This window comes from Thalassospira lucentensis, from assembly GCF_032921865.1.
GTDB lineage: Bacteria > Pseudomonadota > Alphaproteobacteria > Rhodospirillales > Thalassospiraceae > Thalassospira > Thalassospira lucentensis_A.
On the sequence record NZ_CP136684.1, the window covers coordinates 3,500,693 to 3,731,378 of the forward strand.

Here is a 230,686-nt window from a genome sequence, read left to right on the forward strand (position 1 = left end):
GTAAAACCGCATTTTAAGGGGCAGGCCATGGACAAAGCTGTGCTGGTGTTTCTTGGTGCGACGGAATGGCCCGCCGCGGCGCCGGGTGCGGAAAATGGCACGCGATGCCTCGATCAGCATCATGCCGCCGATGATCCCCAAAAAGATCACATAGCAAAGCGAAATGACCAGATCAATTTGTCCGAGGGAACGTAACCATGCGAAAACCCAGACGCCAATTGTGGACCCGGCTATACCACCCGCCAGAAGGACAAGGCCCATTTTCAGGTCGACGTTACCGCGTCGCCAATGGGCAAAAACGCCAGAAACCGAAGATGCAACAATCTGGTTCGCAGCAGTTGCAACCGATACAGCAGGGGGGATACCATAGAAAATCAAAAGCGGCGTGATCAAAAATCCGCCGCCAACCCCGAACAACCCGGACAAAAATCCGACGCCGCCGCCTAGCCCCAGTATCAGAAAAATGTTTACCGACATCTCGGCAATAGGCAAATAGATTTGCATCGCAGGCGGGCATCAGCGTTTGATTGATTCTGAGAAATCAGTCTAACATATTGTGCAAATGCAACAATCGCCAATTCACTGATTGGCCGGGATAATCCGATTTTTTGTAAGGTTTTTCATGTCGCTTACTCCAGAAGATCCCTTTGACCTTGTTCTTGATGCCCGTGGATTGATTTGTCCGATGCCGGTGCTGAAGGCAAAAAAGGCATTGCGCGATGTGCCTGCAGGCGGTGTGCTTAAGGTTTTGGCGACCGATCCAGGCTCGGTCGCAGATATGAAATCCTTTTGCGAAATGACCGGCAACCTCCTGTTGTCATCGACACAGGAAAATGATGTGTTTATCTATCATATTGAGCATCTGGCCGCGAAATAACCAGAACAAGCGCGTCCATCACGTCCGGAAATGAAAGTTGCCGCCATGTCTGCCTCATCCTCGACCCTGCAGTGGGTGCATTGCGCCTTTGACGAGATGACACCGCTTCAGGTCCATGACCTGTTGCGATTGCGGCAACAGATTTTCATCATCGAACAGGAATGCATTTTCCCCGAGATCGACGGGCTTGATCCGCTTTGTCAGCATGTTCTGGGATTGCTGGACGGCAAGGTTGTTGCCGCTGCGCGCATTGTGGCACCGGGTATCGATCCCGATCATTCCGCACAGGGGCAGCATCCAGCGATCGGCCGTGTCGTTGCCAGCCCCGATTTGCGTGGCCAGGGTATCGGCCGTAAACTGATGTTGCAGGCCATCGCGTCCTGCCACGATACCTTTGCGGGCAGGGGGATTTTCCTGAATGCCCAGCTTTATCTCAAAAACTTTTACGAGGCGCTGGGCTTCATGCAGTTCGGCGAAGCCTTCTATGAAGATGGTATCGCCCATATTTCAATGCTGCGCTCGCCCGATAGCAGGCAGGATCAACTGCACTGATCAGCGCAGCCCGACCGTTGCCATGCCGGTAAAGAATTCAAGCTGCCATTTCATGTCTTCTTCGCTGAGCGGATAGTCGTTGCCACGCGGATTAAGCGTCTGCCCGGGCGGGACATGCCCAAGCTTGACCTGAATCTTCACGGCTAGTTCGGCCGGAAGTCCGGCCTTCCATGCCAGCGATACGACACCTTTGGCCGAATGGGTGTTAAGGACTTTGGTTACGGCTTCTGGCGGAATACCGGCAAGGACTGCAAGGGCCGCACGCGCAAACTTGACATCGTTGGCTGCCAACGCCTTGGCAACTTCCTTATCGGTCAGTTTGCCTTTGCTATGCAGGGCCAATGCCTTTTCATAAGAAGATTCTTCTTCCTCGCTCGTCGCTGCGGCCTCGGCACCACCGGACTTGGCCGCCGCTTTCTGTTCTGCCTGCTTCTGCTTGGCCTTGCGGGTTTCAACCGGTGCATCTTCGCGTTTGTCGAACTCGCCAGATGAAATGCGTCGATTGACGACTTCGCGCACCGCGTCGAGCTGTTCCTTTTTCAGATCCTTGCGCCGTTCCAGCACGCCGATCAGGTTTTCAGCTACAAAACGTGCCAGTTTACCTGCTGCCGTTGGTGGCAGTTGCGGGCGTTCAACCAATGGCTTGTGCCATTCCGGATAATCCGGCGCACGATCAATAAGCTGATCAAGGGTTTCTTCGCGGATTTGTGCCGACTTGTTGCCCAGAAGATGCGAAATCGCATCCTTGTCGCTACTGGCGGCAATCGCATCGGCAAGTTTTTCACCAACATTGCGACGACGCGAGATAAAGCTAAGCGATCCCCTTCCCGAACTGCCCTCGATGATTTCCAGAAGATCGGTTTCCGTCAGAACCGGCGAATATTGCAGGACCGGTCCGCAGACGACACTTTCGGTATCGCGCGCCAGCTGCTGGATGATCGGCTGTGGCGCGTTGGCGATATCCTTGAGCGTTTCCGAAATAACCTGGCGGACATGGACGGCCTGATCGCGGGCAAGCTTGTCCAGCGCTTCATAGGTCATCCGGCGCAGTTTATCGGTTTCATTCGGTGTCAGCCCAGCCGAAAGATTGGCAATCTTTTCGGCAAGGCTTCCACGAACGCTGTCGTCCTTGTCATCGGTTAGCAGGACGTCGGCTTGCACAGGAGTGGCATGGTTTGCTGCAATATGGCGCCGCACCTGGGAATCTGCATCACTTGCAAGGTAATACAGAATTTCCGGTTTGGTATCATGACGTTGCGCCAGCACGCCGCGAACATTCGCATCCGGGCTGGCGGCCATGTCTTTGGCTTCATCATACGTGATCGGGGTTTCCCGACGTTTGGTGAAGACCCGCTGCAAAAAACCCTTCATAGGGGCGTCTCCTGATCTTCTATTCTTGCCGGACCGTTCGATCCGGGAGGGGCGGCGATGCCGAAACTGCCTTTGCCGTGTTTTTTGACCTGATACATGGTCTGATCGGCACGAAGCACAAGCTGTTCAAGCGGTTCTTTCGAGCCGGCATCACGCACGGCAATGCCCACTGAAATACCAAGCGGACGATCCTTGCTACCGGAAAACGACGACAAGGTGGCGCTCTTGTCAAGCAGGATGCGCGCGCGTTGCGATGCGGTTGCCATATCCGCCCCGTCGAGCCAGACCACGAATTCATCGCCGCCAAGGCGCGCGACAAGATCAATCGGGCGGGTATTGTCCAAAAGGATGCGGGCCAGCGCCAGAATGGCCTGATCCCCGGTCTGATGACCATGGACGTCATTGACCAGCTTGAAATTGTCCATGTCGACATACATCAGGGCCGCAGGCATGTCATCATGCACAAGGCGGGCGTGGCGGCGGCCCAATTCGTCGAAGAAGGCGCGCCGGTTCAAAAGCCCGGTAAGACCATCGGTTCGCGACAGGGTAACGATCCGGTCATGTTGGGCTGCCTGTTCAATCGCGATCCCGATCTGGTCCGATACTTCGGACATGATGGCGCGTTCGCCCTCGTTAGGTGCTGGGTGATCGGCATTGAAGATAAATATAACCGCGCCATTCACCTGTTGATGATAATGGCAACGCTGGGCCAGAACGCGATAATTCTCGATTTCGGCTTCAAATACCTCATCGGTGTTGCCAAGCTGATTCAATGCCTGTTTGGCAATCGGATCAAGGTCTTCGGGGCCGTGACATGCGACCACCTCGATCCTGTCGGTTTCCTCGTTGCGGCGAAAAATGGCGCAGCCAGCGCAGGCCAGGGCCCGGGCGCTGGCATCTGCCGCACCTTTAAGCACAAGGGTCGGGTCGATTTCATCGCGCATGGTGCGCACAATATAGGTCATCAACCGGTCGCGGTTTCGTGCCGTGGCGACTTCGCTTTCGCGCCGGCGCTGTTCGGTGATGTCATGGGCAAGGCCGCGCGTACCGGTCCAGCGACCGTCGCGCGTATATACCGGGGTCGATGAAACGGCGAGGCAGGCAGCATTGCCATTGGCCCGTCTGAGCCAGATCGGTACATCGCGAACGGCCTTCTGGCTGCGAAAAACAATTTCGCTGTCCTGATCCGCAGTATCCAAAAGGAAATCAAGTGGCGAGCGACCAACAAGTTCATCGGCCTTGTAACCGAGAGCACCACGCGGCGAGACAAAAATGAAATTGCCGGTATCGTCGGTTTCCCAGGCAAAGGCGGATGATACCTCGACGATGTCACGATAGCGCTGCCGCGAGTCAATCAGCGCATCGCGCAGATTGCGATCCATACTGACGTCGCGCGGTAAAAGCAGGACCCGGTCATCTGCCATCGGCAATGCCGTCAGTTCAAGCGTTGCCGTACCGCGCTGTACCTCGAAGGTCAGGAGTTCGACAACCCCGCCCGGCGTTGTGATGGCGCGCAAAACCAGCTTGTTTATTTCTGGAAACAGACCGTCACGAATGCCTTCGGCGAAGCTTCGGGCATTTTTATTGGCAAACAGGGGGGTGCCGTTCTTGTCCATGACCATGACTGGTGCCTCGGCATCGGCCATGGTCTGCGGATCAAGAATGAAACCCTGATCTGATGTCATATCGTTATATGCGGACATTTCCTTGTCGGCATCCTTGTGATGCTGTTTCATTGCCCGCCTCCGGTCGCGTTGGCGGTCTTCGCGTTACTTGATGATCCGGTGTTCACACTTGCAAGCGTTACCGGTGCGCCAAGATGATATCCCTGACCGAAATCAATGCCCAGATCACGAACCAGTTCAAAGCTGGCCTGATCATAGATCATTTCTGCAATGGTATGGATGCCAAGATCGCGGCAAAGCAGGGCTGTGGCTTTGATAAAAGCGCGGCCTTTGGGTTTGGCCAAAGCCGTGCGCATTGCACCGCCATCAAATTTGATGATGTCGACGTCAAGGGCGCTCAGATATTCGAAATTGGCGGCCCCGGCACCGAAATCATCAAGACAGACAAGGTGCCCGCGTGCACGTAGCCGTTGCAAACCGTCATTCACGTCCCGAAGGCCACGAATGCGCGATGTTTCGGTTACCTCGAACATGATTTTTGCCGGGTCAATGTCGTAACGATCAAGGATTTGTTCCAATGCCGGCAGGAAATCCTGCTGTTCCAGTGAATGGCCTGACAAATTAACCGCAACAGAATGAGTTACAAGTTCCGGTTCAAGCGTTACGTGATCAAGTACTTTCTGGCACATCGCCAGATCGAACTCGGTAATCAGGCCGGTACCCTCGGCAAAATGGATGATCTGATCAACGGCAAGTGCGCTGCTGCCATCGTGGAAGCGTGCCAGCGCCTCGTAATGGTGCATTTCAAGGCTGCCAAGATGCACGATCGGTTGCAGTGCCACGGCAAATGAGCCGTTCTGAACAATTTCGCGAAATGCGCGGACCGATTTCAGGGTTTCCTGAATCAGGTGGGGCAGGCTGGCCGAGAGCCGTTCGGCCGACACATCCGTATTTGCATCGCTGCGATGTTGCAGGCGGTTAAGCGCATAGGCCACAGCGCGTGTCAGGTTGGTTTCCTTTTCCCCGCCCGCCATTGGCTGGCGGACATTTTGTGTCAGGCGATGAAAACCGCTGGCAAGATCGTAATCACGTCCAAACAGATCGTTGGTGGACAATGTTGAGCCACCCGAAGTGCCCGAACTACCGGTGGCAAGGTTCAGGTTTTTGAAAGGATCAACGGTATTTTCCGCGTCGCTGCAATCGGGATCGTCGAGATCGGCGCGCAGGGCACTTGCATAAGCGACAATCCGCCGTTCCAGTTCGATCATCGGCTCGTCAACCAGATGATTGCTATTGGTGTCAAAGTCTTCAGTGTTCCTGCGGGAACCAATTCCGATCCCGATCAACCGGGCCAGTTCGTTGGTGGCGTCGGTTTCTGCCTGGCTGCGAAGGGCGGCAAGGTTTTCAAGCACAACAAGGGCCTCGCTATGGCTTGATGCCACGCGCGCCATTGTTTCGGAATGCTGTTCGGTTTTGCCGGATGAGGAATTTGCCGAGGACAGCGTGTTTTGCAGGATCAGCCGGTCAATCCCGGATCGCGCACGCGGGCGGATTGCTCGATGACGGGCGGCAATGAAATAGCGTCCGATCGGTTCGGAAATCATATAGCCGCTCAGTGACAGGGGAACCGGGTTGCCAAGGGCGGTGTCGTCATCCTCGATCAACTGAAAATCAAGGTCGAGCTCCTCAAGGCGCTTGATCCCGGAAGTGGCATGAAGATAGGCCCGCAAAAGGGGCCGTTCCGAACGGATAACCAGTTTATCAAGTGCTTCGCCAATCAACCGTTCCGGTGGACAGCCCAGAAGGCTTTCGGTCGCACCGGCCACAAACAGGATATATCCGTTCTCGTCGACTTCAAGCAACATGTCCGCCCAGCAGAAGGCCATGGCAGCCAGAAGATCCCTGTCGTTTGTTTCTGCTGAGTAGCCAATATTGTCTGTCATAAGAGAACCATCACCAGCCTGCCCCCAAAAACGCTTCGGATATGCTCCGAAGTCATTTTCCCCGTTTTTTATAAATAGCGATCTTGAGGGGCAATATGAAGGAAAAGCATTTAATAAACAAAAAATGCCTGCCGATATCCGATATGGGAAGTCGGTGGGATGGTTTTAGGCCCGATAAGCGTGTTCAGGCGGCGTTATGACTGTTTTGGGGAAGGGCGCGTTTTGCATGCTTGTTGGCATACATCGCATCATCGGCCTGTTTTAAAAGGTCGGTGACATCGCTGTTGGCGTGATAAATCGTATAACCGAAGCTGGCCCGGATCGGAAGAGCCGTGCCCTGCCAGATCAAGGGGAAGCGTAAGGTGGCTTTTTCAAGGTCTCTGATCCGGGGTTCGGCGACATCGGGGTTGCTGCCAACCATCAGGATGGCAAACTCGTCCCCGCCAAACCGGGCGACAAAATCGTCGGCACGTGTGTGCGTGCGAAGGTTCTGGCCAAAATGGCGCAGAATGGCATCGCCCGCCGCATGACCATGATGATCATTGATCATCTTGAAGCCGTCCAGATCGGCAATCACCAGAAGCCCGCTTTCTTTGTAGCGGGCGGCGCGTGCCATTGCCTCGCGGGTGCGGCGAAGGAAGCCGCGGCGATTGTAAAGGCCGGTCAGTTCGTCGGTCTCGACCATTTGTTCAAGCTGGCGGATACGGTTCTGCTGCTGATCAAGGCGGTTTTGCATGTCACGTGCAAGATCGACAAGTGTTGCAAACGCATCTGTGCTTTCGGTTTCAACGGTTGCACGGGTATTGGCATCCGTGCGCGGTTGAAATTCTTCAGCCAGTTGTTTCAGAAGTTCCAGATGCGAGTTGTTCATCTTTGATCTTGTTATCAATGACAATGCGAATTGAAACGCGTAAAACGTTTGCAGGATCCTTTTTAAAATCCAGTGCGTTACAACATCCTTAACGAGGGACATAAGGTTTTGTGACGATAAGAAACCGCACGAGCACAGGAGAACGATAATGAAAACCGGAATAGGCGCCGTTTCTGGCAAGTTTGCTGCGATCCTGGCCGCGGGAATGCTGCTGTCGGCATGCTCGGCATTTCAGAAAGAAAATATGACCCTGACCGGCGAAATCACCGATAATGGCCGGGAATGCGTTACATTCCGTGCTGATGACGGAACGCTTTATGCATTGGCAAACAAGGCAACCCGATTCCGTCCCGGTGACAAGGTCCGTGTGACTGGTCATGGCGCATTGATGACCACCTGTACCGAAGCCGAAACACTGATCGTCGACAAGATTGTGTTGTTGGGTGGTGAGTTAAACTAGAGCCAATTCCCGACTCTATTGATCCAGCGTTGCAAAGCAATCCGTGCCGTCAGCCAAAAGCTGGCGGCATTTTGTTTCGGCGCTGGTCATATCGGCAAAGCCGCCAAGGCGAAGCCGGTGAAAGATACCCTTGGCGCCCAGATCCGCCGTCGAAAGACTGCGTTGATGGGATTTTGCCAAATCCGGATAGCGGATCATGAAGCTTGCCCAATAGGTCTGTGCGCTGATGGTGTCGTTAAATGCGCCCAACTGAATCGCAAATGCATTATCCGTTGCAGCCGGAAATGTGCCTGAGTCCGCTATTGCCGCAGTTTGGGATGGACCGCTTTCGGGCATTGTTGCGGGTATCGCGGGCTGGGGTGTGTTTGCAGCCGAAACCGTTTTGGCGGATGCCGGTTGCAGGGCAGCAGTTGGCGCAAGACTGGTTTCAGGGGCGCGTTTCACAACGGTTGCCTGTGACGGCGCACGTTTGAAGCCCTGCCTTTCCATTCGATATTGTTCGGCAAGGCTTGGCCGTTCGGTATCTTCAAGCAAAACCGGTTCGGTTCGGATGGTGCCGGGTAAAAGGCTGAAGGGCTGATTGATGGGGGAAGGGCTGCTGGCATGAACCGGGATATCAGTGGGAATGGCGTCCAGACCTGATTTGATTTCTTCGGTTGCGGGGGCAGTTCTGTCGCTTACATTGCCGATATACTGCGCACGAACATTGTCCATCGTCATGATCAGAAAAAGACCTGCGGCAATGCACCCTGTTGCTGTGCCGGTCATGTCGAACCAGCAAAGGTTGCGAGCAGGGGGCATTGCCGCTTTCGTCATTTACTGCTCCGTCCATGCCGGAAAAGCATGGCGTTCACGCAGGATGCGATCATTCTGGCGCAGTCGTTCCATGGCCTTGCCATACACACTGTCGGCAGTGTATTGGCCTTCGGGATGGTCGCCGCACGGTTTGCCTGCCAGCAGTTCAATGGCATCGTTAATGTGTTCGACCGTCCAGATATTGAACTTGCCCTGGCGGATTGCCTGAACGACTTCTTCGCGCAGCACGACATTTTCCGCATTGGCCAGCGGGATGATCACCCCCTGATCGCCGGTAAAGCCCTGATCGGCGCAAATACGATAGAACCCTTCGATCTTATGCGAAATACCGCCGACCGGCTGGGCCTGTCCGAACTGGTTCATTGATCCGGTGACACCGATATTCTGGCGCATGGGGATGTTCGAGATTGCCGAGATGATCGCGCACAGCTCTGCCATGGAGGCAGAGTCACCTTCGATGCCGCCATAGTTCTGCTCGAAAGTGACATTGCAGGCAAAGGAGAGCGGGAATTCTTGCGCAAAGCGGGATTTAAGGAACCCTTCGATGGTCATGACCGACTTCTGTTGCAGGGGGCCGGACATGTCGACCATGCGTTCGATGTTCAAAACCCCGAGACTGCCGACATAGGAACGTGCCGAAACACGTGCGGGCAGGCCAAAGGCATGATCGCCATAATCCAGAACGGTCAGGGCGTTGACTTGCCCGACAACCGCACCATAGCTGTCGATCAGGATTTCGCGACGCTGAACCCGCTCATGGGACCGGTCTTCAAGGCGGCTGTTGCGGTGGCGGCGTTCTTCGATGGCACGGCGGACGTCGGCAGCCCGGATGCTGCTGCGTTTGTCGGTCTTGGCCAGTGCACCTGCTTCGATTGCGACATCTTCGACCCGTTCGATCTGGGCCGTCAGCTTGTCGCGTTCCCCTGCCCAGCGTGCCGCCTGACCCAGTAATTGACGGATTGCACCGTTATCAAGCGGGATACCGGTGCGCGCCAGGGCAGACTTGCGCAGTAACCCGGTATAAATCGAAATATTGCGACCCGCTGCGGGCATATCGGCGTCGATATCAGCCTTGACCCGGAAATGGTTGCGGAAATCAACATCCAGCGAGAAGAAGGTATAGTAATATTTCGGTGCGCCGACGATCACGACCTTGACGTCAAGCGGGATGGGGCGCGGTTCCGGTGCACCGGCAGTTGGCGGGCCGGATTTATGAGTTTCCTCGATGCGGATTTCGCCGTCGCGAAGGGCTGCCTTAAGAAACGCCCAGCTGTCTTCATGCTCGACCAGCGATTCGGCACGCAAAACAAGAACGCCACCATTGGCGCGATGCAGGGCACCTGGCTTGATCAGGCTGAAATGCGGGTGCATGCCACCGGCTACCGGGCGGTACTGGATTTGACCAAACAGGTTATCATAGCTTGGGCTTGGTTCCAGAACGACATCAGGATGCTTGTCGCGCGAATGGTCGATCAGAAGATTGACCGCATAACGGTCATCGACGGTTTCGGGCATTTTGCCATCGCCGCTGTCGATGGCGGGCTGGTCGCTGGCTTCTTCGAACGCGTCGATATTATCCAGAATGTCTTTTTCAAGTGCCTCGAACCAGGCCTTCATGCCCGGCGATGTGAACTTGTCGCGAATTTTGCGAATACGCGGTTTCAGAACAACTTTGGCTGCCCCGCGGCGAAGCGCATCAAGCGTATCGGCGATCTGTTCTTCAAGATCGCGGGTCGAAAGCAGCGTCTTGCGGGCTTCTTCGGCGACTTCTTCAAATGCGTCTTCGGCTTCGGCACGACGTTCCTTGGGGATTTCGTCAAGTGAAACCGGCTCGCCTTCTTCGTTCAGCGCGACGATCATTACGCCTTTTTCGTTTTCCTGAACGTCAAGGCCACGTTCGCGGGCATATTCACGCAGCGCATCAAACTTTTCGCGCAGCTGGGTGCGGGCTTCTTCCGTCTGGGTCTGGGTTTCGGTCAGATGAGCCGGGGCGTTGAAGGCGGATGCAAATGCCTCGCGCAGGTGAGATACCAGCGTTTCCATCGCATCGGCCAGCTTGCGGCCTTCACCGGCGGGAAGGGCATAGGGACGCGGGCGATTGGTACGCGAAAAGTTGTTCAGATATACCCAGTCCTGTGGAGCCGGGCGTTCTTCCATCGATTTCTTCAGATAATCGAGCGTTGCGGTCATGCGACCAGCACGATCAAGGCCCAGAACAAAGATGTTAAAGCCCGGCTCAGACATCGAAAGACCGAACTTCAATGCTTCTGCGGCGCGGTAATGTGATGAAAAATCGAAAATTTCAGGTGACTGGTCTTTATGTGGGCTGCGAATCCGGAAATGTGGGAAACCACAATCATCAGCGTCGAGGCGGGAAACTGGCATTTGCTGTCTTTCTGCTGCCCAAAAGGATGTGATCAGACAGGTGCGCCGATCACGAAATCTTATCTTGGAAGCAACGCGATAGGCCGGTCAAGTGCAGCTTGCTGATTTTGCATTTACCGATGACTGGCAGGGGTGGATCATCCTTCTGTCGACCTTGACGTTACGAACAGCTATCCCCATTGATTGAGTAATAAACTCAAAAAAAGCTTTGAAGGGGAATCGGGGACGGCATGGGGCATTTGTCTCGCATTCGAAGCGGTACAATCTTTGGCTTGTATCTGCTTGCCTCGATTGGCGGAGGAATTGGCGTTTCCGGCGCGCAGGAAACCATCATTACCTATCGTCCTCCGCCAGAAGCGGCAGAAAATCATGTTTATCCACAACGACTTCTGGCCGAAGCCCTTAACCGGACAGCGGATCGATACGGCGATGTGCGCATTATGCAGGCCTTTGCCACCGTTTCGCGCGACAGAAGCAAGGTTCTTCTTGAAGAAGGTCGGTATTTGCATGTCATGGCTGAAGTCCCGCGACCGAATTGGGAAACCGATCTGATCCCGATTTACATTCCGCTTCGCAAAGGGCTTCAGGGGTACCGGTTGTTCTTCATAAACCGCGAACTCCAGCCTTTGATGGACAAGGTTGAAACGCTAGACGATCTCAGACGGTTTTCGACCGGATCCGGTGCACAATGGTCGACTACCCTGATCCTTGAAAATGCGGGGTTTGATGTTGTAACCGGGCACGATTACGAAACAATGTTTGATATGTTCAGCTTGCGCCGTTTTCAGACATTCAGTCGGGGCATCAACGAAATATTCTTTGAACTCGACACCATGTCAGACAAATATCCTGACATGTATATCGAAACCGGACTGGCTCTTCATGTACCGTTGCCAGTGTATTTTTTCGTGACACCGACAAAACCGAAGCTGGCCGAACGTATCGAACTTGGCCTGCGCGAAATGATCGCCGATGGCAGTTTCGATAAATTGTTCATGGAATATCACGGCGATCTGATCCGGCGGGCAAATCTTGCAAATCGTAAGATATTCCGTCTCGAAAACCCGAACCTGAGCAACCGGGTCCCGCTTGAAAACCCTGATCTGTGGTATTGACTACCTGATCTGGCCTACATTACGACCGTATTGCCAAATTCGCTGGTTTGCAGAAGCCGTTCGACAATCTGAACGCCTTCACGTAGCCGTTCGGTCGATTTTTCCGCCCCAAAACAAAGTCGTAGCCCGCGTGGCGGGTGCCCAACGGAAAACTGTTGTGCCGCGGTCAAAAGAACACCGTTGTTGGCCGCATTCATCACCAGTTCACCGGGGTCAATATGATCAGGCAGGCCAAGCCAGATATGATAATTGGTGGGATGGAACCGCACGTCATATCCCTTGAGTGTGCCAAGAATGATCGAAAGACGTCTTGCGGCTTCTTCGCGATGCCAGGCTTCGTATCGTTTAAGGCTGCCATCCTCGATCAGCCGTGAAACCAGTTCAAGATTGATGGCTGACACCATCCAGCAGGTGGATCGGATGGCGCTTGCAAGTTTGGCGATCATTTCGCCCGGCGCATGGATATAACCGACCCGAAGGCCGCCACCGATGCTTTTGGATACGCCGTCCAGATAGATGCTGCGTTCAGGCGCAAAGCATGACAGCGGGGGTGGGGCGTCGGGATTGAGGAAATGATAAATTCCGTCTTCAATCAAAAGCAGATCGTATTTGCGCAGCAGTTCGGCGATTTCCATGCGGCGCTTCTGGCTCATGGTGCTGCAAAGCGGATTATGCAGTGTCGGCATCAGATAGATCGCGCGCGGGCTTTGCGTGCGGCACAGATTTTCCAGCGCTTCGGGAATAATGCCTTCTTCGTCCATAGAAACACCGCGCAGGCGGAATTGCAGAAGATTGGCCAGGCTGCGCAGGTTCGGATAGGTCAATTCCTCGCACAGGACCAGATCACCTGGCCGTACGGTTGCCAGCAATGAAACCGTCATGCCGTGTTGAACGCCTGCGGTTGGCAGGACGCGTTCGGGATTGTCATCCAGCCCAAGGGCACCTGCCATCGAAGCGAGAGCACGCCGATGGCCCGGCATGCCATATTCCGACTTGTAGGTGATCATGTCATTTAACGGCGTGCATTTGGCAACGTCGATCAGGACATTGCGAATATGGTCTTCACGCGGTGGCAGGGGGCAATTCATCCGGAAATTGACCGGGCCGATATCCTCGGCGTCGTCATTTGCCGTTTCCCGGGTCATCGCGCCGATATTGTTGCTGAAATGGCCCGGTGCAGGGACCGTTACCGCCATATCCAGTTCGCTTTGCAATCCGCCCAGCACATATGTGCCGCGCCCGACTTCGCCCGCGACAAGCCCCAGTCTTTCCGCCTCGCGATAGGACCGGGTGATTGTGCCGACGGTGACGCCAAGGTGATAGGCGAGATCGCGATGGGTGGGAAGGCGGTCGCCGGGTTTGAGTGACCCGTCATTAACCGCGCCGCGGATGGCGTGTGCGATCTGCCGATAAACAGGACCGCTGCCGCCTTCAATGTTTGGAAGCCATATTGTCATGGTGACAATGTTTAAATTGACACAGTGACAATGTCAATGACAAAACGAAATCGGTACAATTAATCGACAGGAGGAAGTGATGGTAAATTGTAACGATACAATCCGGTTTTCCGAAATCAATATCAAAGGAAATGCACAGTTGAACACCAAAGGCGCCGTCAAGGCGACTACCTGGCGTTCTGCTGTTGCCGGCATCGCTGTCTCCGTGTTGGAACGTGTTCGCGTATGGCAAGAAAGTGCACGCAATCGCAGAATGTTAGAGCAACTTGACGATCATCTTTTGAAAGATGTCGGAATGACGCGGTCTGATCTAGATCGTGAATTGTCAAGGCCGTTCTGGATAGGGTTCCCCCCGCGCAGCTAGGTGAAGTTGCGCCGAACGGAGGTTCACGCTCCCTCGTGCCTCCGTTCGAACCTTGTCTGGAATTGTACCAATAATTCACATTCGATTGTACTCATAAACTATCCTAAAGGGTGACAATGTCGTTGTTTACGGTAAACGAACTTCGCGAGGCTGCGGCTTATGTCCATGAATATGTGGCGCCGACGCCGACTATTCGCTGGCCGTTGCTGGATCGGGCGACGGGATTGTCCCTGTATGTGAAACATGAAAACCATACACGCCTTGGGGCGTTCAAAATTCGCGGCGGGCTGACATTTTGCCGTTATCTGAAAACCTCGCTTGGCGTATCGCGCGGTATCATAAGTGCCACACGCGGCAATCATGGGCAAAGTCTTGCGCATGCGGCCAGTCAGTCGGGTATTTCGGCAACCATTATCGTCCCGCATGGCAATTCGGTTGAAAAGAACGCAGCGATGCGGGCCTGGGGGGCCGAGGTCATCGAGCATGGCGATGACTTTCAGGACGCGGCCGAATATGCCGCCCAACATGCGGTGGCCGAGGATCTGGTCATGGTGCCGCCATTCCACCCGGAACTTGTGCGTGGTGTTGCATCATATGGGCTGGAACTGTTTGACGCGGTCAAAAAGCTTGACCGGATTTATGTGCCGATTGGCATGGGATCAGGGATCTGTTCGTTGATTACGGTGCGCGACGCACTGGGCCTTGATACTGAAATTATCGGTGTTGTCGCGGAGGGTGCAGATGCCGTCCTGCAATCCTTCCGGGCGGGCAAGGTAATTACAACGCCAACGGCGAATACGTTTGCAGATGGTGTTGCCTGTCGCAGTCCTGATCCGGCTGCGTTTGAAATCATCAAAGCCGGTGCATCCGATATCGTCGCTGTCAGTGACGATCAAATCCGTGATGCAATGCGCCTTTATTTCAGTTCCTGCCACACCCTTGCCGAAGGGGCCGGAGCCGTTTCGCTTGCGGCAGCCATTGCGGATCGTGAACGCAATATCGGCAAGAAGACGGCTGTCATTCTGAGCGGTGCCAATATTGATAGGGCCGACTATGCCCGCATCCTGAACGGAGATACCCAATGAGCCGCCCCTTAAATCGTGCCGAAAGCAGCCCCACTGCACCGACGGCGCGTCATCTGATGTTTGACGATCTTGAACAGCTTGACCAGATTCTGGCCGCAACCAGCGATATGGCACGCGCGTTTGTTCAGGGTGCCGATGACATGGATGTAACCTGCCGCGACTTTTCTGCCTTTGATCCCTCGCGCCTGATGCCGGGGCAGGGTCGCGGTACGCTTGATGCGTTGCGGGCAGCTAAGGAAGAAATTCTGCCGCTGCTCGCCGCATCAATCGGTCCCCGTTATCTTGGCTTTGTGACCGGTGGAACCACACCCGCCGCCCTTGCCGGTGACTGGCTGACTGCTGCAGTTGACCAGAACGCCACCGGACCGGAAGGCAGTGTTACGGCGGCGGTCGAGGAACAGGTGATCAGTTGGCTGTGCGACTTGGCCGGTTTGCCCAAGGGGCGGTTTGACGGTGTTTTGACCACCGGGGCGACGGTATCCAACCTTTTGGGGCTTGTTGCCGGTCGCCAGTGGTGCGGCCAGCAGATCGGTGTTGATGTTGACGCTGATGGGGCCGGTGTTCTTCCGAGTTTTGAAATCTTTGCGGCGAGCCCGCATGCCAGCATGATCAAGGATTTATCGGTCACCGGTATCGGTCGTAACAGCTTTACCAAGGTTGCGACCCAACCCGGGACCGAAGAAACCGATATTGCCGATCTTAAGACGAAGCTTGCGGCAAGCAAGGCCAAGGCCAAGATGGTCATTGCATCTGCCGGAACGGTGAACGCCACCGATTTCGACAATCTGGTCGCTATTGCCGATTTGTGTGCGGCGTTTGGGGCGTGGCTGCATGTGGATGCGGCGTTTGGCATGTTTGCTGCCCTTGATGATCGTCGTGCCCATTTGCTGGCGGGGCTTGACCGTGCGGATTCCATCACGTCCGACGGTCATAAATGGCTAAATGTTCCCTATGATTGCGGAATTTTCCTGACCCGGCATATCCGTGTACTTGAAACCTGCTGCCGGGCATTTGCGCCTTATCTGCAGACCGAGGCGGTCGGTAATATGTATATCAATCGCGGGGTGGAAAACTCCCGCCGGTTCCGGGCCTTGCCGCTTTGGTTGGCGATGGTGGCCTATGGTCGCGACGGATTTGCCGGGATTGTTCGGGTGAACTGTGATCAGGCTGCTGATCTGGCGCAGTGGGTGCGCGGTCATGAACGGCTTGAATTGCTGAGCGAACCCAAACTTAACGTGACCATGTTTACCGGTCCGGGAAGCGATGATGACAATCGCGCCTTGCTGACGCGAATCAATGCGACCGGCAAACTGTTTATGACGCCAACGATTTATGGTGGCCGGTTCGGGTTCCGTGCTGCGTTCAGCAACTGGCGCATGCAGGATCACGATATGGAGATTGTCAGGAACGCAATTGACAGTGTCCTGTAACAGCGTTGTTTTTCGACATATGTAGAGATCATTCAGGATAGACGATTTATGACCACACTTCCGATTTACCAGATTGACGCGTTCGCAGACCGGATGTTTGCCGGTAATCCGGCGGCGGTGGTGCCGCTTGATAGTTGGCTGTCTGATGCGGTAATGCAGAATATCGCCTTGGAAAACAATCTGTCGGAAACAGCCTTCGTGGTGAAGCTTGATCCGTCAAAGAATGACGGAGCTGATTTTCATATCCGATGGTTCACACCAACGGTCGAAGTGCCGCTTTGCGGCCATGCGACGCTGGCAAGTGCGTTTGTCATTTTCAATATGCTGGGCTTTGGCGGTGATTTGATTCGCCTGCAAAGTGCTAGCGGAATTCTGACTGCGCGCCGTGATGGTGATGCGATTGTGCTTAATTTCCCCAGGCAATCGATTGCTCCTGACGATGTTCCGGCGCACGTTCTTGCCGCCATATCCAACGCAAGGCCGACAAGAACATTCCGGGTTGCCAGCCGGGATACGGATTTTGTCGTGGTCTATGATGATGCATCGGTGGTGCGGAACATGACCCCCGATATGTCAGCATTGGGAAAACTGGCCAAACGCGGTGTGATCGTTACCGCACCGGGCGATCAGCCGGGCATCGATATGGTATCGCGGTATTTTCTGCCCGCCCTTGGCATTGATGAGGACCCAGTCACCGGTTACATGCATTGCGTTGTCTCGCCGTATTGGGCGGAACGCAACGGGAAATCCAATGTTGTCGGCTATCAGGCGTCCAAGCGCGGCGGGATTGTTGATTGTACGATTGATGGTGATCGTGTCCATCTGAAGGGCAATGCGCTTTTGTATCTCAAGGGCGAGATTTATTTGCCTGATTGACGTCGGACAGACTGTCGAAAAGCGATCATTGCAATGGCGGGCAGGGCACAACACTGCCCGCCATTTTTATGGAAAGTCGCTGGTTTTCTATGACCTTATGTGGCTGGCTGATCTACCCACTATCGCGCAGGGCCGCGATCACACGTTTGATTTTTATTGACCTCTTGCAGGGGCTTTCGTCTAAGTAAGGACAAAATACGACTTTCGGGGAATGGACAGACCTTCAAAATTGTCTGCCACAACCTCGTATCAAAGCGCTGTTGCAGGGGAAGATGGATCGTGATCGATAGTGTTGTCGCCAGTTCTGCGACGCCATTACAGATGTGGGTGGTTCTGGCACTGGTCGCCGGATCGCTGGTTCTGTACGGGCTGGAGCGCATATCGCTCGAACTGACCAGCATGGCGCTGATTGCCATATTGCTGTTGTTCTTCAATTTCTTCCCGCTGCCCGATGCCGAGGGCAACAACCTTCTGGATGCTGGCGCGTTGATGTCGGGGTTTGCCAACCCCGCCTTGTTGACCGTGTTATCCTTGCTTGTTGTTGGGCAGGGCATGGTTTTGACCGGTGGGGTCAGCTATATCGCCGGTCTGATTACCGAACATGGTGGCAAGAACGCATCCGTGGCGATTTTTATCGGTCTGTTTGTTGTGATGCTGATGTCGGCATTCCTGAACAACACCCCGGTTGTTGTTATCTTCATACCGATCATTCAGGCACTGGCTGAACGTATCCAGCGTTCACCAAGTGCTTTGATGATTCCGCTTTCTTACGTTGCGATTCTGGGCGGTATGACGACCCTGATCGGGTCTTCGACCAACCTTCTGGTATCAAGCTCCTTGATCGAACTTGGCATGCCTGCGCTTGAATTCTTCGAATTCACCGTGATTGGAAGCGTGCTTGCCCTGTCCGGGTTTATTTACGTCCTGTTTATTGCGCCGCGTCTTTTGCCCGCATTGGCATCGATGCGTAGCAAGCTTGCCAACCCCGACAGCAGCGGAAAACAGTTTATTGCCCAGATTACGGTTGGTCCGGCATCGCAGATGATCGGCAGCCGCCCGGTCGCGGGTTTCTTTAAGAACCTGCCCAACATCACGATCCAGATGATCGTTCGGCGCGAACATGCCGATCTGCCGCCGTTCGAAGAGGACATGGAAATCCAGGCTGGTGACGTTCTTGTCGTTGCCGCCACGCGCAAGGCCCTGACCGAGGCGCTTCAAAAAGACCCCGGGCTTTTGCATGCGGAGGCCGCCGCCGTTCACGAAGGTGGTGAGGAGATTCCGCAAAAGTCGACGCAGCTTCTGGCCGAAGTGATGCTGCCACCGGGGTCGCGCCTGATCGGGTTCAACCTTGAACAGATCGGTTTCAGATATCAGTACAAATGCCTTGTTCTTGGTATCCAGCGCCGTTCACGCATGATCCGCACGCAGATGACCGAAATTCGGCTTGAAGCCGGCGACGTTCTTCTGGTGCAGGGACGATCCGAGGATGTTGAAGCCCTTCGTACCATTCGCGATGTGGTTTTGCTGGAATGGTCGACGCGTACTTTGCCGCGCCCGTTCCATGCGCGCCGTGCCGCGACCATTTTCCTTGGCGTGATTGCGGTTGCCGCGACCGGCCTTGTGCCGATCATGGTTTCAAGTTTTATCGGTGCGGCACTGATGATCGCATCCGGGGCGCTTAATCTGCGTCAGGCATCGCGTGCAATTGATCGAAAGATCGTCTTGCTGGTGGCGGCTGCATTGGCATTGGGCAATGCGTTACAGCTAACCGGCGGGGCGGAATTCGTTGCCGATCAGTTGCTTGCGGCAACGCGCGGGGCACCGGCACCGATTATCCTGTCATTGTTCTTCCTGATCGTGGCGCTCTTTACCAATGTTCTGTCGAACAATGCCTGTGCTGTTCTGTTCACACCTATCGGCATTGGCATGGCCCAAAACCTTGGCGTGGAGCCCCATATCTTTGCTATTGCGGTGGTGATGGCAGCGAACTGTTCGTTTGCATCACCGGTCGGGTATCAGACCAACCTTCTGGTGATGGGGCCGGGGCACTATCGATTTGTCGACTTCCTGCGGGCCGGGACACCATTGATCATCATCTTGTGGCTGGTGTTCAGTCTGTTTGCCCCGTGGTATTACGACATCCCTTTCTGATCCGGATTTCGGATGAGAAATCGGCTGATCTGTCATGCAAATACGGGCAGTTATGATGCGCCAAAGGCGTTTGACTTTTGCGCGTGTCGCAATAGGATCGGGCTCCGATTTTGACGAAGAATTATGCGCCTGCATCGTTCGATTATCTCAGGAATATGCCGATGGCCCAGAACGCCAATGTAACCGCCAATTCCACTGATGCCTTTGCCAAACCAAACCAGCGCCCCGAAAGCCCGAATTTTTCGTCGGGTCCATGTAAAAAACGTCCGGGCTGGTCGGCGGATGCACTTGATACCCGTGTTCTTGGCCGGTCGCATCGTTCCAAGTTCGGCAAGGAGCGCATGGAAGAGGTTATTGACCGTTCGCGCGCGATCCTGAACCTGCCTGATGATTATCTGCTTGGCGTTGTTCCCGCATCCGATACTGGTGCGGTGGAAATGGCGATGTGGTCGCTTTTGGGGCCGCGCGGCGTTGATATGCTGGCATGGGAAAGTTTCGGTTCGCTTTGGGTGACCGATGTCCTGAAACAGCTTAACCTGCCAGATGTTCGTGTTATGGAAGCCGATTATGGCAAACTGCCTGATCTTGGCGCCGTTGATTTTGACCGGGATGTCGTTTTCACATGGAATGGAACGACCGCAGGCGTTCGGGTGCCCAATGGCGACTGGATCGCATCGGACCGCAAAGGTTTGACAATTTGCGATGCGACCTCGGCGATTTTTGCCATGGAGCTGCCTTGGGACAAGCTGGATGTTGTCACCTATAGCTGGCAGAAGGTTCTGGGCGGTGAAGGTGGCCATGGAATTATTATTCTGAGCCCGCGTGCGGTTGAGCGCCTTGAAAGCCACAATCCGGCCTGGCCGATGCCGAAAATCTTCCGCATGACCAAGGGCGGAAAGCTGATTGACGGCATTTTCCGCGGGGAAACCATCAATACCCCGTCGATGCTGGTTGTCGAAGATGCCATTGATGCCCTGAAATGGGCCGAAGACATCGGCGGTCTTGAAGGTTTGCTGAAACGTACCCGCCAGAATCGCGCCTATCTTGATGAATGGCTTGCCAAAAGTGACTGGGCGGCTGATTTGTCGGAAAAGCCGGAAACGGCATCCAATACATCGATGTGCATCAAGATTGTTGATCCGTGGGCATTGTCGTTGCCGACGGAAAAGCAGGCAGCATTGCCAAAACGCATTTCGCAAATCCTTGAAGCCGAAGAAATCGCGATGGATATCAATGGCTATCGTGATGCGCCTCCTGGGCTTCGGATTTGGGGCGGTGCGACTGTGGAACCCAGTGATGTCAAGGCGTTGCTGCCTTGGCTCGACTGGGCCTATGCGACGGTCAAAGCTGAAATTCAGGCTGGCTGAACGGCATTTCGTAAGTATTATTTGCGTCTTCGGGGGTTTTCCCGTTGCCCTGTCCGGCACAAAGCGGTAGTAACCGCTACCGGATATATAGATCAGGCACGACCTGAACCGATTTTGCGCGCCTTGTCCGGAAAGCACACATAATGACCGAACTTGCCAGGAAAGCTCTTTTGCCCGCCGGCCTTCAGGATGTTCTGCCTGGAACCGCCGCACGGGAAGCTGACATACGCGAAAAGCTGATGAGCAGTTTCGCACATGCGGGCTATGACCGGGTCAAGACGCCGCTGGTCGAATTCGAAGAAAGCCTTCTGGAAGGTGCTGCTCCCGAACTTGCCACCCAAACGTTCCGCCTGATGGATCCGGTGTCGCACCGGATGATGGGGGTTCGCTCAGATATGACCCCGCAGGTCGGCCGTATTGCCGCGACCCGTCTGGGGGATGCGCCGCGTCCGCTGCGTCTTTCCTATTCCGGCGATGTATTGCGCATCAAGGGCACACAGTTGCGTCCTGAACGTCAGTTTGCACAGGTCGGGGCGGAACTTATTGGCGTGTCCAGTGCGGCAGCGGATACCGAGATTGTGTTGCTGGCGCTTGAGGCGCTGGAGCATGTCGGTCTACCCGATGTTTCCGTCGATCTGAATTTGCCGACCCTGCCGGTGCGTCTGTTTGATGCGTTTGGCGTCGCGCCCGATGATCGCGAAACGCTGATCGCGGCCCTTGAACATCGCGATGTTGCCGCGGTCAAAGCGGTTAGTGGCAATGTAACCGATGTGCTTGTTGCCCTGCTTGAGGCGGCCGGTCCGGCGCAGGCGGCATTGCCGAAGCTTAGAAAGCTTGAATTGCCACTGGGCGCATCCGAAGAATTGCACCGTTTGATCGAGGTTGCCGAACGCATTCTGGCATCCGATCTTGATGCAGCCCTGACCATCGATCCGGTTGAAATGGCCGGTTTCCGCTATCAGACCGGTGTCAGCTTTACTCTGTTTGCCAAGCATGTACGCGGTGAGCTGGGGCGCGGTGGCCGTTATCGGGCGGGTGGTTCGGGCGGCGAGGCCGCAACCGGCATGTCGCTTTTCATGGATACGATTTTGCGCGGTCTTGCCGATGTGAAACCGGTCGAACGTGTGTATCTGCCGTTGGGCACGCCCCAGCGCGAAGCGCGCAAATTGCGCAAAGACGGCCATTATACCGTGGCAGCACTTGAAGGTGCGGCCGAAGCCAAAACAGAAGATGCGGCGCGCAAGGAAGCACGTCGCATGGGATGCAGTTTTATTTATCTTGGCGGCCAGATTGTGCCGCTGGGTGTGTAACCCAGAACCATTTCTTATCGCGCAAGGAGTTTTGCGATGACCAATGTTGCCGTGATCGGTTCCCAATGGGGGGACGAGGGGAAAGGCAAGATCGTCGACTGGCTGTCCGAACGGGCAGACGTCGTTGTGCGTTTCCAGGGCGGTCATAACGCCGGTCATACTTTGGTGATCGACGGAACCACCTATAAGCTGAGCCTTCTGCCGTCGGGTATCGTTCGCAAGAACAAGCTGTCGGTGATTGGCAACGGCGTTGTCGTTGATCCGTGGGCACTTCTGACCGAGATCGACCGTCTCAAGGGGCAGGGCGTTGAAATTACGCCGGAAAACCTGCGCGTAGCCGAAAATGCCTGCCTGATCCTGCCGTTGCACGGCAATCTGGACAAGGCACGTGAAGCCGCGGCAACCGGCAACAACAAGATCGGTACGACCGGTCGTGGGATCGGCCCGGCATATGAAGACCGTGTTGGCCGCCGTGCAATCCGCGTTGGCGATCTGGCCGATGTCGAACTTCTTGAAGCCAAAGTCGAAAACCTTCTGACCCACCACAATGCGCTTTTGCGCGGTTTGGGCCAGCCGGAAGTTGATGGTGCCGAACTGTTGGCGCAGCTTAAGGAAATCGCACCGAAAATCCTGCCATTCTCGGACACTGTCTGGAAATCGTTGAACCAGTTCAAGGAAGCTGGTCAGCGTATCCTGTTTGAAGGTGCGCAGGGCACGATGCTTGATATCGATCATGGCACGTACCCGTTCGTGACCTCTTCCAACACGGTTTCGGGCCAGGCAGCGGCTGGTTCGGGTATGGGCCCGTCGGGTGTCGGTTATGTTCTGGGGATCACCAAGGCATACACCACACGCGTTGGTGAGGGACCGTTCCCGTCCGAGCTGTTTGATGCTGATGGCGATCGTCTTGGCGAACGTGGGCATGAATTTGGTGTGGTTACCGGGCGTAAACGTCGTTGCGGCTGGTTTGATGCGGCCCTTGTCCGTCAGTCGGTCAAGGTTAACGGCATTACCGGTATTGCATTGACCAAACTTGACGTTCTTGACGGGTTCAAGGAAATCAAGATCTGCACCGGCTATGACATTGATGGCAAAATCTATGACCATCTTCCGGCGAACCAGCGTCTTCAGGCCAAAGCCAAACCGGTTTATGAAACCATTGAAGGCTGGTCGGAAACCACGATGGGTGCGCGTAGCTGGGCCGATCTTCCTGCGGCGGCGATCAAATATGTTCGCCGGATCGAAGAGCTGATCGAGGCACCGGTTGCGTTGCTGTCGACCAGCCCGGAACGTGATGACACCATTCTGGTTCACGACCCGTTCAGCGCCTGATCGCGTGTTTGAATGAAAATGCAAAAGCCACCGGTTCTTCCGGTGGCTTTTTTCGTTTCAGGTGAATGATTTGGCCGATCCGGTCCTTGTTTGCAGCGCGGATAACGGCTTGCTCCGTTTTGTTATCGGCAGTATCGTTTCAGGGGACCAGAGGACACGACAAAACAGCTTTACAGGTAGGGGCTTTGAACGTGTTTCCTCCAACAAAGAAAAACCGGGGCTCATGGCACAAGAAGCGGAAATGCAGAAACAGGATGTTTCCGACGGCGCTGACGAACAGGATGGCGCCGGGGAGAAAAAGGATTCCCGGGCGCAGGCACCAGGCTTGGGCGGAGAGGAACCCGCTGCCAGTGGCGGTGGTGGACGCAGTGTCGAAATTGGCAATTTCCGTGTGTTCTCGGATCTTCGGCTTCCTGAATACGATATGGGTAATTGCAAGGCTTATGCCGCAGATAATCTGCGCCGCGAAGAGGGTGGTGCATTCGCACTTGTCACAGACCCGACTGTTCCAACGCGTCAAGACCTGATCAGGTTTCTGACGGGGGTACACATTGGTGGCCAAATTGATCTTCTGGACCATGAAATTGCCCACTGGCCGCTATTGGACCGCAAGACAATGGTGCTTTTCTATGAAAAGCCAGCAGGCGGTCGTGTTTTGGTGCCGGGCGAAAAACAGAGAAAGATAGACGAACACGATTTTGCCAAAGTTGTTATCGAACCGTTGATGCATGTGTTGCAGGCTGTGGCCGACAAAGGGCTGACGCATCGGAATGTTCGTGCAGACAATCTTTTCTTTGGCGATCCGATGGCTGAGAAGGTTGTCGTTGGGGATTGTTGTGCTGCCCCTGCCGGTTTCAATCAGCCACTGGTTTACGAGACCATATCCCGAATGACTGCCGACCCTGCCGGTCGCGGGTTGGGAACGCTGCTTGACGATCTTTATGCCCTGGGCATGACGATTGCCGCCCTTGGTATTGGGCATACGCCGCTTCAAAAGCTGCGCGAACAGGACATTATCGACGTTAAACTGTCCAAGGGGTCGTTCCAGGCAGTGGTCATGAATGAAAAACTGCCATTGGCATTGATTGAACCAGTGCGCGGACTTTTATGTGATGACACTGAAGAAAGATGGGGATTTGCCGAACTGAATGCCTGGATCGATGGCCGTCGGGCAAAACCGGTCCAGTCAAATACCGAGCGAAGAGCAGCCCGATCCCAGAACCTGGCGGGCAAGGATTATTATACTGCGCGATCACTTGCGCAGGGGATTGCAAAGAACTGGGTCAACTCGCTTGCACCGCTTCGCGATGGTACTGTTGAAATATGGTTGCGCCGCGGGCTTGCGGATAATGACCGCGCCAAACACATGTCTGAAGCAATACGGCAATTGCAGTGGGCTGGTGCGGATAAGCGCGCGGCCGAGGATATTCTGGTTGCCAAATCAATCATCATCCTTGATCCATCCGGAGCAATCCGGTTCAAGGGCTTTTCTGCGATGGTTGATGGTCTGGGCAGCATGCTGTCCTATGATGTCCAGCACGGCCGTGGGCCGCAGCGTTTTGCCGATGTTGTGGTCCGCGATATTCCGTCCTTCTGGTTTGGCCGTCAGGGCGGGTACAGCCCGGAAATTCAGAAGCTGCAGCAGGCGTACAAAAACCTGCGATACTATATCCAACAGCAAAGTGCCGGTTATGGCTATGAGCGGTGCCTTTATGCCATCGTGCGCAATCAGCACTGCCTGAGCCCGATGATCGAGAAAGATTATGTTGTCGATATAACGCAGCTTTTGCCAGCATTGGAAAAAGCTGCCGCAGATTTGCCTGACGATAGCTGGCCAGTGGACCGACATATCGCGGCCTTTATTGCGACCCGCCTTGAGGATGATGTCGAGGCACAGCTTCTTGCGCTGCAGAATCCTTCTGATGAAGTTGAATACAGTCGTGCGATTATCAGTATGCTGGCACTTGTTCAATGGCGACATGGCCCCGATAACCTCCAGAACCTGTCTCATTGGGTCGCACGTTTGATGGAGCCCGCGGTCAAGGTATTTCACAGCAAAGCCAGACGGGAGCGGGTCGAACACGAAATCCCGAAACTGGCCAAACGCGGCAATCTGGTTGAACTTTACAACCTGATCAATGACGAACAGGAACGCAGAAAGGACCAGACCGAATTCATCACCGCGGTCGAGGAATATTCCGAAGCGGAAAGCGAGGTCTTTGATCTTAAATCATCAGGTCCCGCACGGCTTGAACTGGCAGAAAAAGTGGGTCAGCAGGCGGCAGCTTTTGCGTCGACCATGATTGCATTGCTGACGGTGTCGGCACTGTTTCTGATGCATATCTGGTAGGGGACGGGGATGGCAAGACAGTCTGGCAGTAAAAAGAAAAGTGCCTTTTCCGGTTTGTCGGTGGTGGCATCCGCCGTGCTTTTGTTCATGGTAGCTCTGCCGACATTCATTACTTTAGCAGTCGGGCTTTTGCCTTCTATGGTCGCGTTCATGTTTGATCGCAGCCAGGGACGGACCATGTCGCGCTGCATTTTCGGTCTGAATTTTTCAGGGGTTGCGCCCTATATCATGGAAATCTGGCAACAGGGGGCGCAAACCGTTGGTGTTGCAACGCAGGAAATTTTCCAGCCCGTTGCCTTGTCGATCATGTATGGCGCAGCCGGTCTTGGCTGGCTTTTGTATCTGGCGATGCCACCGATTGTTGCCAATGTTCTGAACCTGTCGGCCCAGCGTCGGGTTTCCGAGTTGCGCAAGAAACAGCGCGGATTAATCAAAACTTGGGGTGACAGCCTGATCAAGGAAATTGATCGTTCCGGGAAGTGACCAGTTCATTGAATGATATATCTTAAGCACAAAAAAGCGGCGGACAAGTTGTCCGCCGCAGTCATATTCATTGACGAGGGTAAGGTTGGGACTCACATCGGCAAATCGGTGTGGATCGATTTGCGCACTTTTTCAAAGGCACGTACTTCTATCTGGCGAATGCGTTCACGAGAAATTCCATATGCCACGCTGAGATTTTCGAGCGTCACCGGAGAGTCCAGAAGGCGACGCTGGGTGAGAATGTCGCGTTCGCGTGCGTTAAGATGCGACATCGCACTTTTCAGCAGGTTCATCCTTTGAAGGAATTCCTCGCGCTTGCCATACAGGGTTTCCTGATCTTCGTCTTCGCTTTCGATCCAGTCGACCCATTCGCCGTCGCCGTCAATGCGTACCGGCGCATTCAGAGAATGATCCGGTCCGGCGAGGCGGCGGTTCATCATGATCACGTCATCTTCGGAAACGTTCAGCTTTGTCGCGATCAGTTCCACCTGCTCCGGTAGCAGATCGCCTTCATCGATTGCCTGCATCTGGCTTTTGAGTTTCCGCAGATTAAAGAAAAGCTTTTTCTGGGCGGCGGTCGTGCCCATTTTCACCAGCGACCAGGAATGCAGGATGTATTCCTGTATTGCGGCGCGGATCCACCACATTGCGTAAGTCGCAAGGCGGAACCCTTTGTCCGGGTCAAATCGCTTGACCGATTGAAGCAGGCCTACATTGCCTTCGGAGATCAATTCGTTTATCGGAAGTCCATAACCGCGATAGCTCATGGCTATCTTGGCAACCAGTCGCAAATGGCTGGTAATCAGCTTTTCTGCGGCAGTTGCATCATCATTGTCACGGTATTCACACGCAAACGTCGTTTCCTGTTCAGGTGTAAGCATGGGGTAACGGCGGATGCGCTGCAAATAGACTGTCAGACCATCTTGGGAGATGATTGGAAGTGCATTTCCCTGTTTCATTGAAGCCTCCCGTTACGCTTCGTATAAGGTGCGGTTTATCCCCTAGCACCTTAGACAGGGTATACGTGGGTATTAGAAGGCGTCAATAGATTTTCGACCAAAAAGGTTAGGTCAGACTATCCCAATGGGTAGGTCTAGGCAGGTGATGAGTTCTTGTAGGTCTTCCGGAAGGGGGGCTTTGGTAAGGACGTAATCGCCTGTTTTTGGGTGCAAAAATCCCAGTGTTCTGGCATGTAGCGCCTGTTTCTCAAAGCTGTTCAGAACCTCGTGCACCCGCGAGTTGAACTTCTGGGTAAGTTTGCTTCTACCATAGACAGGATCACAAATAAGTGAGTGACCAAGATGGGTCATATGGACGCGAATTTGATGTGTTCTACCCGTTGCAAGGCGGCACTCGACGAGTGAAGCCAACGAGTCGTCACGTTTTGCCAAAACTTTGTACCGGGTGAGGGCCGGTTTTCCGCCATTTCGCAGCACCGCCATCTTTTTACGGTTGCGTGGGCTTCTGCCAATATTGCCTTCTATTATGCCCTCGCGCTGGCGGGGGACACCCCAGACCACGGCGATATAGGCGCGTTCGATATTTTCCTTGTCCTCGGAAAACAGGGTCGAAAGTGCCCTATGGGTTGCGTCGTTCTTGGCAATCACCATGGCGCCGCTGGTGTCTTTGTCGAGCCGATGTACGATACCCGGGCGCTTTACGCCGCCAATGCCCGAAAGGCTGTCACCGCAATGGGCCAGCAATGCATTGACTAGTGTACCGCTTTCATTGCCCGCTGCGGGGTGCACCACCATCCCGGCCGGTTTGTTGATTACCAGCAGATCGTCGTCCTCATACAGGATATCGAGCGCGATTTTTTCGGCTACGGGATCGGCCGCAACAGCAGGTGGAATTTCGAGCGCAAATTGATCACCGGATTTGACCTTGTACGACATTTTGGCGACCGGATTGCCATTCAGCATCAGATGTCCGTCCTCGATCAGGCTTTTGATGCGTGAACGTGACTGTTCGGGCCATGCGGTTGCCAGAACCTTATCGAGCCTCGCACCTTCATCCGAGGGCAGGGCGATATATTCAAGATGTTCCGCGTTTGAGCCGCTATCCATATTCACATCTGCTGTTGTTCGGGGTCATTTGGGCCAGTGATATCTGTTGCAGGGCGGTTTTAATCGCTTGACGATGAAATGCAATCCCGCTTTGCAAACTTGCAATTGGTGTTTCTTGTCGGTATGGCCTTCAATGTTGTCTTGTTCTGCATGCTGTAATAGCAGCGTGGTGCAAGATCAGGCTGTTGATCAACTTATCAATCGGAAATGTGATGCGCGTTATCAAGATTCTGGTCGCTTTTATGGGAGTGCTGATCGTCGCGGGCGTCGCACTTGTGGTTTATGGGGTATCGCGTCAGGAAGATGGTGGCATTGTAACCGATGACGCAATGCCGTCTGTACCGGTTGCCGGGCAGGTTGACGCATCGTCCGGTCTTGATCCGAAACCGGTTGCGCAATTGGCACCGTTCGGAACAATCAATATCGATCTGGCGCCGGGTGAAACGCTGGTCGATTTTTCCCGGCAGGGAAGCGAGGCAACCGTGCGCCTTGAGGGCCGTCAGGGAAGCCGTCTGGTCGTTGTTTCCTTGCGGGATGGCACGATCCTTGGACAAATCCTGCTAGTGGAGCCGCAATAGACCGTTTTCTGCAAGGTGGTTCGATGACCGGATCCGGGTATGTTGTGACGTTGCCAGAAAGTCTGCGTGACGAGGTTTCGGCCTTGGCAGTCAATGCCTGGCCTGAGGAATGCTGCGGCCTTTTGGTTGCAAACGCAGACGATCCGACCACGATTACCCGATTTGTTGTTTCGAGCAATATTGCCGCCGATCCCCTGAAGACATTTGAAATCGATCCGCAAACCCTGATTGCAACGCATCGTTCGGTTCGTGATCGCGGCGAGGTGATTGCCGGGTGCTATCACTCGCACCCTAATCGCGATTGGCAGCCGTCGAAAACAGATCTGTCACGTGCCGAGGAAGCCGGTTTCCTGTGGCTGATCATCGCCACCGATAAAACGGGCCTTGCCGGATACGGGTTATATCGCCGGATGCCTGAACATTCCGGCGATGCAGGCCCGCGCCATTTCATGCGTTGCGAGATTTCCGAAACCTGATCACCGCTTTGCCATCCGTTCGATCAGACCTGTCTGTCTTTCAAGGCATTGCTGCAAGGCAAAGTTTTGTGTGATCGTACGGCGCGAAAGCTTGCGGATTTCGCGAAGACGTTCAGGGTGCGCCAATGCTTCCGCCATTGTTGCGGCAAGCTGATCCTCGTCCCAAAAAACGCACATCAATCCGTTCTTTCCATGACGAATGATATCCCGGCACGGTCCGGTATCCGATGCGATTACAGGTGTTCCGCATGCCATGGCTTCAAGCACCGACCATGACAAAACAAACGGATATGTCAGATAGACATGGGCCGAACTGATCTGGAACAAGCGGATCAGCTGGTCATGCGGAATTTGCCCAAGAAAGGCAATTCGGGACGGATCCATGCCGGTTTCTGACATCATGGCGTCACGCCATTTCTTTCCGTCACTGCGGGGGGATCCATAACTGATGCCGTCACCACCCGCGACGACAAAAGTAACCTCCGGGTTTTGACGGGACAGTTTTGCCGCAGCACGCATGAACTGCGGGAACCCGCGATAGGGTTCAAGGTCGCGCGCGACATAGGTGATTACCGGATCACCCTGCCGGACAACGCGGCCATCGGGCAGGATCAGTTCTGCTTTGTCATCCGGGCGGCAGCGATGGATATCAATACCATCATGGCAAATCCCGATCTTGTTGTGGAAGCTTTGCGGGAAGGCAGCTTTTTGCCAAGCCGTTGGACTGATCCCGGCATCAATGGTTTCCAGACTTGAAAGCTGCGCATTGTTGCGCAACCGAAGCTGGGTTCGCTTGGCCAATGTAACCGTTTCGGTTGGATCGAAACCGACATCGCGCCCCTCGGCATGATAGTAATGTTCGCAATAACCGATCAGTGGTGTCTTGCGCAGGACATCCCGTGCAAACATCATGCCGCCCCAGCCAATATGCCCGTAAACAATATCGGGTGGCCCCTCCTGTGCGACGAGTGAATCGAGTGTTGTGGCGGCCTGCATGCCGATTTGATGGTGATATTGGGGGAACGGGGTGGCAGGCGGGGGCGGGGTAGCCCGCTGACGCAGGACACGAATGCCGGGAAGTTGAACGTTCATTGCTTCGCAAAGGAAGGAAACCTGCCATCCGGCATTTGCCAGATGACAGGCCAGGTGAACAAATTGTCCCGGTCCATGGCGGTGGACAAAGACAATTTTCATCGGCGACTGCGAAGCTCCTGTGTCATGACAGCGCTTGTTACTGGCACACCGCCATAACGGAGGGTCTGTGTCCAGAATTCCTCCAGGCGCCGCAAGGTGCGAAGTGCTGTTTCCATTTCCTGCTGGTCTTGCAGGTCATTGGTCAGTGCGTTGTGATATTCCTCGTGGAATTCATGCAGGGATTCACACAGTTCATGCCCCTTACGGGTAAGTTTGATTCTGGCAGACCGTCGGTCACGGGCCATCACATGGCGTTCGACATAGCCCGATTCAGCCAATTGCTTCAGATTATAGGATGCATTCGATCCCATGTAATGGCCGCGATCAAGAAGATCCCGGACCGAAAGTTCATCGTCTCCGATGGTAAACAGCAACGCAACTTGTGCGGGGCTGATGTCATCTTTGCCGAGTTGAATAAGATCTACACGAAGCAGATCAGCAAAACGCCGATAAATACGCTCGACGGTATTTGCTAGTTCAAGATGAGTGACGGTCATGTTGTTTGATCCGTTATCTGGTCCCAAGCGAGAGTTGATGCCATGGTCTTTCGACCGTGGCAGGCCTTTCGTGTGGGGAAGATAACAGGACGTTGCTCTTGAACGGTTTTTCCGCACGCCCAATTCTTCCCTCAGTTTGCTCGTAATTTCGAAGTAATTTGAAAGTATTTTTATTTTTAAATTACTTCGTCTTCTTCTGTTTTTACATTGTCAGATCATGAACATGAGATCGACATATTTGATTTTATTGTAGATCATCATGACATCGCAACTATGTGATTAGATTGCGGAAAAACTATGACTTTTGGCTGATTGGATGAAAATCAATGCATTTTGGTCGTAAAAACACGCCAAAAACCGCAGAAAGCAAAGCTGTCAGACCATCGCTGGATGCGAAGTCCGTCATCCGCGAGGCAAGATACACTTTTGTTCGTGGCCTTGGATGGGCCGGGGTCCTGAGCGGCTTTATCAATGTTCTGCAACTGACCGTGCCGCTTTTCATGCTTCAGGTGCATGATCGCGTCATAAACAGTCAAAGCACCGATACGCTGAAATTGCTGCTGGCAATTGCGGTCGGCGCTATCATTCTATACGGCATCCTTGATTTCATTCGGGCCCTGATCTTTCAGGAAATGGCCAAATCATTACTGCGTCGCCTGAACTTGCCTGCGATTTCGGCAGCAATGAGCGTCGCGCTTGAAAAAGGGTCGGTACAGGGGACGCAGGTTCTGCGCGACCTGTCCGATCTGCGTAATTTTATCAATGGCAATACCATTGGTGCACCGCTTGAAGCGATCTGGTCGCCCATTTTCCTCGGTGTGATGTTTGCCCTGCATCCGTATTACGGGATTGCCGGCCTTGTGGCGGTGCTGATCCTGATCGGGCTTAGTCTGTTGGGGGATTTGCTGGTACGCCAGATCACCAAGGAGGGTTCTGACGCCAATCTGCGCAATATCGGCGATATCGGGTCAACCGTATCAAACGCCGAAGCCATCGAGGCGATGGGTATGTTGCCGGCTCTTGCAATGCGTTGGCGTCAATCGCAAATCCATGCCAGCGAGCTACTTGATATCGGTAATGCCCGTAGCAAGGGGATGTATTCTGTCTCGCGTTCCGCCCGTTTCGGCATGCAGATTTGTGTGCTGGCGATGGGCGCATATCTTGTCATTCAGGGTGAAACAACACCTGGCGCGATGATTGGCGGTACGGTCATTATGGGGCGTCTTCTGTTGCCGTTCGATAATGTCACCCGCGATTGGCGGGCTTGGGTTTCAGCCCTGTCGTCATGGAAGCGTATTCGAAATATCCTTGAAGAACGTCAGTCCGAGCGTGAGATCGAACCAACGCCGCGTTCCGAAGGCCCGCTTGTTGTCGACAATCTGGTTTATGCGGTGCCGGGATCTAATGTTCCGGTTTTGCGCGGTGTGAATTTTGACCTTAATCCCGGCGAAATCCTCGGGGTGGTCGGGCCATCCGCAGCGGGTAAGTCAACCCTGTCACGTGTTCTGGTGGGGGCTGCAAAGCCGACGGCAGGCGGTGTGTTCCTTGACGGGCACAGTACCTATCTTTGGGAACGCGGATCGTTTGGCAACATGGTCGGTTATCTTCCTCAATCCGTGTCACTTCTGAACGGAACCATCCGTGAAAACATCGGTCGCATGCGCGAGGCAAATCCGCGCAAGGTGATTGATGCAGCCCGTGCGGCTGGCGTTCATGAAATGATCGGTCGTTTGCCGTTGGGCTATGACACGCCGATCGGGGCCGGGCGGCATACATTGTCCGGCGGGCAGCAGCAGCGCATCGCGCTTGCACGTGCATTGTATGGCTGGCCCCGTCTTCTGGTACTGGATGAACCTAATGCCAATCTTGATGCCGAAGGCGAGGCGTCTCTGATACGGGCGGTACGTCAGGCTGCGGATGCGGGGGCGATGGTGGTGCTGATCGCGCACCGCCAAAGCATCATGCAATACGCCCACAAGCTGCTTGTCATGCAGGATGGTCGGGTCAAGCAATTTGGTGAACGCACCGATGTGATCCGTTCGATGACGCAGGATGACAATGACATCAAAAGCCTGCCGTCGATCAAACGCAATCAGCAAAACGGGGGTGCGGCATGAACCGTGTAATCAATGTCGATGATCGTGGCGAGGTCATGATCCCGGAAGATCCGCAACCTGCATGGTATCAGGTGCTTGATGAAGAGAGGACGGCGTCTCGCCAAAGTCTGCGCAAGCCGATCATGGCAGGTATTATTGTGATCGCTGTTGGGTTTGGCGGTTTCTTTTCCTGGGCTTTTACAGCTGAACTTGATAGCGCTGCGGTTGCGTCAGGTTCGGTAATCGTGGATTCCCGCAAAAAGGTCGTGAACCATTTCGAGGGCGGCATTTTGAAAAAGCTGCTGGTCGAGGAAGGGGAACGCGTAAAGCAGGGCCAGGTTTTGATGCTGCTTGACGGGACGCGAAGCGAGTCCGAACTCGGGCAGTTGCGCGGCGAAAGATATGGACTTCTTGCAAAACTTGCACGCCTTCGTGCGGAGCAGGAAGGTCGCGACCAAATCAACTTTCCGCAGCAATTGATGGATGCGAAACAGGAATATGTTGATGACATCTTGCAGGATGAAAAGCGTCTGTTTGGCAAGCGTAACGAGGTTTATGAGGCCAAACGGAATGCTCAGGCCAAACAGATAGAACAGTTTGACGCCGAGGCCCGTGCGCTTGATTCCCAGATCAATGCCCGCACCCGGCAGGAAAAGCTGGTTGCCGAGCAATTGCAAGGCATTCGTCAGTTGGCCGAGAAGGGATTCGCAACGCGTACCCAGTTGGTCGAAATCGAGAATAACTGGTCAGATCTTGTCGGCGATATGGGCGAGTTCAAGGCGCAAAAAGCCGCAGCAGAACAGCAAAAAGCCGAAGCTGAAATCAATCTTGCGTCGATTGAAATGGAATGGCAAAGCGACATAGCAACTGAAATTCAGGAAGCCCAACTGGCACTGAACGATGTCAGCCAGCGTCTTCGTGCCAGCGAGGATGTCCTGAACCGGTTGGAGGTCAAGGCACCGCAGGCCGGTACTGTCGCCAATATTCAGGTCCGCACACCGGGCGGTGTGATCAGTCCGGCAGAGCCGATCATGGATATTATCCCCGAAGACGAGCCGCTTTTGATCGAGGCGATGATCAATCGCCAGGATATTGATTCGGTTCATGTCGGGTCAAAGGCCCAGATCAAACTGACGGCATATAGTCAGCGTCGCCTGGCACCACTTGATGGGGAGGTTAAATATGTTGCAGCAGACCAGACGGTCGATGAGCAGCGCGATTCTTCCTATTACATCGTTCGGGCCGCAATTGACCCTGGTGCATTGGCAGAGCGCGATGACATTGAAATTCGACCGGGTATGCCAGCAGATATTCTGATCCTGAAATCGCCCAGAAAGGCGATTGACTATCTGGTAGATCCGATCACCGAAAGCATGAGCAAAGCGTTCCGCGAGGACTGATTTTCAGAAATGCTGCAGGCGCGAAAGCCGCAGATTGAAACGTCTGCGGCTTTTTCTTTTCAAGTATTGTTCAAAAATAAAACTAAATATAAATCAAATAAAAAATGAATACTTGTGAAATAATTCAAGAATTATAATGTAATTCATGCCTTAATCCATAATATTGACACAATAAAAACACGAGAATATCTTCCTAAGATAAAAGAAAAGAATATAGGGTTGCTGTGTGGCCGATCTCAGGGGGCCTCTAGCGCCTTGAGGGAACGGCCAACCTCTCGTGAGGGGATAACCCCCGCGATGTCAATAATGTTGGGACACGAAGGAGGATTACATGGCAACTCTCGAAGGCGGCGCCTTTGATGATGCGCTTCTAGGGTCTCGTTTCAGCGACGTGATTTTTGGACGTGGCGGTGACGATACAATCTTCGGACAAGGTAATGATGATGTTCTGTTCGGCGAAGAGGGCGATGACGTCCTGTTCGGTGGCGCAGGCAACGACGTTGCCATTGGTGGCGAAGGTAGCGACATCCTGTTCGGTGGATCGGGTAACGATGTACTGATGGGGGATTCCGGCAGCGACCTGATGATGGGTGGCTCCGGTGAAGATGTTCTGTCAGGTGGTGCCGATGACGACACCATGCTTGGCGGTTCGGACAATGATGTCCTCGATGGCGGCGCAGGCGATGATCTCGTGATCGGTGGATCCGGTGATGACATCATGCTTGGCGGCGCAGGCAATGATCAGATGTTGGGCGGTTCTGGTGACGATGTTCTCCAGGGCGGCGCAGGCAATGATCTTATGCTCGGCGGCGCAGGGGACGATGTCCTTGACGGTGGTGCCGGTGACGATCTGATGATCGGTGGCTCGGGTAGCGATACCTTTGTCTTCACCGGTGGCGGCGGTAACGACGTCGTACTCGACTTCACGGTTGGCGAAGACATGCTTTCCATCAGCAACAACATCAACGACACCGGCATCGAAAGTGCCGACGATGTTGCTGCGCGTGCAACGCAGGATGGCGCCAACACTGTTATCGACCTTGGCAATGGGGATTCCATCACCCTCAACAATGTCGATGCAGAAGACGTCCAGGACAATCCGGACAGCTTCTTCAGCGTCCAGTAATCCGAATGATGGCGTCCGCAACTTATGTTGCGGGCGTCACCCTGAACTTCTTGTGAAGTGAAAATCGCCATGCTCGAATTTGCCTCGTCCGAAGCTGTGCGGACGACCGGTGACGCGCCGGAAGTTTGCCTGCTTAACCCGGAAACATTGCTTCTTATATGGGATATGCCGACCCGTTTGTGGGCGGTGCCCAAGCTTGAAACTACCGAAGGCAAAGCAATTTCGCCGCAAGCCACATTGCGTCTGCCTCTTGGTGGCGGCGGAACCCGCCTGCTGCGCGTTATCCGCAGGCCCAAAGATGCACCTGTTTCATTTCTGGCTGAAGCAGGGACCCTTGGCCGCAAAGATGAAATTACAATTGATCCGGATGGTGATTTTGAATTCGCCAGCGCAGGTATGCTGCTGGAAGATGTCACGCCATCAGGGCGATTGTCGCTGATGTCTGCGTTGCTTGGTGCATGGGCCAGCATGTTCCGCACCCGCCGCAGCAAAAGTTACACCATATTCCTCAATAAGCTGGTTTCCGAAATTGTCGATACGCCCCAACGCGCCAAAGCGGTCGCGAAGCTGTCCGATCAGCAAATCCTGATCTCGGCCGGGCTGCCGGTGGCATTTGGCGAAATCGAAGCCGTTTACATCGTTTCCTCCTTTGGTTTCCGCCGCCTGGCGCTTCCGCCGCATGAAAGCAGCGAAGGTCCGCAGGGCAAGAAACAGACCTACATGATCGCTGATCGCGACGGCACCGAGAACGGTGCCTATCTCGTCGTGACCGGCGGACGCGCGCTGGCCATTCGCCATCTGGCGGCGACGCCAGTTTTGCCCTCGTTGTCGCGATGGTGGCTGGCGCGCGGCAAATCCGATGCCGATCTGCGCGAATATATCATCGGCGCGATGGCTCGTGGCGACACCAAGGCCCGGAAGGCCGCCCTTGAATTCCAGTTGCGGTGTCCGCTTTCAAGCCAGCGGGTAACCGGTGGCGGCGGATTGCCGAGCGGCGAGGTCGACCTTGCCGTAACCACGGCACGCGGCACCCTGATTGGCGGTTGGTATCGTGATCCGGCTGAAATGATTGCCGGGATCGATATTCTTGACAGCAAGGGAACGGCACACCCATTCGGCGAGGGTTTCTACCGTTATGCCGGTAATGTCATGGATGATGATCGTACCGTTTCGGCAACCGGTTTCGTCGGATTTTATCGCGAAATCCAAAGTCAGGTGCCGATCCTGCAGCCGCGCAGTTTGATGCGGCTGACATCTGGCAGCCGTCATCTGATGGTGCCGACAGCACAGCCGATTGATCCGGCCGAGGCACGGGCCCGCATCCTGCGTGCGGTCCCGCCGCAACATTTGACTGACGAGATTATTGAAAACTGTCTGTCACCGGTCATTGGTGATTTGCAGCAGAAGTTGCTGGCAGCAGCCAAGATTGACCGGACCATCGAGTTCGGTGAACCGCGCAAGGAGCCGGCGGTTTCTATTGTCGTACCACTGTATCGGGTCCTGGATTTTCTGCGTGCGCAGGTTGGTGCCTTTGCCTGTGACCCTTGGATTTCGCAATATTGCGACGTGATCTATGTGCTTGATTCCCCGGAACAGGCGGAAGAATGCGAACATCTTCTGCGCGGTTTGCATCTGCTTTACGACATGCCGATGCGTCTGGTGGTTATGAGTCGTAACGGTGGTTATGCGCGTGCCTGCAATTCCGGGGCGGAACATGCCCGTGCGGACCTGATTGCAATGCTCAATTCCGATGTCATTCCCCATCAGATCGGCTGGCTGGAATTGCTGGCATCGAAAATGGGTGGTCCACAGGAAGTCGCTGCCGTGGGGCCGAAGCTTTTGTTTGAAGACGGTTCGTTGCAGCACGCGGGAATGTATTTTGCCAAAAATGAACGCGGGCAGTGGCTTAATCATCATTTCTACAAGGGGCTTCCGGACCAGTTCCCTGATGCCAATATCGAACGTTCCGTTCCGGGAATTACCGGGGCCTGCATGTTGCTGCATCGCGGTGCATTCGATGACGTCGGTGGCTTTACCGAGGATTACGTGATCGGCGATTACGAGGACAGCGATCTGTGCCTCAAGATCCGCAAGGCCGATTTCGACATCAAATATGTCCCCGACGCCAGCCTTTATCATTTCGAGCGCAAGTCGATTTCAACCCACACCGATTACATGCTCGGCGTGGCGACGCAATACAATGCGTGGCTTCATGCCTCGCGCTGGCGCGACATGCTCGAAGATTTTCATGAAAACGATGTTCCGCAGAACCGGCCGCAAAACCGCGTTTCGGATGATGACGACCAGGGAGAAGCGGCATGAGCCAGGTTCTGGCATTTTCCAATCACGATGAACCGGTACTGGAGGCCAAAGGCGAACAGCATCTTGACTGGCTTTGCCAGCAGATCATCGCCAATCGTTTTCTGCCGGTGCCGCCTGAGGAAGCCGTTTTTGTCGGCGATGGCGACTATCGTGCCATCGGTGCCGAATTCCTTGGGCATTTTGTACGCCGTGCCGGGTTGATGCCCGATCACGATGTGCTTGATATCGGGTGCGGTATTGGCCGGATGGCAGTGCCTTTGACCCAGTATCTTGATGCGGACAAGGCGATTTACGAAGGCATTGATCCGGTTGCGAACGGTATCGAGTGGTGCAAACGAACCATCTCGCCAGTTTATTCCAACTTTGGCTTCCAGGTACAGGATGTCAAAAACGCGCTGTACAATCCCGAAGGATCCATCGGCGGGCGTGGCATGCGGTTGCCTTTTCAGGACGGTGCATTCGATTTCACGGCAATGATCTCGGTGGCAACCCATCTGCCGCCCGAAGAAATCGAAACCTATTGCGCCGAGGTGTTTCGCGTGCTGCGCCCGGGCGGGAAGCTGTTTTTAACAGCATTTGTCATCCGTGATCCGGAAGAGCTGTCAAAGCCCGGTTGTGACCCGCGTTTGACCAGTCTGGAAAAACTTGAAAACCAGCCATGCTGGCACCTCAAGGGTGAAAACCCGATGGCGGCTGTGGGGTTTGACGATGGCTTTATCGACGGTGCGATGCGCGCCGCCGGATTTAGCCTGATGACAAAAAGTTTCGGTACCTGGCATGGCGATCAGTCCGACCATTACCAGGACTTCCTGATTGCTGAAAAACCGCGGAGGAACGCATGAACCCCCGTATCATGGTTCTGGCACACAATCATCCCGACCTGCATCCCGGCGGGACCGAGATTTTCGCCCACGATCTTTTCAATGCCTATAAGCGGGCAGGGTGCGAAGCTATTTTTGTCGGTGCGACCAACGATATCCACCGTGAACGCCGTCCGGGAACCAGTTTTCAGGCGATTAATGATGCTGGCGATGAAATGCTGTTCTGGGCCGGGCATTTTGACCGGTTCAACATGTCGCAGACGGACCTGTATGCCGTCGCGCCGAATTTCACCGAGCTTCTGAAAACCTGGGATCCGGATGTGGTGCACATCCATCATCTGGTCTTGTGGGGGATCGAACTGCCGATGCTGATCCGGCGTGTTCTGCCGCATTGCCAGATCGTGATGACGTTGCACGACTATTATCCGATCTGTCCTAATGACGGACTGATGATCCATCGCGGCACGCGGCAGCGTTATCTGGAAGCAGATCGTATCGGCAAACGTTGTGGACTGGATGGCATTGCACCGGATCGTTTTTCGATGCGGTCGGTCAATCTGCGCAATCATCTGCGTGTTGTCGACCGGTTCCTGTCGCCCAGTGCGTTCCTGCGTGACCGTTACATCGATTGGGGTATCAATCCGGAAAAGATCGAGGTCATGCACAATGGCCGTCCGCCGGTTCCTGCTGCGCCGAAACGCGATATGGGCACGGGTATGCCCAATGTATTCGGTTACTTCGGCAACCTGAACCCTTGGAAAGGTGCGGATGTGCTACTTGAAGCCAGCCAGAAACTGGCCGCCGATGATGTCGATTTCGAACTGCGCGTTCATGGCGCTGCACCGTTCCAGACGGTTGCCTTCAATGAAAAGATCGACGGTCTTTTCGAGGTGGCCGGTTCGAAAATACACCGGATGGGGGCCTATGAACGGGCTGATATTCCGGAACTGATGTCACTGGTCGACTGGGTCGTTGTGCCGTCAATCTGGTGGGAAAATGCCCCGCTGGTCATTCAGGAAGCATTCCAGCATGGCCGTCCCGTCATCACAAGCGGCATCGGTGGCATGGCTGAAATGGTCCGTGACGGGCATGACGGCATTCATGTGCGTGCCGATGATCCGGCCGATTTGGCCCGTGTGATGAAGGACTGCGCCACCAATCCGAAACTCTGGAAAAAGCTGTCGGGCCATGTGCGCCCGGCGACCGCCATCGACGACGTCGCGCAAAAGCACCTCGTGCTGTTCCGCAAGATGATTCGTCCCGATTTCGTCGCGGCCTGACACTGATAAAAGGAGGCATTCATGGCGATTGCCCAGAAAGACCTGACAGAGACGACGTCTGCAAAACCGGTTGCCAATGACGCGGTAAAGGCCGATGCCGAGCAGGCTATCCCGACCATCGAGGGCCGTGTTGACGCAATTGACCGCGAACGTCTGTTTGGCTGGGTGTGGTCCCCGGAACGTCCGGATGTGCGCATTGAGGTTATCGTGCGTCTGAACGGGCATACCCTGCTGCGCGTGAAAGCCGAAAACGAGCGTGTTGATCTTCGTCGTAACGGTATTGGCGATGGTGCCCATGCGTTCGAGGCAGAGCTACCCGAAGCAGCGTTAGCCAGCGTTGAAAATGTTACCGTTTTTGCAATTACACCGGAAACCGGTGATCAGATCGAATTGCGCATTCCGTCGCAAAGCGAACAGCAGGCGCAATCAGCGGTTAATGCACCCCTTAGCAAGATTTTGGACCGGCTTGACCGGCTGCTGGCGGCCCAGCACATTTTGCAAAATGGTCAACGCGAAGCAGCCAAGCGTCTTGTTGACGCATCCAGGCGTATGGATGAATTGGCATCTGCCGATGACGGGATCGAAGCCGGTGTGAAACTGGTGCGTACCGGGCAGGAAGAATTGAACAGTCGTGTCGAGGAACTCGAAGTTTTCCTTGTCCGTTTTGACAAGTCACTTGGCGGCTTCGACGAACGGCTTTCCGCACTTACCGAGCAGCATCGCAACGACCTGAAAACACCGCTTTTGGTTTTGGCCTGCCTGATCGGTGTGACCGTCGGGATTTCCATCGGCGCGATGGTGTGGTGAGGCAGGGTATTATGGTGCGTACCACAGATCTTAGCCAATTGTTTGAAAGTGCCACGAATGCAAATTCTACAGTGCCATCATTTGGAATGACGCTGTCGTCGGGTTGGGCCGAGCTGTTTTTCAATTCACAACCACAAGAAATGACAAGGAGGGCAGGGCATGACTGAACCGTCTGGAATGCCGCTGGACGGCAGGACCGTTGTGGCTGCTTTGGTCGATGACGGGCTTGCGCTTATGGCTGGTGTCGGTGCTGCGATGCCGGCGACAATCGATGTATTCCTGAACGGTCAATCCGATGCCAAGGTTCAGGCATCGATCATCAGCTGGCGCCGTGCCGATGGCCCGCCTGAAGCTGCTTATGGTTTTGTTGCACTTCTACCGATGCAGAATGTCTCGCAGCGCCGCTTGAAAACGGCCCTGTTCAAGGCGCCGGGACAACCCGGAGAGTACCGGATTGAAAGCCGGTCGCAGGGACTTGAATCCATTCTGTCTGCCGTGGCCGAACAATCCGGGGCGGCATTTGCCACCGTGATCGATGGCGTTATTGAAGCCCTTCTGGCAGGCAATCCTAACAAGAAACGTCTGCGCACTGTGGCGGCTCTTGTTCGAATTGCTGCACGCAGTAACGGTTTTATCGAAGTTCTTGGCGGTCTGGAAGAAGGCGATATTTACATACAGGGCTGGTCCAGCAACTTCCCTACCGGGCGTACTCGCGTTATTGCAATCGACGAAGGCCCGGTTCTGGCCGAGCTAACGAGTGCCGAGTTCGTGCGTGATGATCTTGGCGAACATGCCACGGGCGTTACAGGGCTTATGGCCGGCGATACCCGAATCAATCCAAACAAGCTGCAACGCGTTTATTTCCGTGGTCGTGATGGCTGGTTTTCGATCGAGGTTTATCAGCAGCGCGTATTGGTCGCATTGCCAGACGTACCTGCGCATATTCGTTCTGTTCTGGATCGGGTAAAGGCACCCGATAATATTCTTGAACAGATCCGTATGGCAGCCCATCGATTTGACGGACGCGATACTGTTTCTGAACTGGATCGGCCTGTACGTATCGGGATTGATTTTTCGCTGGTAATCGAAGGCAGTGGCATTCTGGTTTCCGGCTGGATGCTGGATCCTGACCGCGCGGTTGAAACCGTCATGTTGCGCGTTGGTGGTGAAGCGGTTCGCATTGATGATCGATGGACCCGCCAATCACGTCCTGATGTCACCAATGCCTTTGTCAATGATCCGATGTTCTCGGGGCTTAATCCGGCACGTAACAGCCATGGTTTTCTGGTGTTCTGTCCGCTGGAAGATACCCCGGCATCCGATCAGCCGGTTTATCTGGAACTGGCCATATCTGATGCGTTTCCCGCCTATTGTCCGCTAAATCCGACCCGCGCATCGGCACGACAGGCTTTATCGCGTGTTTTGCCGTCCCTTGACCCGCGTTCGGTTACTGCTTCAAACAGTATCGAACGCCAGTTTGGCCCGATGTTGCAGAACATGACGGCGCAAAGCCCGTTCGCTATTGATACTCATGATATCGGCAATTTCGATGAAGATGCGCCGGTTACCCTGATAGTTGGTGTTGACGATACGATTAGCGATATCGGTGTGACAATTGCCTTGCTGGGGCTCGATGAAGTCACGCGTCATCTGCCGATTGTGATTGCCGGACCTGCTGAAAGCTTCGATCAGGTCGGAAGCGACATGATGCGACTGGCAGCCTTTTACAAGCTTAATGTCCGCATCGTATTTGCCGAGGGTGTCGAAGATTTCTGCGACGCGCTTGAAGTCGGGGTTGCTTCAACCAATTCCGAGACGATTGCCCTTGTTTCCGCCCATATTCTGCCGCACGACACGGGATGGTTCGAACCTTTACTCACGGCTTATCGCAAGCGGGGCAGTAAATGCGTCGTCTGCCCGACGATCCTGTTTGAAGATGACTCTGTCCGTTGGGCAGGTACATGGATCGAAGGCGATGTCGACGGGCAGTATCTATCGGATCGGTATGTCGGCTATCCGCGTGCGGTTCTGTCTGATGCCGAACCGACGGAAGTCAGCGCCGGAACTCCAGAATGCTGCATCATGCCACGCAAGGCTTTTGAAGACATCAACGGCTTTACCCGTGGCTATATAGGTCCGTCGGAGAAGGGGCTCGATCTCGCTCTGAAACTCCGCATGGGCGGAACCGCGTCATGGTGGATTCCTGAAATCGAAGTCCTGGGGAGCGAACAATCGATAACAAGCGCACCCGCCTGGGAGGAACTTTCGCATCGTCTTGACCGCTGGGCGTTTGATCGCCGCTGGTCATTGGTCGTCTCAAATTTGCGGAGCCACAATCATGCCGTCGACTGACCTGCGTGTCCTCATCATTTCGCACGGACATCCCAGCATGTCGCTGGGCGGGGCCGAAGTGGCCTCCTACAACCTGCATAAAGGTTTGAACGAACTGGACGGGGTGGAAAGTTTCTATCTGGCCCGTGTCGGTCATCCGGTGCCGCGCCACGGTGCGTCAGCACTGATGAGTTTGCGCCAGAAGGATAATGAAATCCTGTATCACGCTGAAAATTATGATCATTTTCTGCTGTCGAACGGGAATACCGATGAAATAGACCGCGATTTGCTGCGGTTCGTACGTGATTACGAGCCCGATGTGGTGCATTTCCATCACTATCTTGGCCTTGGTCTTGAAACGATCTATGCGATCCGAGAAGCCATGCCCGATGCTGCGATCTTCTTTACCTTCCATGAATTCCTGACGATCTGCCACAACCATGGGCAGATGGTCAAAAGCGGTGGCACGAAGCTTTGCAACCGGGCCAGCCCGATCGAATGCAATGGCTGTTTCCAGAATATCTCGCCGGCGTCCTTCCTGCGTCGGGAACGGTTCATCAAGGCGATGCTTAATCTGGCCGACCATTATGTTTCGCCCAGCGATTTTCTCGCCGACCGGTTTGTCGACTGGGGGCTGGATCGTGACAAGATGTCGGTGATCGAGAACGGCTTGGACGTGAAGGAAGCGGCAAATACACGCCCGTTATCCAAGGCGCAGCCGCGCCGGTCGCGTTTCGCATTTTTCGGACAACTGACCATGTTCAAGGGGGCGGACATTCTGCTTGATGCAGTGGGGCGCGTACCTGACGACATCTGGGGTGATGATGCCCGCATGATGATCTTTGGTGGTAACCTTGAGCGGCAACCCATTGAATATCAGGAAAAAGTTCACGACCTGATCGAGAAGGCCGGTGAACGTGTCCGGTTCTATGGCGCCTATCAGAACAGCGAAATGCCCAAACTGATGGAGCTTGCCGACTGGACGATCATTCCGTCGATCTGGTGGGAAAATTCCCCGATCGTCATCCAGGAAGCCTTCTTCCACGGGCGGCCGATGATCTGTTCGAATATCGGTGGCATGGCTGAAAAAATCACCGACGGTGTTAATGGTCTGCATTTCCGTGTTGGCAGTGCCGAAGACCTTGCTGACCGTCTTGTCGATGCCCTTACCGACAACAAAATCTGGGATCGGATGCGCGAGGGAATTCCACGCCCGCCGACCTATATCGATTGCGCCGAGCAACATCTCGCGCAGTACCGGGAGGTTCTCGAGACCCGCCCGATGTCTGTGACTCCTGTGTCGCAGCACTCCGTCGCCAGCACGGCATAACGATAATCAGAAGTCACCTAGCCAAGGAGAAACACTATGGCGCGCGTTCTCGTAATGATTCCATCGGGCGAAGTCTACGACCACGACAGCGTCCGTTGGTACAATTATCAGCAGATTCAACGCTATATCGATCACTATCACAATATTGGCGATGCGTTCGTATATGATTCGTCGCTGAAACTGATGAATTTTGAAAAGCTTGGCGTTGTCGAGATTGCCAACCCGGATATGGCCCAGATCGACAAGCTGCGCGAGGAATATGACTATGTCTTCCTGCGCGGGTCGAATTACATCCATTCCCAGATGGACTGGCGCAACACCATTGAGGTACTTGAACGTTTACGCCTGCCGGTTCTCGGTTTTGGCTTGGGCGCTCAGGCCCCGGTCAAAGGCAAGATCAATCTGTCCGAACAGACGAAAACCGTTCTGCACATGATGGCAGATTCAACCACGTCTATCGGGGTGCGTGGTGCCTATACCGCGCAGGTTCTGTGGGATATCGGCATTCGCAATGTGCGTATTGTCGGTTGCCCGACTGCCTTCCGTTCGAACAATCCGAATATGCGTATAAAGCTGCCGGAACTCGATACGGTCAAGAATGTCGGTATCACGCTTCGCCGCGAAGTTTCATCGTCCTATGCACAGAATATCGAACGTTATCTGACCTTCCACCGTGATCTGGTCAAGGACCTCGCGCACCGGTTCGATAATGTCACACTGATGGCACAGGGCGAACCCGAAGAAAAGAAACTGGTCTTTGGCACCGACGAACAGAAAGAACAGGCCATTGCCGAGCTGCGTGGCAATCCGAATGTCGGTAAATGGTACATGGATGACGAGATGGAACGCCTGTATCGCTCCAAGATGTTCTATTCCGACGTGGTTGCCGATTACGAAAACCTTGTACGCCAGAAAGACTGTGTTCTGGGTTATCGCCTGCACGGCAATCTGATGGCGCTGTCGAACGGTGTTCCGTCGATCTATTTCACCTATGACAGCCGCACAGTCGAATTTGCCGAAACCTATCAGATCCCGTCCTATGACGTGTTCTCGAAGAAGGAGTTCGTGCTCGAGGATTACTGGAATCAGGATTTGTTCGACAAATTCAATCGCGCCTGGTTCCAGACCTATCGCGAGATGGCAACGTTCCTGACGGAAAACAATATCGATCACAAAATGGTCGATGTAATGACCCGAGACGCTCAGCCCGAGCGCAAGGTCGCCTGATCAAACCCGGTGCAGTCATCCCGCACCGGTATCGGGCGGGATGACTGTGCCACCACAAGCATGTCCGAAAAAGGACAGCGATAACAAGGAGACACGGCAATGACTGTACTTGTAACGGGTGGCGCAGGTTATATCGGTAGCCACGCAGCGCTTGCACTTCTGGATGCCGGGCGAAAGGTCGTCGTCCTCGATAATCTCAGTCAGGGGCATCGCTGGGCTGTTCCGGCCGGGGCTGCCTTTGTCGAAGGTGACTGCGGTGATTATGAACTGGTTCGCAAGCTTGTTGCGGATCACGATGTCACGGCAATCATGCATTTTGCAGGATCGATCATCGTGCCGGAATCGGTGGTTTATCCGCTTGATTATTACTATAACAACACGGTGAATTCCCGTGCTCTGGCACAGGCTGCTGTCGATGCGGGCATCCGGCATTTCATCTTCTCCTCGACTGCGGGTGTTTACGGTGAACCCGCCAAAACCCCGATCCTTGAAGATTTCCCGTCAAAACCGATTTCGCCTTATGGCACGTCGAAAATGATGACGGAAAAGATGCTGGCCGATGCATCCGTTGCCCATGACATGAACTATGTCGCGTTGCGCTATTTCAATGTTGCCGGTGCCGATCCCAAAGGACGGGCAGGGCAGACATCACGCAAGGCAACCCACCTGATCAAAATCGCCAGCCAGGCGGCAACAGGTGTCCGTTCGCATCTGGAAATCTATGGCGAAGATTACGAGACCCCGGATGGCACCTGCATCCGAGATTACATCCATGTTTCAGATCTTGCCAATGCGCATGTGCTTGCATTGGAATATCTGGAAAATGGCGGTGAAAGCGACGTGATGAATTGCGGCTATGGTCGTGGTTTTTCAGTCAAGGAAGTGATTTCAGCGGTCAAGGAAGTATCGGGTGTCGATTTCCCCGTCAAACTGGCTGAACGTCGCCCGGGTGATCCGGCTGCCTTGATTGCGGGTGCGGATCGTGTTCGCGAGAAGCTCGGCTGGGAGCCGAAACATGATGATCTTGAGATGATTGTGCGCCACGCCCTTGATTGGGAAGAAAGCCTTAAAACCCGTCAGGTGGTTGACGCCGCATAACACCCACGCGCCAGAAAGGGAGGAAACGTCCATTACGAGCAAGCGGTTCAGAAGGACTGAATAAAGGCCCGAACCGCCACAGCAGGAGTACCAGACATGAGCCAGAATATCCCCTCAACTGGCCAGAAACCTCGTATCGGCGTTCTCATGCCGGCAGGCAGAGTTGTCGAGAATGTAGGAGTGGTAACGCATAATTTCGGTTCCCCCGAAAAATCAACGCGGCATTTCAGCAATATCGGTGATTGCTTTGTCTATGATTCGTCCCTGCGAATTCTCGATTATGCTGAACTGCAACCCATTTATGCCCCGGCTAGCGGCGACCTGACACCGGCTCAGGTCGAGAATATCAATCAGCTCGACTACATCTTTTTGCGCGGATCGAACTATATTCATACCAACGGTCAATGGGATCCGATCACACGTGTCCTGGAACAGACCAATGTTCCGGTTATCGCATTCGGGATCGGTGTGCAGACCCCTGATAATTCGGAAGAATATGTCAATGAATCGACCAAGCGCTTTTTGCAGGTCGTTTCGCATCGTTCAACCACTCTTGGCGTGCGCGGCCATCTTTCAAAAAAAGCGTTGAATTCGATCGGGATCAAAAATGTCCGTATTTTTGGATGCCCGACGGCATTTCGACACTGCAAACCGAAACTGACGCTGCCGCGTCTCAAGTCGACCGATATCAAAAAACTTGGCTTTACCCTGCGGCGCAAAACACCCAGATGCGTCATGTTTCAACGATATCTGATTCGGACACTCGCCGAACGATATCAAACCGAACTTCTTTGTGCCGGCGAGCTGGAAGAAAAGGCGATCTTCTATGCGCGCTGCAACCAGATTGCCAATGCGGATGAAGTGATGTCAAAGGCCGTCAATCAGCTCATTACAGAAGGCTGGTTATACGGTGAAACGGATCCGTTATTGCAAATTTATAAATCGTCACTCGCAGTATTCGAGACGGTGGCTGATTTCGAGGAAGCCGAGCGGCATCTTGATGCTGTGACCGGGTTCCGTTTGCACGGCAATCTTCTGGCGCTCGCCAATGAGGTGCCAGCCCTTTACATCACCTATGACACGCGGACCCGTGAGTTTGTCAAAACGCTTGGTATTCCGCATGTCGACGGTCGCTATATCGACAAATTTTCCTTCGAAGAAGCATGGGATCAGGCAGATTTCGGCCATTTCGAGGAAACCTACCAGATGCGGTTTGGCGAACTGAAAACCTTCCTCGAAGAAAACGGCATGGCACATCGCCTCGGCACTACCCCGACCCCATACGTGGTTGAGGCGGCGTAACCATGCTGCTCGGGCATGGCCGGTTTCCTAGTTCCGGTCATGCCCGGTTTTCTTTTCATTTTGAACGGCCATGGATGGATAAGTGTTAAACAGATCGCATATCCGCTACGCGACGATCCTGATTGCAACAGTGCTGTCAGGCGGCGGCATCCTTGCATTCTCATCACCGAATTCTGCGGCGCTGGAACTTAAAGTCACCGGGCCGGAAAAGATCATTTTTGATAGCGATGTTGCGGGATGTGATTCGCATCATTTGCCCGACGCGCCCGCGCGCGCATTTCGTGATGACAGGGGGCGCATGATCCTGTTTGCGCCAAATTTCCAAAACCGTGCTTTTGTTGGTTATGGCTTTGACAGTCTGAAACCCGATTGTGACAGCCGGTTCATGGCCGCCGGGAAAGCGCAGCCCGATCTTTTGGATGATCGCACCTGGATCCATGCAATTTACACCAAAGATGGAAGAAATGTTTACGCACTCGGCAGTGCCAGTTTCATGCCGTATCGTCACGAAATGCCCTGCAAGGGACGGACAAAGCGGATTGATTGCTGGATCAATGGATTGGTGACGCTGAAATCGACCGATGGTGGGAAGACGTTCGATTATCTTGGTCAGCCGCCCCATCATGCACCTTTCCCGCCGCCGGAACCGTATCGGGATGATCGGAAGCGTGCACCAAGCTATGTGACGGTCACCAACATCATCAATTGGCAGAATTATCTGTATGCGATTGTCTGGCGTCGCGAGGAGGAATGGAAAAACTCGCGCAATTGTCTGGTGCGAGCACCTGCCAATGATCCGTCAAGCTGGCAGGTATGGGACGGTAATGACTTTATTGAGGCCGCAAACCTGACCGATCAGGGATGGCAGATACAGCAAACCGATTGCGCGCGCGTCGGCCCCAAGGGAATTACGTCGATCCGCGGGTTTGTAAGGCATGAAGGTACAAATACCTTCATCGCGATCTATCAGCACCGTCAACGCAACAAGGACGGCACGGATCGGCACGGCATGTTTTATTCGACATCGCCGGATATGAAAAACTGGTCGGAGCCGAAGTTTCTGCTTGATGAGGATCTTGATCCCGATGCCGGGCCGGGGGACCCGTTTGCCGCCTATGCCACCATGATTGACGAAGACAGCCAGGACCGGCTTTTCAGCACCGTCGATGACGAGGCCAGCCTCGTTTTCGTCCGTCTGATCCCAAAGCCCCATAACGGAAAGTGGCGGGTGCCACGGCAATTGGTGCGGTTCCCCGTTTCCATTACGAAGTAAAGGACAAGGCCATGGAATTTGATCGCTTTGATATTGACGGGCCGGTGCTGTTTGTACCGAACCGTCATCGTGATCCGCGCGGGACATTTGCCGAGACCTTTCGCGAGGATGAATTTCGTGCGGCAATTGGCGATGTGACATTGGTGCAGGAAAACCAGTCGATCAGCAAACCGGTCAACACCATTCGGGGCTTGCATTATCAATCCGAACCGCGCGCGCAAGGGAAACTGGTGCGCGTGACCACCGGAGCGATCATGGATATCGCTGTTGATCTGCGCCCGCATTCACAGACATTCGGTCAGCATATCAAGATCGAGCTGTCCGAAGAAAACTGGTATCAGCTATGGATCCCGCCGGGATTTGCGCATGGTTTTCGCACGATGCGTCCCGATACGACCGTGATTTACAAGGTATCGGATTATTACAGTCCCGAGCATGATCGCGGGATCGCCTGGAATGACCCTGATCTTCACATTGACTGGGAACTGTACGGGCAACAGCCGGTATTATCGGAAAAGGACAAAGATCAACCAGCACTGGTCGAGCTGTTTTCGATAGATGTTGCCCGGGCTGCGGAGGCGAACCGGGCGATGGTGCATGGTATAGGGCGTTATCGGGCTTCGACGGGCGACTGATAAAGCGGTGCCAGGGCAATCAGGCTTTCATCCGGCGTTTGCTGAATGGAATTGACATTCTTTTCCAGTGTCCTGCCCAAGGCATGGACCAGAACCATTTCCAGTTTGCCGTCATTGGCCATTTGTAAAAGAATTGCCAGTGATTCCGCGACGGTAAAGGGTTCCTTGTAGGTGCGACGTTCCAGCAGAGCGCCCATAATGTCACAGATGGTCAGAATACGCGTCAGATCGCGAATTTGGTCACCTGCCAGACCGTCAGGATACCCGCTGCCATTCAGAAATTCGTGATGATGCAGGATGGCATCCAGAACATCTTCGGCAATGCCGTCCTGCCGGGCCAGAAATTTATATCCTGCCCCCGGATGGGTGCGGATGACATCAAACTCTTCTGCTGTCAGCTTGCCCGGTTTATCAAGGATTGACGCAGGTATATCCACCTTCCCGATATCATGCAGTAGTCCTGCGGTCGTCAGTTTTTCAATATCTGCCTTGCGCATCCCCATATTGGTCGCAAATGCGCAGGCCAATCCGGTTACGATCAGAATGTGCTGAAATGTCGTATGGTGATAGGCCCGTACAGTGGATAGCCATTCATTAACGCCAATATTGCTAATGGTCTTGGCGATTTCTTCGCCGGTTGCCGCAACCTCGCCAAGATCAACCGGTTTGTTGGTGGTAAACCGGGCGAAGGTATTTTCAAGTGTTTTTGCGGCCCCGTTGACGGCCTTGCTGGCTGTCGGGGTGAGTATCCCCGCCGTTTCACGAATGTCTTCGATGATCTTTGCCAGTCCGGCATCGCCTACCGGCCTGTGGATCGTCTTGCGTGCGCCAAGGGTGGTTGCCTGCAATTCTTCCTGTAGGTTGCCTTTTGTAATCGCGAAAATCTGTTTGCACCGGGCAGGGGCAGCCTTGCGGAATGCAGCAAGCTTGGCGATGTTTTCACCGTTGCCAAGGTCGACATCAAGTACGATGGTATCGGCATCCAGCGGAATTTTATCTGCCATCGATGATGTGCGGATGTCGAAGCCAAGCAGGGATGCCGGCATCAAATCAGTGCGATCTCTTTCGCAAACGACATGCAGTATGTTGGGGGTGCCGGTGTTCAATTTGTGGCCATAACAGTGGTTTCCGCCTGATTTTATCTTTGATATTCGTTTGAATATAAGAATTTTATCAAGCAATTATAAGCCACTAATTACAAAATTATGCTGCCAGCGCGGCAATCACCTGTTCCTTGCTTAATATCCCGATTGGTTCCTTTTTGCCATTGATCACCGCCATTGATCCGCCTGTTGCCAGCGCCACAGGCAGAATATCTTCAAGGCGCATATCACCGGTAATCTCGGGCCAGCTTGCATTAACTTCACCGCCATTGACCAACGGTTGCATCAATGTTTTGGCGCGCAACACACGCGATCTGTTCACATCACGGGTAAAGGCGCGGACATAATCATCAGCGGGACGCATGATGATTTCTTCCGGTCGACCGATTTGGATCAGTTTACCATCTTTCAGGATCGCAATCCGGTCGCCCAGTTTAAGTGCCTCGTCGAGATCATGGGTAATAAACACGATGGTTTTGTGAAGCTCTCCCTGAAGCTTCATCAGTTCATCCTGCATGTCATTGCGGATAAGGGGATCAAGAGCGGAAAATGCCTCGTCCATCAAAAGAACTTCGGGGTCCGTGGTCAGTGCGCGGGCAAGGCCGACGCGCTGCTGCATCCCGCCTGATAACTGATTGGGAAACTTGTCCTCGTATCCGGCCAGACCGACCCGTTCGATCCAGTTGCGTGCCGCATTCTCGCGCGTGTTGCGGTCCACATCCTGAATTTCAAGGCCATAGCCGACATTATCCATCACACTGCGATGTGGCAGAAGGCCAAAGCGTTGAAACACCATACCAAGCCGCTTTCGCCGGAACGCATTCAGCTCATTGATGCTCATGGCAAGGATATCGGTGCCGTCAAAAAGTACTTCGCCGGATGTCGGGTCAATCAGCCGGTTAAGATGGCGGATCAGAGTTGACTTTCCAGACCCCGAAAGTCCCATAACCACAAATGTTTCACCGCGTTCGATAGAAAGAGACACATCATGCAGCCCGACCGTATGGCCTGTTTGGGCAAGTATTTCATCCTTGTCTGCACCGTCTCGTGCAAGCTTTAGCGACTTTTCTGGATCGGGGCCGAAGATTTTGAAAATATTGCGGATTTCGATATAGCTCATGATTTTCCCTCCGCCTTGTGGCTGCGATGTGATCGCTTGCCATAGGCCTGACCGATCCGGTCAAACACAACCGCCAAAAGCACTATCGCGATGCCTGCTTCCGTGCCCGCACCGACATCAAGGCGCTGGATGCCCATCAGTACCTGTTCGCCAAGTCCACGCGCGCCGATCATGGATGCAATCACCACCATCGAAATCGCCATCATCGTCGTCTGATTGATCCCGGCCATGATATTGGGCAGCGCAAGGGGAAGCTGTACTTTCCACAGAATTTGCCTGCGATTGGCCCCGAATGACCGGGATGCTTCAAGTACCTCGGGATCAACAAGTCTGATGCCAAGATCGGTTAGTCGAATGACCGGCGGGGCTGCGTAAATCACGGTGGCAAGGATTGCCGGAACCTTTCCCAGCCCAAACAGCATCAGGGCAGGGATGAGATACACAAAACTCGGCATCGTCTGCATGGTATCAAGGATCGGCAGCATCACAGCGCGCAGGCGGTTTGACATTGCCATGGCAATTCCGACCGGAACACCGATGATAACGGAAAGGGCCGTGGCAACGATCATCAGGGCAAGGGTCTGCATCGCCTTGTCCCAAAGCCCCAGTGACCCGATGGCGACCATCGCAATCGCAAGCCCTGCGGCAATTTTCCAATTGCGACTGGCATGAAACCCGATCACGGCGATGGCAATCACAACGATCCACCAAGGAGTGCCGCGCAGGATCTGTTCCAGCCAGACCAGTACTGTCAGCAGGCTGCCGGCAAACGCTTCGAACGCGTCGCCATAATTCACCACCAGCCAGTCGACAAAGCGATTGACCCATTTGCCCAAGGGCACATTCAATTGTTCTGGAAACATCGTGCGCGTCCGGCCGGTTGTGTTCAGAAAACCAATGAACGTAGGAGCCTAGCAATATGATCCCGCCAACGCACGATTAAATGCTTGGGTGCCTGACATCTCCTGACAGTTTTGTGTAAAGGTACATAAAGGAAAACACCCCGCACCGAGGGTGCGGGGTGTTCCATTCGTCATCGAATGCACATTTCGTGATCTTCGAGACGATCACATCGCAGCTTTGCGCGCTTCTTCAAGCCAGCCATCGAATTTTGCCTGATTTGCCTTGATCCAGGCATCGGCATGACGGTTGATGTCTTCGGCCGACTTTTCACCATCGCGCATACGAAGGTTCTGGGCCGAGATATCGTTGGCCGACAGTTCCATGATGGAAAACAGCTTCGCCGCGGCTGGGTTTTCTTCGGCCCATGCCTTGTTGGCGATGATCTGCTGGTTGTTCACCTGGAAGCCATAGTTCGAACCGTCCGGAAGGGCGGTGTCGGCATCCTTGTTTTCACCCGGAAGGGATGAGAACGGAACCTGCAGCCAGGTCACGTCCTTGCCCGGGACCAGAACGCCCGAAACCCAATACGGGGTCCAAGTGTAATACAGGATCGGCTCACCAGCTTTGTAACGGGTAATGGTATCGGCGATGATGGCCGAATAGGAACCCTGATTGTGGGCTACCGTGTCACGCAGGTCATAGGCATCAAGGTGATGTTCGATCACACCTTCACAGCCCCAACCCGGGTTGCAACCGGCAAGATCGGCTTTGCCGTCACCGTTATTGTCGAAAATCTTGGCAATTTCCGGATCGGACAATTGGCTGATATTGGTGATGTTGTGTTCATCAGCGGTTTTCTTGTCGATCAGGTAACCCTGCAACGCACCCGGTGAATAAACACCTTCGCGATAGATTTTTTCGTCACCGCCGGCTGCCTTGTAGAAATCGGCATGCAGGGGGTTCCAGTGATCGGCCAAAAAGGTTGCATCGCCATTGCCAATGGCAACGTGACCAGCCGCATATTCGATTTCCTGGATGTCCTTGACGTCGTAGCCAAGCTCTTCAAGTGCCTTCATCACCAGAACGGTCTGGAATGTTTCTTCGGCAATCGAGCTTTTAAGCGGCTGGACTTCAACGCCTTCACCCGGTTTCATATCGTCGGCGAATGCAGCACCGCTTATCAGAAACGAGCTGGTCACCGCAATCGCGGCACCGGTGGAAAGTTTCTTCAGGATCGTCATTAGCTTCTCCTTGTTGGTTGATTGGGGCAGTTTTCTGCCCTTGTTTTCAAACCGGCTTGCCGGCTATTTCTTGCCCATAAGGGAACGGATAAGTGCGGCCGGGCCGCTTTCGTACCAGTGACGGGTGCCCTTGCTGCGGCTATCCTGACCAAGGGCCTGCGTCATGCGGTCCAGCACGATCGCCAGAAGCACGATCCCGACACCGCCAACCGTGGCGAGGCCCATGTCAAGGCGACCAATGCCGCGCAAAACCATCTGGCCAAGGCCACCAACCGCGATCATCGATGCGATCACCACCATCGAAAGGGCCAGCATCAGGGTCTGGTTCACGCCGGCCATGATTGTCGGCATGGCGAGCGGAAGCTGGACACGGAACAGAAGCTGTTTCGGGCTGGCACCGAAGGAACGTGCTGCTTCCACCAGATCGCCGGGCACCTGACGGATACCAAGGATGGTCAGGCGGATCAGAGGCGGCAGGGCAAAGATGATCGTCACGACCACGCCCGGCACATTGCCGATACCAAACAGCATCACGATCGGGACAAGGTAAACGAATGCCGGTGTCGTCTGCATCGCATCAAGGATCGGGCGTGCGGTATTTGATGCCCGCTCGTTGCGGGCAAGCCAGATACCGGTCGGTAGGCCGATCACCACGCAGAACAGAACCGACGTGATCACAAGCGACAGGGTCACCATGGCTTCCGACCATGCGCCGATCAGGCCGACGGCAATCATCGAAATCAGCGTTCCGATGGCAAGGCGACGGCCCGCAACCTGCCACGCAATCAGCGACAGAATGATAATGACAATAATGGCTGGCGTTGCCTGCAAACCGGCCTCGACGCCCGACAGGACGGCATCAATCGGCCAGCGGATCGCCTGAAAAACGCTGCGGAAATTATCGACAATCCATTCAAGTCCCTGATTGACCCAGATATCAAGCGGGATCACCGCATCCTGAAACGGATGCAGGATGTCGAAATGATGTTCCGGGGCAGGGGCGGCATTGGAAAGCCAGTCACCTGCCGTATCAGAGGCACCGCTGCCCCACGGGTTGGAGGCACCACTCTGGGCCGCATCGGCAGCCCCCGATGTGGTTGCGTCTTTTGCTGCGTCTGCCGCACCGTTATCGGTGGCGGCACCCCATGGATTGCTGTTGTCAGCCATTTGCGCCATCTCCTTCGCGGTCGAGAGTCGCCAAAAGATTGGCCCTGTTGATTACGCCCAGATATTTGCCGTTTTCATTAATGACCGGTACGCCACAAGGTGTATGGGCTACGGTGCCGATCAGATCGGAAAGCTGTGTGTCATGGGCAACAGCGTTGATATCCGGCAGGAACGCTGCGGAAAGTTTGTCAGCACCTGATTTGATTGCCTTGTCGACGCTGTCGACGGAAATAATCCCGTGGAAATCAAGCTTGTCGCCGACAATGTAACCATATTCGCGATCTTCGTTGCGCAGGCGGTTCAGGGCGGTTTTAAGGCCAACGCCTTCGCGTTCGATAACGGTAACCTGCCGTTTGACGACGATATCCTTGGCCGTCAGAATTGTTGATACGTCAACACCGCGGAAGAAGGATTTGACATAGTCATTGGCCGGATTGTTGAGGATTTCCTCTGGCGTTCCGACCTGTACGACAATGCCGCCTTCCATGATTGCGATCCGGTCACCGATGCGCATCGCTTCATCCAGATCGTGCGAGATAAAGATGATGGTGCGCTTGTGTTCGCGTTGCAGGGTCAGAAGCTCGTCCTGCATTTCGGTTCGGATCAGTGGATCAAGGGCGGAAAACGCTTCATCCATCAACATGACGGACGGATCATTGGCAAGGGCGCGGGCAAGGCCAACGCGCTGCTGCATGCCGCCGGAAAGCTCGTCGGGGTATGAATTCGCCTGTGCTTTCAGTCCCACCTGATCAAGCGCGTTCAGGGCGCGCTGATGGCGTTCTTCCTCGGCAACTCCGGCCAGCTCAAGACCAAAGGCCGCGTTGTCGACAACGCTCATATGGGGCATCAGGGCAAAGGACTGGAATACCATGGACATATCCCTGCGGCGCAGTTCACGCAGTTCCTCGTCGCTCATGGCTGCTATATCTGTGCCGTCATAAAGCACCTGGCCAGATGTCGGCTCAATCAGGCGGTTTAACAGTCGAACCAGCGTCGATTTACCGGAGCCCGAAAGCCCCATGACAACAAAAATCTCGCCTTCACGAACGGTGAAGCTAGCGCCACAAACGCCAACGGTTTGTCCGGTTTTGTCAAAAATTTCGGCTTTGTCGATCCCGTCACTGATCATCTGCATGGCTTGATCGGGACGGTCGCCAAAGACTTTATAAAGGTCCTTTACAACGATTTTATCGGTCATTGGCCCTTGTCATTTGTTGTTATCGGACAACAGGCGGCGTGTATCCCGGGTTCCGGAAACCGCGCGATGCCATCCATTGAAAATGTCATGTCGAGACAGGTGTGATCGTTGCGCCGGATCGCGCCTGCTCCCCCAATTTCATCACATTCTGTAATCTGATAGTTACAGATCAAAACATTTGATGTCAAATTATAATGGCGCTAAGTTGGGCGCATAATATGACAGGGAGGATTGCGCACATGATCTCGGATCAGCAGAGAAGGCGCGAGTTTCTTGATGTTTTGGTTGCTCTGCGGCAGATCATTCGTGCAACCGATCTGCACTCAAAACATGTGATGAAGGTTTGTGGTCTTACGGTTCCGCAACTCGTCGTGCTTCTGGCGATCGAGGAACTTGGTGCGGTGACTGTCAAGGAGATCTCCCGTCATGTATCGCTGAGTCAGGCGACCGTAACGACGATCCTGAACCGGCTGGAAGGACGCGGTTTTATCGAGCGTGCCCGAAATGCCGATGATAAACGGGTGGTCAACAGCCGTTTGACTGACAAAGGACTTGCGGTTCTAAGTGATACGCCGCCGCTGATGGATGGTGAATTCATGCAGCGTTATGAAAGACTTCGATCAGAACGAACGCAGCCGTATCCTCGCATCACTGCAGCACGTGGCCCGCCTGATGGATACCGAAGAAGTCGACCCCAGACCGCCGACCGGATTGGATCGGTTTTCCGTGAACTAGGTGACAAGACGGCACCCCCGGAACAGGTAGCAAACAGGCAGTAAAAAGGGCAGATCGAAATCTGCCCCGTGATCGATATCTAAAAGATCGCACAGCGATCAGGTATTGCTACCCGTGTTGTTAAAGCGCAGCTTCAACCCGTTCTGCGACTTTCTCCGGCACCCATGCTTTCCACACGCCCGGCTTTTCTTTCAAGAAATAAAGGGCCGCATCTTCGGGTTTTTCACCGTTTTCCTGCATATAGGCCAGCATTTCCGAAACCATGGCGTTGCTGGTTTCATAATGCGTCAGGAATTCGATCAGTTTGGGGGCTGATTTCATGAATTCCGTATTCACCCCGACTGTGACCGTGCTTTCCGGATAGGCTGTGGCCTTTGTCGGATTTTCATCCGTTTTCAGCTTGTCGAAAATTGCCTGGTCATATGCAGGTTCTTCAAGGCGATAGCTGTCATAAAGACCCATGACCCAGGTCGGTCCCCAGTAATAATAAAGTGCCGGTTCACCGCGCTTGTGCGCAGATGCGATTGCCGCCGAAAGTGCGGCACCGGTGCCCGGTCGGAAATTGGTGAAACTGTCATTCAGGCCATAGGCCGCGAGTTTCCCCGAATTGACCTTTTCGCACACCCAGCCTGCCGGGCAGTTATAAAAACGGCCCTTACCCGGTTCTTCGGCATCTTCGAACAGATCGGCATATTTCGGCAGGTCATCGACGGATTTCAGATCCGGTGCCATCGGCTCGATCCCGCGTTCCTTGTCACCTTCGATAACGTAACGCGGCACGAACCAGCCTTCGACGGCGTCATCGAAATTCACACCTATCTGAGTTACATTTCCGGCGGCTTCGGCCTTTTTCCATGCGTCAGCGACGTTGTCACGCCAGATTTCCATGACGACATCGATGTCACCTTTGCCCGCACCGGTCAAAAGCGGAATGACGTCACCGGGCAGGGCGTCGGTTTTACATCCGTAGCCCTTTTCAATGATGAAGCGTGCAACCGCGTTATGGAAAAGCGCGCTGTCATAATTCAGTCCGGCGAACATCACCGGACGGTCGATCTCGCAACTGGCATCCTGTGCCTGTGCGCTTGTGTAGGTAGAGAATGCAAGGCCAGCGGCCATAAGCATTGCGGCTCCGGTAGGCAGGATGTTCATCACTTTTCCCTTTGACTATCTTCTACGGTCCGGAAGCGCATCAAATGCAATGTCCGGCGGTTGAATGCCGCCATGTCACCAGTGGTTGTGTGCTCGATCCCCTGACTGGACTTTGCCCCTGATACAGGTGGGGTGAAGTTTAACCTTGGGGTCAAAGGTGACGCAACCCTGCTTGCCTACATTTGCCGGACTTGTGATGTGCCATAATGATTTGAAGTCTAAACTGCATCTCCTGACAGCCGTGTCAGGAGATGTCAGTGCGGATGTGATTGCGAGGATGAATTTTGCCCGGAAGTTCGTGAAACTTCTGCCAAGCATGTTTATGCTGCGCGAAACGCATTTCTGCCGGGGGCACCATGACACATGACAGTCTGTTTGTTTTTGATATCGAAACCGTTCCCGATATCGATGTCTTGCCGCAACTGACCGGTGAAACCGCACCTGATCCAGTGACTGGGCGCGAAATGCTCGAAAAATATCACCTTGATATCACCGATGGCCGGAACGGCTTCCCGCGCCAGCCGTTTCACAAGGTCGTTGCCATCAGCTTCCTGCGTGCGACGATACAACGCGATGGCAATCTGGAAACCTACGAGATTGAAGAACTGCGTTCCGGTGGCGATCTGACCAGCGAGGAAAAGGATCTCGTAAACGGCTTTTTTGCCTATTGCGGTAAACTTTATCCCAGGTTGGTCAGCTTCAACGGCCGCGGGTTTGATCTGCCGGTTTTGAAATATCGCGCGATGAAGCACGGTGTGTCTGCGCGCTGGCTACATCAGTCGGCCAATAAATGGGAAAATTATACATCGCGTTATGCGCCGAACTGGCATTGTGATCTTGCCGAGGTTCTTTCCGACTATGGGGCATCTGCAAGAACCAAAATGAACGAGGTTTGTGCCGCCCTTGATCTTCCCGGCAAGACCGGCGTTGACGGCAGCAAGGTCTCGGATATGTATGACAATGGCGAAATCGAAGGCATTCGCCGTTATTGCGAAACCGATGTTCTGAACACCTATCTTCTTTATCTGCGCTATGTGCTTCACACCGGTCTAAGCGACCATGACGGCTATAATCATGCTATCAAACTGACCGTTGCATGGCTTGAAGAACGCGCAGGCGATATTCCGGCTTATCAGGAATTCCTCGATGCCTGGAAAGGCGCAAGTAAGGGGTCGTTCAACCTGCTTTAGGTTGCATTTTCCGGATTTCTGCAATCTTTGGGATTAGGTCGATATTTCTATATGTGAAATACATCACATCGCCGGGTTGAATTTGGGTGATCTCTGTTGAAATCGCGGTGCAGGGCGCTTAATTGCATCTTTGCATTTGCAACTGATTTGCAAATGCATGCGGATTTCATGGATTTCAACGGGGAACGTTCACATGGACATCAGAAAGATTATTTGCGGTACGGTGTTGGGAGCCGCCACCGTTGCAGCTACGGCTGCGTCGGCACAGGAAGTTAACGTTTATTCCTTGCGTCAGCCTTTTCTTGTCGAGCCGCTGTTTGAAAGCTTTACCAAGGAAACCGGCGTTAAGGTCAATGTGATCTTCGCCGAAAAAGGTCTTGTTGAACGCATCAAGCAGGAAGGGGCCAATAGCCCGGCCGATCTTCTGATGACGGTCGATATCAGCCGAATTCAGGAAGCCGTTGATGCGGGTGTTACAGAGGCCGTCGACAGTGACGTCCTCGAAACCAACATTCCGGCCCATCTGCGCGATGAAAACGATCAGTGGTTTGCCCTGACCCAGCGTGGTCGTGCGCTTTATGCCTCCAAGGATCGTGTCGCTGAAGGTGAAATCACCACCTACGAAGATCTTGCTGATCCGAAATGGAAGGGTCGCGTTTGCACTCGTCCAGGCTCGCATGACTATAACGTTGCCCTGATTTCCTCGATGATTGCCCATCATGGTGCCGAAGAAGCCAAAACGTGGCTCGAGGGCCTGAAAGCAAACCTTGCACGTAAGCCACAGGGCAATGATCGCGGTCAGGTCAAGGCGATCAAGGAAGGCGAATGCGATGTTGCCATCGCCAATACCTATTACTATGGCAAGATGCTTGATGATCCGGAACAGCGTGCATGGGCTGAATTGGTAAACATCGTTTTCCCGAACCAGGATGGTCGCGGCATGTCGATGAACATTTCCGGCATGACCCTGATCAAGGGTGCACCGAACAAGGAAAATGCCGTCAAGCTGATGGAATTCCTTTCGGGCGACGAAGCGCAGAAAATCTACGCCGAAGTGAACTATGAATATCCGGTCAAGCCGGGTGTTGAATGGTCCGATTATGTGAAGTCGTGGGGCACCTTTAAGGCTGACGAACTTCCGCTGGCCGAAATCGCCCGTCTGCGTGCCGATGCGGTTCGCATGGTTGATCAGGTCGGCTACGACGAATAACTGAATTTTCGTTTTTCGAATAATTCCGGAAAGGGGCGGTAACCATTACCGTCCCTTTTTTGTCGGCAAAACGGGGCCGGCTCTGTGCACAGGCAGGAGGCGTACAAGGCGGTTATGTTCTATTCGCTCTTGCAAAACAGGGTGGCTGCCCTTTAATTTCCCGGGCAGCGAGTACAAATCATTCTTACTTGCCTTCACGCTTTGCGACCATTTCAGGAGATTCAAGATGACTTCACTGCGCAACAAGGTCTTTGGCATGATGGGCGCGGTGGTCGGATTGACGGCATTTCATGCGAATGCTGCCGAAGAAGTAAATGTCTATTCGCTGCGACAGCCTTTCCTGATCGAACCAATGTTCGAACAATTCACCAAGGAAACCGGCATTCGGGTCAACACACTGTTTTCCCAAAGCGGTCTGGTTGAACGCATCAAACATGAAGGTCGTAACAGTCCTGCCGATCTTTTGCTTACTGTTGATATTGGTCGTATTCAGGACGCCGTTGATGCCGATATCGCGACACCGCTTCAAAGCGATGTGATTGATGCCAATATCCCCGAACAGTTTCGTGATCAGGATCACCTGTGGGTCGGCCTGACGACCCGTGCACGTGTCCTTTATACGTCGCTTGACCGTGTGAAGCCCGACGCCATTGCGACATACGAAGAACTTGCCGATCCGGAATGGAAGGGGCGCATTTGTGTCCGTTCTGGAATGCATGTTTACAATATCGCACTGGTGGCCTCGATGATTGCCCATCATGGCGAGGAATACACAAAAATTTGGCTTCAGGGACTGAAGGACAACCTTGCGCGCAAACCGCAAGGGGCGGATATCGATCAGATTGAGGCCGTATCCCAAGGCGTTTGCGATCTGGCAATCGGCAATTCCTATTATTATGGCAAGATGCTTGATGATCCAAACAAAGCCGATGCTGCCAAGGATGTCCGGATTGTTTTCCCCAATCAGGGCGACCGCGGCACGCACGTGAATATTTCAGGTGTGGCCCTGATCAAGAATGCGCCGAACAAGGAAAATGCGATCAAGCTGGTCGAATTCCTGTCCGGGGACGAGGCGCAGCACATGTATGCAGACGTGAACTTTGAATATCCGGTCAAGCCAGGGGTGGCTTGGTCGGAAATGGTTCGTTCCTGGGGCACCTTCAAATCCGATACCTTGCCGCTTAACGAAGTTGCCAATAACCGTGGTGCGGCCATTCGTCTGATCGACGAAGTCGGCTTTAACGAATAGGGCGCAGCTCGCGTGAACAATTTCTGCCAGACCGAAGACGATCGCGATATCCGGCCTTCTGCTGTAACCGAGACGCTTGATCCGTTGCGCGAACGTTCGCTTGGAACCTCCATGCGCTGGCTGCCGCGCGGCCAATCAGGTCTTTGGCTGGCCGGGGCGTTTATTATCGCACTTCTTGTCGCAACACCGTTGATTGCGGTTGTTTATCTGGCGTTGTTCCCGACGGAAAACATCTGGCCGCATCTGGCATCCACCATGTTGCCGCGATACCTGAAAAATACCGGTATCCTGATGCTGGGTGTTGGTATTGGCGTGACGTTGATCGGTGTTTCGGCGGCATGGGTCGTAACCATGTGTCGCCTGCCGGGCAAACGGTTCTTTGAATGGGCGATGCTGCTTCCGATGGCAGTTCCGGCCTACATTGTTGCCTATGTCTACACCGATCTTCTGGAATATGCCGGTCCGTTGCAGCGCCTTCTGCGCGAGATTTTCGGCTGGCAAACCGCGCGTGATTACTGGTTTCCTGATATCCGGACCAAGGGTGGTGCGATACTGGTGCTTAGCCTGACGCTGTATCCCTATGTTTACATGCTGGCCCGGGCTGCCTTTTTGGCACAGTCGGTCTGTGTTCTCGAAGCTGCACGTGTTCTCGGGCGTTCGGCCTGGAACTCGTTCGTAACGGTTGCCTTGCCTTTGGCGCGTCCGGCTATCGTGGTTGGTGTCGTCATTGCGCTGATGGAAACCTTGAATGATTTCGGGACCATCGATTTCTTTGCTGTCCATACCCTGACGGCCGGTATTTTTAATGTCTGGCTCGGTATGGGAAATGCCGGCGGAGCTGCCCAGATCGCGCTGACCATGCTGGCGGTAGTGATTGTCCTGATCGTCGCTGAACGTTATTCGCGCCGTCGCCAGCGTTTCCACGATACGACCAACCGCTTTCAGGAATTACCGGGTTATGAGCTTGGTCCGGTCGCCAAATTTTTTGCGCTGTCTGTCTGCATCCTACCGATTGTGCTGGGTTTTGTGATCCCATCATTGGTGTTGGTCTATTATTCCGTTGGCTATTTTGATCAAAGCTGGACCGCCGATTTCTTTGAATTTGCTGGCAATAGTTTGCTGGTATCGGGTCTTGCAACCTTTGTTGCGGTTGGTTGTGCCGTGTTCCTTGGCTATGCCTTGCGTCTTTTCCCGCAACCTCTTCTGCGGTTCTGCATTCGCATGGCATCTGTCGGCTATGCCGTGCCCGGGGCGGTTCTGGCAATCGGGGTTCTGATCCCGTTTGCGCGGTTTGATAACGCGGTTGATGCCATGATGCGCGAAACGTTTGGCATATCTACCGGCCTGCTTCTGAGCGGGACCGTCTTTGCCATTGTTTTTGCCTATGCTGTGCGTTTTATGGCGGTTTCCTATGGCTCTATTGAGGCTGCACTTGGCAAGGTCCGACCAAGCATGGATGACGCGGCCCGCACATTGGGCGAAAGCCCTTGGGGAACATTGAAGCGCATTCATTTTCCGATGGTGCGTGGCGGCATTCTGGCAGCGGCGGTTCTCGTCTTTGTGGACGCGATGAAGGAACTTCCGGCGACGCTGATCCTTCGGCCGTTCAATTTCGAAACACTGGCGACGCATGTCTATCAGTTCGCCAAGGATGAAATGATCGAACAGGCAGCCCTTGGTGCATTGACCATCGTCATTGTCGGTGTCGTTCCGGTGATTATGTTAAGTCGGGCGATTTCCCGATCCCGCCCGGGGCATGATGGCGCATCGTCGCGCCATTGACGTTCCCGTTCCGGCGGATCACTATCTCCGCTATATGATCCCGTTAAGTTCGACAGGCTGCTGATGACCACGCCACATAATAATCCTGCCAATTCAGATATTTGCCACCAACCGGGACTGACGCGGCTTGAAGATGCGCTGCGTATTGCATTTGACGAAGTCGCTGTTCGTCTACCTGTAATTGAGGCGCCTCTTACTGATTGTTATGGGACGATCTTGCGCAAGGATATCGTTGCCAGGGTCGACGTCCCGTCGGTGGATAACTCGGCAATGGATGGATATGCATTTTGCCATTCCGACTTGCAGGAATTTGTTGGTAAGGGGGATGTGCAAATCACTGTTGGCGGTGTGTCGCTGGCGGGGCATCCGTTTGCGGGGGAAATCCCGCGCGGGCAGGCAATCCGTATTGCAACTGGGGCTGCCATTCCTGAGGGCGCAGATTGCATCATCATTCAGGAAAATGTCACGGCGAATGCCGAGGAAACGCTTTTGACCGTTTCGCAGGATGTGGTCGCAAAGACCCGCCAGCATCAACATATCCGTCGTCGCGGCGAAGATGTTGCGACTGGTGCGGTTATCCTGCCAGCCGGTAAACGCTTGCGCCCGCAGGATATCGCGGTTGCCGCCGGGCAGGGGTATCAGTCAGTGTCGGTGTCGAAGCCCTTGTCGGTTGCCGTTTTCTCGACCGGGGATGAACTGGCTAAGCCCGGAGATCCGCTGCCGCCCGGTGGCGTTTACGATTCTAATCGGTTTGCCATGATCGGCATGTTGCGCGCTTGCGGGTGCGCGATTACTGATCTCGGCCTTCTGGCTGATGATTTTGATGTGTTGAAAACCGCCTTAAAGGGGGCCGCCCAAACACATGATGTCATCATGACATCGGGTGGGGTATCTGTTGGTAAGGCGGATCTGTTGAAGCCTGTTGTCGATAGTCTTGGTGAAATTCAGGCATGGAAGCTGGCAATCAAACCCGGCAAACCTTTGATGCGCGGTCGTATTGGGGATTGTGTTGTCATCGGCTTACCGGGAAATCCGGTTTCGGTGATGGTTTCCGGGCTGCTTTATGCCATGCCGCTTCTTTCGCATATGATGGGGGCATCGGACGACGTTTGTGCGCCCCTGCGATTGCCGGCCATCGCAGGGTTTGACTTTAAACGTGGTACGGGGCGTCGCGAATGGCTGCGCGCCCGTCTGGTGCAGGATGACGATGGGCAATGGGTTGCGATGCCTTACCATTCGGCGAGTTCCGGCATGTTATCCTCGATGGTGTGGGCCCAAGGCCTGATCGAAATCGCCGAGGATTGCGGGCAGGTCAGAACGGGTGATCAGGTACTCTATCTGCCATTTGGTGGTTTGCAGGCATTTTAAAAACTGATCCAGATCATGGAATTTGCATCCTTTTCCGGTGATGTTTAACAAAACATCGGAACAGGGGTGGAAAGCGGATGACTGTATCAGTGACTTTTTGCGGGGCTGCGGGTGGTGTTACCGGTTCATGTTATCTACTGCGCACCGACAGTGGTGACATCGTTGTCGATTGCGGTATGTTTCAGGGCAGCAAGACAGTTCGCGAACTGAACTATGGGGCTTTCCCGTTCAAGGCTGCTGACATTCGTGGGGTGCTTTTGACCCATGCGCATATCGATCATTCCGGCTTACTTCCCAAACTGGTAAAGGCAGGTTTTAACGGGCCGATTTATGCGACGGAACCGACCTGCGACCTACTGACCTATATGCTGCCTGATTCCGGTTACATTCAGGAAACAGAGGTCGAACGCCTTAACCGCCGCAATGTTCGGCGCGGCCGACCGGAAGTCACCCCGATCTATACCCGCGAAGATGCGGAAAAAACTCTCAAACGGTTGCAACCCGTCGACTATCATGAATGGCGTGAAGTTCTGCCGGGCTTACGGGCGCGCTACTGGGATGCCGGGCATCTTTTGGGATCCGCTTCGATAGAAATCGAAGTGGATGATGAGGCCCCGGACGGTGAGCCACGTACCCTGCGACTGCTGTTTTCTGGCGATATCGGCACGGGCGAGGCGGTGTTTAACGATGCGCCCGAAGGGCCGAAAAACATCGATTATCTGTTTGTTGAATCCACCTATGGTGATCGCAATCGCCCCGAAGTCAGCGATGCAGAGCGCCGCGAAATGCTGGCTGTGGAGGTTCGCCAAGCCATTCAGGCCGGCGGTAATCTTGTAATCCCGAGTTTCGCAGTGGCCCGTACACAGGAACTGCTTGTCGATCTGGCGACCCTGTTTAATCGTGGAAAACTTCCCAAGGCGGATGTTTTTGTCGATAGCCCGCTGGCCCAGCGCGCGACCGAGGTTTTTGCCAAACATCTCTCCCATGATGATGCACGTGCCCTGGCCCATCCCAATTTTCATATGGTGCCCGATGTTGAGGCAAGCATGCAGTTGGCACGGGTCAGAAGCGGCGCGATCATTTTATCGGCAAGTGGCATGTGCGATGCCGGGCGCATTCGCTATCATTTGAAAAACAACCTGTGGCGGCCGGAATGCACGGTGCTGATGGTCGGTTTTCAGGCTGCCGGGTCGTTGGGCCGTGTGCTGCAGGGCGGGGCAAAGCATGTCCGCATTCATGGTGATGAAGTCGATGTGCACGCCCGAATCAGGACGCTTGATATCTATTCCGGACACGCCGATCAGGACATGCTGCTGCGCTGGACAAAGGAAAGGATGCCGATATCGCGGCGCATTTTCCTGACCCACGGCGAAGACGGGGCGCGCGCCGCTTTGCAACAGGCCATGATCAATCACGGGATCGAAGAAAGCAAAATCGCACTCCCGATGCTTGATGACACCGTGACGCTCAAACGCGGGCAGGCAAAACAGGCCGAATTCAAACCGCGCCTGCCTGTTGGCGAGATGTCCCGTGATGACTGGCACAACCGCTATGCCCATAGTGTTACAGAACTTTCTGAAAAACTTCGCGCACTCGACAGCAACGAAAAACGCGAAGCCCTGCTCGAAAAAGTCTTGCAAGATATCGCATCGGCATGAGAGCAATAGCCCGATGGCAGGCTGGAAATACCGTAAAATACGGAAATGCTTGCCAACGGGCGATATCGTGTCACCCTATATCGGGTTGAGAAGGTATCGAGGGACACTACGAGAGCGGGCGGATATATGTCGATCGTGGGGAATACCGGCTATCGTGTTCTGATCTATAGCCACGATACATTCGGCTTGGGCCATTTGCGCCGCTGCCGGACCATTGCGCATGCGCTTGTTTCGCGTCGGGACGATGTGTCTGTGCTGATCCTTTCCGGGTCGCCGATCATCGGCAGTTTCGAATTCCGTTCACGAGTTCGATTTTGTGCGTATTCCGGGCGTGATCAAGCTCTCGAATGGTGAATACACATCGCTTAATCTGAATATCGACGTCGATCAGACTCTGGCGATGCGTGAATCCATTATTCAGCATACCGCCGATGTGTTTAATCCCGATCTGTTCATCGTCGACAAGGAACCGCTTGGCTTGCGCGGTGAAGTTAAATCGACACTTCAGATGTTGCGCCACCGTCGCACGCGCCTTGTCATGGGCTTGCGCGACGTGATGGATGACCCGGTCAATCTGCGTGAAGAATGGGATCGCAAAAAATGCGTTCCGGCTCTGGCCGACCTTTACGACGAAATCTGGGTCTATGGCCTCAAAGACATTTGCAATCCGCTTGAAGGCATTGATCTGCCGCCGGGTGTCGAAGAAAAAATGACCTATACCGGTTATCTGCCACGTACCGCGACGCGCAAACCGACCCCAGAACATGGCGCGCTTGGTCTTGAGGAACCCTATTATCTCGTCACGACCGGTGGTGGAGGGGACGGGGTTAATCTGGTTGATTGGGTGATCAGTGCCTATGAGGCCGATACTGATATTCCTGTTCCTTCGCTTGTCGTGCTGGGGCCGTTCATGGCACCAAATGACCAGCAGGCGTTCATGGAACGCGCGGAAAAGATTGATAAGCTTTCGGTCATTACCTTCGATGCCAATGTCGAAATGCTGATGGATCGATCCGCCGGTGTGATCGCAATGGGTGGATACAACACGTTTTGTGAAATCCTGTCCTTTGACAAACCGGCAATAATCGTGCCGCGCACCGTGCCGCGGCTTGAACAATATGTTCGCGCGTCGGCTGCCGAAAAACTTGGTCTGGTCAAAATGCTGACCGAAGATGGCGGGCGTCCGCCGATGCAGATGGCCCAAGCCCTTCGGGGTCTGATTGATCAGCCAAAGCCGTCACATGTAACCGTGCCAAACCTGATGGGTGGCCTTGATAGTGTTGGCGATCAGGTTGAACGCTGGCTGCCGCCGCAGCTTGCCGCAGAGTAAGATTTTCCGGGATAACAACAGATGACATGCGACAAGCTTGCAATCGTGGTGAAAGGATATCCACGATTGTCGGAAACCTTTATTGCCCAGGAAATCCTCGGTATTCAGCAGGCAGGTATTCCTTATCGTATTGTATCACTGCGTCATCCGACCGATAAAAAACGCCATCCGGTCCACGAAAGGATCACGGCTGAAATCGATTACCTGCCGGAATATGTCTATCAGGAACCGATGCGCGTGTTTCGCGGCTGGTTAAAGGCCCGCAAAATGCCGGGATATCGTCGGGCGAGAAATATCTGGTGGCAGGACTATCGCCGGGATCGCACGCCGAACCGCGCCCGTCGTTTTGCGCAAGCATTGGTAATGGCGGCGGAGCTGCCGGACGATATCACGCGCATCTACGCCCATTTCCTGCATACCCCGGCATCGGTTGCGCGATATACAGCGATGATGCGCGGTCTTCCGTGGTGTTGTTCTGCACATGCCAAGGATATCTATACCAGCGAAGATTGGGACATGCGTGAAAAGCTGGCCGATATGGATTGGCTGGTGACCTGCACGAAGGCCAATGTCGACCATCTGCAAAAGCTGGCCGATGATCCGGCCAAGGTGAATTTGCTTTATCACGGCCTTGATTTTTCACGTTTCCCGGAAGATTTGCCGGACCGGATGCCCCGTGACGGCCGGGATCCCGAACATCCGGTAACGATTCTGTCGGTTGGTCGGCTGGTCGGGAAAAAGGGTTATGACGATCTTCTGCGTGCACTTGCTGATTTACCCAAGAATCTGCATTGGCGGTTTGTTCATATTGGTGGTGGCAATGGCGATAAATACAAATCGCTCGCGACCGATCTTGGAATTTCCGATCATTGTGACTGGCAGGGGCCGCGTGACCAGAAAGAAGTGATTGCGGCCTGTCAGTCCGCCGATCTGTTCGTGCTGGCAAGCCGGGTGGAACAGGATGGTGATCGTGACGGATTACCAAATGTCCTGATGGAAGCACAGCTTTGCGGTCTGGCGGCGGTTTCAACGGCAATTTCAGCCATTCCGGAACTGATTACCGATGGCCTTAACGGCAAACTTGTTCCCGAACGTGATCCCAAATCATTGTCCTTGGCAATGGCTGAATTGATTGCCAATCCGGCGTTGCGCGATCAGATGGGGCGCAAGGGCAACGAAATCGTTCGACGGGATTTCTCATTCTATACCGGCATGAAGGAACTGGCACATCGCTTTGGTGTTGATGCACCGGTAGCCGGAACTGCCGCGCAACAACCGGCAGCGGAGTAGGGGACGGCAAACGTGCAGATCGCCTTTTATGCACCGTTAAAGCCGATTGATCATCCGATACCATCCGGGGATCGCCTGATGGCGTGCCTTCTGTGTGAAGCGCTAGCGCAAGCCGGACATAAAGTTGATATCGCATCGCGCCTGCGCAGCCGGGTTGGCGATGGCAATATCCTGCGTCAGGCGCAAATCGCCGAACTGGCGTCAAAGCTGGTCGTGCGGCTATTGCGGCAATATCAGAACGGCAAACGCAAACGCCCCGATATCTGGTTTACCTACCATCTTTATTACAAGGCCCCGGACTGGATTGGTCCGGTGATCGCTAAAGCTCTGGATATCCCTTATGTCGTAGCCGAGGCATCCTTTGCCCCTAAACGTGCAAACGGCCCCTGGGCGCAAAGCCACGCAGCCGTTGAACATGCCCTGCGATGTGCCAGTGCGGTATTCTCCCTAAATCAGGCGGATATGGAATGTCTGGCGCCGATATGTGCTCAGGACCGGTTGCATTATCTGGCACCCTTTACTCATACCGAAAACTGGCATGCTGCCGATCGCGGTGAAATCGATCCCGATAAACCGGTTCAGTTGGTGACAACCGCAATGATGCGGCCGGGCGATAAACTGAAATCTTACGAGTTGCTGGCAGCCGCACTTGGCAGGCTCAATGCGTGGAATGTGATAAACTGGCATCTGACCGTAATCGGCGACGGTCCGGCCCGCGCCGACGTTGAAGCAGCCTTTGAACGGCACGCAATCAACCCCGATCAGCTTGATTTCGCCGGTCTTTGCGATGCCGATCACACGCGTATCATTCTTGCGCGATCTGATATGTTTGTCTGGCCAGCGATCAACGAGGCCTATGGTATGGCGCTCCTCGAGGCACAGGCGGCAGCATTGCCTGTTCTGGCGGGCGACTGTGGTGGTGTTTCGGGTATTGTCGCGGATGGCAAAACCGGATGGTTGGTGCCGGTTGGCGATATTGATGCGTTCGCAGGCAAACTTGCCGAGTGCCTGGCATCAGACCGATACAGTGCCTTGCGCGATATGGGACAATCCGCGTCGCAGAAAGCAGAGCAGATGCATACAATAACCGCTGCGGCCAAAGAGCTTGGTAATGTCCTGCATGATGTGATGGAAAGTCACGGGAAACGGAAACAGGGATGAGCAGCTTTCATTTTGCCCTGTTACGGCATGGCGTTACCGCGTGGAATGCAGAAAGACGTATTCAGGGCCAAAGCGATATTCCTCTGCTTCCCGAAACTGTTGACGAATATCGCAGCCTTCAGTTGCCCCAAAAATGGTGTGCTGTTCCATGGCGGGTCAGTCCGTTGATCCGGACAATCCAAACAGCAGACGCACTGGCGATTGACGGTGTTTCACCCGATGAGCATTGGATCGAGATGAACTGGGGTGATTGGGAAGGGAAAAAGCTATCTGATCTGCGCCGTGATCTTGGTGCGCAAATGCGGGAAAATGAAGATCGCGGCTGGGACTTTCGTCCGGATGGAGGCGAAAGCCCACGCGATGTCCTTTCCCGAGTTGAGGCCGCATTGGCTAGCAATCGTGACGGTAATTTTGGTGTCGTGACACATAAGGGCGTTATTCGTGCAGTTTATGCTGCGGCATGCGGTTGGAATATGATGGGAAAAAGCCCGGACAAACTCGATTGGAAAGCCATTCATGTCTTTTCCTGGTCTTCCGATGACGGGCTTGGCATCGTTGATCTGAATTGTCCGCTACTTGAACGGGACGGAACAACCACATGAGCGACATTCTGATCTATGTTCAGCATCTGCTTGGCATCGGCCATGTCCGACGCGTTGCCCTGATCAATGCGGAACTTGGCAGGCTTGGCATGACAACAACTGTTGTCACCGGAGGTATCCCGGATGCCTCATTGGATTTTGGCAGCGATAATGTGATCCAGCTTCCCCCTTGCCGAACCGCAGATAGCGGTTTTTCCGGATTGATCGATGAAGTCGGCAACCCGGTTGATGAGGCATGGAAGCAACAGCGAAAGCAGGCTCTGTTTGATGCGTTCAATGTCGTTGCGCCCAAGCTTTTAATGGTCGAAATGTTCCCGTTTGGCCGTCGGGCCTTCCGCTTTGAATTGTTGCCGTTACTCGATAAGGCCGGGCAGGCGGGGATTCCCCGTATCTGTTCCGTTCGTGACCTTCTGGTGCGCAAATCCGATCGTTCGAAAGAAGCATGGATGCGTGATATCGCGCGCAGCCATTTTGACCGTGTGCTGGTTCACGGCGATCCGGCGCTTTTTGATTTCGGTCGCAGCTTCCCGTTTGCCAATGATATCGCCGATTTGATCGAATATACCGGCTATGTCGCACCCAAAGCCGATTTTGCGGCAGGCGAAAGAAAGGGTGTTCTTGTTTCTGCCGGTGGTGGCGCGGTCGGAACTGCGTTGATTGAGGCGGCAATTGCTGCGCGTCCACTATCCAGCCGCTTTACCGATCAGCCTTGGGATATCGTGGCCGGGCCGCATTTCCCGCGTGAAGCATTCCAGCGCCTTGAGGAAAACCTGCCGACAGGGATAAACTTGCATCGCTTTTTGCCGGATTTCCGTGAACGCATGGCACATGCCTGTGTTTCCGTCTCGCAGGCAGGCTATAATACCTTGATGGATGTTCTGGCGACGGAAACCGCATCGGTCATGGTTCCATTCGCCGATGGTGGTGAAAGCGAACAGGCTGAACGTGCTGCTATTTTGGCGGGAAAGAACGTACTGTCGTTGCTTGATCCCGACGATTTGAATCCACAATCATTGGCAAATCAAATAGATCGGGCGAAGAATCCTGTTAAATTAGATATATCTCTGGACGGGGCAGGGATAACTGCGGCTAAACTCGCAGAAAGAATAAGAGGGAAGGCATGAGCACCTGGGATCAACTTCGCGCAGAGCTGGATCTGTGGCAGTCCGAAGAACGGATTGCCACGATGTGGTGGCGCGACGACGACGCGGTTGCAGTTACGTCAGCCCTGGAAACCCTTCTTGCCTTCGAACAGGATCATGGGGTTCCTTTGGCTCTTGCAGTGATCCCGGCTGATCTTGAACACGATCTTGTACTGCGTCTGGCAGAAACACTTGATACCCGGGTGTTGCAACACGGCTGGTCGCATACCAACCATATGCCTGCAGGCCGCAAAAAGCAGGAACTGGACGATGTTCGTGATATTGGTGCGGTTGTCACCGATATTCGCCGTGGGTTTGACGTCCTGTCATCACAGTTTGGCAACCGTTTCCTGCCCGTCATGGTGCCGCCATGGAACCGCATCGCCGATGACGTCATGAGGGCTTTGCCGTCACTTGGCCTGCGCGGTATCAGTACGTTTAACGCGCGATCAGATGCCTGTCCCGTTCCGGGGCTCCTGATGGTCAATACGCATGTCGACGTGATTGACTGGCGCGGAACGCGTGGTTTTGCGGGCGAAGATCAATGCATCAATGCGATGATTTCCCATTTGTCCGCGCGTCGGAACGGTGTGGTGGATGACGCGGAAGCCACGGGGCTTCTAACCCATCATCTGGTTCATGATGATGCAACGACAAGATTTCTTGAAAACCTGTTTTCGTTTGAGCATGCGGCGCTCAAATGGTTGCGAATTCCCGGAGTTTTCCCATGGCAATAAGCCCTATCGAAGAAACCGGCGGTGTTGAAACAGCCGATCCGGTCAAACCGGCTGGTGTGCGTGATCGTGATGTGCAGATCATGGGATATCCACCAAGACTTATGGCTCCGGATATGGCGAAATCGGTGGCTGGCCTGCTGATTTGTGGTGTTATCGCATTGATCCCTGAAATGTTACCGATCATTCAGTGGACTGCCGCGGGGCTTGCATTGCTGTTTGTTGTCTATTTCGTCCGCACCTTACTAAGGTTTCAATCAAAGATTTATGTGTCGGAATATGGTATCCGGGTCAGCAACCTGCGTGGTGGTACGGCGTTCGCCTGGTCGGAACTTTCCAAATTCCGGTTGCGTTATTTCTCTACCCGTCGCGATGGCAAAAAGGGATGGTTCGAACTGACCCTGCAGGCAGGGGATGCAAAAATCGTCACAGAATCAACATTGGACGGTTTTGATGATCTGCTTGAAATTGCCCGGGATTGGGCCAAAGATAACCAGTTACTGGTCGACGACATAACAAGAACCAATCTGATGCGCATGGATGAGGCCGAAACAATGGTCCAGGCAGCCGCATCAAGTCGGGCAGGCGGCATTGGCGAGGGAAGATGACCGATATACTGCGTATCCGTGACTTGAAAGTCGAATTCGTTTTGCCCCATATGCGGGTCAAGGCGGTCGAAAATGTAAGCTTTCGCATTGGTCCGCAGGAAACCGTGGCTCTTGTCGGGGAGTCCGGATCAGGGAAAACCACCATTTCCCAGGCAATTATGGGATTGCTACCCAAATCGGCACAGATTACCAACGGATCAATTGTGTTCGCTGATCCAAAAAAGCCCGGTACACGGGTCGACATCGCAATGCTGGATCGCTCGGGTGCTGAAATGCGCTCCATTCGTGGTGGCCGTATTTCGATGATTTTTCAGGAACCGATGAGTTCCCTTTCGCCGCTTCATACCATTGGTGATCAGATTTGCGAGGCAGTCCGCCTTCATCGCAAGGTCGGGACGGGCGAGGCCAAGGAGCTTGCCCGCGAAATGCTGGAACTTGTCGGGTTTCCCAATCCGAAAAGGTCGTTAAAGACATATCCGTTCGAACTGTCTGGTGGTTTACGCCAGCGTGCGATGATTGCCATGGCGATGGTATGTCGTCCGGCCCTGCTGGTTGCGGATGAACCGACAACTGCACTTGACGTGACGATACAGGCCCAGACACTTCGCCTGATCAAGGATATGCAGTCGGAACTGCAAATGTCTGTTCTGCTGATTACCCATGATCTTGGTGTGGTCGCCAATATGGCAGACCGAATGGTGGTGGTTTATGACGGTCGGGTTGTGGAGAGCGGTTTGACGCATGATGTTTTTGTCAATCCGGGACACCTCTATACCCAGTCGCTACTTTCTGCCGTCCCGCATTTCGATATGGGGCCCGATGAACGCCTGCGCCCGTTGCGTGAAATCAAGCCCAAAGTAGATAGTCTGCTGACTTTCTGTGGCGACAAGGATTCTTCGGGCGAGGGGGATGTTCCACCGTCTCTGGCATTGCATCCGGCAATGGCGAGCGAACCGGTTTTGGCCGTCCGCCACCTTTATAAAAGTTTTGCCGTGCGCAAAGGTAACTGGTTCAAGGCCGAGGAACAGGAAATTGCTGCTGTTGCCGATGTATCGCTGACGATCAATCGTGGCGAATGTGTTGGTCTGGTTGGGGAAAGCGGCTGCGGTAAAACCACTCTTTCCAAATTGATCATGCGGGCGATGGCACCTGATAGCGGTTCAATCCTGTTTCGCGGTGAAAGCGGTCAGATGACCGAATTGACCGGTTTGAACGAAGATCAGCTCAATCCGTATCGAAAGCGTATCCAGTTTGTGTTTCAGGACCCGTTCGGCTCGCTTAATCCGCGCATGACCGTGCAGGATATCATCACGGAACCGATGATCATTCATGGTATCGGTGACACATCCTATCGCAAGAAAATGGTGCTGGAACTGATGGAACTGGTGGGGCTTGATCCACGGTTCCTGAACCGCTATCCGCACAGTTTTTCCGGTGGGCAGCGGCAGCGCATTGGCATCGCGCGCGCCCTTTCACTTAAGCCGGACCTTTTGATTTTTGATGAACCGACATCTGCACTTGATGTGTCTGTTCAGGCGCAAATCCTGAATCTTCTAAAGGATTTGCAGCGTGAACTTAAGCTGACATACATGTTTATTTCGCACAACCTGGCAGTGGTTGATTATATCGCGGACCGGATTGCGGTGATGTGTGCCGGGCGGATTGTTGAGTCGGCACCGCGCGAACAGTTGTTTAGAAACCCCGTTCATCCCTATACCCAGGCATTGCTTAATGCCGTGCCATTTGCCGATCTTGATCATCTTCTGGATTTCACCAAGATCGTCGATGGCAAGGCTTCAGATCCGCGCCGCTGGCCGGCACCCTTTACCATTGATGCGCAGTCGGATCCCCGTATGGTCCAGTTTGCAGAAGATCATTTTGTCCGTGCCGCACGTGCCGATTATCAGGAGATCGCCATATGAACCCGATTAATGTTCCTGCGTTCTCTGCGGGGTGGTTCAACAGGTCACGCAATAAACTTGCACGTACTGGCCTTGGGGCGATGATGCTGGCTGGAATAATATCGCTTGGCAGCCCGGCACAGGCTGAAATCCCGTATTTCAAGGATGCCGTGTCAAAAGGTGAACTGCCACCGATGGCGGAACGCCTGCCCGAACATCCCAAAGTCATCGACTTTACCGCCGAAAACAAGGAAATCGGTAAATATGGTGGTGATCTGGTTACCATCATGGGGCGTTCACGCGATATTCGCATGGCGGTGGTATATGCGTATGCCCGCCTGATCGGCTATGACGAAGACCTCAATCTGAAGCCTGACATTCTTGAAAGTCTGGATGTTAACGATGCGGGCAATGAATTTACCCTGCATATCCGCAAAGGCCACAAATGGTCTGACGGCGAGCCCTTCACGGCCGAGGACTTCCGCTATTTCTGGGAAGATATCGTCAATAATGATGAACTGTTTCCCGTTGGTCCGCCCCGCTTCCTGTTCGTAGGCGATGAACCGGCAACATTCGAGGTTCTGGACGAATATACCGTTCGTTACAGTTGGTCCCAGCCCAATCCGTTCTTCCTGACGGAGCTGGCGGCAACGCGCCCGCCTTTCATTTATCGTCCGGCGCATTACCTCAAACAGTTTCACGAAAATTACCGTGATGCCGCCGAACTTGATGCGATTGTCAAAGAACGTGGTTTGCGCAGCTGGGCGGTGCTCCATACTGACAAGGACCGTCCCTACAGGCTTGAAAATATTGAACGTCCATCGCTGGAGCCATGGCTTATCCGGACCGAAGAACCGTCTGACCGCTTCATCTTTGAACGTAATCCGTATTACCATCGCGTTGATCCCGACGGCAATCAGTTGCCCTATATCGATCGGATGATCTTCAACATCTCCAACGCCAAGCTGGTTCCGGCCAAGGTTGGTGCGGGCGAGGTCGACCTGCAAAGCCGCATTCTGTCGCTGCAGGATTATACCTTCCTCAAGCAGTCCGAGCCTCAGCAAAACTTCAAGGTTAATCTTTGGGATGTTGGTTACGGTGCCTATGCCGCACTTTACCCGAACCTGACCTGCTCCGACCCGGTCTGGCGGAAATTGCTGCGTGATGTGCGTTTTCGTCGGGCATTGTCGCTTGCCATTAACAGAACCGAGATCAACCGGGTGATGTTCTTTGGTCTGGCGACACCAACCAACAATACGGTTCTGCCCAAGAGCCCGCTTTTCAAACCGGAATATCGCGAAAGCTACATTAAGTTTGATGTGAAGAAAGCCAATGCGCTGCTTGATGAAGTTGGCCTGACCAAGCGCAATGATGACGGTATCCGTTTGATGCCCGATGGCCGTCCGCTTGAGGTCATTGTCGAAACCATGGGCGAAAATCCTGAACATGATGACATGCTGGAACTGATCGGTGACAGCTGGAAACAGATTGGTGTGAAACTGTTCGTCAAAGGATTGCAGCGCGAAGTTCTGCGTAATCGTGCGTATAGCGGTGAAACCGTCATGTCGATTTTCAATGGTGTCGATAGCGGCCTTGCTACGCCTGCAACCGTTCCGGCCGAGTTCGTTCCGATCCAGCAGGATAGCCTGCAATGGCCGAAATGGGGGCAGTATTTCCAGACTAATGGCGAGGCAGGCGAGGCACCGGATTTACCTGCTGCAAAGGAACTCATGGAACTTTACGGCAAATGGGTGAAGGGCAATGACGCTGCCCGCAAGGAGGCTTGGCAAGGCATTCTTGATATTAATGCGGAAAACATGTTTTCGATTGGTCTGATTGGTAATGTGCCGCAGCCGGTTGTGGTCCGCAATGATTTGCGGAATGTGCCAGAGAAAGGCATTCACAGTTGGGAACCGGGCGCCTTCTTTGGAATTTACCGTCCCGATACATTCTGGTGGGACCGTTGATCGCAGTGGTCTGAAATCGAACGCATCATTCCGGGCAGGGAAACCGGGCGATGCGTCAGGGGGAGCTTAACCGCCGATGCTGACTTTCTTGGCAAGACGGCTTTTTGTCATGATGCCCACGCTGTTTTTTATCAGCGTGCTGGTGTTCATCATCATTCAATTGCCGCCGGGCGACTTCCTGTCCACCTATCTGAATGAATTGCAGGCGCAGGGCGAAGCGGTCGATCCGGCCAAGATTGCTTTCCTCAAACAGCAATACGGCCTTGATCAGCCGATCTGGCTGCAATATTTCGATTGGGCCTGGGGATTACTGCATGGCGATCTTGGTTTTTCCTTCGAATATAACCTTCCGGTCACCGAGGTGGTCGGGGATCGCCTTTGGCTTTCGGTCGTTCTGAATTTCAGCACGGTCCTGTTCATCTATATCGTCAGCTTCCCGATCGGAATCTATTCGGCCACCCGTCAATATAGCTGGGGCGATTATGGCTTTACCTTGCTCGGCTTTCTCGGTCTTGCCATGCCGAACTTCCTGTTTGCGCTGATTCTGCTTTATTATGCCAACGTGGTTTTCGGAACCTCTATCGGTGGGTTGATGGACCCGGAATTCATCAATCAGGGCTGGTCCTTTGCCAAGGTCATGTCGGTCGCCGAACATCTTTGGGCACCGGTTCTGGTGATTGGTACGTCGGGAACGGCGTCGATGATCCGGCGTCTGCGTGCCAACCTGCTTGATGAACTGGGCAAACAATATGTCGTTACCGCCCACGCCAAGGGCCTGTCGCCAGCGCGGGTTCTGTTCAAGTATCCGCTGCGCATGGCCCTGAACCCGTTCATCGCCGATATCGGCAATATCCTGCCGCAGGTTGTCTCGGGCTCTGTGCTGGTATCTGTTGTGATGTCGCTGCCGACCACCGGGCCGATGTTGCTTGCCGCCCTGCAAAGTCAGGACATGTATTTGGCAGGATCATTCCTGATGTTTCTGGCGCTTCTGACTGTGGTCGGCATGTTTGTATCTGATCTGCTTCTTGCCTGGCTTGATCCCCGAATTCGCCTGCAGGGAGGGGTATCACAATGAGCCGCAGCGACGATAAACGTAACGAGCATTTCATTGATACCGCACCTTTTGATCCCTGGGATCGCGAGGAACTGACACCCGCGCAGGAAAAATACTATCTTGCGTCACAGTGGCAGCTGATCTGGTGGAGGCTTAAACGTCATCGGCTGGCTTATGTTTCGCTGATCATTCTGGCGATCATGTATGCATCCGTTTTCATCGTTGAAATCCTTGCGCCCTATGCGCAGGAAACGCGGAACTCGGAATATATCCATCACCAGCCACAGGCAATTCATCTGTTTCATGACGGGAAATTTGTCGGACCCTTTACCTATGGCACCGATTTCTCGATTGATATGGAAACGCTGAAACCGATCTATACGCCAAGCGACAGCCGCGTCGAAAAAATCCGCTTCTTCTGTTCTGGTGATCCCTATGAATTCTGGGGCCTGTTCGAAGCCGATTTTCATGTGATGTGCCCGGCCGAGGACGGAACCCTGTTCCTGTTGGGCACGGATCGGCTGGGGCGCGATATGCTGTCACGAATGATTTACGGCGCACGCGTGTCGCTGACCATTGGTCTGGTCGGTATCGCGGTCAGTTTCATTCTCGGCATTCTGATTGGCGGGGCGGCGGGGTATTACGGCGGATGGGTCGATGCAACCGCGCAGCGTCTGATCGAAGTCATCCGCTCCATGCCCGAAATCCCGTTATGGATGGCGCTATCGGCGGCCTTGCCGGTAACATGGAGCCCCATCCTGATCTATTTCGGGATCACGATCATTCTGGGCCTGATCGACTGGACAGGACTTGCGCGTGCGGTGCGATCAAAACTTCTGGCGCTGCGCGAAGAAGACTATGCCCTTGCCGCACGCCTGATGGGGGCAAAACCCAAACGCATCATCGCCCGCCATCTGCTGCCGAACTTTGCCAGCCACCTGATCGCATCGGTAACCCTTTCGATACCTAACATGATCCTTGGCGAAACAGCACTCAGTTTCCTTGGCCTTGGCCTTCGCGCACCTGTTACCAGTTGGGGTGTGCTTCTGAACGAGGCCCAGAACATCAACGCCGTTGCGGTTTATCCTTGGCTAATGTTGCCAGTCGTACCGGTCGTGATCGTCGTTCTGGCGTTCAACTTCCTTGGTGATGGCCTGCGGGATGCGGCTGATCCCTACAAGAATTGATCTTTCTGCCAAATGCAAAACAGCCCGTCAGTGTGTGGCGGGCTGTTCTGTTTTAACGCGGAACCGGATTTGATCGCAGTTGGGCCATGGAAGGCACCATCGCAATCAACGAAAGTGCCAGCCCAAAGCCGCAAACAGCGGGCCAGCCACCCAGTCCCCAGGCGTAAGTCGCCCCGGCCGAGCCGAACGAACCGCCAAGAAACATGCCGGTCATATAAACGGTATTGATCCGGCTGCGCGCCTCGGGGACCAGACCGAAAATCACATGCTGGTTGGAAATCATTGCGCTTTGCACGCCGAAATCCAGAATGATCACGCCAAGGATTAGCCCGGCCAGTGCCGTCCAAAGCCCAAATGCCAGCCACGAAATCACACAAATGATGACACCTGCGGCAATGACGCGTGACGGGCCATATCGATCCGCCAGCCGACCCGAAAGGGGCGCTGCCAGAACACCAATCGCCCCAAGAACACCGAACAGCCCGGCGATATCTGCCCCCAGCTGATAATCGGGTTCCTGAAGATGCAGTGCCAATATGGTCCAGAAGGCCGAAAATGATCCGAACAGGGCAGCCTGCGTCAATGTCGCACGGCGAAGGGCCGGCTGTTGCTTGCACAGGAACAGCACGGATAAAAGGGCTTCGCCATAGCCGATGGATGTGCGTGCCTTGTCCTTTGGCAACATCACCGCCATCAGGATCGCAGCAAGAACCGCCACCGGGGCGGCAAGCCAGAACATTTCGCGCCAACCAAGATGGGTTGAAACAAACCCCGCCAGCGTGCGGCTCAAAAGAATACCGCAAAGCAGGCCCGCCATAACCGTTCCGATGGTTTTGCCACGGCTTTCGGGCGGAGTCAGTGCGGTCGCATAGGGGATGATCTGCTGGGCGACAGTCGAACAGGCACCCAGCAGGACTGACGAGGCAAACAGAATGTAATCTGTCGGTGCGGATCCCTCGATCACAAGCACAAGGGCCAGCAGAAGAAACTGCAGGACGATCAGTTTGCGCCGGTCAAACAAATCGCCAAGTGGCACCAGCAAAAACAGGCCAATGGCGTATCCCAACTGCGTTGCCGTCGGGATCAGGGCCGCTGTGCCGCTTTGGCCGAATTCCGCCATGATGATGCCAAGCATCGGCTGATTATAATAGATATTGGCAACGGCAAGACCGGCAGCGATCGCCATGACAAAGGTCAGTCCCCGGCCAAGACCCGGAGCATCTGTTCGCGACATCGACTTAATCCTGATTAATCTCGGGTCGGGTGGAAGGACGTTTTCCCGGCGGGCAGGCGGGGCTTGGCGCCCTGTTGTTTCCGTAAATTACGGCTTGGCTTGATCTTATCTGGTCGGAATTACTTTTTGCGCAACCATAAACTGGTCTCATGCGCACCTTCGGGAAGGTGAATGCCATTGGCAATCGACTTGCTCAGAAGATCCTTCAGGCGTGTCGTGGCATAGGCACTGGACCACAGGATTTCAAACCCGTTCCCGGCAAGCAACGCCGCGACGCCCTGCTGTTCGTTATATCCGCGCCATTGCCAGATTTCCGGGTAATCATCGGGCAGGGTGATGTCATGAATATGAATGATCGTCCCGCTAGGCAATGACGGTATGACCGTTGAAAACAGCAGATCAACATCCGTTCCGGGCATCAGGATATGGCTTGAATCAATCGAAAGAATATCCGCACCCGACAATGACCTGAACACGGTCGGATCGGCTTTTTGCACGATGGTCCGTTCAACCGTGATCGGAAGGGCTGCAATATCGGCACGTGGTGCCGGATCTATCGCGTGAAAGAGGGTTTCAAGTTCACCATCCAGAATGGCGCGATAATAAAATCGTGTCGAATGACCCGATCCGATTTCAATAATCCGTTCCGGGCGAAATTCACGCGTCAGCACATAAGCCATCATCCCGTCCAGCCGCGGGAACCAGCTTTGCTGCCAGCGCGGGTCGGGCGGGGTGGCATTGCCGAAACTGGCAAACGCATCCTGATATTTGGCGGCCTTTGTAAGCCATGCCTTCATGGTCGGTGCGGCCTGATCCATCATTGCCTCGATGGCCGGGTAATGCGGTCGACCAACGGCATTGGCGGTTTCGGCGGCATAGCGATACGGAATGAAATAACCGGCAGGCGACGCTGTCAGAAGCGTCTTAAGCCCCAGTTTCAAACGGCGCCATTTCCGTGGAAGCGGAAGATTGCTCATCAGATTTCCCCCCGGGGCACCCCGGTCAGTCACAAAACGTGTTGTCTTCGCCGCGCCAGCGCCGGATCAGCCAAAGCGCAAAAAAGAACGCAACAATCGAAAGTCCGCTCATGGCGTAATAGGCATGCGACCCGAAATGATCATAAAGCGGACCGGATGCCCAGATCGCACTGCCAAGAAAAACACCCATCGACAATGTCGCCATCAGACTTTGCGCCGACGTCGCCAATTGGGATGGCACCGCACGGGCAATAAAGCTGACAGCCGCCAGATGGGTAATACCAAATGTCATGGCGTGCAATGGCTGCACCAGAACAATCAGCCAGAAATTGTCGGTCATGCCCAGAACTGACCAGCGCAAAACACCGGATGCCGCTCCAATGGCAAACAGGACCCCTGGATGCCGCCCCCGGACATATTTCCCGGCAAAGGCAAAAAGGGCGATTTCGGCAATCACCCCAATGGACCAGAACGCCCCGATCACATCGTGGGTATACCCGACATTTTCCCAATGGACGGAGGCAAAGCTGTAATAGGTGCCGTGCGATCCTTGCGCAAAACCGATGCAGCCCAGATAAATCAGGAATACCGGTTTGCGCAGCAGATAGATAATTGATGATCCGGACCGCAACGGTCGGTCGGTTTGTGGATCGGGCATACGGGTGACGATGGCAAAATTGACAATCCCGGCAATGAACAGCAGCCAGACAATCCAGGCGGTCGATGTCCCGTCCAGCACCCATCCCGCGCCATAAGAGGCCCCGATAAACGCAAGCGACCCCCAAAGCCGCACCCGCCCGTAATCAAGTTCCTTGGCCTTGCATTCATGCACTGTAATCGTCGTACCCAGCGGCAATAACGGCGCAAAGGTGAAGCCGATGATCACTGACAATCCTGCCAGCCACCAGAAATTGCTTGATACCGGGAAGGCAAGAACCGTAACGACATAAATCCCCGCCAGCCAAAGCATCGGCGTTTTACGGTTGCCCGTACGGTCCGCGCGTTGTGCAATCAATGGGTCGGCAAAAACCCGAACCCAGTTGGGCAGGGACAGCAGAATGCCGATTTCGCCCGCCGATAATCCCTGGCTTTTCAACCAGACCGGCCAATAGGGCAGAAACACACCCTGAATAAGGAAAAGCCCCACGAAAAACAGCGCAAGGATCGTTGCGGTTTTCATGCTCGGGTCGTCTAATGACGGAAGGATGGGTTTATTGATCATGCCGTGATCTGCCGCCGTTTAAGACCACGCACGATGAACCGCGCAGGATGGAGCGCATCCATCAGGGACTTTTCAAGGGGCAGGGGCATATTGCATATCTCGCTGGCAATTATTTCGGCGGCGAGCGGGGCAGCAATCAGCCCGCGTGCGCCAAATCCGGTACAGATATACACGTCTTTGTGGTAAGTCGCATCGACATATCGTGCCGCCTTTTTCCCTTTGTCTATATCGGCATAAGCCAGAAGATAGGCACCATAGTCCGGTGCAGGACCAACTACGGGCAAATGATCTGGGGTTGTGGTCCGAAGTGCCGCCCGGCCAGACAGTGCCGCCGGATCAAGCACATCGGCAAGCTTTGGCAATACCTTGCCCAGTTGCCTGACATTGAAGGCATGATCGTCTTCGCGTAAATCCGTCTGGCTATCGTCGCGCCCGAATGTCGCGCCAAACACATGAATGCCATTTCGCGCCGGGGTCAGGTATCCCTTGTGACTTAACACACAACGGATCGGATGATCCCCGTAACAGTCCCGAAGCACGCCTTCGTCAAAATAACTGATCTGCCCACGTACCGGACGCAGGTAATCCGCAAGCCAGTCGGTTTGGTAAAATGCGCCGGTTTCGGTGGCACCTGCGATGATGATGGCATCAAACGGGCCAAATTCACGATCATCGGCGGATTTCACTACTTTGCCGTCGCCATCGTCAAAAATGCCGACGATATTCGCCCTCGTATGGCATTCAATCCCACGCGCAAGGTACGACACCAGTGACGGCGGATTGACCCAGCCCGCATCTGGATAAAACAACCCGCCATGCGGCAGCGGCAGGCCAAAGATGGTACTGGATTCTTCGCGATCAAGCAAACGGACCAGATCGGGACTTTGCCCCAGTCTATTGATCAGTCCTGCCTGACGTTCTTCATCACGCGGGCCCGATATCAGATCAAGCACGCCACAGAAACCGGCTTCGATATGTGCGGCTTCTGCAAGTGTCCTTACCAATCGCTGGCTATAGCGAAAACCCGCTTCGTAAAACCGCCCAGTGATTGCGTCATCGACGGTAAGGTAGGGTTCAAGCATCCCGATCGGGTTGCCGGATGCCGCGTCGGCCAAATGATCCGATTTTTCAAAAAGCGTTACCGCACATCCGCGATTGTGCAGGGCGTGCGCACAGGCGGCACCGGCCATGCCGCCGCCAATGACTGCGATTTGTTTTTTGCCGGTTGTCTTTGGCAAAACAAACCAGGGATTTTGATCAATTCCTTTGCCGCTGGTGTCCTGATCAGGGGTATCCCTCGGCGCAAGTCTGGCCGTAATCATATCGCGCTTATAGGCATATCCCTTGCGCTTGTTGATCTCGAACCCGGCCTGTTCCAGCCCGTCGCGCACGATGCGTGCCGCACTGAATGTCGCAAGGGTCGCTCCATCATGACTTGATGCCGCGGCAAGAGCATTGAACAATTCCGGCCGCCACATATCGGGATTGCGCGACGGCGCAAAACCATCAAGGAACCAGCAATCGATTGTTCCGTGATAATCACGGTAACAGTCAATCGCATCCCCGATCAGAAGTGTCAGCGTGACCGAACCATCATCCGATCCAAAACGATGTACACCGGGCAACATGGTTCCGGTCGGCCATTGCGCGACCAGTTGCCTTGAAATATCGGCCAATTCCGGCCAGTTCTGATGTGCGCGTGCCATCGCATCACGCGTTAGTGGGAATTTCTCGACCGATACGAAATGAAGCCGTCTGGACCGCGCCGGGTCCTTTTGCCAGCAATCCCACGCGGCAAGAAAATTCAGGCCTGTGCCAAAGCCGGTTTCGCCAATCGTGAAATTCTCACGGTTTTGCCAAGCCTCGGGAAGGTTATTGCCCGCCACAAACACATATTGCGTTTCGGCCAAGCCGTTCTTCGGATTGTAATAGATATCACCAAATTGCCGGGAATAGGGGACGTTCCCGTCGCGCCAGATAATGCCGTCGGCTATTTCGGCGTTATCGCCGGATGGTTCATCTGCGCTCATGCAGACAGTGCCTCGGCATCTTCTTCGGACACAAGTGCCAGTGCTTCGCGCACGGTATCAACACCCGCACCCTTGCGATGGGCATTTTCGCTTAGATACCGGCGCCATTGTTTGGCTCCGCGCATATGCTGAAACAGTCCCAGCATATGCCGCGTCACATGGCCAAGCGTCCCGTTGTCCGATTTCAGATGTTCGTCAATATAGGGCAGCATCGCCTCGACCACCTGATGGCGGCTTGGGACCGGGGTCTTATCGCCATAAAAACGACGGTCGACATCCGAAAGAACATAGGGGTTCTGATAGGCTTCACGCCCGATCATCACACCATCAACCTGTTTAAGGTGCTCTTCGGTTTCGTTCAGCGTCCTGATGCCGCCATTGATCAGGATTTCAAGTTCCGGCAATTCCTGTTTCAACTGGTAAACCAGTTCATATTTAAGCGGTGGAACTTCGCGGTTTTCCTTGGGGCTGAGCCCGTTCAGCCACGCCTTGCGGGCGTGCACGATGAATGTCTTGCACCCGGCATCGGCCACGGTTTCTACAAATCGTTTAAGTGACGGGTAATCTTCCTGATCATCGATGCCGATACGGTTTTTGACCGTTACCGGCGCGTCGCTGGCGCCAATCATCGCCTTGACGCAATTTGCCACCACATCGGGTGTCGCCATCAGACAGGCACCAAAGGCACCGTTCTGCACGCGATCTGACGGGCAACCGCAATTCAGGTTGATCTCGTCATAGGCATAATCATTAGCAATCTCGCAGGCGCGCGCCAGATCATCGGGGTTACTGCCACCAAGCTGCAGGGCAACGGGATGTTCGAGCGCGTCATAACGCAAATGCCGGTCCGCGCCGCCATGAATGATCGCCCCTGTGGTGACCATTTCGGTATAAAGCAACGTATGCCGACTGATCTGCCGCAAGAAATAGCGATCATGCCGATCCGTCCAATCCATCATCGGGGCGACGGAAATACGCCGATTGACAGTCATACCGAGTTGTTCCTGATCCTGCATATCTGATTGGGGTTGCCGTTTTCCGGGCGCGGTCTTTATATATGTTCCGGGATTTAGGGTCAAAACTCATTCGGCGATGCATGGCTGCATCGCGCATTGCGAAATACAGGAAGAATTCATGATCACCGTCTATGGCATCAAAAACTGCGACACAGTCAAAAAGTCCCTGAAATGGTTCGACGCCAAGGGATTTGAACACAAGTTCCATGATTTCCGCGTTGACGGAATTGATGCCAGAACCATCGAAGGCTGGCTTGCCGAAGTCGGCGGCAAGACCCTTATCAATAAACGCGGTCCAAGCTATCGCAATCTTTCCGATGACGACAAGGCAGTGCTTGAAAATGACGATGCGGCTGCGGCCGAAATCCTTGCTGCCAATCCGACCGTGATCAAACGTCCGGTTGTCGATTTCGGTACAACCCGAACCGTAGCCTATGACGAAGGACGCTGGTCCGAACTGGCCGGAGCATGAGCAGGGAAATGATGGATGCTATCGTGACGAAACCGGTTGTGCGCGGCGTGATCTTTGATTGCGATGGTGTGCTGGTCGATACCGAAAATCTTGCCAACAGGGTCCTGACCGATCTGCTGTGCGAATATGGCTGTGACATGACCCCGGCGCAAAGTCACGAATTCTTTATCGGTGGTACGCTGGCGGCCGTTGCCCCCAAAATGGCGGAATCTTTTGGTGTTACGCTTCCTGACGGCTGGATTAAGGAATGTTATGCCAGAACCTTCAAATCATTTGAAAAAGACCTGAAGCCATACGCCGATCTTGGTGCGGTTCTTGACCTTCTGGACCGCAATGCCATCCCGATGGCAGTTGGCAGCAACGGTCCGCATGACAAGATGGATGTGTCGCTTGGCAAGGTCGGATTGCTGGATCGTTTTCGCGGGCGGATCTGTTCGGCCCATGACGTTGCACATGCCAAACCCGCACCGGATGTTTATCTGCTGGCAGCCGAAAAAATCGGTGTCGATATTACCCAATGCGTTGTGATCGATGACAGCATCAGTGGCGTTCGCGCCGGTGTGGCTTCGGGGGCGACAACAATTGGTCTGGTTGACCTGACACCGGGTGACGCGCTTCGCGATGCTGGGGCGCATTACACCGCCGAAAACCATCTGGCTCTGCGCGATATGTTGGCAAGCTGGTTACGCTAGTTGGAGGTATCGGGCGGCACTGTGGTCAGGACCGCCCGTCTATTGTCCGGCAAGAAAAATTCTTACAATATGCGGTTGGTAAGGTTTTTCTTACTCTCCGATTACAATCCCTTCGCGCCGCGGGTCAGCGCCGCCGATCAATCCCTGATCGGTGATCTGAATAATATGCAGTCCCGAATTCAGATCCCTGATGCTGGTCTCATAGCCAAGGGCTTCAAGGGCGGGGGCAAGCCTTTCGGCTGTTGTCCCGGCTTCAATGTCATAAGTCCCGAAGCGGTTGACCAGATGAGGCATGCTGACTGCACCCTGCGGGCTTTTTTTCCAGTCGATAAGCGCGATCAACGATTGCGCGACATAACCGATAATCCGTGATCCACCGGGCGATCCGGTAACGATCACCGGTTTGCCGTCCTGCATCACAATCGTCGGTGCCATCGAAGACCTTGGCCGTTTGCCAGGTTCCAGCCGATTGGCAATCGGAACGCCGTCGCTGTGGGTGGCAAACGAGAAATCAGTCAGTTCGTTATTTAACATGAAGCCCCGAACCATCAGGCGTGACCCAAAGCCGTTTTCAATCGTGGTTGTCATCGACACCGCATTCCCCATCGCATCGACAATGGAAAAATGGCTGGTGCTGGGGAATTCGATTGCTTCATCATCGGCAAGCCGCATGGCATGGCTGAATGCGGGCATGCCTGGTTCGACACTTTCCAGCGCCTGGTTGCTTTCCAGAAGTTTCGATCTTTGCGCCAGATATTCTTTATCCAGCAATCCGGTCAACGGCATCGGCACAAAATCGATGTCGGCCATGTAACGCCCACGATCGGCAAATGCCAGTCGCGATGCATCGCCGATCAGGCGCCAGCTTTCCGGCGATTCCGCGCCAAGGGCCCCAATATCAAACGGCTCGATCAGGCCCAGAATCTGCCCGACGGTCAAAGCCCCGGATGACGGTGGTCCCATACCACAGATTTCGTATCCGCGATAATCGCTGCAAACCGGATCGCGTTCCTTGACCGTGTAGTTGGTAAGGTCTTTCAACGATAGAACGCCAGGGTTCCAGCTTGCACCCTGAACCTTGGCCACGATGTCATTGGCGATGGGGCCAAAATAAAACCCGTCCGTACCATTTTGCGCCAAACTCTTAAGAGTATTGGCATACTCCGGGTTTTTCAGAAGGGCACCTTCTTCAAGAGGCTCCCCACTGGCATCAAAGAAATATCCCTTTGCCGTATCATCACGCGAAAGCTTTTCACGATCTTCGGCAATCAGTGCGGCAAGGCGTTGCGAAACGTTAAAGCCGATTTCAGCACGTTCAATGGCTGGGGAAAGCAATGTCGGCCACTCAAGCTGTCCCCATTTCTCATGGGCGGTTTTCAGCAATGCAGGGGTCCCCGGTGTCCCAACGGAACGGCCGCCGACAACGGCATCATAGAATTCCATCGGTTGGCCGTTTGCATCCTGAAACAGAGTCGGGGTTGCTGCCATCGGCGCGGTTTCACGACCGTCAACCGTTGTCAGCTTGCCACTGCGCGCATCGTAATAAACCAGAAACGCACCGCCACCCAGACCCGATGATTGCGGTTCGACCAGTCCCAGCATGGTTTGGACGGCGACCATGGCGTCGATTGCATTGCCGCCGCGTCGTAAAACATTGGCACCGGCCTCGACCGCCAGCGGGTTGGCTGCACTGACCATCCAGTTTTCTGATTGTATCGAACTGCGCAATCCGATCCGCATCGTTGAACTTTCCGGGGCGACGGCATCTGTTGCCTGCTGTGCCGTTGCTGGCAGGGCAAGAAGGGCCGTGATCCCGAATGTGACGATTGATGTTTTGAGCCGGAGGCATCCTGTCATACGTACCATGTCACCAACCTTTTTGTTGTGGCTTTGTAAGGTCATGCTTCCAGAAATTGCAGAGATTGAAAAGAAAACAGTTCCTTAGCTCTCAAAAAACAAAAGGCAGGATGCGCTAACATCCTGCCTCTAAACCTGTATTTCGTTCTTGCGATCAATCAGGCCGCAGACTTCTTTGTCGTATTGTCCTGTTTTTCGATCAGGTGCTTTTCAAGCCATTCAACAATGCTGATTGCGGCCTTTTCCCAATTCGCATCCAGCATCATCGCGTGTGCGATATTATCAAGCAGCACGCAATCCGCCCCAAGACGTCGGGCGGTGTGATTGACCACCTCGCTTTGAATGATTTCATCATTGCGTGCCCCAATTGCCAGCATCGGCGGCAGATCGGTTTGCGACAGAAACACCGGATTGCCCCCCATCATGTCCATAAGGGCCCGGTGGCTTTCGGTTTCAAGCCGGCCGAAATAGATCATGCCTTCGTCTTCGGCAATATCGGGTGACAGCATGGCGCGTCCCAGCCGGTCACGCAGCAGCGTGTGTGGGCCGATCGCCTGAAGCCAGAACATCTGAAGATAAAGGTCGGGTTGTGCCATTGCCATCATGGTATTACTGGCAAGAAGTCCCTCGGGCGGGACAGATGCCATCAGGACAGCGGCGGTTGCCTTATGCTTTTCAAGATATTTCTGAATGATGTAGCCGCCCATCGAATGACCGATCAGAATAGGCTTCTGGCCCAGCGTATCGACAACCGTTTCGAGGTCTTCCACATAATCGTCAATCGATGCCAGGCTGCGCAGCTCGCGCCCGCCGCTGCCACCATGGCCGCGCAGCGAAAATGAAATGGTTTCAAACCCCTGATCGGCAAACCAGGTCAGAAAATGTTCGTTCCAGCACCATGCGCCTGTAAATGCACCATGGACGAAAACGACCGGCGTTTTGCATTTGGGCTTGTCGCTTGGGCTGCGGCGAAAAATCTCCAATTCGGGACTCATGGCAGGCCTCCTGCATGCGAACTGTGTGGGGATCACTATAACGTAACATGAAAATCCGGATTTCGCATCCGCAGCATTCGTTTGGATGCTGTATAGTCATACAATTGTATTGTAAATTGCCTTGGGGACGTGGCCGCGGATGATTGTCAGTGTCGTCTGCTTTGCATATGATCTTTATGGGACAGCATTCAAAAGCAGTGCATGGCGTTAAGTCTGACCATCGCATTGACGCGAAAATGATAGCGAAAGCATAGAAAAGCTGGGGTAGATGGTAGAATTATCGGTGGTCGGTATTCTTGCGGGGCTTGATCAGGTCGCACTCGCAGATGTCGAGCGGCACATCAACCGGAAAACATTTTCGGCTGGGGCGCAGATTATTGAACCCGAATCCGACAGTTCGGATGTTTATCTGATTTTGTCGGGTAAGGTCCGAATTGTGAATTATTCTTTATCCGGTCGCGAGATCACGCTGGAAGAAATCGGGGCAGGCGGTTGTGTCGGGCAACTTTCGGCAATAGACGGCGAGCCACGTTCAGCCTGTGTCCTGGCTGTTACAAATACGGATGTCGCGATTGTAAGCCCCGCCAATTTCGAAAAAATCGTCAAAAACCATCCTTCTGTTGCCTGGAGTGTCATCAGGGAACTGGCAAGGATCGTCAGAACATCGACCCGACGCATTGTCGACGTCAGCACACTTGGTGCAAATGAACGGGTTGTTGCGGAAATCCTGCGTTGCTCGCAGATCGAGATCGCAGAAGACGGATCCGCGATGTTAAGTCCTGTGCCCGTGCATTCAGAAATTGCCAGCAGGGTCAGCACATCTCGCGAGACCGTTGCCCGTGTCATGGGAACACTTGCCCGAAATGGTTTGATCGCCAAAGTCGAGTTGGGTCTATATGTGCCCAATGTGCAGCGTCTTGAGGAATTCCTCAGTGAATCGATCCATTAGATCAAAATTGAGGGCAAAGTGATGAATTATCGGCAGAAAATTGAAAATGTTTCACAAATTGTGACGAATGTCACAGAGCCGATTGATTATTCAGGATAGAAAAACAGAGTGACGGGCATTTAATTGGTCCGGCACATCTCCCCCAAGAGAGTTTACTGGCCGTACATTTTTGTACGGCCATTTTTTTTGCGTTTGATCATGGCGTGGTTGTCAGCGGGGCGATAAAGTGTCGCCAGTACAAAGCATCATGAAATCGGAAAACAACTTCATGCGGTTATCTGTTGTTATGGCGGGGTTGAACGGGGCAATCGCGGTTGGGCTGGGGGCATTTGCATCCCATGGCATGGCGGGCGAGGAAATGAACCGTGGGCGCGAGCTTGTGGAAACCGGTGCGCATTATCAACTGGTGCATGCCGTGGGGCTGGCTGCCATCGCGGCTCTTGCCCATCAGGTGCCCGATGAACGGCTTCTGCGCTGGGCGGCTTATGCAATGCTGGCGGGCATTCTGTTCTTTTGCGGGGCGCTTTACGTCATCGCCTTTGCCGGGATCAGCACCTTTGGCATGATCGCCCCGATTGGCGGGCTGTCATTCATAACCGGTTGGCTGATGCTGGCCGGGGCAGGGTGGAAACGGTTTTCCGCCTGACGCGATTCATTCGATCCAGTCAGGCAATAAAAAAGACGCGACCCGAAGGGCACGTCTTTTTTTAATTCCGATAATCCAGTCAGCGTTAGCTGAAAGATTACTTCATTTTCGCTTCTTTGAACTCGACGTGCTTGCGCACGACCGGGTCGTACTTGCGAAACGAGAATTTCTCGGTGGTATTCCGCGGGTTCTTCTTAACGACATAGAAGTAACCGGTATCAGCGGTGCTTACCAACTTTACGAGGATCGAAGCGGGCTTCGCCATATCTCAGCTTCCTGTGTTCAGGTGTATCTCAGGCCGCGGAACATAAAGGTTATGCGCCGGGTGTCAAGCCATTTTGGCAAAAAGAATGCCATTTTTATTGCGAGGCAAAGGTATCGGCAATTTCATTGATCGGTAATTGAGCCAGATCCTTGTAACCCGGAAGGTTTTTGATCAATTCAAGAGCGATATCAATGTCGTTTTCATCAATGCCCTGACGGGCCGGACACACATTTCGAAGGTCCTGTCGCGCTTTTTCATTCTGATAATCAAGCTTGCGCCATTTGGTCATGATGGCAACCATATCATCGCGATGGGCAAGGGCGGATCTGATCTGGTCATTCGGGGCAATTCCGCTGGTTGTCGTGCAGATCGCCGGGAAAAGTCCAATGCGATCAAACGTATAACCCGACGGAGCTGTCATCTGCGACCAGGTAAAGGTCAGCGTGCCTTTATTCGACAGATCATTGATCGCCTGAACCGATCCCTTGCCAAAGCTTGTCGAACCGATCAGGACCGCCCTGTTGCGATCCTGAAGGGCCGCCGCCACCAGTTCGGCCGAGGACGCCGTCCTGCCATCAATCAGCACAACCAGCGGCGCCCCGCGGGTCAGGTCTTCGGGATTTGCCTTGAAGATATGCCGTGCAGCCATCACGCGTGACCGCGTATTGGCGATCGGGCCGCCTGCGATAAACAGATCGGCAACCTCGACCCCCTGCTGTAAAAGCCCGCCGCGATTACCGCGAAGGTCAAGGATTACGCCGCGCAAGCCACCGGGGAAAAGGTCAGCCTTGAGGATTTCATCGCCAAGGGACTGTGCGGTCGCGCTGTTAAAGCTGGCAATCCGGGCAATCAGGACATTATCGCGAATTTCGGTAAATACGGTCCGGCTGATCACCCGTTCGCGCATGATTTCGATGGGGGTGATAACTTGGCTATCGGCACCATTGATTTCGATTGTAACGCGCGTGCCTTCCTCGCCATGCAGAAGGTCGCTGGCATAGGCCGTCGTGCGGTTATAAAGGTTGACCCCGTTCACAGAAATCAGCTGGTCACCAATATCCAGTCCTGCCTTGGCCGCCGGGCTGTCTTCGTGCACCTTCTTGATCACTGGATAGCCATCGCCGCCAATCAGCCGCACACCAACCCCGATATAGCCATCGCGCCGTGTCCGTGCCGTTTCGGCCTGATTGGGCCCCTCATAACGGCTGTAACGGTCAAGGTTCTTGATCGATCCGCTGACCAGTGCCGATTGTACCGAAAGCGCATCCGCATGCCGCAAATCGGGCGAATAAACCCGGTAAATACCAACACCCTTAAGGGTCAGTTCGGTCCATAAAAGCGTGTCCTGTTCTTCGCTGTCGGCGTCGGGCAGGGCAAGGTTGCGAACAGTTTTGCCATTATAGCCAAGGATAATCTCGTCCGGCGTCATGCCGATACGGATATTCGGATCAATTGCCGAAAGTCCGTCCAGCGCATTGACAACAATCTGTTCGCGTCCCACAGGATCAATATAGCGTGTCGCCACCAGTTCGATCGCCTGCGACATCACATCGCGGGTTTGCTGATCATCATTTGAAATGATCGCGTCACCACGCTGGGCGGCACAGCCCGCCAGCAAAAGGCAAATACCAACCATTCCCGCAACGCGCATGATCGGGCGCGACGCCGGGCGGGAGAGAACAGGACCGATATCTCGTGTGGCTGATGCCAAAATGTGCTCAATCCGAAAGGAGATAGCTCAACGTAAAAGTCATTCTACTGCGATTGGCGCGCAGTCGACAATGACTATCCCTTGATCTTCATCGCCCATTGGGTGCCAAGCACCGCCCCCTTGATGAAGGGCAAGAAGGCAAGGCAGAGCAAGACGGTTGTTGGAAGCCAGACAGATAGTTGCAGTGCGATTGATGGCTGCATGGATTGCTCCATCGAAAGCGCACCACCAACAACGATATGACCGACAATGAAAATCGTGAAATAGGGCGGGGCGTCATCACAGCGATATTCGCCGATCGGATGCGCGCAGCAATCACATTCATCGCGCAGTTTTAGGTACCCGCCAAAGGCAAAGCCATGCCCGCAATTGGGGCATTTGCGCCGAAATCCGCGGCTAAGACCGGTCAGCAGGCGCGATCCGCTGCTTTGTTCGCTATATTCTGGCTGCATGGTGGCATTCGTTCCTGTTTCTTGATCCAGCCCCTTGATCAGGCCGGAAAAAAGGGGCATTGAAACGGTTCGCTATCATCATGAAGTTGAAGTGATCGGGCAAGTGCTTTTCCGGCATGGCTGAAAACTGTGCTGAAAACCGTTATAATGACGATCCTTTGATACTGATGTCTTCAACCCGGTACAGGAGCGCCCAGATGGGGAATGCAGACGATATCGTCGCCCGACTGAAACAGGATTTCATTGAAGACACCCTTGAACGCACCGATCGCATCGAAACAACCATTGATCGTGTCGCCGGTGGCATGGACAAGGCCGATGTAGGCATTGCTGAACTAAGGCGCGAGGCGCACACTGTCAAAGGTCTTGCCGGTTCATTCGGTTTCCCGCTGGTTGGTGCGATTGCACACCGCATGGAAGATTATATCGCCGAACTGACCGAGATCGACGATCTCGAAGCCGCGTCGCTTGTCGATTTCACGACATGGATCCGCGAAATCATCGAAAGCGGTACCAATCCCCCGGCGGAGGAAGAAACCCGCATCCTCCGGTCACTTCCGACGCGAAGTGCCAAAAAGGATGACGAAGGCGCGGCGGCAGACACACCGGCTGCGCACGATAAGGAAGTCCTGATCGTTACCGCAACCACGGTGCAGGCCCATTTCCTGCAACGCGAATTGCGTGAAAAAGGCTTCCGGACCATTACCGCACGCACCGCAGTCGAGGCGTTTCAAACCGTCGTTCAATCGCGCCCGGATGCAATCATCACTGCCGCGGTCCTTGATGGTTTGAGCGGTATCGAACTGATCCGTGCTCTTGCCGCTATGAAAACACTGAAAGGCAAGGCACTTGGCCTTTTGACCAGCTTCGATGCATCCCACCCTGATCTCGAAGGGCTGCCGTCAAATGTCGCGATCATTTCCAACCGGGGCAAGCAAACGGCGGAACATCTGGCGAAGTTCATCGAAACGCTGGGCTGATTGATAAATCCGATATCAATGAAAAGGGCGACCATCGTGGTCGCCCTTTTTGTTTAACTATCGCGTTTGGTCGTGTTTCGTGCGACCCGGCTTGATGCCACCAGCTTGCGCTGTTTTTTCGGTGTGGTTTTCTTTTTGCTCGCAGCCTTGGTACCAGGCTTGCCACCCGGTTTTCCACTGCGGGGACCACCACCAGATGCGCCGCTTTTATCCTTTGGATTGGCACGAAAGCCCGGTTTTGTCCCATGGCGATGGTTGCGGTCACCCGGGCTGCCACGGCGTTTGCCGCGCCCGCGTGGCCGCTCGATCAGATCACGGTCGGTAATATCGGCATGTCCCGCCAGACGAAGCGCAAGCGACCCGGTTGCCGCGTCTGCCTCGGCAATGCGGACAACGACATCATCGCCCAGGCGGAATGTCTTGCCGCGATTTTGCCCGACCAGCGCATGACCGACGGCATCATGCACATAATAATCATCGGGCAGGGTGGATATCGGGATCAAACCATCCGCGCCGGTCTCGTTGAGCGACACGAACAGGCCAAAATGCGTGACCCCCGAAACACGACCGGGGAATTCCGCACCGACCTTGTCGGCCATATAGGCCGCAACATAACGATCGACCGCATCGCGTTCGGCCATCGCCGCCCGGCGTTCGGTGCCGGAAATGTCTTCGCCGATCTGTTCGAACCGTTCGCCATCTTCGGGCGGCAATCCGCCTTCGCCAAGTTTCAGACCCGCGATCAGAGCACGATGCACCAGAAGATCGGCATAACGCCGGATCGGGGATGTGAAATGGGCGTATTTCTTAAGCGCGAGACCAAAGTGCCCGATATTGTCCGGGCTATACATCGCCTGTGACTGGCTGCGCAGCACAACCGTATTGATCAGCTCGGCCTCGGGGGTGTCCTTGGCCTGTTCAAGGATGCGGTTGAAATCACGCGGTCGCAGGACCGCCCCCTTGTTCAGCTTGTAACCAGCACCCTCAAGGAATTCATGAAGCGCCTCAAGCTTCTCCTCGCTTGGGGCATCGTGAATACGATACATGCAGGGCTGCTTGATCCGTTCAAGTTCCTCGGCCGCACAGACATTGGCCGCGACCATGAATTCCTCAATCAGCTTGTGGCTGTCAAAGCGTGCCCGCGGGGCAATGGCAATAATCTGGCCCTTGTCATTCAGCTCGATCTTGCGTTCCGGAAGGTCAAGTTCCAGAACACCACGTCCTTTGCGCGCTTCAAGAAATGCTTCATACGCGCCGTAAAGCGGCTTGATAATGGTGTCAAGCAACGGGCCGGTGGTGTCGTCAGGATAACCATCCATCGCGCGCTGAACCTGATCATAGGTCAGGCGCGCTGCTGATCGCATCATCCCGCGACAGAATTTGTGCCGCAGTTTGGTCCCATGCTTGTTCAGCCACATCTCGACGGCCATACAGCCGCGGTCTTCGTGCGGAACCAGCGAACACCAGCCGTTGGACAGTTCAAACGGCAACATTGGCACAACCCGGTCCGGGAAATAGCAACTGTTGCCGCGCTTTACCGCTTCACGGTCGAGCGCGTCATGCGGGCGCACGTACCAGGACACATCGGCAATCGCGACCATGATGTGCCAGCCACCTTCATTCTCCGGATCAGGATCGGGTTCGGCCCAGACGGCATCGTCAAAGTCGCGCGCATCGGCTCCGTCAATCGTCACCAGCGGAATATCGCGCAGATCGGTGCGCTTGCCCATTGGCGTCGCCTTGGACTCACGCGCCTGCAATTCGACTTCCGGCGGGAATTCAAACGGAATACCGCGCGCATGGATCGATACCAGACTGATCGATTTCGGTTCGTTGATATTGCCAAGGACCTCGGTAATCCGGCCCTTGCGTAGGCCGAAATGCTTGCCCGGCAGAATTTCAGTCAGAACCAGTGCCCCACCTTCAAGATCGGGATGATCATCCAGCGGCACGGCAATCTCGCCCGCATCCTTGCGGTCCGTGGGGACAACCCGGCCTTCGCGTTCATTCGGGCGGAAAATGCCCAGAACACGTTGCGGGCCGCTGCCCAGAACCCGCATGATGCTGGCTTCATAGGTCTGCTTGCCGGTATAGCGCAGTTTGGCAAGGATCTTGTCGCCAATGCCCGGTGCGCTTGGTCCGCCGCGCCGGATCATTTTCACGTAAATTACCGGCGGTTCATAATCTTCTTTCCAGACATTGGGGCGGGCAATCACTTCGCCTTCGTCATCAATACCGGTGATTTCCAGTACCTCGACAGGCGGCAGGCGGTCGGGTTTGTCAAACCGTCTGCGGCCCTTGACCACGTCACCACCGATTTTCAGATCCTTCAGGATCTTTTTAAGCTCGATCTTCGCAGCACCCTTGATGTTAAAGGCGCGCGCAATCTCGCGCTTACCCACCGGGGTAGGGCTCATATCGATGAATTCCATAATCTGTTCCCGGGTCGGGAACGGGGTTTTATTTTCTGTGTCGTTCGCCAACTTCGCGGCGTCCTTTCAATTGTATCGTCAAGAAAAGGAAGGCGGCGATTAGTTCGCCGCCTCTTTCTTCGTTGTTTTCTTGGCTGCGGGTTTCTTTGCAGCGGTCTTTTGGGCGGTCGGTTTCTTCGCGGCCGCCTTTTTTGTTGTTGTCTTTTTTGCGGCGGCTTTGGTCGCCTTGGCCGGTTTGCCCGATTTGGCTTCCTTTTCCTTCAGCGCCGCAATGGCCATTTCCAGCGTGACATCTTCCTTGTTTGTGTCACGCGGCAGGTTGGCATTGGTTTTCTTGTGTTTGACAAACGGGCCCCAACGGCCATCAGCTAGGAATATCGGTTCGCCGTCATCCGGATGTTTGCCAATTTCCTTGCCGGCCTTTTCGCGTTTGTCCGCAATCAGCGCAATCGCACGGTTTTCACCAACCGTCAGAACGTCATCCTCGGCCTTAAGCGACGCAAAGATGCTGCCTGCCTGAACATAGGGACCAAACCGGCCGACATTGGCCTTGATTTCCTCGCCGGTGTCGGGGAAGACGCCGACCAGACGTGGCAATGTCAGCAATTCTTCCGCCTTGGTCAGATCGACAACTGATGGCTCCAGCCCTTTTGGAAGCGATGTCCGCTTCGGCTTGACCTTTTTGGGTTTGCCGTTCTTGCCTTCAACTTCCTCTTCTTCACCCAGTTGCACATAAACGCCATACGGGCCTTTGCGCAGGGTGATTTCCTTGCCGGTTTCCTTATCGATGCCAAGCACCTTGGGCCCGGCATCAAGTTCGGAATCACCGCCATTTTCATTGGCAACCAGCGGACGGGTAAAGTTGCATTCCGGATAATTCGAACAGCCGAGGAACGCACCGAATTTGCCGAGCTTGAGGCTGAGCGTGCCATCGGCACATTTCGGGCATTTATGCGGGTCTGTACCATCTTCGCGTGCCGGGAACAGGTAATTTTCAAGCATCACCTGAAGCGCATCAAGCACATCGGTGATCTTCAGTTCCTTGGCTTCGTCAACATTGCCCTTGAATGCGGCCCAGAACTGGTTCAGGACATCGCGCCAGGCAAGACTGCCGTTTGAAACGTCATCAAGCTGGTTTTCCAGATCGGCAGTAAAGTTGTACTGCACATAACGTTCAAAGAATTTCGACAGGAATGCCGTGACCAGACGGCCGCGATCCTGTGCGACAAAGCGGCGCTTGTCCAGCGTCACATAATCGCGATCCTGCAACACCGAAATGATCGACGCATAGGTCGACGGACGGCCAATGCCCAGCTCTTCCATCTTCTTGACCAGGCTTGCCTCGGTATAGCGGGGCGGGGGCTGGGTGAAATGCTGGTCGATACTGACTTTGCCAAGATCAGGCTTCTGGCCTTCTTTTAACGGCGGTAGACGGCGATCATTTTCGTCCTCGGTCTCGTCATCCTTGCCTTCCTGATACAGCTTCAGGAAACCGTCGAATTTGACGACCGAACCATTGGCACGCAGAACCACGTGATTGTCATTCGATGACAGATCAACCGCAACCTGATCGAATTTGGCGTCTTCCATCTGGCAGGCCACGGTCCGTTTCCAGATCAGGGTATAAAGGTTCAACTGATCCTTATCAAGATGACGGGCAACCTGATCGGGACGACGGAACAGGTCGGTCGGACGGATGGCCTCGTGGGCTTCCTGTGCGTTCTTGGCCTTGTTGGCAAAGCTGCGTGCGCTTGGCGGCAGGTAACTTTCGCCGTAATCCTTGGTAATCAGGCGGCGTGCTGCGGCCAGTGCCTCGCCAGAAAGAACCACGGCGTCGGTACGCATATAGGTGATCAGACCAACCGTCTCGCCACCGATATCAACCCCTTCATAAAGGCGCTGCGCAAGTTGCATCGTGCGTTTTGCACCAAAACCAAGCTTGCGCGATGCTTCCTGCTGCAGGGTCGATGTGGTGAAAGGCGGCTGCGGACGGCGTTTGACGTCCTTGCGTTCGACCTTTGAAACCGTGTAGCTGCGGCTTTCGACCTTTTCCTTGGCAATCGTTGCCGCACCCTCGTTGCCCAGTGCCAGCTTGTCCAGCTTCTCACCGTTCAGATGGGTCAGGCGCGCGGTAAAGTTGCCCTCAGGCACCTTGAAACCGGCTTCCAGCGACCAGTATTCGTCGGGGCGGAATGCTTCGATCTCGATCTCGCGTTCGCAGATCAGACGAAGGGCGACGGACTGCACGCGACCTGCAGACCGCGAACCGGGCAATTTGCGCCAAAGGACAGGCGACAGGTTAAAGCCCACCAGATAATCAAGGGCACGGCGCGCCAGATAGGCATCGACCAGTTCCTGATTAAGCTCGCGCGGATTGGCAATCGCGTCCGTCACGGCCTTTTTGGTGATCTCGTGGAACACGACACGATGAACGTCGCGACCGCGCAAAAGCTTTTTCTGTTCCAGAACTTCCAGAATATGCCACGAAATCGCTTCCCCTTCGCGATCCGGGTCAGTCGCGAGATAGATGGTGTCGGCATCGCGTGCGGCCGATGCGATCTCGCGGATCTGTTTTTCCGAACGGCCATCGGTTTCCCAGACCATCGAAAAATCATTGTCGGGATCAACCGATCCATCTTTTGACGGAAGATCGCGGATGTGACCAAAAGAGGCCAGCACCTTGTAATCGTCACCGAGATATTTATTGATCGTCTTGGCTTTGGCCGGGGATTCGACGATGACAAGATTTATTACGTTTTTCGTGTCCGGTTCTTGCGCCCTGGGGCGATAATGTATGTCGTGCTGCGAATGATCCGAATGTCCGACACTTATATATAGTGTGACCGTCTTTCAGATCAGATTGCGCAAATTGCGGCAAATCACAACAATATTGTCGCAGCACGGATGTCTGCGACACTCATTCGGCGATACGCGATACCCTATTTCCGGGGTGACGTTCAACCCTTCCTGCAAGCTCAAGCTCAATCAGCATGGTCGAAATCACATCGGCAGGCATGCCCGATGCCCGGATAAGCTGATCAATCAGTAGCGGGCTGGTCGACAATAGCTCGAGAACATCTTCTGTTCCGCGACCCTCATTTCGTGATCGGTCATTTACCCCGGTTTCTTCTTGGTTATCAACGCTTTCAGAGCTGTCATCAATGGTGCCGGTTCTGGTATCGCGTTCGATGGATTTGGTGATGTCGCTGAAATCATCTGACTGGCCGTTTACGATTGTCGCACGGCTGTCGATGGCAAAATGATGAATTCCTTCACGCAGATGGTTGTTTTGCAGCGAAACACGCAAGGCATCCAAAATCACATCAACGGAGTCGCACAGGATCGCACCATCCCGGATCAGGCTGTTGGGACCTGCCGCGCGGGGATCGGTCGGACTGCCCGGAACGGCAAAAACATCGCGACCCTGTTCTCCGGCAAAACGTGCGGTGATCAGTGATCCCGAATTGCGTCCGGCCTCGACCACGACGATGCCGTGCGAAAGTCCGGAAATGATCCGGTTGCGCCTTGGAAAATGCCGTGCCTGCGGATTTAATCCCGGCGGCATTTCCGAAATCACACAGCCATTTTCACAAAGCTTGCGATACAGATCGGCATGTTCCCGCGGATAAACCACATCCACACCGCCGCCCAGAACCGCAACGGTGCCACCAACTTTATTTGCGACCTGCAGGCAGGCATCGTGAACCGCGCCGTCAATCCCGCGCGCCATACCCGATGCTACGACATATCCAGCCTCGCACAGGGCGGCTGATAAACGCCGGGCAAACCCGCATCCATTGGCCGATGCATTACGGGCTCCGACGATCCCGATGGTTGGTCTGGTTAAAAGTTCAACGCGTCCGAGTGCATAAAAATAGGGTGGGGCATCCTCGATCGTGGCCAGCATCGCCGGATATTCAGGATCGCCGATAATTACCGGCTTGGCATCGCAGGCCCGCGCCTGATCAATTTCGGCAATCGTGTCTTCACGCGTCGCCAGAACAATCTGCCGCTTGCCACCGGTGCGTGCGATAATATCGGGCAGGGCGTCAATTGCATTGCGTGCTGATCCGAACCGCTCGATCAGCTTGCGGAATGTGACCGGTCCGACATTGGCACTTCGCGCCAGTCGCATGCGTGCGAGGCGTTCGGATTGCGCTAATCGTATCGGTTGTTGTGCATCTGAAACCATAACGCCCGGATTGTGATCATCCGGGCGTTGTTTCGTCAAGCTATTCGAATTGCGGCCTATTCTTCGCTGGCAGCTGCGGCTTCTTTTTTCTTCTGGCCGATTTTGGGTTCCTCGCCTTTGATCAGGCGGCGGATATTGCTGTGATGAGCACCCCAGACAATCACGGCAAGGAAGATCGCAAGCCATCCGGCACCGGGATCATTGGCGATCAGGAAGGCCGCAATCGGGGCAGCGATCATCGCGATAAGCGCCGAAAGCGACGAAATGCGGAAAATCAGCGCCATGACAAGCCACGTCCCTGCCGCTACAAGCCCCATGATCCAGTTTACCGCGACAAGGGTGCCAAGGGTGGTGGCAACACCTTTACCGCCCTTGAAACGCAGCCAGACGGGGAACATATGCCCGATAACCGCGGCGCCACCGGCAAAAATGCCGGCTTCGGCACTGACGAAGTGGGTAAAAAGCAGGGCTGCCGCTGCACCCTTGCCGACATCACCGACAAGGGTCAGGAACGCCAGAAACTTGTTCCCGGTACGCAGCACGTTGGTCGCACCGATATTGCCTGATCCGATCTTGCGGATATCACCAAGTCCGGCCATCCGCGTCAGAACAAGGCCAAACGGGATCGAGCCCAGTAGATATCCGCAAACAGTTGCAATCTGGAGCGACATCAGGGTTGCCTTGTAAGTGGCATCAAGTTCCATATTCACGCGCCTTCCACGACAGAGGGATCGGCAAAAACCTCGCGACCATCAATGATGGTGCGAAGGACACGGCCCTGGGTCAGGCGGCCGTCAAATGGCGAATTTTTCGATTTTGACTCGAACTGATAGGGATCGATCTTCCATGGGCGATCCGGATCAAACAGCACCAGATCAGCAGCCGTCCCGATTTCAAGCGTGCCAGCACCCTTGATGCGCACCAGTCCCGCCGGGGCTGTCGTCAGCTTGGTAATCACGTCAAGCATCGACATATGCCCGTTGTGATAAAGCTCAAGCGTGATCGGCAGAAGCGTTTCAAAACCAACGCCACCGGCGGCGGCCTGTGCAAAAGGCAGGCGTTTGGAGTCAACATCCTGCGGATTATGGTCGGATGCGATGGCATCAATCGTGCCATCGGCAAGGCCCGCCACAATCGCCTGCCGGTCGTCCTCGGATCGAAGCGGCGGCGACAGCTTGGCAAAGGTTCGGTAATCCGAAACCGCATTTTCATTAAGTGCGAAATAGAAAGGCGCGGTATCGCACGTGACCTTAAGGCCGCGTTTCTTGGCCTTGCGGATTATCTCGACCGATTCCCCGGTCGAGATATGGGCAAAATGCAAACGTCCGCCCGTCATTTCAACCAGCCGCAAATCGCGCTCTATCTGCATGACTTCGGCAAGAGGTGATACACCGCTAAGACCAAGGCGGGTGGCAAGTTCGCCGCTATTCATTGCCGCACCCTTGGAAAGTTCCGGCTCCTCGGGATGCTGGACGATCATGCCGTCAAAGAAGGTCGAATAGGACAATGCCTGTCGCAGCAATCGGGCGCTGGCGATGGTTTTCACGCCATCACAAAACGCCACGGCACCGGCCTGATGCAAAAGGCCCATCTCGGTGATTTCGCCACCTTCTATGCCCTTTGATACCGCGCCATAGGCAAAAACCTTGGCCAGGCCAACCTTGCGGGCGCGGCGGGCGATGAATTCGACACCGGCGACATCATCAATCACCGGATCGGTGTTGGGCAGGGCGATGATCGTGGTGATCCCGCCCGCTGCCGCCGAACGGCCGGCGGTTTCGATGGTTTCCTGATGTTCGAACCCCGGATCGCGCAATTGCGCGCGCATATCTACAAGGCCGGGCGCAAGACACGCACCCGCAGCATCAACAATCTCGCAATCCTTGGGAAGATTGTCGCGCGTGACCTTTGCGCCGCAATCAATGATCTTGCTGTTTTCAATCAGGATGCCGCCCGTGCTGTCGGTTTGTGCGGCCGGGTCAAGCAGGCGGGCATTGATGATGGCCTTGCGGCCCGTGCCCTTTACACGAATGGCTGGGGTCATGCCTGGCCTCCGAGCTGTCTGTGGTTCTGGACCAGCAATTCAAGGGCGGCCATGCGCACTGCAACCCCCATTTCAACCTGTTCGCGGATGACTGATCGTTCAACGTCGTCGGCGACTTCACTGTCAATCTCGACGCCGCAATTCATCGGGCCGGGATGCATGATCAGCGCATCGGGCTTGGCATTGGCAAGCTTGGCGCGATCAAGGCCGTGGAAATGGAAATATTCACGGACGGACGGGATGAAGCTTCCTTCCATGCGTTCCAGCTGAAGGCGCAGCATCATGACGATGTCGCAATCCTTAAGGCCTTCTTCCATGTCATGGAAAATCTCGACCCCCATCCGGTCGATTTTTGACGGGATCAGGGTCGGGGGGGCGACAAGGCGCACGCGCGATCCCATGGTATTGAGCAGCAGGATGTTGGATCGGGCGACGCGCGAATGCGCGATATCGCCGCAGATCGCAACGTTAAGCCGATGCAGGCGGCCCTTGTGACGGCGAATGGTCAGCGCATCAAGCAACGCCTGTGTCGGGTGCTCGTGTCGGCCATCCCCGGCATTGAGAACTGCGCAATTGACCTTCTCGCTCAGAAGCTTGACCGCGCCGCTGTCGCCATGGCGGACCACAAGTGCATCCGGGTTCATCGCATTGAGCGTCATCGCGGTATCAATCAGGGTTTCACCCTTTTTGACCGAACTGGTGCCGACCGTCATGTTGATCACCATCGCACCAAGCCGCTTGGCGGCCAGTTCAAACGATGTCAGCGTTCGGGTCGAGTTTTCATAGAACAGATTGACGACCGTGGCCCCGGCAAGAATGTTGCTGGTCTTGTCTGCGGTGCGGTTCTTTTCCGCATAATGCTGGGCACGATCAAGAATAAGGGTGATTTCCCCCGGGGTAAGACCTTCGATACCGAGGAGGTGAGGGTGCGGATAGTGATCCGCCGCTGGTCCCATGACACTCATGGCGTTGCACATATTCCTTAAATGGTATGGGCAGAATTTCGCGCGGAGCATACCCAATTGCCCCTGTCACGGAAAGTTAAAATATTGCCCCAAAAAGCTGACCGGATGGTCAGTATTTCATCTGGTTTACATCAGACTACATGCAGCAAAACCGCAAGGATCGGTATGGTGATAATCGCGACAAGCGTGTGAACCGTAATGATGCTGGCCATCATCGGTGCGTCACCGCCCATCAGGCGGGCCAGTACAAACGCACTGGCCGAACAGGGGAGCCCTGCATAAAGCACAACTGCCGCCAGTTCCACCGGCGGCAGGCCGAGCAAAAGACAAAGCCCCGCTGCAATCGCCGGGCTGATGACGAGTTTGCCCAGTGTCGAAAACCCGACCGGCCCCCCGGCACGTCGTGCCGCCGAAAGATCAAGCCCCGCACCAACTGCCAGAAGCCCGATTGGCAATGCCGCACGCCCCAGAACTTCCAGAAACGGCCCGATCACCGGCGGCAGGCCAAATCCCGTCATATTGATCGCGATGCCCAAAACACACGCCATCAGCAACGGATTGCGCAGAACATCGCGCAAAAGCGACACCGCACCGGGAGTGCGTTCATTATCCCCCCAATGCGCGCAGGCCAGAACCGAAAGCACATTGACCGTCGGCACGACCAAGGCAACGCAAAGGGCAGTCACCGTCAATCCGGCTTCGCCAAGAAGGGCGGCGGCAACCGCAAGCCCGATATAGGTATTGGGTCGGATTGCCCCCTGAAACAGCGACGAAAAGGCCGGGTTGCTGACTTTCAGAACCGGTTTGGTGATCAGGATAAGAACGGTGCAGATGAAAACCGTGCCCAGCATTGCAGTCGCAATCCCCGCCAGCGGCAGGCTGCCCAGATCGGCCTGCGCAGTATTGGAAAACAGCAATGCCGGGAATGTCACATAATAGGTCAGCTTTTCCGCCCCGGGCCAGAACGCATCAGGCAGGAATTTGCGTTGCCGCAGGATGAAACCAAGCACGATCAGGGCAAAGGTCGGGATCAGGGCGGACAGGATGGCTAACATGGGGCGCTTTCGAAAATATCTTGCGGTACGATGGGCCGGTTATTAATCGGTTGTTATGTGATTTGCTGTGATGGTTTGCATTGCGACGGTCCTGTCTGACATCGTATCGACAAGACTGTTTGTTTCATTGCATGTCCATCCTGTGATAATGAGCATGGGTCAGATAATGCGTGCAACGCACTGATTTATCAATTGAAAGAAATTCCTGCGCTGTTAGCACTGCAAACAGGAATGCAATCAGGGGAATGCCCATGAGCCGCTCAATCGATCATCTGGTTTTATGTGTCAATGATCTTGATGTGGCCTGTGATGCCTATCGCAAGCTGGGCTTTACCGTCACCCCGCGCGCCAATCATCCGTTTGGCACCGGCAACGCCCTGATCCAGCTTGATGGCATGTATATCGAATTGCTTGCCGTGATCGAGCCGGAAAAAATCGCCGAAACCGATCTCGCAGCACCGTTTTCCTTCCCGATTTATAATCGCGATTATCTGCGTCAGCGTGAAGGCATGTCGATGCTCGCGCTGCAATCACGCGATGCGGAAAAAGACCGGGAGGCTTTCATTGCCGCCGGTGCCGCCGTTCCGCGTGTCTTCAAGTTCGAACGCGAAGCCACCCGCCCGGATGGTTCTCTGACCGATGTGGCATTTTCGCTTGCCTTTGCCAATCACCCGTTGCTGCGTCACGCCGTAACATTCGTTTGCCAGCATCGCCACCCGCCGCAGAATTTCTATTATCCGGAGTATCAGACGCATGCGAACGGGGCCTATGCGATTGGCAAGGTGTTCCTGATGCATTGGGCGGCCGACGCGGTATCGGATTTTGTTGCCGAAATCGGCACCGACAAGATTGTCGAAGCCCTTCACAGCGATGAAATGGTCACCCGTTTTGGCATTGATGATCCGCTTTTCCCGACCGACGGATTTGCCGGATACGAAATCATCGTTGACCGGATTGATGTCATCGCCGAGGCCGCCCAATCCATGGGGGCAATTCATAAGAAGGGGCGACTGATCCTGCCGCCATCCAAGTTCTTCGGGACCCTGATTGTCTTCAAGGCCAAAGAAAAAGCCGCCTGACATATCAGACGGCCTTATCGGAAATCTTGAAATGGCCCGGTTTGATCGGGCGAAAAATCAGGCGTCTTCGTCGCCGATTTCGTCCTCATCGTCATCGACCGGATTTTCATACGGATCGGTGTGAAGATTAAGGTTATCAAGCGCACCCTGGAGGATATAGGCCGCAGCCGTTTTATCGACAACTTCCGCACGGCGTTTGCGGGTCATGTCGACATCCTCGATCAGGATACGTTCAACCGCGTTGGTCGAAAGACGTTCATCCCAAAGCAGGATCGGCAGATCGATATAATTCTGCATTTCGTCGACAAAGGCATAAACCCGGTGGCAGGCCTTGCCGATCGTGCCGTCAAGCTCACGCGGAAAACCGATGATGATACCACCGACATTCTGTTTGGTGATGATCGCCGAAAGTTCGGCAATATCCCGCGTGAATTTCTTGCGCGAAATCAGCGAATAGGGGGACGCGATCTGTAGCCCGACATCCGAAAGGGCCACGCCAATGGTCTTGGTGCCGAGATCCAGCCCCAAAACGCGTGCTGCCGGTGTCAAGAACCGCAGCAATTCCTGTGTGTCATTGCAAATCATGGCGCCCTTATAGGTGCGTTGCCCGAAAAACGCCAGCGCATTTCAACCGGCGAAACGCAATACTGACATGCCTGAAACGTCGGTGAAAGCATGGCTTTGCCCCCGATGTCCGCCATGATCAGGTGGCAACTTTCCCAGCTGTTGGAAAAGTTGCCGAAATTGGCTGTCTCCGGCCCTTGCGGCGGGGGCAGCGGGGTGCTAGTTTCCGCGCTGTAATTTCAAGTTCCGGCAGGCTGCCTGCTTGCCGGGTGTTTTGTCATTCCTTAAGAGAGACTTTCATCCATGTCGTCTTTGGATAAGGAAACAGTTCGCAGGATCGCCTTTCTGTCGCGTATCAACGTGTCCGAAGAAGGGCTTGGCGAACTGGCGGGAGATTTGACCCGTATCCTCGATTTCGTCGAGGAACTGCAAGAAGTTGATGTCGAGGGTTGTGATCCCCTGACGTCGGTTGCCGATCTGACCCTGCCGATGCGCAAGGACGAAGTCACCGATGGCAATATCCAGCAAAAAGTGCTGTCAAACGCACCGATGACCGATGCTGGCTGTTTTGTTGTGCCGAAGGTGGTTGAATAATGACTGATCTGACAAATCTGACGCTTGCCGAGGCCCGCGACGGGCTGGCAAAGGGTGATTACACATCGGTCGAACTGACCGAAGCCCACATCAAATCGATGGAAGCGCACCGTAATCTGAACGCTTACATCACCGAAACCCCGGACAAGGCCATCGATATGGCCAAGGCTTCTGACGCCAAGCGCGCCAAGGGTGACGCGGGTAAAATGGAAGGCCTGCCGATTGCGATCAAGGATCTGTTCTGCACCGAAGGTGTCCAGACGACTGCGGCCTCGCACATCCTCGAAGGTTTCAAACCGGAATATGAATCCACCGTCACCACCAACCTGTTTAATAACGGCGCGGTGATGCTGGGCAAGGCCAACCTTGATGAATTTGCCATGGGGTCGTCCAATACGTCGTCCTATTATGGCAATGTCATCAACCCGTGGAAGGGCAAGGATGGCAAGGATCTGGTTCCGGGTGGCTCGTCTGGTGGTTCGGCTGCTGCTGTTGCCGCGGGCATGGCGCTGGCGGCGACCGGTACTGATACCGGTGGCTCGATCCGTCAACCGGCATCCTATTGCGGTATTGTAGGCCTGAAGCCGACCTATGGCCGTTGCTCGCGCTGGGGCATTGTTGCCTTTGCTAGCTCGCTTGATCAGGCCGGTCCGATGACCAAAACCGTTCGCGACGCTGCGATCATGCTGGGCGCAATGGCCGGTCACGACGCCAAGGACAGCACGTCTGCCCCGGTTGCGGTTCCTGATTTCGAAGCCGCCCTGACGGGTGACATTCGCGGCATGAAAATCGGTATTCCGAAAGAATACCGCGTCGATAACATGCCCGAAGAAATCAACAAGCTGTGGGATAACGGTATTGCGATGCTGCGCGATGCGGGTGCCGAAGTGGTCGATGTGACCCTGCCGCACACCAAATACGCGCTTGGCACCTATTATATCGTCGCTCCGGCCGAGGCATCCTCGAACCTTGCGCGTTATGACGGCCTGCGTTACGGCCAGCGCGTCATGGACGAAGGCGACAGCTTGGACGACATGTATATGAAGTCCCGTGCGGCTGGTTTCGGCAAGGAAGTCCAGCGCCGCATCATGATCGGCACCTATGTGCTGTCGGCTGGCTACTATGACGCTTACTACAACAAGGCGCTTAAAGTCCGTCGTCGCATTTACGAGGATTTCGCAACCGCATTCGGCACCGTTGATGCCATTCTGGCACCGACTGCACCGTCGGCGGCCTTTGCGATTGGTGAAAACGAAGACGATCCGGTCAAAATGTATCTGAACGACGTCTTTACCGTCCCTGCAAGCCTTGCAGGTCTTCCGGGCCTGTCCGTTCCGACGGGCCTGTCTGCCGAAGGTCTGCCGCTTGGTCTGCAGCTGATTGGTAAACCGTTTGACGAAGAAACCGTTCTGCGTGTCGGTGGCGTACTTGAAACTGCCGCCAACTTTACCGCGAAACCGGCCGGGCAGGAGGGCTGATCCATGACCTATATCATCGAAGGTTCAACCGGCCCTTGGGAAATCGTTGTCGGTCTGGAAGTCCACTGTCAGGTGGTTTCCAAATCCAAACTGTTTTCCGGTGCTTCGACCACATTTGGCAACGAACCGAACACCAATGTCAGCCTTGTTGACGCGGCCATGCCTGGCATGTTGCCGGTCATCAACGAGGAATGCGTGCGGCAAGCCGTCAAGACCGGCCTTGGCCTTAAAGCCAGGATCAATCTTGAAAGCGTCTTTGCGCGCAAGAACTACTTCTATGCCGATCTGCCGCAGGGCTATCAGATTTCGCAGTTCGACAAACCGATCGTCGGCGAGGGGACCATTATCCTCGATATGCCTGATGGCTCGACCAAATCGGTTGGCATTGAACGCCTGCATCTTGAACAGGATGCCGGTAAATCGATGCACGATCAGGATCCGAAATATTCGCATATCGATTTGAACCGTTCGGGCGTTGCCCTGATGGAAATCGTGTCCATGCCCGATATCCGCACTCCGGAAGAAGCCGGTGCATACCTGACCAAGCTGCGCGCGATCGTGCGTTACCTTGGCACGTGTGATGGCAACATGAACGAAGGTTCGATGCGCTGCGATGCCAACGTTTCGGTCCGTCGTCCGGGCGCTGAATTCGGCACGCGTTGCGAAATCAAGAACGTCAACTCCATCCGTTATGTGATGCAGGCGATCGAGATCGAAGCAAAACGTCAGGTCGAAGTCATCGAAGCCGGTGGCGAAATCGTTCAGGAAACCCGTCTTTACGATCCGCGTCTGGGTGAAACCCGTTCGATGCGGTCCAAGGAAATGGCACATGATTACCGCTATTTCCCGGATCCGGATTTGCTGCCGCTGGTATTCGATCAGGCATTCGTTTCCGAAATCGAAAAGACCCTGCCGGAACTCCCGGACGAGAAAAAAGCCCGCTTCATGCGCGAAAACGGCCTGTCGGCTTATGATGCCGGCGTTCTCGTTGCCGATCAGGAAAAGGCCGCCTATTACGAAGTCGTTGCCAAGGGGCGCGATGGCAAACTTGCCGCGAACTGGGTGATCACCAACCTGTTTGGTGCGCTCAACAAGCTGGAAGTTCCTGTCACCGAAAGCCCGGTCACGGCCGAAAATCTCGGCAAGCTTCTGGACCTGATTTCGGACGACACCATTTCGGGCCGTATTGCCAAGGACGTCTTTGAAATCATGATCGAAACCGGAAATGACCCGGAAAAGATCGTTGAAGAAAAAGGTCTGAAGCAGATCACCGATACCGGTGCGATTGAAACCGCGATTGACGAAGTCATTGCGGCCAACCCGGACAAGGTTCAGGAAATCCGCGACGGCAAGGATCGCATGCTCGGCTGGTTCGTTGGCCAGGTCATGAAATCCACGGGCGGCAAAGCCAACCCGGGCATGGTCAACCAGATGCTCCGCGACAAAATCCTCGGCTGATTTCAATCATCAGAAGATGTCCAAAAGCCGCCCGTTTCGATCTGAAACGGGCGGCTTTTTTTGGGGTTCGATGTGTCGCTAATCATCTTCAAAGTTAATGAGCCAAATACTGCCTGAAGATTTCATAAAACATATTTTTGTAGAATTGGGAGGCGTCGGAACTTTTGTCTTTAAATCACAAATTTGCTGCCTGTAAGAGTAGGTTCAGGTTTCTTGGAGATGGCTCAATACCCCGCTCCCTTTCTGCTTGCAGCATTTCATAGCTTAGACCAATAACGCGAGCCGCCTCCGATATGTCCCATGTCCTATTGTTTTGTGAGCGATAGGATTCAATTTCCTCGAGAATCATGCGTAGTAAATCAGCGTCAATCACGCGCGCTTGATCCTGCACTTCGCTTCTCAGCATGCTGCCTCTTCCTGTCAGCAACCAGCTTGCGTCTATGCCATTATCAACCAGTACAGCCAAAGATGATGCTTTTGGTTCATTTTTGTCCAGCTCGTAACGTTCCCACGATTTGCGTGTAAGTCCGGCAAGGTCTGCTGCTTCCGATGCACTAAGCCCTATATGCTTTCTTGCCTCTCTTATTCGCCCACTAAGGTTGGTTATCATAACTGCTGTTCCTGTATGGAATTGGAGTGTGAAGAATCAAAAAAACATAAACCTTTAGTTTATTTAGATTCTCAAAATTGATACTTTTGGGGTTTTGGTCTAAAAAAATACCATTAAAGGTATTTTTTCTTGATTTTGGTTTATTTATGTACCATTACTTCTCTGTCTTTGATGGTGTGTGCAGAGTGAACTTCAGTGCCAAACTGAAATGATCGCCTGTATCCGTGCATAAGCGATGTTTTGCCGGGGCGATATTTGGCATTCGCGATCTATCTGCGCTTGACTGTTAACTTTCCGACTGGGGTGTTGGTTAATCTCAAGCAAAGTGTGAGACGTGATTTACGCAGCTTGGCGAAGTGCTCAGGATGATCGTCGCACAGTGTTTATTTCCTGTAAGCATTCTGAAACCTTAGAAAACCTTCGTGATGACTTGAGGCAATTTCGCATATTTCATCTCAAGTTGCGTGCTGGCAGGTCATGTTCATTCAAAGCCATTGATTGCATGGGACAATTTTGCTCAGAGCGAAACAGTTTCCTCTGATTGCTGCGTGAAATGAATTCATTCTTTTGTATCAAGGCTCCCTCTAGATGTGTGGTCCTTTTTTGGGAGAACAATACTAAAGGATAGTTATTGGGGTGTGGGGTAGTAATATGGGGCTTCTAAAGCGAATTAAAATTGCCATCAAAGTTGCTGGCGGTTTTGGCGTGATGTTGGTTTTGATGATCACGGTGTCGGCGATCTGCGTTATTGCATTGATGGATGCAGACAGTAATTTCAACGAGTATCGGCAGATTGCACTGCAATCAAACCAAGCTTCACGTGTTCAGGCCAATATGCTTGAAGCTCGTGTTTCGGTTTTGAGTTTTCAGATGAAGCAGTCTCCTGAAGCTCTTGAAAACGCAAATCAAAGACTAGAAACAACCAAAAAGCTTAACGTCGAATTTTTGTCTCTTGTTAAAGACCCTGACTACCTTGAAAGTGCGAAAGCTGTGGATCAGGATATTGCGGCGTATGCTGCGGCGGTTCGCGCTTTAAGCGCAACCAAGGATCCTGCGGAACAACAACATATCGCTGAATCAATCCTGAACGTTCTGGGGCCAAAGGTTGCAAGCGACATCGAAGAACTCAAACTGTCCTTCAAAGCCAAACAGGATGATATTGGTCCGAAAGCAAAAGCAGAAAACGCTTTTGCCATTTCGCTTGCCACCATCATTTCTGCAATTGCTGTTGTGGTCGGTTTGGCCGCAGCGTGGCTAATCGGTGTTGGTATTTCACGACCGATTGTTACGATCACAAACTCGATGCGAGTTCTCGCCGGTGGTGACAAAACCATCGATATTCCAGGGCAGGATCACAAGGATGAAATCGGTGACATGGCAAAGGCTGTCTTGGTATTTAAAGAAAACATGATCAAGGCAGAGGAACTGGCCGCCCAGGAAGTAGAAGCTCAAAAGCAGCGCGAAGCCCGCTCCAGATTGATCGAAAAGCTAACTGGTGATTTTGAAGATGATGTATCGATCGTTCTGAAAACGGTCGCGGATACTGCGAGTGAAATGCAGCATACAGCGACATCAATGACGGCAACTGCGGAAGAAACCAGTCGTCAGTCAACGGTGGTTGCCGCGGCGGCCGAGCAGGCATCTAATAATGTTCAAACGGTTGCCAGTGCCTCCGAAGAATTGAGTGCATCGATCTCTGAAATCAGTCATCAGGTTACCCAGTCGTCCCGTGTGGCCGATAAGGCTGTTGCGGAAGCGCAAAGTACGAATGCACAAGTCCGAGGGCTTGCAGAAGCGGCCCAGAAAATTGGTGATGTTGTTGGTTTGATCAGTGATATTGCGGCTCAGACCAATCTTTTGGCACTGAATGCCACGATTGAAGCGGCCCGCGCAGGCGAAGCCGGCAAAGGTTTTGCCGTCGTTGCCGCGGAGGTCAAAAACCTTGCCAACGCCACGTCCAAGGCCACCGAAGAAATCACCAGTCAGATTTCTGCCATCCAGAGCGAAACAGAAGGTGCTGTTGTCGCCATTGATTCCATCGGAACAACCATCACCGAAATCAGCGAAATCGCATCGGCAATTGCCAGTGCGGTTGAGCAGCAAGGTGCCGCAACCGATGAAATCAATCGAAATGTCCAGGAAGCATCAGCTGGAACCGGCGAGGTAACGGTCAATATTCACGGCGTCAACGAAGCAGCGGCATCAACCGGTGCTGCGGCCGAGCAAGTGCTATCTGCCTCAAACAATATGTCTCAGCAAGCTGAAATACTGCTTCAGAAAGTCGAGACTTTCTTGTCGGCGGTAAAGGCAGCTTAAGCTGTCTGCGGCATTTCGCCAAAGTTCAGACCCAGATATGACTGATGAGCGCTAAACGAACTTCTATCAGCCTTATTTTTCAATGGTTAAGCTCGATTAATTTATGGGCTTAACCATTTTCTATGCGTATTGGCTTGTTGTCTGGTGAATTAATCCAGATGTTCCAGGTTTTTTGTAAGCTCACAGGTCAAATATCTTCCTAAGTGTCTGTGGTCCTGTAATCGCGCGGTGATGCACCAAGAATGCGTTTGAACATATTGCTGAACGCGGCGGGATTGTCATAGCCAAGGTCCATCGCAATCGTTGTCACGGCTTCGCCGGCGGCCAGTCTTGGCAGGGCGGCAAGGATGCAGGCCTGTTGACGCCATTCGACAAAGCTTGATCCGGTTTCCTTGCGAAACTGTCGGGTAAAGCTTCGGCGGCTCATACCCAGATGATGGCACCAGTCATCAATGGTTTCATGCGGGGTCGGGGAGGCCAGAAACGCCCGACATTTTTTCCGTAATCCCGCCTGTTCTGGCAACGGAAGCGACAGCGGAAGGACCGGCAACCGTTTGATTTCATGTTCAATCAGCGCCATCAATGCACCATCACGGCCCGCCATGTCATATTCCGGCGGGACGGTAACCGCTTCGATCAGCAAATGGCGCATCAGCGATGAAATGCCGACCACCTTGCATTGGTTGTCTGTATCCCCAAGCCGATCCGGGCGCAGATAAAGCGACCGCATTTTGACATCGCCAAACAGGCGGACTTCATGGATCACCCCGGCGGGAATCAGCATGCCGCGCTGTGGCGGCATCATCCATGCGCCTTGCGGGGTTGATGCCATCAAAACCCCGGTCATGCCATACAGCAACTGATCGCGATCATGGCGATGGGCGGCAATCACGTGACCGTCGGGATAATCCGTACCCAATGCGATAACCGGTCTTGGAACTTCGCGAAAAGATGACATCGATGCCTGCCTATGATGATTGGCCCAGTCTGGTAATAAATTGACCCTAACGCGGTGGTGGGCCGTTTTGCAATTTTTATAATGACGATCAACGCACCAAGGCGTGCGTTTAATGTCATTTCAACGAGGTCCCCGATGAACGAAGCCGTTCTCAACCGACCGCAAGTCTCCCGAACCGTTTTGCCGGTTCTGGGTGCGGCCAGTTTCTGTCATTTGCTGAACGATATGATCCAGTCGCTATTTGTCGCGGCTTATCCGGTGTTCAAGGGCGGCTTTGATCTATCGTTTGCGCAGCTCGGTCTATTGACCCTGACCTATCAGGTGACGGCATCACTGTTGCAGCCCTTTATCGGCCATTTCACCGATCGTCGGCCGCAACCTTATTCCCTGCCGTTTGGTATGGGGATGTCGATGGCGGGGCTTCTGGTGCTGTCCTCGGCAACCAGTTTTGCGATGCTGCTTGTGGGCAGTGCGATGCTCGGCGTGGGATCATCGATCTTTCACCCGGAATCCTCGCGTCTGGCGCGTCTGGCATCGGGCGGGGCGCATGGCTTTGCGCAGTCGCTGTTTCAGGTGGGCGGCAATGTCGGTTCAGCCATCGGGCCGTTGCTGGTGGTCGCAGTGGTTTTGCCGCACGGACAGGGCAGTCTGGCATGGTTTGCCTTTGCTGCATTGGCCGGTGTTGTGATCCTGGCGCTGCTCGGGCGCTGGTATAAACGCAACGGCCATGCCGTGCGCCGCCCGCGTGTTGTTCATCTGGCGGCAAATCTTCCGGCCCGACGCCAGGTGATTGGCGGCCTTCTGGTTCTGTTCTGTCTGATGCTGTCGAAATGGTTCTATCTTGCCAGCTTCACCAGCTATTACGTCTTTTACCTCATGGAAAAATTCCCGCTGTCAGAAGGCGACGCCCAGATTTATCTGTTCATTTTTCTGGCCTCGGTCGCGGCGGGGACGCTGATCGGTGGATCGGTTGGCGACCGGATTGGCCGCAAAAAGGTGATTTGGGGATCGATCCTTGGGGCACTGCCCTTTGCGCTGATCCTGCCCTATGTCGGGTTGGGGGCAACCGTGATGCTCTCGATTGCCATCGGTCTTATCCTGTCATCGGCCTTTTCGGCGATTGTGGTCTATGCGCAGGAACTTGTGCCGGGGCGCATTGGCATGATTTCCGGTCTGTTCTTCGGCCTTGCCTTCGGACTTGGCGGGATTGGCGCGGCCATTCTTGGCGTGATGGCCGATCATTTCGGGCTGGGGCCGGTCTATCAGTTTTGCGCGTGGTTACCAGCCATCGGCTTCCTTACGATTTTCCTGCCCGATATCGAACACGGACCTAATGCCTGAATGCTGGATACCGAAACAAAAAAGGCCGCCCATAGGGGCGGCCTTTTCATTGGTGTTATGCGCGATCAGGCCAGTTCACGGGCTGGGTAACCGGCATCGTCAATGGCGGCGATCAGGGCTGCGACATCGGGATTGCCGGTCACGGTTACTTCGCCCTTGGCCAGGTCGATATCGGCTTTTTCAACGCCCGAAACGCCTTCGACGGCTTTGGTAACAGTTGCGGCGCAATGGCCGCAGCTCATTTCATCGACTTTCAGTTTCAGCATTCCGGTGGCTCCATCATTCAGGATTCGTTGATCCGACTATGGGGTTTCCAGTCGCTGGAAGGTCAAGCGATTATTTACCCAGCAATCTGACAACCGCGTCGGCGGCAGCATCGCTTGATGCCGGGTTCTGGCCGGTCACCAGTTTGCCATCGACAACCGCATAGGATGCCCACATATCACCGCGTTCATAAAGACCGCCCTGTTTGGTGAATTCGTCCTCGATCAGAAGCGGCACGACCTTTTCAAGGCCGACGGCCTTTTCCTCGTCATTGGTGAAGCCGGTGACTTTTTTGCCCGCCACCAGCGGCTTGCCGTCTTTGGTTTTGGCATTCACGAATGCTGCCGGGCCGTGGCAGACAGCGGCAACCGGTTTGTCCTGTGCGACGAATGCCTCGATCAATGCGATGGATTTGGCATCAATCGCCAGATCCCAAAGCGGCCCGTGACCGCCGGGATAAAACAGTGCGTCATAGTCATCGGCTTTCAGGCCATCAAGTTTCACGGTGTTGGCGAATGCTTTCTGGGCGTCGGCATCGCCTTCAAACCGTTTGGTCGCCTCGGTCAGGGCATCGGGAACCTGGCTGTTGGGATCAAGCGGCGGCTGACCACCCTTGGGGGATGCCAGCGTGATATCGGCACCGGCATCGCGGAACCGGAAATAGGGGGCAGCAAGTTCTTCCAGCCAGATACCGGTTTTGTGGCCGGTATCGCCCATTTTGTCGTGGGACGTCACAATCATCAGAATACGCATCGTTTTGGTCCTCGATATGTGAATAGGATTTGCACCAAAGATAGGATGCTGATCTAATTTGCGAAAGGTCGAAGAATTGGACAGATTGTCAAATTAAATGAGCGTATGAAATGTCGGCACTGGATGAAGTTCGGGCAATGATGATTTTCGCCCGCGTAGTCGAGGATGGCGGGTTTTCTGCCGCGGCGCGCAAGATGGGGCTGAGCCGTGCTGCGGTATCCCATCAGATCCGGCAGCTTGAAGCCAAACTTGGCGTGCCCCTGCTTCGGCGCAGCACGCGTAATTTCAGCCTGACCGATGCCGGAACGCGTTATTACGACAGTTGCCGGACGATTGCGCTGGAGGCAGAGGCAGCCCGCAAGCGGGTCGAAGTCCTGCGTGACGAGCCGGTCGGCAAGATATCGATCACCTCATCGGTCCATCTGGGCACACTTCGGATCGTGCCGATCCTTGACCGGTTTCGCCAGACCTATCCGGGGGTGGCGATTGATGTTCATCTGTCTGAAGAGGTTGTCGATCTGATCGGGCGGGGGATTGATATCGGCATCCGGTCCGGGCCGCTCAAAAGCTCGGACCTTAAAAGTTTCAAGCTCTATCAGACCCACCGGATCATTGCGGCGTCGGCGGGGTGTGTTGCGCGTGCAGGTCTGCCCGAAACCCCCGAACAGCTCGCCGATCATGACTGGGTGATGTATAGCCGGGTTCCTGAAACCCTGCGTCTGACCTGCGATGATCAGGAAAAATCCATTCGGGTCTCGGGCAGTGTTCGGGTTGATAATGCAACCGCCCGCCTGCAATTCCTGCGCGGCGGGCACGGGCTTGCGGTTGTGCCGTTTTGCGATATTGCCGATGAAATTGCGCGTGGTGATCTGGTGCATGTATTGCCGAACTGCAAACTGCCCGATCTTGAAGTTTTCGCCGTGTTTCCGGCTGGTGTGACGCGCAGTGCGAAAATCCAGTCGCTGCTTGATTTCATGCGTCGCGAATTGCGCGACATCGATATGGGCCGCAATGGCGGATAACCGGTTTTGGCTGCTGTTGTCATATTGATCAATCCTGATTGATCGGCTATTCCCCAATAACGCTCTTCAGGGGGAACCATGGCCAAGCTGTTCTTTTATTATTCGTCGATGAATGCGGGCAAATCGACGACGCTTTTGCAATCCAGCTTCAACTATCAGGAACGCGGCATGCAGACGCTTCTGCTAACCGTGGCGTTTGATGATCGTTTTGGTGTTGGCAAGATCGCATCGCGCATTGGCCTTGAAGCCCCGGCCGTCTTGTTTGACGGCAATACCGACCTGTGTGCCCTGATCGGGGAAAAGCTTGATGAAGGCCGGATTGATTGCGTGCTGGTGGACGAGGCGCAGTTTCTGACCAAGGATCAGGTCTGGCAGCTTTCCGATGTCGCCGACAAGCTTGGCGTGCCGGTGCTGTGCTATGGCATCCGTACCGATTTTCAGGGGCAGCTTTTCGAAGGCTCGAAATGGCTTCTGGCCTGGGCCGACAAACTAAGCGAGCTTAAGACAATCTGCCATTGCGGACGCAAGGCCGGGATGGTTCTGCGCGTTGATGAAAACGGCAATACCGTGCGCGAGGGGGCCCAGGTCGAAATCGGCGGCAATGATCGCTATGTCTCCGTCTGCCGTCAGCACTTCAAGGAAGCGATGGGTAAATAAGCCACCCGAATCTCTATTCTTCACAAAAAATGTTTAATCACATCGATTGTTCATTTTTACTCAGGAATAGATCAGGGTTGCGATTTCCGGTGCGATCAGCTTGTAAGCCACCAGCCACATCACCGCACAGGTTACGCCATCAATGATTTTCCAGGTAATTGGCCGTGCGACATAGGGCGCCAGCCACGCCGCGCCAAGGGCGATGGCAAAGAACCAGACAAAGCTCGCACTCATCGCGCCAAGCGCAAAGGTCAGCCGTTCCTCGGCGGGGAACTGCCCGCCAATCCCGCCCAGCATGACAACGGTATCAAGATAGACATGCGGGTTCAAAAGGGTTACAGCCAGTGTGGTCGATAGAACCGCCTTCCAGCCCGTCTGCCTGACATCGCTTTCTGACAGGGTTTCGGTTTTAAACAGGCGTCTCAGCGCCGCAAACCCGTACCAGATCAGAAAGGCCGCACCGCCCCATGCCGCGACTTTGGTTAGGATCGGGTAGGTGGCAACCAGCGTTCCCAGGCCGGCGACCCCGGCGGCAATCAGCACGGCATCACACAGCGCACAGATGAACGCGACCATTGCCGGATGGTTTCGGCGCAATCCTTGCCCCAACACAAAGGCGTTCTGTGCCCCGATCGCAATGATCAACCCGCCGCCAAGGCCAAATCCGGTCGCAAAGGTCAGAAGCATTTTTCATTCCGCAAAATCGTTGTCGATGCGGCAGGGATAGCAGTTTTGAGAAATAAGAAAATAGAATTATAATGATATAGCATTAGAAAATTTTATGAACGGAATGCGCGGGGTAACGTATGGCCAGCCCCGGTATCGTGCTGTTCGGAAGCTGTTTTAGGCATCACAGTAGTTAGTCGTGACGACAGGTGGCAGTTCTGATGGGGCGATCCATCCTTGGTGGCAGGCGAGTCTGCTTCGTGTCCGTGATGCATTATTGGTGGCAGGTGATCCATTGATGAATATGTGTGTGTCTGGTGGATGAAGTTGGGATAATAAAATGATCGATTACAAGCTGTTGCAGGCCAGTGCCGAGGTGATCCGGCATGGCAGTTTTGAGAAGGCGGCGCGGGATCTTGGCCTGACGCAGTCGGCCATATCCCAGCGGGTCAAGTTGCTGGAAGACCGGTTGGGGCAGCCATTGATCATCCGGTCCAAACCGATTGCCGCGACCGATGCGGGCAAGCGGCTGTTGCAGCATTATCAGCGGGTCAGCCTGCTTGAGCAGGAATTATATGATGAACTGCCAAAGCTGCATTCGGCCAGCCGTTCCGGCCAGATCGCGATTGCGGTCAATGCCGACAGTCTGGCGACCTGGTTTGTCAAAGTTCCCAAAAGGTTATTTCACGAGCTTGACCTGCTGGTGCATCTGACGGTCGATGACGAGGCCCTTAATCACGAGGCGCTTCAGGCTGGTACCGTGCTGGGCGCGGTCAGTTTACGGCCCGATCCGATACAGGGATGCCGGGTGCGGCCATTGGGGGCGATGCGCTATATCATGGTGGTAGCGCCGGAATTCCGGGACCGTTATTTTGCCAATGGGGTGACGGCGGATGCGTTGCGATCCTGTCCGGCGGTGAATTTTTCGCGCCATGACGAATTGCAAAACCAGTTCTTAAACAGGTATTTCGGATTGGTCCCAGGGGAATTTCCGGCCCATACGGTGCCAAGTTCACAAGGTTTCGTTACCGTGGCCGAGCATGGTATCGCCTATGCCGTGGTTGAGGAGCATCAGGCGGCGGAAGGTTTACAGAGCGGACGGTTGGTGCAGCCATGCCCGCATGTAATCGAACGGCCGCTTTATTGGCATCACTGGAATATGCAAAGCGGATTGCTGTCGCAGGTCAACGAGATCGTTCTGGGTGAAGCGCGCCATTATTTGCCCCAAATCGGGAACTAAAGGGTTGGGATCGCGTTTATTTTCGGTTTTCGCCATATGGCATAAGGACGATCCGATTTGCCAATCAGATTTGACAGGGGATGAATTCTGCCGCTTACTCACATGACTTCCAGACTGTGCGCTAACGCCTTATGGAAACAGGAAGATTGAATGTCGCATCGCCTTGTTGCCTGTGAACATTGCGATTACCTGCATGTTGAAGACGACATCCCGCCGGGCTTTGTGGCGCGGTGCGTACGCTGCGGGTCGCCCTTGTATCAGGCGCAGAAGGGCACTGTGGAACGGCCGCTGGCCTTCGCCATTACCGCACTTGTCCTGTTTCTGATTGCCAATTCATTTCCGATCCTGACCTTTGCCATGGAAGGGCGCACCGAAAGCAACACGCTGCTGAGCGGGGTTGCAACCTTCTGGCAGGAAGGTTTTCCGTTTCTGGCCTTTATGGTCGCGTTAACATCAATTGCGGCCCCGCTGATGTTGATCGGGGCGTATATCTATGTTCTTGCACCGCTTTATTTCGGCTTTGTCGTGCCGGGCCTGCGGGCGGTCTGGCGGGTTTTGGCGGTGATCCGGCCCTGGTCGATGCTGGATGTGTTCCTGATCGGGCTTCTGGTCGCGCTGACCAAGCTGACGGATTTTGCAGATGTCATTGCCGGGCCTGCCTTTTATGCGGTTTGTCTGCTGATCCCGGCGACATTGCTGATGAGTACGACGCTGGATCCAAGGACCATCTGGCGGCGACTGGCGCCGGAAAATTTGCGCTATGCGACGCTTGAGGATCTGGAAGAGCTGCGTGCCAATGCCGGGCAGACAAAGGCAACCGGCTGGATGACCTGCGAAACATGCGCGTTTGTCGTAACCGATAGTGCGGCACGGGAAACCGGCGGGAAATGTCCACGATGCGGGACGCATCTGCATCATCGCAAGGCAGGAGGCCTGTCGCGGGCGTGGGCGCTTCTGGTGGCGGCGATGGTGCTTTATATCCCGGCCAATATTTTCCCGATCATGACGATCACATATCTGGGACGCGCAAAATCCGATACCATCCTGTCGGGGGTGGCGGTTTTGATGCAGTCGGGTGAATGGCCGATTGCGATTGTTGTTTTTACGGCCAGCATCGTGGTGCCGATCCTGAAAATCGTGCTGTTGGGGTGGGTTTATGTTGCAACAGGGTTGGAATTGAGCGGGCCGCTTCGGCAGCGGACGCTGGTCTACCGGATCACGGAACTGATCGGCCGGTGGTCGATGGTTGATGTGTTCATGGTTTCGATACTGGCAGCACTTGTGAAATTGGGTAACATTGCAACCGTTGCACCGGGATTTGGTGCCGTGGCCTTCTGTGCCGTGGTCATTCTGACCATGCTGTCGGCGATGGCGTTTGATCCACGGCTGATCTGGGATCGGGCGGGAATGCAAAAGGAACAGGGGATGTCATCATGACGGACGACACCAGCCGGAATGCCGATCAGGGGCAGCCGGGCAGGCCCGAGGTGAAAAAGGCATTTCAGAACCTGCCGGTTATCTGGATCGTGCCGATTGTCGCGTTGATCATTGGCGGCTGGCTGTTATGGCGCGAAGCGTCGGCCAAGGGCCCGGAAATCACCGTAACATTTGAATCGGCCGAAGGACTGACAGCGGGCAAAACCGCGGTGCGGTATCGTGATGTCGATGTCGGGCAGGTGACCGAAATCAATCTGAGCAAGGATTTTGACCATGTCGTGCTGACCCTGCGCATGACTTCGGATTTCGAGCCCTATCTGACTGAGAACACCAAATTCTGGGTGGTGCGCCCGCGTGTTTCTGCACAGGGTATTTCCGGCCTGCAAACCATCGTTTCAGGCGCCTATATCGAAGTTGTACCCGATAAATCGGGCAAGGAAGCGCGCGAATTTACCGGATCGGAAGAACCGGAATATGTGCCCGATGGTACGGATGGTACACGCTTTATCCTGATGGCGGAGGAGCTCGGTTCGGTCGCGTCGGGAACCCCGGTTCTGCTGCGCGGGGTCGAGGTTGGCGAGGTCCTTGATACCAACCTGGATTCCGCCGCCGAAAAGGTGTCTATCCCGATCTATATTCGTAAACCGTTTGATGCATTGGTCAAGCGCGATACACGGTTCTGGAATTCAAGCGGCATCAGCCTTGATCTGAATGCGGAAGGTTTTTCGGTGCGTGCACAATCGGTGCGCTCAGTGTTGGCTGGCGGGATCAATTTCTATACGCCGGAAGAAAGCCTTAATTCCGAAACAGCGAAATCCGATACGGTATTCCGGCTTAATGATAATCGCAAACAGGCGGAAATTCTGGCACATGGCATCACTCAGAAATACATGCTGTATTTCAATTCATCCGTTCGGGGGCTGACGCCGGGGGCACCGGTGGAATTCAACGGCATCCGTGTGGGTACGGTCAACAGCGTCAATCTGGAATATGTTGTGCCGAACCAGTCATTCCGGGTGCCGGTCGAAGTCACGCTGGAACCGGAACGGGTACAGATGGTTGGTGGGCAGAATCCCGAAAATACCGACTATGCGCAGATCATGGATATTCTGGTCGAGCGCGGCTTGCGGGCGCGTCTGAAAACCGGAAGCTTTATCACCGGTCAACTGTTTGTCGATCTTGGCATGTATCCGGTGACACCTGCCCGGTATCTGGGTGACGGGCAGGCGAGAATTCCCGAACTGCCGACATTGCCGCAGAAAATAGACGAGATCAGCAATTCGTTGTCCTCGCTGCTTGAAAAGGTCGAGACATTCCCGATTGAGGAAATCGGTATTCGCCTGCTGGGAACTGTCGAGGGAATGGAGAATATCGTTACATCACCGGCAATCATCGAAGGAATGGATAGCCTGAAACAGGCTGCTGCCGGGGTGAACCAGCTTGTGACGAACCTTGATACCAGCGTATTGCCGGCAACCCAGAAAGCACTGGAAACCGCGCAGGTTGCGCTTGGAGGGGTGCGTGATGTGACCTCGCCCAGTTCGCCGGTCCGCTATAATTTCGAGGAAACCATGAAGGAATTGTCGGCAGCAGCCCGGTCGTTGCGTGATCTTGCCGAATTCCTTGAACAAAATCCGAATGCCCTGATCCTGGGCAAACCGGGCCGCCGGGAGGAAGAATGATGCAGGAATTGCAGATGAAACCGAAAGCAATGGCAAAAATTCGCAATCGTGTGATGGCGGGAATGTTTGTAGCATCGCTGGGAGTTCTGGCGGCATGCAGCACACCGGTTCAGGAACGCTATTTCCTGTTGTCCCCGGATGATGTTTCTGCGCCGTCGGGGGCGGCCAGAACGGCCGTGGTCGGGGTTGGTCCTATCACTATCCCAAGTCATCTGGATCGCAGCCAGATCGTAACACGCAGCAGCGATAACCGGTTGGTGATCAATCAGTTTGATCGCTGGGCCGAACCGCTGGATGAAAACATTCAGCGTGTCCTGGTGGAAAATCTGGATCATCGACTGAGCCCGCAGCGGATTGAGACATTCCCGTGGAATTCACGTGACGGGGTTGTCTGGCAGATCGTGGTGGATCTTGGGCAGTTTGAACGTCAACCGGACGGTTCCGTGCAGATGGCGGCACGCTGGAAAATCGTCAATTTCAATTCCGGCGAAGTTGCCGTATCCGAACGGTTTACTGACACCGTGGTTCCGAAAGACACAACCACCGAGGCAACCGTTGCTGCCATGAGTGATCTTTTGGCGCGACTGAGCGATTCCATTGCCCGGTCTTATCGCTGAATTTGCCGCAAGGATAGGGTTGGTATAGTCGGTCATACCAAGGTATGCGTATTTTGGGTTGTATGATTGTTTTTTGATGTATCCAGAATGGTAGCTGTTTTGCTGGAATACCTCGATTTCCGATAACATTTGAAAAGTTCGAATTCGCCCTATTGTTTTCAGAAACAGAATTGCCTTATAAAGAAGTATAAATATAAAAATGATGGGACACGCGCCTGACTGAGTAAGGGCATGCAAATGCCGCCCCCATACAGGAAGTTAGGGAGCCAGTGCGCGTTATGTCGGATACGACCTTTGAAGTAAGGGTTCAGCGTGGGGAACGCTGGATCATTCATTCGACCTTTGATGTCGAAAAAGAGGCGGTTAACGAGGCTGAAAAGCTTTTAAAGACCAAGGTCTCCGCCGTTAGGGTTGTTCGTGATTGGGAACGCGCCGACGGCCGACATATCGAAAAAGTTCTTCTGGAAAAGCAGGGTGCAGGCGAAGACGACGACAAGGATGTTCGTGTCTCGGCGATTGAGGATGCACCGCTTTGTGATTCCGATAACGACCTTTTGCAGTCGGAAAGCCGTGCGACGATCAATCGTCTGCTACGCAAATATTTCGAACAGGAAATCCTGACCCCTTGCGAGGTAATGTACAATTACCAGAATCTGCGCAAGTTGATGTTTCATGATACATTGATGCCGACTGCGGTCGACAAGGTGGCCGGCATTCATGCCAAGGCGACCGATGGCGACCATATCGAGGCCATGAATAAGCTGCATGGTGCGATCGAACAGTTGGCCGCGCGTGCGCGCGAGGTCGAAAAGGTCGACCTTCCGGCATTTGAAGATGCCACCATTTCCGAAGTCCGTGATGAAATTCGCCGTCTGAACCTTGCGGAGGATACCGACTTTCTGACCATGGTCGCGCTGACGCGGGTGTTGTCGTCAAGCCGCAACTGGGTTGGCAAGCTTGACCTGGCGTTGAAGGTCAAGGGTGACGAGAAAGATGAGGCCGCGCGCAAGCTGCTTGACGATGTTATTGCCGACATCCTGGGATCGCCAGTGGCGTTGAAAGAATTGCTTGGCAGTTCGCGCAGCTTTGGCGATGCGGTAATCCTGCATATTGATCTGGCGTTGGGGCGGGCGCGTGGCAATCGCGGTTCAGCCGATGATATTCTTGAATTGCTGAATCCGCTGTTTGGTTCGGGCTTGCTGGCAACGTCGCAGGAAGCCCTGTTTGATTATATCGTTCGCGAGTTGCGCAGTGCGAACAGTCTGACCCGTCATGAAAGCGATCCTGATCCGCTGGTCGGTATTCTGGACCGGTTGGTGAGTGAGAAGGGTGTTGTTTACGGGGCGCCGATGGTCTCCGCCCTGGCCGAGCGCGGTGCGCGTCTTCGCAATGTTGGTGGTCCGCGTGCCATGATTGACGGGGTTGCGGAAATCAACGGTCGCATGGGGCCGAATTGCCGCAAGATGGCCTGGCTGCTGGCAGTTATGAATTCCGGGATTGTCGAAGATTTCGGGGACGAAGTTTTCGATATGCTGATGGATACGGTCAAGGATATGCGGGCATTGCGCGCATTTTGCGACAGTGAAGCCAAACCGCGCGACAAGATGGCGACGGTCACGGTGATGAATGATGCGCTTCAGGCATCGAAACTTTCCGACGAACAGAAACAGCGCATTGGCGATAAGCTTGACGAGGGGCTGGCGGATTATCTGGTGCGTGAAAAGGTGATCGAGCGGATCGACAATCCGTCGCTCCATCTGCGCAAGCGTGCCTATATGCTGGTGCAATTCTGTTCGAGTGGCGTTCTGATTGAGGGGAAATCGGCATCCATGGCCCGAAAAAGGGTCGTCGGCTATCTGAAACAGCCGAATTTTACCGACAAGCTTGTTGATGACATCAAGGATATGACGGCCAAGGAAGGCACGATACGTGATTTCTATGCCCTTTTGCAGCGAAGCGGTTTTTAGGGCGGCCGATCCAGAGTTTGGTGGGGAGACGCAGTAAAACTGCGAAGAGGCACACCCCGCGAAGATTGTGGCAACAGATGTTGTGGCAAGATTCGTGGGGTGTTTGTCATTGTTGCCAACAGTAACCTGAGGCATGCTGTATTCCTGATGAACGGGGATTGCCATGCCAGACAGCACAACCAGCACGAAAACCGTCGCCTGCCTTGCCTTTGACGATGTCATGAGCCTTGACGTTGTCGGGCCGTTGCAGGTTTTTGCCTCAGCCAATGCCGAACTGGAACGGCAGGGGCGCGAACGGGCCTATGAGTTGCTGGTGATTGCCGATGCCGCCGGGCCGGTGCAGACATCAGGCGGGTTCAGGCTTTATGCCGATCTGGATTGGCGGGACCTTGATCTGGATGAAACCGATACTGTCCTGATTGCTGGTGGCGATGGTGTGAACCGGTTGCGCCAGCGCCAGGATATTCTGGAATGGCTGGCGCGGGCAGAAGGCCGTGTCGGGCGACTTGGCTCGGTTTGTTCTGGTGCGTTGATCCTGGCAGAGGCAGGATTGCTTGATGGTCGGATGGCTACAACGCATTGGTCGCGTTGCGATGAAATGCGCAAAAATTTCCCGAAAATTGATGTCACCGAGGATCGTTTGCACAGCTATGACGCAAACGGTCTTGATGGTGATCCGCATATTTTCACCTCTGCCGGGGTCACGGCAGGGATTGATCTTGCGCTGGCGCTGGTCGAGGCCGATCACGGGCGCGTCATTGCCCTTGCCGTGGCGCGGCGGCTGGTGATGTTTTTGAAACGGCCGGGCGGGCAGGCGCAGTTTTCGGCCTATCTGACGCCTGCCATCGGGGCGACCGCGCAGCTTGCCGGGCTGCTGGAATGGATACCGGGCCACTTGGACGGTGATTTGTCGCTGGAAGTTCTGGCAAATCGTGCGGGGATGTCGGCCCGGACATTTTCACGTGTTTTCACCCGCGATCTTGGCATGACACCGGCACGTTATGTTGAACGGGTCCGGATTGAAGCCGCACGTGCCCTTTTGCAGGATGATGCGATGACCGTGACGCGTGCAGCGCGGCTGTGCGGCTTTGGTCATCCGGAAACCCTGCGCCGGGCCTTTCAACGCCATCTGTCGGTCAGTCCGCAAGAATATGCCGACCGTTTCGGACGAAGGCCGATGGCCATTCCGGTTTAGGCGAACGGCGAAGATATTTTCGTAATCTTCTGTTTTTATTGGAGTTGGCGACATGCTGTTACTGACCAATGGATCGGTGCGTCTGCTGTTTATTGCCCAGGCGCTTTATTGGTCCTGCTCGCTGATCGGGATCACCCTGACATCCCTGATCGGGATTGATCTGGCCCCTGTGCCGGAACTGGCGACCCTGCCGCTGGCGTTATTGTTGCTGGGCAACCTTGCCTGTGTGCATCCGCTGGCGATGATCATGCAGCGTTATGGCAGGCGGACCGGATTGTTTCTGGGCGCGGTCAGCGGTGTGCTTGGTGGTGCCGTGGTGGCGGGTGGTGTTTATCAGGCAGAGTTCAGTCTGGTGTGTCTCGGTACATTGCTGATTGGTGGCTATCAGGCATCGGCGATGTATTACCGTTATGCCGCACTAGAAGCGGTGCGTGACGATCAGAAGGGCCGGGCGGCTGCGCTTGTGGTGGGCGGCGGCGTTCTTGCGGCCCTGATTGCGCCGGAAATTGCCAGTCATACCCGCAATATGGTCGCGATCCCCTTTGCCGGATCGTATCTGGCACTTGCCGGGCTGGCGGCATTGGCGGCGTTGATCATGTTGATGTTGCGGGATGGCGGGGTTCCGGCAAAAACCAAGACGGGCGGGGCCGTTATGCTGGAACTTCTGAAACGGCCAAGGCTGCGCGGGGCGATTGCAGTCAGTGCCGCAGGGCATGGCATCATGATCCTTGTCATGACGGCAACACCGCTTGCGATGAAGTTTTGCGGCTTTGATGTTGATACGGCGGCGAATGTGATTCGCTGGCACATTATCGGCATGTTTTTACCGGCCTTTGTCGCCGGTCCGATGATTGACCGGTTTGGCGCGCGTTTGATGGCGATGGTCGGTGCGCTCTCACTTGTGTTCAGTGTCGCCTTTGCTGTATCGGGGATCAGTTTTTCGGCATTCCTGATCAGTTCGTTCCTGCTGGGGATTGGCTGGAATCTGATGCTGCTGGCGGGGACGACGCTTTTGGGCGAGGGGCATGACGCATCGGAACGCGGCCATGCGCAAAGCCTGATGGAACTTGGCAACAGCATCACCGGGACGGTGGCATCGCTGGTGGCAGGTGCGCTGATTGCCGGGGCGGGATGGAACATCATTAATTTCGGTGTTTTGCCTGTACTGGTGATGGCGATGATCCTGATGTGGCTTGGCGGGCGGCTGGCGGTGACGCAGCGGGCATAAGCCAGATAAAGAAACCGCCGGTCCATGGACCGGCGGTTTGAGTTGCAGGGCGAACGGGGAGTTTCGCCCCGGCGCGATCTCGTTTCGCGTGGTATGGCGGGCGGGATGAACCGGCCGCGATCCGGGCAATAAAAAACCGGCCATCAGGCCGGTTGGGCATTTAATGTCGGGCTGTTGGCCGCGACGAATTCCTTGATCTTCTGCAGAACAAATTCGCGTGATGAATTTTCACGGGTGCGAAACAGGACTTCGCGATCGTGAATTACAAGGCCAAGATAGACCGGATTGTTGTGGCCTTCCTTGCTGAGTTTCAGGGCGCGAAGGGTATGACCAAGGTCATCCGTGCTCTGATAAACGGTACGCATGATGCTTTAACCTGCTTTCTGTCTCGAACGGGCTCAAACGGGAAAAAGAAGCTTACATTGCCCTTATGACAGCCAAGTTTTTCGCTGCGATGACAGCAATATGATGGTTTGGAGACTCTTTTGGTCCTCAACCGGAAAAGGCAATGGCAAAGCCCTTCAAAAAGCTGGTGGTTTCATTCAACGGATTTGATAAAAGAAAACGGGCAGGACGCCTGTTTCCGGCATTGACATGGGCTGATGCGATGTTTAAGAAAGGCGTCGTTCCGCACGGAACACCAAAGAGATAAGGGCAAGTGGCCGAGTGGCTGAAGGCGCTCCCCTGCTAAGGGAGTATGGGGTCAAAAGCCCCATCGAGGGTTCGAATCCCTCCTTGTCCGCCATTGATCAAGGCACCCGAACAGGGTGCCTTTTTCTTTTGCCAAAACCGATAAAACAAAAAACGCGATGAGCCATGTCATCGCGTTTTTGCATTTTCGGTAAATCAGGTGAAGGCGTTAAAGGTAATGATGGTCTGGGTGTCCTTGATATGGGGCAGCAGGTGGATTTTTTCGTTCACATAGCGCCCGATATCCTGACCGTCCTCGATATAGACCTTTACCAGCAGCTCGAACGGGCCCGAGATCGAATAGACTTCCGATACACCTTCGATTTCCTCGACCAGTGCTGTGGCAACGTCATAGGCTTTGCCCAGATCGCATTTCACGAAAATGAAGAAGGGATGCATCGGTGCGGCTCCGGTATTTGGGGATAAAAATTATGCCCCAAGCTATCGCGGTGCGGCGGTGGTTTCAATCATTACTGCGTCGAATGTACGCGGCGTCTTAAGATTGCGGCGGGCGACGCAGAATTTCCAGATGCTTGATGCGCGCACGCACCTGTTCGGGGTTATGTTGCCCGACGCCTTCAAGCAGGGTTTCAAGCATTACCATGCTGGCAGCAGAGCTATCCCATGTCGTGCCGGTTTCGATACGGACCGGAAAGACATGCCGGGCGAATTGCGCAATCGGGCTAAGCCACTGGTCCGTGAAAAGAATGATTTTGGCATCCTGTTTCGAAGCGGCTTCGGCAAAGGCAATGACATCAGCCTGATAACGTCGGACATCAAAAACCACTAGAACATCGCGTTTGCCGATATCCAGCAGGTCTTCGGCCCATTTGGCACTTTGGCCCGAGACGCGCCGAACACGGCTTCGCATGGTGCGCAGATGTTCATAGGCATAAACCGCAAGGGCGGATGTAAACCGCCCGCCCAGCAGATAAACCGATCCTTTGCAATCACCGATCAGTTCGATGGAGCTTTGCAGTTCGGCCGGGTTGATGTTGGCAAGGCTTGTGCGGATGTTGCTGGTGGTGGCTTCGGCCATTTCATGAAGCAATTCCCCCATCGGATGGTCCGACCGGTTGCGCGACCGTGGCAGGCTGCTTCGGGTCAAAGGTGATTGCAGGCGAGCTTCGAGTTCACCGCGCAGGCGCGCCTGCATATCGGGATAGCTGTCAAAGCCGATCTTGCTGGCAAAGCGCAGCACCGTCGGGGCGGAAACGCCACACCTTTCGGCAAAGGTTGCCACCGTTTCAAGGCCGGCCATCGGATAGTTGCCAAGCAGCGCCTGGGCCAGCTTGCGTTCCGACGCGGTCAGCGTATCAGCTTTTTGCGTGATCTGTTCGGCGACTGTCGGTTTCGTTGCCTGCTGCTTCGCATCCAAAGGCGATATTTCCCCGGTTATGCCATTCGCACGGAATAGCCAAACACCCGCAAAGTGCGCTTATGCATTGTTTGGGCGCGGTTTACCTTGTCTGACTTACAAATACAATGATTGTAATGAATTTTACAATATTTGATATTCTTGTCATCAAAATTGAAATCATGTAACGTTCGTTACAGAAGGGATAAAACCCGTACCGCGAAAAGCGGTGCAACAATTCAACGGCTTGGCAAAAGTCGGTCGCCCGGGAGGCGGTTCATCACACGGTACGGCCTTGCAAAAGGCGGTGCAGACAAGGGGATGCAATATGGGTTGTCAGGGCTGCGAATATTTCCATCCAGATTTGGTGTCGATGTTGAACCTGCCGGGTTTTTCCGGGCGGTAAGGCATTTCGTATCACCGTTCGCATCCGTCGGATGTGAACGGGTGGGATCATATTTGCAGATGACAAACCAGCCGCTGTTGCGACCGATAGAACAGGGAGATGTTGGGGTGGCGTTAGATGCCTGAATTTATCAAGACCTACGTTAGATGGGTCGATTGCGTGAACCGGATCATCGGCCGGTTTGCGATGTATCTGATCTTTGCGATGCTTGCGGTGCTTTTGTATTCCGCCGCGACCAAGCTGATGGAATTTCCGGCCCTTTGGACGCTGGAAACCGCGCAGTTCCTGATGGTGTCGTATTTCCTGCTAGGCGGGGGATATTCCATGCAGCTGGACTCGCACGTTCGGATGGATTTGCTGTATGGCGCCTTGTCGCCGCGCAAACAGGCCGGGCTTGATGCGATCACGATTCTGTTTCTGATCTTCTATCTGGCGTTTCTGTTGTATGGCGGCGTTTCATCCACTTCCTATGCGTTCGAGTATGGCGAAACCAGTTATTCAGCCTGGTCGCCGCCGATGTCGCCGATCAAGGCGATCATGACCTTTGGCGTATTCATGATGTTGCTGCAGGCCATTGCGACCTTTTTTAAAGATGTGGCAGCCGCCCGCGGGGAGAGCCTTTCATGAGTTATGAAATGATCGCTCTTCTGATGTTTTCCACGATGATGCTGATGCTTCTGACCGGGAAACGGGTTTTTGGTGCCATTGGTTTTGTTGCCGTTGTTTTCGCCCTTGGCATGTGGGGGGATGGCGGTTCTGAAATGGCGTTCAGTGCCGCGATGAAGCTGATGAAGTGGTATCCGCTTCTGACGCTGCCGCTGTTTGTCTATATGGGCTATATGCTTTCGGAATCCGGTCTGGCCGATGATCTTTACCGGATGTTTCATGTCTGGATGGGACCGGTGCGCGGGGGCCTTGCCATCGGGACGATTGTTCTGATGGTCGCGGTGTCGGCCATGAACGGGCTGAGTGTTGCGGGCATGGCGATCGGGGCCAGCATTGCGTTGCCGGAACTTTTGCGGCGTGGCTATGACAAGGTCATGGTGACCGGCGTGATCCAGGCGGGCAGTTCGCTTGGCATTCTGGTGCCGCCAAGTGTGGTTCTGGTGCTGTATGGCATGATCGCGCGTCAGCCGGTCGGGCAGCTTTGGCTGGCGGGGGTGTTCCCCGGGCTGCTGATGGCGGGCATGTTCATCATCTATATCGCCATTCGCTGCTGGCTGCAGCCCAGCATGGGGCCGGCCTTAAGCAAGGACGAACGCGCGGAAATCACATGGGGCGAGAAGGTCGGCCTGCTGAAAGCCGGGATCGTTCCGCTGTTCATCTTCTTCTCGATGACCGGTCTGTTCCTGATGGGGATCACATCGCTTGTTGAAAGTTCAGCCGTGGGGGCGCTTGCCGCGACCCTTGCCGCCTTGTTCAAGCGCCGCCTGACCCGCGTTGTCATGGAAGAAACCCTGCGCAAGACGCTGTCGATCAGCTGCATGTTCATGTGGATCATTCTGGCGGCCCTTGCCTTCGGGGCGGTTTTTGATGGCCTCGGTGCAGTTCGGGCGATTGAAAGCTTCTTTGTCGATCAGATGGGCCTTGGCCCGTGGCAGATTCTGATCATGATGCAGATTTCCTTCATCCTGATGGGCATGTTCCTTGATGACACCGCGATGCTGGTGATCGTCGCACCGCTTTATGTGCCGCTGGTTGGTGCACTTGGTTTCGATCTGGTCTGGTATGGCGTGCTTTATACCATCACCTGTCAGATCGCCTATATGACACCGCCGTTTGGTTACAATCTGTTCCTGATGCGTGCCATGGCGCCGCCAGAAGTGACGTTAAAGGACATCTATAAATCCATCACACCGTTTGTGATCATCATGGCGATGGCGCTTGGCATCGTGATGGCGTTCCCGCAGATCGCGCTGTGGCTGCCGGAATGGCATTACGCGCGGTAAGCAAATGAACCCGATACCGGCGGGGTCGCAGAAGGCCCCGCCGTTCAAAACAAAATTAATTCAGGGGAGGTTTAAATTTCCAACAAGAGGAGGCGCTGCCAGACCCGTAAGGCGGGCAGGGCAGCTAATTAATGCGTTAACGAACTTCATCGATCAGGGAGATGATACAATGACGACGAGACGCGACTTTATGAAGAAAGCCGGTGTTGCAACCGCAGCAGCCGGTACCACGGCGTTTGCCGCACCTTATGTCAAGGCGCAGAACGCCAAGATCACCTGGCGTTTGCAGACCTATGCCGGTCCGGCACTGGGTGAGCATGTGATCAAGCCGGCCATTGATGCCTTTAACAAGGTCGCCAATGGCGAAATGGAAATCGAACTTTACTATGCCGATCAGCTGGTTCCGACCGGCGAGCTGTTCCGTGCCATGCAGCGCGGCACCATTGATGCGGTTCAGTCCGATGATGACTCGATTGCGGCTCCGGTGGATATTTCGGTCTTTGGCGGCTATTTCCCGTTCGCGACCCGTTACAGCCTTGACGTTCCGGTTCTGTTTGAAGAATACGGCCTGAACGAAATCTGGGACGAAGCATATAGCGAAGTCGAAGGTGTCAAATGGCTTTCGGCCGGTTCGTGGGACCCGTGCCATTTTGCAACGGTTGATCCGATCAACAGTCTGGAAGACCTGAAAGGCAAACGTGTCTTTACCTTCCCGACGGCAGGCAAATTCCTGTCGCGCTTTGGCGTTGTTCCGGTCACCCTGCCGTGGGAAGACATCGAGGTTGCCGTTCAGACCGGCGAGCTTGACGGGATTGCATGGTCGGGCATCACTGAGGATTACACGGTCGGTTGGGCCGATGTGACCAACTATTTCCTGACCAACAACATTTCCGGTGCATGGTGTGGTTCGTTCTTCGCCAATGAAGAACGCTGGAACGAACTTCCGGAACATCTGAAAGTTCTGTTCAAGCTGTGCATGGACAGCTCGCACTATTATCGCCAGCACTGGTACTGGGGCGGTGAAGCCAAACTTCGTACCCAGGGTACGAAGATGAAGCTGACCTCGATCCCGGATGCGGAATGGGCGACGGTTGAAGCCGAAGCACATAAATTCTGGGACGAGATTGCACAGACTAGCCCGCGTTGCGCAAAGGTCGTGGAAATCTTCAAGCAGTATGCTGCGGTTATGGAAAAAGCCGGCAAGCCGTATCGTTACAGCTAGGCCCGTCGGGAACGGTCAATTCTGATCGGGCAGGGCAGCAGATGTTTCATTGGGCACCTGCTGCCCTGTAAACCGGTATTCTTTTGTATTTATGCGAGTTTTGTCAATGTAACGAATAATACAAAATGGCAAAATATTTGTTTAAATGTTCAATGTTGTAATTTACATTACAGACCAAGACGTCACAAGACGCGAAATATAAACGGGCAGGAACCGGTCAATCCGACACAATAACAAAGCCCAAATCACAGGAGGCCGCCGATGCAGGCGAAGGATGTCAAAACCGCCGATGACGCACGAAAACTGATTAAGGAACGAGACATCAAATTCGTTAAAATCGGTATTTTCGACGTCGACGGAATCATGCGCGGCAAATACATGCATTGCGACAAATTTCTGTCGGCACTCGATTCCGGTTTTGCCTTTTGTGATGTGGTTCTGGGCTGGGATTCAAATGACCAGCTTTATGACAAGTCCGAGTTTACTGGCTGGCACACGGCATATCCGGATGCACCGGTGCGCGTGATCCCGGAAAGTTGCCGGGAATTGCCGATGGAGGACGATACAGTCCTGTTCCTTGGTGAGTTCGACGGACGGGCGGAAACCGTTTGCCCGCGTGGCACCTTGCGCCGTGTTCTCGAAAAAGCCGATAGCATGGGGTATGACGTTTCGGCCGCCTGCGAATTCGAGTTTTTCCTGTTCGAGGAAGATCCGCATTCTGTGCGCGAGAAGAATTATCGCAATCTTAAGAACATCACGCCGGGTTTTTACGGTTATTCGATGCTGCGTAATTCCGTGCATTCGGAGTTCTATCATGACCTGCTTGAACTCGGCGAAAGCATGGATTTCCCGATCGAGGGACTTCATACCGAAACTGGCCCGGGTGTGCTTGAAGCCGCCATCGGTCATGACGATGCATTAAGGGCAGCGGATAAAGCCGCATTGTTCAAGACCTTTACCAAGGTTCTGGCCCAGCGTGCCGGATGGATGGCGACCTTTATGGCGAAATGGTCGCCCGATTGGCCGGGGCAGTCGGGGCATATGCATGTTTCGATCAAGGGCAAGGATGGCCGGGCGGCATTTTATGACGCCAATAAACCGCACAACATGTCCGATGAAATGCGCTGGTTCCTTGGCGGGCAGCAGAAACTTATGCCGGAACTTCTGTCGATGGTGGCCTGTACGGTAAACAGTTATTCGAGGCTGATCCCGGGTTTCTGGGCACCGACGACAGCAACATGGGGAGTTGAAAACCGGACCACGGCGCTTCGCGTCATTCCGGGGAGTGCGAAGTCGCAACGCATTGAATATCGCATTGCTGCGGCGGACATTAACCCCTATATCGCGCTTTCGGCTGCCATCGGTTCGGGACTTTGGGGCATTGAAAACAAGGTGGAGCCTGGCGAAATGGTCGTCGGCAACGCCTATGCGCAGGAATTCCCCGAAGATACGACATTGCCCGCAACCCTTTACGAGGCAGCCGGACGTTTGCGCAAATCCGAGGCGGCAAAATCACTGTTTGGCGAAGAATTTGTGACCCATTACGCCCAGTCGCGGGAATGGGAAGAACGCGAATTCCGCAAGGCGATTACCGACTGGGAAATGCAGCGTTACTTCGAAATCATTTGATCTGTTGCACGCGGAGACGCATCGTCGCTTCGCGCACGATCACATATCTTAGCGCCCTAACTCATTCTCCAATTGTGAGGCATTATGTCCGAGAGTTTACGCACCATCTCGCCCGTTGATGGATCCGTTTATGTCGAGCGTCCGCTTGCCGGTGCTGCCGAGATCAACAAGGCACTTGATGTTGCCCGCGCCGCACAGGCCGAATGGCGAACTGTGCCGGTCGCAACCCGTCAGGAAATTCTGCGCAAGGCGGTTGCCGCCTTTGTCGCGAAAAAGGATGAAATCGCGGCTGAAATCAGCTGGCAGATGGGCCGCCCGATTTCGCAGGCTGGTGGCGAGATCAACGGTTTCAAGGAACGCGCGGATTACATGATCGACATCGCCCCAGAGGCGATTGGCGATTATAATCCGGGCGAGAAAGCCGGTTTTAACCGTTTCATCCGCCGTGAACCATTGGGCGTTGTTGCGATCATTGCGCCGTGGAACTTCCCGTATCTGACGGCGGTGAACGGGGTTGTTCCCGCCCTTATGGCGGGGAATGCGGTGGTGCTGAAACATTCGCACCAGACCCCGCTTTGCGCGGAACGCTTTGCCGAGGCGTTTGAGGCCGCTGGCCTGCCCAAGGGATTGTTCCAGTATCTTCATCTGAGCCATGCGGATGCGGAAAAACTGATGGGCGATATCCGTGTTGATTTCGTCAATTTCACCGGTTCGGTTCCAGGCGGTCACGCAGTTCAGCAAGCGGTGGGTGGCAAGTTCATCGCAACCGGTATGGAGCTTGGCGGCAAGGACCCGGCCTATCTGCGTTCGGACGTCAATATCGATCATGCCGTTGAAAACGTCATTGATGGTGCGTTCTTTAACAGCGGTCAGTCGTGCTGCGGGATTGAACGCATTTACGCCCATGAAAGCGTGTTTGATACCTTTGTCGAAAAGGCAGCCGACCTTGTGTCGCAATACCGCCTTGGCAGTCCGGTTGATACGGAAACCAACCTTGGCCCTATGGTGCGGGCGTCATCGGCGACCTTTGTGCGTGGCCAGATTGCCGATGCCATCCGCGACGGGGCAAAGGCATTGATCGATCCGTCGAAATTTGCCGCCAACAAGGAAGGCACCCCGTATCTGGCGCCGCAGGTCTTGATCAATGTCGATCATTCGATGCGCGTCATGAGTGAGGAAAGCTTTGGCCCGGTGGTCGGCATCATGAAGGTGACGTCCGACGAGGAAGCCATTGCCCTGATGAATGACAGTGAATTCGGCTTGACGGCATCAATCTGGACGGCGGACGAAGATGCTGCCCTTTCGATTGGTGACCGGCTTCAGACCGGAACGGTTTTCATGAACCGTGCAGATTACCTTGATCCGGCACTGGCCTGGACGGGGGTGAAAAATTCGGGACGTGGATGCACGCTTTCGAAACTGGGTTACGAATCACTGACCCGGCCGAAAAGCTTCCACCTGCGGACCAAGATTTAACGTCGCGTTTGCGCGCAAAGGATACAGAGATGACCAAGAAGATTGTTGGAAACTGGAACTTCCCGACCTCCGTGCGTTTTGGTCCGGGCCGTATTTCAGAACTGGCAGATGCCTGCAAGACAACAGGCATGAAGAAGCCGTTGCTGATCACCGACGAGGGGCTCAAAGACCTGTCGATGGTGCGCGATGCGATTGCCGCAAACGAAGCCGCAGGACTTCCGACAGGGCTGTTTGCTGGTGTGAAAGGCAATCCGACAGGCAAAAACGTTGAAGACGGTCTGGCGGTCTACCGTGCAGGCGGTCATGACGGTGTGATTGCCTTTGGTGGCGGTTCGGGCCTTGATGCGGCCAAGGCAGTTGCCTTGATGGCGGGGCAGACCCGGCCGATGTGGGATTTCGAGGATGTCGGTGACTGGTGGACCCGTGCCGATCCGGCCGGTATCGCGCCGATTGTTGCCGTTCCGACCACGTCGGGGACTGGTTCCGAAGTCGGTCGTGCCAGCGTGATCACCAAGGAAGATACGCACGAAAAGAAAATCATCTTCCATCCGAAGATGTTACCAGCCATCGTGATTTCCGATCCGGAACTGACCATTGGCCTGCCGCCGCATGTGACGGCAGCGACCGGTGTCGATGCGTTTGTGCATTGTTTCGAAGCCCATTGTGCGCCGGGTTATCATCCGATGGCGGATGGTGTTGCCCTTGAAGGCATGCGGCTGATTGCCAATGCGCTGCCGCGTGCCTATGACGATGGCAAGGATATTGAGGCGCGCGCTGATATGCTTTCGGCAGCGTCGATGGGGGCAACAGCCTTCCAGAAGGGACTTGGCGGTGTTCATGCACTGGCCCATCCGATCGGGGCGATTTTTGATACACATCATGGCCTGACCAACGCAATCCTTCTGCCGTATGTCATGCGTGCCAACCGCCGCGCGATTGAAGGCAATTGTGAAACGATTTGTCGTTTGCTGGGCCTTGCTGCACCGGGCTTTGATACCCTGTTTGAATGGGTTCTGGCGTTCCGTATCCGTCTTGGCATCGTCAATACGCTGGCGGAAATCGGTGTCGACGTAAACCGTGCCGACGAAGTCGCGGCCAAAGCCAAGGGTGATCCGTCCGATGGAGGCAACCCGATTGAACTTTCGGTGGCTGATTATGCCGAAATCTTCCGTCGGGCCTGTGTCGGCGAACTTGGCTAAGTTCAAGAAACGATAACCAGAACAATAACGGGATCAGGGTGTTATCATGGAAAACGTCAGAAAAATCCTGATTGTCGATGGCAATCGCCACGAAGTGAATGAATTGAACCGTTCACTGGGGGGATCGCCATCGGGCGAGGGATATGAAACGGCCCTGCGACGCCTTGATCCTGAACTTGATGTTACGATTGTCCGGCCTGCGGATGATGGGCCGGACTGTCTTCCCGACGGTGTGAAGCTTGGCGATTTTGACGGCATCGCGTGGACCGGTTCGGCGCTTAATGCCTATATCGATGAAGATGCCGTTTTAAACCAATTACCATTGGCCAGAGCGACGGTTGAATCCGGCGTGCCCGTATTTGGCAGTTGCTGGGGCATGCAGATTGTTGCCCGTGCGTTTGGCGGCGAAGTGCGTGCATCGCCCAATGGACGCGAGATCGGCGTGGGCCGTATGATCCGCCCGAATCGGGCAGGGGTTGCGCATCCGATGTATCGCGGGAAATCGATTTGTTTTTCGGCACTGACCGTGCATATGGACGAAGTATCGGTTCCGCCAAAGGGGGCGGTAATCCTTGCGGGGAACGAACACAGTCACATTCAGGCATTGGTGATGGAAAATGACGGCCTTAAATTCTGGGGCGTGCAATACCATCCCGAATATACGCTGGCTGAACTTGCCGCGATTTTCCGGCGGTATGGGCAACGGTTGATTGATGCTGGATTGTTTGCCGATCAGGGCGCGCTTGAGACAATGGCGGCGAACTGGATGACATTGCATGAGAACCCGGGCCGACGCGATCTGGCATGGCAATATGGTATTGATAATGATGCGTTGCGCTATGAACGTCGATTGATCGAACTGGGTAACTGGTTGAAATATTCAGTCGGTAAAATTCGCAGTTAGATCGTTTCTTTGTAGGCGTTTAACGCGCGTTCCTGAACCATTTTGCTATCAAGGTTCCAGACAGTTGTGCCGTGGGTTTCCGCCGTCAGACTTGCCATGGCAAGGCCGGTGCCAATCGCGGCGTCAAAGCTGGTTTCCGGTTTGCTTAAAGCCGACAGAAAGCCTGAATAAAACGCATCACCGGCACCATTGACGTCAACAACCTTGGTGGGCAGGGGGCGCCAGAACGCAATTTCACGGTCATCGGCGGATATGACACCCTTGGCACCCAGTGTGACGACAATATGGGGAATACCGTGATCACGCAGGGATTTGATCGCGTTTACCGCGTCATCGATGTCGTTGATATCAACACCGGATAAAACTTTTGCTTCTGCCCGGTTGGCGATCAGGACATCAAGCTTGTCCAGAATCGGCTTGAAACGGGCCGATTTTGACGGGGATACGGTTGCAGCACAAAAGCGTGATGTGCGTTTTTGACCGGCCAGCCAGATCAGCGTTTCGGTCGGCAGATTGGCATCGACCAGCCACCAGGGCCAATTTTGAATATTTGCCAGTTGATCAGCCAGAAGATCGCATGTCAGGCGGTCATAGACTTCAGCGTCCATCAGGCCAAGGGCCAGTTCACCGGTTTCGTCAAGAATGGCGGTATAACCGGCGGTGTGACCACCAGTGATTTTGCGGATTTGCCGGGTATCGATACCGATTTCCGATAAGGAGCGGATGATCTGATCGCCGTCGCCATCGTCGCCGACCGCACCCAGCATGCCGACATTACATCCCAGCAACCGCAGGTGAACCGCGATATTGCGGCTGACACCACCCGGTTTGCGGTGCAGGGTCCGGACGGGGTTTGACGCCGCAGGCACGAATGTTTCCGTGCATTGCAGGGTTCGGTCAAAATGGGCTGCACCAAGGCAAAGGATGTTGCTGGTCGGGTTGATCAAGATGATGCTCTGTTAATTGTTAAACGGTCTTTGATGGCTGGCGCAAAGTCATAAGCTGCGGGGTCAATTCAACGCAAGCAAAACAAGAAGGGCAGCGCACGGGATCATCGTGCGCTGCCCTTTGGTCAAACCCGTTGGTTCGGGCTTATTTAATCATGATGCGGTCACTGGTTGCCGGGGTCATCGGCGAATTCATGCCGATATATTCCGCAACAGCCTGTTCAAGGTTCGGACCGAAATCATAGACATCAGTTGCGTTGTCGCGGAACAAGGCATAGCCATCCCCGCCATTGCGCATGAAATCGTTCGATACAACGCCATATGTTTTGGCCGGATCAATCGGGGCGAAAGTACCGCCTTCATTGACCATGACGTTGGATACGCGCGCCCCGACCGGCGCGTTAAGATCCAGATCGAATTTCAGGCCGGAAACCTGCGGGAACTGGCCCTTGCCCTCGGATACCATCGACACGCCATGTTCAAGCGATGCAATGACATCGGCACCTGAAAGTTTGAAGGTTGCCAGGGCGTTCTGGAACGGCAGAACCGTCAGGACTTCGCCCATTGTCACGGTGCCTTCGTCAATGCTGGCACGGATACCGCCGCCATTCTGGATGGCGATCTGATGGCCTTCGCCAGCTTTCCACAGCATGGCATCGGCAATCAATGATCCCATGGCGCATTCCATCGCGCGGCAGGTTTCGCGCGATCCATCGGCGGCGGTCGTGAAGCTGCCGACTTCGATGGTGCGGACGGCATCAACGGCACCTCGTTTGGTGTCAATGACGGCCGTGATGTCTTCGGCGGGGGTAAAGGATGCATCAAGCGAAATCGGCTCGCCGCTCCAGGCGATGGCTTTGCCATTGTCATCAAAGGTAACAGCCAGATCGCCAAGATAACGGGTGTATGCATAGGCCTGAACGATCAGAACAGGATCACCATCCCCACCATTCATCACCACCGGGTAGGGGTATGAAGCGTTTTCAACATTGTTTGAAAACAGCAAATGATCGTGGCCGCCAACGATGACGTCAACACCGCTGACTTTGCCAACGATGTCGAAATCTGCGTAGGAACCGGAATGGTTCAATGCGACGATCTTGTTGATACCCTGCGCTCGCAGGCGATCCACCGAAGTCTGCAAAGAGCTTGCAAGGTCGTTGAAGACGACATCAGGGCCAGAACTTGAAATTTCGGCCGTTTCGGGTGTGGTAAGGCCGATGATACCGATCCGTTCACCTCCCACCGTGATGATGGTTTCGGGTTTGATTAGTTCGTTCAGTCCGGCAACAGAGGTTTCAATGTTTGCTGAGAGGATCGGGGTGGTGCTTGCCTTGATGAAATCGGCAAGGACTTCAGGCCCGTCATCGAATTCGTGATTGCCAACTGCCATGGCATCATAATCGACCAGATTCATCAGCTCTGCCAGAAGTTCACCCTTGTAGGTCGAATAATACAGCGATCCCTGAAACTGATCGCCCGCATCCACGACAATAACATTGCCGCCCATTGCGCGATTATCGCGAATGGCGGTTGCAAGGCGGGCATAACCGCCAAAGCATTTGCCTTCGGTTTCGTCTTCGGCACTGCAGCTATTGTTGTATTTGGTAACCGATTCAACGCGGTCATGAACGTCGTTGGTATGCAGGATGCGCAAATCGTAATCCGCAAGGGCCGAACCGGCACCGAAAGTCAGCATCGTACAGGCCGAAAGCAGCCCGGCAATTTTACGTTTCATTTGTTATCTCCGCACAGGCCATTTCACCGGGATCCCTCGACCCGGGATGGCATGAAAAGTCAAATCCCTGAACGCACGCGATCCTAGCATTAAAATTCCGGCGGGGGTACGCCCGGTTGATGACGTGGCGGTTAAATTGTCGATCCGGATCAGGGAGACGGATAAGGCGAATTTTCATTGCGATGCAGAATCGGACGCCTTTGTTTTCGGCGCAACAGGCAGGAGTACAGAAATGGCGCGCGGCGGGATTATGAAATTCTTCGAGAAATAGTATCGGCAGCGATTGAAATGTCAGCGTTTTCTAATGCGTGAAAAACTAAGGGAAACCCCGCAGATAGACGGTAAAAAGGTAAGCTGGGGTAGAATGAATTCTGACCGAATGGACAGGTTTTGTGCCTATGGTCCGTGCTCTGCTATTTACAGAGCACTGTATTTTGTAGTTACCATAGGCGTTCTGCAGCAGAGACGCACAAAAGCATACCGGCATCCGGGGCAAAAAGCGGCGCTGCTGCATGAAACACTTTTTCGATGAGGGAGTCCTGCCGGTTAAGGGCACTGGCGGGATATAAAAGAGAATCAAGCAATAGAAGGGCATCGGAATGAAAAAGCTTCTGACCACCATGGTCGCGGCTGTTGCATGCTATGCAGGTGTAGCGAGCGCAGCAGAAATCAAACCGGCAGTCGTTTACGATCTGGGCGGCCGTTTTGACCGTTCGTTTAACCAGGGCGCATATAACGGTGCCGAGAAATACAAGGCCGACACCGGGACCGAGTATCGCGATTTCGAAATCCAGAACGATTCGCAGCGCGAACAGGCCATGCGCAACTTCGCACGCCGCGGCATGAACCCGATTGTTGCAATCGGCTTCTCGCAGGCATCAGCCCTTGAGAAAGTTGCAACCGAATTCCCTGATATCAAGTTCACGATCGTTGACATGGTTGTTGACCTGCCGAACGTTCAGTCGGTGGTATTCAAGGAACACGAAGGGTCGTTCCTGGTTGGTGTTTTGGCAGCGATGGCATCAAAAACCGGCAAGGTCGGCTTCATCGGTGGCATGGATATTCCGCTGATCCGCAAATTTGCCTGTGGTTATGCGCAGGGCGTTAAACACGCCAATGCCGATGCCGAAGTATTCCAGAATATGACCGGCACCACCGGTGCGGCATGGAATGACCCGGTTAAAGGTGGCGAGCTTGCAAAATCGCAATTCGACCGTGGGGCGGACGTTGTCTATCACGCGGCTGGCGGCACCGGCGTTGGTGTTCTGCAGGCGGCGGCGGATGCCGGCAAGCTTGGCATCGGTGTTGACTCAAACCAGAATGCCCTGCATCCGGGTTCGGTTCTGACCTCGATGCTCAAGCGTGTTGACGTTGCTGTTTACGAAGCGTTTGACGCTGCTGCCAACGACACATGGGAACCGGGCGTAACGGTTCTTGGCCTTGCAGAAGGCGGCGTTGACTGGGCGCTTGACGAGAACAACGAGAAACTCATCACCGACGACATGAAAGCGGCTGTTGCCAAGGCCAAGGAAGAAATCATTTCCGGCAACCTTGAAGTCCATGATTACATGAGCGACAGCGCCTGCCCGATGTAAGGCAGGACGAACAAACCGGGGATTTGTAGTGTCGGATACGATGCATCAAATGCACGGCGCCGGGGAGACCGGTGCCGTGCAACCCGCTATTGAACTGCGCGGTATAGACAAGCGGTTCGGTGCGGTACACGCGAATAAATCAATCGATCTGAAAGTTGAAAAGGGTACGATTCACGGCATCGTCGGGGAAAACGGTGCGGGCAAATCGACCCTGATGAGTATCCTGTACGGCTTTTATCAGGCCGACGGGGGCACCATCCATGTCGATGGCAAACTTTGCGATATCAAGGGATCCGAAGATGCCATTGCGGTCGGGATCGGCATGGTCCATCAGCATTTCATGCTGGTTGAACCGTTCACGGTGCTAGAAAACGTTATTCTGGGTGTCGAGGGGGGAGCAATCCTGCGCGAGGGCGTAGACAAGGCCCGCGAGGAGCTTAAACGTCTGGAGCGTGAATATTCGCTCGACGTTAATCCGGATGCCATTGTTGGCGACCTGTCTGTTGGTTTGCAGCAGCGCGTTGAAATTCTGAAGGCCCTTTATCGCGGGGCCGAAATTCTTATTTTGGATGAACCGACGGGCGTTTTGACCCCGCAGGAAGCGGATCATCTGTTCCGCATTCTGGAAACCCTGAAGCAGCAGGGCAAGACGGTTGTTCTGATCACGCATAAACTGCGTGAAATCATGGCGGCAACGGATAATGTTTCCGTGATGCGCCAGGGTGAAATGGTGGCCCATCGCAAAACGGCTGAAACCAGCCCCGAAGAACTTTCCGAACTGATGGTCGGCCGCAAGGTGCTTTTGCGCCTTGAAAAGGGTGAGGCCGCACCGGCGGCGACGGTTCTTGAGGTCGATAATCTGTGCGTTGAAACATCGCAGGGTGTGCGCAAGGTCAAGAATGCCAGCTTTACGGTTCGTGCTGGTGAAATCGTCGGCATTGCCGGGGTTTCCGGCAACGGGCAGAGCGAACTTCTTGAAGCGCTTGGCGGGATACGTGCCGTAAGTGAGGGACAGGTCCTGTTGAACGGGCAGGATGTGACACCCGGTCGCGGTGTTGATGCCGCCGAACTGCGTAAACGCGGTGTGGCCCATGTGCCCGAAGACCGCCATCGCATGGCGATGGTGACGTCATTTTCGGCCAAGGAAGCCGCTATTCTCGGTTATGAAGATGATGCAGCCTATCAGAAAGGCATGTTCCTGAACTGGCATGCGATTTCCGGTGCGACCGAACATATGATGTCGGAATTCGACGTGCGGCCAAATGATCCTGATCTGAAAGCAGCCAATTTTTCCGGCGGCAACCAGCAGAAGCTGGTTCTGGCGCGCGAAATCATGCGCGATCCGGAACTTCTTCTGGTTGGTCAGCCGACGCGTGGTGTCGATATCGGCGCCATCGAATTCATTCACAAACGTATTGTTGCGATGCGCGATGCAGGCAAGGCCGTCCTGCTGGTATCCGTCGAACTGGACGAAATCATGTCTCTTGCCGACCGCATACTGGTGATGTGTGATGGGTCCATCATCGGTGAAGTTTCTGCTGCCGAAGCAAATGAACGGGTTCTTGGCCTGATGATGGCCGGGGTTGACCCCCATGAAGCCAAAGCCGCGGAGGGCCACGTATGAGTGATACCGTTCAACTGCCGCGCTGGATTGATGTTGGTGCGTTGCCGCTGCTCAACCTTCTGCTGGCACTGGTCGTTTCGGGGCTTGTGGTTCTGGCGATCGGTGAAAGCCCGACACAAGTTGTTGAAATTCTGCTTTATGGTGCGTTCGGCTATGAAGAGGCGTGGGGTTATACGCTTTATTACACCACCAACTTCATCTTTACCGGTCTGGCCTTTGCCGTGGCATTCCATTGCGGGCTGTTCAATATCGGTGCCGAAGGGCAGGCCTATGTTGGTGGTCTCGGCGTTATTCTGGCCGCCCTTTACCTCGATTTCCTGCCATTCCCGATAATGCTGATTGTTGCCATTCTGGCGGCGGCAGTTTTCGGTGCGGCCTGGGCCTATATCCCGGCATATCTACAGGCGCGTCGCGGGTCACATGTCGTGATCACCACGATCATGTTCAACTTCATTGCATCGTCACTGATGGTTTATTTGCTGGTCAATGTTCTGCGCCCGCAGGGATCAATGACCCCGGAAAGCGAACAGATTGCCGAACATCTGCGTTTGCCGTTCATTCATGACATCGCCGCAGGCGTTGGTCTGGAAATGGCAAGCAGTCCGCTGAACCTCTCATTCGTGTACGCGCTTGTCTGCAGTGTTCTAGTGTGGCTGTTCATCTGGCATACAAGATGGGGTTATGCGATTCGCACCGTGGGTGCCAATGCGGTTGCCGCGACCTATGCCGGGATCGAGCCGGGGCGTTACATCATCATGGCTATGATGATTTCAGGCGCGCTTTCGGCCTTCATGGCGCTTAACGAAGTGATGGGGGTTCAGCACCGGCTACTGATTGATTTTACGGCCGGTTACGGCTTTGTCGGGATCGCGGTTGCCCTGATGGGGCGCAATCACCCGTTTGGTATTTTCCTGGCGGCATTGCTGTTTGGGATGCTGTATCAGGGCGGGGCGGAGCTAAGTTTTGAAATCCCGACGATTTCGAACGATATGGTCGTGGTTATTCAGGGGCTTGTGATCCTGTTTACCGGTGCTATGGAACATATGTTCCGTCCGCGTGTGACCCGGATTTATACAGCGTGGCATTTGCGCCGCCGTGCGCAGGAGGCCGCATAATGGATAATTTTGAACTGGTTATCCTGCTTCTGGATGCGACGCTTCGGACATCGACCCCGCTTATTCTTGCCGCACTGGCCGGGATGTTTTCGGAGCGGTCCGGCACGATCAACCTGGCACTTGAAGGCATGATGCTGGGCGGGGCGTTTTCGGCTGCCGCCGTAGCTTACTATGTCGGAAATCCGTGGGTCGGGTTGCTGGCGGCAATCGGAACCACGATCTGCCTTTCGCTGCTGCATGGTTTTGCCTGCATCACGCATAAAGGCAATCAGGTTGTATCAGGCATGGCGATCAATATCCTGATGTCCGGTCTGACGGCACTTGTCGGGATTGCGCTGTTTGCGCAAGGCGGCAAGACTCCGTCGCTTGATCATGAATCGCGGTTCCAACCGATTACCTTGCCCGGTGCGGATGCCGTTGCCGATGTCCCGGTTCTCGGATCAATTTATTCGGAATTGCTGAGCGGTCATAACATTCTTGTTTATGTCGCGTTCCTTGCAGTTCCGGCAGCGTGGTGGGTGATGTATCGTACCCGTTTCGGTTTGCGTCTGCGTGCGGTTGGTGAAAATCCGGGGGCGGTTGATACAGCCGGTATTGGCGTTGTCGCCATGCGTTATCGTGCGGTGATGTGCAGTGGTATTCTTGTCGGCATGTCGGGTGCGTATCTTTCGACCGCGCAGGGTGCGTCCTTCCTTCAGGACATGACAGCAGGAAAGGGCTATATCGCGCTCGCAGCCATGGTGTTTGGCAAATGGCGGCCTTTCCCGGCATTGTTTGCCTGTTTGCTGTTTGGTTTCCTTGATGCCGCAGCAACCCGCATGCAGGGTGTTGTCCTGCCGGGGATCGGCGAGGTGCCGGTGCAACTGGTGCAGGCACTACCTTATGTTTTGACGGTGATCCTGTTGGCGGGCTTTATTGGTCGCGCCATTCCGCCCAAATCGCTTGGTCGTCCGTATGTGAAGGAACGCTGATCGCGCTGCGGTCAGCTTCCCGATCCGGCATATCTGGCAAACGAGGCTGTGATGAATTGCAAACAGGTCTTTTCCATCATTGCCGTTCTGGCTGTTTCGCTGCCTGCCACGGTTTTAGCCGTGCAGGCCGCCGAAATTACGCCAGCAGTTGTTTATTCAACCGGTGGCAAGTTTGACGGTTCGTTTAATCAGTCGGCTTTTGAAGGGGCGGAGCGTTTCAAACAGGAAACCGGCATTGATTATCGCGAGTTCGAATTGCGTAATGACACGCAAAGCGAACAGGCGATCCGGAATTTTGCCCGCGAGGGACGTGACCCGATTGTTGTGGTCGGGTTTCAGCAGGCGACGTCGCTTGCCAAAGTTGCGCCGGAATTTCCCGATACCCGTTTTACCATTGTCGATATGGTTGTTGATCAACCCAATGTGCAGTCGGTTGTGTTTCGCGAACATGAAGGCACGTATCTTGTCGGGATGCTTGCGGCCATGGCATCGAAATCGGGAACGATTGGTGTTGTTGGCGGCATGGATATTCCGTTGATCCGCCGAATGACCTGTGGCTATGCCCTGGGTGCGTTGCAGGCGGTTTCGGGCATCAAGGTACTGGAAAACATGACGGGAACGACCGGTGCGGCGTGGAATGATCCGGCCCGTGGTGCCGAACTGGCGACCACACAGATCGGTCTTGGTGCAGATGTTGTCTTGCAACTGGCCGGTGGCACGGGAATTGGTGTTTTGCAGGCGACTGCGGATGCCGGAAAGCTTGGGATTGGATCGGATGCAAACCAGAACGGGTTGCATCCGGGATCGGTTCTGACATCGATGGTCAAACATGTCGATGTTGCGGTGTTCGAGGCTTTCAAGGCGGCGCGCAATGGGAACTGGAAGCCGGGTATTCGCAGTCTTGGACTTGCCGAAGGTGGGATCGACTGGGCACTTGACGAATTTAACAGGGACCTGATCACGCTTGGGATGAAAGATGCGGCCGATGCGGCGCGCAACGACATCATCAACGGCAGGATTATTGTTCACGACTATATGCAGGATGGAACCTGCCCGCGATAAGCGGCAGGAAAAACAGGATTAAGACACATGACATCGCAAACTGTAACCGATGCCCCGCGCGATTTGATTAATGCGGCACTTGCCGCGCGTGACAAGGCATATGCGCCATATTCGAAATTCCACGTTGGCGCAGCCCTTCGGACTGAACGCGGACAGGTCATTGCCGGATGCAATGTTGAAAACGCGGCCTATCCCGAAGGTGTTTGTGCCGAAGCCGGGGCAATTTCGGCAATGGTTCTGTCGGGTGAAACCAAGTTTGACGAAATCGTCGTTGTCGGGCTGGGCGATGTTGCCTGTACGCCATGTGGTGGTTGTCGTCAGAAAATCCGGGAATTCACCGGATCGGATGCGACAATTTATATCATCAATGATGCAGGCAAAACGCTTCTGACCCTGACACGTGAAGAACTTATTCCCCATTCCTTCGGGCCGGAGAATTTGAAATGAGCAACGTCAAAGCCGCATTGGATATCATTGCCGTCAGGGCACCGGGCTTTAAGGCCGAGGTTGCACTTGTTCTTGGCAGTGGGTTGGGGGGCGTTATTGACGCCGTCAGAGATGTGATCAAGATTTCCTATACAGACCTGCCGGGCTTTCCCAAGCCGACGGTAGTGGGCCATGGCGGACAACTGGTTCTGGGCCGTATCGGGGGCGTTTCCGTTGCCGTCATGCAGGGCCGGGCGCATTATTATGAACATGGCCGTTCGGATTTGATGAGCGAGCCGCTTGAGACATTGCGTGAATTGGGTGCAGACCGACTTATCCTGACCAATGCGGCGGGCTCGCTAATCTCCGAGGCATCACCTGGGAACCTGATGCTGATTACGGATCATATCAGCCTGTTCGGGCCCAATCCGTTGATCGGATATCATGGTGATGATCGCTTTGTCGGGATGGATGTGCCTTATGACCCGGAAATCGGATCGGGTTTGAAAAATACTGCGGCAGAGCTTGGCATTAACCTGTTTGAAGGCACTTATTGCTGGTGCACCGGGCCAAGTTTTGAAACACCGGCCGAAATTCGTGCGCTTAAGGTTCTGGGTGCGGATGCGGTGGGCATGTCGACCGTGCCGGAAAACATTCTTGCCCGCCGTCTGGGATTCCGGGTGGCAGCAGTTTCAAACATCACCAATCTGGCCGCGGGCATGAGCCCGACCGCTCTTAGTCATGAACAGACACTTGAAATGGCAAAAGAAGGATCTTCCAATTTAATCAAGATCCTGCTGCGTTATTTTTCAAGTGATGCATGAGCCTGTTTCAAACGAGTTTGAAAACGTAATTTAATAATAAGCGCGCAGGAGACAGCATATGCTGCCGCAGGAAATCATTCGCCGTAAACGTGAAGGCGAAGTTCTGACAGACGCCGAAATCGCCTTTTTCGTAAAGGGCATTGCCGATGAAAGCATCAGCGAGGGGCAGGTTGCAGCCCTTGCCATGGCGGTTTTCTTTAACGGCATGACCATGGATGAGCGCGCGGCGCTGACGCGCAATATGCGTGATTCCGGGACCGTACTTGATTGGAAGGCGCTTGGTCTTGATGGGCCGATTGTCGACAAGCATTCGACTGGTGGGGTTGGCGACAAGGTCAGCCTGATGCTGGGACCGATTGTTGGTGCGTGCGGTGCTTTTGTTCCGATGATTTCGGGACGTGGCCTTGGTCATACAGGCGGAACGCTGGACAAATTTGATTCCATCCCGGGCTATCGTACCACACCGACTCTGGATGAATTTGCCAAGGTCACGCGTGAAGTCGGCTGTGCCATCATCGGGCAGACCACCGATCTTGCCCCCGCGGACAAACGTTTCTATGGCATTCGCGACGTCACCGCGACGGTTGAAAGCATTCCGTTGATTACCGCATCGATCCTGTCGAAAAAGCTGGCGGCAGGTCTGGATGCGCTGGTGATGGATGTCAAATTCGGATCGGGTGCCTTCATGAATGAATATGACCGTGCGCGTGAACTGGCCGAAAGCATCACCGAAGTCGCAACCCGCAATGGCGTGCCCACAACGGCGCTTTTAACTGATATGGAACAGGTTCTGGGCGATACGGTTGGCAACGCGCTTGAAATGCATGAAGCGGTTGATTTCCTGACCGGCAAGCATCAGGAACAGCGTGTTTATGATGTCACGATGGCGTTGGCAGCCGAAATGCTGTCGCTGACCGGTGTTGCCAGTGATGTTGCCGATGGTTTGCAAAAAGCCAGTGACGCCCTGACGTCGGGCAAGGCAGCCGAAGTATTTGGCAAAATGGTATCGGCCCTTGGCGGTCCAGCCGATTTTATCGAAAACACATCGGCCCATCTTGAAGTAGCTCCGATGATTAAGTCCGTCAGCGCGGCGAAGACCGGGCGGGTTGTATCGATGGATGCCCGCAAGGTTGGTCTGGCGCTGGTTGCGTTGAAAGGTGGGCGGACGCGTGCCGATCAGAAGATCGACTTTGCTGTCGGCTTTACCGATTTCATCAAGGTCGGGCAGGCCGTTTCGGCCGAAACGCCGCTTTGTATCGCTCATATCCGTGATCAGGCACAGCTTGACGAGGCGACGGCGCTGTTGCGCGAGGCAATCGTAATTGGCGATGGCGAGGTCGCCAGAACCGGTTCTGCCGCGGCAGTGCGCGAACGGATCGTTGCCCGCACCAAAGGGTGATCACACAACTGAGAATGCAAAAGGCCGGGTAGGGTGACTGCCCGGCCTTTTTGTATGGTTTTTGTGGCTAGTTGCGTACGCTTGCCATAATCATGGCCGCGGCTTTTTCCGCGATCATGATGGTTGGTGAATTGGTATTGCCCGATGTGATGGTGGGCATGATCGAGGCATCAGCAATCCGAAGCCCGTCAAGCCCACGCAGCCGTAATTGTGGATCAACCACCGATGCCGGGTCCGCGCCCATGCGGCATGTACCGACGGGGTGGAAAATCGTCGTGCCGATATTGCCTGCGGCTTTGATCAGATCATCCTCTGTCTCGTATGACGGGCCGGGTTTGAATTCTTCGGGCCGATACGGGGCAAGGGCGGGCTGATTGGCAATTTTGCGGGTCAGCCGGATTGAGTCGGCAGCAACCTTTTTGTCGGCATCCGCACTCAGATAATTGGGTGCGATGGCCGGTTGATTGCGGAAATCGGGTGATTTCAAATGTATACTGCCGCGACTTTGCGGACGCAGGTTACAGACACTTGCCGTAAAGGCTGGGAAAGGATGGACGGGATCGCCGAACTTTTCAAGCGATAGCGGCTGCACGTGATATTGCAGGTTTGGTGTTTCGAATGATGCATCCGATTTGGTGAAGATGCCAAGTTGGCTTGGGGCCATCGACATCGGTCCTGATTGATTGAACAGGTATTCCAGCGCGATCCCGGCCTTGCCGACAAGGCTGCTTGCCTGTTCGTTCAGGGTGCGGATGCCTCTGACCTTGAATGCGCAGCGCAATTGAAGGTGATCCTGCAGGTTTTCACCGACCTGCGTGCTTTCATGGATAGTCTGGATGCCATGTTTTTGCAGGACATCGCCCGGACCGATGCCTGATAGTTCCAGAATATGGGGCGAGCCGATGGCACCGGCCGACAGAATGATTTCACGACGTGCCGAGACGGTTTCAGTCACGCCGTTGCGGTCATATTCAACACTGGTGACGCGACCTTTTTCAATGATCAGACGCCGAACCTGCGCATGTGTGCGCAATTCCAGATTCTTTCGCGACAGGGCAGGCTTCAGAAATGCCTTTGAAGTGTTCCAGCGAATGCCGCGTTTCTGGTTGACGGCGAAATAGCTGGAACCTTCGTTGTTGCCGCGGTTGAAGTCCGCGACCTTCGGGATGCCAGCCTGTTCGGCGGCGTCCTGAAACGCATCAAGGATTTCCCAGCGCACGCGCGCCTGTTCAACCCGCCATTCGCCGCCTGATCCGTGCATGTCATCGGAGCCAAGATAGTAATCTTCGGATTTTTTGAAATGCGGCAGTACGTCGTCCCAGCCCCAACCGTCACATCCCGATTGACGCCATTGGTCATAGTCGGCGGCCTGACCCCGCATATAAATCATGCCGTTGATCGACGAACATCCCCCCAGGACCTTGCCACGGGGATACCCCAATGACCGGCCATTCAGACCTTCTTCGGCCTCGGTTTTAAAGCACCAATCGACATTTGGATTGCCGATGCAATAAAGATAGCCGACCGGAATATGGATCCATGGATTGGTATCTTTGCCACCGGCCTCCAACAGAAGGACGGTGGCATTTTCGATTTCAGACAGCCGGTTTGCAAGAGTACAGCCAGCCGATCCTGCGCCGACAATGATATAGTCGAATTGTTGCGTGGTCATGCTGCTTCCCTAGTTTCTGGACCGAAGGCCCAGCTTGGCAGCGAGGCGTGACGCGTTGAACTCGCCGACAATGCCACGGCGGAACACCAGCACACAGACAATGAAGATAAGGCCGGTCAACACCGTTACCGGGAAGCCGGTGGTTGACAGATAGTTCTGCACGGTCACGACAAAAGCCGCACCGAAGATCGGGCCGAAGATCGTTCCGATCCCGCCAAGCAGGGTCATCAGGATGACTTCGCCTGACATTTGCCATGCCACATCGGTAAGGGTGGCAAACTGGAACACCAGTGCCTTGAGACCGCCGGCGAGACCGGCCAAAGCCGCCGACATGACAAAGGCGGCAAGCTTGTAGAGATTGACCGAGTAGCCCAGTGAAATTGCCCGGTTTTCATTTTCCCGAATGGATCGCAGGATCATGCCAAACGGAGAGTGCACAATCCTCCAGACCATGAACACCCCAATCACAAAGACTGCCAGAACAAAGAAATACATATTTAATGGCTGGTTCAGATCGATAAGGCCAAGCAGATGCCCGCGCGGTACACCTTGCAAGCCATCTTCACCTTTGGTGAATTCCGATTGCAGGCAGAAGAAAAAGAACATCTGGGACAGGGCGAGTGTAATCATCGCAAAATAGATGCCCTGGCGCCGGATGGCGAAAAATCCGATGATCAACCCCATGAAGGCGGCACCCACAACGCCAAGAAGGATACCGGCTTCGGGGGCGAAGCCCCATTCTTTAACTGCGTGAGCAGTGAAATAGGCTGCTCCGCCGAAAAAGGCTGCGTGGCCGAACGACAGCAGGCCCGTGAAGCCCAGAAGCAGATTGAAGGCACTGGCGAACAGGGCAAAACACAGGACCTTCATCAGGAAAACCGGATAAAGGACGAAGGGTGCAATCACAAGGCCGATGATCAATACAGCGAGCAGGGCAAGCTGTATCCGGTGCGCCGATTGGCGGGTTTCCGATGTCATTGTTATTTCTGTCATATCACGCATCCCGACCAAACAGACCCGCAGGTCGGACCAAAAGAACGATAGCCATGATTACGAAAATCACGATGTTTGACGCTTCGGGATAAAAGACCTTTGTCAACCCTTCTAGGATGCCAAGCATATAGCCCGTGACAATCGCCCCCATAATCGATCCCATCCCGCCCACGACCACGATGGCGAACACCACAATGATCAGGTTCGATCCCATCAACGGGCTGACCTGATAAATCGGTGCGGCCATGATCCCGGCCAGTGCAGCCAGACCGGCACCAAGCCCATATGTCAGAGTCAGCAGGAACGGCACATTGATGCCAAACGACTGGACAAGCGTTGGATTTTCGGTTGCTGCCCGCAAATAGGCGCCGAGTTTGGTCTTTTCGATAAGAAGCCATGTGCCGATACAGACAATCAGCGATGCCACGACCACCCAGCCGCGATAAACTGGCAGATACATAAAGCCGAGATTAACCCCGCCGGAAAGCAGGGCGGGGGTGGCATAGGGTTGACCGGAAGTGCCGTAAAAATACCGGAAGCCGCCCTCGATCACCAGAGCAAGGCCAAAGGTGAACAGAAGCCCGTACAGATGGTCCAAATTATAAAGACGACGCAAGGCAAAGCGTTCGATTACAATGCCGGTAATGCCGACAATGACCGGTGCTACCAGCAATGCCAGCCAGTAATTTACCCCGATCCATGACAGCAGCAGGAAGCCGACAAAGGCTCCCATCATGTATTGGGCGCCATGTGCGAAGTTGATCACGCGAAGAAGGCCGAAAATGATCGCCAGACCCAGGCTAAGCATTGCGTAGAAGGATCCGTTGATCAGACCGATTAGAAGCTGACCAAGAAACGCCTGAATCGGGATTCCAAATATCATAGTCACGGCGCTATACCCCCAGAACTTCGTGCAAGGTGTCCATTCTGGCGGGCAGTTCCGCCACGTCGAAACCTTCTGTCACCACGCCGTGATCCATGATGTAGAACCTGTCGGCAATTTTGCTGGCAAACCGGAAATTCTGTTCAACAAGAAGAATGGTCATGCCTCGCTGTTTCAGGGTTTGCAGAACCTCGCCGATACGCTGGACGATGACCGGAGCAAGGCCTTCGGTCGGTTCGTCTAGCAATAACATCTTGACCCCGGTACGCAGCATGCGAGCCATGGCGAGCATCTGCTGCTCGCCGCCGGACAATTTGGTTCCCTGACTGTTGCGTCGTTCCAAAAGGTTGGGAAACAGATCATAAATTTCATCGATGGACATGCCGTTCGGCGAGACGACAGGCGGTAGCGTGAGGTTTTCCTCGACACTGAGGGTTGCGAAAATCCCGCGTTCTTCGGGAACAAACCCGATCCCAGCACGTGCAGTATGATGCAGCGGCCGGTTCATAAGGTCCTTGCCGTCAAATTCGATTGTGCCGGTGCGTTTGCGCAAAATGCCCATGATCGAGCGCAAGGTCGTGGTTTTACCCATGCCGTTACGGCCAAGGATGGTGACCGTTTCACCTTCGCAAACCTCAAGGTTCACACCATGCAGGATATGGCTTTCATCGTACCAGGCATTCAGGCCCTGTACTGAAAGAAGTGGTTTTCTGTCAGTCATGATCCGTTCCCATATAGGCGACCTTGACGCGTTCATCGTTGCTGACGGTGGCGTAATCGCCCTCCGCCAGAATTTCGCCGCGTTGCAGAACGGTGATGTGATCGCACAGATCGGCGACAACATTGAGGTTATGTTCAACCATCAGGACCGCGCGGGTTTTGGCAACTTCGCGAATGAGTTCCGCGACCATACCGACATCTTCGCCCCCCATGCCAGCCATCGGTTCGTCCAGCAACAGAACTTTGGGGTCGAGTGCCAGTGTCGTCGCGATTTCCAGCACACGTTTGCGGCCATAGGAAAGATCAGCAGCCTGACTGTCATATTCATTCTGAAGACCGACAGATTCCAGAAGTTCCATTGCGCGATCATTCAGAACGTCAAGTTTACCAAGCGGCTGCCAGAACTGGATCGCCAAATTGCCCGGACGTTGCAACGCGACGCGAATATTTTCCAGAACCGTCAGGTGCGGAAAAATTGCGGAAATCTGGAATGATCGTACCAGGCCCATACGTGCCACGCGGGCAGGTGCTGTTTTGGTAATATCATGATCCAGCAGGGTGATCTTCCCGCTGGTCGGTTGCAGGAATTTGGTCAGAAGATTGAAAACGGTGGTTTTGCCTGCGCCATTCGGGCCGATCAGCGCATGCACTTTGGCGTGATGAACGTCAAGATTGACGTTATTGACCGCGGTAAACCCGCCAAAATCGCGACGAAGGTCACGGGCGGTAAGAACCACCCGCGCCTTTGTCTCGTTTTGATGGTTTCCAGGATTTGCGTGAGTTCCGGTCGCCGTCATGTTCTTAGTTCGACGCCAATGAGCAGCCGCTTTCCGCCGGATCGATGAAAGCTTTGTCGCCGGGCACGGTATCAAGAACGTTGTAGTAATCCCAGTCACCGGTCATCTGGTCAGGAGCTTTGACTTCCATCAGATACATGTCATAGATCATGCGACCATTTGCACCGACTTTGCCGTTTTTGGCAAAAACGTCATTAACCGGCATTTCATGCAGGGCTTTCGCGACGGCCTCGGTTTCATCCGTCCCGGTTTCCTTTACCGCTTTGAGGTACTGCAGGACGGCAGAATAGGTGCCAGCCTGGATCATGTTGGGCATACGCCCGGTGCGATCAAAGAAACGTTTGCCGAATTCGCGGGTTTCATCGTTGCGATCCCAATAGAACCCTTCGGTCAGTGACAGCCCTTGTGCGGCTTCTGCGCCCAAACCATGGACTTCAGCAAGGGTAAAGAGCAGTGCTGCAAGACGCTGGCCACTCTGAACGATGCCGAATTCCGAAGCCTGTTTGATGGCATTGGCGGTATCGAGCCCGGCGTTGGCAAGGCCAATGACTTTTGCGCCGGATGCCTGCGCCTGCAACAGGAACGAGGAATAGTCAGTTGTTGCCAAAGGATGTCGAACCGCACCGACTACCGAGCCACCGTTTTCCTTGACGAAGTTGCCGGTTTGCTCTTCCAGCGAATAACCGAAAGCATAGTCAGCCGTCAGGAAAAACCAGCTATCGCCCCCATTATTCACCAATGCACCGCCGGTGCCCACTGCCAGTGCATGGGTGTCATACGCCCAGTGGAAGCCATAGGGCGAACATTGTTCACCGGTCAGGGCCGTGGTGGCCGCACCGGTTACGATATCGATCTTTTTCTTTTCCTTGGAAATGCCCTGTACGGCCAGAGCGACCGATGAGGTTGTCAGTTCCATGATCGTATCAACCTGATCCTGATCATACCACTGACGCGCAATGTTTGCGGCAACATCGGGTTTGTTCTGATGGTCGGCGGTAATGACTTCGATCTTCTTGTCAAGAACGGTGCCGCCAAAATCCTCGACGGCCATTTTTGCGGCTTCAAAGGACCAGGTGCCACCAAAATCGGCATAGACACCGGATTGATCGTTCAGGATACCAATTTTGACAACATCATCGGAGATTTCGGCATGTGCGGGCAATGCTGCAGCGGCAGCCATTATCGCAACAGATGCAATTGCAATCTTCTTCATCTAGGTTCCTCCCTGATGGAACTATGTTTTCCGGTGTGCCTGCGGGCAAACCAGACGACGCTTCCGGGCCGCTTATTAACCGTTGTTACAGACCGGATGATTGAAGTGTGCCTTGATTGCACATTTTTGTTATTTTAATCGGCTTTTTGATTTGTCCGACTAAGTATCTGAAAAAGAACGATTCATTTCTGATTCTATTCTTGTGTTCAGGACCATGACTTACGCTAACATTGACCAAAACCCGGTCAAATATATAATTTTGGACAATGCTTGTACAAAAATGAACAGGAAGTTGGATGCGCCAGTTCCCTTGGGATGATTTACAGTATTTCCTTGCCGTCGCTCAGGAAGGCAAGCTTTCCTCTGCGGCACGGCGATTGCGAACCAGCCATGTGACGGTTGCACGACGGATTGAGAGGCTTGAACAGGGGATCGGGGCAAAATTGTTTCAGCGCAGTCCGACAGGCTATACATTGACGCCGATGGGGCAAAGGCTGATGGAGCCAGCCCAGGCAATGGCGCTTGAAGCGGACAAAATGCTTAGTGTGGTCGGGGATGGTGCTTTACCGCTCAGCGGGGTAATCCGGCTAAGTGTTCCTGAAGGCTATGGCAATTTTTTCATTGCAGAAAAGCTGCCTCATTTTGCCAGTCAATATCCGAACCTGACCATCGAGATGGTCAATATCCAGCAGATCGTTTCGTTATCGCGGCGCGAGGCGGATGTCTCGGTTTCGCTCAGTACGCCAAAGGCCGGTTCTTATCACTTCGAGAAAATTTCCAGTTACATTCTTTATGTCTATGCATCGCGCGATTATCTTGCCCGCAACCGGGCTATCAAACAGCGCGAGGACCTCGCGGGGCACCCGTTCATCGGTTATATCGAGGACATGATTTTTACCCCGGAACTCAACTATCTGGGTGAAATTATTCCGGGGTTGAGACCGTCTTATCAGACATCCAGTGTTTTTGCGCAGCTCAAAGCCTGCCGTGCGGGTTATGGGCTGTGTGTGTTGCCTTATTATATGGGGGCAATGTTTGACGATTTGGTTGCCGTGATGCCCCGGATTATTCCAATTCATCGCGATTACTGGCTTGTTTGTCATAATGACATGATAGATGCCGCCCGTATCCGACCGTTGATCGAATTCATTCGTCGAGAAACTACTGCGGCACGGGAATGGTTTAACGGCTTTCCCAAGCAATTTGTCTGAGCATTGAATGACAGGAGATGCGATTGGCGATGTTGTGTGACAGGGCTTGCATCTTGTTGTCATTGGCGTCATTTTGATCGATAACGAAAATTAACAATCAAAGACGAAAATTCAGGGCGGAAGGAAGCAATATGGGCAAGCTTGATCGGCGGCGTCGCGAAATCCTTGAACTGGTCGCGGCGAACAGTTTCATGACGATTGATACATTGGCCGATCATTTTGCCGTTACCCCCCAGACCATCCGACGCGATATCAATGAAATGGCCGAAGAAGGCCTTGTTGCGCGTTATCATGGCGGGGCGGCCAGCCTTTCGACCACAGAAAACACAGCCTATACAGACCGTCAGGTTCTTAACCTTGGCAGCAAGCGCGAAATCGCCAAACTGGTGGCACAGCATATCCCCGAAGGGGCGTCGATCTTCATCAATATCGGGACAACTAACGAAGAGGTTGCGCGTGCATTATCGTCCCACAAGAGCCTGAAAATCATCACCAACAACCTGCATGTCGCGCAGATTTGTGCCGCCAATCCGGGGTTTGAGGTGATCATCGCAGGTGGTGTTGTTCGCCAGCGCGATTTTGGCGTGATCGGCGAGGCGACCATCGATTTTATCAACCAGTTCAAGGTGGATTACGCGATTGTTGGGATTTCGGGCGTTGACGAAGACGGCAGCCTGATGGATTTCGATTATCGTGAAGTCCGGGTGGCGCGTGCGATCATTTCCAATGCGCGCCAGACATTCCTGTGTACCGATGCATCGAAATTCGGGCGGCGTGCGATGGTTCGGCTGGGGCATCTGTCTGAAATTGATGCTCTGTTTACCGACCGTCATCCCGGCCCGGTTTGGGCAGATGTCATCCGCGAAGCAGATGTGTCGGTTTATACCGCTAACTGACTGGTATCTGCGATCAGGCAACCATATGGTCGTCACGCTTGCCCATCCGCATGGTAATCGGACCCTGTGACGACCCATTGAGCATCTGGGTCAGGTGCTCATTATGAGCAGCGTCAATCTCAGTGGTTGGACCAGACCAGTAAACTTTGCCGCCATGCATCATCACGAGGTTTGCGTACCGCGTGCGCGCGATCTGCATGTCGTTGGTGATGGTTATGACAGTAGTGCCGCGCTGGGTTGCGATTTTGTTTATCATGAGTTCGATATGGTTTGAAAGAACCGGATCAAGGCCCGCGGTAGGGTTATCAAGCAGCAGGATTTCCGGATCGGTTGAAATGGCGCGTGCAATGCCAACACGTTTCTGCATGCCGCCAGACAGATCACCAGGAGACAGAAAGGCACTGTCTTCGGACAGGCCGACATGGCCAAGCAATTCGATGGCATGGTCTTTCGCGGCCTTGCGTGTCAGTGTCCCGCGCTCGATCTGACGGAAACAGATATTTTCCCAAACCTTCATGCTGTCAAACAGGGCGTTCTGCTGAAACAGCATACCGATCCGTTCTGCCCATTGTTTGCGGGCCGGGGAGCTGGTCTGGCTGACATCATCGCCACCCAGCATGATTTTGCCGTCATCCGCGCCGTGAAGGCCGACGATGCATTTCATCAACACGCTTTTGCCCGCAGCCGACGGTCCGATGACCGCCATGGTTTCCCCCTTGCCAAGCGACAGGCTGACATCATCAAGTGCGGTGTTGGGGCCGAACTTTTTGGTCAGGGACTGGACCGTGATGAAGCCCAATGTCGTGTCAGTGGATGCAGGTGCGGAAGGCGTGGTCATGAAGATGTTTATCCATTGCTGTTTGCCCGCCGATCTTCGGTATTTGACGGGCAGGGGGCAAGTCCGAAATTTACAAAAAAGAAAACGGCCCCGTTTGGGGCCGTTTCCGGTACGTCATAAGCGGAAATCCGCAATGCGTTTTGATTAATGCGACAGGATCTGGCTAAGGAACAGCTTGGTCCGTTCGCTTTTGGGGTTCGCAAAGAATTCCTGCGGACCTGCCATTTCAACGATTTCACCAGCATCCATGAACACGACACGGTCGGCGACCTCTTTGGCGAAGCCCATTTCATGGGTGACGCAAAGCATGGTCATGCCTTCCTTGGCGAGTTCGACCATAACGTCGAGCACTTCCTTGACCATTTCCGGGTCGAGTGCCGAGGTCGGTTCATCGAACAGCATGATTTTCGGTTGCATGCAGAGCGAGCGGGCAATTGCCACACGTTGTTGCTGACCACCGGAAAGCTGGCCCGGGAATTTGTGGGCCTGTTCGGCAATCCGAACGCGCTGCAGATAATGCATCGCCAGATCGATGGCTTCTTTCTTGGGCATCTTGCGAACCCAGATTGGTGCCAGCGTCAGGTTTTCCAGCACGGTCATGTGCGGGAAAAGGTTAAAGTGCTGGAACACCATGCAGACTTCGCGGCGAACGGCTTCAATGTTTTTAACATCGTCGCCAAGCAGAATGCCATCGACGGTGATTTCACCGCTCTGATAGGTCTCAAGACGGTTGAGCGTACGGATCAGGGTCGATTTGCCTGAACCGGACGGACCGCAGATAACGATGCGCTCGCCCTTGCGGACATGCAGATCGATATCCTTGAGAACATGGAAGTTGCCATACCATTTGTTGGCTTTGCTGACGGTAATCACTTCCTCGTTCGACGGAGGAGGGACAACGCCATTGGTGGTTTGTGCTTCTGTAGCTGTCATTGTTTTTTCCTCTCTCCTTACCGCTGCTCGCCCTTGCGGAGCTCTTTTTCAAGATAGGCCGAATATTTGGCCATAGAGAAACAGATCAGGAAGAAAATTGCCGAGGCGAAGGCATAACCCTCGACGTAGTATTTGGTCCATGCCGGGTCGCTGCGCAGTGCCAGCTTGACCGTGCCAAGGAAGTCGAACAGGCCGATGATGACCACCAGCGTTGTATCCTTAAGCATCGAAATGAAGCTGTTGACGGTTGGCGGGATCACCAGACGCAAAGCCTGCGGCAGGATGATCAGACGCATGGACTGCCAATAGGACAGGCCAAGGCTGTCACCGGCTTCAAACTGGCCACGTGGAACAGCCTGCAGACCGCCACGGAACACTTCGGCAAGATAGGCCGCAGTGAACAGGATGATACCGATCTGCGCACGCAACAGCTTGTCGATGGTCACACCGTCCGGAAGGAACAGCGGGAACATTACTGATGCCATGAACAGAACCGTAATCAGCGGTACGCCACGGATCACCTCGATATAGACAACCGAGATCGTCTTGATCGCCGGCATGTTCGACTGACGGCCCAGTGCTAGAAGCAAACCCAGCGGGAAGGCAAAAATGATGCCGATCGCCGACAGGATCAGGGTCAGCGGAAGACCACCCCAATAGCTGTTCTGGACATAGGTCAGACCAAGCACGCCACCCCACATCAGTATGGCAATGATCGGAACCCCGATCACCCACATCGGGATGATCGCCTTGCGGAGGGACGGATATTTAACCCCGCCAAGGCTGAAGCAGATGATGCCCATCAGGACGATCATCGCAAGAAGGGGGCGCCATTGTTCATCGTACGGGTAGGTTCCGAACAGAATGAGGCGCAAGTTGGCGTTAACGAAGCCCCAACACGCACCGGTGACTTCGGCACAGCCTTCAATCGTCGGTTCGAGCGTGGCATTGACGATCGCCCAGTTCACGAGTGGCGGAATAAGCCAAACCAGAAAGGCAATCGAGCCCAGTGTCAGGAGGGTGTTGAACCAGCCGTCAAACAGGTTCTTTTTTGACCATGCAACGGCACGGGCAGAAAAAGTACCTGTGGGAAGCGGAGGTAATTTTGCGTTATCTGCCATCTTACCTCTCCACCAGTGCCATTTTCTTGTTGAACCAGTTCATAAAGAGCGAGGTCAACAAGGACAGACCAAGATAGATCGACATGAAGATCGAAATTGCTTCGATCGCCTGACCGGTCTGGTTCATGGTCGTGTTTGATACCGACACCAGATCCGGATAACCGACAGCGACGGCAAGCGAGCTGTTTTTGGTCAGGTTCAGATACTGGTTAGTCAGTGGCGGAATGGCGACGCGCATGGATTGCGGCAGGATCACCTTGCGAAGGGCAACCGAACGTTTAATGCCAAGGCTGTCGGCGGCTTCCCACTGGCCATGCGGGACGGCCTGAATACCGGAACGTACGACTTCGGCAACATAGGTTGATGTGTAAACCGTGAGGCCAATCAGAACCGCAAGGAATTCCGGCGAGATATTATAACCGCCACGAATGTTGAAGCCTTTGAGTTCAGGCATATCCATATCCGTCGGTGCACCACCGATCAGATAGGCGATAAAGACCAGGCCGACAAAAATACCCGTTCCAACAAGGAATATCGGGAATGGCTGGCCAGTTTCATCCTGGCGCTTTTTTGCCCATTTCTTGATGAAGAAGATCGCAACGACAGCGATGATCGCAGCAATCCCCATCAGGGTATAGGCGTTGTCGGCAACTGGAACCGGCATATACATGCCGCGCGATGTCAAAAGGACACCGGGCAGTGGTTCGAAGGCGTCGCGCGGATGCGGGAACGCGTTCGGAATAACTGCATACCAGAAGAAAAGCTGCAACAGGACCGGGATGTTACGGAAAGTTTCCACGTAAACAGTTGCCAGTTTTCGAACGATCCAGTTCGACGACAGGCGTGCGATCCCGAAAATTGTACCGATAATGGTACACAGAATAATTCCGAGCAAAGACACCTTTACGGTGTTCAGAAGGCCAACCAACAGTGCCGTTGCATAACTGCTTTGTGCACTGTACTGGACCATGCTTTCACTGATTTCGAACGAAGCTTCGAGATCAAGGAAGCCATAACCGGTTGAGATGTTTTGTCGTTCCAGGTTTACCAGCGTATTGGAAACCAGATACCAGCCCGCCAAACAGACAAGTCCGATCGCAATGATTTGGTATAGTATTGCGCGAACGTTCTCGTCATTCAGGTAATCGACGACGGTCTTGGAACGAACACCCCCCGGGGCATTTTGAGTCTTACTCATCTGACCCTCAGGTGTAGATTGTATCCAATATATATATGCCTTAACGAAAAGCTCCGCCCATGCGTTCAGGCAGTGGGGCGGAGCTTCGTTAGGTGCTTTTCAGCCTACGCTAAATATTAGCGAACCGGCCAAGCATATTGCAGACCACCATCGGTCCAGAGAGCGTTCAGGCCGCGCTCGACACCCAGTTTCGCGGTAACGTTTTTCTCGTAGCTTTCGCCATAGTTACCGACCTGCTTGATGATGCGGTATGCCCACTCTTCGTCAAGACCAAGAGCTTCGCCCATGCCCGGGGAGACGCCCAGAAGACGCTGGATGCCCGGATTGGTGCTGCTCTTCATTTCGTCGACATTCGCGCTGGTGACGCCGTATTCTTCGGCTTCAATCATGGCTGCAAGAGCCCAACGACCGATGTCTGCCCACTGTTCGTCACCCTGTGCAACAGCCGGACCAAGCGGTTCTTTGGAAATGATTTCCGGAAGAATCACATAGTCGTCCGGGTTCGGTGCCATGGTAGTACGGATCGAGGCAAGGCCCGATGCGTCAGTGGTGTAAACGTCGCAACGGCCAGAGAAGAAGGCAGCAGTTGCTTCGTTGATGTTTTCGATAACGACCGGCTCGAAGCTCATGCCTTTGGCACGGAAGTAATCGGCCAGGTTGAGTTCGGTGGTGGTGCCCGGTTCGACGCAAACGGTTGCGCCGTCAAGTTCCGTCGCGCTGGATACGCCCAGAGCTTTCGGAATCAGGAAGCCCTGACCATCATAGTAGTTGATACCAAGGAAGGTCAGACCAAGCTTGACGTCGCGCGTCAGGGTCGCCGTGGTGTTACGCGAAAGGATGTCGATTTCGCCGGACTGGAGCGCGGTGAAACGCTGTGCAGCGGTCAACGGGGTGTACTGAACCTTGTTGGCGTCGCCCAGAAGTGCAGCAGCAATGCCACGGCAAACGTCAACGTCGATACCTTCCCATTTACCTTCGGCATTGGCAGCGGAGAAACCCGGAAGACCGGTGTTCACGCCACACTGAACGAAACCTTTAGCCTTGATGCCGTCAAGTACAGCGCCCGCCTGGGCATTGTTCGCGGCGATGGCGGCAACAGACATTGCGCCAGCGGCCAGGATCGTTTTGATTTTCATTAGATGAGCTCCCTCATTAGCAAAGCATTCTTTATGGCTTTGGTAACTTTTATGCCACCCTGGATATGCCAGAGCAGCATATCCTACTGTCCTGTTTTTTTATCGGACCTCCAAATTAAGAAATTTTCGGCTGCTATGTGTCAAGTCTGAAAAATTTCACGCTGGGGGCTTGTTCATCAGATTCGCGTGATTTCCATGCTTTGGTACTGCGCTGGTAAACATTGTTTGAGCGACTACACCCTTCGTCGGCTCCCAAAAGTCGCCATATTTCAAAAGGTTAAAAACCTGTTCGAATGGTCAGGTTCCAAAAACAAACAAATCTCAAAATTTTTTTGTTGCCAGCAATTAAATGAGTAATTTTTGAACAAAGTTAACTGTTGCTCAAAAAATAAACTCTGTTGCGACGCGGAATCGACTTCTGATGTCGGCCTGGCCCTGATCATGACACGTTGCAGTTCTGATTAATCTTTCGCAAAAATGAAAACCCCGTCGTGTGCACAACGAGGTTTTTGCTTCGTCATTTCGCAGGTTTCTGCTAGCTGCGCAGTTCCGGCAAATTGGAGAAAAGTTCAAGTGCAGTGGGGTTTGCAAGCGCTTCCTGGTTCTTTACTGGACGGCCATGAACAACATCGCGCACGGCCAGTTCGGTGATTTTTCCCGACTTTGTGCGCGGGATGTCAGCCACTGCAATGATCTTTGCCGGGACATGCCGCGGGGTGCAGTTGTTCCTGATCTGTTTGCGTATACGGTCGATCAGAAGTTCGTCGAGCTGATATTTTTCGCGCAGCACAACGAAAAGAACGACCCGGACATCGTTATCCCATTCCTGGCCGATGACGATGGATTTTCTGAATTTCGGGCAGCTTTTCGACCTGACGGTAAATTTCGGCGGTGCCGATACGAACACCACCGGGGTTCAGCGTTGCATCGGATCTGCCATAGATAACCATACCGCCATCGTCATCAAGTTCGACATAATCGCCGTGACACCAGATGTTATCGAAGCGATTGAAGTAGGCATCTTTGTAACGTGAACCATCAGGATCGTTCCAGAAGCCAATCGGCATGGACGGGAAGGGGGCGGTACAGACCAGTTCGCCCTTTTCGTTCTGGATTGATTTGCCGTCATCGTCAAAAACATCAACAGCAAGGCCCAGGGCGCGGGTCTGGATGATGCCGCGCTTCACCGGTAAGACCGGACAGGCAAGGACGAAACATCCGAGAATATCTGTGCCCCCCGAGATCGATGCCAGATGGATGTCCGGCTTTATGTCGCGATAGACATAATCGAAGCTTTCAGGTGCCAATGGCGACCCGGTCGATGTCATGGCACGCACGGTCGACAGATTATGGGTTTCGCGCGGTTTGAGCTCGGCCTTGGCCAATGCATCTATATATTTGGCCGATGTCCCGAAAAGGGTCATGCCTTCGGCGTCCGCATAGTCAAACAGGATATTGCCACTGGGGTAGAAGGGCGATCCATCATAAAGCAGCAATGTCGCACCGGCTGCGAGGCCGCCCATCAACCAGTTCCACATCATCCAGCCGCATGTGGTGAAATAGAATACCCGATCACCTGGAACCACATCGCAGTGCAGGACATGTTCAGACACCTGTTTCAGGAGGGTGCCGCCTGCGCCATGCACGATGCATTTCGGCTTGCCGGTCGTACCGGAAGAAAACATCACATAAAGCGGATGATTGAATTCGACCTGTTCAAATGCGATTTTTTCCGCACTGAAGGGGGCCAGGAAATCATCACAGGAAATGCCGCCGCGAATGCCGGTCGTGTTGGTGCCGTCAAAGGCATATTTGACAATCACAACCTTCTGGATCGACGGGATGCGGTCAATTACATCGCGGACCTTTTCGCGAATGTCGTGGCTTTTGCCGTTATAGTGGTAACCATCGACCGTAATCATGAGTTTGGGTTCGATCTGGCCAAACCTGTCAACGACGCCCTGAACACCGAAGTCGGGGGAGGCAGATGACCATGTCGCGCCGATTGCCGCCGTACCGAGCATGGCGATAACGGTTTCGATCATATTGGGCATGTATCCGCAGACGCGGTCGCCTTTGGTAATCCCTTCGGCGCGCAGTGCCTGCGAGAATTTCGATACCGCAATATTCAGATCGCACCATGAAATCCGGGTTTTGACCTTGTCTTCGCCCCAGAACACAAGCGCGTCGGTATGGTCATCGCGCACCAGCAGGTTTTCGGCAAAGTTCAGACGTGCATTGGGGAAGAACTTGGCGCCGGGCATTTTGTCGCCATCGACAAGTACCGTGTCGCCCCAGCTTTCGGCTTTCAGGCCTGCATAATCGATAATTGCAGGCCAGAAATCTTCCTTGCGAGTAACAGACCAGTCATAGAGCGCGTGGAAGCTATCCAGTTTCAAGCTGTGCTTTTCGTTCACCCAGTTGCGAAAACGGGTAACGTTGGCGTTTTCAACGCGGGTCGGACTGGGCTGCCAAAGCAAATCGCTCATGATGGATCCTTTGTTTCCTGCCTGTTTTATTGCAACTACCGACTATTTTTCAGTGTGAAATCGGTATCTCCCTACCACTTTTTTACGGGGAATTATGTTGCACGGCAAGAAAAGTCATGGGGCAGGTGACGCGAAGCATGAATAATCTTGCAGCCTATCCTGCTCTTGTGTGCCGAGATGGCCATATAGTTTATTGAAAATAATGGTTATTTTTTGATTGTTTCTTGTTTTCGAGAAGGTGCATGGCGCCGTCAGATTTCGTGAAATATGGTAATTAAATAACTGAGAAATCCGAAATTTTGTTCGATTGTGATGCGGTCGGATGGCGTTGTGCGATGCGGTATCCTGAAACGGCTTGCGCTTGTCGATATGCTGATTACTCTGTCGCCAATGATGCCACCATCCGGAGTTATTGCCATGTCCAGGATCGACGAAAGCCGCACTTTTGTGCCTGTAAATATTGCCGTTCTGACGGTGAGCGATACCAGAACGCTGGAAAACGATACATCCGGCCAAATCCTTGTCGACCGGATAGAGGTCAAAGGCCACAAGGTTGCTGCGCGTACTATTGTGAAGGACGACTTTGATGTGATCGTCGCACAGTTTAGGCAATGGTGTGATGATCAGGAAATTGACGTAATCATCAGCACAGGCGGCACCGGCGTTACCGGGCGCGATGTAACGACAGAGGCGCATCAGAAGGTTTACGACAAGGAAATACCGGGATTTGGCGAACTGTTTCGCTGGCTTTCTTATGCCAAGATCGGCACATCAACGGTTCAGTCGCGGGCTACCGCCGGAGTTTCAGGCGGGACCTATATGTTCGCGCTGCCGGGATCAAATGGGGCCTGCAAGGATGCCTGGGATGATATTTTGTTTTATCAGCTCGATATTCGTCACCGCCCGTGCAATTTCGTCGAACTGATGCCGCGTTTGACCGAAAAATAATTTGTTGGTCTGACCGGTGTCAGGCACGATCAGCCTCCCTTAGGACGATTTCATGGAAATTATCACCGATCCTTTCTTTTACCTTGTCGGCATCCCGGCTGTGTTGATTGCCGGTGTGTCAAAAAGCGGGTTTGGTGGCGGGCTTGGTGTGATGGCGGTGCCCCTGATGGCATTGGCACTGTCGCCACAGGCTGCGGCGGCGATCATGTTGCCGATATTGTGCCTGATGGATGTTGCGAATGTCTGGGCCTACCGGAAGAACTGGGATCGCCGTAACATGATGATCCTGATTCCGGCAGCCCTCCTTGGTATTTTGATCGGCACATTATCGTTCAGTTATCTGAATGAATATGCCGTGAAGTTGATCATTGCCCTGATTGCCATCGGATTTACGCTTGATCACTGGTTTCGCGGAAAGAAACGTGGTGATGAATCCAGACCTGCCAATTGGGGAAAGGGATCGTTCTGGGGAACCATTGCCGGTTTTACCAGCTTTGTCGCGCATGCTGGTGGCCCGCCGGTCTCTGTTTTCCTGTTACCTCAGCGAATGGACAAGACGGTTTTTGTCGGCACGACCGTCATGTTCTTTATCGTTGTCAATTACGTGAAGCTGATCCCGTACTGGTATCTCGGGCAATTTGGTGGTGCCAATCTTGGCACCGCGCTGGTTCTTGTACCTGTGGCATTGTTCGGAACCTGGCTTGGGCTTTGGGCGCACGATAAGGTGAATGCAAAGCTGTTTTACCGGGTGTGTTATACATTACTGTTTGTGACCGGTCTGAAGCTGTTGTTTGATGCCGTATTGCATTTCGCGAGTGTTTGATCTGTTGTTTCGGGCGTGATCTTATCAAAAGTTGATTTTAGGGGCGGGAATTGTCCCGTCCTTTTTCGTTTGGCTTGGTCTGACCGAAAAATGATAGCAATCCTTTTATGTAAGCATTTTTTCATTAACCAATTGCGCATGAATTGCATATAAATTGCACGCATAAGAATGATGCATAAAAAAAAAGCATCAGCACAGGGTGAAACCGAATTTCACAAGTGGAGCTTGCAGGAATGCCCGAACGAATTTTGCAGGTGGCAACAGACATGTCGCAGCTTGCCAACGAGAAGATTACGGAAATCAAAGGAGTAACCCGGGCGACACGAACGCTGGCGCTGAATGCGCTGATCGAAGCTGCCCGTGCGGGGGAAGTCGGGCGTGGATTTGGCGTTGTGGCCAACGAGGTAAAAGAAATTTCGCAGCGGGTTACCGTAATCACCGAAGAGCTTGAGCAGATGTTCGACAGGCTGGCACTTGATCTTGAGCGTACTGCTCAGACGGCACGCGGTGACCGGTTTTCGGATCTGTCGCGATATATTGTCGAGCTTATGGATCGTAATTTGTACGAGCGATCCTGCGATGTTCGTTGGTGGGCAACCGACGCTGCTGTTGTCGATGTCTGCGAGAATTCCGGAAATGCGGATGTCGGTGTGCAGACATCACAGCGTCTGGGAATAATCCTGGATTCTTATACAGTTTATCTTGATTTGTGGGTTGCTGATTGTAACGGCCGCATCATCGCCAATGGTCGTCCTGATAAATATCGCCTTGTCGGGACGGATATAAGTCAAATGCCTTGGTTTCGCGATGCCATGCGGTGCCGGGACGGCGGTGAATATGCGGTTGCAGATATCGCACGTAATGAATTGCTGGATAACGCTGCTACGGCGACCTATGCCACCGCTGTAAGACGAGGTGGCCAAGCCAAAGGCGAGGTTATCGGTGTTATGGGTGTGTTCTTCGATTGGGAAAATCAGGCTACGATGGTTGTCGGAGCATTGAATTTCAATGATGAAGAGCGCTCACGCACGCGTGTGATGCTTATTGATTCAAAAAATCGCATCATTGCGGCCTCGGATGGTCAGGGTGTCTTGTCTGAACAGATGAAGCTGGAGGTCAAAAACCCAAAGCGCGGCTCTTATCTTTTGGCGGATGGGACGCTTGTTGCCTATGCGTTGACGCCGGGTTATGAGACCTATCAGGGGCTCGGTTGGCGCGGGGTGATTGTCCAGCAATCACGGAATGGGTCAAAGGCCGCAGATAAACCGGCACCGAAACTTGCTGTGGCTTCCTAGCAGATTATTGATATCGTGCCGGTCGGCAAAACAGAACAAAAGCGGGTACCTTAGGAGCCCGCTTTTTCGTTGCCTATTAGCTTGACTGTTTGGCCTCCTGAAATTGGTTCAGGCTTGCGCCGTCACGAAAAAGGAGATAGCGGTAAAATATAATATTACGACAATTCATCGATGAATTGTTAAAATAAGATTTGGGAGGTTCCTGTGACGTTACTGTTTGCCAAGCTTGCAGTATCCATTTCTGTTGTGCTGGGATTATCGATCCTTGCGGAACGGGCAGGCCCGCGTGCCGCAGGCGTCCTCTCAGGTTATCCGCTTGGAACGGCGATCTTGCTGTATTTCATCGGCCTGGAGCAGGGAATGGCCTTTGCCTCGGAAAGTGCGGTTTATGCCCTGCCTGGATTGATTGCGACACTCGCCTTCCTTTACGCGTATTATATGGCCTCCCGCTTGTTGGTCGACCGGAGGCTGATTGTTCAGTTGCCGATAAGCTCGTTTGCAGCCTTTGGCGCATTCATGTTTGTATCCTGGATTTGTCAGCAGATTGCGTTTACCCGTCTTTCCGGCGCGGTTACCTTGCTGGTTGCGATGCTGCTGGCCCTGATACTATTTCGCGGCATAGAGAATGTCCGAATCCTTAACCGGGTGCGGCTGACAAGGCGTGTGGTTTTATTCCGTGCTATTCTGGCATCGCTGATTGTTCTTGGTATCAGTGGCATAGCCGCTTGGATCGGTCCCAAATGGGCCGGGCTGTTTTCCGGTTTCCCTGTAACACTTTATCCGATGATGCTGATCCTGCATGTGTCTTATGGCACCGGTCCCCTTCATACCGTAATCCGCAACTTTCCAAGGGGAATGGGGGCGCTTTGGATTTATATTCTGGCGGTGACGGTGACCTATCCGCTTTGGGGGATCAATATCGGGACGCTCCTGTCTTTCGCAGTTGCGACGATCTATCTGATCGCATATTCCACTTTGGTCTGGATGCGTGAAAAGTCCGTGCGCGCATGACGCCAATCCCATAACATTACGATATATCAGTTCCCAAGGCATCAAAGCCTTCGACCGGAAGGATGATCTGCATGCAGCAGGTTCAGTCATTGGTAAGGGCGATCAGCATTCTGAACACACTTGCAGACAGCGAGTATGGAATGACTTTGACCGAAATCGCTCATCAGGTGCATTTGCCACCCTCAACCGTTCATCGTTTGCTGACTACGATGCAGCACGAACGTTATGTGACTTTTGACGGTGAACGAACACTCTGGTCAATTGGGGTGCAGGCATTCAGCGTTGGCAATGCATTTACCAAAAACCGCAACCTCAGCCAGATTGCGCGTCCCTATATGCGGGCGTTGATGGAAGACAGCGGAGAAACGGTTAATCTTGCCGTTGCCGATGGCGGGGAAGTCATTTTCCTGTCGCAGGTCGAGTGTCGCAAGATGATGCGTGCATTGGTCACTCCGGGACGGCGCGCACTTATGCATTGTTCGGGGGTTGGCAAGGCGTTGTTGGCGTTCCTGCCGGAAGAGGAAGTGACTGCTGTCATTACGCAGCACGGCTTGCCGAAAATCACCGAACGCACCCTGATCAGCGAAGATACCTTGAAAACCGATCTGGATAGATCAAGGCACCGTGGATATGCGCTTGATGATGAAGAGCATGCCGTCGGTTTGCGGTGTGTTGCCGGTGTCGTGCGCGATGAAACCGGATTGCCAATTGCAGCGCTCTCCCTTTCCGGACCCGCCGCGCGCATCCCTAATGACCGGATAGAGCAGTTCGGCCTGAAAGTGCGTCGGGTTTGTGCCGATCTCAGCCGCGAATATGGCGGCAAGCCGGTATGACGCGATCAGGTTTGTGATGTGACTGGTGCGGCAAATCTGAACTGGTCTTTGCCGCTTTTTTTCGCTTGATACATTGCCTTGTCGGCAACAGAAATCATGTCATCGAAATTGTCGGCATGTTCGGGGTAAAGGGCAATTCCGATTGATGCCGATGCTTCGTATGTCTGTTTCTGGCTTGAAATGTTGATCGGTGAGCTTGTCAGTGATTGCAAAACTTTGCGTGCAACGATTTCAGCATCTTCGAGTGTTTCCGTACCGGGAAGAATAACCGTGAATTCGTCGCCGCCAATCCGGGCGACGGTATCGACTTCGCGTAAGCTGTGACGAAGCCTTTGCGCCACCTCCACCAGAACCTTGTCCCCGATGACATGACCGTGCATGTCATTTAGCTGTTTGAAACCATCCAGATCAACATACATCAGCGCGAAACGCTCCTTGCGGCGTTTCGCGAGCTTGATGGCATATTCAAGCCGGTCCACAAACAGATACCGGTTTGGAAGGTCGGTCAGGGCATCGTGCGTGGCCTGATAGCGCACAAGGTCTTCGGCAATCTTGCGTTCGGATATATCGCGAAAACTGGTCAGGCGCAGTTTGACGCCATCAATCACAACATTGCGCCCGTTGATTTCGCAGGGAAAAAGCGTTCCGTCTTTACGCCTGGCTGTCGCCTCGTAAGGTTTATCGTACCCGGATTGAATGTTGTCGATAACCATTTGCAGGCTGCTTTCGGCGATAATGTCCACTGCGCTCATCAGCAGTAACTCGTCACGCGAGTGGCCAAACATCCGTTCGGCCGCGATATTGGCATCAACGCACTTGCCGGCATCATGCAAAAACAAACCTTCACTCGACAGATTGGCCATCTGTTCAAGGCGTTGTTCGCTTTCGGTCCGTAGCGTGCGTTCCCGAACCAGTTCGGTAATGTCCCAGGCAATGCATTCGATCATGCTGTCGGGTGTATGAGGTGGCATGGTCCGGCACTGAATGCGAAGCCAGCGTCTCTGTTCGGCAACGGTAAATACCGCTATTTCGGCTTCGACAATTTGCCCGTCTCTACGTAGTGCGCGTTCACGCAGATCAGCCAAGTCCTTGTTGGCTGATAGAACATCCTGAATACGGTGGTGTGAATTTCCAGCTTTTTCGTCAATGCCCAGCCATTTCAATCCAAGATCTGATGCAAATTCGATCTTGCCTTGCGGGGTAATGCCAAATACCAGGCCGGGCAGGTGGGCGTACAGATTGTCGCGCATTGCCCGGTAACGGGACCAAAGCCAGGTGATTGCGACAATGATAAATATGCCGCCACCCATCAGGATGATCTCACCCAGCAAGGTCAGTGAAGCATTGTAACCGGGCTCCAGTTCGAGGAAATAAGGGGCAAAGACCCCTAGCCAAAGTCCGAGTGCAACCCAGAACAGAAGCAGGGCGACCAGATAGCGGCTATGGGGCCGAATATGTTTGATCTTCCCGAGTATAGCTTTTCCCCCCTGACATCAGGGAAAGCTTATACCTTCAAGAAAAGAACTCAACAAGACACAGGTTATGTCAGAATTTGTCAGGCTTTTCATCATTCTGTGACGGTTTTTGCACAGGCTGATATAATGTTTGCGGGTTCACATTCCAGGGCAGGACACGCCAGTTCCACCTAGGCCACAATAGCCGTCCGGGTTTTTGTGCAGATATTGCTGATGAAAATCTTCGGCGTAGAAGAAGGTCGGCGCAGTCTGAATTTCGGTTGTGATTGCATCGCGACCTGCGGCCCTGAGAGCATTCAGGTATTGAGTGCGGGATTCTTCAGCACCCATCTTCTGCTTGTCATTCAGGGTGTAAATTACTGACCGGTACTGGGTGCCGATGTCATTACCCTGACGCATGCCTTGGGTCGGGTCGTGGTTCTCCCAGAACAGACGCAGTAGTGTCTGATACGAGATAACAGCCGGATCATAGACCACCAGAACAACTTCCGCATGACCGGTCATGCCGCTGCAAACCTCGCGATAGGTCGGGTTTTCAGTGTAACCGCCAGCATAACCCGCGGCTGTGGTATAGACGCCCTCTTGTTTCCAGAAAAGGCGTTCGGCCCCCCAGAAGCAGCCCATACCAAACACAGCCGTTTCAAGATTATCGGGAAACGGACCGGTCATCGGATTACCTGTAACCACATGACGGTCAGCTACCTGCAATTTCTCGGCGCGGCCGGGCAGGGCCGTTTCGGCAGACGGGATCGTGATTTTTTCAGGGGAGGTCGAAGAGAACATGTCAAAACCTGACTTGTGTTGATGGGCTGACCTGCAATTTAACCCAGATCGTCACTTTGGCAATCGCCTTCACGGTAAATTGTCTTTGAACATTCTTTTGGCGGCAGCTTTAACGGGCGCGATAATCGTGTTTACCAACGCCATCAGCGCCGGATACCGCCGATTTGAGACGCTCGAGACATTTGAAATCGACCATGTTAATGATCGGCGGCGGGATCAACCTGTTCATCGGATGTGTGTTTCTGCCATTGCCCCCGCCATTTTTTGGAATGGTTTTCATCGCAATCGGCATACCGATGCTGGCTGCGGGATCAAAGCGTACCAGACGTTTCATTCAATACCTGCGATGGCGATATTACCGACATAACAGCAAGATTGAGGCGATTATCGCACGACTGCCGGGTTTTCTTCGTCGACACGGTCGTAAGACACGACCCGAGGCTCTTCACCGGCATCGTTCATTCGGTCAATGGTCGGATAAGTCGTCAGGTATCGGGACATCTCCCGGAAACAAGTCCGGGTCGTAAGCGAACCGTTCAGGCAGGGATCAGGGCGTCATGTGCCGGATAAGGCAATCAATCCCCGCCCGTTTCAGGCCGTTGCAGGCAGACTGTGCCTCGGACTGGCTGGCATATTGACCGGTCATCAGACGGAAAAACAGCCCTTGACCCTCAATCGCAATGCTTTGCACCTCGTGGCTTGCACCCCGAAGAATACCGTCGCCCATGGTTTCAAATTTCAGCCAGCGTGACTCTGCCATTTCGCGGGACCGATACGCTGCCAACTGCACTGTATAGTAAGAATTCAGTACCGGGGCAGGTTGCATTGGTTCCGCTTTGGGGGCAGAGGATGGCGGGACTGATTTTGTGTCGGGTTCTGGTTGCATTGTCGCTGGTGTACTACTGGTTGCGGCTGTTGACGTCGCATCCACTATCGGAACTTCGATCAGATTATTATTGGTGGCAGCTGCTTCGTCGGCGAGTTCCAGCGAGCCACTTTCAACCGGGCGCGTTGTCGACAGCAGCGCCTTGTTTGACGCGCTTGGGGTAACTGCATCCCCCTTGATGATGCCCGGTGTCGTTGCTGAAGCCGTTGTGACGGTTGTGGTTGTCCCCTTGGAGGCCGCCATTGAAGCAGATGGGGCAGCTATTTGTTTGGCAGAGCGATCAACAGATGTGAGGCGTGCGGTATTACTACTCACATCCATTCGCATCGCAGGGAGAGCTGTTGTCGAATCTTCAGGCTGTACATTGACGGCAATGGTATTTTTGTAGAAGTCACGATTTCTTTGCACTGTGGGTGGGTCGGGAAGTTCTGGCCCGGGCGCAACAATCGCCGAGGCGACGACCGTGTCAATCTCGCGTGATCGGGCAAGAGCCGGATTGGCGGCGTCCATTGCCTTGATGCGCTTTTGTGCAAGACTTGTGATCGTGCCGCTCAGCATGATGCCGTTACCGCAATTGATCGCGATCGAGGCATACGGGTCAGCCGCCGTCAGCCAGAGATAAAGACGACGTGCCTTCGCGTGCTTCCCTTCCAGGTCAAGTGCCATTGCATGGCGGAGATCATCTGCCGGTTTGCCCTGAAGTGCTATCGGATCTTCTGTGCTGTCAACCTGAGGCAGGAGGGATGCAGTGTCTTTTGAAGAGCCGTCAAAGAACAGGCCGCAGGCCGCACTGTCAATCCCGGCTGTCATTGCAGTTTCTGACGGACGGTTGGTATCGCTTATCTTGATCTGGTTTGATGCGTCATCATCACCAAATAACGACATCATATCGTCTGACGAGCATCCGGAAAGCAGGGGGGTAAACAGGGCCATCGTCAGGCAGCCATATTTCCAGCGTGACGAGATGACAGACTTGGCGCTTTTATTGATCAATTGGCACCTGATTTCCCTTTGAGCCCCCGGAGGTCCAATGCATGGACGTCACCAATTTTGCAATCGGGCGGCATACTGTCAAGCAGTCAGCGAAAACAGATGATCGATTTAGCCCCGCGTTTTGGCGGGGTATCTTTTTTAGACAGAATTGGCTGTGTAATCAGGATATCAGCGGTTCATTAATGGAACGATAATCCCGGCAAGGAGAACCAGAACCGTAATTGCAAGGACGATATTGACGATGCCCTTACTAAACTGGTTGGCAACGTCGTGGCTGACGCCGGAGTTTTTTGAACGTGATTTTGCCGTTCCGCCATTACCTGCACCACTTTCCTGACGGGTAAGGATTTTCACGACCTGCTTCTTATCGCGCTTTGTAGCGTCGTCATATTTGCTTTCGACGACACGGACTTCGGTATTGTTGTTGTTGGTTAATGCATTTTTTGCGGAATTGATTGCGCTTTGATAATCCGAAAGCGTTTCCAAATCCATTTGCTGTCCGGTGCTGCGTACAACAACTACAGTATAACTTTTACGCATGACAGCGTCAGACATGACCAAGCCCAGTTCCATGTATTACCCAAACAGGGGTAATACATGGCGACAAATGCGCTTATTGCAAAGCTATCCGAACGAATAGTTTTTTAAGGTTTTTTGCCGGATAAACTTATTGCGAGATTTTGGTGGCGAGTTCTTTGTATTCATCGCAATCCATGCCGCAAACTTTTTCCAGTCGGGCAAGGTTTTCGCGCGCCATATCCGGTTTTCCGGTCTGGAGGAAAAGTTCTCCCTGATATTCCAATGCACCCTTGTGTTCCGGGTTGATCATCAGGGCACGTTCGTAGTTTTGGGCTGCGCTATCATAGTCGCCTGACTTGCGCTGGCTATAAGCAAGGTAATTCAGAAGATCGGCATTTTTCGGATCATCTTCGAGCATGCCTTCAAGGCTTGCAATTGCTGTGTCGTATTTGCCCGAATCAATCATTTTAACGACTTCCGACAAATCGGGAGTGTCACTGCCCCAACTGCTGCCGCTACCCATTGCCAAGGCCGCGGAGGATACGGTGCCCAATGCAAGCGTCATCGCCAGCGATGCAACAAAATGACGGATTTTACCTTTGGAATTCATTGTCGCTACCTTTTTCAAGAAAACACATGCATCAGATACGTTGGGGACGCGGTTTCAGTTTCGGATTTAGCACAACTTTGCATTAAGTGCAGTCACGAGTTGGTGAAAGCGTTAAATCGGAAAATACTGAAATATATGAAGACCCGGGGAGTGTCGATGAAATCTGTGGTTTCGGGAAACAAAAAAAGGCCCGCATCAAACGTTGCGGGCCTTTAGTGTTTTAGTTTCGATCAGAAGTCGGCCTGGATCACGCGATCGCGGATTTCGGTTGCCATGGCTTCAGCCAGTTCGTCGATCCCCATGGTTTTCTGATGCTGGAAACCAAGGCGACGGACCGATGCTGTTTTTTCCTCTGCCTCGCGTTTGCCAAGGGCGAGGATCAGTGGGATTTTCGCATGGCTGTGTTCGCGAACCTTGTAGCTGATCTTTTCGTTGCGAAGGTCAAGTTCAACGTTCAAGCCTTTGGCTTGAAGTGTTTTTTTCACTTCTTCCGCGTAGCTATCTGCTTCGTTGGTGATCGAGCAGATCACCGCATGAACAGGCGACAGCCAAAGCGGCAGGCGACCGGCATAGTTTTCGATCAGAATGCCGATGAAGCGTTCAAGCGAGCCAAGGATCGCACGGTGCAGCATGACCGGACGATGCTTTTCACCGTCTTCACCCATATAGGACGCATCAAGACGTTCCGGTAGGACGAAGTCGGCCTGAAGAGTTCCACACTGCCAGTCACGGCCAATCGCATCACGCAGAACGAACTCAAGCTTCGGCCCGTAAAACGCGCCTTCACCCGGGTTGATTTCAAGCGTCAGACCGGCTTCTTCAGCAGCTTCGCGAAGGGCTGTTTCGGCCTTGTCCCAGATTTCATCGGAACCGGCACGGACTTCCGGGCGGTCCGAGAATTTGACGAGGATGTCGGTAAAGCCGAAATCCATGTAAACCGATTTCAGAAGGTCACAGAAAATCTTGGTTTCCGAGACAATCTGGTCTTCGGTACAGAAGATATGCGCATCATCCTGAATGAACTGGCGCACTCGCATAATACCATGCAGGCCGCCGGATGGCTCGTTACGATGGCAACAGCCGAACTCCGCCATACGCAGCGGCAGGTCACGATAGGATTTACTGCCCATACGGAAAATCTGCACGTGGCACGGGCAGTTCATCGGCTTGAGAGCCAGAACTTTTTCGGGATCGTCTTCATCCGGGGTCGTGGTGAACATGTTCTCGCGGAACTTTTCCCAGTGGCCGGATTTTTCCCAAAGGATACGGTCGACAAGCTGCGGCGTGCGGACTTCCTGATAGCCTTCTGCATCAAGACGTTCACGGATATAGGTTTCGACCTTGCGATACAGTTTCAGGCCTTTGTCGTGCCAGAAAACCGAACCTTGGGCTTCTTCCTGCATGTGGAAGAGGTCCATTTCGCGACCAAGGCGACGATGGTCACGCTTTTCGGCTTCTTCAAGCATGTGTAGGTAGGCATCAAGGTCTTCCTGCGTTTCCCAGCAGGTGCCATAGATACGCTGCAGCATCTCGTTATCCGAGTTGCCACGCCAATAAGCACCTGCAACCTTCATCAGTTTGAAGGCCTTGCCGATCTTGCCGGTCGACGGGGCATGCGGGCCACGGCACAGGTCAATGAAATTGCCCTGGCGATAGCAGGTGATCGTTTCGGTTTCCGGCAGATCTCGGATGATCTCGGCTTTGTAGTCTTCACCCTTTTCGAGGAAGAACTTGATAGCCTCGTTACGATCCCATACTTCGCGTTCGATTTTCTCGTTAAGTTCGACGATCTTGTGCATCTGCTTTTCGATCTTGATCAGATCGTCCGGCGTAAAGGGCGTCTTGCGGGCGAAGTCGTAATAGAAACCGTTTTCGATGGATGGGCCAATTGTGACCTGCGTGTCCGGGTACAATTCCTGAACCGCTTCGGCCATGACATGGGCGCAGTCATGCCGGATCAGCGGCAGAACTTCCTTGTGCCCCTTGGTCACGATTTCGATGGCGGCATCAGTGTCGATTTCGCGCGACAGGTCGCGCAATTCGCCGTTAACGATGATGGCAAAGGATTTCTTTGCCAGCGAGGGACTGATGCTTTTGGCAACATCGAAACCCGATACAGGACCGTCAAATTCGCGTACGGCGCCGTCCGGAAGGGTGAGGGCAATCATGTCTGGCTCAACTCTGCTTTATCTGCGGGCATAAATGTCATGTGCGCATTTTTCAAACCCGCATGTTTACGCGGGCTTTAGGCACAAGAAAAGGAATTTCAGGATGAGGTCAAGTTCGCTCTTTGAAAAAAGCGACTGGGGAAGCATCACAAAAAGCCGCGACGCCAAAAAGACGTGCAGTGATTGTGCATTCCATCAATTTCTTGTCGGCCATGCCGTGCATTGATGCTATCCCGTTAATTGAGAAGCCAATATAGCATCAAAAAAGAGCAGGGCAAGCCGTAACCCGGTTAAGATTTTACAGCAGTTCCTTGTTCTTGTACTTTGCCAAAATACCAGATTGAAACGGCGCCACCACGCCAAAGCCTCATAAGGTAAGCCCCGCATGTCCAGCCCCGAAGTGCGTCGAAATGTTCTGTTTTTAAGTTTATGCGTTGCGTTGTCAGCCAGTGCGATGTCGCTGCTGTTTACCGTTGCCGCCGTGATCGGTTATTCGCTGGCGCCGGACAAGTCACTGTCAACATTGCCGGTTGCCTTCACCATGATCGCGATGATGGCAACGACCGCCCCGTCCGCGTTGATGATGAACCGGTTCGGTCGACGGGTTGGGTTCTGGATCGGATCGGTGATCGGGATGCTGGGTGCTGTTTCCGGCATGGGGACGGTTTATTTTGGCAGTTTCTGGCTTCTTTGCGTGGCGTGTGCCTGTATCGGGTCTGCCAATGCCATCGCCATGCAATATCGTTTCGCTGCCGCCGAAGCGGCGCCCCCAGAGTTCCGCTCACGGGCAATTTCCCTGACCATGCTGGGCGGGCTTGCTGCCGCTTTTGTCGGACCAAATCTGGCAAGTTTTGCACGCAACTGGTTCGATACGGTTCCGTTCCTGGGGACTTTTGTGGCTCTGATCGGTTTGCAATTTCTGCTGGTTCTTGCAATTGGCCAGTTGCGCTTGCCGGATATGCGCGGCACCAAGCATGATGAACCTGCGCGTCCGCTTAAAATGGTGATAGGACAACCTGCGGTGATCATCGCAATGATTGCAGGGGCGCTTGGTTATGCGGTCATGAGCTTTGTCATGACCGCAACACCGCTTGCGATCCTTGATTGCAATTACGAATTTGGCGATGCCGCGTTCATCATACAGTGGCATGTGGTGGGCATGTATGCGCCGGGCTTCGTTACCGGCAACCTGATCCGCCGTTTTGGCGCGCTTACCATCATTCAGGTCGGTGCAGTGCTCAACCTGATCTGTCTGGCATTCGGTCTGGCGGGTGAGGATCTGATCGGCAACTTCTGGCCGTCTCTTGTACTGCTTGGGGTCGGATGGAACTTTATGTTTGTCGGTGCCACGACTTTCCTTACGGAAAACTATCGTCCGGCCGAGCAGGCCCGCGTGCAGGCGATCAACGAATTCGTCGTGTTCGGGACGGTTGCGGTTGCGTCATTGTCCGCCGGTTCGATCTATGCTGGGCCCGGTTGGGCAACTTTGCTGTATTCTGCTGCACTGCCGGTTGGATTGGTGATGTTGGTTCTTGCCGGTTATGCATTGCGTCACCGTCGCCAGCACGCCTGATGATAAGGGTATTGTGAATAAAAAGGCCGCATCAAGCGGCCTTTTTCATTTCAGTGATGCCCTGCGAGAATATCAAGCGCGTGGGATCGGAATTCTCGATTGTAAAGAACCAGCGTAACCCATGCGGCCCCGATGATAAAGGCGACCGGGTGATAGAACCAGGCAAGCGCTGATAGCGCAAAGAAATAGGCACGAATGCCACGATTGAAGTTATGGGCCGACATCATGCTCATGCGTGATGCCCGGGCGGCGGCCTTTGCCGCATCCGGTGCGCTCGGGTCCGGGGCTGCACCAATCAGGATCGAACAATAGTTCGACAGACGAAACGCCCATGTGAATTTGAAGAAGGCGTAGATAAAGATCAGAACCAGCAGAACGACCTTGCATTCCCAGACTGCCGCCGTGGTTTCAACGGCAAAGGGCAGGGCGGATACCGTTTGGATTGCCTTTTCGGTGTAGCCAAGAAGTGCGATCAGACCAATCAGCACCAGAATGGTGGTCGAGGAAAAAAAGCTGATACCGGTGATCAGGTTGCCCGCGATGGAGGTATCGACCATACGCAGATTGCGTTGAAGCATCTGTTCCATCCAGCGATGGCGATTGCGCGCCATATGGGCCGAAATCGAATTGCGTCGTCGCGAACTTGCATCGGCGAATATGGTATAGCCCACCCACCAGATGAATGCCCAGCTGACAGCGGCGATGTCGAGTAACGTAAATTCGGGCATAATGTGATCCGTCTTTGAAATCGTTTCGGCCATAAAACACATTGATTGGCGATGCCATCCTACTGAGGATACATGTTTGTTCGCAATCGGCTTTAATGTTTCCTGTATCCATTCCGATCTGTGATCCATGCATGTCTGATCTCTGATGACCCGGTGCGGGTTGTGTTTTTCACCGATACAGAGTATGAGCGGCGCAAATTTTCACTGGAGAGCGACATGAGCGACCTCGAAAACGATCTTGGCGAAGACATAGACTTCGAAGAATTCGAAGCGCATACCGAACAGCTTCTGGCCGAAGGCCGTAACAAGGACGATCTGTTCGAATTTATCGGCTTCCTGAACATCAACGAAGTCGGCACGCATATGATCGCGGCCGAGATGGTTCTGGACGAAGATGCCATCGACCAGATGAGCAAGACGCTTCGCAAGCTTGATGTGGATCTGGGCCCGCTTGGCGAACTGACCGGCGGCCTTAAAGGCGGCGAAGATGTCAAACGTGCGCTGGCGGCCCTGTTCCTTGAACTGGTCGAGCTTTGCGAACTTGACGAAGACGATGAAGATGCCGGCGAACTTTCGGAAGAAGCGCTGGTGCTTTTGAACTTCGTTAAACGCTTTAATCCGCAGATGCGTCGCCTGACGGTGGCACTGACCGATACCGATGATGACGATGTCGCGTGCGAGTACGAAGTCACCAACTGGTAAGTCTTGGTGCTTGCTCTTGTGGCGAAATATCATGTAGGCAAAGGCAGGATGTTTTTATCCTGCCTTTTTCTTTGTCGGAGCCACCGCTGTGACCATAGCCACCGTAGACAGCGCATCTGCGCGGTTTCAATCCTATATCGATCGCCACGCAAACGGGCAGGAACCGATGGAAGATGCGCCGCGTCTTCGGCAGTGGATCATTGACCATCAGGCCGATTTTGCCGCGATCATGGATTGCGATCTGAAAAGCTGTCCGAAAATCGTCTATGACTTTTCACGTAACGGGGATGTCGTGATTGGCGGCACCAGCGATCCGGCCCGGCAGACCGAAATCATGTGGCGGCAGATGGCCGATGCCAATGCGCCGGTCGGTATCGGGCGTTATCGCGAAGACCGGATATGCTATCAATCGGAGCAGTTCAAAAATGATGGCGAGGCCCGAAGCCAGCATCTGGGGATTGATCTGTTCGCCCCGGCGGGAACGCCTGTCTATGTCCCGCTTGATGGCGTCGTGCACAGCTTTAATGACAACAATCTTCACCTTGATTACGGACCGACCATCATCCTTGAACACAATCCGGAACCGGGTGTGACTTTTTACACGTTGTATGGTCACCTCAGCCGTGAATCACTTGACGGATTGTATGTCGGCCAGCCGGTCGAAAAAGACCATCTGCTGTGCACCTTTGGTGATTTCCCGATCAATGGTGACTGGATCCCGCATCTGCATTTCCAGATCATTTTCGATATGCTGGGTAAAAAGGGCGATTATTTCGGGGCGGCGAAGCCATCGGAATGGGACATTTGGGAAAGTATCTGTCCCAATGCCAACCTGATCCTGCAAATGCCGGAAAATGTGACCGCAAACCGGAGTGGTCAGTAATGCAGCCGCGACTTAAGGCTGGTATCTGGGTGCGCGGGCAGATTGCCATCTGTCAATCAAAGTTGATCACGGCGATGGTCGCGCACAAGGGCAATGAAGATGCCGGTGCGGTTCTGCTGAAGCTCAATCGTTTTGCGGCCGGATGCTACGTCTATTCGCGTGTCACGACACTTGATGGCGATATGGGCTGGATGCAGGTGGCTGGCGGACCGGATGGCGGGCGCGAAACGGAATTTGCCTGTGACGAATACTGGCGCAAGCAGGTGAAATTTGATCGCGATGTCTGGGTGCTTGAGGTGGAGGATCACAAGGGAGAATATGAACTTGATGCGCCGTTGGTTGATTTCTGATGGACCAAAGTTCGTAAGTACAAAATCAAAAAGGGCCCGCAAAGAACTGCAGGCCCTTTATTTTTCCAGCGAACGCTAATCAGGCAGTACGCTGCAGCAGATGGTAACCAAAATCGGTTTCAACCACGTCGGACGTGGTGCCGACTTCCATGTTGAAGGCAGCCGCATCAAATTCCGGAACCATCATGCCGCGGCCAAAGAAGCCAAGATCGCCGCCCTGCTGACCAGACGGGCAGTCAGAGTTTGTTTTGGCGACTTCAGCGAAGTCGGCACCATTGGCAATCTGGTCTTTGAGTGCGTTGATTTCGGTAAGCGCTTCTTCCTTGGTGCGGGTTGCACTGGAACGTGCCGAACCGGCATACATCAGAAGAATGTGCGATGCGCGAACTTGTTCACTCATAACTCGTCCTTTCTTCCGCGGGCGGCTTGCACACCGCGGATTTTCTGCAAGATTAGAAGTTTATGGAGAAGGCAAAGGGTCCAAACCGATGTGCAGGCGTATATTCACGTGTACATGGGCTTGGGCCCTAGACTTTCTCCATGCCTTGTGGCTTGTTACGACAAAATGATCAGAGATGAAAGAGAAGAGGCGTTTTAATGCTTGCTGTTGTTTCTCCGGCAAAGAAACTTGATTTCGAAACCGATGCACCTGAAATGGTCGTTTCAGAACCTCAATTTCTCGACGACACCGAAGAACTTGTTGAAGTTGCACGTAAAAAAAGTCGCAGCGACCTGATGAAGCTGATGGGCATCAGCGAAAATCTGGCTGATCTGAACTATCAGCGGTTTGCGCATTTTTCACGTCCTTTTGATCGCACAAACGCCAAACCGGCAATTTACGCGTTCCGCGGCGACACCTATATCGGGCTTGATGCCGATACGATGAATCAAAAAGACATCGACTGGGCCGAAAACCATTTCCGGATGCTTTCGGGCCTTTACGGGCTTTTAAAGCCGCGTGATTTGATGCAGCCCTACCGTCTTGAAATGGGAACGCGGCTTTCGAACCCGCGCGGCAAGGATCTTTATGCATTCTGGGGTGACAAGATTGCCAAACAGGTCAATTCGATTACCGCTGATCACAAAAACCGCAGTCTGATCAATCTCGCGTCGCATGAATATTTCAAGTCGGTGAAAAAGGATGTACTTGACGGTCCGGTGATCACGCCGGTCTTCAAGGAAGTCAAAGCCGGTGTTGGCAAGGTCATTGGCTTCTCGGCCAAACGTGCACGTGGCACAATGGCGCGCTACATGATCGACAATCGTCTGGAAAAGCCCGAAGACCTTAAATCGTTCGATGTGGAGGGTTATCGCTATCAAAAAGACCAGTCGAATGATAACGAGTGGGTCTTTACACGCGAACATGACTGATAACAGAACAGGTGCGATCGTATGACCGACGATCATCTCGAGCAGCTTGAAGATGACAATCATCTGCCGGAATCTCATCCGTTTTCCGGATATCTGCGGACCTTTTTCCGTGGGCCGGGGCGTTCACGCAGCCTGACGCGTGAAGAGGCATTTGACGCCTTTTCAATGATCCTGCGTGACGAGGTTGAGCCGATCCAGTTGGGCGCGTTTCTTTTGATGCTGCGTTATCGGGCGGAAACGCCCGATGAACTGGCTGGCATGATCGAAGCCGTGCGCAAGGCTGCCCGTCTTGAACTTGATGACGAAAGCCTGGTTCCGGAAAAATGCCATCCAATGCTGGATTGGCCATCCTATGCAGCAGGGCGTTCGCGTGGCTTGCCGTGGTTCGTGCTGTCGGCGATGTTGCTGTCGCGCAATGGCATACCAGTTCTGATGCATGGCTATAATTCGCATCTGACCAACGGCGTCGGGACTGAGGCCGCAGTCAAGGCCCTGAAGCTGCCGCTGGCAATGTCTGCAGATGAAGCACGTTCCGATATCGCATCCAAGGGCTTTGCCTATTTGCCGTTGCGCCATATTCACCCGAAACTTCAGGAATTGATTGGTTTGCGGCCGTTGCTCGGCCTGCGCAGCCCGGTCAATACTCTGCTGCGCCTCCTTAACCCGTTGCAGGCGCGTGCAGCATTTCTCGGCGTATTCCATCCGGCGTTTCTTGATGTCCACCGGGAAACCGGCAAGCTTCTGGAATTGCCGCGTATTGGTGTAATCAAGGGCGGTGGCGGCGAGGCGGAGCGTACACCGTTTAAGCATGTTGATCTGCGTATGCTTGATAATGGCGAGCTTAGCGATGTTCGCTGGCCGGCTCTTCTGTCGCGGACCGAAAAGGACGACGAAGATAACAGCCCGGTGACCTTGCAGCATTTTCTGGCCGTCTGGCGCGGCGAGGTCGAAGACAGTGCTGCGATTGCGCGCATCAAAGGCAGTGCAGCAATGGGCGCGTTCCTAGCCAGTAAAGCCGACTACATGGACGAGGCTGAGGCACTGGTCGAAGGCTGGTGGGAGAAGCGCGATCGCAAGATCGGGTAACCGTGACAGCTTGCAGGTGAAACTCAAAACACAAAAGGGGATGGTCAACACCATCCACTTTTTGATGTTCAGAACGAAGAATTCGGTTCCTTCAGGAATGCTGTTTCTTCGGGAGTGGATTCCCGGCCAAGGATTGCATTGCGATGGGGGTAACGCCCAAAACGATCAATGATCTGTTTGTGCCTGATTTCATAGTCGTGGTTGTTTTCCAGGCCCGGCTGGTCAAACAGCTTTAGTGCAACTTCGTGGATCGCTTCTGATTCCGAATGCATATAAGGCATATAGAGAAAGCATTTTTCGGCGGGTTTGGTCAATTTCGCGTCAAACCCTTGGGCAACGGCCTCCTGGGCCAGAACAAGTGCCATCGTGTCGCAGGCAAACGCATCGGGTTTGTCGCGATAGATATTGCGTGAAAACTGATCCAGAATGATGATTTCTGCCAGTCGACCATGTGCGTTTTTTCGCCAGCCATATAGCTCCCCGGCTGCCGCGGCAGCATGAAAATCGGCAAAGCGTTCAGTGATATGACGATCAAGCGTGATATCTTTTTCAAACCATTGTTTGGGTTCTAGTTCCTTGAACCAGAAAACGAGGATGGATTCAGGTTTCATGAGGGCTTCCCGTTTTTTGATGTTGGCGCAGCATAGGCGAGCATGTAGGCGCCAGCAAGTCAGGCTTGGGATATGACGCCGTCCTGAAGGCGGACTGAACGCGTCGCGACCTGATCAAGAAACAGCCGATCATGTGAAATGATCAGCATTGCCTGCGGCAGGGAACGCAGAATTTCGATCAGACGTTTTTCGACATCGGCATCAAGCCCGTTGGTGGGTTCGTCAAGCAGCAGAATTTCGGGCGACATCGCTAGCACGGTCGCAAGCGCCACCAGTCGCTTTTCACCACCGGAAAGCTGATAGGTGATCCGATTTTCAAATCCGTCCAGCCCCAGATCCGATAGCATTTGCAGAGCAATTTTTCGCGCATCTTCGCGTGATTGACCAAGGTTGAGCGGGCCAAACATCACGTCTTCAAGAACAGTCGGGCAGAAAAGCTGATCATCGGAATCCTGAAACAGCAATCCGACCCGGCCGCGGACGGCGCGGAATTCGGCTTCTGTTTCGCATCTTGACTCAAGAATGGCGATCTCGCCGTTCTCCACCGGGACCAAACCCATCAAACAATGCAACAGGCTGCTTTTACCAGCGCCATTGGTGCCTAGCAGTGCCAGTCTTTCGCCGGTGCGCAGGGAGAGGTTGACACCATTCAATACCTTGCGCCCGGAGGAAAAGGTGAAATGCAGGTTTTTGACAGTGATCAGATCATCGCCGGACATGCGACCTCCAGCCCGATCAGTGCAATGGCGAAAAGAATGGTCGCCGCCGCAAACAGATAATCCTGCGGGCATAACCGGGGCAAGGAGCCGAAATGCATATGACCGTGATACGCACGACATTTCATCGCCCAAAGAATGCGTTCCGAACGATCATGGCCGCGTACCAGCAGCATCCCCAGCAAATACCCAAAACTGCGCCAGCTATGGCGATTGTTGTGCGCGACAAAAGCGCGTGCCCGCATGGCAAGACGCAGGCGCAGATATTCCTGCCGCAAAAGATCGATATAGCGAACGGTAAACATGAAAAGCGTCACCAGCTTTGCCGGAATGTAAATTCCCTGCAAACCCCGCCCCAGAAGGATTGCATCCATTCCGCCCACCAGTGCAATCAGAATAAGGATCGCCGCATTTGCCTTAAGCGCGATCAGGATGGCCTGAAACAATCCCTGATAACTGGCGTCAAAATCCCAAAAGGTGAAAATCACCTGACCGGGAACGGTAAAGGGCAGCATGATCAGCATCACAAGGATAAAGCCATCCATGGCCAAAACCATTTTAAGCGTTCTGGGCCAGTCCGGTTTGGCAAAGCCGGTAATGATAGCAGCGATCAGAACCAGCATTGCCAATGGTTGCCAGCTTGAAAAACTGACCGCAGTTACAATCAGCGCGAGAGCCGCCAGTAAACGAAATCGTGGATCAATTCGCGACAGAATCGAACTGGATCGTGACGGTATAAGGACATTTGTCGCCCCGATCATGGTTTTTTATTCTGCTGACGGGGGCGTGATTTTACGGCCTGAAACCAAGCAAAGGCCCCGAATATTCCGACGATGACACCGATGCCACCCAGAAGGTCGGAAAATCGGACCTTGTCCTCATAGGCAACCAGCTGTTCGCGCAAGGGCCGGACATGGCGGGATACAGCAGCGTCAATCAGGCTGTCCAACTCGTCCCGTGAAAGGGTGACTATCGCGTCAGAAGTGGCTCTGGCAATGGTTGTCGATGAGGGGGGTGTTTTTTTGCTTTGGAGGGATGAGGCCGTGTCAATCTGGCTGACATCAATATTGATGTCTCCGCTACCTGACGGCAATTGATCGGAAAGCTCATCACCATTGATTTTGAAGCTGGCGATATGGCCATCACCGGAATTAGCTTCGATGACATAATCTTGCCGGTGACTGACGCGAAGTTTGAATTCGCCCTGATCATCTGTCTTGCCAGCAAAGACAACGCGGCCTGTATCATCGAGAAGTTGGATTTCTGCATCTTGCGGCCGGGCGCCACCCCCGAAATAGGCATAGCCGTCAATGACGTCACCGTTTCCCATCGCAAAAACGTGCAGGCTGTGTGCTTGTGCATTGACGCATGTGAACAGCGTGCCGATCAGAACAGCAATTGCATATAATGAGGGAAATCGGGGCATCTATCAGGCAACGCTTCGAAGCGAACCGGCGGGGGCCAGCATGACCGGACGGACTTTCTTGACGAGATGAACGGCTGCTGCGGTGAGGATACCTTCAACCACCATAACCGGGATGTGGCTCATGACAACAAGCTTTGCCGTCGGAACAAATCCCTGTCCGCTGGCGGCAAGTGACAGGCCGACCATCATGCTTGAAAGGGCAATAGCACCGGACCCGGCAACAAAACCCGCCAGCAGGACCAATTTGCCTTCGGCACGTGCCAGAAACGGTGAAACCAGCCACCACATCAAAACGGCGGGCAGGGCTATATTGACTGTATTGACACCCAGAACCGTAATGCCGCCGAAACCAAAGAAAACTGCTTGCAACAACAGTCCGATGAATATCGCCGGGAAAACGGACCAGCCCAGCATCAAGCCAGCCAAACCATTTACAATCAGATGCGCACTGCTTGGCCCGACGGGAACATGGATCAGGGAGGCAACGAAGAAGACGGCACTCATCATCGCCACGCGGGGCATCGCATCAATATCGATTTTGCGAAGCCCGTAGCTGATGCCGGTAACAGCCAGAACCGCACCAGTGACAACGACTTCACTCGATAGGGCTCCGTCGACGATGTGCATGGTCAAATCCCTGTAAAGCGCATTTGCAATCCATCAGCTTACAGGCAGGCCTGCAAACGGATGGAACGGCGCATTGATTTTATTCCGGTGAGGCAGATAGGCTATAAAACCTGCCTGAAAAGCGTAGCGATTTCGCTGTCGCGAAGTCAAGCAGGTTTCATATTTTTTATAAATAAGTATGACGATGCTGTGCGTCTGGTTGGGAGCATCACTCCATCGCGTCGGTTTTGACCCAGATGACACCGCCGCGTTCGACCGGAACCTGATCATTCGATCCGGGGGCGGCCATCGTGCCATCTTCGATCAGGGCGGCAAACGCCCACCAACCATCACGTGGCATGGCATAGGTGAAAACACCATTGCCATCGGCCTTGATGACCTGTGTTGAAAAACTGTCGTTCGGCAGCGTGATGCTGCCATCATTGGCATATTCAACCTCGACCTCGGCAAACGGTACCGGCTCGCCGTTATGACGGACGATCCCGCTAAACACATTTCCGGTCCAGATGCCATAGGGGCGGGTCAGGGGCTCTATCTCCACCGGGAAGCCGACCATCTGGTCCCATTCTTCACCAGCACCAAACGCATCAATGATCGTTTTGGTGTACTGGATGATGTATTTGCCCTCGGATGGTTCGAAATAGGGAACCGGTTCGACATAAAGCGCATATCCGCCCGGACGATCAATGCTGATTGTTGCGTCAAACGCTGCTTTGCCATCGACCGTCTTTGCCACCAGACTGTCGCCAAGATCGGTTTTATTGCCGTTGGTCTGGATGCCAAATTGAACCGGGCGGGCCATTTCCATAGCCGGGCCATCGGTCATTGGGTGGGTAAAGGTCAGATCGACGTCAACATCGCGCCCGGTTTCCTGTGTCACCACATTGGTTGACGGGATCATCTTCTGGAAGTGGGCTTGCGCATCATGTTGTGCACTGATCAGAAACCCAAATGAGAAACCCATGGTTGTGATAAACCGAAAAGGAAACGACATCTTTCTGTCCTGTGATGCTGAAATGATGCCGTAGCCTATGGCGACCGATTTGTCGGGTCAATCCATTGAAATGAAATATTTCATAAAATATTTAAAAACGTATGATTTTCGGGGTGTATCGAAACCGGCAATGAAAGCCGGTTTCGATATCGCCAGAGACTATTGTTGGCTGGTAGATGCCTCGATCATTGGCTCGTCATTGGTTTCTGATGCCAATCCCACATGCTTCTGGCGCTGTTTCTGCCGCCATGTGTCAAGAAACAGCAGGATTGGTGCCGCGATATAGATCGACGATGTCGTGGCGATCACAACACCAAACACCATCGGAACGGCAAAGCTTTCAACGGCAGACCCGCCCCAGATTGCCATAGGCACCATCGCAAACAGGGTTGTAAGCGATGTGAATAGGCAGCGCGCAAGTGACTGATTGATCGACATGTCGATGATTTCACGCATCGGCATCTTTCGATAAAGTCGCAGGTTTTCACGCATCCGGTCATAAACCACCACCTTGTCATTGACCGAATAGCCGATCAGGGTCAGCAGGGCGGCAATGGCGGTCAGATTGAAGTCGAGTCCCATAACCGCGAAAAAGCCGATTGTTTTGGTCACATCAAGGACCAATGTAACAATCGCGCCAACGGCAAACGGCCATTCGAACCGCCACCAGATATAGCCCAGCATTGCGAGGCTTGCGAAGATGACGGCACTGACACCGGACTGAGCGAGTTCACCGCTGACTTTGGGGCCAACGACTTCGGTGCGTTTAAAATCCGCTGCCGGATCAATGGATTGAACTGCTTTCTTGACGGTTTCGACAACTGCGGTTTGTGCCTGTTCGCCGCCCGGCTGACGTTCAACCCGGATCAGGATATGGTCATCCTTGCCGATATCCTGAAGGCTGACATCGCCAAGCCCCAATGTTGAAAGTCCCTGTCGCAAGGTTCCAAGGTCAAGGGGACTACTGCCGTCATCCAGGTTGCCTCCTGCAACTTCGATCTGAATACCGCCCTTGAAATCAACGCCGTAATCGAGACCGGGTTTGAAGAACAACCCGATTGAAATGGCTGACAGCAAAAGCGACATACCGATGCCAAGAAAACGTGCCCGCATGAAGGAAATGCTGGTTTTTTCGGGCATGAAACGCCAAAGCGGTTCAATAACGAGCTTTTTCATCCGTGTGCGCCAGACGATTTCGGTCATGATGACCCGAACAACGGCAACCGCGGTAAACATGGAAATCAGAATGCCGAGACCCATCGTGATGGCAAAGCCGCGCACCGGGCCTGATCCGAACTCAAACAGAAGAGCAGTGGCGATAAGGGTTGTGATGTTTGAATCCACAATCGTGGCATAGGCACGCTTAAACCCGGAATCGAGCGCCATGAAGGCCGAAAGCCCTCGTTTGGTCTCCTCACGGATACGTTCGTTGATCAGAACGTTGGCATCCACGGCTAGCCCTATCCCCAGAACAATCCCGGCAATACCAGGAAGGGTAAGTGTCGCCCCCATAAGACCAAGGGCACCGAATGTCAGCATAACGTTCAGGCCCAATGCCAGATTGGCAATAAGACCCCAGCGGCCATAAAGGAAAAACATCAATCCGGTTACCAGAGCCAACCCGATCAAGCCGGTATAAAGACCCATTTCGATTGCATCCGCTCCAAGGTCAGGGCCCACAGTTCGTTCTTCGATTACGGTCATTGGGGCGGGAAGGGAGCCCGCACGCAATAGGGCTGACAGTGTCGTCGTTTCGCCGACCGTAAAGCTGCCGCTGATCTGGCCTGAGCCACCGGTTATTACCTCCCGGATAACCGGAGCACTCAGGACTTCGTTATCAAGAACAATGGCAAAGGGTTTTCCGACATTGGCACGTGTGATATCGGCGAACTTTGCCGCACCGGCCGTATCAAACCGGAAATTGACAACCGGCTGATGGCTTTGCGGATCAAAACCGGCATGTGCATCTGTAAGATGATCGCCCGAAAGGGCCGGAGTACGATGCAGGTGATAGCTTTGGCCGTCCTTGTCTTTCACTGTAAGGATACTACTGTCGCGCCTGTCTGTTCCGTTACGGTCGGCCAACATATGGAAGCCAAGCTTTGCCGTGCTTCCCAGAAGTTTTCTGACCTGAGACGGGTCCTGAATGCCCGGTAACTGCACCAGGACGCGATCACTGCCAATCCGTTGGATGGTGGGCTCGGACACACCGATCTGATCGATCCGGCTTCGAATGATCTCTAGGCTTTGCTGGGCGCTGGCGTCAACCCGATTGCGAATGCCTTGTTCGCTAAGTGCTATATAAATGCTGTTATCGCGCGGTGTTGTAATGACAAATTCCGCTGTCGATCCGTGTCGCGGTGTATCAACTTGCGCATTGGTAAGGTCTTTTAGGGCATCAAGGGCAGCGTCGTGATCCTTGGCGTCCGGCAGGGTTACAATCACCTGATCTTTGCTGATCTGAATGTTATCAGTCGCAATATGGGCCTTGCGGAGGGCCGTTGTCACATCGTCACGCGCGATTTCAAGCCGTTCGGCAATCATTGCTGCGGTATCGATTTCCAGAACAAGGTGCGATCCGCCTTTGAGGTCAAGCCCAAGGGCAACCTGTCGGGTGGGTAAAAAGGCTGGCCAGTTGGCAAGCTGGGCCGGATTGAAAAGGTTAGGCAGGGCTGTCAGAAATCCTGTCAGAAGGACAAGGGCATAGACAACTACACGCCATCTTGATGTACGCATGAAGAATGAACTCCGCACAGCAATCGAGCCGGACCAGTTTGATGTCCGGCGGTGCTGTCACCTGATATTTCTGGAAACACGGCGCTGATCTAGCCGCGGTTTTAAACAATGAAAATCAGGCCCGGAAGGGCGGAGCACGCGGAGAAACGGGAAGAATTTCTGCGCTATGTGTCGTGATCGTACCCGCCACAAAGATGAGGGTCGCCCATTGCGCGGCGGCATGCGGTGTGACCGACGGCACAACTGCGGCATCATCGGGGAAGGTTGGCTGATGGGACGGTACATCGTCCGGGGTCTGGCGGTTGCCTGCGATGGCACGATCCGGTGCCATCGGAAGGACTGCTTGCGACGGACCGCTATCGTGATTGACGGTGTTAAACGGATAGGGGAAAGTCGACCCGTCGGAAAGCGGCTTGGCAGTGATTGAAGTCCCGCCACCAAACAGAACAAGCGCGCAAGCGATCAGGCAAAATGCAGCATGGCGCAACAGCCCCGGTAGGGACTGACTGCGATCAGAATGATCTGTTGCCTGTGCGGCTTGGCTGACTGGTTGCGGCATAATGGTCCGGAACGCGCTGAAACAGCGCCAGATATGGCGTGGCGGCCAAAAAACACAAGCCCGGTAATAAAAAACTTATCGGGGAATTCGGGGTAAACAAGGGGAATACGGAATGCTCAGGATGGTTTATGTCACGCCGGATGGTGGACGTCATTGGGTGGATTCTGCCTGGCGGGAAACCGCGACACTTCATAATGCGGTTGCCAATTGTGCGCCTGGTGATCTGATCCGTTTGATGCCGGGAAACTATTTCCTGCCGGAACCTGTCGATATTCCGATCAGCGGGCTTGAAGATCAGCCAATCATCATTCGCGGTGAATATGGTGCGATACTGGACGGTCGTCGTCCGCCCGATCCGGAAGTTTCGGCAACCGATCCCGGATGTGCCAGATATGCGGCGTTTCGCATCATCGGAAAGCGCCATATCCGCCTTGATAATATCCGTATCGAACGCGCATGGCCAAGTGCCGTTTATATCCGCGACAGCAACGATCTGACATTCAAAAACATGCAAATCCGTGGTGGAACATATGCCTTTTATGCAACGGGCGAGCATGCATCACGCATCACCATCGAAAATTGCGACTGGATTCAGGATGACGTGATCTGGCGTTACCTTGACTGGGCGATGATCCATGATGGTGAAATCACGCCGGGCAAGGAAGCCCCATATAGATATCTGAACGGTGCATTCTTTGGTGCGGATGACATTGCGGGCGATGTTCTGATCCGTGGGAATGATATTCGACATTGCTATAACGCCATTCGAATGGATGTATCTGCGGCCAATATGCAAAAGCCTATCGGCAGTTTTAATCGCAATGTCAGGATAATCGATAACCGGTTCAGTTTTGTGCGCGATAACCCGGTCGAACCCGAAGCAACTGCTGTTGGCTGGTGGGTGGCCTATAACCAGTTCTATAACTGCCACAAACTGTTTTCGCAGGATAATCTGGCTGGCGGGTATTGGTATTATTTTGGCAACCGTGGCTGGTTCGACAGCCGCCCGGGGCCGAAAGGTGACGAAAATAATGGTGGTGCCGTTTTCAAATTCGGCAAAGCAAGCCATGCGCAGCCAAACCTGCCATTTGAATGCTTCCACAACAGCTTCTTCCTACGCCAGAAGTACGTCAAAAAGGGCGCGACCAGAATGTGGCAGAACCGTCGCAATGCCATAGGTTATGCCGATCCGGCGACATTGCCGATCAATCTGATGTCAATCGATCAGACATTGTTTGGTCCGACCTATGAACTTGATCTTGGAGAAGATCGCAGCGTGATGTTTTCCGGTGATTTATGCAATCATGCGACCTATCCGGCGATATTCGATGCTTGGCCCGGCGTGCTTTATAATCCGCGCCCGGCTTTCGGGCCGATATTCAAGGCGGGCATTTGCGGTGATCTGGAACTGGTTTCAGGCCATGCCGAAGGATATGACGATGCACTTGAAGTTCAAATGCCAGACGGCACTGTCTGGAAATCCGATCCCAAAAGCTGGCCAGGGGCATTAACTGGCAAAAGGCTGGTTGCCGGGCCGGACTACGTGCCGGTTGATTTGGCATATGTCCGAGCCAGGATCGACGAAAACAATTAAAACGCAGTGGATTAGGTGATCTGGCGACGTTGTCGTAATATTGGGTATGGCTTGCAGCGAGGTGACGTAAGCGTAAATATATTGACTTGTAAGTCCCGTTGTTGCGATGCTGCGTTATTGCATTCATTCAATAAGAAAAAACATGAACGATAAGCTGTACAGCATTACCGAGCTTGCCGAAGAGTTCGACATCACGCCACGTGCCATCCGGTTTTATGAAACCAAAAGCCTGCTGTCGCCACAGCGGGCGGGTGCCACGCGCGTATACAATTACCGGGATCGTGCGCGCCTTATGCTGGTGCTGCGTGGCAAGCGTCTTGGTTTCTCGCTTGAAGATATCAAGGAATATATTGATCTGTACGACGCCGAACGGTCGGGTGCCGATCAGCTGGCGCATCTGATGCTGGTTGGACGTCGTCGCATTTCCGAGCTGGAACAGCAGCTTGAAGACGTTCAGACAACCTTGGGCGAACTTCGTAAAATTGAAAGCGAGGCTGCCGATGCGTTGCGCGAAAAGGGTATCGACCCGGAAAAGGCATTGGCAAATATCAAAGCCAAACCGGTGCCTGAAACCGCATGACTTGCTGACACTATCCAATTAGACAAAAGCCCGGCCAATATGACCGGGCTTTTTCATGATGGATCAAGCCGAAATCAGGCAACGTCGCGTTGCAAGGGCAGGGTGACCTCGAATACTTCCTCGTCGGCAAGATATTTGCGCGAGAATCCCAGTTTTTCACAAAGCGTCAGCATCCGGCGGTTATCTGGTAAAACCTGCCCGATAAAGGTCTCTGTTCCTTTCTGGCGGCAATATTCGATCATCTTTTCCATCAGCACACGGCCAAGGCCACGACCCTTGATGTCCGAGCGCACCATAATCGCATATTCGGCATGTTCATTATTGGGATCGATCACGACCTGAACAATACCGTGGATTTCGCCTTCTTCCGGACCATTTGGCACGATGGCAAGGAAGGCCATGTCTCGGTCGTAATCAAGCTGTGTCTGGCGGGCCATTTCCGAATGCGGCAGTTCACGAACGGATCCAAAGAACCGGAAATGGATATCTTCGGGTGTCAGTTTCGACATGAATTCATAGTGCTTCGGTTCGTCCTCGGGTTTGATTGGGCGCAGCAGATATTTCGTTCCGTCATCCAGGATCAGTTCCTGTTTCAGATGACGCGGATAGGGATGGATCGCCAGACGCTGGTCATCGCTAACCACTTTCGGGGTTACCTTGATGCGGGCATCCAGCGCAATCACGCCGGTCTGATCAATCAGAAGCGGGTTCATGTCGAGTTCAAGGACTTCGCCAAGATGCACGACCAACTGCGACAACCGCACCAGCGTGACGTAAAGCTGTTCGAGGTTGACCGGCGGTACATCGCGATAGCCGCGCAACAGATTGTAGATGCGCGTACCTTCAACAAGTTCGCGTGCCAGCTTCATGTTCAATGGCGGCAAGGCCATGGCCCGGTCTCGGACCACTTCGACCTCGACCCCGCCATGACCAAACAGGATCACCGGGCCAAAAATCGGATCGGTGGTCATGCCAACGATCAATTCACGCGCACCTGCACGCTTGATCATTTCCTGAACGGTAAAGCCACGCACCCGGGCGTTCGGGAATTTCTGTTTGACGGTCCGCAGCATCTTGTTGCCGGCAGCGCGCAGTTCCTCGTCACTGTCGATATTCAGAACCACACCGCCAACGTCAGATTTGTGGCTGATATCATCCGACAGGATTTTAAGTGCAACCGGATAGCCGATAGCATCCGCCGTTTCGACGGCGTCATCAACTGATTTGCGGCTACGGTTTTGACCGTATTGATGCCATAGCATTCCAGAACCGCCTTTGCTTCCGGCTCGGTCAGCATATCGCGACCCGAATGGATGGCCGTATGGATGATCTGGCGTGCCTTGTCCGTTTCCGGCGTAAAGTCCTGTGGTACTGACGGGGGCGTTTCCATCAGGACTTCCTGCAATTTGCGGTAGTTTACCATATGCTGGAAGGCCGCGACCGCGTTTTCTGGTGTGCGATAGGTCGGAATCCCGGCGGCATAAAACAGGTTACGGGCCTTGGCGACCGTTGCCTCGCCAACCCAATTTGTCAGGATGTTCTTGCGGCTGTCCTTGATGGCATTAATCACGCCTTGGGCAACTTCAACCGGATCGGTGATGGCCGTCGGTGCATGCATGACAAGAAGGCTGTCGATATTGGGATCTTTCAGAACCGCATCAATCGACTTTGCATATCTTTCGCCCGGCGCATCCCCGATAATATCGACGGGGTTCGCATGTGACCAGGTTGACGGCAAAACACTGCTAAGCGCATCAATGGTGCTGTCTTCGAGCTTGGCCAGTTGGCCATGCCGTTCAATCAGGGCATCAACTGCCAGAACGCCAATGCCACCCCCATTGGTAATAATGCCAAGCTTATCGCCCCGGAATGGACGCATGCGAGAAAGTGTTTCGGCGGCCGAAAACATTTCCGTGACCGTATAAACGCGCAGAACACCGGCACGTTTGATAGCTGCATCAAACACGTCATCGGCACCCGCCAGCGCGCCGGTATGTGAAGCAGCAGCGGCGGCACCTTCGGCAAAGCGGCCCGACTTGATACACAGGATCGGTTTGTTGCGCGATGCGGCGCGGGCGGCGGAAATAAAGCCGCGACGTTCCTGAATGGATTCGATATACAGCATGATAGCGCGCGTGTTGGGATCGGAACCCAGATAATCGATCACATCACCGAAATCGACATCGTCGCATTCACCAAGCGATATGAAGTGCGAAAAACCGATGCCGCGTGCTGCCGCCCAGTCGAGAACTGCGGTACAAAGTGCCCCGGACTGCGACACAAACGCGATTTTGCCACTGCCGATGCTTTGATGGCTGAAACTGGCGTTAAGCCCGATACCCGGCACCATCAGTCCAAGACAGTTCGGGCCAAGCAATCGCATCTTGTTACGCGCGGCAATGTCAAGCATTGCCTGTTTGATGCTGCGGGTTTCGTCATACTGCTCGGCGCCAAGGCCTGCCGTCAGGACAATGGCTGCCATACATCCCTTGGTAGAGAGACATTCCATGGTCGGAATAACTGCTTTGGGTGGGACGCAGATCACGGCAAGTTCGGGAACGACCGGAAGGCTTTCAACATCAGGGTAGGCCAGGACACCGACAATCGACTGGCTGCGCGGATTGACCGGCATGATCGGGCCGTCAAACCCGCCTGCGAGCAGATTGCGCATGATAACCTGCCCCACGGAATGGGGCCGGTTCGATGCGCCAATGACTGCGACGGACTTGGGTTTGAAAAGATGGTCGAGATTAATGGTACTCATCACCGAATTCCCGCTTTGCCTTTTGGCTGCGCGTCCTGTTGACGGGACCGCGGCCCGGATAAAATTGGTTTGGCATCAAACCACCCGGCGGATGGCATGTGTGCACGTGCGAGATCGTATTACGGTGACAAGTATATTGATTTGTTATGAGTCAATAAAGCACTGATGACCCGAAGATTTTACAGGAGTGTCACATCCTGTTCCTATCGAAACGATCTTGTGTTTCCCGACCGATGCTGTGTGCCACCGGATAGGGCCTTCAGCCACGGTGGCAGGTGAAAAAAGCTCATGAGCAGATACATCACAACCATGTCGTTAAAGTACGATGTATCGTCCGTTGTCAGGCAAATTATATCCGTCCTGCCGGCATTAGGTATGCCGGTGACAAGCGCCATGAGCGCAAAGGCCGGGGATGCGGCAAATGGAAGCAACCGAGCTATCCGGAGGATGGCGGTATATCCACCATCCTTCGAAGCCATGCCGCCAATATATCTGCCTTGGCGATGCTCTTTGCCCATTTTGTATCTCTTGCCTGATGGGCCTAGTGGCATGCGGTTTTCTTGACGCTGTCAAACAGGCCTTCGACCGAACCGGTTTCAGTTTCGGTTTTCATTGCTGCCATTTCATACAGGTCATGGTGCCGCACCCATTCCATTTTGTTCGGGACATCTTTTTCGTCCCGCCCCTTGGGCATAAGATCAAGCAATCTGTATGTGCCCATCATGGCGTCGACCCCGCGGCCATAGGTCGAATAGGTATGAAAAACCTCGCCGCAGTCGTTTTTGATGAAGGCACTCAGCCCCGGCCATTCTTCGAAGGCATGTGGCCATTTGCTGTAGTTGTAGTGAATTTCACCTTTGGCTGTTTCTTCGGGGGTGAAGCTGACATTGAAATCATAGTTGAAGTCACTTTCATGCGAGGAAACCCAGCTGAATTTCCAGCCCATGCGTGCGCGAAACCGTTCAATATTTGCAAGCGGCGCACGTGAAACGGCGGTGAAAGTGACATCGCGCTGCGCCATATGGACCGTTATACCGTCCATATGATCCGCCATGAACGAACAGCTCGGGCAGCCTTGCTCCCAATCGGGTCCGAACATGAAATGCTGGACAAGTAGCTGGCTGCGACCGTCAAACAGATCAGCAAGAGAACCTTTTCCATCAATCGTATCGAACACGTAGTTTTTATCGATACGGACATATGGCAGTTCACGGCGTGCTTCAGCGATCTCGTCGCCAAGACGGGTTAGTTCCTTCTCGCGGGCGAGAAGTGCCTTGCGTTCGGAAAGCCATTCATTGCGGCTGACGATACGCGGGTTTTCCGTGTTAGGTTTGGAAATCATTTTGGCATTCGTCATTGCTGTTTTCCTATCTTTCGGGTGACGATAGGCAAAGGTTAGGCGAAGGGACGTTCAACCGGGGAGTAACAAACGTGACGCAATTTGGGATGCCTGAATGGCCATAATGGATTCCCTGATCACAGCTGCCGCACGAGCCTTGTCAGCCGGTGATCCGCTTGGCGCGTTAAAATGCGTCGGTCTGCGGGATGATCCGCCGGCACTGGCACTGCGCGGTATTGCCTTGGCCCAGTTGGAGGATTTCGATCGTGCCAGGGCGCTTCTTAAACGGGCCGCACGCGGTTTTGGTGCATCGGAACCTTTGGTACGTGCGCGTTGCGTTGTTGCCGAAGCTGAAATTGCACTGGTGTCTCGTGATCTGGGATGGGCCGAAAAGGCCCTTGATAGCGCCCGCCGGATACTTGAACAGCGTGGTGATCATGTGAATGCCGCGCATGCAAGGCAGCTTGAAATCAGGCATGTTTTACTGACAGGACAGTTTGAACAGGCCGAACAAATGCTTAGCGAAATCAATCCGGACATTTTGCCGCCGATTTTGCAGATTTCTCATGAAATGATCCTTTTTGGGATTGCTGTGCGGCGTCTTCAGGCGGGGGTGGCCCGCGCGGCCCTTGAACGGGCAAATCATTTGGCGCAGACGGCAAAACTGCCGGTCCTGATCGCGGAAATCGAAAAAGCATATGTAACTTTGAATGCACCGGCAGCGCGGCTTATTGCAAAGGGCGAGGAGCGGCTTGTCATCCTGCAGGAAGTCGAAGACCTGATGGCATCGGACATGCTTGTTATTGATGCGTGCCGGTATGGCGTTCGTCAGGGGCGGGTAGCAATTTCGCTTTCAACCCGGCCGGTGCTTTTCAACCTTCTACGTATTCTTGGCGAAAGCTGGCCCAAAGATGCCCCCAGAGATTCTCTTTTATCCGGGGTATTTGGTGCCCGTTATGTCGATGAAACGCATCGTGCCCGATTGCGGGTCGAAATCGGACGGTTGCGGAAATTGATCCGGGTTTTCGCAAATATTACGGCAACCGATTCCGGCTTCATCCTGAAGCCTAAATCTGTCGGAAAAGATCAGTCGGTAATGGTTCTGCTTCCTCCGATGGAGGATAATAACGCGAACATTCTTGCGCTTTTGGCTGATGGCGAAGCATGGTCGAGTTCGGCATTGGCGATCGTGCTTGATACCAGTGCACGGACCGTGCAAAGGGCGCTTGAAGAATTGGCGCGTGCTGGCAAAGTTCGTGCAATTGGCCGCGGACGTGCACGGCGATGGACGTCACCACCACCGCCCGGTTTCACGACAACATTGTTACTCCCTGGCCGACTTCCCGTTGACTAGGCTGTGTCTTGCGTAAGCGAAACACAATCATAGAAAGGGCTTGAAAATGACTGATCGAAAAGCTGAGATTCTTGCCGAATATGGGCCTTTCCCGGGTATCGATAAGGTGCATGGGGTAACATATGATGGACGCCATGTGTGGATTGCTGCTGGTGAAACGATCCATGCAATTGATCCCGACAACGGAACCCCGATACGCATGATTGAAGCCGCTGCCGATGCTGGTACGGCCTTTAACGGTAGTCACATTTTCCAGATCGCCGAGGATTGCATTTACAAAATCGATCCGGAAAGCGGCCATGTTCTGGATTCCATTCCGGCACCCGAAGGTGGCAATTCCGGCATGGCCTGGGCAGAAGGCAGTCTTTGGGTAGGGCAGCATCGCAACCGGAAAATCCATCAGGTCGATCCACAAACGGGCGAAGTCCTACGCACGATTGAATCAGATCGTTTTGTCACCGGTGTTACCTGGATCGATAACGAGCTTTGGCACGGAACATGGGAAGGTGATGAAAGTGATGTTCGTCGGATCAATCCGCAAACCGGCATGGTTCTGGATCGATTGACAATGCCGTCCGGCATTGGCGTTTCTGGCTTGGAAAGTGACGGTGTTGCGCGCTTTTTCTGTGGTGGTGGTTCCAGCGGCAAGGTTCGGGTTGTCGGGCGTCCGGTGCGGCCATAATCGTTAGTGAAGATGCCCGTGGTTGCCTTCGTCATCAAAACGATTGGACTGTTCTATCCATTCCTCGACTTCGTGGGCACTTTGCATCGCCAGCGCAATTTCAAGATCGTTTTGAACATGGGCGAGACTGTCAAACATCGGGCACCAGCCAAATGCCTGAATACGTTCATCTGTCGTAGATGAAATCGTATACAGATCACCATCGATCCGGTGCACAAGGCCATGTATGACGTCATCTTCACCGATGATCATCCAGCCATCCGTTGCACCGGCAAGCGTGCCAAGCTTCACCTGTTTCAATTCGATTTTGGCTGTTTTCATGGTTGATCAGTCCGATTTCTGGGGCAGGTGTAACAATATCAAAAGAAAAAGGGACCGAACAAGTTGTTCGGTCCCTTTTTAATTGGCTCCGGCAGCAGGACTTGAACCTGCGACCCAATGATTAACAGTCATTTGCTCTACCAACTGAGCTATGCCGGATCAGGGTTGACGCTCCGTTCGAAGCGCGTGGCAGGGGTATAATAAAACGGCTTTGTTCCCGCAAGACCTTTTTGTGAAAAAATGACCTGAAATTTGTCTTTTTTAACTGTACCGGGATATCCATCGCTTTCCGGTTTATTGAATACCGGTTTCCTGTGCCTTTAAATGCTTACGGGACCGGATGACCTTGTGCGGCGACCAGAATTTCAAACCAGTCCTGACGGTCAAGCTGAACGTTGCATGACTGTGTCGCGCATGTAATGCGATGGGCTTTCATGGTGCCAAGTACTGGCACCGGCTGACAGGGCAGATGAAGCAACCAGGCTATCGCTACTTCGGCAATGCCGGGCAGGGCGTATTTGTCGCGCATTCTTTCAAGAACGGGGCGCAGACGTTTGGCTGCCACGTCGTTTTCGGTGTTAAACAGGCGTGCGCCGCCCAGTGGCGACCAGATCATCGGGTGAATGCGGTTTTGTTGCATCTGATCGAATGTGCCATCAAAGATCGCAGCAAGTTCTAGCACCGAACATTCGACCTGATTGGTGGCAAGCGGCACATCAAGGCGGCTTTGCAAAAGATTGAATTGTGACGGAGTGAAGTTTGAAACACCGAAATGGCGTACTTTTCCCGCCCTGCGAAGTTCGTTGAAGGCTTCGGCAATCTCGTCTGCGATCATCAGGGGACCGGGGCGGTGGATCAAAAGCATGTCGATATGATTGGTTGCCAGATTGCGCAGTGAATTTTCAACCGATTGCAGGATATGGGCCTTGGTCGTGTTGTAGTGATTGATCCGGTGATCTGGCCGCGTATCCTTGACCAATGCCACGCCACATTTGGTGATAATTTCCATTTTGCGGCGCAATTCCGGCGCTTTTGCCAATGCCTCGCCGAAATAGACCTCGCATCCGTAACCACCATAAACATCGGCATGGTCAAATGTCGTAATTCCAGCATCAAGGCAGGCGTGGATCAGTTCCAGAATATCTCCGGTATTCCTGATATCCGCGCTGTTGCGCAGACGCCATGCACCCCACGCCAGTTGCGAGAAACTCAGATCCTTGGCCATTTGGCGGCGTAAGACAGGAGATGACATCTATCGGTCCTTCCGGAAATTCATTGCGACTGGTTGTGTCATTGGTAGCAATTTGCGGGGCAGGGCACAAAAGCAAAAACCCCCGGAACAGAGTTCCAGGGGTTTGTGGCTCCGGCAGCAGGACTCGAACCTGCGACCCAATGATTAACAGTCATTTGCTCTACCAACTGAGCTATGCCGGATTAGTGGAGGCGCGAGCCGGAATCGAACCGGCGTGCAAGGATTTGCAGTCCTCTGCGTAACCACTCCGCCATCGCGCCTTAGCGTTGGCTGGCCGGTGTATAGCCCTATCGAATACAGGCCGTCAAGCACCCAATTTTACATTTTTGAACAGAATGCAGACCGGGGGATCGCCAACAAACAATTTGCGCCCGGGTAAATCCATTCTGGATATGTTTTCAACATGTTTTAGCGAATAATTGCTCCGATCTTCTTGATCCGTTGTTGTCAGTTGCCCATGTGCTGACTATAAACAGGGCAACATCTGTGACGTGGTTTTGGGGACAAAGACCGGTTGCAGGCTTTTTCTCGCGAGAATTTTCAGGTCAGATAAACATGGATTACCAAATCGCGCGCCGTAACATGGTGGAAAATCAGGTTCGGACCAACAAGGTCACCGATCCCTTGGTCATCGCTGCGATGGAGGAGGTTCCACGCGAACTGTTCCTGCCGGAAGGCAAACGTGGCATTGCCTACGTCGATGAAGATATTCCTGTCGGAAATGGCCGGTATGCGATGGAGCCGATGGTAATTGCGCGCCTGATGCAGTCTGCTGAAATCTTACGGAGCGATGTCGCTCTGGTGATTGGTGCGGGATATGGCTACACGGGGGCGGTTCTGTCACGTGTTGCCGAAACCGTGGTTGCGGTTGAAAGCGACAAGGAAATGGCATCGATTTCCGAAAAGACCTTCCAGGCTCACAGCTATGACAACGTCATCGTGGTCGAAGGCGATCTGGCCAAAGGTTATGCCAAGCAGTCACCTTATAACGTTATTGTCTTTGACGGTGCGGTTGCCGAGGTTCCGGCCAATATTCTTGGTCAGTTGTCCGAAGGTGGTCGTTTGCTGGTTGTGGTCCGCGCACCGGGCAAGGTTGGCGTCGCACGTCTTTATGAACGTGAAAATGGTGTTGTCGGGCATCGTGATCTGTTCGATGCGAACATTCCCTATCTTCCCGGGTTCGAGCCGGTGGAAAGCTTCGTATTCTGATATGACTTTGTTTTGCCCGGGAATATCTCCGGGCAAAATTTTATCTAAACCAGCCGAACAACCTTTCAGGAAACCAAGGCAGGAAAATGGTGTGCGATATCCGATGCAGTGAGCTAGCAGCGAGCCTTGACGGAACCAATCCGCTATTACTGGTCGATGTCCGCGAAGATTGGGAATTAGAGATTTGCGCAATTACGGGCGCGATCCATATTCCTCTTGGCAAACTGGCTGACCGGGCAGGGGAACTTGACCCGGAAAAGCCGGTAGCACTTCTTTGCCATCATGGTGTTCGCAGTCGCCATGCCGCGATGCTGCTTGAGGATCGCGGATTTAAAGATGTTTTTAATGTTGCGGGCGGTATAGATGTCTGGGCGTTGGAAATTGACCCGGATATGACACGTTACGATTGATGATTTGACGGTGGGAAAAGACGGCAATTTTATTTTTTCTCAAACAACTGCCTCTTTTCTTGGAAAATTTTCGTTCCGTCGTTACCATATGCGAAACTGCGCCGGGGTCGGGACTTGGTGTAGGATCTTACAAGGGTAGATAAATGTTAAAACGGTTCTTGCTGACCTGCAGTATTCTGGCCACCGGCGGCATCGCTGCCAATGGGGCTTCTGCAGAGAGCCTTGAAGAAGCTTTGATCAAGGCATATCAGAGCAACCCGACGCTGGAATCCGGTCGTGCGGCGCTCCGTGCGACGGATGAAGAAGTCTCGCAGGCGCTGTCAAACTGGCGGCCGAACGTTTCGCTGTCGGGCGAAGCAGGCTTTCGGGAATATAATACCGATGTAGATGATACAGAAACGGATAATAGCCTGACGCCATATACCGTCGGTGCGGAAGTTGTTCAGCCGCTCTATCGTGGTGGCCGTACCATCGCGGAGACCGAACGCGCAGAATCACGCATCCGGGCGGCTCGTGCGTCACTTCGTTCATCCGAACAGAATGTGCTGCTGCAGGTGGCGACTGCTTATTTTAACGTTCTGCGTGACACAGCTGTTGTCGAATTGAACCAGAACAACGTTCGCGTTCTGGAACGTCAGCTTGAAGCAACGCGTGACCGGTTTTCGGTTGGTGAAGTGACCCGTACCGACGTTTCACAGGCCGAAGCCCGTCTTGCCGGTTCCAAGGCCGATCTGATTTCGGCTCAGGGAAACCTTGCAAATACCCGCGCGCAGTACGAGCGTCTGGTAGGGAACAAGCCTGATAATCTTGAAATTCCGAACCCGCTGTCTGGTTTGCCGACCAGTGTTACGGATGTTCTGGCGATTGCCCAGGAACAGCATCCGGACGTGGTTCAGGCCCAATATACCGAAGACGCGGCAAAATCCGACATTCGCCTGAGCGAAGGCTCGTTGTATCCGGAAGTCAATTTGACCGCTGGTGTTCAGCGCGCTTACGAATCCTCGCAGGAGGATTTGACGGCTGACAGTGCCGAAGTCCTCGCTCAGGTCACTGTGCCTCTTTATCAGCAGGGCGCGGTTTATTCATCGGTTCGTGCCGCGAAACAGACTGCTGGTCAGGCCCGTGTTCAGGTCGACGAAGCACGTCGTGCGGTGATTGAGAACGCCACCAGCTCATGGGAAACCCTTGTGACGGCACGTGCCAGCATCGAGTTCCCAGCAGGCACAGGTCGCTTCGGCTGAAGTTGCCCTTGATGGTGTTCAGCGCGAAGCATCTGTCGGTTCGCGTACCGTTCTTGATGTTCTTGATCAGGAACAGGAATTGCTGCAGGCACGCGTTAACCTAGTTGGTTCGCGCCGTGATGCCGCGGTTGCCGAATTCCAGGTCAAGGCAGCGATGGGGGCCTTGAATGCGCAGGTTCTCGGCCTTCCGGTCGAAATTTATGACACTGAATCCAACTACAATAAAGTCAAGGATCAGTGGTGGGGAACGGACTGACCTGAATACTGGCAGGGCCTTCGGGCCCTGTTAGACCTTGGGGAGAAGGGCGGTTCGGTAATGAAATCTAGTGCGGAAGTTAAAAAATGAGTGACGGGCAACAAGAACCTTCAATGGAGGACATCCTCCAGTCCATCCGCAAGATTCTTGCTGATGAAGGGGATGACGACAAGAAGCAGGCCGCTCCTGAACCAGAACCGATGCCGGAACCTGAACCAGAGCCCGAACCGGAAATAGAAGAAGAGATCGACGAGCTCGAACTTGACGAAGAGCCCGAAGAACTTGAATTCGACGAAGAACTCGAACTTGACGAACCCGAGGAAGAACTCGAACTCGACGATATGCTCGATTTCGACGAAAGCCCGGAAGAAGACGAATTCGAAGAGCCCGAACCAGACCCGATTGATGACTTCGCTGAACCCGAACCGGCAATGCCGGCGGTTTATGAGGACGACGAAGATGACGAGCCGCTGATTTCGCGTGTTACTGAAAACACGGCTACCGGAACCATCTCGGATTTGGCGCAAGCCGTTGCAAAGAAACGCGCAGTTGCTCTCGGCCTTAATGCAGGCCATATCACGCTTGAAGATCTGGTGCGTGATATGTTGCGCCCGTTACTTAAGGAATGGCTTGACGAAAACCTTCCCTATATGATCGAACGCCTTGTGAAAAAGGAAATCGAGCGGATCGTGAACCGCGCCGAAGACCTGTAGGCGAGCCGAAATATGATTTACAGCGGCGCGCCAACGGTGCGCCGCTTTTTCTTTGTGTATTGATAAAAACCCGCAGCGGATCAAAAGACCATGTTGGAGAAGACATACAGCCCGGCCGACGTTGAAGGCAGACTTTACGATAAATGGGAAAAATCGGGGGCTTTTGCCGCCGATCCGGCATCGAATGCCAATCCCTATGTCATCATGATGCCGCCGCCCAACGTGACCGGCAGCCTCCATATGGGGCATGCGCTGACCTTTACGCTGCAGGATATCCTGGTGCGCTATAACCGGATGTCGGGCAAAGACACCCTGTGGCAGCCCGGTACTGACCACGCGGGTATCGCAACGCAGATGGTTGTTGAGCGCCAGCTGGGCGAACAGAACGTCACACGCCATGACCTTGGCCGCGAAAAGTTCGTCGAAAAAGTATGGGAATGGAAAGAAAAGTCAGGCGGGACCATTACCAACCAGCTTCGTCGTTTGGGCGCATCGCCGGATTGGCCGCGTGAACGTTTCACCATGGATGATGGCCTGTCGGCTGCCGTGCGCAAGGTATTCGTGACCCTGCACAAACAGGGCCTGATCTATCGCGACAAGCGTCTGGTCAACTGGGATCCAAAACTTCTGACCGCGATTTCCGACCTTGAAGTCGTTCAGAAAGAAGTCAAAGGCTACTATTGGCACTTCAAATATCCGATCGAGGGCAAAGAAGGCCAGTTCATCACGGTTGCCACCACCCGCCCGGAAACCATGCTGGGCGATACCGGTGTTGCGGTTCATCCGGATGATGAACGTTACAAGGACCTGATCGGGCAATATTGCATTCTGCCGATCGTCGGTCGTCGCATCAAAATCGTTGCCGATGAATATGCCGATCCCGAAAAAGGGTCGGGTGCGGTTAAAATTACCCCGGCACATGATTTCAACGACTTTGAAGTTGGCAAGCGTAATGATCTTGAAAAGATCAATATCATGGATGACCATGCGCGCATCAATGACGAAGCGCCGGATGAATATCGTGGTCTTGATCGCTTCAAGGCACGCGAACTGATCATTGCCAAAATGGAAGAGCTCGGTCTTCTGGAGAAGATCGAAGACACCGTTCACATGGTTCCGTATGGCGACCGTTCAAACGTCGTGATCGAGCCTTACCTGACCGATCAGTGGTTCGTGAATGCCGAAGTTCTTGCCAAGCCGGCGACCGAGGCAGTTGAAGACGGCCGTATCAAATTTGTGCCCAAAAACTGGGAAAACACTTATTTCGAATGGATGCGCAACATTCAGCCATGGTGCATTTCGCGCCAACTATGGTGGGGGCATCGCATTCCGGCATGGTTTGGACCGGACGGTGAAATCTTTGTCGAGGAAACCGAAGAAGAAGCTCTGGCTGCTGCCAAGGCGCATTTCGGCAAGGATGTTGAGCTGACCCAGGAAACCGACGTTCTTGATACATGGTTCTCGTCGGCATTGTGGCCGTTCTCGACCCTTGGCTGGCCGGATAAGACCCCGGAACTGAACAAATACTATCCGGGCGATGTGCTGGTTACCGGTTTTGACATCATCTTCTTCTGGGTTGCCCGCATGATCATGATGGGCATGCATTTCATGGACGGTAAAGTTCCGTTCAAGGATGTCTATATCCATGCACTGGTCCGTGATGAACACGGTCAGAAGATGTCGAAATCCAAGGGTAACGTGATTGATCCGCTGGAACTCATTGACGAATATGGCTGTGATGCTCTGCGTTTGACCCTGACGGCACTGGCTGCACAGGGGCGCGATATCAAACTTGCCGCGTCCCGCGTCGAAGGGTACCGGAACTTTGCGACCAAGCTTTGGAATGCGGCCCGCTTTGCGGAAATGAACGAATGCAAACCGGTTGACGGTTTCAATCCTGCCAATGTCAATTCGACACTGGCACGCTGGATTGTTGGCAAAACCGCCGAAGCTGCAAGAACCGTGGCATCGGGTATCGAAAGCTATCGCTTCAACGATGCCGCAAATGGTGCGTATCAGTTCGTTTGGGGGACTTTCTGCGACTGGTATCTGGAACTGGCAAAGCCGGTTCTGATGGGGCAGGACGAAGAAGCAAAGGCCGAAATTCGCGCGGTGACTGCATGGGTTCTGGATCAGATTCTTTTGATTCTGCATCCGGTCATGCCTTACATCACCGAAGAACTTTGGGAAAAGTCGGCTGATAATCGTGCGACGCTTCTGATGTCGCAGGCTTATCCGAAATTCGACGATGCATTGATTAACCATGCCGCCGAAGACGAAATCGATCTTGCCATCCGCCTGATCGGTAACATTCGTGGTGTTCGTTCCGAAATGAACGTACCGCCTGCGGCTGAGGTTCCGATCTATCTGGTCGATGCATCCGATGCAATGCAGGCAGCGGTGACCGCACAGGAAGCCCAGGTTAAACGTCTGGCACGTGTGGCCGCGGTTGAATTCAAGGGGCAGGGCGATGTCGAAACCATCGCCAAAGGGGCAATCCAGACCGTTGTTGATGGTGTGACCGTATTTGTTTCGGTTGCCGATTTCATTGATGTTGCGGCTGAAAAATCTCGCCTTGAAAAGGAAATCGACGGCAAAACCAAATATATCAAGGGGCAGGAAGGCAAGCTTTCCAACGAAAGTTTTGTGAGCCGCGCACCTGAACATATTGTCGCGACCGAAAAAGCCAAGCTTGAGGAAGCCCGCGATACCCTTGCCAAACTGCAGGAAGCACACGCCCGCATCGCGGCAATGTAATTCCGGTTGATGTCATTACGTCAAAGGGCCAGTCCATCGGATTGGCCCTTTTGCATTGCCCGGATCAATATCTTTGACCGATTTTTGAAATTCATCCTCGCCAGAATGCCAGAATCGCATAAATTGGCGACCACCCCGTCACTCCACGACCCGATGCGAAATTGTCCGGACCACAGGTCGAAACCGTAAAATGCTGATTGAAGAATGCCCCTATATCGAACCGCTTGACGCTTATGGCGCTTTTGCCGGGTTCGCAGACAGTCATTTTCTTGATTCTGGTGACCGGGACCGCTTTGCTTATGTCGTTGCATCTCCGCTCCATAAACTGACGGCCAAGAACGGGCAGGTGGTGCTTGACGGTTTTCCTGTTCCCGGTGATCCCTTCGCGGTTTTTGCCGATCTGATGGCGCGGTATCGTATGGAAGCAGCTCCGGATTTGCCGCCGTTTCAAGGCGGGGCTGTCGGTTATTTCGGATATGAGCTTGCGCAACAGCTCGAATCGCTTCCCGAAGCCCCGCAAGACTGGCTCAATATGCCCGATATGGCGGTTGGTATTTATGATCTGGTCATCGCATTTGATCAGCTTGATCGCCGCATGTGGCTTATTTCGACGGGAATTCCCGAAACATCCGCGCAGGCACGGGAAAATCGCGCTGCGGATCGCATGGAATTGATTCGCAAATACCTGCGTTTGGCACGCCCCATGGGTGAGATTCCCGATGCACCGCATGTGCCCGATATAATGCCGTGGCAATCAAACTTTGACTGCACCGGCTACGAAAAGGCAGTTCAGACCGTTGTCGACTACATTCATGCCGGAGATATTTTTCAGGCCAATCTGTCGCAAAGCTTCCGGGCCGAATATGCCCATGATGCTGTCCCGAAACGGTTTGACCTTTATCGTCGTCTAAGTCTTGCCAGCCCGGCACCTTTCGGGGCTTTCCTGAATTTTGGCGAGGTCGCGGTTTTGTCAAACTCGCCAGAACGGTTTCTGAAGGTCACCAACGGCCATGTTGAAACCAGACCGATCAAGGGTACCCGACCACGTGGCAACATGCCCGTCGAAGATGCTGAACTGGCACAAGAATTAATGTTATCTGCAAAGGATCGTGCCGAAAATATTATGATTGTTGATCTTTTGCGCAATGATTTATCAAAAGTCTGCAAGCCGCACACAGTTGAAACGCCACAGATTTGCATGCTTGAAAGCTATGCCAACGTCCATCATCTGGTTTCGACCGTCACCGGTGAATTGCAGGATGGAAAGTCTGCCGTGGATTTGCTGGCCGCATGCTTCCCGGGTGGATCTATCACGGGGGCACCGAAAATCCGTGCGATGGAAATCATCACCGAACTTGAAGGATCAACACGCGGCGCCTATTGCGGGGCAATCGGCTTCATTGGCTTTGATGGCAGTATGGATACCAACATTGCGATCCGCAGTATTTGCGTGAACCAGGGGCGCATGGCATTCAATGTCGGCGGCGGTATCGTTGCCGATAGTATCCCGGCAGGGGAATATGATGAAACACTGGTCAAGGCTGCCAAGCTTTTCGAAGCACTGGGGATTAATCCAGATGCGTTGTAAGATCACTGAATATGTTGAACGACGTCACAGACGGATTGGATCGAAATGATCCTGTTGATCGACAACTACGATTCCTTTGTTTTCAATCTGGCGCGCTATTTCGTGGAACTTGGCCAGCAGGTTGAAGTCGTGCGCAATGACCGGATTGACGTTGAGGAAGTTCGCCGGTTGAACCCGGATGCTGTTGTCTTTTCCCCCGGTCCCTGCGGCCCGGATCAGGCGGGAAACAGTATTAATCTGATTACTGCGTTGGCGGGCGAGTATCCGATGCTGGGCGTCTGTTTGGGGCATCAATCCATCGCGCAAGTGTTTGGCGGCACCGTCAAGCGTGCTAACCGTCCGGTTCACGGGATGACATCGGCGATTACACATGATGGATCGGCACTTTTCAACGGCATCAAATCCCCGTTGACGGTGACGCGGTACCATTCGCTGATTGTTGATCTGCCGGTGGATGGCTCTTTGGTGCAGACCGCCACAGGTCCAAACGGCGAAATAATGGCCTTTGCCCATCGGAACTTGCCGATCTTTGGCGTTCAGTTCCATCCGGAAGCCGTCCTTACCGAGCAGGGGCATGATCTGCTAGCGAACTTTCTAACTATTGCCGGGGCAGCCGTTCAGCGAAAGGTTGCGTCGTGATGAAAGTCTGGCTTAACGGCAATATCATTGATCAGGCGGATGCGCATATTGCGGTTACGGATCGCGGGTTGCTGTTGGGGGATGGTTTTTTTGAAACCATGCGTTCACACAGGGGCGGGGTAGCATGGCTTGACCGGCATTATGAACGCCTTGAAAGCCACGCGGAATTAATCGGGCTTGCCCCGGATTTACTGCCAAATATTTCCGAGATCGCGGATGCTGTTCGTCTACTTTGTGCTGAAATTGACGGGGAAGGTGCCGTTATGCGCCTGACCGTTACACGAGGCAGCGGTCCGCGCGGCTTGTTGCCGCACGTGGAATGCCATCCAACAGTTTTGATGACGGTGGCCCCATTTTCTAGACCGGCACACGATAACGGTTTGGTCCTAGCGACATCAAAACAGGTGCGGCGCAATCCGTGGTCCGTCGCAAACCGGATCAAAAGCTTGAATTATATGGATAATATTGCCGCACGTCGTGAAGCTGCTGCTTGCGGTGCGGAAGAGGCACTTGTCCTTTCGGTCGACGGTTCTGTTGCGGAAACGACAATTGCCAATCTGTTCGGTGTTCGCGATGGTGCATTTTACACGCCATCTGCCGATAGTGGTATTCTCTCCGGACTGGCCCGGCAATTCGTCATTGATTGGTGTAATGATCTTGACGTTGTTGTGCATGAGACATCTATTCTTCCGAATGAACTGTCATCTATGGAATCAGTTTTTGTCTGTAATGCCTTGCAAGGAATACGATTTGTTCGGTCGATTGATGATGTTGCGTTCAAGTCTAATCTGATCAAAACAGATATTCTTATGCAATTGGAAAGCGATATCGAAAAATCCCTATGCCTTGGTATAGATGTTTAGCTAAAATTAACTTCAATAAGGCATGTTCATCCCCCACGCCTTTGGACGGGAATGCATATGACCGCGTCTTCAACAAAATCTGAACTCAGCCTCGCAAGGTTTGTTGAAAGCCTTCGCAAATATGCGGCGAACGGTAAAAGGCCGATTGTTGGTCTTCTTGATATTCCGGTATCCTTGCGTCTTGAGCCGCAGGACTATCAGGATATTTCACGCGACGCATTCCATCATCTTCCAGAAAAGACACAGGAATACCGCCTTGAAAACGGGATGGTCGTTTTTATCAGGTTGGTCAAAGCGTTCGGCGATGTTGATACATTCATTACCAGTGTCAACGAAACGCTAAAGGATGTTATCAATCGTCAGGGGCTGGGTGATTTGCCCGCTAAACTTTGGCATGAATTACGCTGGCCCGAGGATCGTAACACCCTTTACAATCTGCTTGACCTGCCCGAAGAGAACCATTTCGCAAACGAAAGCCTGCAACGTTTTGACATGGCTGAAATGCTGCGCGGGGCGGTCACGGAGGAAGCGGTTTTTGACTCCTGTCGTCGTCAGGCGATCCTCGAGTTCCATGACAGTCGCCGCGAAATTCTTGGTCATGAACTATATTGTTCACTGGATTATCTGCGCCAGCATCATCTGGCCAGTTTTCTGCTTGAGGGCCCCGGCGAAGTCGAAATTCTATCGCGGGTTCTTGATGAAAAGGTGATGGATATCACCAAAGGTCTGGCGCCGCAGATGCTACCAGATACCTTGCATCTGAATATGATGGTGCAGACGATATTCAGCGATCGCTTTGCCGAGTTTCTTGGGTCGGAGGACAGCCGGTTCGCCGAAAATCTGTCGATCGAGATATCACTTGAAAACGCGATTGCTGATTGGTGGGAATTTGAAGATGCCTGCAAATTGTTGCATTCTGCGGGGGTCCGGGTCGGACTTGATCGCATTACCCTGCCATCACTCGAATTCCTTTCCCCGCGCAAGATCAATGTCGATTTTATCAAAGTCATATGGGATCAAAACATCATAGGATCGAAACGGGCGGAGGCAACAGACCGTCTGCGCGAGTTTGCGTCCGTTTTTGCAGATCGCAATCTGATCCTGACTAGGTGCGACAGCCGTACGGCATTGCGTATGGGCCGAAGCCTTGGTGTGGATGCCTTCCAGGGCAGTTACATTGATGCGCTTCTGGGCAAGTATCTTAACAAGGAATGCAAATCGCGGGGTACAACGTCAGACCGCAAATGTGCGGTTTGCCAATGGGCACCGCGCGAATTACGCAAAAACGGATGTGATTTCCATTTCAAGGCTGGAAAAATCCTGGCAGAGATTTGACGCGCGCAAATCTCTGCCAGCAACAAAGTGTTTCCTGGAATGTTGCGCCAACAGGTTTGACAACTATCTTTTCATTTTCTAAGGTGCGGATGCTTGATCAAGGATGATCAGGCATGTCGTTGAAACACGGCGCTTATTCTCAGGGCAGGGTGAAATTCCTGACCGGCGGTAATTCTGATTTCAGGAAAGCCCGCGAGCGCCTGCCGAAGCAATTTGGCGGGGTCAGCAGATCCGGTGAAACTCCGGAGCCGACGGTAACAGTCCGGATGGGAGAGGATAAAGCGTGACGGATAACGGGGGAACCCGTTGTCGTCTGCCTATGACTGACGTGCGGCGTTGACGTACGTTCAGGCCTTTCTTTTGATGCCTTGATTCGTAAGCTCCTTAAACGGAGAACCGTTATGAATCAGAGTGTTCATCAGGAACCGGAACTTTCGATCTTTGGCAACCCGATTACGCGTATGGAACGTGCGCTTTCGGATTTGCGCAATGGCAAGGGGGTTCTGGTCGTCGATGATGAAGATCGCGAAAACGAAGGCGATCTTATTTTTTCCGCAGAAAATCTGACCAATGAACAGATGGCGATGCTGATCCGCGATTGCAGCGGGATCGTCTGCCTGTGCCTGACAGATGAAATGGCAACGGCACTTGATCTGCCGCCGATGGTTGCCAACAACACATCGAGCATGGGAACCGGCTTTACCGTTTCGATTGAGGCCAAGGTCGGTGTTGCCACCGGTGTTTCGGCTGCTGATCGCGTGACCACGGTCAAAACGGCGATTGCCGATGGGGCAAAACCGGGTGATTTGGCTCGTCCGGGACATGTTTTCCCGTTGCGTGCGCGTGCAGGTGGCGTCCTGGAACGTCGTGGTCATACCGAGGGGACGGTTGATTTGATGCGTCTGGCGGGTTTCAAACCGGCTGGCGTGCTTTGTGAGGTGACCAATCCGGACGGCACCATGGCACGTTTGCCAGAACTGATTGCCTATGCGCAACAGCACGACATCGTCGTGATCAGCATTGAGGATATCGTTGCCTATCGCGGTGTTCTGCAGCAGGCCGCAGAATAGGGAAAGGCGGTCGTGGCTTTGTAAACGCAGAGACGACCGGATTTTCGGCCATTTGCGTTCAAAGTAGACAATCCGATTACAAATCAAAGAGGGCAGCAGATAGTCCTGCTGCCCTTTGCATTTCATATCCGCCATCAAATCCCGGTTGATTCGGATTTTCGAATCATTCGTCGATCATGCACCAGACCGGGGTATGATCCGATGCCTTTTCCTTGGCGCGTGGGTCGCGATCAATATCCGATGCGCTAAGACGGTCGGTCGCCGCCGGGGTCAGCAGCAGGTGATCAATGCGAAGGCCGTTATCCTTGTTCCATGCCCCGGCGCGATAATCCCACCAGCTATATTGATGCCCCTGCGGATTGAAGGTCCGGAAGGCATCGGTGTAGCCCATATTCATCATGGTCCGTAGCTTCTTACGCTCTACGGTTGAGCAGAGAACGGTCTCATGCAGTTTGATCGGATCGTAAACATCAAAATCATCGGGCGCGATATTGTAATCGCCGCCCATGACCGCCGCATCACCACTTTCGCGGATTTTCTCAAAGCGTTTGATCAGGCGGTCCAGGAAATTCAGTTTGTATTCGAATTTCTCCGATCCGACCTCGCTTCCCATCGGGACATAAATCGAAGCCACGCGAATCGGGCGATGAGCGGCTATAACGGCTTCGATATAGCGGGCCTGTTCGTCACCATCATTGCCCGGAAGGCCACGTTCAATATCCTCAATGGGGAACTTTGATAGGATCGCGACCCCGTTATAGGTTTTCTGGCCATGAAGGGCGATGTTATAGCCGAGATCCTCGATTTCCATGGCCGGGAAACCTTCATCGACGGTTTTTGTTTCCTGAAGCAGGACAACATCGGGCTTTGCGTCGCCAAGCCATTCAAGGATGTTGGGCAGACGGGCCTTGATCGAGTTGACGTTCCAGGTGGCGATTTTCATAAGGGCCTCGGTGTTCGGGATGAATTTTGCGGCTTTATGCGCAAGCAAAAACGGGGTTCGTGTTTTACGAACCCCGTTTTATAAATCGTTTTTCCGATGCGGATCAAATCGAGAAACTGGATCCGCAGCCGCATGATGACGTTGCGTTCGGATTATTCACACGAAAGGCCGCACCGACCAGTTCGCGAACAAAGTCGATTTCCGCGCCGCCGAGCAGGTCGAGCGACACGTCATCAATCACCATTTTCGCACCGTGGTTTTCGAAAATGTGGTCTTCTTCGGTCTTGTCGGAATCGAGCGAGAATTCATACTGAAAACCGCTGCATCCGCCGCCCGAGACCTGAAGGCGCAACATCATGTCCGATTTGCCGTCGCTGGCAATCAGTTCCTGGATGCGTTTTGCCGCACTTTCGGTCATCTGGACCTGCCGGGCAGTTTCCGTCATTCGACACTCCTTGATGTGCTATCCCGCGATATTCCATTTAGCGGACCATCCACGGGCAACCCAACGGGTATATTGACGATCATGGTGCCAACTTTAGCACAGCCTGATCGTGTTCCTTAAGGCTCTATTTAGCGTGCATGGCAGAAATGTCAAAACCTGTGATCAGGGCAACCAAGCGGTTGCTTGCGTTTTGATGCGAAATGTCCCAAAACAGCCACATCAAAATGGTCGTGATGGACCATGAACGAAATTTGCAAAGACCAAAAGTGATGAATGTTTTCAGCCTGTTGAAAAGCGACATCGAGAACCAGATTCTCGCCCTTGAAAAAGACGGCGTTCTGCCTGCTGGCAGCGATACAGCACGTATCACGGTCGAGCCGCCGCGTGATGCCGCACATGGCGATGCCGCGACCAATGCCGCGATGCTGCTTTCCAAGGCTGCGGGAATGAAGCCGCGTGATTTGGCCGAAAAGCTTGCCGAAAAGCTAGGCACGCTTGACCATATCGAACAGGTTGAAATCGCCGGACCCGGTTTCATCAATCTGCGCATGGCCGATGATTTCTGGCTGTCTCAGATCACTGAAGTGCTTGAAAACGGCAAGACCTATGGCAACAGCAATCTTGGTGCAAACACCAAGATGAATGTCGAATATGTGTCGGCCAACCCGACCGGTCCGATGCATGTCGGCCATTGTCGTGGGGCGGTTGTCGGTGATGTTCTGGCAAATCTTCTGGCCAAGGCTGGTTATGATGTGACCAAGGAATATTACATCAACGATGCGGGTGCACAGGTTGATGTTCTGGCGCGTTCTCTGCATCTGCGTTACCGCGAAGCGCTTGGCGAAACCATCGATGAAATCCCGGCAGGTCTTTATCCGGGTGATTATCTGGTCGCGCCGGGCAAAAAGCTTGCGGCACGTGATGGTGATAAATGGGTCAATGCACCCGAAGAAGACTGGTTGGAAGAATTCCGCGGTTTTGCAATTGTCGAGATGATGGTATTGATCAAGGAAGACCTGCGTCTTCTGGGCGTTGATCATGATGTCTTTACGTCCGAAGCAGGACTGGTTGCCGCAGGCAAGGTACAGGCCGCGTTCGAACATCTTGAGAAGAAGGGCGACATTTATGTCGGCGTTCTGGAACCGCCAAAAGGCAAAACCCCCGATGATTGGGAGCCGCGCCCGCAGACCCTGTTCCGGGCTACAGAATTTGGCGATGATGTTGACCGTCCGCTAAAAAAGTCGGATGGCAGCTGGACCTATTTCGCGTCTGACATTGCCTATCACTTCGATAAATACGAACGTGGTTTTAGCCACATGATCGATATTTTTGGTGCCGATCATGGCGGTTACGTTAAACGCATGAAGGCAGCGACCAAGGCGATTACGGGCGGCGAGGGCGACCTTGATGTCAAGCTGTGCCAATTGGTCAGCCTGTTTGACAATGGTGAGCCGGTCAAAATGTCAAAACGTGCCGGGACATTTGTGACCCTGCGTGATGTTGTCGAGCGCGTCGGCAAGGATGTCGCGCGGTTCATCATGTTGACGCGCAAGAACGACGCGACGCTTGATTTTGACTTTGCCAAAGTAACCGAACAGTCCAAAGACAACCCGGTCTTTTACGTTCAATATGCCCATGCACGTGTCAATTCGGTATTCCGTCAGGCGCGTGAAGCGTTCCCTAATCAGGATTTCTCGGATGCGGCGCTGGTCGGGGCTGATCTGTCGGCCTTGGCGTCGGAAGACGAAAAGATGCTGGTGCGTCGCATGGCGGAATGGCCGCGTATCGTTGAACAGGCTGCCGTTGCTCACGAACCGCACCGTATCGCATTCTTCCTGAGCGAAATTGCCGCCGAATTCCATGCATTGTGGAACAAGGGGCGCGATAACACTGCACTGCGCTTTATCGTTGCCGATGATCTTGCGGTGACGCAGGCGCGCCTTGCTATGATCCGTGCCGCCGCACTGGTGATTGCGTCGGGGCTTGATGTACTGGGCGTTGCCCCGGTCGAGGAGATGTAATCACGATGAACGAAGAACAGGGTTTCGGCCTTCGTGCGGAGCAACGTCACCAGGAGGCAGGCAGAAAAGCCCCGGGTGGGGGCTTGGCAAAAGGGGTTGGAACCATCGTTCTTGGTCTTGTGATTGTTGTTGGTGGTTTGGGTGGTGCGGGTTACTGGTTCTATAATCAGGGGCAACCGGCACAGGAAGAAGGCAAGTTGCCGATCCTTTTGCCCGATCCGCTACCGATCAAGTTGCGGCCTGATGATCCCGGCGGAATGGAAGTTCCGCACCGGGATACGACAATTTACGAGCAGCTAGACAGTAGCCAGCCCGAGGATCAGGTGGTTCTTCAGGAATTGCCGGATATGCCGAAGGCCCCCGATGTCATGCCATCCCTTGATAGTGCTGAAGCCCCCGCCGTGATCGAACAGACGCCAGAGGCAGAAATTGTTGCCGGTGCCGTGTCAAATGGTTCGAACGGGGATGATAATGCGGCTGCGACAGCACCGGTCGGGATGACGACAGCTGCCCCAAGTGACGCAGAAAAGGCGATTGCTGCCGCCAAAGCCAGAGAGCAGGACGCCCAACCGGATGTCGCCACTACAGGCAGCGTGTCGGAGCAGGATTTCCGCATTCAGCTGGCGTCGGTTCGCGATACATCGGGCGCTGAAGCGGAGTGGAAAAGATTATCGTCGAAAAACAATGACTTGCTTGGTAATCTTCAGATGTATCTGAAGCGTGCCGATCTTGGCGACAAGGGCGTATTTTATCGGCTGCAGGCCGGTCCACTGTCAGATGCTGCTGCGGCTGAAACGCTTTGTGGTAAATTAAAACAACGCAATGTGGGGTGCCTGATTGTCCGGCCTTGAGGTAAGAAAACCGCGCGCCTGTATTCTTGGTGTTGAAGGTACAGAGTTAAGCAATTGGGAGAAGGGCTTTTTTCGTGAAGCCGATCCTTATGGCTTTATCCTGTTCGCCCGCAATATCGCGGATCAGAAGCAGGTCAGGGCACTGAACAATCAGCTGCGCGAGGTTGTCGGCAATATCAATGTGCCGATTTTCGTTGATCAGGAAGGCGGACGAGTCATGCGTCTGAAGCCGCCACACTGGCGCAAAATTCCGGCGGCCGGTGTGTTTGGCCAATTATTTGAATCCGCACCTGAAGATGCACGCGAAGCCGCCTATATCAATGCGCGCCTGATGGCCGTCGACCTGCGTGATGCCGGGTTTAATATTACCTGTGCACCGGTTCTTGATATCCGTTTTCCGGGCATGAGTGATGTGGTTGGCGATCGTTCCTATGGGGCGAGGGTCGAACAGATTGTGCCGCTGGCAAGCGCGGTTGCCGCCGGATTGCTTGACGGCGGCATCGCGCCGGTCATCAAGCATATTCCCGGTCATGGCCGCGCGTCGGTTGACAGCCACAAGGATTTGCCGATCGTGACCGCATCGCGTGAAGAACTGAGCCGCCTTGATTTCGAACCGTTTCGTCAGATGAAGGATGTGGTCGCGGCGATGTCGGCGCATTTGCTGTTTACCGCGATTGATGATCAGCGCCCGGGCACTGTATCGGCCAAGGTCATTTCCGAAATTGTCCGCGGTGATATCGGGTTTGAAAATTTTCTGATCAGTGATGATCTGTCGATGGAAGCCCTTGGTGGTTCGATTGCCAGCCGGACCCATGAATGCCTTGCCGCAGGCTGCGATATCGCGCTTCATTGCAATGGCAAACGCACGGAAATGGAAGAAGTCGTCTCGATGGCTCCGAAACTTGCCGGCGAGGCGCTGACACGTTCGCAATTGCTGAGCAATCAGATTGCCGGTTTTAACGTTGCGCAGCCATCATCGGCGCAGATTTCCGACTGGCAGGCCCGACTGGATGAGTTGCTGTCACCGGTCTGGTCGGCCGAGGTTTAAGCGCAGAGGAAGCTCAATACGTGAACGACATTATCGAGATTATCATTTCCGCGTCCACGTGGGTTTTGCCCGTATTGCTGGCAGTGACGCTGCACGAGGCGGCACACGGCTTTGCCGCCAAGCTGTTTGGTGACGATACGGCACAGCGCGCCGGTCGGCTTAGCCTGAACCCGATCCGCCATATTGATCCGGTGGGCACGGTTCTGATCCCCGGTTTACTGTTATTGACCGGTGCACCGTTCCTGTTTGGCTATGCCAAGCCGGTGCCGGTTGCGTTCCATCGTCTGCATCCACAGCGTCTTGGCGTGATCGGAGTTGCGATTGCAGGGCCGGCAACCAATGTTTTGCTGGCGATTGTATCGATCCTGTTGCTGGTCGGGCTGCCGTCCTTTTCAGCGGCGGTTAATGACTGGCTGGCAACAACATTGCAGCAGTCGATCTGGCTGAACTGCATCCTTGCGGTGTTTAACATGCTGCCAATCCCGCCGCTGGATGGTGGGCGCGTTTTGACGGCGATATCGCCGATGCCCATCGCGCGGGTCTTGGCGCGTATGGAAAAAACCGGCATGATCCTTTTGATCGCGCTGATCTTCCTCTTGCCTTATGTCACGGGGATTCTTGGCGTTAATCTGCCGATTTTCCATTGGCTGGTGATTGAACCGGCATCGGCACTTGTTGATTTTCTGGCCGGTATTTTCGCCTGATATGAGGCGGACGGTCAGGGGGGATTATGGCCAAACAGTTCGAGCTCGATATTCCAGACGAAATATTTGACCAGGCGCCCGTTGATGATGGGCCAAGCCTTGCCGAACGCCTTATGCTCGATCTGGACGGGTTTGAGGGGCCGCTTGACCTTTTGCTGGAGCTGGCGCGTGATCAGAAGGTCGATATCATCAGGATTTCGATCCTTGAATTGGCCGAACAGTATCTGAATTTCATCAATACCGCGCGTGAATTGCGGCTGGAACTGGCAGCGGACTATCTGGTGATGGCTGCCTGGCTGGCTTATCTGAAATCGCGACTGCTGCTGCCAAAGCAGGACAGTGACGAGGAAGAACTTAGTGCAGAGGAAATGGCCGAACTTCTGGCGTTTCAGCTGAAACGTCTGGAGGCGATGAAAGCGGCTGGTGAAAGGCTGTTGGAACGGCCCAATCTGGGGCGGGATTTCTTTGGTCGCGGTGATCCGGAAGAAGTCAGGGTTACGACGGCGTCGGTTTACGATGCGTCGCTTTATGATCTGTTGAAAGCCTATGCGCAGATTATGCTGACATCTGAATCCAAGACATTGGAGATCGAGGCATTTGATCTTTATGCCATGGATGATGCGATCCGGCGGTTGCGTGATTTGTTCGGGCGTCGCGTGGTGCCAACCTGGACCAAGCTTTTGGAATTTATGCCCCACGGACTTGGTACGCCGTTAAAGGCACGGTCAGCATTGGCAGCGCATTTTGTCGCCAGCCTTGAAATGTGTCGCGATGGCGAATTGGAAATCTCGCAGGAGCAGGTATTTGGCCCGATCATGTTGAGATCACCGCAAAAAAGACGCGATCCCGAATTGGACATCACATCCGGCGATTACAGCGATATGGACAAGCTCGGAGCCAAATCCGGGGCAGGGATGGATAATAATGGCGACTGAGACAGTAACCGACCCGCAGTTTGAAATCGACGGTATCGAACATGGCCCGCAAATCGATTTTCAGCATCTTCGAATTGTTGAAGCTGTGCTGTTTGCGTCTGCCGAACCGGTCAGTGAACGGGTTCTTGCCGCGCGTTTGCCCGAAGGTTCGGATGTTTCCGTTTTGCTCAAAGAATTACAGGCAAATTATTCAGAACGCGGAATAAATTTGAACCGCGTTGGCGAGAAATGGGCGTTTCGCACAGCGGCCGACCTTGCGGGTGATCTGCATATCGAGGTCGAAAAAGCCAAGAAGATGACGCGAGCGACGCTGGAAACGCTGGCGATCATTGCCTATCACGAACCGGTCACGCGTTCCGAGATTGAAGAAATCCGCGGTGTCGCCCTGTCCAAGGGGACGCTTGATATCCTGCTGGAAGCGAAATGGATACGGCCACGCGGGCGTAAACGCGTGCCGGGACGTCCGGTTCTTTGGGCAACGACGGATGATTTTCTTGATCACTTCGGGCTTGAACATCGCGACGATCTGCCGGGGCTTGCTGATTTGAAGGCCGCTGGATTGCTTGATAGCCGTCCGGGTATGGGGCGGTATGGAGCCAGTTCCGACGAGGAAGCATTGCCCGATCTGGTCGACGATGGCGAGGTCACGGATGCGGTTGTCGAGGAAGCCCTTACGACCCGCAATCTGGCCGATCTCGATGAAACCATCTACAGCGACAATCCCAATCTCGAAGAAGAATACGACGCAGAGAACCGTTAAAGGGGCTTTGGGGCCATCTTTTATCAAGCTTCTTTGATCCAGCTTATTGCATGCGCAGTTCGGTAGGATTAAATCTGGGAAAGATTTTGCAACTTATTTGCACGGTTTCCCGGCAAAAGAATAAAGAGAGATCTGATGCCAGACGGCTTGAGAATGTCAAATGTAAGCCATGATTTTGGCAGCACCCAGGTTCTCAAAGATATCAGTTTTGATGTTGCCCCAGGTGAACTCGTTTGCCTTCTGGGGCCGTCGGGCTGCGGCAAGACAACGGCTTTGCGCATTGCGGCCGGACTGGAAAAGCTTCAGCAGGGTAGCGTTTCCATCAATGACCAGCTGGTCGCGCGACCGGGTGAATATCTTGAGCCGGAGAAGCGCGGTGTTGGCATGGTGTTTCAGGATTACGCCCTGTTTCCGCATTTAAGCGTTGCCAAGAATATCGGGTTCGGCCTGCGATCCCAAAATGATGTGGAACGCAAAGAGGCGGTCGAACGCGCGCTTCGGCAGGTTGGCATGGCCGACTATTACAATGCCTATCCGCATGAATTGTCTGGTGGGCAGCAGCAGCGCATTGCCCTTGCCCGGGCACTGGCGCCGACCCCGCGTGTGATGCTTCTGGATGAACCGTTTTCGGGGCTCGACGTTGCGCGCCGTGCAGAACTGCGCGATACCACATTGCATGTTTTGAAAAATGCCGGGATCGCGACGATCATGGTGACCCATGATCCCGAAGAAGCGATGTATATGGCGGATCGAATCATCGTCATGAATGAAGGGCAGGTGATGCAGGATGGCACACCCGAAAACCTTTATTTCAGTCCGCAGAACCGTTTTGTTGCGTCCTTCTTTGGCGAGGTGAACCGTTTTTCCGGAACAGTGCAAAGCGGTGTCATCGCAACACCGCTTGGCAAAGTGTCCCATGATGCATTTGCTGATGGCACCAAGGTCGAAGTGCTTGTCCGGCCTGAAGGATTGCATGTCGGCGAGGCGATGAATGGGCATGACGTTTTGGCCCGTGTCGATGCGGTGCGTTCGCTTGGCGAAATCAGCCTGATGCATTTATCTTTGCATGAAGGCGGCCATGTTCATGCCCGCGTGCCTCGTAGACTTTCGTTAGTAAATCAGGGTTCAGTCGCTATTACGCTTGATCCTGACATGACCTTTGTGTTTCCTATGAATTAGGCTGGTTTCAAACGTGAAATCGGCATGATGAGACTAAGAAACAAACTTACAGATTCGTAGCAGTGCGCGGTATATTCACAATCGTTGCATTGCACAGTGGGGGGCTTTCTGCCATTATCCGGGCATTCTCGCCGTATGGCAGATAGGATCTTTGGAGATAGAAGTTATGGGTATCGGCGTTTGGCAAATCGTTCTGATTCTGGCGATTGTCCTGATCATCTTTGGTGCCGGCAAGCTGCCGAAAGTCATGGGTGACATGGGTAAAGGGATCAAGAGCTTCAAAGCAGGCATCAACGAAAAAGACGAAGACAGCGCTGCTTCGGCCAAAACCATCGAAAACAACACGTCTGCTTCGGTTTCTGCCGAAAGCAAAGACAAGGATTCCGTGAAATCCTGATCGTCTGTCGGATTTCCTTCAGATAGGCGTGTTCCATGTTTGATATCGGCTGGACCGAAATGGCACTTGTGGCCGTCGTCGCGTTGTTCGTCGTCGGCCCCAAGGATTTGCCCCATGTACTGTACAAGCTTGCCGGGTACTGGAAAAAAGTACGCGGTATGGCGCGCGAATTTCAGGGCGGCATCGATAATCTGATTCGTGAAGCCGAACTTGATGATCTGCGCAAGCAGGTTACAGATGCGCGTTCGAGTACATCGGACTTCATTGAAAACAAGATCGCCGAACCGAAAGCCGTCCCCAAACCGGCGGATAAACCGGCAGGCAAAACCGATAGCAACACGGAAACCAATACCACAGCGCCGAAGCCCGATGCCGCTGCATCGGCGAAACCTGCTGCTGCGGATAAGAAGACTGATCATCCGGAGAGCCAGGCGTGAACATGCAGTCGCATGACAAGCAGATGCCCATTATGGAGCATCTGATCGAGCTGCGGAATTGCCTGACCTGGGCGGTTCTGGCACTCTTTATCACTTTCGGTATTTGCTATTACTTCGTCGAGGATATTTACGGCTTCCTTGTCCGGCCTCTGGCCGACGTTATGGGGCCGGACCGGCGCATGATCTATACCGCGTTGACCGAGGTATTCTTCACCTATGTGAAGGTTTCGTTCTTTGCGGCTTGCTTCGTTTCGGCACCGGTGTTTCTTGGCCAGTTCTGGGCGTTTGTCGCACCAGGGCTTTACAAGAATGAACGTTCGGCATTCATGCCGTTCCTGTTTGCAACGCCGATACTGTTCTTGGCTGGCGGGGCGCTGGTTTACTACCTTATCATGCCGCTGGCGTGGAAATTCTTCCTCAGCTTTGAAAGTGCGGGTGGCGCAGAGGGGCTTGCCATTCAGCTTGAAGCAAAGGTTGGCGAATATCTTTCGCTTGTTATGAAGCTGATTTTCGCTTTTGGCCTGTGTTTCCAGTTGCCGGTGTTGCTGACCCTGATGGCGCGTGCCGGGATCGTGACCGCAGAATCACTTGCCAAGCGGCGGAAATATGCGGTTGTGATCGCGTTCGTTTTTGCTGCGGTCCTGACGCCACCGGATCTGATTTCTCAGGTTGGTTTGGCTATTCCGATTGTCATCCTGTACGAAATTTCCATCGTGATGGCACGGATATCGGAACGTAAACGAGCAAAGCGCGAAGCGGAAGAAGACGCCGAGCTCGACGGTGACGAAGAAGATACTGAAAGCAGCAAAGACGACGTCGATTCCCAGGGTTCGGCTGCTGCGGCCGCAGATTATGGCGACGGAAAACCGGACGACAAGAGCGACTTCAAGGCTCTTTCCGGTTCTGCGTCAAAGTCTGGTACGCCTTCGTCATCCCGATCGTCGGGCTCTGCGAAAGGCGACGATGACGAGGATGATTTCAACAGTGCGCGCTGATTGAATTATGCGGTTCTCGAAAGACCGATCTGACGGGGTGGACCAAGCGTCCACCCCATCGTATAAAAGCCCGAATAATTGCCCGAATAGTTAAAGAATAAGGTGCCGTTTCATGCACGACATTAAATGGATTCGTGACAATCCCGAGGCCTTTGACGCGGCGATGACCGCGCGCAAGGTCGAAATGACCGCCCAGCGTCTGATCGATATTGATGCAGACCGTCGTCGTCTGATGACCGAACATCAGGAAATGCTGGCGCGCCGCAAATCCATTTCCGGTGAAATCGGCAAACTGCGCCAAAGTGGTGGCAATGCCGACGATCTGATGGCCGAGATGGGCACGCTCAAAGATCGGATCAGGGATGCCGAGGACGGGCAGGCGGGCCTTAACGAGCAGCTTGATCTTTTGCTGTCGTCGCTGCCAAACGTTATGGATGCCGACGTACCTGCGGGCGAAAACGAAGATGACAATGTTGAAGTGCGCAAATGGGGAACGCCCGGCCGTTTCGATTTCCAGCCGCTTGAGCATTTCGAGATTGGCGACAAGCTTGGCATGATGGATTTTGAAACCGCAGCCAAACTCTCGGGATCGCGTTTCGTTATTCTGCGTGGTGGTCTTGCCAAACTTGAACGTGCACTTGGCCAGTTCATGTTGGACCTTCATGTGAACGAACATGGCTATGAAGAAACCATCACGCCGATGCTGGTGCGTGACGATGCTATGTTTGGCACCGGTCAGCTACCGAAATTTGCCGAGGATTTGTTTAGAACCACCAATGATATGTGGCTGATCCCGACATCCGAAGTAACGCTTACCAATCAGGTGGCGGGCGAGATTATCGACGAAGCCGCATTGCCGCTGCGTTATACCGCACTGACCCAGTGTTTCCGGTCGGAAGCCGGTTCGGCGGGGCGTGATACGCGCGGCATGATCCGGCAGCACCAGTTTTCAAAGGTTGAAATGGTGTCGGTTGTGGCCGCCGAGAAATCGAATGAGGAACTTGACCGTAAAACCCGCTGTGCGGAAACGGTTCTGGAACGTCTTGGGCTTCCATACCGGACAGTAGTTCTGTGTTCGGGCGATATCGGTTTTGCCGCGCGCAAAACGTTTGATATTGAAGTCTGGCTTCCGGGGCAGGGAAAATATCGCGAGATTTCGTCCTGCTCGAATACGGGTGATTTCCAGGCACGCCGCATGAATGCACGTTATCGTGCAGCAGGTGACAAGAAAACCAGCTTTGTTCACACCCTGAACGGATCGGGACTTGCTGTTGGCCGTTGCCTGATTGCGGTGATGGAAAACTATCAGCAGGCTGATGGCTCGATCCGCGTTCCTGACGCATTGAAGCCTTATATGGGCGGTGTCGAGGTTATTTCTCCGCGCGGATAGGGGACCGATATGGTCGATCTGAAAAATGCCCGCATCCTGATCAGCAATGATGACGGGGTTGATGCGCCGGGGATCAGGCTGCTGGAAAAGCTTGCCTGTTCGCTTTCCGACGATGTCTGGGTTGTTGCACCAACAACCGAGCAAAGCGGGGCAGGACATTCGCTTACCCTGCGTCATCCGTTACGGATACGAAAACGTGACGAGCGGCATTTTTCAGTCGACGGGACACCGACTGATTGCGTTCTGCTTGCTCTGCAGCAGATCATGCGCGACAGTCCGCCTGATATTGTTTTATCGGGAATCAACCGGGGCGGTAACCTTGGCGAGGATGTGACCTATTCCGGGACTGTCGCGGCCGCGATGGAAGCAACCTTGCTAAATGTGCCGGCGATTGCGTTTTCGCAATATTTCTCGGGCAACCTGATTGACTGGTCGGTCGCGGAAAAGCACCTTTTGTCAGTGGCTGAGACCCTCATTCGCACGACCTGGCCCAAGGGGGTCCTGATCAATGTGAATTTCCCGGAAACCGAACGCAAAGGCGGAGCCCGGATCGAGGTTTCCAGACAGGGGCAGCGCAAGATTGGCGATCATATTGCCGAGCGCCTTGATCCGCGTGGCGAGCCTTATTATTGGATCGGAGCTATCAAGTCGGAATTGCCCAAGGATGAAAATGCGGACTTGCGGGTCATCGAGAGGGGCGATATTTCGGTAACTCCGATCAGTCTCGATTTTACCCATTACGAGACGCATGCAAAACTGACAAAGGCATTTCCGTGAACGAGCCTGTCATTGCCCGAGAAGCCGAAATCGAAAATCTGCTTGCGATCCTGCGCAATGACGGGATCCATGACGAAAGCGTTTTACGTGCTTTGGCCAGTATTCCGCGCGAAATTTTTGTGGCCGAGCCGTTTGTCAGCCGTGCATGGGAAAATGTCGCCCTTCCTATCAGCAAGGGGCAGACGATTTCGCAGCCCTATATCGTTGCCCTGATGACGCAGGCGCTTGAGCTTAACGATCGCATGAAGGTGCTTGAGGTCGGAACAGGGTCGGGATATCAGGCGGCGATTCTCGCCAAGCTCGCACGCCGGGTTTATACGCTTGAACGTCACAAGCCGCTCCTACGTGAGGCCGAAGACAAATTCCGCGAGCTTGGCCTGCATACGATTTCGACGCTGCATGGCGATGGCGGGCTTGGCTGGAAGGCACAGGCGCCGTTTGATCGTATTATCGTTACGGCCGCAGCCCAGGATGTGCCACCGGTTTTGGTCGATCAGTTGGCGATTGGCGGGATCATGGTCGTGCCGGTCGGTGAGGTATCCCACACCCAGTTGTTGCTACGTGTTCTGCGTACACCTACAGGAATTGATGTGACCGAACTAATGCCAGTACGGTTTGTGCCGATGTTGCCGGGCACCGAAGAATTCTGAGCCGATTATTGCATCTGCTTACGGATTGTTAACGGCTGATCGCAGACAATCCTTGGCATGATGGAAAATAGTGTCAAACAGGCAGTTCGAAGAATACGGACGCTGGCGTTTGTCTGTGGGACAACGGCGGTGCTCGGGGGCTGTTTGCTGAATTCCGTCCCTGTGCCGGTGGTTTACGGCGACGGTGCGACATACAGTCCGTACAGTATGCCGAAACTCAATAACGGCGAACGGGTCATTACCGTCGAGCCGGGAGATACTGTTTCTGCACTTGCCAGCCGTTACCGTATCGATTTTGGTCGGTTTACCGCGCGCAACAAGCTTGAACAACCCTATGTGATATATCCGGGGCAACGTCTTGTCCTGCCGCCTTGGGATCCATCCTATGACAGCAACAGCCAGACCGCAGTTGCCAGCCGTTCATCGTCAGGCACGGCAAGTTCGGCGCCGAGCAAGACGGTTACG

General features: G+C 53.9%; 209 protein-coding genes, 4 tRNA genes, 1 pseudogene and 1 riboswitch (2 of these 215 cut by a window edge). Of the genes and pseudogenes, 128 read left to right on the forward strand and 86 right to left on the reverse strand.

Annotation, left to right across the window (positions count from 1 at the left end; all coding sequences use genetic code 11):
* Window positions 1-504, reverse strand: partial view of a sulfite exporter TauE/SafE family protein gene (locus R1T41_RS16980; RefSeq protein WP_062949285.1) — the 5' portion only. 420 nt of this gene lie to the left of the window's left edge; 504 of the gene's 924 nt are visible here — the first part of the coding sequence; its start codon is at window positions 502-504; its stop codon lies off the left edge, out of view.
* Window positions 505-622: 118 nt separating this feature from the next.
* On the opposite strand from R1T41_RS16980, the gene R1T41_RS16985 reads away from it, so the two are divergent.
* Together R1T41_RS16985 and R1T41_RS16990 are read left to right on the forward strand one after the other, a co-directional pair.
* Window positions 623-877, forward strand: a complete 255-nt coding sequence (locus R1T41_RS16985) for a sulfurtransferase TusA family protein (RefSeq protein ID WP_317338052.1) — start codon at window positions 623-625, stop codon at window positions 875-877.
* 45 nt (window positions 878-922) lie between these two features.
* A complete protein-coding gene (locus R1T41_RS16990) occupies window positions 923-1,429 on the forward strand; it encodes a GNAT family N-acetyltransferase (protein ID WP_231858161.1) in 507 nt (168 codons plus the stop codon).
* Here R1T41_RS16990 and R1T41_RS16995 read toward each other — a convergent pair whose 3' ends face one another.
* The 4 genes from R1T41_RS16995 to R1T41_RS17010 all read right to left on the reverse strand — a co-directional run bounded on the left by R1T41_RS16995 (window position 1,430) and on the right by R1T41_RS17010 (window position 7,239).
* Window positions 1,430-2,800: a DUF2336 domain-containing protein gene (locus R1T41_RS16995; protein ID WP_097050426.1), complete on the reverse strand. Its 1,371-nt coding sequence runs from the start codon at window positions 2,798-2,800 to the stop codon at window positions 1,430-1,432.
* A complete protein-coding gene (locus R1T41_RS17000; RefSeq protein ID WP_297205156.1) occupies window positions 2,797-4,536 on the reverse strand; it encodes a sensor domain-containing diguanylate cyclase in 1,740 nt (579 codons plus the stop codon). The genes R1T41_RS16995 and R1T41_RS17000 overlap by 4 nt, the downstream gene beginning before the upstream one ends.
* Window positions 4,533-6,368 (reverse strand): EAL domain-containing protein, encoded by a 1,836-nt coding sequence (locus R1T41_RS17005; RefSeq protein WP_247742214.1) that lies wholly within the window; start codon window positions 6,366-6,368, stop codon window positions 4,533-4,535. The genes R1T41_RS17000 and R1T41_RS17005 overlap by 4 nt, the downstream gene beginning before the upstream one ends.
* 184 nt (window positions 6,369-6,552) lie before the next feature.
* Window positions 6,553-7,239, reverse strand: coding sequence for a GGDEF domain-containing protein (locus R1T41_RS17010; protein WP_317338055.1), 687 nt, complete (start codon window positions 7,237-7,239; stop codon window positions 6,553-6,555).
* Between the two features lie 148 nt (window positions 7,240-7,387).
* Between R1T41_RS17010 and R1T41_RS17015 the strand changes: the two genes are divergently transcribed.
* On the forward strand, window positions 7,388-7,699 hold the full coding sequence (locus R1T41_RS17015; protein WP_317338056.1) for a DUF5818 domain-containing protein: 312 nt from the start codon (window positions 7,388-7,390) through the stop codon (window positions 7,697-7,699).
* Between the two features lie 15 nt (window positions 7,700-7,714).
* Here R1T41_RS17015 and R1T41_RS17020 read toward each other — a convergent pair whose 3' ends face one another.
* Both R1T41_RS17020 and R1T41_RS17025 read right to left on the reverse strand, forming a co-directional pair.
* Window positions 7,715-8,515: an SPOR domain-containing protein gene (locus R1T41_RS17020; protein WP_317338057.1), complete on the reverse strand. Its 801-nt coding sequence runs from the start codon at window positions 8,513-8,515 to the stop codon at window positions 7,715-7,717.
* Window positions 8,516-10,900 carry a Lon protease family protein gene (locus tag R1T41_RS17025; protein ID WP_317338059.1) on the reverse strand — a complete coding sequence of 795 codons (2,385 nt, stop codon included), beginning with the start codon at window positions 10,898-10,900 and terminating at the stop codon, window positions 8,516-8,518.
* Window positions 10,901-11,130: 230 nt separating this feature from the next.
* Between R1T41_RS17025 and R1T41_RS17030 the strand changes: the two genes are divergently transcribed.
* Window positions 11,131-12,015, forward strand: a complete 885-nt coding sequence (locus tag R1T41_RS17030; RefSeq protein WP_317338061.1) for a hypothetical protein — start codon at window positions 11,131-11,133, stop codon at window positions 12,013-12,015.
* A 14-nt stretch (window positions 12,016-12,029) separates the two neighbouring features.
* Here R1T41_RS17030 and R1T41_RS17035 read toward each other — a convergent pair whose 3' ends face one another.
* On the reverse strand, window positions 12,030-13,472 hold the full coding sequence (locus R1T41_RS17035; protein WP_247793460.1) for a PLP-dependent aminotransferase family protein: 1,443 nt from the start codon (window positions 13,470-13,472) through the stop codon (window positions 12,030-12,032).
* Window positions 13,473-13,551: 79 nt separating this feature from the next.
* On the opposite strand from R1T41_RS17035, the gene R1T41_RS17040 reads away from it, so the two are divergent.
* The 10 genes from R1T41_RS17040 (at window position 13,552) to R1T41_RS17085 (ending at window position 26,220) form a co-directional block, all read left to right on the forward strand.
* A complete protein-coding gene (locus tag R1T41_RS17040; protein ID WP_317338063.1) occupies window positions 13,552-13,836 on the forward strand; it encodes a DUF1127 domain-containing protein in 285 nt (94 codons plus the stop codon).
* A 116-nt stretch (window positions 13,837-13,952) separates the two neighbouring features.
* Window positions 13,953-14,921, forward strand: a complete 969-nt coding sequence (locus tag R1T41_RS17045; protein ID WP_317338065.1) for a threonine dehydratase — start codon at window positions 13,953-13,955, stop codon at window positions 14,919-14,921.
* Window positions 14,918-16,351: a pyridoxal phosphate-dependent decarboxylase family protein gene (locus tag R1T41_RS17050; RefSeq protein WP_317338068.1), complete on the forward strand. Its 1,434-nt coding sequence runs from the start codon at window positions 14,918-14,920 to the stop codon at window positions 16,349-16,351. The genes R1T41_RS17045 and R1T41_RS17050 overlap by 4 nt, the downstream gene beginning before the upstream one ends.
* A 48-nt stretch (window positions 16,352-16,399) precedes the next feature.
* The gene (locus tag R1T41_RS17055; RefSeq protein WP_317338070.1) at window positions 16,400-17,227 is read left to right on the forward strand and encodes a PhzF family phenazine biosynthesis protein; all 828 of its coding nucleotides are present in this window, start codon (window positions 16,400-16,402) and stop codon (window positions 17,225-17,227) included.
* 279 nt (window positions 17,228-17,506) lie between these two features.
* On the forward strand, window positions 17,507-19,378 hold the full coding sequence (locus tag R1T41_RS17060; RefSeq protein WP_062949257.1) for an SLC13 family permease: 1,872 nt from the start codon (window positions 17,507-17,509) through the stop codon (window positions 19,376-19,378).
* A gap of 161 nt (window positions 19,379-19,539) precedes the next feature.
* Window positions 19,540-20,745, forward strand: coding sequence for a phosphoserine transaminase (locus R1T41_RS17065; RefSeq protein WP_317338071.1), 1,206 nt, complete (start codon window positions 19,540-19,542; stop codon window positions 20,743-20,745).
* Window positions 20,746-20,888: 143 nt separating this feature from the next.
* A complete protein-coding gene (locus R1T41_RS17070) occupies window positions 20,889-22,055 on the forward strand; it encodes an ATP phosphoribosyltransferase regulatory subunit (protein WP_297015066.1) in 1,167 nt (388 codons plus the stop codon).
* A 36-nt stretch (window positions 22,056-22,091) separates the two neighbouring features.
* Entirely contained in the window at window positions 22,092-23,387 is a 1,296-nt protein-coding gene (locus tag R1T41_RS17075) for an adenylosuccinate synthase (protein ID WP_062959693.1), read from the forward strand.
* Between the two features lie 223 nt (window positions 23,388-23,610).
* Entirely contained in the window at window positions 23,611-25,737 is a 2,127-nt protein-coding gene (locus R1T41_RS17080; protein ID WP_317338073.1) for a protein kinase family protein, read from the forward strand.
* A gap of 9 nt (window positions 25,738-25,746) precedes the next feature.
* Window positions 25,747-26,220, forward strand: coding sequence for a hypothetical protein (locus tag R1T41_RS17085; protein ID WP_062949247.1), 474 nt, complete (start codon window positions 25,747-25,749; stop codon window positions 26,218-26,220).
* 92 nt (window positions 26,221-26,312) lie between these two features.
* Here R1T41_RS17085 and rpoH read toward each other — a convergent pair whose 3' ends face one another.
* Together rpoH and R1T41_RS17095 are read right to left on the reverse strand one after the other, a co-directional pair.
* A complete protein-coding gene (gene rpoH, locus R1T41_RS17090; RefSeq protein WP_062949245.1) occupies window positions 26,313-27,179 on the reverse strand; it encodes an RNA polymerase sigma factor RpoH in 867 nt (288 codons plus the stop codon).
* A gap of 111 nt (window positions 27,180-27,290) precedes the next feature.
* Complete coding sequence (locus R1T41_RS17095; RefSeq protein ID WP_317338077.1) at window positions 27,291-28,286, reverse strand: RluA family pseudouridine synthase; 996 nt, start codon at window positions 28,284-28,286, stop codon at window positions 27,291-27,293.
* Window positions 28,287-28,498: 212 nt separating this feature from the next.
* Between R1T41_RS17095 and R1T41_RS17100 the strand changes: the two genes are divergently transcribed.
* Window positions 28,499-28,864 (forward strand): hypothetical protein, encoded by a 366-nt coding sequence (locus R1T41_RS17100; protein WP_317338080.1) that lies wholly within the window; start codon window positions 28,499-28,501, stop codon window positions 28,862-28,864.
* A gap of 23 nt (window positions 28,865-28,887) precedes the next feature.
* A complete protein-coding gene (locus R1T41_RS17105) occupies window positions 28,888-29,340 on the forward strand; it encodes a M67 family metallopeptidase (protein ID WP_317338082.1) in 453 nt (150 codons plus the stop codon).
* Here R1T41_RS17105 and R1T41_RS17110 read toward each other — a convergent pair whose 3' ends face one another.
* Window positions 29,341-30,534 carry a glycosyltransferase gene (locus tag R1T41_RS17110; RefSeq protein WP_317338085.1) on the reverse strand — a complete coding sequence of 398 codons (1,194 nt, stop codon included), beginning with the start codon at window positions 30,532-30,534 and terminating at the stop codon, window positions 29,341-29,343.
* Complete coding sequence (locus R1T41_RS17115; RefSeq protein ID WP_317338088.1) at window positions 30,531-31,031, reverse strand: MarR family winged helix-turn-helix transcriptional regulator; 501 nt, start codon at window positions 31,029-31,031, stop codon at window positions 30,531-30,533. The genes R1T41_RS17110 and R1T41_RS17115 overlap by 4 nt, the downstream gene beginning before the upstream one ends.
* Window positions 31,032-31,357: 326 nt before the next feature.
* Here R1T41_RS17115 and R1T41_RS17120 point away from each other — a divergent pair, with 326 nt between their 5' ends.
* The 14 genes from R1T41_RS17120 to rfbC all read left to right on the forward strand — a co-directional run bounded on the left by R1T41_RS17120 (window position 31,358) and on the right by rfbC (window position 50,079).
* Window positions 31,358-33,148, forward strand: coding sequence for a type I secretion system permease/ATPase (locus tag R1T41_RS17120; RefSeq protein WP_062949234.1), 1,791 nt, complete (start codon window positions 31,358-31,360; stop codon window positions 33,146-33,148).
* Complete coding sequence (locus R1T41_RS17125; RefSeq protein WP_062949233.1) at window positions 33,145-34,527, forward strand: HlyD family type I secretion periplasmic adaptor subunit; 1,383 nt, start codon at window positions 33,145-33,147, stop codon at window positions 34,525-34,527. The genes R1T41_RS17120 and R1T41_RS17125 overlap by 4 nt, the downstream gene beginning before the upstream one ends.
* Before the next feature lie 331 nt (window positions 34,528-34,858).
* Window positions 34,859-35,653 (forward strand): calcium-binding protein, encoded by a 795-nt coding sequence (locus R1T41_RS17130; protein ID WP_317338090.1) that lies wholly within the window; start codon window positions 34,859-34,861, stop codon window positions 35,651-35,653.
* Between the two features lie 69 nt (window positions 35,654-35,722).
* Window positions 35,723-37,975 carry a glycosyltransferase gene (locus R1T41_RS17135; protein ID WP_097050407.1) on the forward strand — a complete coding sequence of 751 codons (2,253 nt, stop codon included), beginning with the start codon at window positions 35,723-35,725 and terminating at the stop codon, window positions 37,973-37,975.
* The gene (locus R1T41_RS17140; protein WP_317338092.1) at window positions 37,972-38,817 is read left to right on the forward strand and encodes a class I SAM-dependent methyltransferase; all 846 of its coding nucleotides are present in this window, start codon (window positions 37,972-37,974) and stop codon (window positions 38,815-38,817) included. Before R1T41_RS17135 ends, R1T41_RS17140 begins: the two co-directional genes overlap by 4 nt.
* Window positions 38,814-40,076: a glycosyltransferase family 4 protein gene (locus R1T41_RS17145; protein WP_317338095.1), complete on the forward strand. Its 1,263-nt coding sequence runs from the start codon at window positions 38,814-38,816 to the stop codon at window positions 40,074-40,076. The genes R1T41_RS17140 and R1T41_RS17145 overlap by 4 nt, the downstream gene beginning before the upstream one ends.
* 21 nt (window positions 40,077-40,097) lie before the next feature.
* Entirely contained in the window at window positions 40,098-40,883 is a 786-nt protein-coding gene (locus R1T41_RS17150; RefSeq protein WP_317338096.1) for a hypothetical protein, read from the forward strand.
* Between the two features lie 159 nt (window positions 40,884-41,042).
* On the forward strand, window positions 41,043-43,235 hold the full coding sequence (locus tag R1T41_RS17155; protein WP_062949222.1) for a glycosyltransferase family 2 protein: 2,193 nt from the start codon (window positions 41,043-41,045) through the stop codon (window positions 43,233-43,235).
* A complete protein-coding gene (locus R1T41_RS17160; protein ID WP_062959706.1) occupies window positions 43,222-44,544 on the forward strand; it encodes a glycosyltransferase family 4 protein in 1,323 nt (440 codons plus the stop codon). Before R1T41_RS17155 ends, R1T41_RS17160 begins: the two co-directional genes overlap by 14 nt.
* Before the next feature lie 36 nt (window positions 44,545-44,580).
* Entirely contained in the window at window positions 44,581-45,771 is a 1,191-nt protein-coding gene (locus tag R1T41_RS17165; protein WP_114110357.1) for a polysaccharide pyruvyl transferase family protein, read from the forward strand.
* A 99-nt stretch (window positions 45,772-45,870) separates the two neighbouring features.
* Window positions 45,871-46,869: a UDP-glucose 4-epimerase GalE gene (galE, locus tag R1T41_RS17170; protein ID WP_297014609.1), complete on the forward strand. Its 999-nt coding sequence runs from the start codon at window positions 45,871-45,873 to the stop codon at window positions 46,867-46,869.
* Between the two features lie 96 nt (window positions 46,870-46,965).
* The gene (locus R1T41_RS17175) at window positions 46,966-48,171 is read left to right on the forward strand and encodes a polysaccharide pyruvyl transferase family protein (protein WP_317338102.1); all 1,206 of its coding nucleotides are present in this window, start codon (window positions 46,966-46,968) and stop codon (window positions 48,169-48,171) included.
* Between the two features lie 82 nt (window positions 48,172-48,253).
* Entirely contained in the window at window positions 48,254-49,444 is a 1,191-nt protein-coding gene (locus R1T41_RS17180; protein ID WP_317338104.1) for a hypothetical protein, read from the forward strand.
* Between the two features lie 11 nt (window positions 49,445-49,455).
* Window positions 49,456-50,079, forward strand: a complete 624-nt coding sequence (rfbC, locus tag R1T41_RS17185) for a dTDP-4-dehydrorhamnose 3,5-epimerase (RefSeq protein WP_317338106.1) — start codon at window positions 49,456-49,458, stop codon at window positions 50,077-50,079.
* Here the strand turns inward: rfbC and R1T41_RS17190 are convergent.
* The 6 genes from R1T41_RS17190 to proV all read right to left on the reverse strand — a co-directional run bounded on the left by R1T41_RS17190 (window position 50,055) and on the right by proV (window position 56,751).
* Complete coding sequence (locus R1T41_RS17190) at window positions 50,055-51,125, reverse strand: HD-GYP domain-containing protein (protein ID WP_317338107.1); 1,071 nt, start codon at window positions 51,123-51,125, stop codon at window positions 50,055-50,057. The genes rfbC and R1T41_RS17190 overlap by 25 nt on opposite strands.
* A gap of 157 nt (window positions 51,126-51,282) precedes the next feature.
* Complete coding sequence (locus R1T41_RS17195) at window positions 51,283-52,302, reverse strand: glycine betaine/L-proline ABC transporter ATP-binding protein (protein ID WP_317338109.1); 1,020 nt, start codon at window positions 52,300-52,302, stop codon at window positions 51,283-51,285.
* Entirely contained in the window at window positions 52,299-53,165 is an 867-nt protein-coding gene (locus tag R1T41_RS17200) for a proline/glycine betaine ABC transporter permease (RefSeq protein ID WP_317338111.1), read from the reverse strand. Before R1T41_RS17200 ends, R1T41_RS17195 begins: the two co-directional genes overlap by 4 nt.
* Window positions 53,166-53,369: 204 nt before the next feature.
* Window positions 53,370-54,386, reverse strand: coding sequence for a glycine betaine/L-proline ABC transporter substrate-binding protein ProX (proX, locus tag R1T41_RS17205; protein WP_297014605.1), 1,017 nt, complete (start codon window positions 54,384-54,386; stop codon window positions 53,370-53,372).
* A 63-nt stretch (window positions 54,387-54,449) separates the two neighbouring features.
* Window positions 54,450-55,553, reverse strand: a complete 1,104-nt coding sequence (gene proW, locus R1T41_RS17210) for a glycine betaine/L-proline ABC transporter permease ProW (protein ID WP_317338114.1) — start codon at window positions 55,551-55,553, stop codon at window positions 54,450-54,452.
* Complete coding sequence (gene proV / locus R1T41_RS17215; protein ID WP_317338116.1) at window positions 55,546-56,751, reverse strand: glycine betaine/L-proline ABC transporter ATP-binding protein ProV; 1,206 nt, start codon at window positions 56,749-56,751, stop codon at window positions 55,546-55,548. Before proV ends, proW begins: the two co-directional genes overlap by 8 nt.
* Before the next feature lie 239 nt (window positions 56,752-56,990).
* Here proV and R1T41_RS17220 point away from each other — a divergent pair, with 239 nt between their 5' ends.
* Complete coding sequence (locus R1T41_RS17220; protein WP_317338118.1) at window positions 56,991-57,530, forward strand: MarR family transcriptional regulator; 540 nt, start codon at window positions 56,991-56,993, stop codon at window positions 57,528-57,530.
* 76 nt (window positions 57,531-57,606) lie between these two features.
* Here the strand turns inward: R1T41_RS17220 and R1T41_RS17225 are convergent, their stop codons facing one another.
* Window positions 57,607-58,638: an ABC transporter substrate-binding protein gene (locus R1T41_RS17225; protein WP_297014603.1), complete on the reverse strand. Its 1,032-nt coding sequence runs from the start codon at window positions 58,636-58,638 to the stop codon at window positions 57,607-57,609.
* Between the two features lie 356 nt (window positions 58,639-58,994).
* Between R1T41_RS17225 and R1T41_RS17230 the strand changes: the two genes are divergently transcribed.
* The 18 genes from R1T41_RS17230 (at window position 58,995) to R1T41_RS17315 (ending at window position 80,071) form a co-directional block, all read left to right on the forward strand.
* Window positions 58,995-59,828: a 3'-5' exonuclease gene (locus tag R1T41_RS17230; protein ID WP_062959715.1), complete on the forward strand. Its 834-nt coding sequence runs from the start codon at window positions 58,995-58,997 to the stop codon at window positions 59,826-59,828.
* Window positions 59,829-60,021: 193 nt separating this feature from the next.
* Window positions 60,022-61,038 (forward strand): Fe(3+) ABC transporter substrate-binding protein, encoded by a 1,017-nt coding sequence (locus R1T41_RS17235; protein WP_317338123.1) that lies wholly within the window; start codon window positions 60,022-60,024, stop codon window positions 61,036-61,038.
* A gap of 226 nt (window positions 61,039-61,264) precedes the next feature.
* On the forward strand, window positions 61,265-62,287 hold the full coding sequence (locus R1T41_RS17240; protein WP_317338125.1) for a Fe(3+) ABC transporter substrate-binding protein: 1,023 nt from the start codon (window positions 61,265-61,267) through the stop codon (window positions 62,285-62,287).
* Between the two features lie 12 nt (window positions 62,288-62,299).
* Window positions 62,300-64,069 (forward strand): iron ABC transporter permease, encoded by a 1,770-nt coding sequence (locus tag R1T41_RS17245; protein ID WP_317338128.1) that lies wholly within the window; start codon window positions 62,300-62,302, stop codon window positions 64,067-64,069.
* A gap of 63 nt (window positions 64,070-64,132) precedes the next feature.
* On the forward strand, window positions 64,133-65,437 hold the full coding sequence (gene glp / locus R1T41_RS17250; RefSeq protein ID WP_317338130.1) for a gephyrin-like molybdotransferase Glp: 1,305 nt from the start codon (window positions 64,133-64,135) through the stop codon (window positions 65,435-65,437).
* Between the two features lie 77 nt (window positions 65,438-65,514).
* Window positions 65,515-67,095: an MBL fold metallo-hydrolase gene (locus R1T41_RS17255; protein WP_317338132.1), complete on the forward strand. Its 1,581-nt coding sequence runs from the start codon at window positions 65,515-65,517 to the stop codon at window positions 67,093-67,095.
* Window positions 67,096-67,221: 126 nt separating this feature from the next.
* Window positions 67,222-67,449, forward strand: coding sequence for a hypothetical protein (locus R1T41_RS17260; protein WP_317338133.1), 228 nt, complete (start codon window positions 67,222-67,224; stop codon window positions 67,447-67,449).
* Window positions 67,412-68,425 carry a glycosyltransferase family protein gene (locus R1T41_RS17265; protein ID WP_317338135.1) on the forward strand — a complete coding sequence of 338 codons (1,014 nt, stop codon included), beginning with the start codon at window positions 67,412-67,414 and terminating at the stop codon, window positions 68,423-68,425. Before R1T41_RS17260 ends, R1T41_RS17265 begins: the two co-directional genes overlap by 38 nt.
* Window positions 68,426-68,446: 21 nt before the next feature.
* Window positions 68,447-69,715, forward strand: coding sequence for a glycosyltransferase family 4 protein (locus R1T41_RS17270; protein WP_317338137.1), 1,269 nt, complete (start codon window positions 68,447-68,449; stop codon window positions 69,713-69,715).
* Between the two features lie 12 nt (window positions 69,716-69,727).
* A complete protein-coding gene (locus R1T41_RS17275) occupies window positions 69,728-70,876 on the forward strand; it encodes a glycosyltransferase family 4 protein (RefSeq protein WP_317338139.1) in 1,149 nt (382 codons plus the stop codon).
* Complete coding sequence (locus R1T41_RS17280) at window positions 70,873-71,478, forward strand: histidine phosphatase family protein (protein WP_317338142.1); 606 nt, start codon at window positions 70,873-70,875, stop codon at window positions 71,476-71,478. Before R1T41_RS17275 ends, R1T41_RS17280 begins: the two co-directional genes overlap by 4 nt.
* Window positions 71,475-72,602 carry a glycosyltransferase family protein gene (locus tag R1T41_RS17285; RefSeq protein ID WP_317338144.1) on the forward strand — a complete coding sequence of 376 codons (1,128 nt, stop codon included), beginning with the start codon at window positions 71,475-71,477 and terminating at the stop codon, window positions 72,600-72,602. Before R1T41_RS17280 ends, R1T41_RS17285 begins: the two co-directional genes overlap by 4 nt.
* Window positions 72,599-73,357 (forward strand): polysaccharide deacetylase family protein, encoded by a 759-nt coding sequence (locus R1T41_RS17290; RefSeq protein WP_317338145.1) that lies wholly within the window; start codon window positions 72,599-72,601, stop codon window positions 73,355-73,357. Before R1T41_RS17285 ends, R1T41_RS17290 begins: the two co-directional genes overlap by 4 nt.
* A complete protein-coding gene (locus tag R1T41_RS17295) occupies window positions 73,348-73,962 on the forward strand; it encodes a hypothetical protein (RefSeq protein WP_317338146.1) in 615 nt (204 codons plus the stop codon). The genes R1T41_RS17290 and R1T41_RS17295 overlap by 10 nt, the downstream gene beginning before the upstream one ends.
* Window positions 73,959-75,884, forward strand: a complete 1,926-nt coding sequence (locus R1T41_RS17300) for an ABC transporter ATP-binding protein (protein WP_062959725.1) — start codon at window positions 73,959-73,961, stop codon at window positions 75,882-75,884. The genes R1T41_RS17295 and R1T41_RS17300 overlap by 4 nt, the downstream gene beginning before the upstream one ends.
* On the forward strand, window positions 75,881-77,830 hold the full coding sequence (locus R1T41_RS17305; RefSeq protein ID WP_317338151.1) for an ABC transporter substrate-binding protein: 1,950 nt from the start codon (window positions 75,881-75,883) through the stop codon (window positions 77,828-77,830). The genes R1T41_RS17300 and R1T41_RS17305 overlap by 4 nt, the downstream gene beginning before the upstream one ends.
* 76 nt (window positions 77,831-77,906) lie before the next feature.
* Window positions 77,907-78,905 carry an ABC transporter permease gene (locus R1T41_RS17310; protein WP_317338152.1) on the forward strand — a complete coding sequence of 333 codons (999 nt, stop codon included), beginning with the start codon at window positions 77,907-77,909 and terminating at the stop codon, window positions 78,903-78,905.
* Window positions 78,902-80,071 carry an ABC transporter permease gene (locus R1T41_RS17315; RefSeq protein WP_097050379.1) on the forward strand — a complete coding sequence of 390 codons (1,170 nt, stop codon included), beginning with the start codon at window positions 78,902-78,904 and terminating at the stop codon, window positions 80,069-80,071. Before R1T41_RS17310 ends, R1T41_RS17315 begins: the two co-directional genes overlap by 4 nt.
* A 52-nt stretch (window positions 80,072-80,123) precedes the next feature.
* On the opposite strand, the gene R1T41_RS17320 is transcribed toward R1T41_RS17315, so the two are convergent.
* The 5 genes from R1T41_RS17320 to dusA all read right to left on the reverse strand — a co-directional run bounded on the left by R1T41_RS17320 (window position 80,124) and on the right by dusA (window position 86,526).
* Window positions 80,124-81,305, reverse strand: coding sequence for an MFS transporter (locus R1T41_RS17320; protein WP_317338153.1), 1,182 nt, complete (start codon window positions 81,303-81,305; stop codon window positions 80,124-80,126).
* A 119-nt stretch (window positions 81,306-81,424) separates the two neighbouring features.
* Window positions 81,425-82,282: a class I SAM-dependent methyltransferase gene (locus R1T41_RS17325; RefSeq protein ID WP_317338155.1), complete on the reverse strand. Its 858-nt coding sequence runs from the start codon at window positions 82,280-82,282 to the stop codon at window positions 81,425-81,427.
* 25 nt (window positions 82,283-82,307) lie between these two features.
* On the reverse strand, window positions 82,308-83,504 hold the full coding sequence (locus R1T41_RS17330; RefSeq protein ID WP_317338157.1) for a 3-phenylpropionate MFS transporter: 1,197 nt from the start codon (window positions 83,502-83,504) through the stop codon (window positions 82,308-82,310).
* Window positions 83,501-85,534 carry a bifunctional tRNA (5-methylaminomethyl-2-thiouridine)(34)-methyltransferase MnmD/FAD-dependent 5-carboxymethylaminomethyl-2-thiouridine(34) oxidoreductase MnmC gene (gene mnmC, locus R1T41_RS17335; protein WP_317338158.1) on the reverse strand — a complete coding sequence of 678 codons (2,034 nt, stop codon included), beginning with the start codon at window positions 85,532-85,534 and terminating at the stop codon, window positions 83,501-83,503. Before mnmC ends, R1T41_RS17330 begins: the two co-directional genes overlap by 4 nt.
* On the reverse strand, window positions 85,531-86,526 hold the full coding sequence (gene dusA, locus R1T41_RS17340; RefSeq protein ID WP_317338160.1) for a tRNA dihydrouridine(20/20a) synthase DusA: 996 nt from the start codon (window positions 86,524-86,526) through the stop codon (window positions 85,531-85,533). The genes mnmC and dusA overlap by 4 nt, the downstream gene beginning before the upstream one ends.
* Before the next feature lie 142 nt (window positions 86,527-86,668).
* On the opposite strand from dusA, the gene R1T41_RS17345 reads away from it, so the two are divergent.
* Together R1T41_RS17345 and R1T41_RS17350 are read left to right on the forward strand one after the other, a co-directional pair.
* Window positions 86,669-87,022, forward strand: a complete 354-nt coding sequence (locus tag R1T41_RS17345) for an ArsC/Spx/MgsR family protein (protein ID WP_062959772.1) — start codon at window positions 86,669-86,671, stop codon at window positions 87,020-87,022.
* A gap of 8 nt (window positions 87,023-87,030) precedes the next feature.
* Window positions 87,031-87,714, forward strand: coding sequence for an HAD family phosphatase (locus R1T41_RS17350; RefSeq protein ID WP_317338163.1), 684 nt, complete (start codon window positions 87,031-87,033; stop codon window positions 87,712-87,714).
* A 90-nt stretch (window positions 87,715-87,804) separates the two neighbouring features.
* On the opposite strand, the gene ggt is transcribed toward R1T41_RS17350, so the two are convergent.
* Together ggt and R1T41_RS17360 are read right to left on the reverse strand one after the other, a co-directional pair.
* Window positions 87,805-89,580: a gamma-glutamyltransferase gene (gene ggt / locus R1T41_RS17355; protein ID WP_317338165.1), complete on the reverse strand. Its 1,776-nt coding sequence runs from the start codon at window positions 89,578-89,580 to the stop codon at window positions 87,805-87,807.
* 149 nt (window positions 89,581-89,729) lie between these two features.
* Window positions 89,730-90,566 carry an alpha/beta hydrolase gene (locus R1T41_RS17360; RefSeq protein WP_317338167.1) on the reverse strand — a complete coding sequence of 279 codons (837 nt, stop codon included), beginning with the start codon at window positions 90,564-90,566 and terminating at the stop codon, window positions 89,730-89,732.
* 268 nt (window positions 90,567-90,834) lie between these two features.
* Between R1T41_RS17360 and R1T41_RS17365 the strand changes: the two genes are divergently transcribed.
* Together R1T41_RS17365 and R1T41_RS17370 are read left to right on the forward strand one after the other, a co-directional pair.
* A complete protein-coding gene (locus R1T41_RS17365) occupies window positions 90,835-91,515 on the forward strand; it encodes a Crp/Fnr family transcriptional regulator (RefSeq protein ID WP_062949157.1) in 681 nt (226 codons plus the stop codon).
* A 268-nt stretch (window positions 91,516-91,783) separates the two neighbouring features.
* Window positions 91,784-92,161 (forward strand): DUF423 domain-containing protein, encoded by a 378-nt coding sequence (locus R1T41_RS17370; protein WP_317338170.1) that lies wholly within the window; start codon window positions 91,784-91,786, stop codon window positions 92,159-92,161.
* 97 nt (window positions 92,162-92,258) lie between these two features.
* Here R1T41_RS17370 and rpmG read toward each other — a convergent pair whose 3' ends face one another.
* The 3 genes from rpmG to R1T41_RS17385 all read right to left on the reverse strand — a co-directional run bounded on the left by rpmG (window position 92,259) and on the right by R1T41_RS17385 (window position 94,649).
* Window positions 92,259-92,426 (reverse strand): 50S ribosomal protein L33, encoded by a 168-nt coding sequence (rpmG, locus tag R1T41_RS17375; protein ID WP_007089918.1) that lies wholly within the window; start codon window positions 92,424-92,426, stop codon window positions 92,259-92,261.
* A gap of 94 nt (window positions 92,427-92,520) precedes the next feature.
* A complete protein-coding gene (locus R1T41_RS17380; protein ID WP_317338175.1) occupies window positions 92,521-94,137 on the reverse strand; it encodes a S41 family peptidase in 1,617 nt (538 codons plus the stop codon).
* 74 nt (window positions 94,138-94,211) lie between these two features.
* Complete coding sequence (locus R1T41_RS17385; protein WP_062959734.1) at window positions 94,212-94,649, reverse strand: DUF983 domain-containing protein; 438 nt, start codon at window positions 94,647-94,649, stop codon at window positions 94,212-94,214.
* A 137-nt stretch (window positions 94,650-94,786) separates the two neighbouring features.
* Between R1T41_RS17385 and R1T41_RS17390 the strand changes: the two genes are divergently transcribed.
* Window positions 94,787-95,569 carry an Hpt domain-containing protein gene (locus R1T41_RS17390; protein ID WP_097050370.1) on the forward strand — a complete coding sequence of 261 codons (783 nt, stop codon included), beginning with the start codon at window positions 94,787-94,789 and terminating at the stop codon, window positions 95,567-95,569.
* A gap of 53 nt (window positions 95,570-95,622) precedes the next feature.
* Here the strand turns inward: R1T41_RS17390 and rnr are convergent, their stop codons facing one another.
* The 7 genes from rnr to R1T41_RS17425 form a co-directional block, all read right to left on the reverse strand.
* The gene (gene rnr / locus R1T41_RS17395; protein WP_317338179.1) at window positions 95,623-98,052 is read right to left on the reverse strand and encodes a ribonuclease R; all 2,430 of its coding nucleotides are present in this window, start codon (window positions 98,050-98,052) and stop codon (window positions 95,623-95,625) included.
* A gap of 48 nt (window positions 98,053-98,100) precedes the next feature.
* A complete protein-coding gene (topA, locus tag R1T41_RS17400; RefSeq protein WP_317341587.1) occupies window positions 98,101-100,752 on the reverse strand; it encodes a type I DNA topoisomerase in 2,652 nt (883 codons plus the stop codon).
* A gap of 166 nt (window positions 100,753-100,918) precedes the next feature.
* Window positions 100,919-102,232, reverse strand: coding sequence for a DNA-processing protein DprA (gene dprA / locus R1T41_RS17405; protein ID WP_317338181.1), 1,314 nt, complete (start codon window positions 102,230-102,232; stop codon window positions 100,919-100,921).
* A 17-nt stretch (window positions 102,233-102,249) separates the two neighbouring features.
* Entirely contained in the window at window positions 102,250-102,897 is a 648-nt protein-coding gene (gene plsY, locus R1T41_RS17410) for a glycerol-3-phosphate 1-O-acyltransferase PlsY (protein ID WP_317341588.1), read from the reverse strand.
* Window positions 102,898-102,899: 2 nt separating this feature from the next.
* On the reverse strand, window positions 102,900-104,237 hold the full coding sequence (locus R1T41_RS17415; protein WP_317338183.1) for a dihydroorotase: 1,338 nt from the start codon (window positions 104,235-104,237) through the stop codon (window positions 102,900-102,902).
* Window positions 104,234-105,193 carry an aspartate carbamoyltransferase catalytic subunit gene (locus R1T41_RS17420; protein WP_317341589.1) on the reverse strand — a complete coding sequence of 320 codons (960 nt, stop codon included), beginning with the start codon at window positions 105,191-105,193 and terminating at the stop codon, window positions 104,234-104,236. Before R1T41_RS17420 ends, R1T41_RS17415 begins: the two co-directional genes overlap by 4 nt.
* A 140-nt stretch (window positions 105,194-105,333) precedes the next feature.
* Entirely contained in the window at window positions 105,334-106,257 is a 924-nt protein-coding gene (locus tag R1T41_RS17425; RefSeq protein WP_209222370.1) for an AEC family transporter, read from the reverse strand.
* Window positions 106,258-106,508: 251 nt separating this feature from the next.
* Here R1T41_RS17425 and R1T41_RS17430 point away from each other — a divergent pair, with 251 nt between their 5' ends.
* Window positions 106,509-107,336, forward strand: a complete 828-nt coding sequence (locus tag R1T41_RS17430; protein WP_317338184.1) for a VOC family protein — start codon at window positions 106,509-106,511, stop codon at window positions 107,334-107,336.
* 57 nt (window positions 107,337-107,393) lie between these two features.
* Here the strand turns inward: R1T41_RS17430 and ruvX are convergent, their stop codons facing one another.
* A complete protein-coding gene (ruvX, locus tag R1T41_RS17435) occupies window positions 107,394-107,921 on the reverse strand; it encodes a Holliday junction resolvase RuvX (RefSeq protein WP_317338188.1) in 528 nt (175 codons plus the stop codon).
* 282 nt (window positions 107,922-108,203) lie between these two features.
* Here ruvX and gatC point away from each other — a divergent pair, with 282 nt between their 5' ends.
* Genes gatC through gatB form a run of 3 tightly spaced genes read left to right on the forward strand, consistent with a single transcriptional unit; the run spans window position 108,204 to window position 111,430 of the window.
* Window positions 108,204-108,494 carry an Asp-tRNA(Asn)/Glu-tRNA(Gln) amidotransferase subunit GatC gene (gene gatC, locus R1T41_RS17440; RefSeq protein WP_007089905.1) on the forward strand — a complete coding sequence of 97 codons (291 nt, stop codon included), beginning with the start codon at window positions 108,204-108,206 and terminating at the stop codon, window positions 108,492-108,494.
* Window positions 108,494-109,972, forward strand: coding sequence for an Asp-tRNA(Asn)/Glu-tRNA(Gln) amidotransferase subunit GatA (gatA, locus tag R1T41_RS17445; RefSeq protein WP_317338191.1), 1,479 nt, complete (start codon window positions 108,494-108,496; stop codon window positions 109,970-109,972). Before gatC ends, gatA begins: the two co-directional genes overlap by 1 nt.
* Window positions 109,973-109,975: 3 nt before the next feature.
* On the forward strand, window positions 109,976-111,430 hold the full coding sequence (gene gatB, locus R1T41_RS17450) for an Asp-tRNA(Asn)/Glu-tRNA(Gln) amidotransferase subunit GatB (RefSeq protein WP_114110317.1): 1,455 nt from the start codon (window positions 109,976-109,978) through the stop codon (window positions 111,428-111,430).
* Between the two features lie 175 nt (window positions 111,431-111,605).
* On the opposite strand, the gene R1T41_RS17455 is transcribed toward gatB, so the two are convergent.
* Window positions 111,606-112,040 (reverse strand): helix-turn-helix transcriptional regulator, encoded by a 435-nt coding sequence (locus R1T41_RS17455; RefSeq protein WP_317338193.1) that lies wholly within the window; start codon window positions 112,038-112,040, stop codon window positions 111,606-111,608.
* A 651-nt stretch (window positions 112,041-112,691) separates the two neighbouring features.
* On the opposite strand from R1T41_RS17455, the gene R1T41_RS17460 reads away from it, so the two are divergent.
* Window positions 112,692-114,356, forward strand: coding sequence for a methyl-accepting chemotaxis protein (locus tag R1T41_RS17460; protein ID WP_317338195.1), 1,665 nt, complete (start codon window positions 112,692-112,694; stop codon window positions 114,354-114,356).
* Window positions 114,357-114,555: 199 nt separating this feature from the next.
* On the opposite strand, the gene R1T41_RS17465 is transcribed toward R1T41_RS17460, so the two are convergent.
* The gene (locus R1T41_RS17465) at window positions 114,556-115,314 is read right to left on the reverse strand and encodes a helix-turn-helix transcriptional regulator (protein WP_317338197.1); all 759 of its coding nucleotides are present in this window, start codon (window positions 115,312-115,314) and stop codon (window positions 114,556-114,558) included.
* A 135-nt stretch (window positions 115,315-115,449) separates the two neighbouring features.
* On the opposite strand from R1T41_RS17465, the gene R1T41_RS17470 reads away from it, so the two are divergent.
* The gene (locus tag R1T41_RS17470; protein WP_317338199.1) at window positions 115,450-116,655 is read left to right on the forward strand and encodes an MFS transporter; all 1,206 of its coding nucleotides are present in this window, start codon (window positions 115,450-115,452) and stop codon (window positions 116,653-116,655) included.
* A 65-nt stretch (window positions 116,656-116,720) separates the two neighbouring features.
* Here the strand turns inward: R1T41_RS17470 and R1T41_RS17475 are convergent, their stop codons facing one another.
* Together R1T41_RS17475 and R1T41_RS17480 are read right to left on the reverse strand one after the other, a co-directional pair.
* Window positions 116,721-116,921, reverse strand: a complete 201-nt coding sequence (locus R1T41_RS17475; RefSeq protein WP_007089898.1) for a heavy-metal-associated domain-containing protein — start codon at window positions 116,919-116,921, stop codon at window positions 116,721-116,723.
* A 70-nt stretch (window positions 116,922-116,991) separates the two neighbouring features.
* Window positions 116,992-117,672: a type 1 glutamine amidotransferase domain-containing protein gene (locus R1T41_RS17480; protein WP_062959748.1), complete on the reverse strand. Its 681-nt coding sequence runs from the start codon at window positions 117,670-117,672 to the stop codon at window positions 116,992-116,994.
* 110 nt (window positions 117,673-117,782) lie between these two features.
* Here R1T41_RS17480 and R1T41_RS17485 point away from each other — a divergent pair, with 110 nt between their 5' ends.
* A complete protein-coding gene (locus R1T41_RS17485; RefSeq protein ID WP_317338203.1) occupies window positions 117,783-118,694 on the forward strand; it encodes a LysR family transcriptional regulator in 912 nt (303 codons plus the stop codon).
* Between the two features lie 78 nt (window positions 118,695-118,772).
* Window positions 118,773-119,351 carry a thymidine kinase gene (locus R1T41_RS17490; RefSeq protein WP_007089895.1) on the forward strand — a complete coding sequence of 193 codons (579 nt, stop codon included), beginning with the start codon at window positions 118,773-118,775 and terminating at the stop codon, window positions 119,349-119,351.
* 60 nt (window positions 119,352-119,411) lie between these two features.
* Here the strand turns inward: R1T41_RS17490 and R1T41_RS17495 are convergent, their stop codons facing one another.
* On the reverse strand, window positions 119,412-120,038 hold the full coding sequence (locus R1T41_RS17495; RefSeq protein ID WP_317338206.1) for a LysE/ArgO family amino acid transporter: 627 nt from the start codon (window positions 120,036-120,038) through the stop codon (window positions 119,412-119,414).
* Window positions 120,039-120,357: 319 nt separating this feature from the next.
* Between R1T41_RS17495 and R1T41_RS17500 the strand changes: the two genes are divergently transcribed.
* The 7 genes from R1T41_RS17500 to R1T41_RS17530 all read left to right on the forward strand — a co-directional run bounded on the left by R1T41_RS17500 (window position 120,358) and on the right by R1T41_RS17530 (window position 129,383).
* Window positions 120,358-121,257 carry a LysR family transcriptional regulator ArgP gene (locus tag R1T41_RS17500; RefSeq protein ID WP_317338209.1) on the forward strand — a complete coding sequence of 300 codons (900 nt, stop codon included), beginning with the start codon at window positions 120,358-120,360 and terminating at the stop codon, window positions 121,255-121,257.
* 150 nt (window positions 121,258-121,407) lie between these two features.
* Window positions 121,408-122,694: a paraquat-inducible protein A gene (locus R1T41_RS17505; protein WP_317338211.1), complete on the forward strand. Its 1,287-nt coding sequence runs from the start codon at window positions 121,408-121,410 to the stop codon at window positions 122,692-122,694.
* Window positions 122,691-124,376, forward strand: a complete 1,686-nt coding sequence (locus tag R1T41_RS17510; RefSeq protein ID WP_317338213.1) for an intermembrane transport protein PqiB — start codon at window positions 122,691-122,693, stop codon at window positions 124,374-124,376. The genes R1T41_RS17505 and R1T41_RS17510 overlap by 4 nt, the downstream gene beginning before the upstream one ends.
* A gap of 14 nt (window positions 124,377-124,390) precedes the next feature.
* The gene (locus R1T41_RS17515) at window positions 124,391-124,993 is read left to right on the forward strand and encodes a membrane integrity-associated transporter subunit PqiC (RefSeq protein ID WP_170954030.1); all 603 of its coding nucleotides are present in this window, start codon (window positions 124,391-124,393) and stop codon (window positions 124,991-124,993) included.
* A gap of 278 nt (window positions 124,994-125,271) precedes the next feature.
* On the forward strand, window positions 125,272-126,960 hold the full coding sequence (locus tag R1T41_RS17520; RefSeq protein WP_097050351.1) for a hypothetical protein: 1,689 nt from the start codon (window positions 125,272-125,274) through the stop codon (window positions 126,958-126,960).
* Window positions 126,961-127,123: 163 nt separating this feature from the next.
* Entirely contained in the window at window positions 127,124-128,155 is a 1,032-nt protein-coding gene (locus tag R1T41_RS17525) for a GlxA family transcriptional regulator (protein ID WP_317338216.1), read from the forward strand.
* Between the two features lie 52 nt (window positions 128,156-128,207).
* Window positions 128,208-129,383 carry an MFS transporter gene (locus R1T41_RS17530; protein ID WP_317338218.1) on the forward strand — a complete coding sequence of 392 codons (1,176 nt, stop codon included), beginning with the start codon at window positions 128,208-128,210 and terminating at the stop codon, window positions 129,381-129,383.
* A gap of 143 nt (window positions 129,384-129,526) precedes the next feature.
* On the opposite strand, the gene R1T41_RS17535 is transcribed toward R1T41_RS17530, so the two are convergent.
* A complete protein-coding gene (locus R1T41_RS17535; RefSeq protein WP_062949104.1) occupies window positions 129,527-129,748 on the reverse strand; it encodes a hypothetical protein in 222 nt (73 codons plus the stop codon).
* 143 nt (window positions 129,749-129,891) lie between these two features.
* On the opposite strand from R1T41_RS17535, the gene R1T41_RS17540 reads away from it, so the two are divergent.
* Window positions 129,892-130,035, forward strand: coding sequence for a hypothetical protein (locus R1T41_RS17540; protein WP_156484562.1), 144 nt, complete (start codon window positions 129,892-129,894; stop codon window positions 130,033-130,035).
* Window positions 130,036-130,128, forward strand: a tRNA-Ser gene (locus R1T41_RS17545). It abuts the gene before it with no gap.
* Between the two features lie 101 nt (window positions 130,129-130,229).
* Here the strand turns inward: R1T41_RS17545 and R1T41_RS17550 are convergent.
* Together R1T41_RS17550 and R1T41_RS17555 are read right to left on the reverse strand one after the other, a co-directional pair.
* The gene (locus tag R1T41_RS17550) at window positions 130,230-130,472 is read right to left on the reverse strand and encodes an Lrp/AsnC ligand binding domain-containing protein (protein ID WP_007089884.1); all 243 of its coding nucleotides are present in this window, start codon (window positions 130,470-130,472) and stop codon (window positions 130,230-130,232) included.
* A gap of 97 nt (window positions 130,473-130,569) precedes the next feature.
* On the reverse strand, window positions 130,570-131,451 hold the full coding sequence (locus R1T41_RS17555; RefSeq protein WP_317338223.1) for a MurR/RpiR family transcriptional regulator: 882 nt from the start codon (window positions 131,449-131,451) through the stop codon (window positions 130,570-130,572).
* A 502-nt stretch (window positions 131,452-131,953) separates the two neighbouring features.
* Here R1T41_RS17555 and R1T41_RS17560 point away from each other — a divergent pair.
* The 7 genes from R1T41_RS17560 to R1T41_RS17590 all read left to right on the forward strand — a co-directional run bounded on the left by R1T41_RS17560 (window position 131,954) and on the right by R1T41_RS17590 (window position 140,215).
* Window positions 131,954-132,463 carry a TRAP transporter small permease subunit gene (locus R1T41_RS17560; RefSeq protein ID WP_062960025.1) on the forward strand — a complete coding sequence of 170 codons (510 nt, stop codon included), beginning with the start codon at window positions 131,954-131,956 and terminating at the stop codon, window positions 132,461-132,463.
* The gene (locus tag R1T41_RS17565) at window positions 132,460-133,785 is read left to right on the forward strand and encodes a TRAP transporter large permease subunit (RefSeq protein WP_097050346.1); all 1,326 of its coding nucleotides are present in this window, start codon (window positions 132,460-132,462) and stop codon (window positions 133,783-133,785) included. Before R1T41_RS17560 ends, R1T41_RS17565 begins: the two co-directional genes overlap by 4 nt.
* A gap of 169 nt (window positions 133,786-133,954) precedes the next feature.
* Window positions 133,955-135,007 carry a TRAP transporter substrate-binding protein gene (locus R1T41_RS17570; protein ID WP_317338227.1) on the forward strand — a complete coding sequence of 351 codons (1,053 nt, stop codon included), beginning with the start codon at window positions 133,955-133,957 and terminating at the stop codon, window positions 135,005-135,007.
* A 261-nt stretch (window positions 135,008-135,268) separates the two neighbouring features.
* The gene (locus R1T41_RS17575) at window positions 135,269-136,636 is read left to right on the forward strand and encodes a glutamine synthetase (RefSeq protein WP_317338229.1); all 1,368 of its coding nucleotides are present in this window, start codon (window positions 135,269-135,271) and stop codon (window positions 136,634-136,636) included.
* Window positions 136,637-136,720: 84 nt separating this feature from the next.
* Complete coding sequence (locus R1T41_RS17580; protein WP_317338231.1) at window positions 136,721-138,112, forward strand: aldehyde dehydrogenase family protein; 1,392 nt, start codon at window positions 136,721-136,723, stop codon at window positions 138,110-138,112.
* A 29-nt stretch (window positions 138,113-138,141) separates the two neighbouring features.
* On the forward strand, window positions 138,142-139,311 hold the full coding sequence (locus R1T41_RS17585) for an iron-containing alcohol dehydrogenase (RefSeq protein WP_317338232.1): 1,170 nt from the start codon (window positions 138,142-138,144) through the stop codon (window positions 139,309-139,311).
* Between the two features lie 46 nt (window positions 139,312-139,357).
* Window positions 139,358-140,215, forward strand: a complete 858-nt coding sequence (locus tag R1T41_RS17590; protein WP_317338234.1) for a type 1 glutamine amidotransferase — start codon at window positions 139,358-139,360, stop codon at window positions 140,213-140,215.
* Here R1T41_RS17590 and R1T41_RS17595 read toward each other — a convergent pair.
* Entirely contained in the window at window positions 140,212-141,162 is a 951-nt protein-coding gene (locus R1T41_RS17595) for a carbohydrate kinase family protein (RefSeq protein WP_317338235.1), read from the reverse strand. The genes R1T41_RS17590 and R1T41_RS17595 overlap by 4 nt on opposite strands.
* 145 nt (window positions 141,163-141,307) lie before the next feature.
* Window positions 141,308-142,900, reverse strand: coding sequence for a bifunctional metallophosphatase/5'-nucleotidase (locus R1T41_RS17600; protein WP_317338236.1), 1,593 nt, complete (start codon window positions 142,898-142,900; stop codon window positions 141,308-141,310).
* 599 nt (window positions 142,901-143,499) lie between these two features.
* Between R1T41_RS17600 and R1T41_RS17605 the strand changes: the two genes are divergently transcribed.
* The 8 genes from R1T41_RS17605 to deoA are packed head-to-tail and all read left to right on the forward strand — an operon-like array spanning window position 143,500 to window position 151,916.
* Entirely contained in the window at window positions 143,500-144,495 is a 996-nt protein-coding gene (locus tag R1T41_RS17605) for a BMP family protein (protein ID WP_062949082.1), read from the forward strand.
* Window positions 144,496-144,544: 49 nt separating this feature from the next.
* On the forward strand, window positions 144,545-146,119 hold the full coding sequence (locus R1T41_RS17610; protein WP_317341590.1) for an ABC transporter ATP-binding protein: 1,575 nt from the start codon (window positions 144,545-144,547) through the stop codon (window positions 146,117-146,119).
* A complete protein-coding gene (locus R1T41_RS17615) occupies window positions 146,116-147,234 on the forward strand; it encodes an ABC transporter permease (protein WP_317338238.1) in 1,119 nt (372 codons plus the stop codon). The genes R1T41_RS17610 and R1T41_RS17615 overlap by 4 nt, the downstream gene beginning before the upstream one ends.
* A complete protein-coding gene (locus tag R1T41_RS17620) occupies window positions 147,234-148,205 on the forward strand; it encodes an ABC transporter permease (RefSeq protein ID WP_062960016.1) in 972 nt (323 codons plus the stop codon). The genes R1T41_RS17615 and R1T41_RS17620 overlap by 1 nt, the downstream gene beginning before the upstream one ends.
* A 51-nt stretch (window positions 148,206-148,256) precedes the next feature.
* On the forward strand, window positions 148,257-149,267 hold the full coding sequence (locus R1T41_RS17625; protein WP_317338240.1) for a BMP family ABC transporter substrate-binding protein: 1,011 nt from the start codon (window positions 148,257-148,259) through the stop codon (window positions 149,265-149,267).
* Window positions 149,268-149,294: 27 nt separating this feature from the next.
* Window positions 149,295-149,714: a cytidine deaminase gene (gene cdd / locus R1T41_RS17630; RefSeq protein WP_317338242.1), complete on the forward strand. Its 420-nt coding sequence runs from the start codon at window positions 149,295-149,297 to the stop codon at window positions 149,712-149,714.
* On the forward strand, window positions 149,711-150,517 hold the full coding sequence (locus R1T41_RS17635; RefSeq protein ID WP_317338244.1) for a purine-nucleoside phosphorylase: 807 nt from the start codon (window positions 149,711-149,713) through the stop codon (window positions 150,515-150,517). Before cdd ends, R1T41_RS17635 begins: the two co-directional genes overlap by 4 nt.
* A gap of 58 nt (window positions 150,518-150,575) precedes the next feature.
* The gene (gene deoA, locus R1T41_RS17640) at window positions 150,576-151,916 is read left to right on the forward strand and encodes a thymidine phosphorylase (RefSeq protein WP_317338245.1); all 1,341 of its coding nucleotides are present in this window, start codon (window positions 150,576-150,578) and stop codon (window positions 151,914-151,916) included.
* A 67-nt stretch (window positions 151,917-151,983) separates the two neighbouring features.
* On the opposite strand, the gene R1T41_RS17645 is transcribed toward deoA, so the two are convergent.
* From R1T41_RS17645 to R1T41_RS17670, 6 genes are read right to left on the reverse strand one after another with little or no spacing between them, the layout of a single operon-like run.
* Window positions 151,984-153,588 (reverse strand): GMC family oxidoreductase, encoded by a 1,605-nt coding sequence (locus R1T41_RS17645; protein ID WP_317338247.1) that lies wholly within the window; start codon window positions 153,586-153,588, stop codon window positions 151,984-151,986.
* A gap of 9 nt (window positions 153,589-153,597) precedes the next feature.
* Window positions 153,598-154,581, reverse strand: a complete 984-nt coding sequence (locus R1T41_RS17650; protein WP_062960011.1) for a branched-chain amino acid ABC transporter permease — start codon at window positions 154,579-154,581, stop codon at window positions 153,598-153,600.
* 1 nt (window position 154,582) lies between these two features.
* Window positions 154,583-155,464 (reverse strand): branched-chain amino acid ABC transporter permease, encoded by an 882-nt coding sequence (locus R1T41_RS17655; RefSeq protein WP_411045563.1) that lies wholly within the window; start codon window positions 155,462-155,464, stop codon window positions 154,583-154,585.
* Between the two features lie 10 nt (window positions 155,465-155,474).
* Window positions 155,475-156,185 carry an ABC transporter ATP-binding protein gene (locus R1T41_RS17660; RefSeq protein ID WP_062949066.1) on the reverse strand — a complete coding sequence of 237 codons (711 nt, stop codon included), beginning with the start codon at window positions 156,183-156,185 and terminating at the stop codon, window positions 155,475-155,477.
* Window positions 156,178-156,981 (reverse strand): ABC transporter ATP-binding protein, encoded by an 804-nt coding sequence (locus tag R1T41_RS17665; protein ID WP_297012521.1) that lies wholly within the window; start codon window positions 156,979-156,981, stop codon window positions 156,178-156,180. The genes R1T41_RS17660 and R1T41_RS17665 overlap by 8 nt, the downstream gene beginning before the upstream one ends.
* Window positions 156,982-156,985: 4 nt before the next feature.
* Window positions 156,986-158,194, reverse strand: a complete 1,209-nt coding sequence (locus tag R1T41_RS17670) for an ABC transporter substrate-binding protein (RefSeq protein ID WP_297012518.1) — start codon at window positions 158,192-158,194, stop codon at window positions 156,986-156,988.
* Between the two features lie 296 nt (window positions 158,195-158,490).
* Here R1T41_RS17670 and R1T41_RS17675 point away from each other — a divergent pair, with 296 nt between their 5' ends.
* Window positions 158,491-159,405 (forward strand): LysR family transcriptional regulator, encoded by a 915-nt coding sequence (locus R1T41_RS17675; RefSeq protein ID WP_062960007.1) that lies wholly within the window; start codon window positions 158,491-158,493, stop codon window positions 159,403-159,405.
* 131 nt (window positions 159,406-159,536) lie between these two features.
* The gene (locus R1T41_RS17680; protein ID WP_062949058.1) at window positions 159,537-160,301 is read left to right on the forward strand and encodes a DeoR/GlpR family DNA-binding transcription regulator; all 765 of its coding nucleotides are present in this window, start codon (window positions 159,537-159,539) and stop codon (window positions 160,299-160,301) included.
* A 13-nt stretch (window positions 160,302-160,314) separates the two neighbouring features.
* Here the strand turns inward: R1T41_RS17680 and R1T41_RS17685 are convergent, their stop codons facing one another.
* The 6 genes and pseudogenes from R1T41_RS17685 to R1T41_RS17710 all read right to left on the reverse strand — a co-directional run bounded on the left by R1T41_RS17685 (window position 160,315) and on the right by R1T41_RS17710 (window position 168,016).
* Window positions 160,315-161,139, reverse strand: coding sequence for an ABC transporter ATP-binding protein (locus R1T41_RS17685; RefSeq protein ID WP_317338251.1), 825 nt, complete (start codon window positions 161,137-161,139; stop codon window positions 160,315-160,317).
* A 144-nt stretch (window positions 161,140-161,283) separates the two neighbouring features.
* Complete coding sequence (locus tag R1T41_RS17690) at window positions 161,284-162,072, reverse strand: amino acid ABC transporter ATP-binding protein (RefSeq protein WP_062949054.1); 789 nt, start codon at window positions 162,070-162,072, stop codon at window positions 161,284-161,286.
* Between the two features lie 17 nt (window positions 162,073-162,089).
* Window positions 162,090-163,193 (reverse strand): amino acid ABC transporter permease, encoded by a 1,104-nt coding sequence (locus R1T41_RS17695; RefSeq protein WP_062960005.1) that lies wholly within the window; start codon window positions 163,191-163,193, stop codon window positions 162,090-162,092.
* A 1-nt stretch (window position 163,194) separates the two neighbouring features.
* Window positions 163,195-164,391, reverse strand: a complete 1,197-nt coding sequence (locus R1T41_RS17700) for an amino acid ABC transporter permease (protein WP_062949050.1) — start codon at window positions 164,389-164,391, stop codon at window positions 163,195-163,197.
* A gap of 116 nt (window positions 164,392-164,507) precedes the next feature.
* Complete coding sequence (locus tag R1T41_RS17705) at window positions 164,508-165,527, reverse strand: amino acid ABC transporter substrate-binding protein (RefSeq protein WP_082824660.1); 1,020 nt, start codon at window positions 165,525-165,527, stop codon at window positions 164,508-164,510.
* Window positions 165,528-166,062: 535 nt separating this feature from the next.
* A pseudogene (locus tag R1T41_RS17710) lies at window positions 166,063-168,016 on the reverse strand (acetoacetate--CoA ligase).
* A 417-nt stretch (window positions 168,017-168,433) separates the two neighbouring features.
* On the opposite strand from R1T41_RS17710, the gene moaB reads away from it, so the two are divergent.
* The 5 genes from moaB to R1T41_RS17735 all read left to right on the forward strand — a co-directional run bounded on the left by moaB (window position 168,434) and on the right by R1T41_RS17735 (window position 172,926).
* Window positions 168,434-168,964 carry a molybdenum cofactor biosynthesis protein B gene (gene moaB, locus R1T41_RS17715; protein WP_317338257.1) on the forward strand — a complete coding sequence of 177 codons (531 nt, stop codon included), beginning with the start codon at window positions 168,434-168,436 and terminating at the stop codon, window positions 168,962-168,964.
* Between the two features lie 52 nt (window positions 168,965-169,016).
* Complete coding sequence (locus tag R1T41_RS17720) at window positions 169,017-169,787, forward strand: sulfite exporter TauE/SafE family protein (protein ID WP_097050327.1); 771 nt, start codon at window positions 169,017-169,019, stop codon at window positions 169,785-169,787.
* A gap of 233 nt (window positions 169,788-170,020) precedes the next feature.
* Complete coding sequence (locus R1T41_RS17725; protein ID WP_317338259.1) at window positions 170,021-171,082, forward strand: methyl-accepting chemotaxis protein; 1,062 nt, start codon at window positions 170,021-170,023, stop codon at window positions 171,080-171,082.
* 204 nt (window positions 171,083-171,286) lie between these two features.
* Window positions 171,287-172,093 (forward strand): hypothetical protein, encoded by an 807-nt coding sequence (locus tag R1T41_RS17730; protein WP_317338261.1) that lies wholly within the window; start codon window positions 171,287-171,289, stop codon window positions 172,091-172,093.
* Between the two features lie 71 nt (window positions 172,094-172,164).
* Window positions 172,165-172,926 (forward strand): IclR family transcriptional regulator, encoded by a 762-nt coding sequence (locus R1T41_RS17735; protein ID WP_317338263.1) that lies wholly within the window; start codon window positions 172,165-172,167, stop codon window positions 172,924-172,926.
* Between the two features lie 5 nt (window positions 172,927-172,931).
* On the opposite strand, the gene R1T41_RS17740 is transcribed toward R1T41_RS17735, so the two are convergent.
* From R1T41_RS17740 to thrS, 7 genes are all read right to left on the reverse strand, one after another.
* Window positions 172,932-174,257, reverse strand: coding sequence for a sensor domain-containing diguanylate cyclase (locus R1T41_RS17740; RefSeq protein ID WP_317338265.1), 1,326 nt, complete (start codon window positions 174,255-174,257; stop codon window positions 172,932-172,934).
* Window positions 174,258-174,539: 282 nt separating this feature from the next.
* Window positions 174,540-175,184, reverse strand: a complete 645-nt coding sequence (gene msrA / locus R1T41_RS17745) for a peptide-methionine (S)-S-oxide reductase MsrA (protein WP_114110276.1) — start codon at window positions 175,182-175,184, stop codon at window positions 174,540-174,542.
* Window positions 175,185-175,293: 109 nt separating this feature from the next.
* Window positions 175,294-175,518: a hypothetical protein gene (locus tag R1T41_RS17750; protein WP_097050323.1), complete on the reverse strand. Its 225-nt coding sequence runs from the start codon at window positions 175,516-175,518 to the stop codon at window positions 175,294-175,296.
* Between the two features lie 213 nt (window positions 175,519-175,731).
* Entirely contained in the window at window positions 175,732-177,063 is a 1,332-nt protein-coding gene (locus R1T41_RS17755) for an SPOR domain-containing protein (RefSeq protein WP_317338267.1), read from the reverse strand.
* 168 nt (window positions 177,064-177,231) lie between these two features.
* A complete protein-coding gene (locus tag R1T41_RS17760; protein WP_247742204.1) occupies window positions 177,232-177,618 on the reverse strand; it encodes a hypothetical protein in 387 nt (128 codons plus the stop codon).
* A gap of 112 nt (window positions 177,619-177,730) precedes the next feature.
* Window positions 177,731-178,192 (reverse strand): tetratricopeptide repeat protein, encoded by a 462-nt coding sequence (locus R1T41_RS17765; protein ID WP_209222286.1) that lies wholly within the window; start codon window positions 178,190-178,192, stop codon window positions 177,731-177,733.
* 230 nt (window positions 178,193-178,422) lie between these two features.
* A complete protein-coding gene (gene thrS, locus R1T41_RS17770) occupies window positions 178,423-180,360 on the reverse strand; it encodes a threonine--tRNA ligase (RefSeq protein WP_317338270.1) in 1,938 nt (645 codons plus the stop codon).
* Between the two features lie 385 nt (window positions 180,361-180,745).
* Between thrS and R1T41_RS17775 the strand changes: the two genes are divergently transcribed.
* Complete coding sequence (locus R1T41_RS17775; RefSeq protein ID WP_317338273.1) at window positions 180,746-181,933, forward strand: MFS transporter; 1,188 nt, start codon at window positions 180,746-180,748, stop codon at window positions 181,931-181,933.
* A gap of 50 nt (window positions 181,934-181,983) precedes the next feature.
* On the opposite strand, the gene R1T41_RS17780 is transcribed toward R1T41_RS17775, so the two are convergent.
* Window positions 181,984-182,661: a DUF599 domain-containing protein gene (locus R1T41_RS17780; RefSeq protein ID WP_062949376.1), complete on the reverse strand. Its 678-nt coding sequence runs from the start codon at window positions 182,659-182,661 to the stop codon at window positions 181,984-181,986.
* Between the two features lie 216 nt (window positions 182,662-182,877).
* Between R1T41_RS17780 and R1T41_RS17785 the strand changes: the two genes are divergently transcribed.
* The 3 genes from R1T41_RS17785 (at window position 182,878) to R1T41_RS17795 (ending at window position 184,596) form a co-directional block, all read left to right on the forward strand.
* Window positions 182,878-183,363, forward strand: a complete 486-nt coding sequence (locus R1T41_RS17785; protein ID WP_062949025.1) for a hypothetical protein — start codon at window positions 182,878-182,880, stop codon at window positions 183,361-183,363.
* A gap of 88 nt (window positions 183,364-183,451) precedes the next feature.
* Window positions 183,452-184,246 (forward strand): peptidoglycan DD-metalloendopeptidase family protein, encoded by a 795-nt coding sequence (locus tag R1T41_RS17790; protein WP_317338275.1) that lies wholly within the window; start codon window positions 183,452-183,454, stop codon window positions 184,244-184,246.
* Window positions 184,246-184,596 carry a DUF1491 family protein gene (locus R1T41_RS17795; protein ID WP_062949021.1) on the forward strand — a complete coding sequence of 117 codons (351 nt, stop codon included), beginning with the start codon at window positions 184,246-184,248 and terminating at the stop codon, window positions 184,594-184,596. The genes R1T41_RS17790 and R1T41_RS17795 overlap by 1 nt, the downstream gene beginning before the upstream one ends.
* A 79-nt stretch (window positions 184,597-184,675) precedes the next feature.
* Here R1T41_RS17795 and R1T41_RS17800 read toward each other — a convergent pair whose 3' ends face one another.
* A complete protein-coding gene (locus R1T41_RS17800) occupies window positions 184,676-184,996 on the reverse strand; it encodes a peptidylprolyl isomerase (RefSeq protein WP_062949019.1) in 321 nt (106 codons plus the stop codon).
* 197 nt (window positions 184,997-185,193) lie between these two features.
* On the opposite strand from R1T41_RS17800, the gene yaaA reads away from it, so the two are divergent.
* A complete protein-coding gene (gene yaaA, locus R1T41_RS17805) occupies window positions 185,194-185,967 on the forward strand; it encodes a peroxide stress protein YaaA (protein WP_317338278.1) in 774 nt (257 codons plus the stop codon).
* Between the two features lie 21 nt (window positions 185,968-185,988).
* Window positions 185,989-187,053, forward strand: coding sequence for a glycosyl transferase family protein (locus R1T41_RS17810; RefSeq protein ID WP_317338280.1), 1,065 nt, complete (start codon window positions 185,989-185,991; stop codon window positions 187,051-187,053).
* A gap of 68 nt (window positions 187,054-187,121) precedes the next feature.
* Here R1T41_RS17810 and R1T41_RS17815 read toward each other — a convergent pair whose 3' ends face one another.
* The 8 genes from R1T41_RS17815 to R1T41_RS17850 all read right to left on the reverse strand — a co-directional run bounded on the left by R1T41_RS17815 (window position 187,122) and on the right by R1T41_RS17850 (window position 194,722).
* Window positions 187,122-187,664 carry a DUF924 family protein gene (locus R1T41_RS17815; protein ID WP_062949013.1) on the reverse strand — a complete coding sequence of 181 codons (543 nt, stop codon included), beginning with the start codon at window positions 187,662-187,664 and terminating at the stop codon, window positions 187,122-187,124.
* 59 nt (window positions 187,665-187,723) lie between these two features.
* On the reverse strand, window positions 187,724-188,383 hold the full coding sequence (locus R1T41_RS17820; RefSeq protein ID WP_317338282.1) for an ABC transporter ATP-binding protein: 660 nt from the start codon (window positions 188,381-188,383) through the stop codon (window positions 187,724-187,726).
* Window positions 188,365-189,141, reverse strand: coding sequence for a cobalt ECF transporter T component CbiQ (gene cbiQ / locus R1T41_RS17825; RefSeq protein ID WP_317338283.1), 777 nt, complete (start codon window positions 189,139-189,141; stop codon window positions 188,365-188,367). The genes R1T41_RS17820 and cbiQ overlap by 19 nt, the downstream gene beginning before the upstream one ends.
* A complete protein-coding gene (locus tag R1T41_RS17830; RefSeq protein ID WP_317338286.1) occupies window positions 189,138-189,806 on the reverse strand; it encodes a hypothetical protein in 669 nt (222 codons plus the stop codon). Before R1T41_RS17830 ends, cbiQ begins: the two co-directional genes overlap by 4 nt.
* A 3-nt stretch (window positions 189,807-189,809) precedes the next feature.
* A complete protein-coding gene (gene cbiM, locus R1T41_RS17835) occupies window positions 189,810-190,433 on the reverse strand; it encodes a cobalt transporter CbiM (RefSeq protein ID WP_317338287.1) in 624 nt (207 codons plus the stop codon).
* 208 nt (window positions 190,434-190,641) lie between these two features.
* Window positions 190,642-191,427, reverse strand: a complete 786-nt coding sequence (locus R1T41_RS17840) for a DUF4198 domain-containing protein (protein ID WP_317338289.1) — start codon at window positions 191,425-191,427, stop codon at window positions 190,642-190,644.
* 159 nt (window positions 191,428-191,586) lie between these two features.
* Window positions 191,587-194,163, reverse strand: a complete 2,577-nt coding sequence (gene secD, locus R1T41_RS17845; protein ID WP_317338290.1) for a protein translocase subunit SecD — start codon at window positions 194,161-194,163, stop codon at window positions 191,587-191,589.
* 115 nt (window positions 194,164-194,278) lie between these two features.
* Window positions 194,279-194,722, reverse strand: coding sequence for a hypothetical protein (locus tag R1T41_RS17850; protein WP_317338291.1), 444 nt, complete (start codon window positions 194,720-194,722; stop codon window positions 194,279-194,281).
* A 112-nt stretch (window positions 194,723-194,834) separates the two neighbouring features.
* Between R1T41_RS17850 and R1T41_RS17855 the strand changes: the two genes are divergently transcribed.
* Both R1T41_RS17855 and R1T41_RS17860 read left to right on the forward strand, forming a co-directional pair.
* A complete protein-coding gene (locus R1T41_RS17855) occupies window positions 194,835-196,316 on the forward strand; it encodes a right-handed parallel beta-helix repeat-containing protein (protein WP_317338292.1) in 1,482 nt (493 codons plus the stop codon).
* A 142-nt stretch (window positions 196,317-196,458) separates the two neighbouring features.
* Window positions 196,459-196,896: a MerR family transcriptional regulator gene (locus R1T41_RS17860; RefSeq protein WP_062959980.1), complete on the forward strand. Its 438-nt coding sequence runs from the start codon at window positions 196,459-196,461 to the stop codon at window positions 196,894-196,896.
* 74 nt (window positions 196,897-196,970) lie between these two features.
* Here R1T41_RS17860 and R1T41_RS17865 read toward each other — a convergent pair whose 3' ends face one another.
* The 3 genes from R1T41_RS17865 to R1T41_RS17875 form a co-directional block, all read right to left on the reverse strand.
* Window positions 196,971-198,086, reverse strand: a complete 1,116-nt coding sequence (locus R1T41_RS17865; protein WP_317341592.1) for a GNAT family N-acetyltransferase — start codon at window positions 198,084-198,086, stop codon at window positions 196,971-196,973.
* Complete coding sequence (locus tag R1T41_RS17870; protein WP_317338296.1) at window positions 198,011-199,660, reverse strand: acetate--CoA ligase family protein; 1,650 nt, start codon at window positions 199,658-199,660, stop codon at window positions 198,011-198,013. The genes R1T41_RS17865 and R1T41_RS17870 overlap by 76 nt, the downstream gene beginning before the upstream one ends.
* A 541-nt stretch (window positions 199,661-200,201) precedes the next feature.
* The gene (locus tag R1T41_RS17875) at window positions 200,202-201,017 is read right to left on the reverse strand and encodes a DUF899 domain-containing protein (RefSeq protein WP_317338298.1); all 816 of its coding nucleotides are present in this window, start codon (window positions 201,015-201,017) and stop codon (window positions 200,202-200,204) included.
* Window positions 201,018-201,114: 97 nt separating this feature from the next.
* On the opposite strand from R1T41_RS17875, the gene R1T41_RS17880 reads away from it, so the two are divergent.
* Window positions 201,115-202,353 carry a helix-turn-helix domain-containing protein gene (locus tag R1T41_RS17880; protein WP_317338300.1) on the forward strand — a complete coding sequence of 413 codons (1,239 nt, stop codon included), beginning with the start codon at window positions 201,115-201,117 and terminating at the stop codon, window positions 202,351-202,353.
* Window positions 202,354-202,399: 46 nt separating this feature from the next.
* Window positions 202,400-203,035, forward strand: a complete 636-nt coding sequence (locus R1T41_RS17885) for a glutamine cyclotransferase (RefSeq protein ID WP_317338301.1) — start codon at window positions 202,400-202,402, stop codon at window positions 203,033-203,035.
* Window positions 203,036-203,038: 3 nt separating this feature from the next.
* Here R1T41_RS17885 and R1T41_RS17890 read toward each other — a convergent pair whose 3' ends face one another.
* The 5 genes from R1T41_RS17890 to R1T41_RS17910 all read right to left on the reverse strand — a co-directional run bounded on the left by R1T41_RS17890 (window position 203,039) and on the right by R1T41_RS17910 (window position 204,868).
* Entirely contained in the window at window positions 203,039-203,356 is a 318-nt protein-coding gene (locus R1T41_RS17890; RefSeq protein WP_317338303.1) for a hypothetical protein, read from the reverse strand.
* Window positions 203,357-203,439: 83 nt separating this feature from the next.
* Window positions 203,440-203,515: transfer RNA gene (locus R1T41_RS17895), tRNA-Asn, on the reverse strand.
* 169 nt (window positions 203,516-203,684) lie between these two features.
* Complete coding sequence (locus R1T41_RS17900) at window positions 203,685-204,608, reverse strand: aldo/keto reductase (protein ID WP_317338305.1); 924 nt, start codon at window positions 204,606-204,608, stop codon at window positions 203,685-203,687.
* A gap of 106 nt (window positions 204,609-204,714) precedes the next feature.
* Window positions 204,715-204,790, reverse strand: a tRNA-Asn gene (locus R1T41_RS17905).
* 4 nt (window positions 204,791-204,794) lie between these two features.
* Window positions 204,795-204,868 (reverse strand) — tRNA-Cys (locus R1T41_RS17910).
* A gap of 295 nt (window positions 204,869-205,163) precedes the next feature.
* Between R1T41_RS17910 and R1T41_RS17915 the strand changes: the two genes are divergently transcribed.
* From R1T41_RS17915 to ribB, 11 genes are all read left to right on the forward strand, one after another.
* Window positions 205,164-205,817 (forward strand): protein-L-isoaspartate O-methyltransferase, encoded by a 654-nt coding sequence (locus R1T41_RS17915; RefSeq protein ID WP_317338307.1) that lies wholly within the window; start codon window positions 205,164-205,166, stop codon window positions 205,815-205,817.
* Window positions 205,818-205,903: 86 nt separating this feature from the next.
* A complete protein-coding gene (locus tag R1T41_RS17920) occupies window positions 205,904-206,227 on the forward strand; it encodes a rhodanese-like domain-containing protein (RefSeq protein ID WP_317338309.1) in 324 nt (107 codons plus the stop codon).
* A 143-nt stretch (window positions 206,228-206,370) separates the two neighbouring features.
* The gene (locus tag R1T41_RS17925) at window positions 206,371-207,468 is read left to right on the forward strand and encodes a TolC family outer membrane protein (protein WP_317338311.1); all 1,098 of its coding nucleotides are present in this window, start codon (window positions 206,371-206,373) and stop codon (window positions 207,466-207,468) included.
* Window positions 207,425-207,724 carry a TolC family protein gene (locus R1T41_RS17930; protein ID WP_317338313.1) on the forward strand — a complete coding sequence of 100 codons (300 nt, stop codon included), beginning with the start codon at window positions 207,425-207,427 and terminating at the stop codon, window positions 207,722-207,724. Before R1T41_RS17925 ends, R1T41_RS17930 begins: the two co-directional genes overlap by 44 nt.
* Window positions 207,725-207,837: 113 nt before the next feature.
* Window positions 207,838-208,437 carry a DUF2497 domain-containing protein gene (locus R1T41_RS17935; protein ID WP_317338314.1) on the forward strand — a complete coding sequence of 200 codons (600 nt, stop codon included), beginning with the start codon at window positions 207,838-207,840 and terminating at the stop codon, window positions 208,435-208,437.
* A 90-nt stretch (window positions 208,438-208,527) separates the two neighbouring features.
* A complete protein-coding gene (locus tag R1T41_RS17940) occupies window positions 208,528-211,194 on the forward strand; it encodes a valine--tRNA ligase (RefSeq protein WP_317338316.1) in 2,667 nt (888 codons plus the stop codon).
* 190 nt (window positions 211,195-211,384) lie between these two features.
* A complete protein-coding gene (gene pabB / locus R1T41_RS17945; protein ID WP_317338317.1) occupies window positions 211,385-212,782 on the forward strand; it encodes an aminodeoxychorismate synthase component I in 1,398 nt (465 codons plus the stop codon).
* Window positions 212,783-212,827: 45 nt separating this feature from the next.
* Window positions 212,828-213,421, forward strand: coding sequence for an aminodeoxychorismate/anthranilate synthase component II (locus R1T41_RS17950; protein WP_317338318.1), 594 nt, complete (start codon window positions 212,828-212,830; stop codon window positions 213,419-213,421).
* A 68-nt stretch (window positions 213,422-213,489) separates the two neighbouring features.
* Window positions 213,490-214,284 (forward strand): aminotransferase class IV, encoded by a 795-nt coding sequence (locus R1T41_RS17955; RefSeq protein ID WP_317338320.1) that lies wholly within the window; start codon window positions 213,490-213,492, stop codon window positions 214,282-214,284.
* A 57-nt stretch (window positions 214,285-214,341) separates the two neighbouring features.
* Entirely contained in the window at window positions 214,342-215,619 is a 1,278-nt protein-coding gene (locus R1T41_RS17960) for an EAL domain-containing protein (protein ID WP_317338322.1), read from the forward strand.
* A 131-nt stretch (window positions 215,620-215,750) separates the two neighbouring features.
* Window positions 215,751-215,901, forward strand: a riboswitch (FMN riboswitch).
* 119 nt (window positions 215,902-216,020) lie between these two features.
* Window positions 216,021-216,689 (forward strand): 3,4-dihydroxy-2-butanone-4-phosphate synthase, encoded by a 669-nt coding sequence (ribB, locus tag R1T41_RS17965; protein ID WP_317338323.1) that lies wholly within the window; start codon window positions 216,021-216,023, stop codon window positions 216,687-216,689.
* 163 nt (window positions 216,690-216,852) lie between these two features.
* On the opposite strand, the gene xth is transcribed toward ribB, so the two are convergent.
* On the reverse strand, window positions 216,853-217,632 hold the full coding sequence (gene xth, locus R1T41_RS17970; RefSeq protein ID WP_317338325.1) for an exodeoxyribonuclease III: 780 nt from the start codon (window positions 217,630-217,632) through the stop codon (window positions 216,853-216,855).
* 103 nt (window positions 217,633-217,735) lie between these two features.
* Window positions 217,736-218,077, reverse strand: a complete 342-nt coding sequence (erpA, locus tag R1T41_RS17975) for an iron-sulfur cluster insertion protein ErpA (protein ID WP_062948968.1) — start codon at window positions 218,075-218,077, stop codon at window positions 217,736-217,738.
* A gap of 269 nt (window positions 218,078-218,346) precedes the next feature.
* Between erpA and argS the strand changes: the two genes are divergently transcribed.
* The 14 genes from argS to R1T41_RS18045 form a co-directional block, all read left to right on the forward strand.
* Window positions 218,347-220,098, forward strand: a complete 1,752-nt coding sequence (gene argS / locus R1T41_RS17980; protein ID WP_317338329.1) for an arginine--tRNA ligase — start codon at window positions 218,347-218,349, stop codon at window positions 220,096-220,098.
* 5 nt (window positions 220,099-220,103) lie between these two features.
* Window positions 220,104-220,949, forward strand: coding sequence for an SPOR domain-containing protein (locus tag R1T41_RS17985; RefSeq protein WP_317338331.1), 846 nt, complete (start codon window positions 220,104-220,106; stop codon window positions 220,947-220,949).
* Complete coding sequence (gene nagZ / locus R1T41_RS17990) at window positions 220,936-221,997, forward strand: beta-N-acetylhexosaminidase (protein WP_317338332.1); 1,062 nt, start codon at window positions 220,936-220,938, stop codon at window positions 221,995-221,997. Before R1T41_RS17985 ends, nagZ begins: the two co-directional genes overlap by 14 nt.
* Before the next feature lie 20 nt (window positions 221,998-222,017).
* Entirely contained in the window at window positions 222,018-222,701 is a 684-nt protein-coding gene (locus R1T41_RS17995; RefSeq protein ID WP_317338333.1) for a site-2 protease family protein, read from the forward strand.
* A gap of 26 nt (window positions 222,702-222,727) precedes the next feature.
* Window positions 222,728-223,636 (forward strand): ScpA family protein, encoded by a 909-nt coding sequence (locus R1T41_RS18000; RefSeq protein WP_317338335.1) that lies wholly within the window; start codon window positions 222,728-222,730, stop codon window positions 223,634-223,636.
* Complete coding sequence (scpB, locus tag R1T41_RS18005) at window positions 223,626-224,396, forward strand: SMC-Scp complex subunit ScpB (protein WP_062948958.1); 771 nt, start codon at window positions 223,626-223,628, stop codon at window positions 224,394-224,396. Before R1T41_RS18000 ends, scpB begins: the two co-directional genes overlap by 11 nt.
* Window positions 224,397-224,549: 153 nt before the next feature.
* The gene (locus tag R1T41_RS18010) at window positions 224,550-225,575 is read left to right on the forward strand and encodes an ABC transporter ATP-binding protein (RefSeq protein ID WP_231886974.1); all 1,026 of its coding nucleotides are present in this window, start codon (window positions 224,550-224,552) and stop codon (window positions 225,573-225,575) included.
* A 166-nt stretch (window positions 225,576-225,741) separates the two neighbouring features.
* A complete protein-coding gene (tatA, locus tag R1T41_RS18015; RefSeq protein ID WP_007089633.1) occupies window positions 225,742-225,972 on the forward strand; it encodes a twin-arginine translocase TatA/TatE family subunit in 231 nt (76 codons plus the stop codon).
* Between the two features lie 35 nt (window positions 225,973-226,007).
* Window positions 226,008-226,409 carry a Sec-independent protein translocase protein TatB gene (gene tatB, locus R1T41_RS18020; protein WP_062959959.1) on the forward strand — a complete coding sequence of 134 codons (402 nt, stop codon included), beginning with the start codon at window positions 226,008-226,010 and terminating at the stop codon, window positions 226,407-226,409.
* A 2-nt stretch (window positions 226,410-226,411) separates the two neighbouring features.
* Window positions 226,412-227,404 (forward strand): twin-arginine translocase subunit TatC, encoded by a 993-nt coding sequence (gene tatC / locus R1T41_RS18025; protein ID WP_411045564.1) that lies wholly within the window; start codon window positions 226,412-226,414, stop codon window positions 227,402-227,404.
* A 112-nt stretch (window positions 227,405-227,516) separates the two neighbouring features.
* Entirely contained in the window at window positions 227,517-228,794 is a 1,278-nt protein-coding gene (serS, locus tag R1T41_RS18030; protein WP_317338341.1) for a serine--tRNA ligase, read from the forward strand.
* A gap of 9 nt (window positions 228,795-228,803) precedes the next feature.
* Window positions 228,804-229,571: a 5'/3'-nucleotidase SurE gene (gene surE / locus R1T41_RS18035; protein WP_062948948.1), complete on the forward strand. Its 768-nt coding sequence runs from the start codon at window positions 228,804-228,806 to the stop codon at window positions 229,569-229,571.
* A complete protein-coding gene (locus R1T41_RS18040; RefSeq protein WP_062948946.1) occupies window positions 229,568-230,221 on the forward strand; it encodes a protein-L-isoaspartate(D-aspartate) O-methyltransferase in 654 nt (217 codons plus the stop codon). Before surE ends, R1T41_RS18040 begins: the two co-directional genes overlap by 4 nt.
* 144 nt (window positions 230,222-230,365) lie before the next feature.
* Window positions 230,366-230,686: the beginning of a peptidoglycan DD-metalloendopeptidase family protein gene (locus tag R1T41_RS18045; protein ID WP_317338344.1), read on the forward strand. It continues 678 nt past the right edge of the window; only the first 321 of its 999 coding nucleotides appear in the window; it begins with the start codon at window positions 230,366-230,368; its stop codon lies beyond the right edge, outside the window.

Excerpts from the sequence above, each read along its gene's own strand:
- R1T41_RS17150 (WP_317338096.1), top strand. The coding sequence starts at position 40,098 with ATGGCGATTGCCCAGAAAGACCTGACAGAGACGACGTCTGCAAAACCG.
- R1T41_RS17620 (WP_062960016.1), top strand. The coding sequence starts at position 147,234 with ATGGATAATTTTGAACTGGTTATCCTGCTTCTGGATGCGACGCTTCGG.
- R1T41_RS17920 (WP_317338309.1), top strand. The coding sequence starts at position 205,904 with ATGGTGTGCGATATCCGATGCAGTGAGCTAGCAGCGAGCCTTGACGGA.
- R1T41_RS17280 (WP_317338142.1), top strand. The coding sequence starts at position 70,873 with ATGAGCAGCTTTCATTTTGCCCTGTTACGGCATGGCGTTACCGCGTGG.
- R1T41_RS17270 (WP_317338137.1), top strand. The coding sequence starts at position 68,447 with ATGACATGCGACAAGCTTGCAATCGTGGTGAAAGGATATCCACGATTG.
- R1T41_RS17190 (WP_317338107.1), bottom strand. The coding sequence starts at position 51,125 with ATGCCGGCATCCCTGCTTGGCTTCGACATCCGCACATCATCGATGGCA.
- R1T41_RS17815 (WP_062949013.1), bottom strand. The coding sequence starts at position 187,664 with ATGAAACCTGAATCCATCCTCGTTTTCTGGTTCAAGGAACTAGAACCC.
- R1T41_RS17000 (WP_297205156.1), bottom strand. The coding sequence starts at position 4,536 with ATGAAACAGCATCACAAGGATGCCGACAAGGAAATGTCCGCATATAAC.
- R1T41_RS17350 (WP_317338163.1), top strand. The coding sequence starts at position 87,031 with ATGATGGATGCTATCGTGACGAAACCGGTTGTGCGCGGCGTGATCTTT.
- R1T41_RS17195 (WP_317338109.1), bottom strand. The coding sequence starts at position 52,302 with ATGAGCTATATCGAAATCCGCAATATTTTCAAAATCTTCGGCCCCGAT.
- R1T41_RS17035 (WP_247793460.1), bottom strand. The coding sequence starts at position 13,472 with ATGACAATATGGCTTCCAAACATTGAAGGCGGCAGCGGTCCTGTTTAT.
- moaB (WP_317338257.1), top strand. The coding sequence starts at position 168,434 with ATGTCCAGGATCGACGAAAGCCGCACTTTTGTGCCTGTAAATATTGCC.
- R1T41_RS17560 (WP_062960025.1), top strand. The coding sequence starts at position 131,954 with ATGCCTGAATTTATCAAGACCTACGTTAGATGGGTCGATTGCGTGAAC.
- R1T41_RS17650 (WP_062960011.1), bottom strand. The coding sequence starts at position 154,581 with ATGACAGAAATAACAATGACATCGGAAACCCGCCAATCGGCGCACCGG.
- R1T41_RS17305 (WP_317338151.1), top strand. The coding sequence starts at position 75,881 with ATGAACCCGATTAATGTTCCTGCGTTCTCTGCGGGGTGGTTCAACAGG.
- R1T41_RS17050 (WP_317338068.1), top strand. The coding sequence starts at position 14,918 with ATGAGCCGCCCCTTAAATCGTGCCGAAAGCAGCCCCACTGCACCGACG.
- R1T41_RS17725 (WP_317338259.1), top strand. The coding sequence starts at position 170,021 with ATGCCCGAACGAATTTTGCAGGTGGCAACAGACATGTCGCAGCTTGCC.
- R1T41_RS17325 (WP_317338155.1), bottom strand. The coding sequence starts at position 82,282 with ATGAGCAATCTTCCGCTTCCACGGAAATGGCGCCGTTTGAAACTGGGG.
- R1T41_RS17775 (WP_317338273.1), top strand. The coding sequence starts at position 180,746 with ATGTCCAGCCCCGAAGTGCGTCGAAATGTTCTGTTTTTAAGTTTATGC.
- R1T41_RS17565 (WP_097050346.1), top strand. The coding sequence starts at position 132,460 with ATGAGTTATGAAATGATCGCTCTTCTGATGTTTTCCACGATGATGCTG.
- R1T41_RS17095 (WP_317338077.1), bottom strand. The coding sequence starts at position 28,286 with ATGGATAGCGGCTCAAACGCGGAACATCTTGAATATATCGCCCTGCCC.
- R1T41_RS17695 (WP_062960005.1), bottom strand. The coding sequence starts at position 163,193 with ATGGCAGATAACGCAAAATTACCTCCGCTTCCCACAGGTACTTTTTCT.
- R1T41_RS17585 (WP_317338232.1), top strand. The coding sequence starts at position 138,142 with ATGACCAAGAAGATTGTTGGAAACTGGAACTTCCCGACCTCCGTGCGT.
- R1T41_RS17785 (WP_062949025.1), top strand. The coding sequence starts at position 182,878 with ATGAGCGACCTCGAAAACGATCTTGGCGAAGACATAGACTTCGAAGAA.
- R1T41_RS17850 (WP_317338291.1), bottom strand. The coding sequence starts at position 194,722 with ATGCCGCAACCAGTCAGCCAAGCCGCACAGGCAACAGATCATTCTGAT.
- R1T41_RS17495 (WP_317338206.1), bottom strand. The coding sequence starts at position 120,038 with ATGCTTCTGACCTTTGCGACCGGATTTGGCCTTGGCGGCGGGTTGATC.
- rfbC (WP_317338106.1), top strand. The coding sequence starts at position 49,456 with ATGGAATTTGATCGCTTTGATATTGACGGGCCGGTGCTGTTTGTACCG.
- R1T41_RS17535 (WP_062949104.1), bottom strand. The coding sequence starts at position 129,748 with ATGCGTACCGTTTATCAGAGCACGGATGACCTTGGTCATACCCTTCGC.
- R1T41_RS18010 (WP_231886974.1), top strand. The coding sequence starts at position 224,550 with ATGTCAAATGTAAGCCATGATTTTGGCAGCACCCAGGTTCTCAAAGAT.
- R1T41_RS17105 (WP_317338082.1), top strand. The coding sequence starts at position 28,888 with ATGACCGGATCCGGGTATGTTGTGACGTTGCCAGAAAGTCTGCGTGAC.
- R1T41_RS17490 (WP_007089895.1), top strand. The coding sequence starts at position 118,773 with ATGGCCAAGCTGTTCTTTTATTATTCGTCGATGAATGCGGGCAAATCG.
- proV (WP_317338116.1), bottom strand. The coding sequence starts at position 56,751 with ATGACCGATAAAATCGTTGTAAAGGACCTTTATAAAGTCTTTGGCGAC.
- R1T41_RS17385 (WP_062959734.1), bottom strand. The coding sequence starts at position 94,649 with ATGCCCCTTTTTTCCGGCCTGATCAAGGGGCTGGATCAAGAAACAGGA.
- R1T41_RS17065 (WP_317338071.1), top strand. The coding sequence starts at position 19,540 with ATGGCCCAGAACGCCAATGTAACCGCCAATTCCACTGATGCCTTTGCC.
- R1T41_RS16990 (WP_231858161.1), top strand. The coding sequence starts at position 923 with ATGTCTGCCTCATCCTCGACCCTGCAGTGGGTGCATTGCGCCTTTGAC.
- R1T41_RS17415 (WP_317338183.1), bottom strand. The coding sequence starts at position 104,237 with ATGACCCCAGCCATTCGTGTAAAGGGCACGGGCCGCAAGGCCATCATC.
- R1T41_RS17635 (WP_317338244.1), top strand. The coding sequence starts at position 149,711 with ATGAGCAACGTCAAAGCCGCATTGGATATCATTGCCGTCAGGGCACCG.
- galE (WP_297014609.1), top strand. The coding sequence starts at position 45,871 with ATGACTGTACTTGTAACGGGTGGCGCAGGTTATATCGGTAGCCACGCA.
- R1T41_RS17225 (WP_297014603.1), bottom strand. The coding sequence starts at position 58,638 with ATGAACATCCTGCCTACCGGAGCCGCAATGCTTATGGCCGCTGGCCTT.
- R1T41_RS17820 (WP_317338282.1), bottom strand. The coding sequence starts at position 188,383 with ATGTCCGGCGATGATCTGATCACTGTCAAAAACCTGCATTTCACCTTT.
- R1T41_RS17500 (WP_317338209.1), top strand. The coding sequence starts at position 120,358 with ATGATCGATTACAAGCTGTTGCAGGCCAGTGCCGAGGTGATCCGGCAT.
- R1T41_RS17140 (WP_317338092.1), top strand. The coding sequence starts at position 37,972 with ATGAGCCAGGTTCTGGCATTTTCCAATCACGATGAACCGGTACTGGAG.
- serS (WP_317338341.1), top strand. The coding sequence starts at position 227,517 with ATGCACGACATTAAATGGATTCGTGACAATCCCGAGGCCTTTGACGCG.
- cbiM (WP_317338287.1), bottom strand. The coding sequence starts at position 190,433 with ATGCACATCGTCGACGGAGCCCTATCGAGTGAAGTCGTTGTCACTGGT.
- R1T41_RS17830 (WP_317338286.1), bottom strand. The coding sequence starts at position 189,806 with ATGCCCCGATTTCCCTCATTATATGCAATTGCTGTTCTGATCGGCACG.
- R1T41_RS17810 (WP_317338280.1), top strand. The coding sequence starts at position 185,989 with ATGACCGACGATCATCTCGAGCAGCTTGAAGATGACAATCATCTGCCG.
- R1T41_RS17890 (WP_317338303.1), bottom strand. The coding sequence starts at position 203,356 with ATGAAAACAGCCAAAATCGAATTGAAACAGGTGAAGCTTGGCACGCTT.
- secD (WP_317338290.1), bottom strand. The coding sequence starts at position 194,163 with ATGCGTACATCAAGATGGCGTGTAGTTGTCTATGCCCTTGTCCTTCTG.
- R1T41_RS17235 (WP_317338123.1), top strand. The coding sequence starts at position 60,022 with ATGGACATCAGAAAGATTATTTGCGGTACGGTGTTGGGAGCCGCCACC.
- pabB (WP_317338317.1), top strand. The coding sequence starts at position 211,385 with ATGCTGATTGAAGAATGCCCCTATATCGAACCGCTTGACGCTTATGGC.
- R1T41_RS17870 (WP_317338296.1), bottom strand. The coding sequence starts at position 199,660 with ATGAGTACCATTAATCTCGACCATCTTTTCAAACCCAAGTCCGTCGCA.
- cbiQ (WP_317338283.1), bottom strand. The coding sequence starts at position 189,141 with ATGATCGGGGCGACAAATGTCCTTATACCGTCACGATCCAGTTCGATT.
- proX (WP_297014605.1), bottom strand. The coding sequence starts at position 54,386 with ATGACGATCCTGAAGAAACTTTCCACCGGTGCCGCGATTGCGGTGACC.
- R1T41_RS17115 (WP_317338088.1), bottom strand. The coding sequence starts at position 31,031 with ATGACCGTCACTCATCTTGAACTAGCAAATACCGTCGAGCGTATTTAT.
- R1T41_RS17900 (WP_317338305.1), bottom strand. The coding sequence starts at position 204,608 with ATGTCATCTCCTGTCTTACGCCGCCAAATGGCCAAGGATCTGAGTTTC.
- yaaA (WP_317338278.1), top strand. The coding sequence starts at position 185,194 with ATGCTTGCTGTTGTTTCTCCGGCAAAGAAACTTGATTTCGAAACCGAT.
- R1T41_RS17800 (WP_062949019.1), bottom strand. The coding sequence starts at position 184,996 with ATGAGTGAACAAGTTCGCGCATCGCACATTCTTCTGATGTATGCCGGT.
- R1T41_RS17420 (WP_317341589.1), bottom strand. The coding sequence starts at position 105,193 with ATGGGACCAGCGGCGGATCACTATCCGCACCCTCACCTCCTCGGTATC.
- ggt (WP_317338165.1), bottom strand. The coding sequence starts at position 89,580 with ATGGTACGTATGACAGGATGCCTCCGGCTCAAAACATCAATCGTCACA.
- R1T41_RS17915 (WP_317338307.1), top strand. The coding sequence starts at position 205,164 with ATGGATTACCAAATCGCGCGCCGTAACATGGTGGAAAATCAGGTTCGG.
- R1T41_RS17515 (WP_170954030.1), top strand. The coding sequence starts at position 124,391 with ATGAAACCGAAAGCAATGGCAAAAATTCGCAATCGTGTGATGGCGGGA.
- R1T41_RS17505 (WP_317338211.1), top strand. The coding sequence starts at position 121,408 with ATGTCGCATCGCCTTGTTGCCTGTGAACATTGCGATTACCTGCATGTT.
- R1T41_RS17345 (WP_062959772.1), top strand. The coding sequence starts at position 86,669 with ATGATCACCGTCTATGGCATCAAAAACTGCGACACAGTCAAAAAGTCC.
- R1T41_RS17080 (WP_317338073.1), top strand. The coding sequence starts at position 23,611 with ATGGCACAAGAAGCGGAAATGCAGAAACAGGATGTTTCCGACGGCGCT.
- rpmG (WP_007089918.1), bottom strand. The coding sequence starts at position 92,426 with ATGGCGAAGCCCGCTTCGATCCTCGTAAAGTTGGTAAGCACCGCTGAT.
- R1T41_RS17015 (WP_317338056.1), top strand. The coding sequence starts at position 7,388 with ATGAAAACCGGAATAGGCGCCGTTTCTGGCAAGTTTGCTGCGATCCTG.
- R1T41_RS17465 (WP_317338197.1), bottom strand. The coding sequence starts at position 115,314 with ATGTCATCTTTTCGCGAAGTTCCAAGACCGGTTATCGCATTGGGTACG.
- R1T41_RS17020 (WP_317338057.1), bottom strand. The coding sequence starts at position 8,515 with ATGACGAAAGCGGCAATGCCCCCTGCTCGCAACCTTTGCTGGTTCGAC.
- R1T41_RS17685 (WP_317338251.1), bottom strand. The coding sequence starts at position 161,139 with ATGACCACGCCTTCCGCACCTGCATCCACTGACACGACATTGGGCTTC.
- R1T41_RS17165 (WP_114110357.1), top strand. The coding sequence starts at position 44,581 with ATGGCGCGCGTTCTCGTAATGATTCCATCGGGCGAAGTCTACGACCAC.
- R1T41_RS17625 (WP_317338240.1), top strand. The coding sequence starts at position 148,257 with ATGAATTGCAAACAGGTCTTTTCCATCATTGCCGTTCTGGCTGTTTCG.
- R1T41_RS16985 (WP_317338052.1), top strand. The coding sequence starts at position 623 with ATGTCGCTTACTCCAGAAGATCCCTTTGACCTTGTTCTTGATGCCCGT.
- R1T41_RS17580 (WP_317338231.1), top strand. The coding sequence starts at position 136,721 with ATGTCCGAGAGTTTACGCACCATCTCGCCCGTTGATGGATCCGTTTAT.
- R1T41_RS17160 (WP_062959706.1), top strand. The coding sequence starts at position 43,222 with ATGCCGTCGACTGACCTGCGTGTCCTCATCATTTCGCACGGACATCCC.
- R1T41_RS17100 (WP_317338080.1), top strand. The coding sequence starts at position 28,499 with ATGCGCGTTATCAAGATTCTGGTCGCTTTTATGGGAGTGCTGATCGTC.
- glp (WP_317338130.1), top strand. The coding sequence starts at position 64,133 with ATGACCACGCCACATAATAATCCTGCCAATTCAGATATTTGCCACCAA.
- R1T41_RS17940 (WP_317338316.1), top strand. The coding sequence starts at position 208,528 with ATGTTGGAGAAGACATACAGCCCGGCCGACGTTGAAGGCAGACTTTAC.
- R1T41_RS17795 (WP_062949021.1), top strand. The coding sequence starts at position 184,246 with ATGCAGCCGCGACTTAAGGCTGGTATCTGGGTGCGCGGGCAGATTGCC.
- R1T41_RS17690 (WP_062949054.1), bottom strand. The coding sequence starts at position 162,072 with ATGACAGCTACAGAAGCACAAACCACCAATGGCGTTGTCCCTCCTCCG.
- R1T41_RS17575 (WP_317338229.1), top strand. The coding sequence starts at position 135,269 with ATGCAGGCGAAGGATGTCAAAACCGCCGATGACGCACGAAAACTGATT.
- R1T41_RS18000 (WP_317338335.1), top strand. The coding sequence starts at position 222,728 with ATGGCCAAACAGTTCGAGCTCGATATTCCAGACGAAATATTTGACCAG.
- R1T41_RS17455 (WP_317338193.1), bottom strand. The coding sequence starts at position 112,040 with ATGATAACCAACCTTAGTGGGCGAATAAGAGAGGCAAGAAAGCATATA.
- R1T41_RS17295 (WP_317338146.1), top strand. The coding sequence starts at position 73,348 with ATGGCAATAAGCCCTATCGAAGAAACCGGCGGTGTTGAAACAGCCGAT.
- R1T41_RS17240 (WP_317338125.1), top strand. The coding sequence starts at position 61,265 with ATGACTTCACTGCGCAACAAGGTCTTTGGCATGATGGGCGCGGTGGTC.
- R1T41_RS17070 (WP_297015066.1), top strand. The coding sequence starts at position 20,889 with ATGACCGAACTTGCCAGGAAAGCTCTTTTGCCCGCCGGCCTTCAGGAT.
- R1T41_RS17425 (WP_209222370.1), bottom strand. The coding sequence starts at position 106,257 with ATGTTAGCCATCCTGTCCGCCCTGATCCCGACCTTTGCCCTGATCGTG.
- R1T41_RS17175 (WP_317338102.1), top strand. The coding sequence starts at position 46,966 with ATGAGCCAGAATATCCCCTCAACTGGCCAGAAACCTCGTATCGGCGTT.
- R1T41_RS16995 (WP_097050426.1), bottom strand. The coding sequence starts at position 2,800 with ATGAAGGGTTTTTTGCAGCGGGTCTTCACCAAACGTCGGGAAACCCCG.
- R1T41_RS17370 (WP_317338170.1), top strand. The coding sequence starts at position 91,784 with ATGCGGTTATCTGTTGTTATGGCGGGGTTGAACGGGGCAATCGCGGTT.
- R1T41_RS17655 (WP_411045563.1), bottom strand. The coding sequence starts at position 155,464 with ATGATATTTGGAATCCCGATTCAGGCGTTTCTTGGTCAGCTTCTAATC.
- R1T41_RS17045 (WP_317338065.1), top strand. The coding sequence starts at position 13,953 with ATGTCGTTGTTTACGGTAAACGAACTTCGCGAGGCTGCGGCTTATGTC.
- R1T41_RS17005 (WP_247742214.1), bottom strand. The coding sequence starts at position 6,368 with ATGACAGACAATATTGGCTACTCAGCAGAAACAAACGACAGGGATCTT.
- R1T41_RS17460 (WP_317338195.1), top strand. The coding sequence starts at position 112,692 with ATGGGGCTTCTAAAGCGAATTAAAATTGCCATCAAAGTTGCTGGCGGT.
- R1T41_RS17255 (WP_317338132.1), top strand. The coding sequence starts at position 65,515 with ATGACTGTATCAGTGACTTTTTGCGGGGCTGCGGGTGGTGTTACCGGT.
- thrS (WP_317338270.1), bottom strand. The coding sequence starts at position 180,360 with ATGATTGCCCTCACCCTTCCGGACGGCGCCGTACGCGAATTTGACGGT.
- R1T41_RS17935 (WP_317338314.1), top strand. The coding sequence starts at position 207,838 with ATGGAGGACATCCTCCAGTCCATCCGCAAGATTCTTGCTGATGAAGGG.
- R1T41_RS17145 (WP_317338095.1), top strand. The coding sequence starts at position 38,814 with ATGAACCCCCGTATCATGGTTCTGGCACACAATCATCCCGACCTGCAT.
- R1T41_RS17120 (WP_062949234.1), top strand. The coding sequence starts at position 31,358 with ATGCATTTTGGTCGTAAAAACACGCCAAAAACCGCAGAAAGCAAAGCT.
- R1T41_RS17025 (WP_317338059.1), bottom strand. The coding sequence starts at position 10,900 with ATGCCAGTTTCCCGCCTCGACGCTGATGATTGTGGTTTCCCACATTTC.
- R1T41_RS17610 (WP_317341590.1), top strand. The coding sequence starts at position 144,545 with ATGCACGGCGCCGGGGAGACCGGTGCCGTGCAACCCGCTATTGAACTG.
- R1T41_RS17125 (WP_062949233.1), top strand. The coding sequence starts at position 33,145 with ATGAACCGTGTAATCAATGTCGATGATCGTGGCGAGGTCATGATCCCG.
- R1T41_RS17155 (WP_062949222.1), top strand. The coding sequence starts at position 41,043 with ATGACTGAACCGTCTGGAATGCCGCTGGACGGCAGGACCGTTGTGGCT.
- R1T41_RS17510 (WP_317338213.1), top strand. The coding sequence starts at position 122,691 with ATGACGGACGACACCAGCCGGAATGCCGATCAGGGGCAGCCGGGCAGG.
- R1T41_RS17665 (WP_297012521.1), bottom strand. The coding sequence starts at position 156,981 with ATGACGGCGACCGGAACTCACGCAAATCCTGGAAACCATCAAAACGAG.
- R1T41_RS17705 (WP_082824660.1), bottom strand. The coding sequence starts at position 165,527 with ATGAAAATCAAAACGATCCTGGCCGCTGGCGCAATGTCTGTTGCCGCC.
- R1T41_RS17985 (WP_317338331.1), top strand. The coding sequence starts at position 220,104 with ATGAACGAAGAACAGGGTTTCGGCCTTCGTGCGGAGCAACGTCACCAG.
- msrA (WP_114110276.1), bottom strand. The coding sequence starts at position 175,184 with ATGTTCTCTTCGACCTCCCCTGAAAAAATCACGATCCCGTCTGCCGAA.
- R1T41_RS17110 (WP_317338085.1), bottom strand. The coding sequence starts at position 30,534 with ATGAAAATTGTCTTTGTCCACCGCCATGGACCGGGACAATTTGTTCAC.
- cdd (WP_317338242.1), top strand. The coding sequence starts at position 149,295 with ATGACATCGCAAACTGTAACCGATGCCCCGCGCGATTTGATTAATGCG.
- tatC (WP_411045564.1), top strand. The coding sequence starts at position 226,412 with ATGCAGTCGCATGACAAGCAGATGCCCATTATGGAGCATCTGATCGAG.
- argS (WP_317338329.1), top strand. The coding sequence starts at position 218,347 with ATGAATGTTTTCAGCCTGTTGAAAAGCGACATCGAGAACCAGATTCTC.
- R1T41_RS17520 (WP_097050351.1), top strand. The coding sequence starts at position 125,272 with ATGTCGGATACGACCTTTGAAGTAAGGGTTCAGCGTGGGGAACGCTGG.
- R1T41_RS17525 (WP_317338216.1), top strand. The coding sequence starts at position 127,124 with ATGCCAGACAGCACAACCAGCACGAAAACCGTCGCCTGCCTTGCCTTT.
- R1T41_RS17645 (WP_317338247.1), bottom strand. The coding sequence starts at position 153,588 with ATGACCACGCAACAATTCGACTATATCATTGTCGGCGCAGGATCGGCT.
- R1T41_RS17075 (WP_062959693.1), top strand. The coding sequence starts at position 22,092 with ATGACCAATGTTGCCGTGATCGGTTCCCAATGGGGGGACGAGGGGAAA.
- R1T41_RS17760 (WP_247742204.1), bottom strand. The coding sequence starts at position 177,618 with ATGTCTGACGCTGTCATGCGTAAAAGTTATACTGTAGTTGTTGTACGC.
- dusA (WP_317338160.1), bottom strand. The coding sequence starts at position 86,526 with ATGACTGTCAATCGGCGTATTTCCGTCGCCCCGATGATGGATTGGACG.
- R1T41_RS17220 (WP_317338118.1), top strand. The coding sequence starts at position 56,991 with ATGATCTCGGATCAGCAGAGAAGGCGCGAGTTTCTTGATGTTTTGGTT.
- erpA (WP_062948968.1), bottom strand. The coding sequence starts at position 218,077 with ATGACGGAAACTGCCCGGCAGGTCCAGATGACCGAAAGTGCGGCAAAA.
- R1T41_RS17360 (WP_317338167.1), bottom strand. The coding sequence starts at position 90,566 with ATGAGTCCCGAATTGGAGATTTTTCGCCGCAGCCCAAGCGACAAGCCC.
- R1T41_RS17885 (WP_317338301.1), top strand. The coding sequence starts at position 202,400 with ATGACTGATCGAAAAGCTGAGATTCTTGCCGAATATGGGCCTTTCCCG.
- R1T41_RS17085 (WP_062949247.1), top strand. The coding sequence starts at position 25,747 with ATGGCAAGACAGTCTGGCAGTAAAAAGAAAAGTGCCTTTTCCGGTTTG.
- tatB (WP_062959959.1), top strand. The coding sequence starts at position 226,008 with ATGTTTGATATCGGCTGGACCGAAATGGCACTTGTGGCCGTCGTCGCG.
- R1T41_RS17875 (WP_317338298.1), bottom strand. The coding sequence starts at position 201,017 with ATGACGAATGCCAAAATGATTTCCAAACCTAACACGGAAAACCCGCGT.
- R1T41_RS17735 (WP_317338263.1), top strand. The coding sequence starts at position 172,165 with ATGCAGCAGGTTCAGTCATTGGTAAGGGCGATCAGCATTCTGAACACA.
- ribB (WP_317338323.1), top strand. The coding sequence starts at position 216,021 with ATGAATCAGAGTGTTCATCAGGAACCGGAACTTTCGATCTTTGGCAAC.
- R1T41_RS17315 (WP_097050379.1), top strand. The coding sequence starts at position 78,902 with ATGAGCCGCAGCGACGATAAACGTAACGAGCATTTCATTGATACCGCA.
- R1T41_RS17130 (WP_317338090.1), top strand. The coding sequence starts at position 34,859 with ATGGCAACTCTCGAAGGCGGCGCCTTTGATGATGCGCTTCTAGGGTCT.
- R1T41_RS17670 (WP_297012518.1), bottom strand. The coding sequence starts at position 158,194 with ATGAAGAAGATTGCAATTGCATCTGTTGCGATAATGGCTGCCGCTGCA.
- xth (WP_317338325.1), bottom strand. The coding sequence starts at position 217,632 with ATGAAAATCGCCACCTGGAACGTCAACTCGATCAAGGCCCGTCTGCCC.
- R1T41_RS17320 (WP_317338153.1), bottom strand. The coding sequence starts at position 81,305 with ATGTCGCGAACAGATGCTCCGGGTCTTGGCCGGGGACTGACCTTTGTC.
- gatB (WP_114110317.1), top strand. The coding sequence starts at position 109,976 with ATGACCTATATCATCGAAGGTTCAACCGGCCCTTGGGAAATCGTTGTC.
- R1T41_RS17880 (WP_317338300.1), top strand. The coding sequence starts at position 201,115 with ATGGCCATAATGGATTCCCTGATCACAGCTGCCGCACGAGCCTTGTCA.
- R1T41_RS17480 (WP_062959748.1), bottom strand. The coding sequence starts at position 117,672 with ATGCGTATTCTGATGATTGTGACGTCCCACGACAAAATGGGCGATACC.
- scpB (WP_062948958.1), top strand. The coding sequence starts at position 223,626 with ATGGCGACTGAGACAGTAACCGACCCGCAGTTTGAAATCGACGGTATC.
- R1T41_RS17600 (WP_317338236.1), bottom strand. The coding sequence starts at position 142,900 with ATGAAACGTAAAATTGCCGGGCTGCTTTCGGCCTGTACGATGCTGACT.
- ruvX (WP_317338188.1), bottom strand. The coding sequence starts at position 107,921 with ATGATTTGCAATGACACACAGGAATTGCTGCGGTTCTTGACACCGGCA.
- R1T41_RS17750 (WP_097050323.1), bottom strand. The coding sequence starts at position 175,518 with ATGAAACGTCTGGTACGCTTTGATCCCGCAGCCAGCATCGGTATGCCG.
- mnmC (WP_317338158.1), bottom strand. The coding sequence starts at position 85,534 with ATGAGCGCAGATGAACCATCCGGCGATAACGCCGAAATAGCCGACGGC.
- R1T41_RS17365 (WP_062949157.1), top strand. The coding sequence starts at position 90,835 with ATGGTAGAATTATCGGTGGTCGGTATTCTTGCGGGGCTTGATCAGGTC.
- rpoH (WP_062949245.1), bottom strand. The coding sequence starts at position 27,179 with ATGAAACAGGGAAATGCACTTCCAATCATCTCCCAAGATGGTCTGACA.
- R1T41_RS17855 (WP_317338292.1), top strand. The coding sequence starts at position 194,835 with ATGCTCAGGATGGTTTATGTCACGCCGGATGGTGGACGTCATTGGGTG.
- R1T41_RS17720 (WP_097050327.1), top strand. The coding sequence starts at position 169,017 with ATGGAAATTATCACCGATCCTTTCTTTTACCTTGTCGGCATCCCGGCT.
- R1T41_RS17390 (WP_097050370.1), top strand. The coding sequence starts at position 94,787 with ATGGGGAATGCAGACGATATCGTCGCCCGACTGAAACAGGATTTCATT.
- R1T41_RS17530 (WP_317338218.1), top strand. The coding sequence starts at position 128,208 with ATGCTGTTACTGACCAATGGATCGGTGCGTCTGCTGTTTATTGCCCAG.
- R1T41_RS17330 (WP_317338157.1), bottom strand. The coding sequence starts at position 83,504 with ATGATCAATAAACCCATCCTTCCGTCATTAGACGACCCGAGCATGAAA.
- tatA (WP_007089633.1), top strand. The coding sequence starts at position 225,742 with ATGGGTATCGGCGTTTGGCAAATCGTTCTGATTCTGGCGATTGTCCTG.
- R1T41_RS17300 (WP_062959725.1), top strand. The coding sequence starts at position 73,959 with ATGACCGATATACTGCGTATCCGTGACTTGAAAGTCGAATTCGTTTTG.
- R1T41_RS17860 (WP_062959980.1), top strand. The coding sequence starts at position 196,459 with ATGAACGATAAGCTGTACAGCATTACCGAGCTTGCCGAAGAGTTCGAC.
- R1T41_RS17550 (WP_007089884.1), bottom strand. The coding sequence starts at position 130,472 with ATGCATCCCTTCTTCATTTTCGTGAAATGCGATCTGGGCAAAGCCTAT.
- R1T41_RS17285 (WP_317338144.1), top strand. The coding sequence starts at position 71,475 with ATGAGCGACATTCTGATCTATGTTCAGCATCTGCTTGGCATCGGCCAT.
- R1T41_RS17030 (WP_317338061.1), top strand. The coding sequence starts at position 11,131 with ATGGGGCATTTGTCTCGCATTCGAAGCGGTACAATCTTTGGCTTGTAT.
- R1T41_RS17840 (WP_317338289.1), bottom strand. The coding sequence starts at position 191,427 with ATGTCGTTTCCTTTTCGGTTTATCACAACCATGGGTTTCTCATTTGGG.
- R1T41_RS17780 (WP_062949376.1), bottom strand. The coding sequence starts at position 182,661 with ATGCCCGAATTTACGTTACTCGACATCGCCGCTGTCAGCTGGGCATTC.
- R1T41_RS17680 (WP_062949058.1), top strand. The coding sequence starts at position 159,537 with ATGGGCAAGCTTGATCGGCGGCGTCGCGAAATCCTTGAACTGGTCGCG.
- gatC (WP_007089905.1), top strand. The coding sequence starts at position 108,204 with ATGTCGTCTTTGGATAAGGAAACAGTTCGCAGGATCGCCTTTCTGTCG.
- R1T41_RS17570 (WP_317338227.1), top strand. The coding sequence starts at position 133,955 with ATGACGACGAGACGCGACTTTATGAAGAAAGCCGGTGTTGCAACCGCA.
- R1T41_RS17700 (WP_062949050.1), bottom strand. The coding sequence starts at position 164,391 with ATGAGTAAGACTCAAAATGCCCCGGGGGGTGTTCGTTCCAAGACCGTC.
- R1T41_RS17605 (WP_062949082.1), top strand. The coding sequence starts at position 143,500 with ATGAAAAAGCTTCTGACCACCATGGTCGCGGCTGTTGCATGCTATGCA.
- R1T41_RS17260 (WP_317338133.1), top strand. The coding sequence starts at position 67,222 with ATGTCGATCGTGGGGAATACCGGCTATCGTGTTCTGATCTATAGCCAC.
- R1T41_RS17055 (WP_317338070.1), top strand. The coding sequence starts at position 16,400 with ATGACCACACTTCCGATTTACCAGATTGACGCGTTCGCAGACCGGATG.
- R1T41_RS17230 (WP_062959715.1), top strand. The coding sequence starts at position 58,995 with ATGACACATGACAGTCTGTTTGTTTTTGATATCGAAACCGTTCCCGAT.
- R1T41_RS17430 (WP_317338184.1), top strand. The coding sequence starts at position 106,509 with ATGAGCCGCTCAATCGATCATCTGGTTTTATGTGTCAATGATCTTGAT.
- R1T41_RS17010 (WP_317338055.1), bottom strand. The coding sequence starts at position 7,239 with ATGAACAACTCGCATCTGGAACTTCTGAAACAACTGGCTGAAGAATTT.
- deoA (WP_317338245.1), top strand. The coding sequence starts at position 150,576 with ATGCTGCCGCAGGAAATCATTCGCCGTAAACGTGAAGGCGAAGTTCTG.
- R1T41_RS17675 (WP_062960007.1), top strand. The coding sequence starts at position 158,491 with ATGCGCCAGTTCCCTTGGGATGATTTACAGTATTTCCTTGCCGTCGCT.
- R1T41_RS17540 (WP_156484562.1), top strand. The coding sequence starts at position 129,892 with ATGGCAAAGCCCTTCAAAAAGCTGGTGGTTTCATTCAACGGATTTGAT.
- proW (WP_317338114.1), bottom strand. The coding sequence starts at position 55,553 with ATGGCTGACAACAGCAATCCATGGGGTGCCGCCACCGATAACGGTGCG.
- R1T41_RS17200 (WP_317338111.1), bottom strand. The coding sequence starts at position 53,165 with ATGTTTCCAGAACAATTGAATGTGCCCTTGGGCAAATGGGTCAATCGC.
- R1T41_RS17590 (WP_317338234.1), top strand. The coding sequence starts at position 139,358 with ATGGAAAACGTCAGAAAAATCCTGATTGTCGATGGCAATCGCCACGAA.
- surE (WP_062948948.1), top strand. The coding sequence starts at position 228,804 with ATGGTCGATCTGAAAAATGCCCGCATCCTGATCAGCAATGATGACGGG.
- R1T41_RS17660 (WP_062949066.1), bottom strand. The coding sequence starts at position 156,185 with ATGACTGACAGAAAACCACTTCTTTCAGTACAGGGCCTGAATGCCTGG.
- R1T41_RS17310 (WP_317338152.1), top strand. The coding sequence starts at position 77,907 with ATGCTGACTTTCTTGGCAAGACGGCTTTTTGTCATGATGCCCACGCTG.
- R1T41_RS17040 (WP_317338063.1), top strand. The coding sequence starts at position 13,552 with ATGGTAAATTGTAACGATACAATCCGGTTTTCCGAAATCAATATCAAA.
- R1T41_RS17135 (WP_097050407.1), top strand. The coding sequence starts at position 35,723 with ATGCTCGAATTTGCCTCGTCCGAAGCTGTGCGGACGACCGGTGACGCG.
- plsY (WP_317341588.1), bottom strand. The coding sequence starts at position 102,897 with ATGGAACTTGATGCCACTTACAAGGCAACCCTGATGTCGCTCCAGATT.
- R1T41_RS17925 (WP_317338311.1), top strand. The coding sequence starts at position 206,371 with ATGTTAAAACGGTTCTTGCTGACCTGCAGTATTCTGGCCACCGGCGGC.
- R1T41_RS17475 (WP_007089898.1), bottom strand. The coding sequence starts at position 116,921 with ATGCTGAAACTGAAAGTCGATGAAATGAGCTGCGGCCATTGCGCCGCA.
- R1T41_RS17485 (WP_317338203.1), top strand. The coding sequence starts at position 117,783 with ATGTCGGCACTGGATGAAGTTCGGGCAATGATGATTTTCGCCCGCGTA.
- R1T41_RS17950 (WP_317338318.1), top strand. The coding sequence starts at position 212,828 with ATGATCCTGTTGATCGACAACTACGATTCCTTTGTTTTCAATCTGGCG.
- R1T41_RS17290 (WP_317338145.1), top strand. The coding sequence starts at position 72,599 with ATGAGCACCTGGGATCAACTTCGCGCAGAGCTGGATCTGTGGCAGTCC.
- gatA (WP_317338191.1), top strand. The coding sequence starts at position 108,494 with ATGACTGATCTGACAAATCTGACGCTTGCCGAGGCCCGCGACGGGCTG.
- R1T41_RS17765 (WP_209222286.1), bottom strand. The coding sequence starts at position 178,192 with ATGAATTCCAAAGGTAAAATCCGTCATTTTGTTGCATCGCTGGCGATG.
- R1T41_RS17960 (WP_317338322.1), top strand. The coding sequence starts at position 214,342 with ATGACCGCGTCTTCAACAAAATCTGAACTCAGCCTCGCAAGGTTTGTT.
- R1T41_RS17470 (WP_317338199.1), top strand. The coding sequence starts at position 115,450 with ATGAACGAAGCCGTTCTCAACCGACCGCAAGTCTCCCGAACCGTTTTG.
- R1T41_RS17615 (WP_317338238.1), top strand. The coding sequence starts at position 146,116 with ATGAGTGATACCGTTCAACTGCCGCGCTGGATTGATGTTGGTGCGTTG.